This window comes from Pirellulales bacterium, assembly GCA_019636345.1.
Taxonomy (GTDB): domain Bacteria; phylum Planctomycetota; class Planctomycetia; order Pirellulales; family Lacipirellulaceae.
The window spans coordinates 115,344-346,029 of sequence record JAHBXQ010000005.1 but is presented as its reverse complement, the minus strand read 5'-3'; the positions used below and the strand labels follow the sequence as shown (position 1 = coordinate 346,029).

The 230,686-nt window shown below is 66.2% G+C and carries 178 protein-coding genes, 1 tRNA gene and 1 pseudogene (2 of these 180 only partly in view); 99 read left to right on the top strand and 81 right to left on the bottom strand.

What is annotated here, in order from left to right; all coding sequences use genetic code 11:
- From KF688_14275 to KF688_14260, 4 genes are all read left to right on the top strand, one after another.
- Positions 1 to 441, top strand: the end of a protein-coding gene (locus KF688_14275; GenBank protein ID MBX3426842.1) for a toll/interleukin-1 receptor domain-containing protein. Its footprint begins 1,182 nt before the window's first position; 441 of the gene's 1,623 nt are visible here — the last part of the coding sequence; its start codon lies beyond the left edge, outside the window; it ends in the stop codon at positions 439 to 441.
- A gap of 9 nt (positions 442 to 450) precedes the next feature.
- Positions 451 to 1,785, top strand: a complete 1,335-nt coding sequence (locus tag KF688_14270) for a hypothetical protein (GenBank protein ID MBX3426841.1) — start codon at positions 451 to 453, stop codon at positions 1,783 to 1,785.
- Positions 1,786 to 1,857: 72 nt separating this feature from the next.
- Positions 1,858 to 3,525, top strand: a complete 1,668-nt coding sequence (locus KF688_14265; protein MBX3426840.1) for a glycoside hydrolase family 9 protein — start codon at positions 1,858 to 1,860, stop codon at positions 3,523 to 3,525.
- A 145-nt stretch (positions 3,526 to 3,670) separates the two neighbouring features.
- Entirely contained in the window at positions 3,671 to 4,417 is a 747-nt protein-coding gene (locus KF688_14260; protein MBX3426839.1) for a polysaccharide deacetylase family protein, read from the top strand.
- Positions 4,418 to 4,426: 9 nt separating this feature from the next.
- Here the strand turns inward: KF688_14260 and KF688_14255 are convergent, their stop codons facing one another.
- The gene (locus KF688_14255) at positions 4,427 to 5,575 is read right to left on the bottom strand and encodes a DUF5009 domain-containing protein (GenBank protein ID MBX3426838.1); all 1,149 of its coding nucleotides are present in this window, start codon (positions 5,573 to 5,575) and stop codon (positions 4,427 to 4,429) included.
- A gap of 378 nt (positions 5,576 to 5,953) precedes the next feature.
- Between KF688_14255 and KF688_14250 the strand changes: the two genes are divergently transcribed.
- Complete coding sequence (locus tag KF688_14250) at positions 5,954 to 6,565, top strand: glutathione peroxidase (protein ID MBX3426837.1); 612 nt, start codon at positions 5,954 to 5,956, stop codon at positions 6,563 to 6,565.
- A gap of 142 nt (positions 6,566 to 6,707) precedes the next feature.
- Entirely contained in the window at positions 6,708 to 8,201 is a 1,494-nt protein-coding gene (locus KF688_14245) for a glycosyltransferase family 39 protein (GenBank protein ID MBX3426836.1), read from the top strand.
- Positions 8,202 to 8,214: 13 nt separating this feature from the next.
- Here KF688_14245 and KF688_14240 read toward each other — a convergent pair whose 3' ends face one another.
- Together KF688_14240 and KF688_14235 are read right to left on the bottom strand one after the other, a co-directional pair.
- Positions 8,215 to 9,726, bottom strand: a complete 1,512-nt coding sequence (locus KF688_14240) for a hypothetical protein (GenBank protein ID MBX3426835.1) — start codon at positions 9,724 to 9,726, stop codon at positions 8,215 to 8,217.
- A gap of 356 nt (positions 9,727 to 10,082) precedes the next feature.
- Complete coding sequence (locus KF688_14235; protein MBX3426834.1) at positions 10,083 to 13,025, bottom strand: TolC family protein; 2,943 nt, start codon at positions 13,023 to 13,025, stop codon at positions 10,083 to 10,085.
- An 800-nt stretch (positions 13,026 to 13,825) separates the two neighbouring features.
- Between KF688_14235 and KF688_14230 the strand changes: the two genes are divergently transcribed.
- The 5 genes from KF688_14230 to KF688_14210 are packed head-to-tail and all read left to right on the top strand — an operon-like array spanning position 13,826 to position 19,781.
- The gene (locus tag KF688_14230) at positions 13,826 to 14,518 is read left to right on the top strand and encodes a sugar transferase (protein MBX3426833.1); all 693 of its coding nucleotides are present in this window, start codon (positions 13,826 to 13,828) and stop codon (positions 14,516 to 14,518) included.
- A gap of 46 nt (positions 14,519 to 14,564) precedes the next feature.
- Positions 14,565 to 15,719 (top strand): glycosyltransferase, encoded by a 1,155-nt coding sequence (locus tag KF688_14225; GenBank protein MBX3426832.1) that lies wholly within the window; start codon positions 14,565 to 14,567, stop codon positions 15,717 to 15,719.
- Positions 15,716 to 16,966 carry a glycosyltransferase gene (locus tag KF688_14220; GenBank protein MBX3426831.1) on the top strand — a complete coding sequence of 417 codons (1,251 nt, stop codon included), beginning with the start codon at positions 15,716 to 15,718 and terminating at the stop codon, positions 16,964 to 16,966. The genes KF688_14225 and KF688_14220 overlap by 4 nt, the downstream gene beginning before the upstream one ends.
- A gap of 2 nt (positions 16,967 to 16,968) precedes the next feature.
- Entirely contained in the window at positions 16,969 to 18,144 is a 1,176-nt protein-coding gene (locus KF688_14215; protein MBX3426830.1) for a glycosyltransferase family 2 protein, read from the top strand.
- Complete coding sequence (locus KF688_14210) at positions 18,141 to 19,781, top strand: lipopolysaccharide biosynthesis protein (protein MBX3426829.1); 1,641 nt, start codon at positions 18,141 to 18,143, stop codon at positions 19,779 to 19,781. Before KF688_14215 ends, KF688_14210 begins: the two co-directional genes overlap by 4 nt.
- Here the strand turns inward: KF688_14210 and KF688_14205 are convergent.
- Positions 19,733 to 21,076 (bottom strand): O-antigen ligase family protein, encoded by a 1,344-nt coding sequence (locus KF688_14205; protein ID MBX3426828.1) that lies wholly within the window; start codon positions 21,074 to 21,076, stop codon positions 19,733 to 19,735. The two genes, KF688_14210 and KF688_14205, sit on opposite strands and share 49 nt — an antisense overlap.
- A 252-nt stretch (positions 21,077 to 21,328) precedes the next feature.
- Here KF688_14205 and KF688_14200 point away from each other — a divergent pair, with 252 nt between their 5' ends.
- The 3 genes from KF688_14200 to KF688_14190 all read left to right on the top strand — a co-directional run bounded on the left by KF688_14200 (position 21,329) and on the right by KF688_14190 (position 24,873).
- Positions 21,329 to 22,471 (top strand): glycosyltransferase family 4 protein, encoded by a 1,143-nt coding sequence (locus tag KF688_14200; protein ID MBX3426827.1) that lies wholly within the window; start codon positions 21,329 to 21,331, stop codon positions 22,469 to 22,471.
- Between the two features lie 202 nt (positions 22,472 to 22,673).
- Positions 22,674 to 23,492, top strand: coding sequence for a class I SAM-dependent methyltransferase (locus KF688_14195; GenBank protein ID MBX3426826.1), 819 nt, complete (start codon positions 22,674 to 22,676; stop codon positions 23,490 to 23,492).
- A 235-nt stretch (positions 23,493 to 23,727) separates the two neighbouring features.
- The gene (locus KF688_14190; GenBank protein ID MBX3426825.1) at positions 23,728 to 24,873 is read left to right on the top strand and encodes a glycosyltransferase family 4 protein; all 1,146 of its coding nucleotides are present in this window, start codon (positions 23,728 to 23,730) and stop codon (positions 24,871 to 24,873) included.
- 56 nt (positions 24,874 to 24,929) lie between these two features.
- Here the strand turns inward: KF688_14190 and KF688_14185 are convergent, their stop codons facing one another.
- The 3 genes from KF688_14185 to KF688_14175 all read right to left on the bottom strand — a co-directional run bounded on the left by KF688_14185 (position 24,930) and on the right by KF688_14175 (position 29,391).
- Positions 24,930 to 26,795 carry a DUF4091 domain-containing protein gene (locus tag KF688_14185; protein ID MBX3426824.1) on the bottom strand — a complete coding sequence of 622 codons (1,866 nt, stop codon included), beginning with the start codon at positions 26,793 to 26,795 and terminating at the stop codon, positions 24,930 to 24,932.
- A 225-nt stretch (positions 26,796 to 27,020) separates the two neighbouring features.
- Positions 27,021 to 27,740, bottom strand: a complete 720-nt coding sequence (locus KF688_14180; protein MBX3426823.1) for a hypothetical protein — start codon at positions 27,738 to 27,740, stop codon at positions 27,021 to 27,023.
- Positions 27,741 to 27,999: 259 nt separating this feature from the next.
- Positions 28,000 to 29,391: a voltage-gated chloride channel family protein gene (locus KF688_14175; GenBank protein ID MBX3426822.1), complete on the bottom strand. Its 1,392-nt coding sequence runs from the start codon at positions 29,389 to 29,391 to the stop codon at positions 28,000 to 28,002.
- 671 nt (positions 29,392 to 30,062) lie between these two features.
- On the opposite strand from KF688_14175, the gene KF688_14170 reads away from it, so the two are divergent.
- The 9 genes from KF688_14170 to KF688_14130 all read left to right on the top strand — a co-directional run bounded on the left by KF688_14170 (position 30,063) and on the right by KF688_14130 (position 39,849).
- Entirely contained in the window at positions 30,063 to 30,551 is a 489-nt protein-coding gene (locus KF688_14170; protein MBX3426821.1) for a sigma-70 family RNA polymerase sigma factor, read from the top strand.
- Positions 30,548 to 32,422 (top strand): LamG domain-containing protein, encoded by a 1,875-nt coding sequence (locus tag KF688_14165; protein ID MBX3426820.1) that lies wholly within the window; start codon positions 30,548 to 30,550, stop codon positions 32,420 to 32,422. The genes KF688_14170 and KF688_14165 overlap by 4 nt, the downstream gene beginning before the upstream one ends.
- Positions 32,419 to 33,522, top strand: coding sequence for a DUF1559 domain-containing protein (locus tag KF688_14160; GenBank protein MBX3426819.1), 1,104 nt, complete (start codon positions 32,419 to 32,421; stop codon positions 33,520 to 33,522). Before KF688_14165 ends, KF688_14160 begins: the two co-directional genes overlap by 4 nt.
- 150 nt (positions 33,523 to 33,672) lie before the next feature.
- Complete coding sequence (locus KF688_14155) at positions 33,673 to 34,374, top strand: hypothetical protein (GenBank protein ID MBX3426818.1); 702 nt, start codon at positions 33,673 to 33,675, stop codon at positions 34,372 to 34,374.
- A 155-nt stretch (positions 34,375 to 34,529) separates the two neighbouring features.
- Positions 34,530 to 35,495: a PEP-CTERM sorting domain-containing protein gene (locus tag KF688_14150; GenBank protein MBX3426817.1), complete on the top strand. Its 966-nt coding sequence runs from the start codon at positions 34,530 to 34,532 to the stop codon at positions 35,493 to 35,495.
- Positions 35,496 to 35,642: 147 nt separating this feature from the next.
- The gene (locus KF688_14145) at positions 35,643 to 36,752 is read left to right on the top strand and encodes a spherulation-specific family 4 protein (protein ID MBX3426816.1); all 1,110 of its coding nucleotides are present in this window, start codon (positions 35,643 to 35,645) and stop codon (positions 36,750 to 36,752) included.
- Between the two features lie 3 nt (positions 36,753 to 36,755).
- Positions 36,756 to 37,661: a sugar phosphate isomerase/epimerase gene (locus KF688_14140; GenBank protein MBX3426815.1), complete on the top strand. Its 906-nt coding sequence runs from the start codon at positions 36,756 to 36,758 to the stop codon at positions 37,659 to 37,661.
- A gap of 101 nt (positions 37,662 to 37,762) precedes the next feature.
- Positions 37,763 to 39,052 carry a Gfo/Idh/MocA family oxidoreductase gene (locus KF688_14135; protein ID MBX3426814.1) on the top strand — a complete coding sequence of 430 codons (1,290 nt, stop codon included), beginning with the start codon at positions 37,763 to 37,765 and terminating at the stop codon, positions 39,050 to 39,052.
- A 299-nt stretch (positions 39,053 to 39,351) separates the two neighbouring features.
- On the top strand, positions 39,352 to 39,849 hold the full coding sequence (locus KF688_14130) for a hypothetical protein (GenBank protein ID MBX3426813.1): 498 nt from the start codon (positions 39,352 to 39,354) through the stop codon (positions 39,847 to 39,849).
- 40 nt (positions 39,850 to 39,889) lie between these two features.
- Here the strand turns inward: KF688_14130 and KF688_14125 are convergent, their stop codons facing one another.
- The gene (locus KF688_14125; protein MBX3426812.1) at positions 39,890 to 40,921 is read right to left on the bottom strand and encodes an alcohol dehydrogenase catalytic domain-containing protein; all 1,032 of its coding nucleotides are present in this window, start codon (positions 40,919 to 40,921) and stop codon (positions 39,890 to 39,892) included.
- Between the two features lie 206 nt (positions 40,922 to 41,127).
- On the opposite strand from KF688_14125, the gene KF688_14120 reads away from it, so the two are divergent.
- Positions 41,128 to 42,591, top strand: a complete 1,464-nt coding sequence (locus tag KF688_14120) for a gluconate permease (protein ID MBX3426811.1) — start codon at positions 41,128 to 41,130, stop codon at positions 42,589 to 42,591.
- 107 nt (positions 42,592 to 42,698) lie between these two features.
- Here the strand turns inward: KF688_14120 and KF688_14115 are convergent, their stop codons facing one another.
- The 3 genes from KF688_14115 to KF688_14105 all read right to left on the bottom strand — a co-directional run bounded on the left by KF688_14115 (position 42,699) and on the right by KF688_14105 (position 48,572).
- On the bottom strand, positions 42,699 to 43,430 hold the full coding sequence (locus tag KF688_14115) for an SDR family NAD(P)-dependent oxidoreductase (GenBank protein ID MBX3426810.1): 732 nt from the start codon (positions 43,428 to 43,430) through the stop codon (positions 42,699 to 42,701).
- 387 nt (positions 43,431 to 43,817) lie between these two features.
- The gene (locus KF688_14110; protein MBX3426809.1) at positions 43,818 to 45,962 is read right to left on the bottom strand and encodes a hypothetical protein; all 2,145 of its coding nucleotides are present in this window, start codon (positions 45,960 to 45,962) and stop codon (positions 43,818 to 43,820) included.
- A 393-nt stretch (positions 45,963 to 46,355) separates the two neighbouring features.
- Positions 46,356 to 48,572 carry a BNR-4 repeat-containing protein gene (locus tag KF688_14105; GenBank protein ID MBX3426808.1) on the bottom strand — a complete coding sequence of 739 codons (2,217 nt, stop codon included), beginning with the start codon at positions 48,570 to 48,572 and terminating at the stop codon, positions 46,356 to 46,358.
- 432 nt (positions 48,573 to 49,004) lie between these two features.
- On the opposite strand from KF688_14105, the gene KF688_14100 reads away from it, so the two are divergent.
- Positions 49,005 to 50,063 (top strand): linear amide C-N hydrolase, encoded by a 1,059-nt coding sequence (locus tag KF688_14100; GenBank protein MBX3426807.1) that lies wholly within the window; start codon positions 49,005 to 49,007, stop codon positions 50,061 to 50,063.
- Positions 50,064 to 50,102: 39 nt separating this feature from the next.
- Here the strand turns inward: KF688_14100 and KF688_14095 are convergent, their stop codons facing one another.
- The 4 genes from KF688_14095 to KF688_14080 form a co-directional block, all read right to left on the bottom strand.
- A complete protein-coding gene (locus tag KF688_14095; protein ID MBX3426806.1) occupies positions 50,103 to 50,555 on the bottom strand; it encodes a transposase in 453 nt (150 codons plus the stop codon).
- A 457-nt stretch (positions 50,556 to 51,012) separates the two neighbouring features.
- Complete coding sequence (locus KF688_14090; GenBank protein ID MBX3426805.1) at positions 51,013 to 54,492, bottom strand: efflux RND transporter permease subunit; 3,480 nt, start codon at positions 54,490 to 54,492, stop codon at positions 51,013 to 51,015.
- Positions 54,493 to 54,494: 2 nt separating this feature from the next.
- Positions 54,495 to 56,564, bottom strand: coding sequence for an efflux RND transporter periplasmic adaptor subunit (locus tag KF688_14085; GenBank protein ID MBX3426804.1), 2,070 nt, complete (start codon positions 56,562 to 56,564; stop codon positions 54,495 to 54,497).
- A gap of 6 nt (positions 56,565 to 56,570) precedes the next feature.
- Positions 56,571 to 58,025: a TolC family protein gene (locus tag KF688_14080; GenBank protein MBX3426803.1), complete on the bottom strand. Its 1,455-nt coding sequence runs from the start codon at positions 58,023 to 58,025 to the stop codon at positions 56,571 to 56,573.
- Positions 58,026 to 58,942: 917 nt separating this feature from the next.
- On the opposite strand from KF688_14080, the gene KF688_14075 reads away from it, so the two are divergent.
- The 3 genes from KF688_14075 to KF688_14065 all read left to right on the top strand — a co-directional run bounded on the left by KF688_14075 (position 58,943) and on the right by KF688_14065 (position 62,416).
- Complete coding sequence (locus KF688_14075) at positions 58,943 to 59,773, top strand: hypothetical protein (GenBank protein ID MBX3426802.1); 831 nt, start codon at positions 58,943 to 58,945, stop codon at positions 59,771 to 59,773.
- Between the two features lie 49 nt (positions 59,774 to 59,822).
- Positions 59,823 to 60,212, top strand: coding sequence for a hypothetical protein (locus KF688_14070; GenBank protein ID MBX3426801.1), 390 nt, complete (start codon positions 59,823 to 59,825; stop codon positions 60,210 to 60,212).
- Between the two features lie 782 nt (positions 60,213 to 60,994).
- On the top strand, positions 60,995 to 62,416 hold the full coding sequence (locus tag KF688_14065) for a recombinase family protein (protein ID MBX3426800.1): 1,422 nt from the start codon (positions 60,995 to 60,997) through the stop codon (positions 62,414 to 62,416).
- Here KF688_14065 and KF688_14060 read toward each other — a convergent pair.
- Positions 62,398 to 62,472 (bottom strand) — tRNA-Pro (locus KF688_14060). The genes KF688_14065 and KF688_14060 overlap by 19 nt on opposite strands.
- A gap of 910 nt (positions 62,473 to 63,382) precedes the next feature.
- Between KF688_14060 and KF688_14055 the strand changes: the two genes are divergently transcribed.
- The 4 genes from KF688_14055 to KF688_14040 all read left to right on the top strand — a co-directional run bounded on the left by KF688_14055 (position 63,383) and on the right by KF688_14040 (position 68,135).
- Positions 63,383 to 64,186 carry a hypothetical protein gene (locus KF688_14055; GenBank protein ID MBX3426799.1) on the top strand — a complete coding sequence of 268 codons (804 nt, stop codon included), beginning with the start codon at positions 63,383 to 63,385 and terminating at the stop codon, positions 64,184 to 64,186.
- A 233-nt stretch (positions 64,187 to 64,419) separates the two neighbouring features.
- Positions 64,420 to 66,267: a sigma 54-interacting transcriptional regulator gene (locus KF688_14050; GenBank protein ID MBX3426798.1), complete on the top strand. Its 1,848-nt coding sequence runs from the start codon at positions 64,420 to 64,422 to the stop codon at positions 66,265 to 66,267.
- A 139-nt stretch (positions 66,268 to 66,406) separates the two neighbouring features.
- The gene (locus KF688_14045; protein MBX3426797.1) at positions 66,407 to 67,702 is read left to right on the top strand and encodes a phenylacetate--CoA ligase family protein; all 1,296 of its coding nucleotides are present in this window, start codon (positions 66,407 to 66,409) and stop codon (positions 67,700 to 67,702) included.
- 112 nt (positions 67,703 to 67,814) lie between these two features.
- Entirely contained in the window at positions 67,815 to 68,135 is a 321-nt protein-coding gene (locus KF688_14040) for a DUF971 domain-containing protein (GenBank protein ID MBX3426796.1), read from the top strand.
- A 30-nt stretch (positions 68,136 to 68,165) separates the two neighbouring features.
- Here KF688_14040 and KF688_14035 read toward each other — a convergent pair whose 3' ends face one another.
- The 4 genes from KF688_14035 to nadB form a co-directional block, all read right to left on the bottom strand.
- On the bottom strand, positions 68,166 to 69,905 hold the full coding sequence (locus tag KF688_14035; protein MBX3426795.1) for a DUF4340 domain-containing protein: 1,740 nt from the start codon (positions 69,903 to 69,905) through the stop codon (positions 68,166 to 68,168).
- Positions 69,906 to 70,072: 167 nt separating this feature from the next.
- Entirely contained in the window at positions 70,073 to 72,829 is a 2,757-nt protein-coding gene (locus KF688_14030) for a Gldg family protein (protein ID MBX3426794.1), read from the bottom strand.
- A 121-nt stretch (positions 72,830 to 72,950) separates the two neighbouring features.
- Positions 72,951 to 73,670 (bottom strand): ATP-binding cassette domain-containing protein, encoded by a 720-nt coding sequence (locus tag KF688_14025; GenBank protein MBX3426793.1) that lies wholly within the window; start codon positions 73,668 to 73,670, stop codon positions 72,951 to 72,953.
- Positions 73,671 to 74,455: 785 nt separating this feature from the next.
- Positions 74,456 to 76,063, bottom strand: a complete 1,608-nt coding sequence (gene nadB, locus KF688_14020) for an L-aspartate oxidase (protein ID MBX3426792.1) — start codon at positions 76,061 to 76,063, stop codon at positions 74,456 to 74,458.
- A gap of 201 nt (positions 76,064 to 76,264) precedes the next feature.
- On the opposite strand from nadB, the gene KF688_14015 reads away from it, so the two are divergent.
- Positions 76,265 to 76,522, top strand: coding sequence for a GlsB/YeaQ/YmgE family stress response membrane protein (locus tag KF688_14015; GenBank protein ID MBX3426791.1), 258 nt, complete (start codon positions 76,265 to 76,267; stop codon positions 76,520 to 76,522).
- Between the two features lie 240 nt (positions 76,523 to 76,762).
- Here KF688_14015 and KF688_14010 read toward each other — a convergent pair whose 3' ends face one another.
- Entirely contained in the window at positions 76,763 to 77,593 is an 831-nt protein-coding gene (locus tag KF688_14010; protein ID MBX3426790.1) for a PEP-CTERM sorting domain-containing protein, read from the bottom strand.
- A gap of 464 nt (positions 77,594 to 78,057) precedes the next feature.
- Between KF688_14010 and KF688_14005 the strand changes: the two genes are divergently transcribed.
- Positions 78,058 to 79,038, top strand: coding sequence for a PEP-CTERM sorting domain-containing protein (locus KF688_14005; GenBank protein ID MBX3426789.1), 981 nt, complete (start codon positions 78,058 to 78,060; stop codon positions 79,036 to 79,038).
- 146 nt (positions 79,039 to 79,184) lie between these two features.
- Here KF688_14005 and KF688_14000 read toward each other — a convergent pair whose 3' ends face one another.
- Positions 79,185 to 82,217 (bottom strand): sulfatase-like hydrolase/transferase, encoded by a 3,033-nt coding sequence (locus KF688_14000; protein ID MBX3426788.1) that lies wholly within the window; start codon positions 82,215 to 82,217, stop codon positions 79,185 to 79,187.
- A gap of 399 nt (positions 82,218 to 82,616) precedes the next feature.
- A complete protein-coding gene (locus tag KF688_13995) occupies positions 82,617 to 86,294 on the bottom strand; it encodes a hypothetical protein (GenBank protein MBX3426787.1) in 3,678 nt (1,225 codons plus the stop codon).
- 207 nt (positions 86,295 to 86,501) lie between these two features.
- Between KF688_13995 and lpxK the strand changes: the two genes are divergently transcribed.
- The gene (lpxK, locus tag KF688_13990; GenBank protein MBX3426786.1) at positions 86,502 to 87,584 is read left to right on the top strand and encodes a tetraacyldisaccharide 4'-kinase; all 1,083 of its coding nucleotides are present in this window, start codon (positions 86,502 to 86,504) and stop codon (positions 87,582 to 87,584) included.
- A 69-nt stretch (positions 87,585 to 87,653) separates the two neighbouring features.
- Here the strand turns inward: lpxK and KF688_13985 are convergent, their stop codons facing one another.
- From KF688_13985 to glgP, 6 genes are all read right to left on the bottom strand, one after another.
- The gene (locus KF688_13985) at positions 87,654 to 88,079 is read right to left on the bottom strand and encodes a hypothetical protein (GenBank protein MBX3426785.1); all 426 of its coding nucleotides are present in this window, start codon (positions 88,077 to 88,079) and stop codon (positions 87,654 to 87,656) included.
- Between the two features lie 455 nt (positions 88,080 to 88,534).
- On the bottom strand, positions 88,535 to 89,203 hold the full coding sequence (gene cysC, locus KF688_13980; protein MBX3426784.1) for an adenylyl-sulfate kinase: 669 nt from the start codon (positions 89,201 to 89,203) through the stop codon (positions 88,535 to 88,537).
- 102 nt (positions 89,204 to 89,305) lie between these two features.
- The gene (locus KF688_13975; protein MBX3426783.1) at positions 89,306 to 90,400 is read right to left on the bottom strand and encodes an acyl-CoA/acyl-ACP dehydrogenase; all 1,095 of its coding nucleotides are present in this window, start codon (positions 90,398 to 90,400) and stop codon (positions 89,306 to 89,308) included.
- 109 nt (positions 90,401 to 90,509) lie between these two features.
- Complete coding sequence (locus tag KF688_13970; protein MBX3426782.1) at positions 90,510 to 90,995, bottom strand: hypothetical protein; 486 nt, start codon at positions 90,993 to 90,995, stop codon at positions 90,510 to 90,512.
- Positions 90,996 to 91,415: 420 nt separating this feature from the next.
- Positions 91,416 to 91,997 carry a hypothetical protein gene (locus KF688_13965; GenBank protein ID MBX3426781.1) on the bottom strand — a complete coding sequence of 194 codons (582 nt, stop codon included), beginning with the start codon at positions 91,995 to 91,997 and terminating at the stop codon, positions 91,416 to 91,418.
- Between the two features lie 255 nt (positions 91,998 to 92,252).
- Positions 92,253 to 94,463, bottom strand: a complete 2,211-nt coding sequence (gene glgP / locus KF688_13960; protein ID MBX3426780.1) for an alpha-glucan family phosphorylase — start codon at positions 94,461 to 94,463, stop codon at positions 92,253 to 92,255.
- 837 nt (positions 94,464 to 95,300) lie between these two features.
- On the opposite strand from glgP, the gene metF reads away from it, so the two are divergent.
- From metF to KF688_13940, 4 genes are all read left to right on the top strand, one after another.
- Positions 95,301 to 96,200: a methylenetetrahydrofolate reductase [NAD(P)H] gene (gene metF, locus KF688_13955; GenBank protein MBX3426779.1), complete on the top strand. Its 900-nt coding sequence runs from the start codon at positions 95,301 to 95,303 to the stop codon at positions 96,198 to 96,200.
- A 91-nt stretch (positions 96,201 to 96,291) separates the two neighbouring features.
- Positions 96,292 to 97,797 carry a serine/threonine protein kinase gene (locus KF688_13950; protein MBX3426778.1) on the top strand — a complete coding sequence of 502 codons (1,506 nt, stop codon included), beginning with the start codon at positions 96,292 to 96,294 and terminating at the stop codon, positions 97,795 to 97,797.
- 278 nt (positions 97,798 to 98,075) lie between these two features.
- A complete protein-coding gene (locus KF688_13945; protein MBX3426777.1) occupies positions 98,076 to 98,318 on the top strand; it encodes a hypothetical protein in 243 nt (80 codons plus the stop codon).
- A 77-nt stretch (positions 98,319 to 98,395) separates the two neighbouring features.
- On the top strand, positions 98,396 to 98,716 hold the full coding sequence (locus KF688_13940) for a hypothetical protein (protein MBX3426776.1): 321 nt from the start codon (positions 98,396 to 98,398) through the stop codon (positions 98,714 to 98,716).
- 96 nt (positions 98,717 to 98,812) lie between these two features.
- On the opposite strand, the gene KF688_13935 is transcribed toward KF688_13940, so the two are convergent.
- From KF688_13935 to KF688_13910, 6 genes are all read right to left on the bottom strand, one after another.
- A complete protein-coding gene (locus KF688_13935; protein MBX3426775.1) occupies positions 98,813 to 99,613 on the bottom strand; it encodes a formylmethanofuran dehydrogenase subunit C in 801 nt (266 codons plus the stop codon).
- 138 nt (positions 99,614 to 99,751) lie between these two features.
- A complete protein-coding gene (locus KF688_13930; protein ID MBX3426774.1) occupies positions 99,752 to 101,698 on the bottom strand; it encodes a lamin tail domain-containing protein in 1,947 nt (648 codons plus the stop codon).
- 59 nt (positions 101,699 to 101,757) lie between these two features.
- Positions 101,758 to 102,198: a hypothetical protein gene (locus KF688_13925; GenBank protein ID MBX3426773.1), complete on the bottom strand. Its 441-nt coding sequence runs from the start codon at positions 102,196 to 102,198 to the stop codon at positions 101,758 to 101,760.
- Between the two features lie 85 nt (positions 102,199 to 102,283).
- Entirely contained in the window at positions 102,284 to 103,300 is a 1,017-nt protein-coding gene (locus KF688_13920) for a DUF1559 domain-containing protein (protein MBX3426772.1), read from the bottom strand.
- Positions 103,301 to 103,454: 154 nt separating this feature from the next.
- Positions 103,455 to 105,833 (bottom strand): hypothetical protein, encoded by a 2,379-nt coding sequence (locus KF688_13915; protein ID MBX3426771.1) that lies wholly within the window; start codon positions 105,831 to 105,833, stop codon positions 103,455 to 103,457.
- Between the two features lie 460 nt (positions 105,834 to 106,293).
- The gene (locus KF688_13910; protein MBX3426770.1) at positions 106,294 to 107,157 is read right to left on the bottom strand and encodes a PEP-CTERM sorting domain-containing protein; all 864 of its coding nucleotides are present in this window, start codon (positions 107,155 to 107,157) and stop codon (positions 106,294 to 106,296) included.
- 292 nt (positions 107,158 to 107,449) lie between these two features.
- On the opposite strand from KF688_13910, the gene KF688_13905 reads away from it, so the two are divergent.
- Together KF688_13905 and KF688_13900 are read left to right on the top strand one after the other, a co-directional pair.
- Positions 107,450 to 108,280: a hypothetical protein gene (locus KF688_13905; GenBank protein MBX3426769.1), complete on the top strand. Its 831-nt coding sequence runs from the start codon at positions 107,450 to 107,452 to the stop codon at positions 108,278 to 108,280.
- Positions 108,281 to 108,348: 68 nt separating this feature from the next.
- The gene (locus KF688_13900; protein MBX3426768.1) at positions 108,349 to 109,026 is read left to right on the top strand and encodes a molybdenum cofactor guanylyltransferase; all 678 of its coding nucleotides are present in this window, start codon (positions 108,349 to 108,351) and stop codon (positions 109,024 to 109,026) included.
- A 16-nt stretch (positions 109,027 to 109,042) separates the two neighbouring features.
- Here KF688_13900 and KF688_13895 read toward each other — a convergent pair whose 3' ends face one another.
- On the bottom strand, positions 109,043 to 110,017 hold the full coding sequence (locus tag KF688_13895; protein ID MBX3426767.1) for a fasciclin domain-containing protein: 975 nt from the start codon (positions 110,015 to 110,017) through the stop codon (positions 109,043 to 109,045).
- Between the two features lie 494 nt (positions 110,018 to 110,511).
- Between KF688_13895 and rpsL the strand changes: the two genes are divergently transcribed.
- The 4 genes from rpsL to KF688_13875 all read left to right on the top strand — a co-directional run bounded on the left by rpsL (position 110,512) and on the right by KF688_13875 (position 116,203).
- A complete protein-coding gene (gene rpsL / locus KF688_13890; protein ID MBX3426766.1) occupies positions 110,512 to 110,877 on the top strand; it encodes a 30S ribosomal protein S12 in 366 nt (121 codons plus the stop codon).
- A 139-nt stretch (positions 110,878 to 111,016) separates the two neighbouring features.
- Entirely contained in the window at positions 111,017 to 111,487 is a 471-nt protein-coding gene (rpsG, locus tag KF688_13885; GenBank protein MBX3426765.1) for a 30S ribosomal protein S7, read from the top strand.
- 327 nt (positions 111,488 to 111,814) lie between these two features.
- Entirely contained in the window at positions 111,815 to 113,956 is a 2,142-nt protein-coding gene (gene fusA / locus KF688_13880; GenBank protein MBX3426764.1) for an elongation factor G, read from the top strand.
- 255 nt (positions 113,957 to 114,211) lie between these two features.
- Positions 114,212 to 116,203, top strand: coding sequence for a hypothetical protein (locus KF688_13875; GenBank protein ID MBX3426763.1), 1,992 nt, complete (start codon positions 114,212 to 114,214; stop codon positions 116,201 to 116,203).
- A 71-nt stretch (positions 116,204 to 116,274) separates the two neighbouring features.
- On the opposite strand, the gene KF688_13870 is transcribed toward KF688_13875, so the two are convergent.
- A complete protein-coding gene (locus tag KF688_13870; protein ID MBX3426762.1) occupies positions 116,275 to 117,906 on the bottom strand; it encodes a formylmethanofuran dehydrogenase subunit A in 1,632 nt (543 codons plus the stop codon).
- Between the two features lie 311 nt (positions 117,907 to 118,217).
- Between KF688_13870 and KF688_13865 the strand changes: the two genes are divergently transcribed.
- The gene (locus tag KF688_13865) at positions 118,218 to 118,793 is read left to right on the top strand and encodes a DinB family protein (GenBank protein MBX3426761.1); all 576 of its coding nucleotides are present in this window, start codon (positions 118,218 to 118,220) and stop codon (positions 118,791 to 118,793) included.
- A gap of 85 nt (positions 118,794 to 118,878) precedes the next feature.
- Positions 118,879 to 120,654, top strand: coding sequence for a DUF885 domain-containing protein (locus tag KF688_13860; GenBank protein MBX3426760.1), 1,776 nt, complete (start codon positions 118,879 to 118,881; stop codon positions 120,652 to 120,654).
- Between the two features lie 26 nt (positions 120,655 to 120,680).
- Here KF688_13860 and KF688_13855 read toward each other — a convergent pair whose 3' ends face one another.
- Together KF688_13855 and KF688_13850 are read right to left on the bottom strand one after the other, a co-directional pair.
- Positions 120,681 to 121,946, bottom strand: coding sequence for a hypothetical protein (locus tag KF688_13855; GenBank protein MBX3426759.1), 1,266 nt, complete (start codon positions 121,944 to 121,946; stop codon positions 120,681 to 120,683).
- Positions 121,943 to 122,764, bottom strand: a complete 822-nt coding sequence (locus KF688_13850) for a hypothetical protein (GenBank protein ID MBX3426758.1) — start codon at positions 122,762 to 122,764, stop codon at positions 121,943 to 121,945. The genes KF688_13855 and KF688_13850 overlap by 4 nt, the downstream gene beginning before the upstream one ends.
- Positions 122,765 to 123,073: 309 nt before the next feature.
- On the opposite strand from KF688_13850, the gene KF688_13845 reads away from it, so the two are divergent.
- Positions 123,074 to 124,348 carry a glycosyltransferase gene (locus KF688_13845; GenBank protein MBX3426757.1) on the top strand — a complete coding sequence of 425 codons (1,275 nt, stop codon included), beginning with the start codon at positions 123,074 to 123,076 and terminating at the stop codon, positions 124,346 to 124,348.
- 14 nt (positions 124,349 to 124,362) lie between these two features.
- On the opposite strand, the gene KF688_13840 is transcribed toward KF688_13845, so the two are convergent.
- On the bottom strand, positions 124,363 to 125,022 hold the full coding sequence (locus tag KF688_13840; GenBank protein ID MBX3426756.1) for a tetratricopeptide repeat protein: 660 nt from the start codon (positions 125,020 to 125,022) through the stop codon (positions 124,363 to 124,365).
- Between the two features lie 624 nt (positions 125,023 to 125,646).
- Between KF688_13840 and KF688_13835 the strand changes: the two are divergent.
- Positions 125,647 to 125,988: pseudogene (locus KF688_13835) on the top strand (hypothetical protein).
- Positions 125,989 to 126,194: 206 nt separating this feature from the next.
- On the opposite strand, the gene KF688_13830 reads toward KF688_13835, so the two are convergent.
- The 10 genes from KF688_13830 to KF688_13785 form a co-directional block, all read right to left on the bottom strand.
- Positions 126,195 to 126,458 (bottom strand): hypothetical protein, encoded by a 264-nt coding sequence (locus KF688_13830; protein ID MBX3426755.1) that lies wholly within the window; start codon positions 126,456 to 126,458, stop codon positions 126,195 to 126,197.
- A gap of 79 nt (positions 126,459 to 126,537) precedes the next feature.
- The gene (locus KF688_13825) at positions 126,538 to 127,224 is read right to left on the bottom strand and encodes an FHA domain-containing protein (GenBank protein MBX3426754.1); all 687 of its coding nucleotides are present in this window, start codon (positions 127,222 to 127,224) and stop codon (positions 126,538 to 126,540) included.
- Between the two features lie 475 nt (positions 127,225 to 127,699).
- On the bottom strand, positions 127,700 to 128,500 hold the full coding sequence (locus tag KF688_13820; GenBank protein ID MBX3426753.1) for a hypothetical protein: 801 nt from the start codon (positions 128,498 to 128,500) through the stop codon (positions 127,700 to 127,702).
- A 127-nt stretch (positions 128,501 to 128,627) separates the two neighbouring features.
- A complete protein-coding gene (gene gcvPB / locus KF688_13815) occupies positions 128,628 to 130,142 on the bottom strand; it encodes an aminomethyl-transferring glycine dehydrogenase subunit GcvPB (protein ID MBX3426752.1) in 1,515 nt (504 codons plus the stop codon).
- A gap of 65 nt (positions 130,143 to 130,207) precedes the next feature.
- Positions 130,208 to 130,657 carry a hypothetical protein gene (locus KF688_13810; GenBank protein ID MBX3426751.1) on the bottom strand — a complete coding sequence of 150 codons (450 nt, stop codon included), beginning with the start codon at positions 130,655 to 130,657 and terminating at the stop codon, positions 130,208 to 130,210.
- A 38-nt stretch (positions 130,658 to 130,695) separates the two neighbouring features.
- Positions 130,696 to 132,066, bottom strand: coding sequence for an aminomethyl-transferring glycine dehydrogenase subunit GcvPA (gene gcvPA, locus KF688_13805; GenBank protein ID MBX3426750.1), 1,371 nt, complete (start codon positions 132,064 to 132,066; stop codon positions 130,696 to 130,698).
- 98 nt (positions 132,067 to 132,164) lie between these two features.
- Entirely contained in the window at positions 132,165 to 132,551 is a 387-nt protein-coding gene (gene gcvH / locus KF688_13800; protein MBX3426749.1) for a glycine cleavage system protein GcvH, read from the bottom strand.
- 200 nt (positions 132,552 to 132,751) lie between these two features.
- Positions 132,752 to 133,870 (bottom strand): glycine cleavage system aminomethyltransferase GcvT, encoded by a 1,119-nt coding sequence (gcvT, locus tag KF688_13795; protein ID MBX3426748.1) that lies wholly within the window; start codon positions 133,868 to 133,870, stop codon positions 132,752 to 132,754.
- 191 nt (positions 133,871 to 134,061) lie between these two features.
- The gene (locus tag KF688_13790; GenBank protein ID MBX3426747.1) at positions 134,062 to 136,722 is read right to left on the bottom strand and encodes an RNB domain-containing ribonuclease; all 2,661 of its coding nucleotides are present in this window, start codon (positions 136,720 to 136,722) and stop codon (positions 134,062 to 134,064) included.
- Positions 136,723 to 136,858: 136 nt separating this feature from the next.
- Positions 136,859 to 137,833 carry an HD domain-containing protein gene (locus KF688_13785; GenBank protein MBX3426746.1) on the bottom strand — a complete coding sequence of 325 codons (975 nt, stop codon included), beginning with the start codon at positions 137,831 to 137,833 and terminating at the stop codon, positions 136,859 to 136,861.
- A 255-nt stretch (positions 137,834 to 138,088) separates the two neighbouring features.
- Between KF688_13785 and proS the strand changes: the two genes are divergently transcribed.
- The 4 genes from proS to KF688_13765 all read left to right on the top strand — a co-directional run bounded on the left by proS (position 138,089) and on the right by KF688_13765 (position 143,274).
- Complete coding sequence (proS, locus tag KF688_13780) at positions 138,089 to 139,603, top strand: proline--tRNA ligase (protein MBX3426745.1); 1,515 nt, start codon at positions 138,089 to 138,091, stop codon at positions 139,601 to 139,603.
- A gap of 108 nt (positions 139,604 to 139,711) precedes the next feature.
- Positions 139,712 to 140,242 carry a DUF4416 family protein gene (locus KF688_13775; protein MBX3426744.1) on the top strand — a complete coding sequence of 177 codons (531 nt, stop codon included), beginning with the start codon at positions 139,712 to 139,714 and terminating at the stop codon, positions 140,240 to 140,242.
- A 79-nt stretch (positions 140,243 to 140,321) separates the two neighbouring features.
- Positions 140,322 to 141,518, top strand: coding sequence for a DUF1573 domain-containing protein (locus tag KF688_13770; GenBank protein ID MBX3426743.1), 1,197 nt, complete (start codon positions 140,322 to 140,324; stop codon positions 141,516 to 141,518).
- A 202-nt stretch (positions 141,519 to 141,720) separates the two neighbouring features.
- Entirely contained in the window at positions 141,721 to 143,274 is a 1,554-nt protein-coding gene (locus KF688_13765) for a hypothetical protein (GenBank protein ID MBX3426742.1), read from the top strand.
- A gap of 341 nt (positions 143,275 to 143,615) precedes the next feature.
- Here KF688_13765 and KF688_13760 read toward each other — a convergent pair whose 3' ends face one another.
- A complete protein-coding gene (locus tag KF688_13760) occupies positions 143,616 to 143,822 on the bottom strand; it encodes a hypothetical protein (protein ID MBX3426741.1) in 207 nt (68 codons plus the stop codon).
- 205 nt (positions 143,823 to 144,027) lie between these two features.
- Between KF688_13760 and KF688_13755 the strand changes: the two genes are divergently transcribed.
- Positions 144,028 to 144,177: a hypothetical protein gene (locus KF688_13755; protein ID MBX3426740.1), complete on the top strand. Its 150-nt coding sequence runs from the start codon at positions 144,028 to 144,030 to the stop codon at positions 144,175 to 144,177.
- A gap of 1,050 nt (positions 144,178 to 145,227) precedes the next feature.
- On the opposite strand, the gene KF688_13750 is transcribed toward KF688_13755, so the two are convergent.
- The 5 genes from KF688_13750 to KF688_13730 all read right to left on the bottom strand — a co-directional run bounded on the left by KF688_13750 (position 145,228) and on the right by KF688_13730 (position 150,448).
- Positions 145,228 to 146,025 carry a site-2 protease family protein gene (locus KF688_13750; protein ID MBX3426739.1) on the bottom strand — a complete coding sequence of 266 codons (798 nt, stop codon included), beginning with the start codon at positions 146,023 to 146,025 and terminating at the stop codon, positions 145,228 to 145,230.
- Between the two features lie 178 nt (positions 146,026 to 146,203).
- The gene (gene lpxB, locus KF688_13745) at positions 146,204 to 147,418 is read right to left on the bottom strand and encodes a lipid-A-disaccharide synthase (GenBank protein ID MBX3426738.1); all 1,215 of its coding nucleotides are present in this window, start codon (positions 147,416 to 147,418) and stop codon (positions 146,204 to 146,206) included.
- A gap of 251 nt (positions 147,419 to 147,669) precedes the next feature.
- Complete coding sequence (locus tag KF688_13740) at positions 147,670 to 148,017, bottom strand: hypothetical protein (GenBank protein ID MBX3426737.1); 348 nt, start codon at positions 148,015 to 148,017, stop codon at positions 147,670 to 147,672.
- Between the two features lie 322 nt (positions 148,018 to 148,339).
- Positions 148,340 to 148,927, bottom strand: a complete 588-nt coding sequence (gene cyaB, locus KF688_13735; protein ID MBX3426736.1) for a class IV adenylate cyclase — start codon at positions 148,925 to 148,927, stop codon at positions 148,340 to 148,342.
- A gap of 81 nt (positions 148,928 to 149,008) precedes the next feature.
- A complete protein-coding gene (locus KF688_13730; protein MBX3426735.1) occupies positions 149,009 to 150,448 on the bottom strand; it encodes a UTP--glucose-1-phosphate uridylyltransferase in 1,440 nt (479 codons plus the stop codon).
- Between the two features lie 200 nt (positions 150,449 to 150,648).
- Between KF688_13730 and metK the strand changes: the two genes are divergently transcribed.
- From metK to KF688_13700, 6 genes are all read left to right on the top strand, one after another.
- Entirely contained in the window at positions 150,649 to 152,031 is a 1,383-nt protein-coding gene (gene metK, locus KF688_13725) for a methionine adenosyltransferase (protein ID MBX3426734.1), read from the top strand.
- Positions 152,032 to 152,175: 144 nt separating this feature from the next.
- Entirely contained in the window at positions 152,176 to 153,030 is an 855-nt protein-coding gene (locus KF688_13720; protein ID MBX3426733.1) for a hypothetical protein, read from the top strand.
- A gap of 104 nt (positions 153,031 to 153,134) precedes the next feature.
- Positions 153,135 to 153,620 carry a 2-C-methyl-D-erythritol 2,4-cyclodiphosphate synthase gene (gene ispF, locus KF688_13715; protein MBX3426732.1) on the top strand — a complete coding sequence of 162 codons (486 nt, stop codon included), beginning with the start codon at positions 153,135 to 153,137 and terminating at the stop codon, positions 153,618 to 153,620.
- Between the two features lie 114 nt (positions 153,621 to 153,734).
- The gene (gene cysS, locus KF688_13710; protein ID MBX3426731.1) at positions 153,735 to 155,531 is read left to right on the top strand and encodes a cysteine--tRNA ligase; all 1,797 of its coding nucleotides are present in this window, start codon (positions 153,735 to 153,737) and stop codon (positions 155,529 to 155,531) included.
- Positions 155,532 to 155,635: 104 nt separating this feature from the next.
- A complete protein-coding gene (locus KF688_13705; GenBank protein ID MBX3426730.1) occupies positions 155,636 to 155,854 on the top strand; it encodes a hypothetical protein in 219 nt (72 codons plus the stop codon).
- Positions 155,851 to 156,120: a hypothetical protein gene (locus KF688_13700; protein MBX3426729.1), complete on the top strand. Its 270-nt coding sequence runs from the start codon at positions 155,851 to 155,853 to the stop codon at positions 156,118 to 156,120. The genes KF688_13705 and KF688_13700 overlap by 4 nt, the downstream gene beginning before the upstream one ends.
- A gap of 574 nt (positions 156,121 to 156,694) precedes the next feature.
- On the opposite strand, the gene KF688_13695 is transcribed toward KF688_13700, so the two are convergent.
- Complete coding sequence (locus KF688_13695) at positions 156,695 to 156,970, bottom strand: hypothetical protein (GenBank protein MBX3426728.1); 276 nt, start codon at positions 156,968 to 156,970, stop codon at positions 156,695 to 156,697.
- Positions 156,971 to 157,108: 138 nt separating this feature from the next.
- Between KF688_13695 and ruvC the strand changes: the two genes are divergently transcribed.
- From ruvC to ruvB, 5 genes are all read left to right on the top strand, one after another.
- Positions 157,109 to 157,585, top strand: coding sequence for a crossover junction endodeoxyribonuclease RuvC (gene ruvC, locus KF688_13690; protein ID MBX3426727.1), 477 nt, complete (start codon positions 157,109 to 157,111; stop codon positions 157,583 to 157,585).
- A 125-nt stretch (positions 157,586 to 157,710) separates the two neighbouring features.
- Positions 157,711 to 158,337, top strand: coding sequence for a Holliday junction DNA helicase RuvA (locus KF688_13685; GenBank protein MBX3426726.1), 627 nt, complete (start codon positions 157,711 to 157,713; stop codon positions 158,335 to 158,337).
- A gap of 157 nt (positions 158,338 to 158,494) precedes the next feature.
- A complete protein-coding gene (locus KF688_13680) occupies positions 158,495 to 159,280 on the top strand; it encodes an alpha/beta fold hydrolase (protein ID MBX3426725.1) in 786 nt (261 codons plus the stop codon).
- Between the two features lie 98 nt (positions 159,281 to 159,378).
- Positions 159,379 to 160,179: an alpha/beta hydrolase gene (locus KF688_13675; GenBank protein MBX3426724.1), complete on the top strand. Its 801-nt coding sequence runs from the start codon at positions 159,379 to 159,381 to the stop codon at positions 160,177 to 160,179.
- A 112-nt stretch (positions 160,180 to 160,291) separates the two neighbouring features.
- Entirely contained in the window at positions 160,292 to 161,353 is a 1,062-nt protein-coding gene (gene ruvB / locus KF688_13670) for a Holliday junction branch migration DNA helicase RuvB (GenBank protein ID MBX3426723.1), read from the top strand.
- Here ruvB and KF688_13665 read toward each other — a convergent pair.
- The 4 genes from KF688_13665 to KF688_13650 form a co-directional block, all read right to left on the bottom strand.
- Positions 161,280 to 162,050, bottom strand: a complete 771-nt coding sequence (locus tag KF688_13665; protein MBX3426722.1) for a prolipoprotein diacylglyceryl transferase — start codon at positions 162,048 to 162,050, stop codon at positions 161,280 to 161,282. The two genes, ruvB and KF688_13665, sit on opposite strands and share 74 nt — an antisense overlap.
- Before the next feature lie 98 nt (positions 162,051 to 162,148).
- Positions 162,149 to 163,783 carry a radical SAM protein gene (locus KF688_13660; GenBank protein ID MBX3426721.1) on the bottom strand — a complete coding sequence of 545 codons (1,635 nt, stop codon included), beginning with the start codon at positions 163,781 to 163,783 and terminating at the stop codon, positions 162,149 to 162,151.
- Between the two features lie 31 nt (positions 163,784 to 163,814).
- Entirely contained in the window at positions 163,815 to 164,426 is a 612-nt protein-coding gene (locus KF688_13655; GenBank protein MBX3426720.1) for a hypothetical protein, read from the bottom strand.
- On the bottom strand, positions 164,423 to 165,085 hold the full coding sequence (locus KF688_13650; GenBank protein MBX3426719.1) for a hypothetical protein: 663 nt from the start codon (positions 165,083 to 165,085) through the stop codon (positions 164,423 to 164,425). Before KF688_13650 ends, KF688_13655 begins: the two co-directional genes overlap by 4 nt.
- Before the next feature lie 417 nt (positions 165,086 to 165,502).
- On the opposite strand from KF688_13650, the gene rpmF reads away from it, so the two are divergent.
- From rpmF to KF688_13620, 6 genes are all read left to right on the top strand, one after another.
- The gene (gene rpmF / locus KF688_13645) at positions 165,503 to 165,682 is read left to right on the top strand and encodes a 50S ribosomal protein L32 (GenBank protein ID MBX3426718.1); all 180 of its coding nucleotides are present in this window, start codon (positions 165,503 to 165,505) and stop codon (positions 165,680 to 165,682) included.
- A gap of 165 nt (positions 165,683 to 165,847) precedes the next feature.
- Positions 165,848 to 166,756, top strand: a complete 909-nt coding sequence (gene fabD, locus KF688_13640) for an ACP S-malonyltransferase (GenBank protein ID MBX3426717.1) — start codon at positions 165,848 to 165,850, stop codon at positions 166,754 to 166,756.
- 231 nt (positions 166,757 to 166,987) lie between these two features.
- The gene (gene fabG, locus KF688_13635) at positions 166,988 to 167,764 is read left to right on the top strand and encodes a 3-oxoacyl-[acyl-carrier-protein] reductase (protein MBX3426716.1); all 777 of its coding nucleotides are present in this window, start codon (positions 166,988 to 166,990) and stop codon (positions 167,762 to 167,764) included.
- Between the two features lie 288 nt (positions 167,765 to 168,052).
- Positions 168,053 to 168,292, top strand: a complete 240-nt coding sequence (locus KF688_13630; protein MBX3426715.1) for an acyl carrier protein — start codon at positions 168,053 to 168,055, stop codon at positions 168,290 to 168,292.
- A 242-nt stretch (positions 168,293 to 168,534) separates the two neighbouring features.
- Complete coding sequence (fabF, locus tag KF688_13625; GenBank protein MBX3426714.1) at positions 168,535 to 169,773, top strand: beta-ketoacyl-ACP synthase II; 1,239 nt, start codon at positions 168,535 to 168,537, stop codon at positions 169,771 to 169,773.
- A gap of 116 nt (positions 169,774 to 169,889) precedes the next feature.
- A complete protein-coding gene (locus tag KF688_13620; GenBank protein ID MBX3426713.1) occupies positions 169,890 to 171,188 on the top strand; it encodes a hypothetical protein in 1,299 nt (432 codons plus the stop codon).
- A 143-nt stretch (positions 171,189 to 171,331) separates the two neighbouring features.
- On the opposite strand, the gene KF688_13615 is transcribed toward KF688_13620, so the two are convergent.
- Positions 171,332 to 171,727 carry a hypothetical protein gene (locus tag KF688_13615; protein ID MBX3426712.1) on the bottom strand — a complete coding sequence of 132 codons (396 nt, stop codon included), beginning with the start codon at positions 171,725 to 171,727 and terminating at the stop codon, positions 171,332 to 171,334.
- 189 nt (positions 171,728 to 171,916) lie between these two features.
- Between KF688_13615 and KF688_13610 the strand changes: the two genes are divergently transcribed.
- The 6 genes from KF688_13610 (at position 171,917) to KF688_13585 (ending at position 180,552) form a co-directional block, all read left to right on the top strand.
- The gene (locus KF688_13610) at positions 171,917 to 173,218 is read left to right on the top strand and encodes a beta-ketoacyl-[acyl-carrier-protein] synthase family protein (GenBank protein ID MBX3426711.1); all 1,302 of its coding nucleotides are present in this window, start codon (positions 171,917 to 171,919) and stop codon (positions 173,216 to 173,218) included.
- Positions 173,219 to 173,618: 400 nt separating this feature from the next.
- Positions 173,619 to 174,974 carry a transcription termination factor NusA gene (gene nusA, locus KF688_13605; GenBank protein MBX3426710.1) on the top strand — a complete coding sequence of 452 codons (1,356 nt, stop codon included), beginning with the start codon at positions 173,619 to 173,621 and terminating at the stop codon, positions 174,972 to 174,974.
- Between the two features lie 142 nt (positions 174,975 to 175,116).
- Positions 175,117 to 177,831: a translation initiation factor IF-2 gene (gene infB / locus KF688_13600; protein ID MBX3426709.1), complete on the top strand. Its 2,715-nt coding sequence runs from the start codon at positions 175,117 to 175,119 to the stop codon at positions 177,829 to 177,831.
- 204 nt (positions 177,832 to 178,035) lie between these two features.
- A complete protein-coding gene (gene rbfA, locus KF688_13595; GenBank protein ID MBX3426708.1) occupies positions 178,036 to 178,533 on the top strand; it encodes a 30S ribosome-binding factor RbfA in 498 nt (165 codons plus the stop codon).
- Positions 178,534 to 178,648: 115 nt separating this feature from the next.
- On the top strand, positions 178,649 to 179,650 hold the full coding sequence (locus KF688_13590; GenBank protein ID MBX3426707.1) for a hypothetical protein: 1,002 nt from the start codon (positions 178,649 to 178,651) through the stop codon (positions 179,648 to 179,650).
- A gap of 152 nt (positions 179,651 to 179,802) precedes the next feature.
- The gene (locus tag KF688_13585; protein ID MBX3426706.1) at positions 179,803 to 180,552 is read left to right on the top strand and encodes a YebC/PmpR family DNA-binding transcriptional regulator; all 750 of its coding nucleotides are present in this window, start codon (positions 179,803 to 179,805) and stop codon (positions 180,550 to 180,552) included.
- A gap of 128 nt (positions 180,553 to 180,680) precedes the next feature.
- Here KF688_13585 and KF688_13580 read toward each other — a convergent pair whose 3' ends face one another.
- On the bottom strand, positions 180,681 to 181,754 hold the full coding sequence (locus KF688_13580) for an Mrp/NBP35 family ATP-binding protein (protein ID MBX3426705.1): 1,074 nt from the start codon (positions 181,752 to 181,754) through the stop codon (positions 180,681 to 180,683).
- Positions 181,755 to 182,402: 648 nt separating this feature from the next.
- Between KF688_13580 and KF688_13575 the strand changes: the two genes are divergently transcribed.
- On the top strand, positions 182,403 to 183,665 hold the full coding sequence (locus tag KF688_13575; GenBank protein MBX3426704.1) for a M20/M25/M40 family metallo-hydrolase: 1,263 nt from the start codon (positions 182,403 to 182,405) through the stop codon (positions 183,663 to 183,665).
- A gap of 107 nt (positions 183,666 to 183,772) precedes the next feature.
- Here the strand turns inward: KF688_13575 and KF688_13570 are convergent, their stop codons facing one another.
- From KF688_13570 to KF688_13545, 6 genes are all read right to left on the bottom strand, one after another.
- On the bottom strand, positions 183,773 to 184,099 hold the full coding sequence (locus KF688_13570; GenBank protein MBX3426703.1) for a calmodulin-binding protein: 327 nt from the start codon (positions 184,097 to 184,099) through the stop codon (positions 183,773 to 183,775).
- A gap of 343 nt (positions 184,100 to 184,442) precedes the next feature.
- Entirely contained in the window at positions 184,443 to 184,652 is a 210-nt protein-coding gene (locus KF688_13565) for a hypothetical protein (GenBank protein MBX3426702.1), read from the bottom strand.
- A gap of 9 nt (positions 184,653 to 184,661) precedes the next feature.
- Positions 184,662 to 185,231 carry an NAD(P)H-dependent oxidoreductase gene (locus tag KF688_13560; protein ID MBX3426701.1) on the bottom strand — a complete coding sequence of 190 codons (570 nt, stop codon included), beginning with the start codon at positions 185,229 to 185,231 and terminating at the stop codon, positions 184,662 to 184,664.
- A gap of 136 nt (positions 185,232 to 185,367) precedes the next feature.
- Positions 185,368 to 186,084: a PEP-CTERM sorting domain-containing protein gene (locus KF688_13555; protein ID MBX3426700.1), complete on the bottom strand. Its 717-nt coding sequence runs from the start codon at positions 186,082 to 186,084 to the stop codon at positions 185,368 to 185,370.
- A gap of 300 nt (positions 186,085 to 186,384) precedes the next feature.
- Positions 186,385 to 188,946, bottom strand: a complete 2,562-nt coding sequence (locus KF688_13550; GenBank protein ID MBX3426699.1) for an ATP-dependent Clp protease ATP-binding subunit — start codon at positions 188,944 to 188,946, stop codon at positions 186,385 to 186,387.
- 80 nt (positions 188,947 to 189,026) lie between these two features.
- Complete coding sequence (locus KF688_13545; GenBank protein MBX3426698.1) at positions 189,027 to 189,740, bottom strand: tetratricopeptide repeat protein; 714 nt, start codon at positions 189,738 to 189,740, stop codon at positions 189,027 to 189,029.
- Between the two features lie 363 nt (positions 189,741 to 190,103).
- On the opposite strand from KF688_13545, the gene KF688_13540 reads away from it, so the two are divergent.
- From KF688_13540 to KF688_13515, 6 genes are all read left to right on the top strand, one after another.
- Positions 190,104 to 190,337 carry a hypothetical protein gene (locus tag KF688_13540; protein ID MBX3426697.1) on the top strand — a complete coding sequence of 78 codons (234 nt, stop codon included), beginning with the start codon at positions 190,104 to 190,106 and terminating at the stop codon, positions 190,335 to 190,337.
- Positions 190,338 to 190,379: 42 nt separating this feature from the next.
- Positions 190,380 to 191,426 (top strand): thiamine phosphate synthase, encoded by a 1,047-nt coding sequence (locus tag KF688_13535; protein MBX3426696.1) that lies wholly within the window; start codon positions 190,380 to 190,382, stop codon positions 191,424 to 191,426.
- A 147-nt stretch (positions 191,427 to 191,573) separates the two neighbouring features.
- Positions 191,574 to 192,656 carry a mannose-1-phosphate guanylyltransferase gene (locus KF688_13530; GenBank protein ID MBX3426695.1) on the top strand — a complete coding sequence of 361 codons (1,083 nt, stop codon included), beginning with the start codon at positions 191,574 to 191,576 and terminating at the stop codon, positions 192,654 to 192,656.
- A gap of 116 nt (positions 192,657 to 192,772) precedes the next feature.
- Positions 192,773 to 193,216, top strand: a complete 444-nt coding sequence (ruvX, locus tag KF688_13525; protein ID MBX3426694.1) for a Holliday junction resolvase RuvX — start codon at positions 192,773 to 192,775, stop codon at positions 193,214 to 193,216.
- A gap of 49 nt (positions 193,217 to 193,265) precedes the next feature.
- Positions 193,266 to 194,165, top strand: coding sequence for an NAD-dependent epimerase/dehydratase family protein (locus KF688_13520; protein MBX3426693.1), 900 nt, complete (start codon positions 193,266 to 193,268; stop codon positions 194,163 to 194,165).
- A gap of 144 nt (positions 194,166 to 194,309) precedes the next feature.
- Positions 194,310 to 195,092: an MBL fold metallo-hydrolase gene (locus KF688_13515; protein MBX3426692.1), complete on the top strand. Its 783-nt coding sequence runs from the start codon at positions 194,310 to 194,312 to the stop codon at positions 195,090 to 195,092.
- A 25-nt stretch (positions 195,093 to 195,117) separates the two neighbouring features.
- Here the strand turns inward: KF688_13515 and KF688_13510 are convergent, their stop codons facing one another.
- The gene (locus tag KF688_13510) at positions 195,118 to 195,618 is read right to left on the bottom strand and encodes a DUF1569 domain-containing protein (GenBank protein MBX3426691.1); all 501 of its coding nucleotides are present in this window, start codon (positions 195,616 to 195,618) and stop codon (positions 195,118 to 195,120) included.
- A gap of 141 nt (positions 195,619 to 195,759) precedes the next feature.
- Here KF688_13510 and KF688_13505 point away from each other — a divergent pair, with 141 nt between their 5' ends.
- The 6 genes from KF688_13505 to KF688_13480 all read left to right on the top strand — a co-directional run bounded on the left by KF688_13505 (position 195,760) and on the right by KF688_13480 (position 204,137).
- Entirely contained in the window at positions 195,760 to 196,761 is a 1,002-nt protein-coding gene (locus KF688_13505) for a matrixin family metalloprotease (GenBank protein MBX3426690.1), read from the top strand.
- Positions 196,762 to 196,867: 106 nt separating this feature from the next.
- Positions 196,868 to 197,734: an ABC transporter permease gene (locus KF688_13500; GenBank protein ID MBX3426689.1), complete on the top strand. Its 867-nt coding sequence runs from the start codon at positions 196,868 to 196,870 to the stop codon at positions 197,732 to 197,734.
- A gap of 165 nt (positions 197,735 to 197,899) precedes the next feature.
- Positions 197,900 to 198,706, top strand: a complete 807-nt coding sequence (locus tag KF688_13495; GenBank protein MBX3426688.1) for an ATP-binding cassette domain-containing protein — start codon at positions 197,900 to 197,902, stop codon at positions 198,704 to 198,706.
- Between the two features lie 105 nt (positions 198,707 to 198,811).
- Positions 198,812 to 199,930: an MCE family protein gene (locus KF688_13490; GenBank protein ID MBX3426687.1), complete on the top strand. Its 1,119-nt coding sequence runs from the start codon at positions 198,812 to 198,814 to the stop codon at positions 199,928 to 199,930.
- A gap of 194 nt (positions 199,931 to 200,124) precedes the next feature.
- A complete protein-coding gene (locus KF688_13485; protein MBX3426686.1) occupies positions 200,125 to 201,825 on the top strand; it encodes a VWA domain-containing protein in 1,701 nt (566 codons plus the stop codon).
- Between the two features lie 341 nt (positions 201,826 to 202,166).
- Positions 202,167 to 204,137, top strand: coding sequence for a hypothetical protein (locus tag KF688_13480; protein MBX3426685.1), 1,971 nt, complete (start codon positions 202,167 to 202,169; stop codon positions 204,135 to 204,137).
- Here the strand turns inward: KF688_13480 and KF688_13475 are convergent.
- Together KF688_13475 and KF688_13470 are read right to left on the bottom strand one after the other, a co-directional pair.
- Positions 204,130 to 204,333, bottom strand: coding sequence for a hypothetical protein (locus KF688_13475; GenBank protein MBX3426684.1), 204 nt, complete (start codon positions 204,331 to 204,333; stop codon positions 204,130 to 204,132). The genes KF688_13480 and KF688_13475 overlap by 8 nt on opposite strands.
- A 49-nt stretch (positions 204,334 to 204,382) precedes the next feature.
- The gene (locus KF688_13470) at positions 204,383 to 206,776 is read right to left on the bottom strand and encodes a peptidase (protein ID MBX3426683.1); all 2,394 of its coding nucleotides are present in this window, start codon (positions 206,774 to 206,776) and stop codon (positions 204,383 to 204,385) included.
- Between the two features lie 374 nt (positions 206,777 to 207,150).
- Between KF688_13470 and KF688_13465 the strand changes: the two genes are divergently transcribed.
- From KF688_13465 to KF688_13455, 3 genes are all read left to right on the top strand, one after another.
- On the top strand, positions 207,151 to 207,426 hold the full coding sequence (locus KF688_13465) for a hypothetical protein (protein ID MBX3426682.1): 276 nt from the start codon (positions 207,151 to 207,153) through the stop codon (positions 207,424 to 207,426).
- 145 nt (positions 207,427 to 207,571) lie between these two features.
- Positions 207,572 to 208,993 (top strand): HD domain-containing protein, encoded by a 1,422-nt coding sequence (locus KF688_13460; protein ID MBX3426681.1) that lies wholly within the window; start codon positions 207,572 to 207,574, stop codon positions 208,991 to 208,993.
- Between the two features lie 199 nt (positions 208,994 to 209,192).
- Complete coding sequence (locus tag KF688_13455) at positions 209,193 to 210,617, top strand: adenylosuccinate lyase (protein ID MBX3426680.1); 1,425 nt, start codon at positions 209,193 to 209,195, stop codon at positions 210,615 to 210,617.
- An 8-nt stretch (positions 210,618 to 210,625) separates the two neighbouring features.
- Here the strand turns inward: KF688_13455 and KF688_13450 are convergent, their stop codons facing one another.
- The 4 genes from KF688_13450 to KF688_13435 form a co-directional block, all read right to left on the bottom strand.
- The gene (locus KF688_13450; protein ID MBX3426679.1) at positions 210,626 to 211,129 is read right to left on the bottom strand and encodes a transcriptional repressor; all 504 of its coding nucleotides are present in this window, start codon (positions 211,127 to 211,129) and stop codon (positions 210,626 to 210,628) included.
- 473 nt (positions 211,130 to 211,602) lie between these two features.
- Entirely contained in the window at positions 211,603 to 211,881 is a 279-nt protein-coding gene (locus KF688_13445) for a flagellar biosynthesis anti-sigma factor FlgM (protein ID MBX3426678.1), read from the bottom strand.
- Positions 211,882 to 212,485: 604 nt separating this feature from the next.
- Positions 212,486 to 213,670 (bottom strand): LptF/LptG family permease, encoded by a 1,185-nt coding sequence (locus KF688_13440; GenBank protein MBX3426677.1) that lies wholly within the window; start codon positions 213,668 to 213,670, stop codon positions 212,486 to 212,488.
- A gap of 184 nt (positions 213,671 to 213,854) precedes the next feature.
- On the bottom strand, positions 213,855 to 215,180 hold the full coding sequence (locus KF688_13435) for a serine/threonine-protein phosphatase (protein MBX3426676.1): 1,326 nt from the start codon (positions 215,178 to 215,180) through the stop codon (positions 213,855 to 213,857).
- Between the two features lie 356 nt (positions 215,181 to 215,536).
- Between KF688_13435 and KF688_13430 the strand changes: the two genes are divergently transcribed.
- Both KF688_13430 and KF688_13425 read left to right on the top strand, forming a co-directional pair.
- The gene (locus KF688_13430; GenBank protein ID MBX3426675.1) at positions 215,537 to 216,136 is read left to right on the top strand and encodes a PEGA domain-containing protein; all 600 of its coding nucleotides are present in this window, start codon (positions 215,537 to 215,539) and stop codon (positions 216,134 to 216,136) included.
- Positions 216,137 to 216,255: 119 nt separating this feature from the next.
- On the top strand, positions 216,256 to 217,452 hold the full coding sequence (locus tag KF688_13425; protein MBX3426674.1) for a hypothetical protein: 1,197 nt from the start codon (positions 216,256 to 216,258) through the stop codon (positions 217,450 to 217,452).
- Here KF688_13425 and cls read toward each other — a convergent pair.
- On the bottom strand, positions 217,356 to 218,843 hold the full coding sequence (gene cls / locus KF688_13420) for a cardiolipin synthase (protein ID MBX3426673.1): 1,488 nt from the start codon (positions 218,841 to 218,843) through the stop codon (positions 217,356 to 217,358). The genes KF688_13425 and cls overlap by 97 nt on opposite strands.
- Before the next feature lie 176 nt (positions 218,844 to 219,019).
- Positions 219,020 to 219,751, bottom strand: a complete 732-nt coding sequence (locus KF688_13415) for an endonuclease/exonuclease/phosphatase family protein (protein ID MBX3426672.1) — start codon at positions 219,749 to 219,751, stop codon at positions 219,020 to 219,022.
- A gap of 338 nt (positions 219,752 to 220,089) precedes the next feature.
- Here KF688_13415 and KF688_13410 point away from each other — a divergent pair, with 338 nt between their 5' ends.
- Both KF688_13410 and galK read left to right on the top strand, forming a co-directional pair.
- Complete coding sequence (locus KF688_13410; protein ID MBX3426671.1) at positions 220,090 to 222,570, top strand: hypothetical protein; 2,481 nt, start codon at positions 220,090 to 220,092, stop codon at positions 222,568 to 222,570.
- A gap of 206 nt (positions 222,571 to 222,776) precedes the next feature.
- The gene (galK, locus tag KF688_13405) at positions 222,777 to 223,982 is read left to right on the top strand and encodes a galactokinase (protein ID MBX3426670.1); all 1,206 of its coding nucleotides are present in this window, start codon (positions 222,777 to 222,779) and stop codon (positions 223,980 to 223,982) included.
- A gap of 49 nt (positions 223,983 to 224,031) precedes the next feature.
- Here the strand turns inward: galK and KF688_13400 are convergent, their stop codons facing one another.
- From KF688_13400 to KF688_13390, 3 genes are all read right to left on the bottom strand, one after another.
- Entirely contained in the window at positions 224,032 to 225,489 is a 1,458-nt protein-coding gene (locus tag KF688_13400) for a sialate O-acetylesterase (GenBank protein ID MBX3426669.1), read from the bottom strand.
- A gap of 198 nt (positions 225,490 to 225,687) precedes the next feature.
- Positions 225,688 to 226,530 carry an SDR family oxidoreductase gene (locus KF688_13395; protein ID MBX3426668.1) on the bottom strand — a complete coding sequence of 281 codons (843 nt, stop codon included), beginning with the start codon at positions 226,528 to 226,530 and terminating at the stop codon, positions 225,688 to 225,690.
- 117 nt (positions 226,531 to 226,647) lie between these two features.
- Positions 226,648 to 227,757, bottom strand: a complete 1,110-nt coding sequence (locus tag KF688_13390; GenBank protein MBX3426667.1) for a phytanoyl-CoA dioxygenase family protein — start codon at positions 227,755 to 227,757, stop codon at positions 226,648 to 226,650.
- 498 nt (positions 227,758 to 228,255) lie between these two features.
- Here KF688_13390 and KF688_13385 point away from each other — a divergent pair, with 498 nt between their 5' ends.
- Positions 228,256 to 229,722, top strand: a complete 1,467-nt coding sequence (locus KF688_13385) for a VWA domain-containing protein (GenBank protein ID MBX3426666.1) — start codon at positions 228,256 to 228,258, stop codon at positions 229,720 to 229,722.
- Positions 229,723 to 230,324: 602 nt separating this feature from the next.
- Positions 230,325 to 230,686, top strand: the 5' portion of a protein-coding gene (kdsA, locus tag KF688_13380; protein MBX3426665.1) for a 3-deoxy-8-phosphooctulonate synthase. 493 nt of this gene lie beyond the right edge of the window; only the first 362 of its 855 coding nucleotides appear in the window; the start codon lies at positions 230,325 to 230,327; its stop codon lies off the right edge, out of view.

The following is a 230,686-nucleotide window of genomic DNA, read 5'->3' as shown; positions in this document are numbered from 1 at the left end:
ACGAATCTGAAGCGGGCTGAGGCGTTCCGCAAGCAAGAGAAGCGGGACGAGGCGCTCGCCGCGCTCACCGCGGCGATCGACGAGATTGAGGCGGCGATTCCTCCCCTGGGGGGCCCCGATTCCGACTGCGAGAATGTCGTGTGGCAGACGGCGCGGACCTGGCGCGGCGAGATCTTGGAGGCGCAAGGAGAGACCGCGCGGGCCCGCGAGGATTTCCGGCGGCGCGACTGGGGGTTGTTCAATCGAACCGGGGCCGACGACATGCTGCAGGAGGGCGGCGAGTTCGAGGATGCGCCGCCGGCTCCAGCCGCGCCCGAGGCGGAGCCGGCGCCCGAGGCGCCTCCCGCGCCGATCGCCGATCCCACGGCTCGTCGGCGCGAGTCGCCGCGCGCGAGCGGGCTTGTCGCGAGATTGACCTCTGCCTGTTCCTCGCTCTCCTGAGAGTCCGCGATGCCCCGCATTTGGCTCCTAGCGCGCGACGGTTCGGACGTGGCGGCCGAAGCGGCACGGCGGGTCGACGAGCATTTCGGCGCGGGGATCGTCCAGCGGTGGGGCCCGGAGGCCGAGTCGCAGTGGCGTCCGGGGGACGTCGCGGTGCTGGTGCTCGAACGATCGCCGACCGAGGCGAGCGGCGAGCCGCTCTGGCCTCGCGAAGCGGAACCGTTCGTCAGCCGCCGGCTCGCGGAGCGCGAGATCGTGATTCCCGCGCTGGCCGGCGGAGTGGTCATGCCGGGGCCGCAGGAGTTTCCCGAGCCGCTGCGCGAGCTGTCGTTCATGCACGCGCTGCCGTTGCGAACCGGCGTCACCATGCCGCGCGACGTCGGCCGATTGATCGAGAGCCTGGAAACGCAGCTCCGCTGGATCGTGGGGAACGCTTACCCCCACGACGGTTGGCTGTTGACGGTCGGGGCGCTGGCGACGCTGCTTGGGTTCACGTACTCGCTGGTCGCTTGGTTCGAGTTCATGCATTGGTCGTTCGGGCATGACAACCTGTTTGATTTTCTCCGCGATCGGCGGTGGCTGTTCCTCGCGGGACCGTTTTCGCTGGGGGCGGGGCTGGCCATGCTGGGGGCGGGGCGGTGGTGGCGTCAGGTGCGCGAGTACGGACGCCTCCGCGCCGCTCGGCTGCGGCAGGGAGCGGGCGAGGTCCCCGAGCGACCGGACGGCCCGGCCGCGGCGGTGCTGTGCACGGGGCTGGCGGCGGTCGGTTGGGGGCTGCCGGCGGCGAGCGCGACGGTCGTCGCGGCGGTCGTCGCTTGGGGCAAACGGACCGAGGGCGCGTGGAAGCCGCAGGCTCGGCGGCGTCTCGCCTTGGGGCTGGCTGCCGCGGCGCTCGGCGTGGCGTGGACCACCCCGTTGTGGCGCCGGCAACACGATCTGCGACACGCGGTCGAGTTGGTCGAGGAGTCGCGCGTGCGCGTCGACGCGGGCGCCTCGCTGGAGTCGATCCTCGAACCGCTCGAGGAGGCGAGCCGCGTCGCCCCGTGGTACGGAATCGCTCCGCTGGAGGAGGCGCTCGCCTACCTGGAGTTTGAAGAGAACGACAAAGCCCTCGCGGCGCTCGATCGGGCGGTTCCGCTGTTTCCGATCCGAAGCCAGGGGGTGTTCGAACCGTCGCACGCGCGCATCAACGAGGCGTACATGTTGCGAGCCGAACTGCACGACTCGCGGGGCGACGCGGAGCTCGCCGAACGCGACCGCGACTTGGCACAGCAAGTGCAGCCGTTCATGGCGCTGTTCGGCGGGCTGCTTCGATTCTGGAACTGGTGGCCCGCGCCGCAGTGAGCTCGGAACGATTCAACGACTCCCGTCTCCTGTAGCGCCGGCAAGGGACCGAGAGGGACATTGATGGTCGCCATGAACGGGATCTCGAGAGCGCTCTGCCGCGCAAGCGCGGGGGTTGTCTGCTGCGCGGCGACGTTGGTCGCCGGGGCGGCGGCGGGCGAGGCTTGGATTCGCGTCAACAACGTCGGCTATTTGTCGGGCGATCCGAAGATTGCCGTCTTGTCGAGCGACGATCCGTGCGCGGGGGAGTTTCTCGTCGGTGAGTTCGCGGCGCCGATCGGCCCCGACCAGGGAGCGTGGGGGCCGTTCGCGCACAACTATCGACTTGATTTCTCGGCGTGGCGGACCCCCGGGCGGTGGCGCGTGAGGGCGGCGGGGGTCGAGTCGCCGGAGTTCGCCGTGGGGGACGACGCCTATGCTCACGCGGCCGGCAAGCTGATGGAGTTCATGCGGCTGCAACGGTGCGGCGACAATCCCTTGCAGCCGAAGTGCCACCAACACGACGCCTTCGACGCCGACACCGGCGAAACGTTCGATCTGGTCGGAGGCTGGCACGATGCGGGGGATCGGCTCAAGCATATGCTGACCACGACCTACTGCGTCGCGGCGCTCTTTCTGGCGGACGAGGAGGACGAAGCGCGGCATGGCGCGGCGCTGGTCAAAAAGCTCCATCCTCGCGAGAACGTGCTGTTCGTGCAGATCGGCGACGATCGGGACCACATGCCTCCCAACACGCTGTGGCACGACGACCAGTCGGACTACGGCCGCGGCCCCGGCGGACCGCGCGCGGCATGGCGCGCCACCGGGCGTCCCGAGGGGCCGCAGCACAAGAACAAGTCTTCGGGGCTGGCGAATCTGGCCGGGCGCTGCGCCGCGGCGCTGGCGCTGGCCGGCGACGTGGACGCGGCTCGCACGTTGTACGAACTGGCCAAATCGCGACCCGGAACGGCGATGTCGGTGCCGGTGCGGGCTCCGTATTACTACAGCGAGGTCACGTACCACGACGATCTGGAGTGGGGGGCGACGGAGCTGTATCTGGCGACGGGCGAAACGAAGTACCGGGACGAAGCGCTCGCCCACGCGCGCCAAGCAGGGGTCAACCCCGCGATGGGGTGCGATGCGCACGGGCACTACGAGTTCTTTCCCTACGCGAATCTGGCCCATTGGCGATTGGGGCTCGTCGCCGGGCCCGAAGTGCGGCGCGAGTTGGCCGAGTTTTATCGGCAGGGACTCGAGCGGGTGCGCGTGAAGGCCGAAGCGAACCCGTACCGCCTCGGCACGCCGCTGGCCTGGTGTTCGACCAACGACGTCGTGGCGGCGGCGACCGAAGCGGTGCTGTACGAGCGGCTCACGGGGGATCGCACGTACCGGGCGCTCGCCGCCGAGGCCCGCGATTGGATCTTCGGCCGCAATCCGTGGGGGGTGTCGTTCGTGATCGGCGTGCCCGAGAACGGTCGCCACGCGAGCCGGCCTCATCACCTGTTCTACAAACTGGCCGATCACCTGCCGGTCGGAGGGCTGGTCGACGGGCCGGTTACGAAGGCCATCAACGACGCGCTGAAGTTCGAGCCGTTCGAGGACGACGAACTTGCGCGCTTCCAGTCGGAGACGGCGGTCTATCACGACGTGTTCGCCGACTTCTCGACGAACGAGCCGATCATCGACGGCACGGTGTCGTTGGCGCTGCTGTTGCACGTCTGGCCGGAGGAGGACCGCGATGGCGGCGGCGCGGGGAAGTAATCTGCGGCCGGCTTCGCACTCCCGAGGGATCTCGCTCCGGCAGAACGCGGGAAGCGCTGCGAGCTTCCGAGGTCGCTGCTGCTGGGCGGCGTTGCTTTTCGACTTGTTGGTCCTGACGGGCGTCGGACGCGCCGCCGATGTCGTCGTGATACGCGATGCGTACGGGGCGGTCGTCCGCGGCGATCCGGCGCACCCGCGGTTGGCGCTCGTCTTCACCGGGGACGAGTTTGGCGAGAGCGCCGGGCCGATCCTCGATGCGCTCGACAAGCGGAAGATCGCCGGTTCGTTCTTCCTGACCGGGCGTTTTTTGCGCGACCCGAAGTTTGCGCCGGCGGTGAAGCGGATGGCGGCCGGCGGGCACTACGTCGGCCCCCATTCCGACGGCCATCTGCTGTATTGCGACTGGGACGAGCGTGAGCGGTCGCTCGTGACTCGCGACGAGTTCGTCGCCGACTTGCAGCGCAACCTAGCGGAGTTGCGGCGCGCGGGGGCCTGCCCGCCCGGACGCCCCGTGCACTTCATTCCCCCGTTCGAGTGGTACAACCGGGAGCAGGTCGAGTGGTGCCGCGCGGGTTCGGTCGCAGGGGCCTGGGGCGAGGCGACGCCGTTGGTGCTGGCGAACTTCACGCCGGGGACTGGGTCGCAGCGCGACTACGCCCGTGAGGACGACCCGCGATTCGTCCCCGCGCGGACGATTTACGACGACATCCTCGCGTACGAGAGCCGCGCGCAGCAGGGGCTGAACGGCCACCTGCTGCTGTTGCACCTGGGATCGGGGCGGCGCGATCCGTTCCATCCGCTGGCGGGGCGGTTGTGCGACGAGCTCGTGAACCGCGGTTACGAGTTCGCGCGGATCGACGTGCTGTTGGGGGACGCCAGCCAAGGCGAGTGACGGGCTTCGTCAGACCCGAATCGACCACCCGCGCCGCGCCATCAGGGCGAGCACGATCCACCAGAACGCGACCGTCAACAGCGCGAATCCCAGCGAGGCCAGTCGCGGATCGGCGATGCGACTGGCGAACAGGGTCTGATAGATCGCCTGTTGCAGGCTCCCTTCGCCGACGCGGATCGTCCCCAGCAGCCGCGCCAGGAGTCCCGAGCCGACGAAGGCGAAGATCGCGTTGACGCCGACGATCTCCAGCGGCCGCGCCCCACGGCGGAAGCCCGCGACGTCGAAGGCAGCGAGGCACGCTCCCAGGCAGGCGGTCGCCAGTCCCCCGGTGAGGAGGACGAAGCTGCTGGTCCACAGCTTCTTGTTGATCGGCAGCCACAGGCCCCAGACTTCGCCGAGCGCGGCGACGAGCAAGCCGCAGACGACCATCAGCGCGACAGTGCGCCAGTTGGCGCCTCCGCGCTGGATCGCCAGCCCGCACCAGTAGCCGGCCAAGGCGGTGACGACCGCCGGCAGGGTGCTCAGCAGCCCCTCGGGGTCGGTCGGTTCGGTGGTGGCCTGGGTCCACATGTGATTCTTGCCGAGGACCGCGACGTCGACGGCGCGGACCAGATTGTCGGTCTTGCCGAGTCGCTCCCCGGGGTTCGCGTCGGCGGGAAGATTGGCGAGCAGCCCCCAGTACCCCAGCAAGATCGCCGCGGCGATCACGAGTTGCTTTTTCAGGTCCGCATGCAGGACCGCCAGCGACGCGGCGCAGTAGACCAAGCCGATCCGCTGCAGCACCCCGGGCCAGCGCAGCGTGTCGAGTTGCAGTCCGGAGGGATCGCGGGAGATGAAGATCACGTCGCACAGCTTGCCGAACAGCCCCATCCCCAGCCCGAGCCCCACCAGCAACAGCGTCCGGCGGGCGATGCGGCGATAGACGGCCGGGTCGATCGCGGCGCCCTCGCGGTACTTGCGCAGCGAGTAGGCGAGCGCCGTCCCCATAATGAACAAGAAAAACGGAAAGATCAGGTCGGTCGGCGTCCAGCCGTGCCACTCGGCGTGGCCGAGAGGGGCGTACAGGGCGCCCCATGTGCCGGGGTTGTTGACCAGGATCATGGCGACGATCGTGGCGCCGCGAAAGGCGTCGAGCGACAGGAGGCGTGGCGAGGTCATGCTGACGCGCGGGAGCGGAGAAGGGGACGACGAACCGGAGCCGACGGGCGAGGCGACCATCATACCCGAGACGAGTCGCTGCGGGCGAGGCGTCCGAAGCGGATGACAGACGCCAGGGGATGAACTCGGGTCACGCTGCGTCATCCGCTCGACGAGTTCGGGTCGGCGACGAGCAATCTGTAGCCAGAGAGAGTTGTTGCGTTGTCGCCAACCCGAAATCTAGGCATTGTCATTGCAATGGGCGATTTCAATCGGAACCGATTGCCGGCCCCGCTCGCGACGCGGCGTGATGGGTTACAATCGGCTGCGGTTTGGGGTTTCGTAGCGGGCGAGAACGCCTCGCCGCAGCCGTTTGCCGTCAACTTCAGGAAACCGCGTATGCGCACCTTTTCAGCAGTCCTGTTTGTCGCCCTTGCCGCCGTGGTCGTCGCTGCGCTGGGCGGGTGCGGCGAGCCGACGCCGGGGGTCGAGCAGACCGAGACCGTGCTTCGGTTCAAAATGGAGTCGCTCGACGGCGAGGAGGTCGATCTGGCCAAGTATCAGGGGCAGGTCGTCCTGATCGTCAACGTCGCCAGCAAGTGCGGCTATACGGGGCAGTACGAGCAACTGCAGCAGTTGCACGACAAGTACGCCGAGCGGGGGCTCGCGATCCTCGCTTTTCCGTGCAACCAGTTCCTGGGGCAGGAGCCGGGGACGGCCGAGGAGATTCGCGAGTTCTGCCGGGCGACGTACGGCGTGGCGTTCGACATGTTCGCCAAAGTGGACGTGAAGGGAGAGAGCGCCTGTGAGCTGTACAAGACGCTCACGTCGCTGCAGACCAAGCCGAAGGGGCCCGGCGACATCGGTTGGAACTTCGAGAAGTTTCTGGTCGATCGCCGGGGCAACGTGGTCGCGCGGTTCGGTTCCAGCACCAAGCCCGACGCCCGCGAGGTCGTCGAATTGATCGAACGGGAATTGGCGGCCGACTCGGCGCGAGCGAGCGGAGCGTGACCCGGAGCGGTGCGAAGGCTCCGGCAAGCGACCATTTTTCCGGGTGCATTATGCTCCGACCGAGGCATAATGGGCGGCATGACCCCAAGGGGCGCCTCGGGACGTTCGCGGGGCGTCGCGTGTTGCCGCGGACGCGGATCTCATGCCTCTCTTTTCGAATTCGACCTCGATCGAGCGATACGCCCTCGCGGCGATCGTGCTGCTGGCTGCGGGGTTGCGGCTGGCGCTGTTGGATCGGGAGAGCTTCTGGCGCGACGAAAGCTTGCCCGCCTACCTCGCCTGTCAACCGCTGGAGAAGCTGGTTTCGGGCGAGGTCGTCGAGGTCGGGTATCCGTCGGCGCAGCTCATGGCGGCGCACATCTGGTCGCGGTCGGTCGGGTCAAGCGATTTCGCCCTGCGGCTGCTGCCTGCACTGACGGGAGTGCTGGGGGTGATCGCGCTGTACGGGTGCGCGTTGCAGTTCGTGTCTTCCCGCTGTGCGGTGCTGGCTGCGGGGCTTGCGGCGATCAACCCGCTGCATGTCTACCTGTCGCAGGAATTTCGCACGTACTCGACGATGTTTCTAAGCACGGCCCTGGCGCTGGGGGCGGCCGCGGCGTATCGCACGTCGGGATCAATCGGTGCGCTGGCGCTGTGGGTCGCGAGCGTCGTGGTCGGGATGAACGTCCACTACTACGCGGCGCTGCCGGCGGTCGGGCTGTTTCTGTTCGTGGCCGCGACCGTCGAGCCCGGTTTGCGGCGCCGGTGGTGGGCGGCCAACATGGTTGTGGCCGTCGTCGGGCTGGTCCTGGTCCGGCGCGTGCTCGAGGACGTGGCGCCCCATGCGACCCACGAGGCGGTCGGATCCGGGTTTCGTCACGTGGCGTGTTCGCCGTTATCGCTGCTGTTCGGTCGGACGCTGGCGTGGGAGCGGGACGGGGTCGGTCTGGCCGTCGGGGCGCTGGTCGTCGCGACGGCGATCTGGGGCGCCGCCTTCGCCGCCGGGCTGCGCACCTTGCCGCAGCGCGGGCTGTTGATCGTCGCCGCGGGGTTCCCCGTCGCGGTCGCGCTGGTCTTGCTGCTCGGCGCGGAGGTCGTCGCTTGGGACGATCGCAAGGCGCTGGTCGTCTTGGCGCCGCTGCTGGTCATGCTCGCCCACGGCGTCGCGGCGGCGCCGGGGCGGTTGCGGGCGACGCTCGTCGGGACGATCACGATTCTGTCGGCCGTTTCGTTGTTCCGCTATTACACCGAGGCCAATCGCGACGACTGGCGGTCGATCGCCGCGCTGTTGGCAGAGCAGATGGAGGACGAGGACGCGGTGCTCGTGGCTCCGGACGAAGAGGCGTGCTCGCTGCGGCGGTATCTGCCGGGCTGCGACCCGTGCCGTGCGTACGGGGACTCGATCGTCGGGTTCGACGTCGACGCCGAGCGGTTCGTCGAGTACGACGCCGAGGAGAACCGCCTGCACGACGCTCCGCCGGCGCTGTTGCAGGAGGCCAGTCGCGTGTGGGTCGTGTACGATGCCCGCCGAATCAGCGGCGACGCGCTGCAGGAGAAGCTAGCGCGACGCGGGGCGCTGCTCGAGCGGCTCGAGCCGGACGAGCGTTTCGACCGCGCCAACGTCCTGGCGCCGTACGTGCTGTCGGCGAGCCCGTGACGTGCGGCGCCGTTTAGTGCGCGGGCCGGCCGGCTTTGGTCCACTCGGAGGCGAAGGGGGGGCCGAGCGTCAGGGCCAGCATGGCTGCGAGCGCCGCGGCAAAGACCTTGTTGCGATTCGACGTGACGGCGTCGAACGTCGGGGAGGCGGCTTGGACGATCGTCACCTCGCCGATCGCCGAGTCGGCCGCTTGTCGGAAGCCGGACTCGAGCGTTTGCAGGCGTTCCGACTCGGCGGCGGTACGGCGCACCTCGTCGGCCAGCGGCGCGAATTCCTTCTGCAGGACCCCGAGTTCGGCCAGCGCGGCCCGCTTCGCTTCGAGGTCCTGTTCGAGTTGCCGTTTCTGCTCCCTGACGCCGTAGATCTCCAGGTCCAGCAGGGCGAGCATCTGGCTCGGCTCGATCGCGGAACCAAGGGCGGCGCCTGCCGTGCCGAGCGCTTCGGGCCCCCTGGCCAGCACGAGCCCCGCGATCTCGCCGACGTCGAGGGCGATGCGGTTTTCAATCGCATCGACCGCCTTGACGAGCCCGTCGACGTTCGCATTCTGCTCGGCCTCGAGCACCGCGATTTCGCCCGCGATCCGATCGACCTCGGCCTGCGAGATCAGCCGCCGCTCGCGGAGGGTCTTCGCACGGGCGAGTTCCTCGTTCTTGATGCGGATGCGGGTCGCGTACGAGGCCTCCTGCTGTTGACGGCGGATCTGGTCCTGCAGGATGGCGCGGCGTTCGAGATCGGTCTGGCGCGAGGCGGGGAATTGGGTCGCTGCGAGATCGGCCGGGGGGGCCTCGGCGTTGTCGGCCACCGCCTTGCGGGCGACGACGCGACGGCTGCGATCTTCGGCGTCGCCGAGAACCTCGCCCAGATGGGTTCGCTTCGCCTCGGCGGCGGACAACTGACTGCGCGTCGTCTGCAACGCTCGATCGAGGTCGCCGATCGTCTGCTGCAACTGCAGGCTCCGCTCGGCGAGGGTGAGCGGGGTGTCGAGCCGGTGCGTCTCCAGGAATGCTTGTTGCCGGGCGAGCGCCGCCTGGTGCTGGTCGCGGGCCTTGGCGGAATCGCGCTGGAATCCCGCGAGATGCCGGGCCAGAGCGTCGGTGCGGATCTCGCGCGTCGCGGCGACGAACTCGTCCATGACGGAGTTGACGATCTTCTCCGCCTGTTGCGGATCGGGGCGCGCGATCGACAGCGTCAGGGTGTCCCCTTCAGCCACGTCGAGCTTGAGTTTGTTGCGAAGCGTGAACAGGTCTTCGTCGACGTCGCAGCTTTGCCGGACCGTCTCGAGCATCCGCGGGGTCAGCACTACGTGCACCAGGCTGCTCAGCCGCGGCGACTGGTAGTAGGGCGAGGTGACCTGATTGGGCACGAACAACAACTTGCCCTCGTAGACATGCTGCTCGCGATCCAACGCAATCGCGGCGGCGCCGGCCGCGGCGACGCTGACGAGGAGCGCCGTCGCCAGCAGCGCGGGGCGATGGAGAATGCCGCGCAGCGCGCGATCGAACCTCGATTCGTGAGCGTCGACCATAGTCAGTGAGGCAGGATTGATGAGGAGGTCGGATTCGAACTTCGCCGCCGTCGGCCTTCGCCCGCCGAGGACGAAGTTGCAGACTCCATCATAATGGAGGCGAACCCCGGGACAACTGCCGCGACTCGCTTGACGTGATCGCGGCAAAGTGCCGGAACCGCGGGGCCCGCGGGATCGCGCCACGGCGGGCTCGGGGAGCACAGGAGGCGACCCAGTTCGATGCTGAAACCGCCCAGCAAAGGCGAGCAGGGGGAAAAACAGCAAGAGAATCGCCCGGAGGCGCCGTTTTCGCTCACCCGCCGGGCAGCGGCTCAGGTGCGGAACGCCCCGGCGAAGGCCCGGAACCCCTTGGCTTCCTAATCCGCAAACTCGAGATTGTAGTATCCCGCGTCCTCGAATTTCTCGAAACGCCAGCGGGCTTCGGCCGTGCGGGCGACAGTCCAGGCGGCGTTGGCCTCGAGTTCGGCCGCCGCGAGGCTCCGCTCGATGTCGAGCAGCCGGAACAATTCGACCTTGCCTTGCTGATACAACTCGACGTAGGCCTCGTGTTGCTGCTTGAACGTGGCGACCCGTTGCTGCTGTTCGAGCCAAACTCGGTTCGCGTTGCGGACCGTTTCGTAGGATTGGCGCAACTGATGGAGGATGTCGTGTTCGAGCTTGCGGAGTTGGGCGAGCTCCTGCCCGTACTGCAGTTGGGCCCGCTTGACGAACGCGGACGCCGAGCGCATCCCCAGGGGACGTTCGTAGAACAGCCCCACGCCCCACAAGTTGTAGTTGTGGCTGGCGGCGGTGCCGATCGACTTGTCGAGCCGATCCTCGAGGCCGGTCGCCGCGTAGTCGGCCTGCAACGAGACGTTGGGGAGCAAACCGTTGCGGGCCTGATAGACGACCAAATCAGCCGTGCGGACCGCGGCCCGTTGGGCGCTGATCTCGGGGCGGGCCAGGGCCGTGCGGACGGCGGCGCCCCATTCGAGATCGACCTCGACGTCTTGCGGCAGGACCAGCGGGGCAAGCCGTTTGTTGGCGAGTTCGGGGGGGAGCCCGTCGGTTGTGAACGACGCAGCCCCGGCGGTTCGCAAACCCATGACCTGTCGCAGTTGATCTGCGGCGACGGCCGCTCGTTGCTCGGCCTGGATGACCTGAATGTTGAACGCCTCGGCTTGGCCGCGGGCGATAAGCACGTCGGGGAGCGAGCTGCTGCCGAGCTTTTCGCGTTCCGCTTCGTCCTCGGCGGTTCGCACGGCGACATCGCGATACTGCCGGGCGATTTGCAGCTCGCGCTGGGCTCCGCCGAGGGTCCAGAACGCGGTCTCGATGTCGAGGATCACCCGGCGCACCTGGACGGAAAACTCCATCCGCGACTGGGCCGTCGCCGAGCGGGCGATCCGCAGCGGGTTGGTCGTGATCGTGTAGCCGCGGCCGGCGCCAAGCGGTTGCCGGTAGCGGACGTTGAAGTTCGAGTTCCACCCCGGGTTGAGCAGCAAGAAATCGCCCGGCGGCGAGTAGTTCGAGTAATCGGTCCCGAAGCCGTATTTCAGTTCGCCGCCCGTGTAGAGCTGATGCCGCATGTAAACCTGGTCGGGCTGGTAGAGCGGCGTCACGATATCGGTCCGCTGAACGTCGATGTTGGCGCCTTGCGACTCGACGAGGCTGCGCACTTGCCGGTCGTCCTGGCCGCCGTAGGCGTTCAGGCCGAAGACCGGGTCGAACAGCGAACACTCCTGCGCGATCGCCGTGCTGACGATCTGAGGCGCGTAGCGGAGGACGACCACGTCCTTGCTGTTGACGACGCCGACGCGGATCGCCTCGAGCATGCCGAGTTGCCACTCGTTCGGATCGCCGACTGGTTCCTGTCGATCCGGCGGGGCTGTCGGGCTCGGGGGGGCGGGAAGCGGGTCGGGCTGCCGCGGAGGCTGAGCGGCAGCGACGAGCACCGGCTTCGTTTCGACGACGGGTCGGGACGCTGCAACGGCCGGGAGAGCGGGCAGGGATGCGGGTGCTGTCGCAGCGGGAACTTGGGGAACGGCTGGCTGCGCGGGCGCGCCGGCGTCGGCGAGTCGTAGTTCAGGCGCCTGCGGGGCGGAGGGTTCCGACTTGGCAGCGGCGGCCGAGGTCTGTTTGGCGGAAGCGGATTCGCTGACGGCGAGGCGGGCTTGCTTTGCCGGGGCAACGAGAGGCGCCACGGGCGACGCCGCGGCGAGCGTCGGCTCGGCTGCAGTCGGCAAGACGAGCGTGGGGGCTGCGGGGGTGGTGCGGGGCAGCGGGCGTACGTCAGTCCGTGACATTGCGGCCAGCGACGCCGGGGACTGCAGAGAGACCGGTTCGACGTGGCGATCCGGCGCCGCGCGGCGCTCCGGCTCGAGCCGGGGAGCGGCCGGGCTCGGGGCGGGTGAACTGGCCAATTGCGGAGCCATGGGCGCAGGGGACGGCGTCAGTTCAGCCGGCTGAACTTCGACGGCCGGCGGCTGCGACTTGGCCGGGGTCGGGCGGATGGCCACGGTCGACGGCTCGGCAGTCGTCGCCACCGAGATGATCTGCGGTGCTGCCGGCGCCGCCGATGGGGGCACGAACGGCGTCGGTGCAGGGGAGTGAGAGACGGCGAGGGACTCGACCACTGGCTGCGGCTGCGAAGCGGGGATCTGCCGAGCGGCGACTTGCGGCGCCCGGGGGATCGACGGGCTCGGCGGTGCTCGCTGCACGAGCGGCGCCTGGGCCGCAGGCTCGGGGGCGGCCATTGAGGGCTCTGCCGCGGGGCGAGCGACTAGGTTCACAGGGGCCTGCCGACTTTGCGAGGTCGGCAGGAGGACCAAGCTCGTGGGTGCTGGAGAGCCGTCAGAGGCGATGACTGAGTCGAGGACGAATGCGGGGGCGGGCGTGGTGATCGACTCTCCCACGACTTCCAGCTTCGCGCCCTGGGCTAGGCGTCGGTTCGGCAACGGCGAGCGATCATGGGGCGTGGCGCCGGTCGAGGGATGAAGGGCCTCGACCCCCGGGAAAGCCCACTGGACGACTGCCAGCGGAGTCGCTGCCCGCCATGGCCCCTGCTGGGCGGACGAGCCTGCTTCGGGCCCCTGAGCTTCAGTCGGGGGGCGCGACTTGATGAGCCGCAAGGTCGTGGCGGCCTCGTCCTCGGGGCACTTCTGCGGGGGTTGAGAGGGTGCTTGGCCGACTTCGCCTGCGTTTGCGGCGAATCGCCCCTCGCTGGCCGTAAATTGCACTGGGCAAAGCGCGATCGCCGCGCCCGCCGCTGCTGCGGCGACGAATCGACGAGGACTGGTGATCCGGGGAATGGTCGACACGCGTGTAACGATGACCGCTAGTCGCGATGGTTGGGGGGATCGAACTGACAGTGAGATCGGCAGCGAGGAATTCACCGCCGAACGCTAACGGGTTCGGCGGCGGCAAAAACAATCCGGCAATTGCCGGATTGTCGGTACAACCGGGGAGTTCCCAGCCATTCGGCGCCTTGGTTGCAATCCGTGCAATCGGTACAGGTCGACCTGTCGGCAGGGGGACTTTCCCCATTAGGTCAGCGCGCCCCGGCGTCGCCCTCGTCCCTCGGCACGCGAGCGAGAGCGCGTTCTCGCCATCCGGGAGCCCGACGATTCGCCGGGCGCTAGGAGTTTCCCCCCCTGGAGTGTCAGACAGTCGTCCTAACTGCGAAGATTCTCGGGGGAAAACTGTGGTTGTCTCCTGTCAGAAGGAGTATGATTGCGGCCGTTGTAAGGATTGTAGGGGCGGCGATTCGCGACCCCCGGCAGCGTTTGCTCGTCATGGTCCGCGTCACGGTTGATTCAATCGTGACGCCGAGATTGCGCGCTCGCGCTTCCGTCAGATGTTCGCGCCACGACGGCGCGCGTCTCAGGTTCGCGATTGCGACATGCGCCGGGCGCATTGAACGGACGTCCGGCGTCGCGAGTTTCGCACCTCCCCCCGATCCCCAACGTTGCGGCAGCGCTGATCTTGAGGGATTCGCCTGCGAGCGGTTGCTGCCGAGAGCGCGCACCCATGCATCGAAATGGACACCATTGATTTTGACCGCCTCGATCCGTTCGTACCCCGCTGTCATCGAAGTGCCGTAAAAAACGCTTGCGAGCGCGTGTTCGCCGCCGTGATGTTGGCGGCATGCACGCCCCTGCTCGCGGCGCTGGTGCTTGCCATTCGATTGACGTCGCGCGGGCCGGCCGTTCTTAAGCAGGAACGCGTCGGACTCGGCGGCCGCCGGTTCCCGATGTACAAGCTGCGCTCGATGCGGTTCGACGCGGAAACGGAATCCGGGGCCGTCTGGGCGTCGGAGGACGACCCGCGGGCGACGCGCGTCGGGCGCGTGCTGCGCAAACTTCATCTCGACGAACTGCCGCAACTGGCCAACATCGTGGCAGGGCAGATGTCGTTCGTCGGCCCGCGGCCCGAGCGCCCCTGTTTCGTCGAGCAACTCTCGCGAGAGATCCCCGGCTATGTGCATCGCTTGGCGGTGCGGCCCGGGGTGACCGGGCTCGCCCAGATCAACCTCGCTCCGGACCAGGATGTCAATTGCGTGCGGCGCAAGCTCGAGCTTGATCTGCAGTACTTGTTCCTCGGCGGGCTCGACGTGGAGCTGCGTATTCTCGCGGCGACGTTGCTGAAGATGATCGGCGTCCCGCGCAAAGCGGCGTGCAAGGCGACGCTGCTGGACGTGGCGTCCCAGGTCTACGCGCCAAGTCCCGTCGTCGCCGGGGGACGGCAAGAGGGACGTCGCCGACGGGAACGCCGGCGTCGCGAGCAACCGGCCGAGGCGGCCGTTTCGAGTTGATCCGTTGTTGCATTTTCGGACACACTGAACAATTGGACTTCTCCCGATGGACGCTCGAGGCGGGCGGTTGCGCGTCGTGCATGTAACGTTCGGTCTGGACGTGGGCGGGCTCGAACAGTTGTTGTTGGAGTTCGCCGACGCCGGCGCGGCTCGAAATTTCGATCAGTTGTTCGTCTCGCTGGGCTACAGCGGCGCGGTGGGCGAGGAGTTGCGACGCCGCGGATGGCCAGTGGTGTGTTTGCATCGTCCGAGCGGATTCTGTCCGACGCTGGCGACGCAGCTCATGCGGATGGTGCGCGGCATTCGTCCCGACGTAGTGCACACCCATGACGTGCGAGCGCTGATCTACGGCGCCCCGGCGGGCCGCTTTGCCGGAGCGAAACGAGTGATTCACACCCAGCACGGTCAGGCCTTGGGGCTGTCGAATCGCCAGCGGCGGATCGCGAAGCTGGCGGCCAAGGCCGTGCATCGGTATGTTTGCGTGTCGCGCGACGCGGCGACCGTGGCGCGGGACGTGCTGCAAATCGACGAAGCCAAGCTGCGGACGATCGTCAACGGCATCGACCTCGAACGATTCGTCGGTGCAGAGCACGCCCCCGCGGACGGCGACGCGGGGCCGATCGTCGCCGTGGCGAGGCTGAGTCGCGAGAAGGGGATCGACGTGCTCCTCGAGGCGGTCGCGCTGGCTCGCACAAGCGCGCCGGACCTGCGGGTGGAAATCGCCGGCGACGGCCCCTGCCGCGACGAGCTGGAGCGACAGTGCGCAGAGCTCGACGTCGCGGATTGCGTGACGTTTCTCGGCCAGATCGCCGGCGTTCCCGACCTGTTGCGGCGAGCCCGGGCGTTCGTCCTGCCCTCGCGATCCGAGGGAATTGCGCTGACGCTTTTGGAGGCGATGGCCTCGAGCGTGCCGCTGATCGCGACTCGCGTCGGCGGCACTCCGGAGACGGTGGTCGACGATCAGACGGGCGTGCTCGTGCCGCCTGAAGATCCCGCGGCGCTAGCCGCGGCGCTGGTCCGGCTGTGGAGCGACTCGACGGAGCGCGAACGGTTGGCGACCGCCGCCAAGTGGCGGGCGGCAGAACTGTATTCCGTCGACCGGATGGTCGAATCCTACGAGCGACTCTACCGCGGGCTCGAACTTGACGAGCGACAGGAATCGCCAGCGGCCGCCGAGGCCGCCGTTGCGGTGGCGCCATGAACGTCGTCGTCGTCGATTGGGACGTTTGCTGCCCGGCCAACTCGGGCAAGCGCCAGCGGACGCTCAACCTGATGCTCGAACTGGCGGACCGGCACTCGGTCGTCTATTTCTCTCGGGGCGACGGGGAGTCGTCCGATGGACGCGAGACGCGCGTGTTCCTCGCAGCCCGCGGCATTGACTCGCACTTCGCGAATCTGCCGGTCCCCGTGAAGCGAGGCTGGTCGTTCTATCGCAAGGTGGCGCGCAATCTCGCGTCGCCGGCGCCGTACGCGGTGGATGCGCACATGTGCGCACGGTTCCGCCGTAAGTTGCACGAGTTCGCACGCGGTCGGAAGATCGATCTGTGGCAAGTCGAGTGGTCCCCCTATGTCGAGTTGCTGCGCGGGGCGCCAAGCGACGCGCCGGTGATCCTGATGGCTCACAACGTCGACTCGCTTATCTGGCGGCGGTACGCCGAAACCGAAACGCGGCCGTGGGCGCGTTCGTACCTGCGTCTGCAGCACGCTCGGTTCGAGCGGTACGAGCGGAGGGTGTTTCGCGCAGCGCACTGCGTCGTCGCGGTGAGCGACGACGATGCCCAGTTGATGCGCGACGAGTTCGCCGCCGAGCGGGTCGCCGTGGTCGAGAACGGCGTTCGCTTTTCCGACTACGCCGAGCCGAACCGGCCGCGCGACCCGCGCGAGATGCTGTTTCTGGGGGGGCTCGATTGGCGCCCGAATATCGACGGCTTGAAGCACTTTCTCGCCCGCGTCTTGCCGCTCATTCTGGTCGAGGAGCCGGCGGCGCGGTTGACGGTGGTCGGGAGGAATCCGTCGGAGCGACTTGCGGCGCTGGTGCGACAGAGTCCGCGGTGCGAGCTCGCGGCGAACGCGCCTGACGTGCGGCCGTACTTGGCCCGGGCGGGGATGATGGTCGTCCCGCTGCGAATCGGCGGCGGTTCGCGGTTGAAGATTCTCGAGGCGGCCGCCAGTTGGTTGCCGATCGTTTCGACGACGGTGGGGGCCGAAGGGTTGCGGCTCGCGCCCGATCGCGACTTGGCGATCGCCGACACGGTTGAGGAGTTCGTCGCGGCGACGGTGCGGTGGATGCGCGCCCCGCACGAAGCGAAGGAGTTCGCTGCGCGAGCTCGCCAGACGGCCGCTGAACGGTACTGTTGGAGCATGCTGGGCCGGCGGCTTGACGAGATCTGGCACGATGCGGTTGACCCTCGCGGGCTGACGGCGCAGGTCGGCGCGGGGGACCCGTGACGATGTCGGAGCCGTGGCTCGCGTCGATCTTCTGGGCGAGCGTCGCCGTGCTGGCGTACGCCTACGTCGCGTACCCGCTGGCGATCGGCGCGGCGGCGCGACGGCGGCCGCTGTGGCGTCAATCGGCCGCCGAGGCGCCGCGCTCGGCGTCGATTCTGATTGCGGCCCGGGACGAGGAAGCGAATATCGGCCCGCGGCTCGAGGAATTGACGCAAGTGCTTGTGCAGACGGGCGGCACGGGCGAGATCCTCGTCGGATCGGACGGTTCAACGGACCGGACCGCCGAGGTCGCCGAGCAGTTTGCTCCCCGCGGAGTGCGGGTGGTAACATGGAGTTCTGGTCGCGGCAAAGCGGCCATGTTGTCGGCACTGGCCCGTGAGGCTCGAGGCGAGATTCTCGTCATGGCCGACGCTCGTCAGCGCTGGGCGCCCGACGCGCTTGTGCGGCTGTTGGAAAACTTCGCCGACCCCGCGGTCGGCGCCGTCAGCGGCGAGCTGCGGCTTGAGAGCCAGGGCGGCGTGTTGGCCGGCGTGGGGCTGTACTGGCGGTTTGAGACGTGGCTGCGCAAGCAGGAGAGCCGACTCCACTCGCAGGTCGGCGTCACCGGGGCGATTGCCGCGGTGCGACGCGAGTTGTTCCGACCCGTTCCCGAGGGGGTGATCTTGGACGACGTGTACTGGCCGCTGCAGGTGGTGCTGCAAGGTCGCCGCGTCGTCCATGACGAGCGGGCGACGGCGTTCGATCGGCTGCCGGACAGCGCCGCGGGCGAGATGCGGCGCAAGATCCGCACGTTGGCGGGGAACTTTCAACTGATCGCCGTGGCGCCGGAGCTGCTCCTGCCGTGGCGAAACCCGGCGTGGTCGGTCCTGGTTTCGCACAAGCTGCTGCGGCTTGCGGCGCCGTGGGCGATGCTCGGTGCGCTGGCGACCAGCGCGCTTTTGGGGGGGCCGTGGTACGGCGCGGCGTTCGGGCTGCAAGTTGCGCTGTTGGTCGTCGCCGTGGTCGGGCTGACTCCCTGGGGGGCGCGGAACCGCGTTTGCGCCGCGGCGGGTTCGTTCCTGATGTTGCACGCCGCGGCCTGGACGGCGTTTTGGGTCTGGGCGACAGGTCGCTCCGATCGCCTGTGGCGTCCCGTCTCGGCGACCGCGGCGTCTCGCGACGGAGATTCTGCCGCGTGAGCCGATCGCTGTCGTCCGACGTCGATGCGCTGACCGCGGCAGCCGGGGTCGTCGCCGAGCAACCGCGGGGAGACGATCCGCGCTCCGAGTCGCCGCCGGCCGACGGGGCGAATCGTCGCGACGCCGTGTCGATCAAAGCCATGCTGGGCGACGCGGCCGTCTACGGTCTGGCGAGCGTCATGGATCGCGCGATCGGATTTGCGCTGCTGCCGATCGTAACGCTGCTGCTTTCGCCGCGCGACTACGGCATTGTGAGCCTGTTCACGACGACCGCGAGTTTGACGTTCATCGTCACGTCGCTCTGCCTGCACCAGTCGTTCTTTCGGTTCTACACGGAAACGACCGACGACGTCCGTCGACGGGAGTTGATCGACACGAGCGTGACGCTTGCGATCGGGTTCTGGGCGATCGCCGCGACGGCGGTCTGGATCTTCGCCGAGCCGCTCAATCGCTGGATCTTCGACCTGCCGGGGCGGGCGCTGGTCGGGGCGCTCGCGGTCGTGGCGCTGGCCGAGGCGATCGATGCGCTCGCTGGCAACCGGCTGCAGGCCGACGGGCGACCGTGGGCGCTGTTCTGGATTCGCATCGGCAGCGCCCTGGCGGTTCGCAGCGCGAGCGTCGCGGCGATCCTAGCCGGGGCCGGCGCATGGGGGATCATCTCGTGCGACGCCGCGGGGCGGTTGGCGACGGTCGCCGTGATCACGGCGGTCGCGTTTCCGCGGGTTCGCCTGCGCGTGAGCCGGCCGCTAGTCGCCCCGCTGACGAGCTACGGGGCGCTGTTGGTTCCCGCCTTGCTGTCGTTCGCGGCGATGGCCGTGACCGACAAGTACACGATCCGTGCCTTAGTCGAAGATTCGCTCGAGCAGATTGGCCTCTACTCGGTCGGCGAGCGGATCGCGGGGATCATGCAGATGGCGAACTTGGCGTTTATCCTCGGCTGGCAGCGGTTCGCGTTTCGCAACATGCACCTGCCGGACGGGTCGCGGATCATTGCGCGCGGGTTCCTGGCGTACGCCGCGGGGGGCGCCGTCGTGGCGACGGCGCTTGCGCTGTTGGGGGACGACGTCACCTACTGGCTGATTGCCGAGAAGTTTCACGGCGGCATGTGCGTCATCACGCCGTTGACCGGGGCCGTTTACTTCAGCGGGCTGGCGAGCGCCGCCGAGGTCGGGTTGCACAAGGCCCGCCGCCCCGGGGCGATCAGTCGACTCAACGTGGGGGCGGCGCTGTTGAACGTGGCGCTCAACTGCTATGCGATCCCGCGGTGGGGGATTCAGGGAGCGGCCGTTGCGACGCTCGTCAGCCAGGCCGCGCGACTTGCCGGGGTGTGGCGAGCTTCGCAGCGAGCGTTTCCGATGCCGGTCAATTACGGCCGACTCGCAATCGTGTGGGGGACATGTCTGGCGATTTTCATCGCGGGACAATTGTTCCGCGGCTTCGGCTGGGCGGGCGCCACGGTCGGGCAAGCGGCGCTCGTTGCGGCGACGCCGCTGGTGCTGTGGCGGTTGCCGATGTGGAGCGAGGCCGAACGAGCGACGGTGCGTCGGGCCTGGAGGAGCGTCGCAACCCGCGGGGCGTCGTTCGGGCGTCACTCCGCAGCCGGGGCAGGCGAGTCTCGGAGCAAGTCGCCGACGTAGGCCTGATTCGCCGAAACCGGCGCTTCGGCGAGTGCTTGCGCGATAGGCTGCGTCTCGCGACTCGGAGCGACGCGGCTGCTGAAGGCCGTCGCTTGTCGCAGCACGGCCGAGGCGGTTCCCGCGATGATGACGATCAGAAAATCGTAACCGCGGGACAGAAACGCGGCGCCGACGAGGAAGCCGACGATCGACGCGGTCGCGGCGTCGACCCAGGCGGCAAGGGAGGGGGCAGCCGCTTCGTCCGTCGAGGCGGCCAGCAAGCGGCCGGCCCGGCGCAGAGTCGCGAGGATCGCGGCAATGAAGGCGAGCCAGGCTGCGAGACCGAAGATCCCCAGTTCCGCGGCGATTTGGATGTAGGAACTGTGGGCGGCGCGCCACACGTTGCCGGCGCCTTTGCGGTCGAGATATTCCTGGCCGTAGGCGACCTCGAATCCCCCCGCGCCGACGCCCGTGAGGAGATGGTCGGCGAACATGCTGGCGCCCGCCTTCCAGATCGCCAGCCGGGTCGTCGCGCTTTCGTCGGACTGGTAGTGGACGATCGACGAGTAGCGATCGAACACGTCGCTGGGGAACAACAGGGCGGCTGCGAGGGACGCGGCCGCAACGACTCCCGCCAGCGACGCGATTCCGCTTCTTGCCTTGACGCCGAGGACGACGACGGCGGCGCCCCAGGCGAGCAGCCCGCCGCGGGATTGCGACGCCAGGATCCCGGCCAGCATAACGGCGAGCGAGCCGACGGCGACGAGGCGGGCGCCGAGGCTCTTGGATTCCACGAATCGCCACCAGGCGAAGGGGAAGATCATGACGAGCGACAGGGCCAAGTCGTTCGGGTCGGCGAAGACCCCGTGCCCTGTGCCGAAGACGCGGCCGTCGGGGGTAAGTTCCTGCCGCAAGTACGTAACCGTGGCGATGCTGCCGTGGATCGTCCCGCACGCGGCCATGAGGGTCGCGAGGCGCTCTACCATGGCCGGGGTCGTGACCAGATGGGCCAGCATCGCCAGCAGGGCTGCTTGTTGCAGAATATTGAAGGCGACTTCGGCGCTGCGGGAGGGCCAGACCGACAGCGGCGCCATCGCGGCGGCGACAAGGCACAGGAGTATGAGCGGCTTGGTCGGGGGGTCGGCCAACAGTCGCAGCTTCGGCGCGTCGGCGAGCCAGACGACGGCGATCGCCGTGAGCAACAGCGACACCGGCCGCACAGTCGCGAGCGCCTCCCAGTGGTCCCAGGGCCGCAGCAACAGGGCGACCACCAGCGTCATGAGCAGCAAGGCGGCGGTTCGCGCGGAAGAGTGCATTGCTGATCAGGACCAAGACTGCGCGCCACAGATCGCCGGACATGCCGCCGTACGGGAACGTGCATGCGGAGAGTGGATTCTTGATAGCCGCCAGGGACGAGTCAACCGACGGGACGGTTCAGGACGGGACTTTGGGGGGCTCCGGACCGCAGTCGCGCTGCCGTTGGCGGGGGGCTAGGCGGGGATTATTGTGGAGGATTCGTCGGCGGCGCGCCGACTCGCCCGATCGAAGTCCGTTCAACCGGTTTCACGATGCGAGTCCTGTACGTGGAATCTCCGATCGGATTCGGCGGCTCGCTGACGGGTCTGCTCCATCTGATTCGGGAACTGCCGCCGGAGGTCGAGCCGATCCTGGTCACCTCGTTCGATCCTGCGCCGTACATCGAACTCCCCGCAGGGTTGAGGCATCGCCGGGTCGCCGTGGGGGGGCGGCACGGCTCAGTGGGCGGGCCCCTAGCCGGGGCGTGGCGGTACTTTCGCGACGACGTGCGCCCCTGGCGCCGGGCAGTCGACGAGCTCATTCGCGAGTTCGCTCCCGACGTGGTGCACGCCAACAACGCCCTCTCGGCGAATTGGGGCGCGGGGCAAGCGGCCCGGCGGCGCGGGGTTCCCTCGATTTCTCACCAGAAGGGGTTCGAGTATCCCGGTCGGTTGACGCGGTGGCTGGTTCGGCAGAGCAGCTTCACTCGCCATATCGCTACGTCGGGAGCGATCGCCGAGCATCTGGTCGAGTTGGGCCTGCCGCGGGAGCGAATCTCGACGATTTACGAACCGGTGATCGGTCCGGTCGAGGCGCCGCCGACGCGGTCCGGCAACGGTCGGCTGGTCGTCGGCATGCATAGCATCCTGGGGCCGTGGAAGGGGCAGCACATCGTGATCGAGGCTGCGGCCGACGCGTTGCGCCGCGGGCGCACAGATTTTGAACTGGTCGTTGCGGGGACCTCGCCGGCGGGGGAGACGGACTATCTCGATGAGTTGCAACGACTTGCTGCGCGGCTGGGGGTTGCCGACCGCGTCCGGTTCGCCGGGCATCAACGAGACGTGTATCAGTTTCTGGCCACGATCGACGTCGCGGTGCACGCCTCGGTCGGACCGGAACCGTTCGGGCGCGTCGCGGCCGAGGCGATGCTGTGCGGCGTGCCGACGATCGTGACGACCGGCGGCGGTCCGGAGGAATACGTCCGCCACGGCGAGACGGGACTCCATGTGCCGTGCAACGACGTTGCGGCGATGAGCGCCGCGCTGGAGCGACTCGCCGCGTCCCCCGAGCTGCGCCGCCGGATGGGCGCCGCGGCGCGGGAGTACGCGGTCGCTGCGTTTGATCCAAGCCGTTTGACGACGCAAGTCGTCGACCTCTATCATGCATTGGTCGAGACCCCGTCCGAGAGGAAGTGATCGGAGGAGCCGCGACGATAAGGCGGACATGACGACGGACGCACCGGAACTGCCGCCGTCGCGATCCCTGTGGGGGCGCCGTCGATCCCCGGGCCGATTCCTTGGATCAAGCGAGAAGAGTCGAGGCTGCACCGGTCGCTTGATGCGCGCTCATCGAGCGACGTCCTGCCCGCGCGGCAGGGGCGCCGGCTTGCGATCCGATATGACCAGCCGCAGCGAATCGCTTGACGTCGATCGGTCGGACCCGACCCCCGTGCAAGTGCGCGAGCGAGAGTTCTACAACTCGTACTCTCAACTGCGGAGATTCGACGCGGTCGATTTCGGCCCGATCCTGGGGCGGGAACGTCGTCCGTGGAACTCGTATTGGGAGACGTTTCGGCTGGTGCAGCAACGCTTCCGACCCGGGATGCGGTTGCTCGACTTCGGCTGCGGTTGGGGGGTGAACACGGTCGTTTACGCGCGGATTGGCTATCAGGTCGACGGGTTCGACATCGCCGAGGGAAACGTCGAGGCGGCGCGCGAGATTGCCGAACGGTACGATTTGTCCGAGCGCGTGACAATCGCTCGCCAAGCCGCCGAGCGGCTGAACTACCCCGACAAGTCGTTCGACGTCGTGGCGGGGATCGACATTTTGCATCACGTCGACGTCCCCGCGGCGATCGCCGAGTGTCGGCGCGTGCTCAAGCCCGGAGGGCTGGCCGTGTTTCGCGAGCCGTTGCGGAACCGGTTCTTCGACGGCGTGCGCAACACCCGGCTCGTCCGGCGCGTGTTGTCGAACGAGCCGTCGCTCGATCGGCATATCACCGACGACGAGCACAAGCTCGGTCCCGACGAGCTGGCGGCGATTCGCCGTGCGTTTCCGACGACGACCGTGCATCGCTTCCAGGTTCTTTCGCGAGCCGCCGCGTTATGGAAATCGTCGGAGATGGCGTGGGAGAAATTCGACTACGCCCTGCGGCGCGTTCCCGGCTATCTGCAGTTGGCCGGAGGGGCGGTGATCGAAGTGCACAAAGAGGGGTGAGCCGGCGATTGTCGGGTGTCGGGCGGCGACGTCAGCCCCCGGCGAAGATCGATCCGGGCATGGACGCCGACTCGCCGGCGGCTTGCGCCGTCCGCTTATGGTCTTGGGACAAGGCCTGGCGAGCGATGCTTGCCCAGGACGAAGGGAATCGTGCGGTCGTCGGCTGCTTGAACTACAATCGCAGCCTCACCTCGCATCGTTGCTTCCGTCGTTCCCTGACGCTCGTCTGGCGGCCATGGTCATCGCGCAGCTCCTCGCGTCGCCCTTTCTCGGTGGTCCGGAAAAGCAGGTGTTGGGGCTTGCTGCGCACCTCCCCGCCGATTGCCGGACGGTGATGCTTTCGTTCTCCGAGCGGGGCGGGGCGGGAGCGTTTCTTGCCGCGGCTCGGGCTCAGGGGTGCGAAGCGATCGAGCTGAGGTCCAACTGGCCCCGGGTTCGCCGAGTTGCGGCGGAGATCGTCGACCTGCTTGCCGAGCGCCGCGTCGATCTGCTTGTCGCCAACGGTTACAAGCCCGACGTCCTCGGCTGGTCGGCGGCTCGGCGGGCGGGGATTCCCATCGTGGCGATCGCCCATGGCTGGACCGGCGCTACGTGGAAGGTTCGGCTCAACGAGCGACTCGATCGAGCGGTCATGCGTCGCTGCGACGCGGTGGTCGGGGTGTCGCAGGCGCAGTCGCGGCTTTTGGCACAGGCGAGAGTTCGGCCCGACCGGATCACGACCATCCCCAACGCCGTCCCGATCGGGGGGAACGCGTCCTGCAGCGACCAGCAGCGTGCAGCGCTGGCGGCTCTCTTCCCCTCGGCGCCGCTGCGGATCGTCGGAGCGGCCGGGCGACTCAGTCCGGAGAAGGGGTTTGAGCGACTCGTCGAGGCAGCGGCGCTCGTGACGCAGCGGCGCCCCGACGTCGGGTTCGTTGTGTTCGGCGAAGGGCAGTTGCGGTCGCAACTCGAAGCGCACATCGCGGCTCGGCGGTTGCAGGACCGCTTTGTGCTGCCGGGGTTTCACAGCGACTTGGCGCCGTTGCTCGCGGAGCTCGACGTGGTTGCGCTGCCGTCGCTCGCGGAAGGACTGCCGGTGATTCTGCTTGAAGCGATGGCCGCGGGACTGCCGATCGTCGCCACACGCGTCGGCGGCATTCCCGAAGCGGTTCTCGCCGACGAGACCGGCCTGCTCGTCCCCCCGAACGACGCCGAGGCCCTGGCCGCCGGCCTCGAGCGCCTGCTCGACGACGAGGAATTGCGAGACCGGCTCGGCGCCGCCGCACGGGCGCGCGTCGCCGCTGAGTACTCGTGCGAGCGACAAGCCGCTCGATACTACGACCTCTTTCAGCGAGTCCTGGGGAACCAGCGGAAGACGGGGACAGGCGCGCTCGCGGGATGACGTTCAAGGGACTTGTCGGCATTGGTCCGCGAGCCAGTTCCCCTTTCAACAGATCGTTAGGGGGACTGCACGATTCTCGCCAGTTCGCGGCGGGCGATTTCCCAGGCCTCGGGGTCGGTCGGCCAGGAGACGTCGGCGTGGACGTAGGTCGGGTCGGAGGGGTTGTCGACGCCGATCTCCCAGAGGATGCGCGGAACCATTCGTCGGACGATCGCTTGCGTGCGCGCCGGGTCTTTCGCGGCCGCAAGCGTCAAGTACTCGAAGTCCTGAAGCCCCCGGCGCCAGTGCTTCAGCCGCAGCGACGCCAGCGGGCCCAGCACGCCGAGGCTTTCCGCGGGGAAGACCGTATCGGTTCCCGGGTAGAACAGCACGCCGTCGCCGTTGTTGGCGTTGTAGCCGGTGTCGCCGAGCGAGGGGTCGCGCTGGCCGCCGCCGCCGAACGTACGGGCGGTCGTGAACACGTTCGTTTCGCCCGCGCCCCCCTGATAGTTGTTGTAGTAGGTCCCGCTCCAGTAGAACCAGCGAGGGACGCTCGCTTTGAACTGTCCCCAAGCGAGTTCGCGGAGCGCGACGCCGTCGTCCTCGAGCGTGAACGTCCCCGACGCGGGGCGGAAGCCGTTGTAGAGCCAGAACGTGCGGCCCGAGTCGCGAATCTTGCCGATGGCGCGGGTCCACTCGTCGGTCTGACAGACGGTGGCGGTGCTGCACACGATCGCCAACTCACGCGCCTCGTCGGCGCCGTGCGGAGCCGACAGGGTTGCCAAACCGCGCAGGTCGGCGGGGAGGGCGGCGTTGAGCTTGTTGAGCGCGGCGAAATCGACCGACTCGTCGGCGAGGTAGACGAAATAATCGGTCGGGGTCTCGTCGCGCCGGCCTTCGACCCAGCGGCCCCAGTCGGGCAGCGAGGCTGCGGGGGTCGAGCCGTAGGCGCCGATGCAGAACACGTTGTTCCCGACGCCGACCCCCGGGCCGCCGTAGCCGCGCTCGGGGGTGAACAGCGCCCCGCTGAGCCGGTCGAGCCAGCCCGACGACTCGAGCCGTTCGATCGGCACGTAGTCGTCGATCAGCGAAATGCGATGCCGATGGGCAAGCTGAAAATGGCGATCCATCACCAGTCGGGCGTCGGCGTTGAGCTTGGCGTTTTGGGGATAGTCGTGCGGCCAGGCCTCGCCGAGATACCGACGGCAGACGTCGCCCGTGCTGACGTGCAGCATTGTGCGCGCCGTAGGGAGATCGGGCAGGGCGAAGTCGAGGACTTCCAAGACGACGGGGATGCGCTGCGCGACGCGGCCGGCGACGCGCAATTCGATCTCGCCGCGGCGCTCGCCCGGCGCGGCGGCGGCGGGGACGTGAACGTCGCACCAGATCGCCTGCGAGCGGCGGGAATCGACCGTAAAGCTCGAGCGAAGCGCGAGCGGGACGGCGATGTCGGGATACTCTTTGTCGTGGTCGGGGCGATCGGCCCACCCCCCTCGGGCATGGCCCGTCGCCGAGTCGTGCGGCCGGCGGAATCGCGCGGGGACGTGGCGTTCGTCATAATGGTGGTACGCCAGCTTCGAGACGCCAAGAACGGGGAGATAGCGAACGAAGAACAGTTCGATGTTCCGCTCGCTGTAGTCGAAGAGATCGTCGGGAGTCGCGGGGCGGCTGGCGATCGCGGTTCCGCCCGGTCCGGTCAGCGCGTCGAAGCGGATCTCGACCTCGGGGATCGACTCATCGGCCGCTTCGAGGTAGAGGCAGAACGAGGCAACTTCGTTGCGGGCGGCGAAGAGCGACACTTGCCGGCCGTCCCAGGCCGAGTTGCGCGTCGATGGATCGCCGCGAGTCTCGCGAAGGTCGTCGCGCGCGACCTTGTCCTCGCCGGTGTTCGCCCAGATGCGCAGGCCGACGGGCGCCTCCGATTGTGCCCGGCAGGGTCGCACTACAAGCGGCGCACCGAGGCCGACAAGGACGACTGCCCAGCCGCAGCAGCACAGTGCCCGCCAACGGGGCGAGGGAGCGAGCCGGCGCGCAGACATGGGCATCCACCGTCGTGCATTGCAGGCGTCCCCGACAGGCGCAGCCGGGGACGCCGATTCATCGTTCCGCGTCGGCGACGCTCAGCGACACTGCGTCAGCGACGCTCAGCGACACTGCGTCAGCGACGCTCAGCGACGGAGCCGACGGCGGCCGATTGCCAGCCCGCAGCCGACGAGCGCCAGGCCGACGGCTGCCGGCTCGGGGACGCCGCGAATCGCAAGATGCGTCTTGTCGAGATACCCGGCGTACCCGCCGAGGCTGGCGTTGTCGAACTGGATGAACGCCTCGACGTAACGGGTGCCGACCGGTACGGGATCGGCGTCGATCTGCAGATGTTGCCACGTGTCGGGATCGTCGTCGAGCCCGCCGATGTCGTTCGTGCTGGCGATTTGGGACAGCGCGATCAGGGAACCTAGGTTGTCGAGATACCGGATGTAAATCTGGGCCTCCGCACCGCCGGCGCCTTGCGGGACGTTGAAGCAGGCGAAGTACAACGCGACTGCCTGACCGGCGTCGATGAACGGCACTTCGAGTGCGACGTCGATTCGCTGCTTGATCTCGTTCCATGCGCCGGAGGCGCCCGTGTCCAGGAACTTGACCATGTTCGGCGGGGTGACCGGCGAGACGCCGTCGTTGATTCCCGAAACGAGCGTCACGTCCTCGCCGGCCCACTTGTCGAGCAAGGTCGTGTCAATCGGCAGAAAGCCGGGCAGCGGCGAGTTGACCACGAACGGCGGATCGAAGTTCTCGTCGCTCAGGTCGGCCTGCGCGGAGCGCTGGACGAGGACAAGGACGGCGACCGCCATCGCGGCGATCGTGCTCAACCGAGTCGTGTGCGTGCGTCTCATAGCTGGCCTTTCACGTTGTACGTCCAAGGGCGAACATCCGAAGCCCCCCGGATTGATGCTTGCGGAGCGGGGCCACGGGGCGCGTACCACTGTCGCCGTCAACATCGCGCGCCGCCGGGGCCGTGTCCAGCTATCAGGCGGAGATTTCGAGCGATTTCGCCGGACTGGGGGTTCTGCGCTAAGCGGGGCCGGGGGGCGAAAGACTCCTTCGCGGGCTGACGTCCTGCAACTCGGCAGACGCAGGCGAGCGGGGGCTGAATCAGGAGGCTGCGGGAGGCGGGGCGTCGCCGTCGGCGACCTCAACCGTTCGAGGTGAGTCCGGCAAGATCGGCCGAAGTCGAGATGCGCGGCGCTCGCGGAGCGAGGTGCCGGGCTCGATTGCGGGAGTTTCGATCTTGGGGACGGCGATTCGTTGCGAGAGGTAGATGCCCGAGTGGCCGCTGAACAGGTAAGCGATCGCACAGGCCGTCCCTAGCGAGACGGCGTGCCCGGCGCCGAACAACTCCATCCCCATCACGGTGCAGGCGATCGGCGTGTTCGTGGCGCCGGCGAACACGGCCACGAACCCTAGTGCAGCGAACAGATCGACGGGGGCGTCCAGCAGCACGGCCAGCGCGTTGCCGAGCGTTGCGCCGATGAAGAACAGCGGGGTGACTTCGCCCCCCTTGAATCCGCTGCTGAGGGTGACGACGGTGAACACGATTTTCCACCACCAGGACCAGGGGTCGGCGCCGCCGGGCTGGAAGCTGGCGACGATGCTCGCCCCGTCGGGTTCGTCAGGGGGAGCCGTGACGCCCAGCCCAAGATAGACTCGCGTGTCGAGGAGCCAGACCAGCGCGATGACGAGAACCGCTCCCGCCGCGGGGCGCAGCACGGCCCAGGGGATCGTTCGCTGGAACACGCGTTTGAGCCCGTGGGCGAGTTCGGCGAACAGCAGGCTGGCCAGTCCAAAGACGATTCCCGCGATGGCGACCTTGCCCAGGAGGAGCCAGTCGATCGCTGGGGGCGTGGCGACGACCTGACGGTAATCGACGTGGTGCACGCCCCATGCGGCGCACGACCAATCGCCCACGATGCTGGCCAGCAGGCAGGGGACGATTGACTCGTGCGAGATGCGTCCGATGGCAATCACCTCGAGGGCGAAAATAGCGCCGGCGATCGGCGTGCCGAATACGCCGCCGAACCCGGCCGCGACGCCGGCCACCAGCATCGTGCGGCGGTCGACGTCGTTGAGTTTCAACCACCGGGCGAACGACGAGGCGATGCTTCCCCCCATTTGGACGGCGGTCCCCTCGCGCCCGGCCGAGCCGCCGAACAGGTGGGTGGCGACGGTGCTCAGCAGGATCAGCGGAGCCATTTGCGCCGGGACGCCGGCTCCAGGCTCGTGGATTTCGTCCATGATCAGGTCGTTGCCGCGCTCGGCGACTTTGCCGATCCACCCGTACGCCAGCGCAATTCCCATTCCCGCCAGGGGCAAGAAGTACAAGAGCCGCGGCTCGCGCCACTGAGTCTCGGCGGCCAATTGCAGCAGCCAAAGAAACAAGGCGCACGCCGAGCCGACGACGGCGGCCAGGGGCCCGGCGGCCAGGGCCCACTTGGCGAGGTATCGGGCCAGGGCAAGTTGTTCGCGAAAGTCGAACCGAAAGGGCATGTGTCTGATTTCCCTCGAGAGATGGATCCCAAGAGGTCGCGGGAATCAGACGCAAGGCGGAGCCGCCTCGCAGAACGCTCCCACGACCGCGCCGGATGCACGGTGTCGTAGGAGTCATCAGCACGGCTGCAGGCAGCCGGCGGTTAGGGCGAACTCCATCGCCGCGACGTTTCACGGGGTGCAGTTTACTGAACGGAGTGGGGAAGAGCAAATCGGGGCTTGGCGGAAGCCAGGGGTCCTGCAGCGTCGCAGCGATCCCAGGCAAGCTGACAAATGCGGGCCTGACGGCATTTGCGCCTCTGGGCAGGATCGATGGGAAGCCGCCGGCGGAATTTTTTCTCGATGCGGCAGATTGGCGGTAAGGTCTGAGGGCCGGGCGACGTTACTCTTTCGCTTTCGGAGGAGATGCGCTGGATTTCCCCGGAACTGCCCCCTGCCGAGCTTTGGCGGCATCGGCTCGGCAAGGTGAGGCTGGGCTTGCCCGCGTGTTCGGCCGAGCGAAATTGCCGGCGACCGCGGGCGAGATCGACAAGCCCAGGTAATCCGCGCCTTGCGTAGCGTAGCTGTTAAGGAATGAACCACGGCTGAGACTTGCCAACGGAGCCTTCGTGAGCGAGCAGGCGCTGTCAGCTGACCAATTTATCGTGCTCGTCGCTCGTCACGAACGACGGGTGAGAGGGTTTGTCGCGTCGTTGGTCGTCGGTCGGCCTGACTGGATCGAGGAGATCATGCAGTCCACGTACTTGGTCGCGTGGCAGAAATTGGGGGGCTTCGAGTACCAGGAGTCCGCCCCCGACGAGGAGTTGATTCGCTGGATGTGCACGATCGCCCGGTTTGAATCGCTGAATTACCTGCGAAAGCAGCGGACCGTCGAGGCGACGATTGCGCTGGACATGGCGGACTTCGTCGCCGAGTACCAGGTCGAGCATGCCGACGCGCTGGAGGATCGGTTTCAAGCTCTCAAGGGCTGTTTGCAGCGGCTGACTGCACGGCAACGCGAGGTGTTGCATTTGCGGTATTGGAACGGGTTGTCGATCGACGAGATCGCGACCCGGCAGGGACGACAGACCGGGGCGGTGCACACGGCCCTGTCCCGAATCCGTAAGATGCTCGAGCGATGCATCGAAGGCGCCTTGCGCAGCGAAGGAAGAACGGCATGAAGGAAGACCACGCGCAGGAATCGCCGCAAGACGCCGACGCAGCCTCGCGCGAAGTGGAGTCGCTGCTCGAACAGTTGTCGCTCAGCGGCCTTTCGGTCGCCGAGTGGGAGGCGCTGGCCAAAAGCGTCGTCGCCGACGGGACCGCGCGACGGCGGTACGTCGAGACGATGCATTTGCTGCAGTCGCTGCCGTACCTGCTGAGCAGCGGGCCGCACAGCCAGAGCGGAGCCGACGGGATGCCGCTGGCTCCCGGGGCGACCTCGGAACCGGCGTCGGCGAGCGACGAGGCGGCCGGGACCTCGGCTCGGGGGACGTCGTCTCGCGAAGCATCGTCGCGGGAGACATCGTCGCGCGGCGAGTCATCGCCAGGGACGGGGCGGATGCGGGGCATCTTGCCGCTGTGGGCCCAGGCTGCGTGTTTGGCGTTCGTCGTCGGCTCGGTCGGCTCCTGGCAGATTGCCACGAAGCTCGGCCAGCCTGCGGCGACTCCGGCGGCGTTTCAACCGGCGGCCTCCTCCTCGGTCGGACTGGTCGTCAACGAGCACGTCGGACAGATCACGGCGATCTCGCCGGCGGCGTCGGAACGCGGGCTGCTGCAGTCGCTGCAAGTAGGGCAGGAGCTGCGACGGGGCGAAGTCGTCCAGTTGACCGCCGGATTGATTCACGTCGCCCAACACTCGGGCCACACGCTGCTGGTCGAAGGGCCGGCCGAATTCTCGCTGATGGGGGACGACTGCGTCTTTGTCCGCAACGGCAAAGCGGCGGTCGCCGGAGCGGGGGAGTTTACGGTCCAGACGCCCCTATTGACCGCGATCTGTCGATCGGCCGAGGCGGCGTTCGAGGTGCTCGACGACGAATCGGCGCGGGCGGCGGTCGACTCCGGGGTCGTCGCCCTGGCGCAGACGCCGCAGGAAGGGATCCCGGGAAAGCAAATCCGCGAACTGCGAACGGGCGAAGGGATCGTCTGCTCGGCGGATCCCGTCACCGGCGAGCGGCACGTGGCGCCGACCTCGCCGCTCAGCGGCGTCGTCCGCTCGTGGCGCGAGGTGGAATTGGGGTACGACGTTTACGAGCGGCTGGTGTTGGCGTCCGAGCCGACGGCGTACTGGCCGTTGCGGCAGGTGCGACGCAATCGGCGGGTGCTCGACCTGACGCAGCACGGCTACGACGGCATGCCGGTGGGCAACTGGCCGCTGGAAGCCGCGGTCGTGAGCGACGAGGGGGTCGTCTTCAACGGCGAGTCGTACCTCGAACCCGATCGCAAGCCGGCGATCGATCCCGCCCGGGGTTTCACCGTCGAGAGTTGGGCCAAGGTCGTCGGCGGGCCGGAGTTTCAATCGATCTTCACCTCGCGGTGGGTGCTCAATTCGATGAAGCCCGATTGCCAATGTTTCGGCTTCACGCTGTACGCCGGGGAGACCGACTGCTGGGAGTTCTGGACCGGCAGCGGCGTCAAAGGCGAAGTGTGGCAGCGGCTGGTTTCCGGCGTGCCGATCGATCGTACGCGGTGGAACCATGTCGTCGCGACGTTCACGCCGCTCGAGGTTCGCGCGGACGACCGGGTCGTGCTGGGGCGGGCGCGATTGTTGCTCAACGGTCAGGTGATCGCCGAGGCGGATCACTTGCTGTCGCTTGAGGACTTCGAGTGGCCGGCCCGCATCGGCGCGGCCGAGTTCGTGCCGCGGTATCTCACGTCGTGGATGTTTCAGGGGCAGTTGAGCGACGTGGCGTTGTACAACCGGCCGCTCGAACCGGAATTGGTCAAGCGACATTACGAGGCGGGAGAAGCCCGTCGACTGAACAAGGTGTCATGCCATCGTGAACTGCGGCGCCTGCCGGCGGCGCGTCCTTCAGGGCGAGGATCGTCATGAGCACGAAGACGAATTGGGGACGATTGGACCAAGGGCGCCGTCGCGGCCGCGGCGGGTTCACCCTCGTCGAGTTGTTGGTCGTGATCGCGATTATCGGCGTGTTGGTTGCGCTGCTGTTGCCGGCGATTCAGGCCGCGCGCGAGGCGGCGCGCCGCACCCAGTGCAGCAACCAACTGCGGCAGTTGGCGCTGGCGTTTCAGAACCATCACGACTCGCACAAGCATCTGCCGACCGGCGGATGGTGGTACGCGTGGCTCGGGTATCCCGAGTACGGCTTCGGCAAGAACCAACCGGGCGGGTGGCTGTACAACATCCTCCCCTACATTGAGCAGGGGCCGCTGCACGACTTGGGCCGCGGGTTGACGGGCGCCGCGCGGGCCGAGGCGACGAAGAATCGGGTCGAGGCGCCGTTCGAGGGGATGAACTGTCCCAGCCGGCGCGGGACGAACGTCTATCCCTACATGAGCGCGGGGCTGAATTTCAACTATTCCGATCCGTTCACGGTTTGCAGCAAGACCGACTACGCTGCGTGCGCCGGCGACATGCTCTCCTCCGAGGCGTCGGGCTACAACGTGAGCCTGACCGACTACAACCAGGCGCTGACGCAGATGGACTGGGACGGGACCGACGGCACGGGGCTGGGGGCCGATTGGCGGAGCGCGTACTTCTTCAAGTACGGCGGCGACCCGCAGAAGGGGGTCGGCACGGGGGTGATCTTCGCCCGGTCGGAGATCAATTTTCGACAAGTCGAAGACGGCACGGCGAACACCTACATGGTCGGCGAAAAGTACATGTCGAGCGACCACTACGACGACGGGCTCGATTGGGCCGACAACGAACCGGCGTTCGCCGGCAACAACGACGACACGCTGCGGACCACCACGCCGATCGGCAAGCTCAACGTACAGTTGACGTTGGGGCCCGACGGCCCGGGCGATTCCCGCGGCAAGGGGGAGTGGATGTTCGGCAGCGCCCATCGGGTCGGGTTCAATATGGCGATGTGCGACGCGTCGGTTCACTTCGTGAACTTTGACGTGGATCCTGAGATCCATCGGGCCCGGGGTCATCGGTTCGACGGCGTGCTGACTCCGGCACAGTAAGCGGCCGCGCCGAAGTCGTGCAAGACAGGCGAATCGCGGCAACAAGCGGAACGGGAAGAGGTCGGTGACCGGCGAGCACGCTCTGGCGACGGCAGCGGGCTGCTCTTGATGCGTTCGTTTCGACAACACCTGGAAAGGAGCGATGACCCAATGACTCGTACACGACTTGCCGCACTGACTGCGGCGGCCCTGTGGACCGCGTGCAGCTTCGCGGCCGCAAGCACGTTCAAGACGATCACGATCGACGGCGACTACTCGGATTGGGTCGGGGTGCCGGTGCTCGACTCCGACGGGGGGGACAACTTCAGCGGGCCCGACATCGGCGAGACGCAAATCGCCAACGACAATCAGTATCTTTACATCCGAAACGCCTTTCCGAACAATCTGTCGCTGGGGACGTTCATTTCGATCGATATCGACAAGAACCCCGCGACGGGGTTCGACATCTTCGGCCTGGGGCTGATCGGCGCCGAGGCGGGTTGGCAGAACGACTTCGGGTTCGCTCAGGACACGGGCGTATTCAACAGCGGCGGGTTGACGGGGAACTTCTTCGGCGGCGGGCACGCTCTGCTCGACGCTTTCGCCAACTCGGGGAGCCGCGAACTGGCGATCTCGTTGTCGGCGATGCGGGCGGCCGGCGGGGCGATTTTTCCTGACAACGTCGTGCGACTCTTGCTTTGGACCGACTTGGGGACTGGCGCCGACGGATTGCCGTTGGGATTCCCCGGGGACGACGGCCGCAATTACGACGTGTCGGGCGTGATCGAGTACACGCTGGCGGTTCCGGAGGGATCGTCGGCGCTTATGATGCTGGCGGCGATGGCCGGACTGGTCGCCGCGCGGAGACGGTAAACAGGGGACGCGACGCCCGACCGATCCTGAGGTTTGGCCAACTTCAGGGTCGGCGTCGGGCGAACTACGAGCGGCGTCCAGAACGCCGCAAGCCGGCCCGACGCCGCCCGGCGATCGGCAAGCGTACAATCCACCGAGGGTGAGGACTTCCATCCATGACTCGACACACGACTTCTTGCGCCAAGCTGTCGCAGGCCGTGCTCGCCGTCGCCATGGCCGCGAGCGCGCCGTTCGCCGCTGCCCAGGTGACGGCGCCGAGCATCTACACGACGGCGATCGCCGTCCAAGGCGAGGAGCCGGGGACGGAGTTCGACGATTGGGACGCTTCCGGCATTCCGTTCACGGTGCTCGATCCCGTCGACAATCCCGGCGACGTCGACATCGCCGGGGTGCGGATCGCCAATGACGCGGACTTCATCTACATCCAGGCGACGACCCACCTGACCAGCCCGACGTCGCTGGTGAATCTGTTCCTGGCGTTCGACACGGATCAGGACAAGACGACCGGATTCGACGTCTTGCAGATCGGGGTCATCGGGTCGGAGTTCGGGTACCAGAACGATTTTCCGTTCGCCCAGTACGCGGGGGTGTTCAATCTCAATCTAAGCATCACCGGCGGGCCAATCGGCAACGGGGGCGCCGTCATTTACCCGTTCTGGACCGAGTCGGGCGCCCCCTTCGGCCTCGGGATGGAGTGGAAAATTCCTCTGGACGTGGTGGTCGAATACCCGCCCGTGCTGGGCGGGCCCGCCCCGGCGTTCCCCAACGCCTCATTCGATTTTGTGGTTTACACCCCCGACGGCTTGGGCGACATCATCGAAGTGATCAGCTACACGCTCGCCTCGCCGCCGGCGACCGACGCCGATTTTGACGACAGCGGTCTGGTGGACGGAGCCGATTTCCTGACGTGGCAACGCGGATTCGGCATCATGTCCGGCGCCGCGCACGCCCAAGGGGACGCCGACGGCGACGGCGCGGTCGACGGGGCCGATTTGACCCACTGGACCGCGGCGTACGGCGGAGCCTCGGCGACGGTCGCGATCGCGACGGTCCCTGAACCGGCGACGCTGCTATTGGCCGGCTGTGGGCTGCTGTCGGCGGCGAGACGACGACGATTCTGAACGACCTCGCCCGCTGCAGGGCGCTTGGCATGCGGGGGCAGGCCAAGCGCCCTCGGCGCGGCGCTAGCTGAACGAGGCGCCTGCCCGGCAAGCCCGATTCCTATTTCCTCTCGTCCCGTGCAAGCCCAGGAACCAACGTACGACGGCATGTTGCATCCTGTTTCTATTCTCGGCGATTCGACCCGCCTGACGGCGCATCGACGTGCGCTGCAGTGCGTTTGCGGCGTATTGGTCGCAGCGAGTCTCGTTCGCTCGGCCGCGGCGCTGGAGATCGTCGTGCCTGCGTACTTTTACCCCGGCCCCTTGTGGACGCAACTCAACGCGGCCGCGGGGCAGGTCCCGCTGACGGCGATCATGAACCCGTTCAACGGGCCGGGGAACTCGCGGGACATGAACTACGTGAACGCGGTGAACGCGCTGCGGGCGGCGGGGGGGCGAGTCATCGGGTACGTTTACAGCGGCTACGGCATGCGACCGTTGGCCGAGGTGACCGCCGACGTCGACCGGTTCGCTTCCTGGTACGAGATCGACGGCATCTTCGTCGACGAAATGGCGAACATCGGCCCTGCCGAGCGGCTCAACTATTACCGTTCGCTGTACGAACATGTGAAGGGGGTCAATCCGCAATGGGAGGTGATGGGCAACCCCGGGACGACGACGATCGAGCAGTACCTGACTTGGCCTGCGGCCGATCGGTTGATGGTGTTCGAGAATGTCGGCAGCGCGTACGCGGGGCATTCTCCCTCGGCGTGGAACGCCAGCTACGATCGGGACCGGTTCGTCAATCTGATCCACACGGAGCCTTCGTCGGCCAACATGCTTGCGGCGCTCGACCTCGCGATGAACCGCACCGTGGGGGCGATGTACGTCACGAACGACGTGATGGCCAACCCGTGGGACACGCTTCCCTCGTACTGGACGGCCCACGTGAATCGGGTCGCCGAGATCAACGCCTCGTACGATCCGGCGGATTTCAACCAGAACGGCGCGGCGGACGCCGCCGATTTGGCGAAATGGTCGAGCAACTACGGTGCAACCGGGGTGTTCCCCAGTTCGGGGGACGCGACGGGCGATCGCGCGGTCGCGGGGGACGATTTCCTGCATTGGCAGCGGAGCGTCTCAGCGGCAGTCGTCTCGGCGTCGGCCTCCGCGATCCCCGAACCCGCGGCGGCGAAGTTGGCGCTGTTGGCATTTGCGGCGACGATGGCGGCTCGGTGCGGGACGGAGCGCCACCCACTCCCATCACAGGATCGCTGAATCGTGGTTCAGGCAAGTCGAAGACAGTTTCTGCAAGTCGGCGCCGCGGCGGGGCTCGCCGTCGCGGGAGTCAAGTCGTTTTCGGCCGCCGCCGTCGCGTCCCCCGGCCCGACGGCTCGGCGGATTTACACGTCGGTCAAGTGGGGCATGATCGCCGGGGATGCGCCGGCGCTCGAGAAGTTTCGGCTTTGCCGCGAGATCGGTCTCGACGGGATGGAACTGGTGAGCCCGGTCGACGGCTTCACCGTCGAGGAGGCGGTCGCCGCGTCGCGGGCCACGGGGATGCCGGTCCATGGCGTGGTGGACATGAAGCATTGGGAGGTGCGGCTCTCCGATCCCGCCGCGGAGGTGCGCGACCAAGGCGCGGCGATTCTCGACCAGGCCGTTCGCGACGCTCGCGCCCTGGGAGGGGACTCAGTGTTGTTGGTCCCCGGCAAAGTTGGCGATACTGCCGAAACGCATGACGACGTGTGGTCGCGCTCGATCGCCGGCATCCGGCGCGTGCTGCCGACGGCCAGCAAGTTGGGGGTGCGAATTCTCATCGAACCGGTCTGGAACGGCTTCTGCGAAACGCCGGAGCTGTTGCGGGATTACCTGGATGAAATCAACCACCCGTGGGTCGGCTGTTACTTCGACCTGGGGAACATGATCAAGTTCAGCCCGGCCGAAACGTGGATCAAGCGACTGGGGAGCCGGATCGTGAAGCTCGACGTGAAGGACTGGAGCCCCGCGCGGGGGTTTTGCAAGATCGGCGACGGGGCCGTCGACTGGCCCGCTGTGCGCGAGGCGCTCGAGGCGATCGACTTCACCGGGTGGTGCACGGCCGAGGTGGAAGGAGGGGGGCGTGCGGAGTTGGCCGACGTGACCGCGCGGATGCATCGGGTGCTGGGGCTCCCCGCGCCGGGGTGAGCGGGGGTGCGGAACGAGCCACGAACTGACAAGTCAAACGCTTGTCGCAGGGGCGGGTCTTGCGGCGCGTCTTGGCGGCAACAACGAGAGGAACCGAGGTCGTGAGCAACGAAATTCTGAAGCAGCCCGGCACGAGGCGCGCGTTCCTGCAGCAGTCGACTACCGCGTCGCTGGCATTGGGGGCGCTCGCGCTTGCGCGGGGCGTCCATGCGGCGGGGACCGACGAGACGATCCGCGTGGGAGTCGTGGGGTGCGGCGGGCGCGGGGCCGGCGCCGCGCGCGACGCCCTGCACGCCGACCCGGGGGCGAAGCTGGTCGCCATCGGCGACGTGTTCGCGGACCAGGCGGGCAACTTTCTCGAAAACGTCCGGCTCGACGAGGCGATCGCCGACCGAATCGACGTCCCGACCGAGCGAGTCTTCGCCGGCTTCGACGCCTATCGCAAGGTGATCGACAGCGGCGTCGACGTCGTGCTGCTGACGGCGCCCCCCCACTTTCGGCCCGAGCACTTCGCCTACGCGGTCGCACAAGGCAAGCACACGTTCGTCGAGAAGCCGATTGCGGTCGACGCCCCCGGCGTCCGGGCCGTGCAGCAGGTCTGCGAGGAAGCGCGGCAGAAGCGGTTATCGGTCGTGTCGGGCCTGTGCTGGCGGTACGAACTGGGGATGCGCGCGACCGTCGAGAAGATCAAGGAAGGCGCCATCGGCGACATCGTGGCGATCGAGTCGCTGTACAACGCCGGCACGCTGTGGCACCGCGGCGACAAGCCCGATTGGAGTCGCATGGAGTACCAGTTGCGGAACTGGTTGTACTACACCTGGATCTCGGGGGACCACATCGTCGAGCAGGCCGTCCACAGTCTCGACAAGACCGCTTGGCTGCTGGGGGACGTCCATCCGCTGAAGGCCTGGGGAGTCGGCGGTCGGCAGCAGCGGACCGATCCCAAGTTCGGCAACATCTACGACCACCACACAGTGTTTTACGAGTACCCGGGAGGCGTGCGCGTGTACTTCAGTTGCCGGCAGCAAGCGGGCACCTCGCAAGTCGTCGAGGAGACCGTCCACGGCTCGAAGGGACGAGCCCGGCTGGTCGCCCACGAGATTACCGCTGCGGAACAGTGGCGCTATCGCGGTCCGAAACCGAGCATGTACCGCGTCGAGCACGAGGCGCTGTTTCGCAGCATCCGCGACTCGGCGCCGGTGGACGACGGTCATTACATGTGCAACAGCACCATGATCGGCATCATGGGCCGGATGTGCACCTACACGGGTCAGGAACTCACCTGGGAGCAAGCGTACGAGAGCCAGCAGCGACTGGGGCCGACTGCGTACGACTGGTCGGACGTCCCCGAGCAAGCCGTCGCCATGCCGGGCGTGACGAAGCTGGCGTAGGCGGATCGGCGAATTTGCGAAGGCGAAGCGACCGCCCGCGAGAAGTTCGTCGCCGCGCCATTTGCCATGTCATTTGCGAGCCGTCACTTCGCGAATCGTTCATGGTCGCAGGACGCCAGCGCCGCCAAGGCGCGGGGGCCGTTGTGATTCTCGCTGAGAAGCGAGATACTTGAGATGGCCGCTTCCTCGCTTGAGTCGCCTTCGGCCGCCTCAAACCGCTCGTCTCCGCGCCTCGTCCCGGAGGGCTTGTCTCGATGTCGCCAGAGTTGATCGCCCGTGCGCAGACCCGCAGTTTGGAGATGCTCGACCAGGCGCACATTCCGCTCACGCTTCCCGAGCGTGCGCAGATCGAAGTCTGTGACTTTCGCCTGGGGGACCTCGAGACGTTCGGCGTGCAGATCGTCGTCTACGTGAACACCCCGCGGTGCTGTGCGAAAGAGCTGATCATGTTTCCGGGGCAGATTTGTCCGGAGCATCTCCATCCGCCGATCGACGACTACCCGGGAAAGGAGGAGACGTTTCGCTGTCGGTGGGGCGAGGTCTATCTTTACGTGCCGGGCGAACCGACGCCGCGGCCGAAGGGGCGCGTCCCCGCGGAGCGGCGCGAGTATTTTAAGGTTTGGCACGAGGTGGTGCTGCATCCCGGCGACCAATACACGATCAAGGAAGGGACCCCCCATTGGTTCCAGGGGGGACCGCAAGGGGCGATCGTCAGCGAGTTCTCGACGACCAGCTACGACGAGCACGACGTGTTCACGGATCCCGACGTCTTGCGGATGGCGGATGCGGCGGGGTGAGGTTCGGCGAGCGTACCCATCTCCTTGTTCAACCGCGCCTTCACGGTTCAAGGACGACCTTCATGAGACCCGGCTCGCGGGCGTAAAGGCGGTCGAACCAGTCGGCCCCCGCGGCCAAGGGGGCGCATGCGGAGATGAGCGGCACGACGTCGATCCGCCCCGCGGCCATCAGTTCGATCGCGCGGGGGTACTCTCCCCGCGACGCGCAGGAACCGTACAGCGTCAGCTCGCGGGTGACGACTCCCTGCAGCGGCAGTTCGGCGGTCGAGGCAAGATTGCCCACGAGCGTCACTGCGCCCCCCTTGCGGACGCACTCGATCGCCGTTTGCAGCGGCGCGCTGGCGCCGACGACTTCAAACGCCGCGTCCGCCCCCTGGCCGGCGGTCAACTCGCGCATCGCGGCCGCCGCGTCGACGGTCTGCGGGTTGAGCGTGACGTCGGCGCCGAGCGTCCGGGCGAACGCCAGCTTCCGCTCGTCCAGATCGACGGCCGCGACGGTCGCCGCCCCGACCGCACGCAGCGCTTGGATCACGAGCGAGCCGATCATCCCCGCGCCCACGACCACCGCGACTCCCCCGGGAGGAAACGGCTGCCGACCGACGGCATGCACCGCCACGGCGACCGCCTCGATGAGCGCCGCAGCGGCGAACGAGAACCCCTCGGGGAGGCGATGCACGATCCGCTCGGGGACGACGACGTACTGGGCCATCGCCCCGTGACGGCGGTAGTCGCCGCACGACACGCCCAGCACCTGGCGCCGATCGCACAGGTTGATCGCCCCGCCGCGGCACGGCTCGCACGAGCCGCAGAAGACGGTCGAGTCGAACGTGACTCGATCGCCGGGAGCGAAGCGGCTTACCGCCGGGCCGACCGCTGCGACGACTCCCGCGGCCTCATGCCCCATCACGAGCGGCGGTTGGCGTCGTCCGGTGCTGCCATCGTACCCATGGACGTCGCTGCCGCAGATGCCGCAGGCCGCGACGCGGACGAGCACGTCGTCGGGCCCGACTGCCGGGTCGGGGAAGTCGACGTATTCAAGTCGTTTGGGCGCCGTCAGTAACAATGCTTTCATGACGGTTGGCAGGGGGTGAGAGTGCGCGCGGAAACCGAAGATTGGTCCACCATAGGCGACGCCACGCGCTTGGATCAAGCTGAGCGAGTTGAAGTGGGGCGGGGGCTCGCAACTCCCGTCGTGTTCGTCGTGACGCCGCGGTTCGAGCGGGAGCGGCTGGGGGCTCGCTGCGCTCGACCCCGGCCGCCTGCCGATCGCGGATGGCGATGGTCGCCGCTATCCGGTATCGTGCGTCGATCCTGGTGCGTCGACCGCCGGGGCTTTTCGCTGGCATCGCGCCGTCGCTGGGGATTCGCACAATGCTCTCGCCGCCGTGGATTCTGGCGATCGGGGTGGCCGTGGTCATGGGCTCGATCCTGTGGCTGCGGCTCAACGCGTTTCTAGGGCTCATCACAGCGGCGCTGGCGGTCAGTTTGCTCGCGCCCGGCGAGCCGCAGGAGAAAGCGGCCCGCGTCGCCGCGGCGTTCGGCGAGACGGCCGGGGGGATCGGCGTGGCCATTGTCTTGGCGTCGGTCGTCGGTTGCTGCTTGGTGGAGAGCGGGGCGGCCGATCGGATCGTCGCCGCAAGCCTGGCGGCCTTCGGCAAACAGAATGCCGCGACGGCGCTCGCGGCAAGCGCCTTCGTCTTGGCCGTGCCCGTGTTCTTCGACACGGTGTTTTACTTGCTCTTGCCGCTGGCCGTGTCGATGTATCGCCAGACGGGCAAGCAATATCTGCGATACCTGCTGGCGATTGGCGCCGGGGGGACCGTGACCCATACGATGGTCCCGCCGACGCCAGGACCTCTGCTGATGGCCGAGCAGATGGGGGTCGGCGTCGGCACGATGTCGCTCGCCGGGATCGCGGTCGGCGTGCCGATGTTGCTCGCCGGGCTGGCGTTCGCGGCGTGGCGGGATCGCACGCTCGCCTTGGCCAAATTGCCGCTGCGCGAAACCGTCGAGCGGCCCGTCGACGTCGCGACGCTGCCGCCGCTGGCGGCTTCACTGACGCCGATCGCGCTGCCGATCGCGCTGATCTCGCTGGGGCCGCTCGTCGCGGCGCAGGCTGCGGAGGGCTCGTGGCTGGCCGCGGTCGGTGCGATCGCGGCGGAGAAGAACGTGGCGCTCTTCCTCGCGGCGATCGCGGGCCTCGTGCTGTGCCTCCGTTACCGCCGCCGCGGCGAATCTCCGCTGAACGCGGCCGTGGAGGAGTCGGTCCTCAGCGCCGGCGGGATCGTGCTCATCACCGCCGCAGGGGGAGCGTTCGGCGCCATGCTGCGCGCGGCCCAAGTCGGCGAGGCGATCGGCGATTTGTTTCCCGTGGAGTCGCGCGGCGCCGGGTTCGCCATGTTGTGGATTTCGTTCGGAGTGGCCAGCCTGCTGAAGACCAGTCAAGGTTCGACGACCGTGGCGATCATCACCGCCAGTTCGCTGGTCGCCGCGATGCGCGAGGGAATGACGCTGCCGTTTCATCCCGTGTATCTCTGCACGGCGATTGGCTCGGGCGCGATCGTCACCAGCTGGATGAACGACAGCGGTTTTTGGGTCTACTGCCGGATGGGAGGGGTCTCAGAACGCGAGGGGCTACGGACCTGGAGCCCGCTGATGATCGTGCTCGGAGTCACCGGCATGGCGTCGACGCTGCTCTTGGCCGCGCTGTGGCCGGGGGCAGGGGGGACTGGAGGACCATAGGACGCGCGGGCGCTGGTCCTTGGCGAAGCTCGATCGAGGTCGTTCATGGTCATTTGCCGGCCGCTAGCGCCCGCTCATCATGATCGCCCGATCTCGGTTCCGCCCCCTCAATCATGCGCCTGCCGCGTCGGCTTGATGACGAGCTCCGGGACGTGGGCCCGCGGGGGGAGTTGTGCGATCATCAGCACCGCGGCGGCGACATCCTCGGGTTGCAGGATCCGTGCGCGGCGTTCGTCGCTCACCGGTTCGGGCCGCTGGTCCAACAGCGGGGTGTTCACCTCGCCGGGGTAGACGCTAGAGACGCGGATTCCTTGCTCGCGCAGCTCCAAGGCCGCGGTCGTCCCCAAGGCGGCCAGGGCGAACTTCGACGCGCTGTACGCCGCCCCGGCTAGCGGGGCGGCGCGGCGGCCGGCGGTCGAGACGATGTTGACGATCAGCCCGTCGCCGCGCTCGCGCATCGGGACGAGCGCTTCCTGCATGCAGTAGAAGGCGCCCGTGACGTTCACTTGCAGGATCCGCTCCCAGTCTTCGGGGGCGAGGACGTCGAGCCGGCGGTCGCGGACGTTCACCCCCGCCGAGTTGACGAGGACGTCGATCTGGCCCAACTCGCCGCGGGCCCAGGCGAAGAACGCGGCGACGCTCTCCCGATCGGCGACGTCGAGCGGACGGCCGACGAGTTTGGTCGGATCGCCGACGGTCGCCACGGCCCGTTCGATCGCCTCGGCGCGGCGAGCGCCGATGGCCGTTTTGCACCCCGCGGCGACGAGCGCCTGCGCGATCGCGAGCCCGATGCCCGTCGAGCCGCCGGTGACGACGGCGCCCTGTCCCTGGAGGTTCATCGTTGTTGTGTTCCTGCCGTTGCGGCGCGGTCGAGGGGGCGAGCCGCTCGCTGAAATGCCATGGCCGATCACGACCGCGGCGCATGAACGCCGCAACCGCGATCGCCTTCCCGCAAGGTTACCTCTTGCGAGGCCCCGAGCCAATCCAAGACGATGGGGGCGCCAGCGATCATGTTCCGTGAGCCGCCACGGAGGACGCGAATCGCTCAGGTTCAAGGGTTGATTGCAGCGGGGGGCGATCGATGAGGGGGGGCGACCTGGATCGCAGCGCGCCCTACTTCGGCGCTGCTTCGATTACGGCCCCGAGGAGCGGCGTCTGCTGTAACTGTTGGGGGAGCAGGTCGCCGCATGGTTCGGCATCCACGTACTCGCCGGCATCTGACGGAGCTACCCCTTGGCGAGCTTCAGCGAAATCCAGACGACGACAGCCGAGGAGACTCCCAGCAGCCACGCCGTCGGTTCAGGAACCGCGGCGACGGCGGCCGCCGCTGTCGCCGTGCCGACGTGCCGTTGCCAAACGAGAAAGTCGCTTCCGTCGAGGTCCCCTGCGCCGTACTCGCCGGCCCAGTGGGCGAGGTCAGAGCCGTCGACGAGATCGTCGAAATTGAAGTCCCCAGGCAAGGTCGGCGTCGAGACGTAATCGACGAAGCCCGCCGTCAGCGTCGATTGGTTGGGAAGGGCGTAGCGGAACACGACGTCCTCGGCCCCGCCGATCGCGAACGCCTTGCCGAGCGGCGCGGCCGAACCGGGTGCGAAAGCCTTCGACCCCTGCAGGTTGTACTCGGACAGAATCGTCGCGGAGCTTCCCCCCGCTTCGAACCAGCCGACGCCGGGCGGATCGTTCCCCTCCTGATCGTCGAGACTGTTCCATGCCACGGGATCGAAGGCCCCGGAGACGCTGCTGATTTCGTAGTACTTCAGATCGATCGCCGCTCCGGTCTCGTTGCGCAGCGACATGGCCCCGGTGAGCGTGTTCACTCGCAGCGACATCGTCTGCAACGTCGTTTCCCTGTAGCTGAGACCGTCGTACCACGTGCGGTTGTTCACGCCGATCGTCGACGGCAGGTCGTCGATGTAGACCCGAATCTGGCCGCTGGCGTTGGCGCGGGCCGTGCCGACCAGTCCGGCGAACATGGTGCGGTCGGCCTCGACGAACACCGTGGGCGCCACGGCGTAAGAGAGCGTGCTGGCCAGCGTCGCGGGAGTCGCGTTGAGATCGGGGGCGTCCGCCGGGTTGGCGAACAGCGTGTTCCCGCCGGGGTTCGAGGCGAAACCCGCGCGGATGTTCCAGTCGGGCGCCGAACCGCTGCCGTCCCAGAAGTGGACGTACACTTGGTAGAGCCCCCCCGGCGTGAGCGAGCTGATTGTCGTGTGGATCTCGGGCGAATCCTCCCCGTCGCCGTCGCCGGATTGGAAGAACGTGCTGTGGCTCGAAAACCCGGTCCGCAGGCTCCACAGGTTGTCGTCGGCTTGGTTGTTCATGCCGGGGAGAAAGGCGCTGGCCGGGCCGGTGTTGGGCGACCCGCCAGTCGTGCTGGCGTCGACGTAGATTAGCTGCGCCCGGGCGTCGTCGCCGGCGCCCACCAACGTCCCCAGAATTGCCACGACCATGGTCGCCGCACCGCCGCGCAGACCGACGAAGCGCGGCCGACGTCGGCGCAGGACGATCAACGCCCCTCCAATCGTCGCGAGCGCTCCGCAGGCCGGTTCGGGGATGACGCCAATCGCGAGTTCAAGTCGCCCCTGGCCGTGGACCGCGTTGTAAGCGGTCGTGAATCCGACGAGGTCGTTGTAGTCGATCACTCCGTCGACGTTGAAGTCGCCTCGCAGCCACGCCTGCGAAGGGGACAGGCCGGCTACGCTCGTGTGGAGGTTTGACTGCAGGATAACGTAGTCCTCCAGCCCGATCGCGCCGTTGTTGCTGAAGTCGCCGAGCACGTCGTAGAGATTGCCGCGCGAGAGCCCCATGTCCTGGCGGATCGCCCCCAGGATGTGGACCCCTTCGCGATTCATCTCGATGTTCTGCAGCGTCCCCCCGCCGACCCAGTGGATATGGAGATCGGCCTTGAGCGTATTGGCGGGGAAGTATTTCTGGCTCATCGCGTTGCCGTGCGTCCCCAGCCACAGCTTGGCGTTGTTGTCGACGTTGCTCGCCCAGGCGCCGTAGGTGCCGGCGCCCAGGACGTGGTTGATCTCGTGAAACGCCACGTTGGGAGTCCGATACGCCGCGCTCGGTCCGAACCGAATGCTGCCGTTGAAATTGCCGTCGGCAGTGGCGACTCCCGAGTTGTAGGTCACGTAGAGATTCTTCGTGTGATTCGACCACTCGTTGAACATGCCCATGGCGGCGTTGATCGCGCTGATGATCTCGTTCTGGACGTTGGTCGGCACGGGAGTCGTGCCGTTCGCCTTGTCGAACGCCAGATCGAAGGTCACGGTCAGCGCGGCGCGAGCGACGACGCCGGGCCCCGCGCCGATCGCCGAAACGGCCGCGGCCAGGGTCAGCGCGAATCGAAGAGCAGTGCTAGGCATGGCGTTTCCAGTCGAGACGAAACCGTCGTGAAGCGTGTGTTGCAACAGGGGCGGGAGGGCGGCGCCGGGTTTGACTCCGGCGGAGACGAGTCGACGTCCGCTCGCCGCGATCTTGTGGGAAGTAGGGCCGAAACTAGCCGAGATTTGCGGCCTCGAAGGGCTTTCCCCGCAGAAAACGGGGGTTCCGTCGCCTCGACGCCGAAGACGCTTGCGCACTCCCAGGATTTATCACCGCCAAACGGGGGGAATTTGCGGAGAATCCCGCGGAATATCGGGCTTCGGGGAGCCATCCCCGAAGCGGTCCCGGAGGTCGCGAATCAGCTAGGACGTTCGCCCCGCTACCCGCACATCGGAACCAGCGCGAATTTCGGAGAAATTCGCCCCCAGAGCGCTTCAGCGGCCGGCGGCGTGGACGACGAGCCTTCGCAGGGTCAACGCGACCAGCGACATGAGGCCGATTGCTCCGGGTTCCGGCGCCGCTAGAGCCGCGGCGAACGCCCCAGACCCGTTCCACAGGTCGTACGCGTCGCGGAAGATCGCCAAATCGGCGAAGTCGTTCTTGCCGTCGCCGTTGAGATCGCCCATGGCGTACGCCTCGTTCGAGGGGAGGCCGGCGAGATTCTTGTGCATGCCCCCCATGTAGAGCAAGTAGTCGGCGAAGTCGAGGACCCCGTCGCCGTTGAGGTCGACCGACGGGGGGGAGAGATACTCGCCCGCGGCGTACAGCTCGAACCCGTTGAGCACGACGTTTGCGCCGCTGAGCGAGGCGAGCGACAACGTCACGTCGTCGCCGTCGGCCTGGAACTGGACCCGAGCCGAGGCGACGCCGATGGAGGGATTCGCCCCGGAGGTCGGGGCCATTCGGCCCAGCCTTCTCGACCCGAGCGAAACGTCGTAGGCGCCCTGGGAGAAGTCGCGGTCGTGGCCGTAGAGGACCAGTTGGTACGTTCCCGCGGCCAGATTGCCGAAGGTCAGTTCCAACGAACCGGGGGCGAACGCAAACTCGTCGACGACGCGTCCCAGCGGCCCGGCGACGTCGTTCCCGCGATCGCGAAACTCAATGGCGCCGCCCCCCAGGGTGACTGCAATCGCCCCGCCGTCGGCCGCAAAGGGGGACGAGTACGATTCCGTCTGGGCGATCCCCGAGGGGCTCGCGTCGCGAGTGAACGCCGCGAAGCCGTTCTGCACGAGTTGCCCCGTCAGGCCGAAGTCGACTTTCAACGCCGCGATCGGCTCGGACAGATCGGGGTTCACCAGCGCGACCATCTTGGTGTTGTAATTGACGTAGGTCGAGTACTGGCCTCGCATCCAGACGAGGGCCGTGTTGTTTTCGTCCCACTTGGGCACATGGGGCCGGACGTTGTCGACCGTCGAGTTGAACGTGATCGGGGTCCACTGCCACGAGGCGCCGCCGTCGGACGTTTGCCCGCGGAAGAGCTCGTAGTGCCGGGCCCCGTCGGCGCCGATGAGCTGCGCTTTGGTCTCGGGGTGGACTTCCGACGAGAGGTAGACGACGTCGACGCGACTCGGGTCGATCGCCGCGAGTCCCGTGTAGTCGTTCTCCGCCGCGTACAAGTACGACCCGGCGAACGCCATCTGATTCACCTGCCACTGCGAGCCGGTCCAACGGCCGTAAAAGAAGCGGTGGTCGAGATCGCTGCCACCGGCGCGGGCTTGGAAGACGGCCGTGGGCGTTCCTGTCGGGTCGATCGCCATGTCGACCGTCCACGCTCGCTGCATTGAGGAGCCGGCGACGACCGTGTTCGCCGCGAAGACGGTCGTCAGCGCACTGGGGGGAGAGCCGGACGAATCGAACAGGTTGCCGTCGATCAGCGTTCCGGCCGAATTGTAGAGTTTGCCGTCCTGCACGTACCCGTGGTAAATGCTGTTGTTGAAGTTGCGCGGGTGGCGTTCGGTGGCGATGAAGTGGATCTTGTCGCCGTCCGACGCGTACCGCAGATAGGGCCGATCTCCCCCGCCCCCCTCGGTCAGCAGCTTGCCCCCGAAGGTCCAGGTCGACCCCTGATCGTTGGATGTCGTCACGACCGGATCGTAGTTCAGACTGCGGGCGAAATTGTAGAGCCGCCCGGCGCCGCCGTTGTCTCCCGCGAGGTAGTGCATGTTCGAGTACGTGACCCCGGCGCCATGGTTGAGCGTCTGCTCGGCCGACCATGCAGAGGCGTCGCCGGGGTTCGTGGAAATCCGCCACCGGGAGAAATTGTCCGACCCGTGGGCGGCGTACATCGCCACGTACCGGCCGTCGGGGCGGATGTACAGCGAGGGAGTGTTGTGGTCGTCAGCGGGGAAGGAATCGCGCAGCGTGAAGCGGCTCGTCGCCAAGGTCGTCAGATCGACCGTGGCGACTTCGACGTCGCCGCTGCGGCTCGCTCCGCCGACCCCGGCGCCGTTGGCGATCGTGCTGACCAGCAGCTTCCCCGCGACCGGGTCGACGATCGCTCGCTCGTCCTCGAACCACGACCACCCGCCGTTGTCGTTGGCTACGATCAGCGGGGCGGGGACGTTGTCGACCCCCTTGGCTCCACGGGCGACCAGGGCGCCGGCGATCAACGCGGCGCCGGTCCACAGACGGGCGAAACGATTCGGAAACAAAACGACCTCGGTGGCTGAGTGTGCGACGAAGGGTCGCTGCGACGGACCCGGCTAGCTCGCAGTGCGACGAGCCCTCGGAGGGGGCGAGAAAGTCATTCGACCGAGAATGTTCCGCCTGAGCCGGCCGGGGTGCGACCGCGCTGAACTCCGACCGATTTTCAATAAAAACCGGCGAGAGCTTCTCCATAGGATGAGTCCCGCGAAACGAGCCCTTTTTTGCGCGCAAACCCCCGGATTTCGCCATTTTGGCGAGAATCGCACCCCCGTGGTACAACGGTCGGCGGCGCGTCGGCCCGCCGGGCTGGCAGGGGACGGGAGTTGTTTTTATGGTTCTCGCGTCGCTGCTGGAATCGGGAGCCAGCCGTCAAAACGGCGCCCATCTCCTCTCACGCTGCAATCACCTTGAATTCATCGAACCAAGGAGCCCTGACAATGCCCTTCGCGATTTCGACGTCGTGCTGCACCCTGTTCCTGCTGGCGGCGTCGGCGTGGCTTGCGCCTGGCGCCCGCAGTTGCACCCGGGCCGTGTACTTTGGCTTGGAGGGCCAGACCGTCACCGGCCGGTCGATGGACTGGAAGGAACAGATGCAGACGAACCTGTGGGTCTTTCCTCGGGGCATGAATCGCGACGGGGGATGCGGAGCGGGATCGCTCACATGGACCAGCCGGTACGGCAGCGTCGTGGCGTCGGTCTACGAAGGGGGGACTGCCGACGGCATGAACGAACAAGGGCTGGTGGCGAACCTGCTCTACCTGGTCGAGTCCGAGTATCCGGCGGCCGACGACGGCCGCCCCGTGATCTCGATTTCCGCGTGGGCCCAGTTCTTGCTCGACAACTTTGCAACGGTCGACGAGGCAGTCGCTGCATTGAGCAAGGACTCGTTCCGCATGGTCACGGTTGCGGCCCCCAACGGGGCGCCGGGGACCGTTCACCTGTCGATCTCCGATCCGTCGGGCGATTCGGCGATTTTCGAGTACCTCGGCGGCAAGCTCGTCGTCCATCACGGGCGGCAGCACCAAGTGATGACCAACTCGCCGGCCTTCGACGAACAGATCGCGCTCAACAAGTACTGGCAGCAAATCGGCGGGACCGTGATGCTGCCCGGAACCAACCGCGCGGCCGATCGGTTCGCCCGAGCGTCGTTCTACGTCAACGCCTGCCGGCAATCGGCCGACCCCCGCGAAGCGGTCGCCAGCGTCTTGAGCGTGATCCGCAACGTGAGCGTCCCGCGCGGCATCTCGACTCCCGGCGAGCCGAACATCTCCTCGACGATCTGGCGGACGGTGAGCGACCAGAAGAACCGCGTCTACTACTTCGAGAACACGGCCAGTCCCAGCGTGCTGTGGGTCAAGCTAGACAAACTCGACTTCAGCGCGAGTTCGGGCGCCAGGAAACTGAGAATGACCGACCGCCCCGATCTGGGGGGCGATCAGACGACCGCGTTTGAGCCGGCCAAGCCGTTCGTGTTCCTGGCGCCTCGGGAAGAGTAGCCGCGCGAGTGCCGCAGGCGGCAACCCCTGGGCCTCATGTCAGGCAACGACTCTCGTCCCTGGAAACCGGCTTCCCCTCTTTCGCCAGACTGCTCGGTCGTCGGCGTTCGGCGTCGAGCGCAATGGCTGTTTCGAATCGTTCAGCACTCCTGTCGCACCCAGGCAAGAAGGCGTCGTATGGTTCAGCAGATGTTGTGGGCGTTCGCGGATCACAAAGGGAAAGGCCCCCAGCAGACGGTCGCGCCACTTGGTCAGTTTGTCGTCGAGCGCGGCGGCGCAGCGACTCACTTGCGTACTGGAGACCTCGCTGCCGCAGAGTTCCTCGACGATCCCCTTCGCCTTGCGGGCCGACGCGCCTGAGGCGTCCATCTCGGCCAAGGCACATTTGCGGGCCCGATCGCTCTGCTCGCCCCGGTCGAGCGCCGACGGGTAGGCTTTATCCCACAACTCAAAATGAGCGGCGGGCGCTAACCCCCGATGAAGCTCAATCACGTGCACTATCAACTTGAGTATTTCGGGCCTAGGGCGACGCAACCTGTCGACGAAGCGAGATCTTGCGCCGTTCCCAACCCAATGGGTATCTAGTGTCAAAGAACTAGTGTCTTAGATCTACTCAGACCTCAAGTGCTTTGCCGCACGTTGTCTTGGGGGCGCCAGGACCGCGTCGGACCGCGCCAAGAAAACGGCTGGGATTTGTCCCAAAAAATGAGTCAACTGCCGCACACGCATCGTCCTCTTGTTCCCCAACGAGCAGAGCGCCTAGCGGTTCGTCACCGCCGCCCTCATGGAAATCAGCGAAGACTGGGAAACCGACCGGACCTGTCTCTCCATGAAAATCAACTGATCCGCTCTGGCTCAAGACAAATTACAGTAGAGATGCTGCCTTATCTTATCTACGCCGTGGATGGCTGAGCAGCAATTCCGCGGGCTTCAGGAATCCCTTAGTAGCTCATGCGTCGTCAGCCACCCAGTATTCGTCTCCCAGGCCGAGTCGCATCTTTGTTTCCATCATCAGGCTGAACAATACGGGCACAACGAATAGGGTGATAAGCACGAAAAGCATCCCGCCGAATACCGGCAGCGCCATCGCTTTAGCGACGTCGGCGCCGCGGCCGGTGGCGAGCAACACGGGCGTCAGGGCGGCAAACGTCGTGAACGAGGTCATCAAAGCGGGGCGAATTCGCTTGAGGCCGGCGTCGACCACGGCGTCGCGAATCTGCTCGATCGACTCCAAGCGGCGACGGCGAAAGATCTGGTCGAGATAAGTGGCCATCAACACGCCGTCGTCGACCACTAGGCCGAACACGGCGATGAACCCGACCCAGATCGCCGTATTGATTTTCACGCCCGCCAGGGCCAGCAAGATCATGCCGCCGCTGAAACCGACCGGGATGGCCGCAAAGATGATCAGCGCGATCCACAGATTGCGAAACTGAAGATAGATCAGGAATAGGTTGATGATGATCACCACCGGAATGATGAACAGTAACCGGCGGTTACTCTGAATCTGCTCGCGGAATGCGCCGATCGCCTCGACGAAATAGCCTTCCGGCAAGTCCAATCGGCCCGCAGAGCCGAGAGGCAACGCCATCGAAGCGCGCAGCGACTCTTCAATTGAGGCAGCCGTTTCCAGCGAGCCCATCGCACCGGAAGGCGCGAACATCACGTACGCCACGAGCCGGGCGTTTTCGCTGTTGATCTCTGGCGGGCCCCAGGTGGTCGTCACACGCGCCAGGTTGCCAAGCGGAATGGTTTCGCCCGCGGGCGTCACGACTGGCAGCCGGTCGAGTTGATCGATTTCGTCGCGAAGTTGCCGCTGGTAGCGGACCTGCACGGAGTAGCGCTCGCGGCCTTGCACGGTGCGTGTGACATCCATTCCGCCCAGCGCCGCTTCGATGATCTCGTTGACGCTGGCGACCGACATTCCGTAGCGAGCGGCCGCTTCGCGGTCGACTTCGAACTCCAGGTACGGCTGACCGAGCACGATGTCGGGATTCACCGTCGCCGCGTCCACCTGCGGCAATCGCCGCAAGTGGTCGCGCACTGCGAGCGACGCCTTGGCCAGATCCCGGAGATTGTCGCCGTAGATGCGGATCGCCATCGCTGCGCGGATGCCGGCCTGCAGCATCACGACGCGGCCCTCGATCGGTTGCAGGGGCGATGCGCGCGTGACGCCCGGCAGCGTGGCCACCTCGTTGATCTCGTCCCAGATTCGCCGCTCCGTCATGCCGGGCCGCCACTGGTCCTTCGGCTTGAGGATGACGTACGTCTCGACCATTGCGGCCGGGGCCGGGTCGAGCGCCGATTCCGCGCGGCCGATCTTGCCGAGCACGTTCTCGACCTCCGGGATCTGCCGGATCAGCGTGTCCTGAGTTTGCAGCACCTCCAGCGCCTGCGAAAGACTGGCGCCGGGGTAGAGGATCGGCATGTAGAACCAGCTCCCCTCGTCGAGCGCGATCCAGTCGTCGGTCACCAGGCCCGTAAACGAATGCTTGGCATCGACGTACCCGGGCACCTCGTTGAGGTCGACGCCCAAGTAACTGACGGCCCGCTCCAGGGGCGTCATCACCGTGGGCAGGCCGATCCAGGCGCCCAGGCCGACGATCACCATCGCCGCCGGCATCAGCATGAAGCTCAGTTTGTGCCGCAGAAACAACCGCAGCGTCGGTTCGTAGAACCAGTGGATCAGCCGGCTGGTCGGATTCTCTTCGATCGGCCGGAGCCGTTCGCGGCCGGTGAGGTAGCCGGTTGCCAGGCCGACGAGTGCCGCGATGACAATCACGGCCGGCCGATCGAGACGCAGCCAGGCGAAGATTGCATCGAACCATACGAAGCCGGCAAGCAGCACGAAGAACACCGCAAAGCCGAGTCCCATCGCGAGCGACGTCAGCCGAGAACGTTGACGCGAATGGAGCAGCAGCCGTGCTAAGAGGGGCACGAGCAGGATCGCCACGATCAGGGCCGCAATCATGCAAAACGTCTTGGTGTATGCCAGCGGGGCGAACAGCTTGTAGTCGCGCCCGGTGAGAAAAAACACCGGCAGGAAGCTGACGATCGTGGTGCTCACGGCCGTAATCACCGCCGGGGCCACCTCCTCGGCGGCGTCGACGATGATGTGAGTTCGCCGCTTTGAGCCGCCCTGGGACCCGGCCGCTTCCCAATCCGCCAAATGGCGGTAGATGTTTTCGGACACGATAATCGAGAGGTCGATGATCTCGCCAATGGAAATCGCGATGCCGGCCAGCGACATGATGTTCGCATCGACGCCGAAGCCCCGCATTGCGATGAAGGCCATCAGCACGGCGATTGGCAGCGTCACGGCCACGACGATGCTCGCCCGCACGTGAAGCAGAAACAGCAGCACCACCGCGATCGTGATGATCACCTCTTCCTTGAGCGCGTCGGTCAGCGTAGCGATGGTTTCGTTGATTAACTCCGTGCGGTCGTAGACGATCTGGAACGTGACTCCGCCCAGGCTCGGCTCGAGCGACTCCATTCGCTCTTTCACGGCGTCGATCACGCGCCGCGGATTCTCGCCGAACCGCATCACGACGATCCCGCCCACCGCTTCGCTGCCGTTGAGATCGATCGCCCCGCGGCGGAACTCGGGACCGATCTGCACGGTCGCCAAATCGCGCACCCGCACGGGCACGCCGTCGCGGGACATTACGACCGTCTGCTCTAAATCGGTGACGGCCTCGTCGGCATCGCCGCCGCCCAAGAAACCCCGGCCGCGGATGATGAACTCCATGCCGCCGCTCTCGACCGTCTTCGCGCCGACGTCGATGTTCGAGTTCCGCACCGCCGCGATGAGTTCCTCCAGCGGCGCCTCGTGAAAGCGGAGCCGGTCGGGATCGACCTCGATTTGATATTGCCGCACGTAGCCGCCGACGCTGGCCACCTCGCTCACGCCGTCGACCGATTGCAGCTCGTATTTGACGACGAAGTCCTGCAGCGAGCGAAGCTGCGCGAGGTCCATGCCCTCGGCCGACGGGCGCAGCGTGTAGTACAGGATTTGCCCGAGGGCCGTGGCGTCGGGGGCGAGCGTCGGCGTCACTCCCTCCGGCAGCAGCGGCGCCACCGTGCCGAGCCGCTCCAGCACGCGAGTCCGCGACCAATAGAACTCAGCGCTGTCGTCGAAGGTGACTTGTACGAAGCTGAAACCGAACATGCTCTTGCCGCGGACGCTCTCCGCCCCCGGCACCGAGAGCAACGCGACGGAGAGCGGGTAGGTGACTTGATCCTCCACGTCGCGCGGCGAACGGCCGGGCCAGTCGGCGAACACAATCACCTGGTTCTCGCCGACGTTCGGAATCGCGTCGATCGGCACGACTTGCGTGGCGTACCAGCCCGCGGCAATGAGCGCAGCCGCCGCCAGGAGCACGACCAGCTGCTCGCGGGCGACAAACTGCAAGGCGGCGCGGAGCATGGTTAATCTCCGTCGCGAGAGGAAGCCTGCGCGGCCTGCGCCTGGGGCGGCTGCAGTTGCTGTTCGTGCTGCACGCAGCGGAGCATCTGGCTGCCCCAGTAGGGATTGGTCGGCGGCGACGATTCTTGCAGCCAGTCGCCGTGGCCGCCGGGGACCATCGAGCACCAGTAGTGAACCAGCGATTCCGTGGCCTCGGCGCCGCGCGCCGCCGCGGCCATTTGCAGGATCGCGCGGCTGATCGGCTCGAACTTCTTCCGTGCGTCTTCGAGCGATCTATGGTGCAGGTGCGCAACTTCCTTTCCAACGGCCGCTGCATGGGCGCGAATTGCCTCCGGCAAGTCGCGAGCGTCGGCAAGCGATGCCGCAGCCTGTTCGACCGCGACGACTTGCTCCTCGCTCGGCACTGCGTCGGCGGACAACGCGGCGACGAGCGCGAAATAGGACTCGTACAGCGCTTCGAGCGTGCGTCCTGTCTCGCCGGCGATCAGCTGCGCGGCGTCCGCGGGAATCGGAAGCGGCCCTTCAATTGTCTGCTGCTTTGCCGCTTGCGCACGCTTCGGATCGATCAGCGACGGCTTCCCGGCGAGCTGCATCTGCGAGTCGATGAGGAAGTTGCCGCTCACCGCGACTTCTTCCCCGGCCGACACGCCATCGACGATTACCGCCTCGTCGCGCAACAGCGGACCGAGCGTCACGGGCCGGATTTCGAATCGCCCCGGCTCCGTCTCGACATACACTAGGCTCGTCGCTCCGGTCATCAACACCGCGCGGCGCGGCACCACCAACACTTCCGGCTGGGGTACCGGCGCGTTGGCATAGCCATATTGGCTGGTCGGCACGAGGTCCATGCCGCAAATCGGGCACGGGCCCGGCTCGTCGCGGATGATCTGCGGGTGCATCGGGCTGATCCACTTGCCGGCCAGGTCGTCGTCGTACACTTGTCCCTGTTCGCCAATCGGCACGTGGAGGCGCGCCGTTGCGTAGTCGCCCGGTCGCAACAGGCGGCGATCGTTGAGCAGCTCCACGCGCACGCTGACCGTGCGCGTTTTTTCGTTCACGACGGGGTCGACGAACGCCACGCGGCCGGAAAAACGCTCGCCCGGCAGCGATTGCACGTTCACATCGGCATGCTGCCCGAAGCGCACGAGCGCCGCGTCTTCCGGGTAGAGTTGCAGCAGCAACCACACGGTCGATAGGTCGGCGATTTGGTAAATCGGTTCGCCTGCTTCCACATACTGTCCTTCGACGACAAGCTTTTGCGTCACAGTGCCGCCCATCGGAGCGTAGATTGTGATTCGCGACTGGGCCGCCGCCGAACGGTCGATCTCTTCGAGTTGCTCGGCGGTCATGCCAAGTTCGCTCAGTCGGCGTCGCGCCCCAGCGACAAGCTGCTCCTGAGCCCGTCGGACCGTCGCCAGAGCCGTGCCTTCCATGGCAGCCACCGCCCGGCGGCTTTCGAGGTATTCCGCCTGGGCGGCATAGAGTTGCGGACTGTAGATCACGGCCAGATGATCGCCGCGGGCGACGACCACGCCCGTGAAGTCGGCGAACAGCCGCTCGATCCGCCCGGCGACGTAAGCCGAGATCGTTGCTTGGCGGCTTTCGTCGATCGCGATGCGGCCGATCGACGTCAGGGTCTTCGCCACTGGCCGCGATTCGACCGCCGCCGTTTGGATGTTCGCCAGCCGCCGCGCCGCCGGCCTTATGGTCACGGCATATTGGTCCTGCAATCCGCCGGCGTCCTCGGCCCGCAGTTCCAACGGCATGCCGCAAATCGGGCAGCGGCCCGGATTCGGCTGGCGAATTTGCGGATGCATCGGGCACGAGTACTCCATGCCGGGGCTGGCCGGCGCTTCGACGTCGGCACTCCGTTTTGCGCCGATCCAACCGACGCGCTGCAACAACCCGAGCAACACGAGCAAGACTAGGCCGACGGCTAATAACGCCGTCGCATTCAGCGCTAGGCGAACAAAGAACTGGCGATCGAACTCGGGGCGAGGCGAATCGCTACGAGCCGCCGAGGGTGTGGGCGACGTGGCGGAGGTCGAAGAGTCGCGGGGCGTATTGCTCATGGCAAGCTACTCGGACGAGCCGGATATAGGCCGCGGAGTCACAAGTTCCTCCGACGAGGCGGGCAGCGTTCCGCCCACGGTCTGTTTGAGACGCGCCAAGGCGATCGCTTCGTCAGTTGTCGCACGATGCAGCGCCGACTCGGCGGTGAGAAGATTTTGGGCGTCGCTTACCACGCGCTCGAACGTAACCGCTCCCTGGGAATACGCCCGTTGATCCGATTCCAGCGCCTGCCGCGACTGGGGCAAGATCGTTTCGCGGTACAGTCGTGCTGTGCGCTGTGCCGCCCGCGCCTGTTCCAGCCAATCGACCAGCATCGCATCGTATTCGCGTATCGTTTCGTCGACGCCTTGCCGCGCCGCAACTCGCCGGTGCCGTGCTTCGCGCTCCATTGCCTCGTACTTGCCGCGCCACAACGGCACGTTCATGCCCGCTCCGACGCGCCAGGGGTCGGAGCCGTGCTCGCCTGGATTCATCTTCATGAACATATGCTCGTACAGCAAGGTAATCTCGGGGACTCGCTCCAAACGGGCGACCTGGACGCCCCAGGAGGCGGCTTCGCTCCGCAGCCTGGCCGCGACGATCTCCGGCTGACTGCGGAACGCAGCTGAACGCAATTCGTCAAGCGAGGCGGCAGTCGGCGCGAACGGCAACGCTTCCGGCGTCGGCAGCTCGCAATCGGCCGGCCAGCCCAGAAGCTGGTTCAACATGGCCTTGCGCGAGGCCAGTCGTTGCAGGAGCATGATCCGCTCTTCCTCCGCCCGGCTGAGCTCCAGCGTGCCCAGCACCACGTCGCCGGCCGTCGTTTCGCCGACTTGGACTCGGTTGGCGGCCACTTCCACCAGCGATGCGATCAATTGCCGATTGGCTTCGTTGATTCGCGTCAATTGGCCCAGCAAATAAAGTTGTGCCCACGTTTCTTCCACGTCGGCCGAGATCTGCAATCGCGCGGCCTGGCTTTCTTGCTGCATTACAAGCGACTCGAAGATCGCTTCTTGCTCGCGGGCGCCAAGTTGCTTGAAGTAGGGAATCGCCTGGCTGACCATAAGCGTGCCGCGCATTTCGCCGTCGGCCATGAGTTGCGGCACGCCGAAGTAGCTGCTCTCGACCATGGGGTCGGGCAGCGCCCTCGCTTGCGGGACTCGGTCCCGCGTAGCCCGCGCTTCCGCATCCAAGCGGCGGATTCGCGGGTTGGCGGCGATGGCTTCGGCCACCAATTCCGCGAGCGTACCGTCGTCCGTCGCGGTATGGATCGGCGCCTGCGCGGCGACCAGTGTCACCCCCTCGGTTGACGCGAGATTGAACGCGGCCGGCAATTCCAACCGCTCTGCCGTCGGCGAGCTATTCGTTACGGGCGGCAGATGGGCCAGCGGCTGGGCGACAGCTTGGGCTGCACCTGCGCCGCCGGCCGTGCCTCCGCCGCTGCGGCAGCCGACGAGCGTTGCGGCGAGCAGTGACGCCACGAGTGCCGGAACTTGAACAGATGACGCCATTGCTAGCTTACGCCTTCGCGCGGGCCGCGCACCGAACCGCCGATTCACTCGCACGATGGGCCGCGTGCGACCATCAAGAATGTAAATGCAATCGACACGCTAGCCGAATACCGGCCAGCGGAATTGAAAACTATCGCTGAGCCAACGACCGCACATCGCACCGGCGCGCGAAGTGATAGCATGTGCCTCAGCGTGGCGCCAAGTGTTGGCGTACCACGGGCCGAATCAGATTCGTCAGATGCATAAGAATGCTTGCGGCGACTCGCCGGCTGCAAGCGGAAGCCTGTTTCGTCGACAAAAAACGATGCAGGCGCCCTGCCGCCGGGCTTTTTTGTGATACGCGGCCAGTCGACGTTCCGCCATCGCTCGACTGCCGCGGGGCCTGTCCCCGCGCCATTTGACGCGGATTCTTGGGAGTGAACTCCAGGTCGTGCGGGGATTCGCGAGCAGTGCCCCGGGGCCGAGCGACGCGGTCGGCCACCGTAGGTTCCGGTTCTTCTCTCGGCGACGATGCCGAGCGGCGCTCGCCGGGGCTCTGGAGAAACTCGCCCTTACATTTCTTCGCCACGCCTTCATAGCGTTGCTGATTTCGCGGGCATGCCTGCCCTTAGATTCGGCAAATCACCGGACCTTGGACGACGACCGAGGGCCCCTCTGAGTTTAGCAAGTTATTGCTGTAGTTCGCCTTGCGTTCAGACGCCGCGAAGATGACTCCCTGGGGAACGCGCGTTGCAAGACGGGCGTCTACGACGTCCTCGGCTGCGCACCGCTCCTCCCACACCGCCATCGTCCCCAGGAATCGGATGCCAAGAATTGCGATGGCTCTGGCTGCGGCGGTCTGCTTGGCCGGCGCCGCCTTCGCGTGCGACTCTCGCACCTGCGCGTGCATGTCCGCCGAAGCCTTAGCCCATGGGCGTCAGGGCCCCTGGTGGATCGCGACGACGGGCAATTTCCAAGTCTGCTCGCTCGCCGGAGCGGCTGAAGCGGAACGCACAGCACGACGTTGCGAGGAAATCCGCGCGGAATTGATTCGTGAGTGGGGATTCGTTGAAGCGGAGCAGAGACCGTGGCGTCCGAAGTGCCGCATCATTTTGCACGTGACGACGCAAAGTTACGCTGCAGCCGTCGGAACAGCCTACGCGGCGACCTATGGGTCGTCGCTGACCAAACCGACAACCGGGCCCGTCCAGTCGCGTCGCATAGACCTCAGAACCGATGTTCCGAACTTTCTGGCCGCGGCGCTGCCTCACGAGCTATGCCATGTACTCCTGGCCGATCGACACCGCGAAACCGCCGCACCCCTTTGGTATGATGAGGGCATCGCCCTGCTTGCCGATCCCGAGGCGAAACAGATTCTCCATGAACGTGACCGCAATGATGGCGTGCGCCGAGGTTTTGGATTCACCGTTTCCGAACTGGTGACGGCCCGTGGTTACCCGACCCGGCAGCGGATGGGCGTTTTCTACGGGCAGTGTGCGGCTTTGACGCGCTATTTGCGCAGTAGGGGCTCCGCGGATCAGCTCCACCGGTTTGCCGTCCGCTGCCAAGAGATTGGAGTTAATCAAGCGGCAACAGAATGTTATGGCTTCGAAAGCGGCCGGGATTTGGAACAACACTGGCTTGAGAGCCTCGGAGCGGTCCCTGCGGCGAACGTGGTACGGGTTTTGCCCGTAGCCAGCGCCGGAGCACAACGGCATTTAGCACGCAAGCTCCCGTAAGTCGGCGGGACTCGTTCGAGTCCATTTTCCGACGTATAGTTATAGAGCCATGATCGCCGCATCGAGTTTAATTCGATTCGCCCTCATCGGGGCCCTCGTGGTTGCCCTTGGGGGAGGGGATTCCTGCCCCTCGCTGGCCGTTGCGCCGTGCGCCAAGAGCCCTGTCGGCTTGCACAACGCGGGGAACTGCTGCGGCGGCGAGGGCTGCGAGTGCGACTCAGCCTGCTGCAGCCAAGAATCTCCCGCCCGCGACAAGGATCAGACGACGACCCCGTCGAGCCGCGATCTTCGCGAATTGGCCAAAGTGGGTTCTGCAACCGCTTACGTGGAAATCGATGACGGGGCGGGGCAGGACCTTCGCGAAGCGCTGTCGCTGCTCTCGATCAGCGGCCCCTATTCTCCGACGCTTTTTGCTCAGCGCACCTGTCTCAGGGTGTGACTCTTGCGCTCCCCGTGTGCGCCTAGCGTGACGCTAGGACATTCTGACACGGGCATGTCGGTGATCCCTCAGCCCGGCTTGTCGCTGCGCTGAATTCTCGAAGATTCCGTTTCCCGCGCCTGCGTTGCATTTTCTCTTGCTCTTGTGAGCAAGAGGCGCCGCGGCGCCTTTGTTTGGCGGAGGTGTAAAATGAACGCTCGAAATCTCTTGACATCGATGTTGGCAGTGGCCCTGCTTGGAGCCGGCATTGCCCAAGCGGCTCCAGCAGTCGGGACGGCTAAGGCCCGTGGGGATTATCGTCCCGGCGCTTATAGCTCTCAGCGCAACTCTGGCATTGGCTCGACGTATGCCCGTCGCGCCCCTGTTGACCGCAGTGACAGCGATCCGGTCGCAGCAACGCCGAGTCCGATGGTTGTCCAGGCGCCGACTGAAGGTCGCCGGTACTCGTACGCGCCGTCTGCGGCGGGAACAGAGGCAACGACTCCGTGCCCCGAGGCTACGGTGGTCCCGCAGGCCAGTCGCCGGTACTCGTACGTGCCGGAAGGGACGGTAGCGCCGACTCCGACAGTCGCGGCGCCACGTGCGTACTCGAGCGGATCGAGCTACTACCGAGCCCCGACTCGGTCGAACTCGACGCCCCTCTGGGCTCTGCCGAAGACGGACGCGCGTAAGTTCAACGCTCGTTAACGTCTTTAATCCGTTTGAGGCCGCCTTGGTCCGGTTAGGCCGGACCAAGGCGACTCCTTAGTCGCGAGCAGGAACGCGAAGGGTTCTCGCTCGAAGTGCAGGAGGAAGCCCTGCACCGCTACGCCGGCCAGAACGGCGGCGAAATCGTCAAGCTCTACCGGATCGCCGAGACCGCGACCAAGCCCGACGAGCGGCGGACGTTTCGGGAACTGCTGGCGTATGCCAGACAGCATGCCTCGGAACTCGCCGGCGTGCTGTTCTTCAAGGTCGACCGCGCGGCTCGCAACCTGTTCGACTACGTCGAATTGGAGCGGTTGGAAGTCGACCACGGTCTCAAGGTCGTGTACGTCACCCAAGCGACCGAGAACACGCCCGCCGGGCGGATGATGCGGCGGACGCTGGCCAACATGGCCTCGTTCTACACCGAACAGCAATCGCTCGACGTGAAGGACGGACTGTTTCGCCGGATTCAGGCCGGGCTCTTCGTCGGCAAGGCGCCGTACGGCTATCGCAACGTCCGCCGAGACGGGCGGAGTCTCGTCGAAACCGATCCGGACAACGCCCGCAAGGTGCGGCGAATCTTCGATCTCTACGCCTTTGAAGGGCATACGCTCGATTCGCTGGTCGACGAACTCGACAAAGCGGGCATGGTCTATTCATCGAAAGCGCGCCGGTTCACGCGGAGCAAGCTCCATATGCTGCTGCGCGACCGGGCCTATCTGGGCGAGGTTGCGTACAAGGGACAGTGGTATCCGGGGACGCATGAGCCCTTGATCGACCGGGTCACGTTCGATCGGGTGCAACAATTGCTCGGCGGCCAGGTCTACCGGTCGCACGAGTTGACCTACGCCGGCGGTCTGATCGTGTGCGGTCATTGCGGCCGGCCGATCACGGGCGAGACGATCCAGAAGAAGGGCGCGCGGGGAGTCAAGCACTACCGCTACTACCGCTGTTCCGGATACACGGCGGCGGGTCATCCGCGGGTTCGGCTTCCGGAAAAGGCCCTCGACGAGCAGATGCTCGCCTTCTTCGAAACGCTGCGGATCGACGACGAGAAGACGCGCGATTGGTTCGCTCGGGTCTTGCGGGAGCGGACTCGCGGCCAGCAGACCGCGCGGCAGGAGCAACTGGCAGAGTTGAATCGCCAGTTGACGCTGTTGCGCAAGCAGCAGGACCAACTGCTCAACTTGCGGCTGCTCGGCGAGATCGACCAGGACGCGTTCGCCGCCAAAGGGACGGAGCTTCGCGACCGCATCGCGCGGCTCTCGATCGAGGTCGACGCGCACGACCGCAGTCGCGAGGAACAGGGCGAAATCGCGCTGGCGGCGTTTGAACTTTCGCAAACGCTGCAGGAGAAATGGGTTACGGCCGACTATCGCGCCAAACGCCGAATGCTCGAAATCGTCTGTTTGAACTTCACGCTCGTCGACGTAACTCTCGTCCCTGCAATACGAAAGCCCTTCGACGTCCTCGCCGAAGGGCTCGTTTCTGAAAATAGTCGGGCTGAAAGGATTTGAACCTTCGACCTCTGCGTCCCGAACGCAGCGCTCTAGCCAAGCTGAGCTACAGCCCGTGGGCGGGGGGCCGCCAAGCCCACTATCTTATCCCCGGAGGAAACAGGCTGCAAGGCAGTTGTGAAGCCCGTTTTCGGCGCAATACGCGCCGTTTCCAGGCCCGGAACCCAGGCCGACAGTTTGGTCGGCAGTCGCGATTGAGTTGGCGGGACCCGCTGACCGTATCGATTTTAACCACTGCAGCGGTTGCAGCGCGAAGGTTTTGGCCGTGGTTTGGCCAGGGAGGTCGTGTTGTGAAAGCGGATCCGGGGCGACCGACGTCTGACGCCTGCTCGTGCTGTTTCGCGTTCGTTCCGCGCCGCACACTCGTTCAGCCATCGCGACGCGGTTGCTGAGAGCGCCAAGTCAATTGACGCTTGCGCGCTGTTCAAGACTTTGCATCGAAGGTGAAATCCCGGGCGTCGCGAGAGGTTTCGTGCCGCGAACTTCGCATGTTCGCCGGTGGCCTGCCAAGCGGGCTCTTGCAGTGCGGCCGGGCTCTGGCTTACGTCGCGGTGTGCGGCTTCGTCACACTCGCTCAGTGCCGACTTTAACGATCTTGGGGAGAATCCAGCAAAACGCTCCTGTTGTGTGAGCTCGGCGACGTTTATGTCGAAGCAAGCGATAGGACAAATTCACGCGGCGAAGAAGGCTGGTGTCAGCCGTCATCCTTGCCCGGCCTTCGCGGCTGGCGAGTCGTTGCGTTCTCTTGGCATGGAGGCGCTTGCCATGAAGGCGAGAAACAGTCAATGGATGCGGTGGGTCTTGGCGATTGGCATCGTCGGGGCGGGGCTGCCTGCGGCTCGCGGGGCGAACCCCTTGAGCGATCTGACGTGGGACCCCGAGATCGTCGGCGTTGCGTGCACGGACGACTGCGCGGGGTGCGGCGACGGATGCTGTTGCGACTGCGGCGATCGATGCTGCGAGGGGCTGCTGGGCGGGTTGATCAAACCGTCGGATCACTGCTTCGACGACTTCATCAGCCCGATGACCAACCCGACGTACTTTGAAGACCCGCGGGCGCTGACCGAAGCCCGGGCGATCTATCTTCACCACGTCGTGCCGGGCGCAGCGGGCGGGGGCGAGATCGACCTGTTCGCCTTGCAGTTGCGGGCGAGGATCACCGACCGGTTGTCGATCATCGCCACCAAGGACGGGTACGCGACCTCCAGCAATCCGCTCATCCGCGACGGTTGGGCCGACGTCGCCGCGGGGTTGAAGTACACGCTCTATCGCGACGTGCAGGCACAGCGGTTGCTGTCGGCCGGGCTCACGTACGAGATGCCGGTCGGCTCGCCCCGGACGTTGCAGGGGAACGGCGACGGCGACTTCCATTTGTTCCTCACCGGCGGGATGCAACTGCTGGATTACGGCCACTGGATTTCCGGCGGCGGATTGCGGTTGCCGGCCGATTCGAACACAGGCTCGCAGATGTCGTATTGGTCGAACCACTTCGACTATCAGGTGTTCGACGGTTGGTACGCTCTGACTGAGTTCAACTGGTATCACTGGATGAAGTCGGGCGCCGGCGGGTTGCCGGGAGTCGAGGGGGGCGATCTGTTCAATCTCGGTTCGACCGGAGTCGCGGGGAACGACATCGCCACATGGGCCTTCGGCGGCAAGTACAAGCCGAGTCGCAACGTCGAACTGGGCGTGGCCTACGAAATCCCCATGACCGATCGTCGCGACGTGCTGGAGAATCGTCTGACGGTCGACGCGATCCTGCGGTACTAACGACAAGCGTGTGATCGCCGGCAATAGTCTGCCGAGTTTCGTGCGGTCCGATCGACAAATCAGCCAATCTGCGATACGGCTCGCAGCGGCAGGAGTCATTCTTGCCGCTGCGAGCCTTCTTTGTTGCGTCCGGAAGACCACCGGAACCGCGTCCGCGCGGCGCTTCCCAACGGGTTGCCATCGGGTAGGATGAAGGCCGCCGACCAGTTGCGCCGACGCCGCCCAGGCCGCCTGTGTACGCCTATCTCACCATCCTGACCGGCAAACGCGCGGGGACGAATTTCCCGCTCGACCCCGCGCGCGAAACTCTCATCGGTCGCGGCACCGATTGCCACATCTCGCTCCCCGATCCGCTTTGTTCTCGGGTCCACGCGATTGTTTCCAGCGACGACGGCGTCTGGACGGTGGTCGATCAGCGCAGCCGCAACGGCACGAGCGTCAACGACCAGAAGATCGACGAGGCGACGCTCGGCGACGGGCACCGATTGCGGCTCGGGTCGCACGAGTTCGAGTTCCACCTGTCCGAGGAGCCGGCGACGGCCGAGGCGGAGGAATCGAGCCTGACGCAAACGATCGTACAGGATCTCCCCCTGGCCGTTCGACAAAGCAACGAGGAGGTCCTCGCCGCGCTGCCGACCCCCGAGCAGGTGCAAGAACTGATGCTTCTGTACCAGCTCAGCATTCGCCTGTTGGGGTGCGAGGATCCCGACGAGGTGATTCGCGTGGCCCTGGGTCTGCTCAAGGAGCGGACCAAGGCGGCGATCGTCGGCTTTCTGTGGGTCGACGACGAGGGTCAGCTCAAGCCCAAGCTGGTGATGCCGCAGGACGCGGCGTCGCGAGTCAAGCTCAGCGAGAGTCTCACCGAGCTGGTTCTTTCGCAGGGGCACGCGGTGTGGGTCGCCAACCAGTCGGCGAGCGACGGCGCCGCGAGCGTGCAGCATTTTGCCGACGCGGTTTGCGCGCCGCTGGTTCGCAAGGAGAAGGGCTCGGGCGAGCGGACGATTCTAGGCGCGATCCACGTTTATCTCGAGGACGGACGGTTTCGGCAGAGCGACTTCGATTTCGTCATCGCGGTGGCGACCCAGGTGGTCATCGCTCTGGTGCGGGCGCGGCTCCATCAGACGCTGCAGACCGACTACCGCCAGCTGGTGAACGCCTCGCCTGGCTATTCGGACCTCATCGGCGAGAGCAAGCCGATGTTGTTGCTCAAGAGCAAAATCGAACGGGTCAGCCGCGCCCCCGGGTGCGTACTGGTGCGCGGCGAAAGCGGGTCGGGCAAGGAACTCGTCGCCCGCGCCATTCACCGCGGCAGTCCGCGAGCCGATCGTCCCCTGGTGGCGGTCAACTGCGCAGCAATCCCTGCGGACCTGATCGAGAGCCAGCTCTTCGGCCACAAGGCGGGCTCCTTCACCGGGGCCGATCGCGACCACGCGGGGTATTTCCAGCAGGCCGACCTGGGGACGCTGTTTCTCGACGAGGTGGGCGAGTTGACCCTCGAAGGTCAGGCCAAGCTGCTGCGAATCCTTGAGGGGCACCCGTTTCTGCCGGTCGGAGCCGTCCAGGAAGCGAGCGTCGACGTCCGTGTCATCGCCGCCACGAATCAGGACCTGCAGACTTACGTCCGCGAGAAGAAGTTCCGCGAGGACTTGTACTATCGGCTGAGCGTGTTCGAGCTGTACATCCCCCCGCTGCGCGAGCGCGAAGGGGACGTGGGGCTGCTGATCGACTTCTTCCTCGCCCACTACCGGCAGGAGCGGGGGCGGCCTCATCTGGGGATCAGCGACGCGGCGCGGACCAAGCTGCTCGCCTACCATTGGCCCGGCAACGTGCGACAATTAAGAAACGTGCTCGACAGCGCCGTCGTGCTGGCCGACGGCGACAAGATCGAGCCGCACGATCTGGGGCTTCGCGACAGCGGCGCCGGCGAGCTCGATTCGCTGCAGATCGAGGTGTGGGAAAAGAAACTGATCAGCGAAGCGCTTCGCCGCGCGGGGGGCAACGTCCCCGACGCCGCCAAATTGCTCGGCATCGGCCGGGCGACGCTGTATCGCAAGATCGAATTGTACGACGTGGCGCGCTAAGATACGCGCAGGAGTGAGCCGACCGGCGCCAACGGCAGGCGAATTGCCCGCGCGGACCGCACGTCGTTGCTCCCAATGATCGGAAGACTCGTCGGTTCGACGTTCCCCGTTGCTCCGACTCGCGACAAGGACGCCCGGCATGATCCGCAGTTCGGCTGAAGAACGACGACGTCGCGAGGGACTCGGCCGGGCCGCCCTGGCCGACTTGCAGTTGGCGAAACTCAACGACATGCTTGCGGCGATCTTGCCGACGAACGAGTTCTACGCTCGCAAGCTGGCCGGCGCGTCGTTCCCGCTGGCGTCGCTCGACGAGTTGTCGTCGCTGCCGCTGACCGCCAAGGGAGAACTGGCGCTCGACGAGTCCGATCGCCTCGGGCCGGCGAACCTCACCTGGACGCTCGATCGATACACCCGGTTTCACCAAACCTCAGGCACGCACGGCCGACCTCTGCCTGTGTTCGACACGGACGACGACTGGCAGTGGTGGATCAAGTGCTGGCAGTACGTGCTTGACGCGGCCGAGGTCGGCTCGAAGGATCGCGCGTTGTTGGCGTTTTCGTTCGGACCGTTCATCGGGTTCTGGAGCGCCCACGATGCGCTCTCCGCCCGCGGAACGATGACGATTCCCGGCGGCGGGATGAACTCGCTAGCCCGGCTCGATCTGATCGAGAGGACCGAAGCGACCGTGCTGCTTTGCACGCCCACCTATGCGATGCATTTGGTCGAAGTGGCCGAGGAGCATAAGATCAACCTCGCGCACACGACGATCGAAAAGATCATCGTCGCCGGCGAGCCGGGAGGATCGATTCCCGCGATACGCCGCCGGATCGAGCAGGCCTGGTCGGCCCGCGTCACCGACCACAGCGGCGCCAGCGAGATCGGACCGTGGGGCTACGCCGATCACGACCAGCGCGGGTTGCATGTGCTCGAGTCGCAGTTCATCGCCGAGTTCCTCGACGTCGAAACGGGCGCACCGGCCGTGGAAGGGAGGTTGTCGCAACTCGTGCTTACTTCGCTGGGGCGCTGGGGGCTGCCGGTGGTGCGCTACCGCACGGGCGATCTGGTGCGACCAGTCTGGCCGCAGCAGGGGCCCAATCGGTTCGTGATTCTCGACGGGGGCGTCCTCGGCCGGGCCGACGACATGCTGATCATTCGCGGCGTGAACATTTACCCGGCCGCGATCGAACAAATCCTGCGCAGCTTTCCCGAGGTGGTTGAGTACCGCCTGACTGCCCGCAAGCGGGGCGAGATGGACGAACTGGTCGTCGAAGTCGAAGATCGGTTGGAGCAGCCCGCACGGATTGCCGAAGAGCTTCACTTGCGGCTGGGGCTCAAGGTCGAGGTGCGCCTGGCTGCGGCGATGTCGCTGCCTCGGTTCGAGGGGAAGGGGAAGCGATTCGTCGACCACCGCCGCAAGCCGGCGGTCCAGCGTTGAGGGCAAGCGAGCGCTCGACGCCGTGCGAACGGAACGCCGCCTCGCGTCTCATTTCCCCGGAGTCGGCGTTCCAGCCGCGTTGCAATCCTGTCGTTCGCCGGCGAGACCCAGCATGAGCGCGTCGCAACCAATCGACCTGAAACTCATCGACCCCGATCGGCTGTCCATCGCTTGGAGCGACGGTCAGCGGCGCGAGTATCGGGTGCGGGAACTTCGCGACGCCTGCCCTTGTGCGAGCTGCCGCGAGAAACGCTCGAGTCCCGAGCCGCCGCCGCTGTTGCCGGTGCTGAAGCCACAGGAGACGCAGCCCCTGCGGATCGCCGCCATGGAGCCGGTGGGGCGGTACGCCTACGCGATCCGCTTCAGCGACGGTCACGACACGGGTCTGTTCACGCTGGAGCAACTCCGCGAACTCGGCCAGCCGACAGCGTGACGCCTCGCGCCGCCCCGATTGCTTCGCGGGTTATTGCTTGCCCCCCAGCGGCAGATTCGGCAGGCCGGACAGCGGGTCGTCGTCCGCAGGGGCGCTCCCCGCAGCGGCGTCCGCTTTGTCGCCGGCTTTCTTCTTGATCATCTGATCGAGACTCAGATGAATCTGCTTGTAGACGTCTTCGCTGATCACGTAGTACCAGTCGCCGAACCGCTCGTTGAGTTCGTCGACCGTCTTGCGACCTTCCTTGAGCGTCTCCTGGTAGCGGTCAAGCAGTCGGTCGTTCTCGGCCTGGATCGACTTGCGCTCGGCGATCAGCGCCTCGAGCTCGGCCTCCGGATCGGCGGGCTTTTCCTCGGCCGCGGCGTCCTCGCCGACGGCGTCGCCGTCGTCTTCGGTCGCTTCCTCGTCGGCCTCCTCCGCCGAGTCGGAATCGTCGGTCTCTTCCTCTTCTTCCTCATCTTCCGTCGGTTCGTCGCTGGTCTCGTCCCCCTCGGCGTCGGCCGCCGCGTCGGAGTCGGCCGGCTCGTCGGCCCCCTCTGGCAGCGGAGGGACGTCCTTTAGCTCGGGGCGTTCGACGACCTTCTCGTTGAACCGGGCTGAGACGAACAGGTATCGGTTGAGCTTCCCCCCCGAGGCGTCGGCGGCCGCTTCCGCGTCGGCGTCCGAGTCCATCGCCAGTTTGCCGAACCGTAGGACGTACTCGACTCCGTTGCGCATCGTGCAGATCGCTTCGCCCTCGCTGGAAAGGATCTCCATGGGGCCTCCCTCCTCGATCCGTACGGGGGCGAAGCCGCGCTCTGCGAGACTTTCGGCGTTGGCGCGGTCCTTGAGAAAATCGTCCCCGGCTTTCAGGTCGGCGCTTAGCCCGGTCGGTTTGCGTTCGACGTCGACGATCAACAGGTCGTCGAGCCCGTTGCGCAGCTCGCGCAGCACGTCCTCGTTCAGTTCCTCGTCGTCGGCCAGGGGGCGCGGCTCCGGCTCGCCCGTTTGGCGGCTGAAGGCGACTAACTCCAGGGGCCGCCACTTTGCGTCCTTGTTGTCGTAGGCCAGCCGCATCTGCCCGCGACGATCCCAGCTCACTTGCGGAACCAGCCGACCGTTGGCGGAAACCGCCAGCGACATCTCGGCGGAGTAGTCGTTGATGTAGATCTGGCTGATGTTGAACGGATCGAGCTTCAAGAGATCGTCCTCGATCCACTGCCCGAAGTCGGTCGCCAGCTTCTCGGGCTCCAGGGCGACCACGTACACCACGTCCTGATTGGCGTTCCGTACGTAGTACTGCCCGGGCGAATCCTTGACCTCGTTGCCGACGACCAAGTCGACGAGCGTCTTGTCTTCGGCGTCGGTCATCACGACGCGCGTGCCGACTCCTTCGTTGTTCCCCTTCAACTCGGCCGTCGAGGGGTTCAACACCCCGAGGGCCGCGTGCTCGTCGGCGGTTTTGGCTTGCACGCGGAGGATTTCGCGGTTGATGAGGCCGGTCGCGGCGGAGGCCATTTGCTCGGTCGCGTCGGCGGGATAGCCCTGCTTCGAGGGGATGGTCCACACCCCGGCTTGCTCGGCGACCTCGAATTCGTCGAGCTTCGTCCCGCTCGCGGCGACTTTGACGATCTTCAGACTCTTCGGCTCGTCGACCTCGAACTCGTTGAGCCGCTGGCCGACTTTGTCGGCCGGGTCGAACTCGCTCGGCCCCGCCGAGACGAAATAAGCCGCAGCCAGCGAGACGACGCCGGCGGCAAGAAAACTGAGAGACTTGCTGGATTCGGACATGTCGAAGTGCGTCAACAGTGATTTGTCGAACCGCCAGGGGCGCCCATTGCGCCAAGGGCGGAAGGAAGTGAACTAATTGTCGTATGGTCGTGTGATCAACGTCGGTCAAAGCGTTAATCGGCAATCGAACGTCTTGATGCACTTGGGGGGTGCGCTCTTTCGGACGCCTATCGCAGTCGCTCGCGCGCCACGCCTTGCCGCTCCGCTTCGCGCCGGCGGAAAAACACCCACACCGCCAGCAGCAACGGCGGAATTGGCGGCAACACGATGGCGATCATCTTGTACAGGTCCTGCACCGAGCGGACGTTTTGCTCCAAGCCGTACTCGATCTTCTTTACCTCGCGCCGGCGGGTTTGCTCCAGATTGGTCACCTCGCGCTGCAGCTTGCGTTGTTCGTCAATCTCGATCTGCCGGCGGAGGATCTCGCGCTGCAGCGCAGTCAAATCGGTTCGCTTGTCGACGGCGTCCATCTTCTCGTTGTAGGCGGTCTGGGCGGCGTCGATCTTCTCTTGAATGCTGCCGACGAACTCCTCTTCCTGCTTGGCCGCGTTGCGGCGGTACTCCAGAGTCGCCTCGTCGATCTTCGTCAGCGTCCGGTGAGCCCGGGCCCGTTTACGGATGTTGATGAAGCGCGTGTCGCCGGTCAGTTGATCGACCACGTTCAGCAGGAACGTGACGTTCTGGGCCGCTTCGAGGAACTGGCTGTCGCCCCGCTCGCGGATCATGAAAAACCCGTCGATCAGGCAGTCGATGTCGGCCACCAGCACCACGTTCATCTTGGCGCGATTCTTCTCGGCTTCCTTGCGTTTGGCGGCGAGCTCGGGATCGTCGGCCGGGTCGGCCTCGTCGTCCGTGGACTTCTTCGGCAGCAGCGCATCGAGCGGCGCCAAGCCCGAAACCTGGGCGGCGACAATGTAGCCGTCGGATGTGCGAACCTTGCTGAAGTTTTCGCGATTCACGCGGCCCAGCTCCCCGCGTGTGAGCGACTGCGTCATGACCGTCCCGGAGTTCTTCGACCCGGTCACCATCAGCGATTCGAAATCAAGCTTCGAATCTTCAGACTTGGTGAACGAGCCGGGGTACAACAGCAGCACCTGATTCAGGCCCGAGGAGATCGCGTTCTTGCCGTTGAACGGCTCCTCGGCGCCGTTGCCCGAGTCGATGAACACCCACTGGTCGTCCTCGATCGTGCGAACCGATTGCTCGGGGCTGTACTGCTGCCACACGACTTGGCTGCCGTTCATGCGGACGCCGAGCAGCCGCCACAGTTGCTGCAGGTCCCCCTTCGGCTCGTTTCCGGCGCCGCCGAACATCCCCATTTGCATCGCCATCGGGTTCATCTTCGGCTCATCGGTCCCCGCGGCCATCTGCGGAGGGATGATGAACGGGTACGGATCCTCGAACAGCGCCGCAGGCATCCCCGTCTTGATCGCATCGACCAGGTGATCCATCTGCTGGGGACCGAGCATCGACGGCTGCACGACCAGCAGCGCCGCAAAGTTGTCCTTGATCGGCTGCGCCGGATCGACCAGCGTCACGTCGTACTGCTTGCGCAGCTCATTGACGAGCGCCCAACTGTTGCGCGCCGAACTCGAGCGATCCATGATCGGCACGCCCGTGTCGACGACTCCGATCTTCTTCCGCTCCGATTGAGCGACCGTCAGGATCGAGCGGACCAGTTCGTACTCGACCGGGATTCCCTTGTTGATAAACGGCACGACGACCTTGTCCGGTCCCGCGCGGAACGCGACCCCGAGGAAGAACTCCTCGGTCGCCGTCTGGGCGCCTTCGCCCACCATTTGCTCCTGAGGCGTGATGCCGTAGTTCTTCTCGGCCAGCTCGGCTTCTTCGCCGTAGTTTTCGATTTCGTGCTTCACGACTTGAATCTTGCCCCCGCCCAGGGCCTTCAACTCTTCCAGCGTCGACAACAGGTTCAGCTTCGTCGGGGCGTACTCGGTGGGAACGCGCGGGCTGACGTAAGCGTCGATTTTGATCGGCGGCACGTCCTTGTCGTCGCGCAGTTTGCCGATGAGCTTGATCGTGTCGGCCGACAGCGAACTGAGTTGGGCGCTGCTGACGTCGGCCCGCAACCAGTTCTTCTCCTGCAGCACCGCGGTCACGCCGAACGCGACCGCCAGCAACGCGATTGCGCGCACGAGATAGTGCCAGATCAGCGAGCGATCGTCCTCGCGGGCCTGCCAATGGCGCCGGCCGATGAGCACCATGCACAGGTACAGCATGACCGCCGCCAGCAGCACGAAGTAGGCGATCCCGCCGATGCTGATCACTCCCCGCTCGAAGCCGCGGAACTGCTCAAGCGCGCTCCACTTTTGCACCCGCTGGGCCCAGGCCGGGTCCTTGATGAACCAGTGGGCGACGCCGAACAGCGCCAAGGGCATGTTGAACAGCGCCCCCAGGATGAATCCCACCGTCAAATTCGGCGTCAGGAACGAGGCGACCATCCCCACGGCGATCATCGCGATGCCGATGAACCAGTAGCCGACGTACGTGCTGAAAAACAGCCCCGGATCAGGCGACCCCAGCCCGTAGTTGAACACCAAGAAGATCGCCAGCGCCGAAAACAACAGCGATACGGTGAAGATCGCCACCCCGGCCAAGTACTTGCCCAGCACGACGTCTGAGTCGCTCGCCGGGATTGTGAGCAGCAACTCGTCGGTTCCTTGCCGCCGCTCCTCGGCCCACATGCTCATCGTGATCGCCGGGATGAACACCAGCATGATGAACGGCAGCCACCGGCTGAGTTGGTCGAGATTCGCCAGATTGTTCGCAAAGAACTCCGGCGGCCAGAACGTCGCCAGCGCGGACAGCACCACGAATACGCAGATGAACACGTATCCCGTGGGGTTGGAAAAGTAACTGACGAAATCGCGGCGAAAGATCGCCTTGAGCGTATTAAGGTTCATAATCGCAAAGCGGATGCTTGCCGGAATTCAGATTCGAATTGTCAAGACGAGCACGTCGACGCGTAGCTCACAAAGATCAAAAGTTGCGTCCGTCTCGACTTGGCGGTTACGCAAGAAAGCGTCAATTCAACTCGGCCCGGCCGGTGAGTTGATGGAAACGCTTATCGAGGTCGTGGTCCTGAGCGGCCAGTTCGGCGGGCGTGCCGTCGAACACCAGTCGTCCCTCGTTGATGAACACGACCCGATTGCACATCGCCTCGACCTCCTGCAGGATGTGAGTGGACAACAGGATCGTCTTGGTCTGCCCTAGCTCGCGGATCATGCGGCGCACTTCGCGAATCTGGTTGGGGTCGAGACCCGCGGTCGGTTCGTCGAGGATCAGCACGTCGGGGTTGTGCAGCAACGCCTGAGCCATGCCGACCCGCTGGCGGTAGCCCTTCGAGAGCTTGCCGATCGGCTTGCCGATGACCGCTTCGAGATGGCACGTGTTGACGACCGCTTCGATCCGCTGATCGAGTTCTCGCCCTGTGAGTCCCCGAGCATTGCCGAAGAACGTCAGCAGGCTGCGGGGCGACATGTCGGGATACAACGGGCCGTTCTCCGGCAAGTACCCCAGCCGCTCGGCGCCCAAGAGCCGTTCCTGATTCATATTGAATCCGGCGATCTTGGCCGTGCCGGTCGACGGGGCCAAGTACCCGGTGAGCAGCTTCATCGTCGTGCTCTTGCCGGCGCCGTTGGGGCCTAGAAACGCCGCGACTTCGCCCTTGTTGATGGCGAAACTCACGTCGCGGCAGGCGGCGAAATCGCCGTAGAATTTCGACAGCCCGATGGCTTCGATCATCGGCGTCGCCGCGTCCGCGACAGGGGCGGATGCTGGGGCGGTCTCAGTCGACATACGCAATACTCCCGGCGATGGAACGGTTCGCTGCGAGCGGGCCGGGCCGTAACGGGCTCGGAAACGACCGCCGCGGACGCAAGATGTGCGACCCGCACAGGGCAGCCCCGCTGGAGCGTCTCAATAGCCTGTTGAAAATGGGTCGGGCTCGCGGAACAATTCCGGCGACCCTCTGAAAGCCGCATTCCGCGAGCGTGCCTGTCCCCTTTTTCAGCAAGCTGCTAAGTGTCTTGGCGAACTAGGTGTCTTGGCGAACTAGTGCTTTGTCACAGGCTAAATTTTGGGTTGGGGACGGCGCAACATCTCTCTCTGTCAACAGGTTGCGTCGTCCCCAACCCAAAATACTCGATTTGCCAAAGCACTAGGTTTAAGACACTTCCTTCCAGTGGCGCCGCACAGGCTATCCAGGACCAAGCAGCCTAACCTTGCGGCTTGGGAGTGTCTATACCCGCCGCTACGCCAGTCGGGCCGCAGCGGTTCGCCGGATCACGGAAAATCGGGGCAAAAAATCGTCGCTGAGAAGATCGATGCCGTGCCATAAACCGCCGCATCGTCTTGGGCAGCGGTTGACGAGCATGCCCCCCAAACCTTGTCGTTCCCCGCAATTCGTGGGCGGGAGCGGGAGTCGTCCCGGAGGGAATCCGAAAGGGGGGCAGAATCAGGCCGGCGACTCTGGCAGCAGGATGTCGGCCCTGCGGGCTTCTCCGGGGGACGGCTCTCCGCCCGTCCCGTCACGATTTGCGCCGGTCCCCGATCCGTCTGCCCCACTTCGCGTCGTCCTGCCCAGGAAAATCGCTCCGGAGGTGGACGCCGCGCGATTCTTCGCGCCGCAGCGCGGCGCCGAGCATCACCTCGCTCACCGTGAGCATGTTCTGCAGTTCCCATCCGCGGGGGTCGGTGAGCTGTTGCGTCAGGGCGTATTGCGACCACTTCTCGACCGTCGCCAACGCCGCGGCCAGTTGCGGGCCGTCGCGGCGGACCCCCGCGGCGCGCCACATGAGACTCTTCAGCGAGTTTCGCACGTCCTGCAGGTCGAGCCACTCACTGCGCCGCTCGACGACTGGATTCTCCAGCGGCAGGGCGGCGTACGTGTCGGGGCACTTTAAGGCCGCGGCCGAGGCCCCTTCGCCGGACCGGGCGCCGTACACGAGCCCTTCGAGCAAGCTGTTCGACGCCAGCCGATTGGCGCCGTGGAGTCCGCTGCTGGTCGCTTCTCCCGCTCCCCACAGCCCGGGGAGCGTCGTGCGCCCGTGCTCGTCGACCCGTACGCCGCCGATCATGTAGTGCGCCCCAGGCCGGACGGGGATCTTGTCGTTGGGGAGTTCGATGCCGAACTCGGCGCACCGTTTGGTGATCCCCGGGAACCGGCTGCGAAGCCACTCGCCGTCGAAGTGGCTCAGGTCGAGATAGACGCACGGATGGTGCGTTTTGGTCATCTGCTGGTCGATCGCCTGGCTGACGACGTCGCGCGGCGCCAGTTCGGCGCGCTCGTCGTAATCGGGCATGAATCGTCGGCCGTTGCAGTCGACCAGCAGGGCGCCTTCGCCTCGCATCGCCTCGGTGATCAGGCTGCGGCTGCTGCCGGCGATGTACAGCACCGTGGGATGGAACTGCATGAACTCCATATCGGCCAGTTCGGCGCCGGCGCGGTACGCCGCGGCGTGACCGTCGCCGGTGGCGACCAGCGGGTTGGTGGTTTCGCGGTACACCTGCCCCGTGCCGCCGGTGCACAAGATCGTCTGTTTGGCCCACACGAACGTCTTGCCGTGTCGGGGATTCCACACGAGCGCCCCGCGGCAGGCGCCTTCGTCCGTCAGCAGGTCGATCGTGAAAGTGTCCTGCCAGATCTGCGCTTGCAGCGTCTCACGAGCCCGCTCGATCATGGCCCGCATGATTTCCTTGCCGGTCGCGTCCCCCAAGGCGTGAGCGATGCGGTTGCGGCTGTGCCCCCCCTCGCGGCCGAGCAACAGCTCGCCGTCGTCGGCGTCGAACGCGGCGCCCCAGGCGATGAGCTGCCGGATATGGGCCGGCGCCTCGCGGACGACCATCTCGACGACCGACTTGTCGCACAACCCGGCCCCGGCGACCAGCGTGTCGTCGACATGCTCCTCAAAACAATCGTCGGGCGCCATGACCCCGGCGATCCCCCCCTGGGCGTAGGTGCTGTTGGACTCTTGCAGGCGATCCTTGGTGACGACCAGCGTGGAGAGCCGCGGGTCGATCGCCATCGTGGCCCGCAGCCCCGCAATCCCCCCGCCGACGACCAACACGTCGACGAAATGGTGCGGAATCCGCTTGGGATGAAACGGAACGAGGTAACGCGGTACGACGAATGCCATCGAGGGAACCCAACAAGAACGGCGACAACCACCGGCCGCCATTGACCCATCATGCGCCAACGGTTTCCAGGTTGCCAGTCGCGAGACGCGGGGCCGATGGCTTGGAACGAGTTGAGCCGGCAGATTCAGCTATAATCGAGAGCAGGCCGTCGGCAGCGCCGTCGTCGTCGCTGCTCAACTGTCGCCTTCCAGGAGCAAGCCATGGGTCTCTTTGCTTGGGTCGGTTTCGGATTGATTGCCGGGTATCTCGCTAGGTTCTTCATGCCGGGGCAGGCGCCAGGCGGGATTGTGGCCACGATCGTTTTGGGGATCATCGGGGCGCTGGTCGGCGGGTACATCGGGACCCGACTCGGCTTCGGCGACCTCTCGGGCTTCGACGTCCGCAGCATGGTCATGGCCGTCATCGGCGGGGTGGCTGTGTTGTTCATCTTCAGCTTGGTCTCGCGCGGCCGGAGCTAGGCGATGCTCCATGACGCGAGCTTGAGCCGCAGGCGAGAGCCCCGGGTCCATTCAACAATCATCGACGGCTTCGCGTCGCCCGCGGCCAGCGTCGATCGGCTCATGGTGCGGCACGTCGCCAAGCCTGCGTCAGCACGCCGGCCGCGCAAGCGCGCTCACCGTTCGAGTGCGTCGACAAAAAAACGCGGGGGCTCGTCACGAGCCCCCGCGTCTCATCAGAAGTCAATGGCAGGCGAGCGACTAGCTCCAGCGGCGCCGACTGGCCAGAACCGCCAGCCCGGTCGCGACGAGCAGCATCGTCGACGGCTCGGGAATGACGACGTCCGGTCCCAACTGAATGCTGCGGGCGATGTCACCCGCGCTGAGCGCCATATTGTGAATCCGGAATTCGTCGATCGAACCGACGAAGGTGGGATCGTACTGATAGACCGAGCGCCCAAGGTAGGCCAAGTTGTTGCTCAAGCTGGAGAGCGTGTTGGCGCCGAGAGGGGCCGAGCCGATCAGCGACCCGTCGATGTAGTAGGCAATGTCGGTCGCGTTGACCGTGACGGCCAGATGATGGGGCACGCCGTCGTTAATCTGCCCCGGGCCGTTCACGCCCGACTCTTCCTCAAACCGTACGGCCGTGATCGCCGCGCGCGTCGCAGCCGGACCGCCGCCGCGCGTCGGCTGGACCATGACGTACTGGTATCCGGCCCAGTCGGGTTCCCCGAGGCCCGGATCGTACGTCCGCCCGAGGACGGCTGCCATCGTGTAATTCGTGTTGGCCGGATCTGACGTCAACCAAAGTTCGAGCGTCGCCTCGCTGTACGTATTGATGGCGATCGTCGGGCCCGGCAGGTCGACGTGCTGCCCGCCCCCTGCCAAGACTGCTTGGCCGCCGGCGATCGATGCGCCGCCCTGCAGCGTACCGTGCGCGCCGCCGACCGAGTCGTTGACAGTCCCGTCGTTAAAGGACCACCGATGCATCAGGCCGGCGTCGGCCGACGTTCCTGCAACGGCGATCGCGCCCGCCAACAAGCCGGCGCACGAGCGCCATGCCGCGACGGACCAGAATCTGGTGCACCTCATGAGATCATTCCTCCCAGAACAAGATGAGAACGCGACAAGGTCCCGATTGCCGTGGAGAGCGCACGGTGCGCGGCCTTCGGGCGGCTCCCGCCCAGCGAAGAGATCCCTGCTGATTGGGGCGTATTCTCAGGCTAGTTGCCGCGTCCGAGGGCCACAATAACCAGGGCGAGGCGGATTGCGCACGAGATTTTTAGCGTTTGCGCGAATCTGCTCCGCCCTGTCCGCCGCCGCGATCGGTAGTTGTTGCGCAAAACCTAGAGTATTGGCCCCAAAAAGAGAGAGGGTTTCATCACCGGCCCTTGCTAGAATCGACCCCAGACCAGTGGCGGAGTTGGCGATGCGACCGGCGGCGACGGTGCGGCGGCGTGCGTGCGGGCGCTTGGACCTTGAACGGCACAGAGAAGCAGGCCCTCGACTTCGTGACGTTCACCCCTGAGAGTTCTCAAGAAAAGGAGAATCGACTCGTGAAACGAACTGCATTCTTGACCCTGGGCGTCGCCGCCGCCCTTGCCGTGAAGATGGCCGCAGCGGCGCCGTTGTACACCGACGACTTCAACACAGCCGCATCGGCCGCAAACTACAACCTCGTACAGTTCGGGACGAACGCGGTGTCGTTCGCCTACGACTACAGCGTCATGGGAATTCCCCCGGCTCCCAACACGACCGACGCCAGCACGCTGGGCGTCAAGTTCGAGTCGAACCATATCCAGCCCGCCGCCGCGGCCGCGGTGACGTTGCACACCAACCAGTCGTTCAGCGGCTCGTACAAGGTGAAGTTTGACGCCTGGATCAACGCCAACGGGCCCTTCCCCGGCGGCGGCACGGGATCGACTGAGTTTCTGACTGCGGGCGTCGGCGGCGACGGGACCACCGTCAACCGAAGCGGCGCCACCGGCAGCGGCGGGTGGACCGCGGTCGATGGTGAAGGGGGCTCCGGCGTCGATTATCGCCTGCTCAGGGGCGCCGCCCTGCAGGGACTCGCCTCAGCAGGCACTACCTACGCAGCCGGTTCGCAAGCCGCCTCGAACGCTTACTACCTGCCGCTCAATCCCTCGGGCGTCGACGTCTCACTTCTGCCCGTTCAGGGCGCCGGCAACGGCGGGCCTGCTCAGCAGACTGGGACGACGATCGCCGGGACCTTCGGCTTCGCTTGGCATCAGGTCGAACTGGCCGTCGACGAAACGGGCGGAACCGGCGGAGCGGCGTTGCTCACGTGGAAGATCGACGGCCTGTTGATCGGCACGATGGACGCCGGCGCGGGGACGGCCTTTTCCACGAACGGACGGGTCACGATCGGTTATACGGATCCGTTCGCATCGTTCTCCGACAACCCGCTCCTAAGCTTCGGGCTGATTGACAACCTAGTCGTCGTTCCCGAGCCGACGTCGTTGGGATTGGCCGGCCTCGCGGCGCTGGCCGCGCTGAGAATTCGTCGACGCTGGTAACGCGTCGACGCACGAGCCCATTTCGATGCGTCAGCAGCAAATCTGACCAAGCGGCTTGGTTCGCCCCCGGGAGGACCAAGCCGCTTCTTTGCGCCCTCGCAGACTCCGTCTCGGCAAATTCCAGCGTAGGGCGACGACCAAGACTCTCAGGTTCGAGATCGGTGCAGCATTGCGAAAGACATCTTCAACGTGCAGCACGCTAAGAAGGCGAGCGCGATCGCCGTAGGTTCCGGGATCGAGTGCGCCGGAGGAGAACCGTCGCCGAGACTTTCACCGAAGCTTCGCTGCCACCGGAGAAAGTCAGTTCCATCAACTCGTCCGTCCGAGTTAAAGTCGGCAATCAGCCCCGAGCCTTCGGCTCCATAGGACAATCGCCATTCGTGGAGGTTGGAGGCTTGCTGACCTGCTCCGACGGCGATATTCACATAGACGTCCTGAGGAGTGTAGATGAGTTCCCAGCCAAGCCCCTCCGCCAGCGTCGGGCCTGCGATCGTGGCAAAAGCGCCTACGATCCCGTCGGCGGCGTGAAGAATGTGGAACAGGCCGCCGCTTCCCGGCATGAGCGAAGCAGGATCGGCATGCACGAACGACAAGCGACCGCCCAACCTCGCAACATCCGAAACGTCAACCCAGGGTTGGGGAGGTGCAGAGCCGGAACCAAGGTCGATCATGAGCTCGCCGCTCGCAAATTGCGTAAAGTCTCCGTCGATTGTCAGGTGTCCCGGCAGCGAGGGGGACAAATCGTTACGAACCTCGATACGGCCGGCATTCTTAAGGTGAGGCGTGAAAATCCCCAAGCCGGCGAGCTCAGGAACATGGGCGACGCTCGCTTGCTGTCCGGAAATCGTGCCATGTGCCGAGAAGACTCCTCCCAGACGGATGACGACGTCGCGCACCGTATTGATTTCGCCGCCTTGCAGTCGGAGGACGCCTCCGCTGGAGGCGAAGACGCCGTTGCGAGCATTCAGCGTGACGCCCGGTTCCACGACAAGTTCGGCGCTGCCGCCGGCTTCTCCCCGCACCTCCAACGCGAGGACTGTCGTGTTGCTTGCTATCGCGGCCGATATCGACTGCTCAGGACCGATGGCTGCGATCGACGCAAGCCAGTTGTCCGCGGGGCCCGTGTTCCAACCCTCGGCTGGCGGATCGCCGACCAACCCGAAGGGAGTCCCGCCCAACCAATTCCCGGCGTCGCTAAAAGCGGTCGATCCCTCCGCGGGATTCCAAGACTTGTACTGCGTGAAATAGGTGTTCTTCGTCTCTGTGACGACCGGCGTTTCGACGCTTAGCCCCAGCGGTTCGCGATTGGCTCCTTCGGCATAAGCGATCGCCTCCAAGGCTGCGACCAATTGGGGTTTCTGGAACGAGAGGTTCGTCGTCTCCGCGGGATCTGTCCGGACGTTGTAGAGCAGCGGAATTGGATTGGTGATGAGCGTGGAATTCAGGCGATGGACTAACTTCCAATCGCCGATTCGCAGCGTCCAACCGCCCGGATTGCCTCCGCCGTATTCGCGATTGACGATCGTCAGCTGGACCTCGTTCTTGTCGCCTTCCAACCCGTCGACCAACTTGTCGGCAAAGGATCGCCCGTCGATTCCGAACGGGCTCTCCGCTCCGGCCAATTGCGCCAGGGTGGGCATTATGTCCGCAAATGACATCAGCGACTCTTGGTCAACCTGTCCCGGCGCAATCTGGCCCGTCCAACGCACAAAGAACGGAACGCGAGTTCCGCCTTCCCAGAAGTGATTCTTGTAGCCTGTGAACGGACTGTTGCTGTCGAAAAATTCCGGATGGAAGCCGAAACTGGTGCCTGGAAGCAATGGCCCGTTGTCGCTTGTAAACACGACCAGCGTGTTGTTCGCGACGCTGTCGCTCGTGTCGCCGTCGCCATCGGGGTCGTCGATCGCGGCGAGAATCTGACCGACATGCTGGTCCAGCCGCCAGATCATCCCGGCATAGTTCTTGTGGACCTGCGACCAAGGAGCGTCCGCGTAAGGGTGGTCTGGCGGCGCTTGGTCGAATGGCGAATGAGGGGCGGTGAACGGGACGTAGGCTGCAAACGGCGCTGGCCCGTTCGCCTTGTCGCGAATGAAGCCAACGGTTTGCTGTGCGACAAGATCGTCGAGATAGACGACTTTGCTGCCAGGGCCTGTGTAAGTTGGATCGCTCGGACTCGGAACTCGAACGACTCCTCCGGCGCCGTCGCTTTCCCAGTGAACGGCGAGCCGATAGTTGCCGAACATCGGACCGTAGTAAGTCTCGAATCCTTTCTGAGTCGGCAGCGCATCGAACGATCGTATCGATGAACCTGTATTGTTGACGCCGCCCACGTGCCACTTTCCGAAGGCGCCCGTCGCGTAGCCGACTTCCTGGAGTCGCTGCGCCCAAGTTTCGTCTTCTTTGCCGCCTCGGATGTCCTGCTCGAGATTGGCTCGATCTATGATCGTATGTCCTTGATGAAAGCCAGTGAGCATCATGGCTCGCGAGGGGGAGCAGTTCGGAGCGCTGTAGAACGTATTGAAGCGGATTCCCTGAAGAGCGATCGAGTCGATGTTCGGCGTTGCAAACGAGGGCAAGCCAGCCGCTGCACGGGCGTTCTGATTCAGGATTCCGACATCGCCGAACCCAAGATCGTCAGCCAGAATAAAGACGATGTTCGGTCGGGGAGGCGTTTGTGCGGCCACGCTCGAAGCCCATAGCAGGCACAAGGTCGCTACGGAAATGCCCGAACGAACAGCGCGATGAATACGCAAACGCATTCGAGACATGGAGTGTCCTGAGATCAACTGTCCGCTGCTCGTTGACAAGCGGTCGTTACGTTCGAGACAAGCGGCGAAAAACGTAACGGGCGGCAACTCCTTAACTCTAATCGTTCCTCCTGTGGAGTAAATGAGATTGCACCGAATTGCACGAGCGGGGAGATCGCGACTGTTGGGATTTTGGTCAGGCAGGTCTGCAAGGGAATCTGTGAGTTGTCGACAGATGGGGTGTATGCCCTGTTGTCGAGTGACCGAAGGCGAGCCTCCGTCCGCATCAATAGGGTCCGATTCTGCCGAATAAACGGCCCTCTGGCGCCTCCGCGCTATGGTTAAACAAGGCTCTGTCCAAAAAATGAGCAGACGGAGATGGCGCGGGAGCGCGAAGCTATTCCGAGTCAGTAACGCGCCGAGCCAGGACACGGTTGGGCTCGGCAGAGCATTGCGCTCCAGATCGACTGTAGTGCACGGAAGTTTCGCTTCTTCCAACCGTCGACAAGTCGAGAGTCTATCGGCTTTGCCGCTCCGGGTTAGCAGGCTGTCGAGAAGCGGGGACTGCTTCGCGGACCAACGCCAATACAATCCCCAATCGCTAACCTGTGCAAGCGTGCCTGTCCGCTTTTCAGCTGGAGGGAGAGTCGGGGTGAGCAAGCCGCCCGGCTTCACTCGCGATGCGCTCCGCCGAGTTCGTTCGCACGGCTGAGATTCAATCTCGTCGAAGTCCGGCGACTGCGACCGCGAGTCAGGCCGAGTTGCAGAAGAATGCTTGTCGCGGTCGATGCCGAGCCGTGCCCCGGTGACTCGCTGCCGGCGTTCCCGGCACTACTTCTCGCCGTCCCCGCCGGCCGCCGCGCCGCGGATGTACGCTCGGACGCGGTCTTGGTATTCCCGCGGGGCGCGGGCGCGGTAGGCGTCGTCGGCGCGGCGCTCGTCCTCAGCGGCCGCGGCGTCGAACCGTTGCGGGCCGGTGCGGCGGAGGCCGAGCGAGCGGAGCGCTTCGTCGAGTTCGGCCTGGGCCGCTTGGCCGTTGGGGCCGGCGCCGGCGGCGCGATCCCTGAGCGACTTCCACCGATCGACGAACCGCCGCAGGTCGGCCTGCGACCAGCCAAGCTTCTTGAGCAGTTCCTGATCGACCTGCTGCTTGGCGAGTTGGTCTTCAAGCCGGTTGAGGATGAGTTCGGTCTGCTGGCGGGCATAGTCGAGGTTCGCCTCGTCGGGAACCGTTTCCTCGGACTCCGGGGGCGCCATGTCGCCGCCGCTCCCCGTGCCGCCGCGAGGGGGTGCGCCGCCGGGGGCCTTCGGGGCCTCGCCGGGGGGAGGTTGCCGGCCCGCGGACGGGTCGGAGGGCTTGCCGGCGCTCGGCTGTGAACCGCCCGGCTGGGCGCCCTGCGGCGGGGCTTCGCCAGACTCGGCCGAGGGATCGTCCGCTGCGGGCGTCGATTCGCCCGGCTGATCGGTCTGACCCGCCTTGCTGCCCGGACCGGGCTGGTCGTCGCTGGAATTGCCTGTCTTGCCGGCGGCTGGTTGCTGGTCGCCGGCGTCCGCTCCCGTCTCGCCGGGGCCGCCCTCTTCGGCGGCGCCGGCGCCTTCGTCCGCGGCCATGTTTTCGCCGGGGGCGCCTTGGCCATCGCTGTCGGCCCGTTGGCCGGCGCCCTCGGACCCTCCCCCCGACTGGTCGCCCGATTGGCCGCCGGTCGAGTCGGACTCCTTCTTGCTCTGTCCGCCGCTGGGGGCCTCGTCGGATTGGGCCTCGGCGCCCGCTGGGTCGCGGTCGGTCTTGTCACGTTCTTGCGGCTGCTGGCCCGCGTCGGGGGGAGCCTGCTGGCCGTCGGACTTGGAGCCGCCGCCGCCGGGGCCTTGATTGGGGTTGTTCACGCCATTGGGATCTTCGCCTTGCTCGCCTTGTTCAGAGGGCGTGTCGCCTTCCTGTCCTTCAGGGGCGCCGGCGTTCTCCTCGGCGAACTGCTCGCCCTGGTTTCCGCCACGCGGGGAGTGATCCTGCTGACCTTGGGCGCCATCGGGACGTTCGTCGGGCGCCGCTTGCCCTTCCTCGCGGTCGGAGGGGGAGCCGGCGGCCGAGCGTTCGTCCGCGTCGCCTTGCTCGCCGTTTCGATTTTGATCGCTCGGCTGGCTTTGATCGTTCGCGCCGGACTGTTGCGAGCCGGAGCCGCCGGGCTGGTCCTGGTGTTGCTCGTTCTTTGTGCCGAAGTGCTCGGCCAGACGGTCGAACGCCGAGCCGTCGTCGTCACCGGTGGGCGAGACCGGTTCGGCCGAGGATTCGCCTTCGCCGGGCTGAGAGCGGGCGTCGCCCGGTTGGCGCGGGGCGTCGCCATGGCTGCCGTCTTGCCGTTCACCGGTCGACTGGCCGGCGCCGGGGGCGTTATCGCCCTGCCGGCCGTCTTGGCCAGGTTGATTGCCGCCGGCGGAGCCGTCGGCCGAGGGCTGGTCGCCGCTTGGTTCTTGCGATTGCCCGCCCGCAGCGCCGGCGTCGGATTGGTCGCTCGACTCCTGGCCTTCGCCGGTGCCGCCGGGCATGCCGGCGCCCGATTCCCCTTCACCCGACTCGCCCTCTTGCTGTTGCGATTGGTCGTCTCCGGCGCCGGCTTGGGGGGCGCCGCTTTGGTCCTCGCCGTTGTCCCCTTCGCCTGATTCTGAGGACTGGTTCTCGCCCGGTTGCTGCGGGGAGCTTTGGCCGGCGCCGCCCTCGGGGCTTGTTCCTTGCTTGTCGCCTTGTCCGCCGGGGCCCCCTTCGGCCGAGCCCTCGCCCTCTTCATCGCCGGGGGCGCCGCCGCGGTTCTCGCCGCCCGCGTTCTCGCCGCCGTCTTGCTGCTGGTTCTGTCCCTGGCCGCCCGGCTGATCAGGAGCGACGATCCGCAGGCGTTGCCGCTCGCTGGTTGCGACATTGGCCTGCGGGCGGCGATTGTCCTCGGCCACGGCCCAGTACTCGAGCACTTGCCCCGGCTGCAGTCGCGCCGACGAGGGGACGAACGGGAGCGTTCCCTGGAACCGTCCCTCGCGACTCCCTTCCAGTAAAGTCCCCAGATCGATCCGCCGACCGTCGACCTCGCCTGCCACCCGCACCGCCGCCAGGGCGAAGTCGGGATCGCGGGCGTCGACGCCGATCGCGACCCGCTGGTCGACGCCGACGGCGACCTCCGGTTCAGCCGGCGCCGTGAGCCGGACTTCCGGCGGGTAGTCGGCCGTCGCGGCGATGCGGTACTTGGCCGGGTCTTCGTTCGTGCGACCCTGGTTGTCGGCGAATCGCAGGACGTAGCTCTCGTGCCGCGCCGTGCGGCGGTCGTCCCCCAGGGCGAGGGTGAACGTTCCCACGGCCCGATCGCCGTCGAGCTGCATCGCCAAGTCGCGCGTGCCGTCGGCGCCAAAGTCGATGTGGGCCGCTTTGATCGGCCGATTCGCCTGAGCGGAGATCGTGACCCGGGTGCCCTCGAGCCCCTCGACGTCCCCTGTGCTTTGCGTCTCGCTGGTGGGGAGCCCCGTGTAACTCGGGGGCTCGTACCGCACGTGCTGCACGACGATCGTCGGGCGCAGAAATAGGTCGAGTCGGTAACGGCGGCTGCGGGCGTCGCCGGCTTCGATCCAGTATTCGATTGGTTCCTGCAAACCGAGGGTCGAGCCGCGTCCGCCGGGAGCGGGGACCTGGCATTCGACGCGCTGGCCTCCGTCGGCCGCCGCGGCGCCGACGGCGCGCAGGGGGAGCGACTGGGGCGTGCCGGTCGCCCCGTCGTCCCCGAGGGGGCGATAGTACAGCACGGCCGATTCGTCGGGCTTGGCGCCGACGATGGTCGCGGCGATCACGGCGGTCGTGCCGAGGGCCGATTCGCCGTCGCCGGGAGCCACGTCGGTGATCTGCACGCGGCTGGGCGCCGCGATATTGGCCCAGGGCAAGAGCACGCGCGAGGCCGAGGTCGCCATGTTCTTGGGCGAGAGGACCGCGTACAGGGCGCAGATCGCGGCGATCCCCACCAGCACGTACCCCTTGCGGAGCGCCGCCGACTTGTCGACCGCGTCGTCGACGTCGGACAGCGCGAGTCGCTCGGCGGTCTGTTGCTCGATCGCGTCGTAGACCTTCGCCGACAGACGCTGCCGCCCGTTGCGAAAGAGCAGCAGGTTCAAGAGGCTGTTCTTCAGCGACGGGCTGTGGCGTTCGATCGCCTGGGCGGCGTAAGCCGGGTTGATCGGGCGGACGAGGGGAGCGAGAGTGCGCCAGCCGTACCAGAGAAAGCCCCCGACAAGCGTCGCGAATAATCCGAACCGCAACGGGCCGCTCAGCCCGCCGCGGAAGACCCAGTGATCGAGCACCGCCGCGGCGAGCAGGAACGCCAGCAGCGTCGAGGCCCAACCGATCGCCCCCACGGCGACGTCGGTCCATTGCAGCGAGCGCCGCGTGCGCTCGATCTGCTCGTCGATGAACTGACGATGCTCGGGCGTCTGTCGCGACGGAGCAGGGGGGGCGGGCGGATGCGGGGCGACGGTCGACATACGGCGGCGAGAGGCTCTCTTAGCAAGCGAACCACGAAGATTCCAAGACCGCGAAGATCGCAGCGTGCCCTCTATTATACGGCTCTCCGTCCGAGGATTGTGACGTCCGGCGCGGAGTTTTGGTTCCCGGCCCTGGAGCAGGCGACGGTTTCCGCCCAGAATTGCGGGTCGCACCGCCCCCGCCTGCCAAGCCCCCGGATTTGCCTCGTGCCGATCAACCCTGCCCAGTTTCGCGAGCTTGTCAGCGGTCGCCGGCGCGGAGTCGGCGCGAGTTTGCTCCGCGCGGGGCTGCGGATCGCCAGTTGGCCCTACGGGTGGGTTGTGCGGAGGCGGAATCGGCGGTTCGACGCGGCTGCGGTTGAGATCATTCGTCCCCCCGTGCCGGTGGCGAGCATCGGCAACCTGACCGTCGGCGGGACCGGCAAGACGCCGTTGGTCGAGTGGGTCGCGAGGCAACTGCGAAGCCGAGGGGTGCGGGTCACGATCCTCAGCCGCGGATATCGCGCCGGCGCCGACGGGCGAAACGACGAGGCGCTCGAGCTGGAACTCGCCCTTCCCGACGTCCCCCACCTGCAGAACGCCGATCGCGCCGCCTCGGCCGCCGTGGCGGTCGAAGAACTGGCCGCGCAGTTGTTGGTGCTCGACGACGGGTTTCAGCATCGCCGCTTGGCGCGCGATCTGGACGTCGTGCTTTTGGACGCCAGCGAACCGTTCGGATTCGACCGGCTGTTGCCGGCCGGGACGCTGCGCGAGCCGATCGAGGGCTTGCGCCGCGCCGACGCCGTGATCCTGAGTCGGGCCGACATGCTCGACGAACCGGCTCGAGCCGCGGTCCGACGACGGGTCGCGGCGCTCGCCCCCGACGCGTTGTGGGGCGAGGTCCGGCATCGACCGGCGGCCCTCGTCGATTCACTGGGCGAGCGCGATCCGCTGGCCAAGCTCGAGCGACAGCGGTTCGTCGCCTTCTGCGGCATCGGCAACCCGGCGGGCTTTCGCCATACGCTCCAGACGTTGGGGGGCGAACTGGCCGAGCTGCGCGAGTTTCCCGATCACCACGAATTCACCCGTGCCGACGTCGAGTCGCTCGCCGCGTGGGCGCAAACATCCAGCGCGACGACGGTGCTCTGCACCCGCAAAGACCTTGTGAAACTCCGCACGCCGCAACTCGGCGGCGTCCCGCTGCGAGCCCTGGAGATCGAGATCGATTGGCTCGCCGGGAAAGCGGAAATGAAAGCCGCGCTCGAGCGACTGGCCGGCGTGGCGCAGGAGAAGGACTGGTTGGAAGAATAGAAAGGAGAAGGATGGGAAAGGAAGGCGGAAGGGGGTGAAGTCAAAACTCCAATCGCCTTCGACCTTCGCCTAACGCGGCACCCGCACTTCGATCCGATTGATCACCCGCTGCAACCGCGCGACGTCCATGGCAATGTGCTGGGCCACCTGCTTGACGTAGTACGAGGTCGCTACGCCGGAGATTTCGAGCACCGATCCGAGCGCCCGTTCGACCCGCAGGTCGCGGATCCGTCCCGGCAGTCGCTCGGCGAGCCGGCAGTAGATGTCGTGGACCACCGTTTCGGCGTCAGTGCGAATCTGCGCGGCCGGGGCCGCCGAGGTGGTCGCCCCGTCGTGATCGCACAGGGCTGGCGGCAGGGTCGCGGCGAGATTGACCGAGGCCTCGGTCTCGCGATCGAATCGCGAGTCCGTACTGTGGAGCAGGCTCGACCGTTCGCCTCGTCCTGGGGAGAACCATTCTCGCCGACGCCCGCTGCGCGAGGCCGTTTCGATCATCACAAACCCTCCGTGATCGTGCGCCAGCCGCCCCGTGGGCGATCTTGATGCCTGTTCCGCAAGCTTTCGGCGACGCGCGGCTCGCCCGCAGTCGGGGCCTGCCGTTGGTCGCGAAGCTCGTTCCGTGCGACGCAAGAGAGAAGACCAGCGCACAGACAAGTCTCGCGCCGCACGTGTGAATGTATGTCGAACCGCTCGCGCGAGTCAACAAAAGATCGCAAACTTCGGGCCTGCTAGCACGTAGAATCCGCAGCCCCTGGGGGGCTGCTCCCCGTCCGCTCCCAGATCCTGGCGAGAGAGCTCGCGCAAGAACGAGTCGGCGCAAAGCCGTTCGCAACACGTTCGGCAGATTCCGCTTGCGATCGAATTGTCCTGCGGGTTTTCTCGCGAGGAGGACAGTTCGTTCGTCGCGTCGTGTGTGCCCGATCGCTCAGTGCGCCAATTGGCGGCGCGCTTCAGCGGAGGACGCCGGAGCGCCGGAGGTGCTCGATCACTTGCCGCGCCAATTCGTCGGGGGTGGCCGTACCGGCCTGGAGGCGGAGGTCGGGATGGATCGGCGGCTCGTACGGGGCGCTAATCCCCGTGAAGTCTTTGATCTCCCCGGCGCGGGCCTTCTTGTAGAGCCCCTTGGGATCGCGCGATTCGCAGACCTCAAGCGGGGCGTCGACGAACACCTCGATGAAGTCCCCTGCGGCGAGGGTCGCCCGCACCGCGTCGCGATCGCTGCGATAGGGGCTCACGAACGCGGTGAGAGTCACTAGCCCTGCGTCGCACATGAGCCCCGCGACCGCCCCGACCCGACGGATGTTCTCCTGTCGGTCCTCCTGGCCGAATCCCAGCCCGAACCGCCGGCCGAACGCATCGCCGTAGCGCTCGGCGAGCATCTGCGGCGTGGCGTTCAGCCCGTGTCGGACGTTGTCGCCGTCCAAGAGATAGGTTCGCACGCCGCGTTCGTAGAGCAAGCGATCGACCGCGTTGGCGACGGTGCTTTTGCCGCTCCCCGAGAGCCCCGTGAACCAGACGACGCACCCGCGATGCCCGGCCGCGCGCTCCCGATCGCCTCGCGCAACGGCGTGCTCGTGCCAGACGACGATTGGGTCGGAGTTTGGAGAGTTGTCTGGCATGGAAATGGGGTGCAAGAGGGAGCGAGAAACGATGAACGACAAGCGCTGATTTGGAAATGGCGAGCTGCGTAGGAATCGTCGCTCAGCGTTCATCGTTGAGCGCTAGTCAAGAATCCCCGCCAGTTCGCATAGGTTCGCCTCGAGCACCGGTTGCGGGCAGCTCCAGACCAGAAAAAACAGCGCCTCGCGGCACCAGCGGCCCGCGGGATGGCCGGCGACGTATCCGGCGCCCTTCGCCGCCACGAGCGCAGCCTGGGCGGCCCGCAGCACTAGGCTGTTCGCCCGGGTGCGGAGTTCTTCGGTGCTGCAGCCGCTGGCGCCGTCGACCGCCGCGAACAGGTCCTGCTCCAGCGGCTCATAGGCGTCGGCCAGCGCGACCTGGGCCGGTTTCAGTTCGGGGCGCTTCTCCGCCTCCTGGGCGATGTACGCGATCGCCGCCTTGGCGAGTCCCACGGCGAGCGTCGACGTCTGGTAACCGCCGGTGTTTCCCCCGCTGCCAAGGTTCATCACGTTTTCCAGGGGGCCGAGCAGGACCCATTCGTCGGCGAGGAAGACGTTGTCGAGTTCCAGCCGACCCGTGCGACTGGCGGTGAGGGCCACCAGTTCCAAGGGGGGCGGAGCGCTTGCGCCGTGCAAGGTGGTCGGGACGCACAGCAGGAGTTGCTCGGCGGTCGGCTGGTCGCCGTCCAGCAAGGTCGCCCCGACGACGACATGCTCGGCCCGGTCGGCGCCGGTGACCCATGGGCTGAACCCGTCGAGCAGGTATCCGCCGTCGACCCGTCGGGCCCGCAGCACCGGCTTGGCCAAGTGTCGGCGGCTGGTCGTCAGGTGCGAGATGCCGACCGTGGCGAACGACTCGCCGCTGACCAGCCCGGGGAGGAGCTTGCGTTTGAGCGGTTCGTTCGGCGAGGTCTCGATTCGCCGGCTCGCCCCGGTCCGCTGCGTGATGACGAACGTGGTCGTCAGGCAGGCCCCGCTGAGGGCGAGATACCCGCGGGCGATCGCCGACTGGGACCAGCCCTGGCCGCCGTACGCGGGATCGACGAACCACTCGAATACGCCGTACTCGCCGCACAGCCGCAACTGCTCGCCGGGCCACGCCGAGCGGGCATCGACGTCCCCCGCCGCCGCGGCCAACCGGGCGCACAACTCGGCCAACAGCGGCGAATCAGGCGCGGTGATCGAACGACGGGCCATGCGGCCATTGTAGCGTCGCCGTGACGGGGGGTGAATCGCCGGCTCTCTCTATCAGCTTCGCTGGCACGCGTTGCGGTTGCGGCGACGCGTCGACAAGCGGTCATCGCCATCACCGCGAGTCGAGCCTAAACGGCCCCAGGTCCGTCTCGCGATCGTACTTGAGGGAGCCGGTCAGGGTGAAGAACCGGCTGAGCCGCTCAAAGCCGACTTCATTTGCGACGAACCAGACCTCGCCGTCGGCGAAACCGACGTGAAACCCCTCGGGAAATCGGCTGGAGATCCCTTTGCCGTCGGGGGCGTTGAGCGTGCGGGGCATCCTACGAATGTCGAAGTCGCTCGGCTCCATCCAGTGAACGCCCGAATTACGGACCTCGACGATCAAGATCGCATCGTTCGGCACGTCGGCGAGCGCGTGCGGCGGTTCGACTTCGTCGTCGCCGAACGCGGTGTCGGGGCCGGTGATGGCGAAGATCTCCGTATGCAGGTGACGTGAGTTTCGACGGTCGCCTTCGTAATCTTCGTTGCAGTAGAAGGCGGACGGCCGTCGAGCGCAAAACGCGTTGGTCGGGGAGTTCCACGATTGCGAGTAATCCATAGTGAAAAACTCATCGAACTCTCTCACGAGATCGTATCGCCAACTCGCCAGCGGCGGACCGTCGAGTAACTGCTCGCGGCGAACGTTCGGAGAGGCCCCAGCAATTCGCCATGAAGGTGCAGGCAACGGATGCCAATCCCGGCTGCGTCCTCGAAGGTGAATCAATATGAATGCCATGTCGTAGTAAGATGACATTCGAGACGAATATGCTCGATAACTCCGTAGGCCCTCCGTCGCCAGCGCAATCGCCGTTGCAACGACGGTAATGGAGACAAGAAAATGCCGCAAACTGAATCGCATCGTCGTGCATGCAGTGCGTGATTCGTATACGTTCCGTCGTCAGCGACAATTCGAACCATTTGGGCAACATTCGAGAGAGTTGCCTACGTAGCCAACTCTCTCCGAGAGTTGGCGGCTCTGCTACAACGGCTGGGAATAGTGCAAATAGGTCCCTGCCGGCAGCCGAGCCTTGATCGGATTCTCGGCGATGTAGTCGCGTATTTGAACAAACTCCGCTTCGCACCGCACAAGGTGGTCGAACTGCTCGACTTGCCAGAATCGGCCTGTTCGCCCGAGCGTCTCGTTGATCTTGCGGGCTGTGAAGCGTTTCCACGCCGCGGGCTGCGTGACGAGGCAGTTTTCGTCGGCGAAAGCGGCCAGTACATGGACGTGGTTCGGCATGACGACAAAATCGGTCACGACGTAGCGGTCGCCGTCGAAGGCCAGCAGCGCGTCGCCGACGATTCGGGCCAGTTCCGGCCGACGCAGCACGCACGCGCCGAGGTCCCGATCCGAGGCGCTGTCTGCCGCGGCGAAGAGCAGCCAGTGCAGCTTGGCGCGCTCTTTGGCGGGCAGGTTCGCAATCTGTTTGCGGCAACTCTCGGAGAGAGTTGCCCACGTAGCCAACTCTCTCCGAGAGTTGGCCGCCTCGGGATCGACCCCGAATCGTCGCAAGGCTTCGTTCCGTTCGTGCAGAATTCCTTGCCACGCTGCGGCAGGCAAGGAGTCATTCGTCCGCCACGTCAGAAAACAGAGCGTCCCCGCCTGCGCCCAGTGCGGCAACGACCGGCGGCTGACTCTGAATGGGTCGCCACGGTCGAAAAACTGGAGGTCCCGCATGGGCGCAAGCGTAGGGCGCGCCGTCGGCGGGGGCAAGCACTTTCTGGCTGGGAGAACTGAACATATGCAACTCTCGGAGAGAGTTGCATATGTTCGACATTTTACGTAGTCAACTCTCTCTCCAAGAGTTGACGTGCGCTACCGCTGCGTCATTTCGCTCGTGACGCCGCCGGCGGCGATGAGGTACGCCTTTTCCGTGTAGTCGATCACCATCCGATGGGCGCTGAACTGGGCGCCGAGCGTCGCGATCGAGTTGAACACCCGGTCGATCCACTTCAGCGGCAGGCCGAACGCGTCGCGGTCGTAGAACAGCGGCACGACTTCCTCGCTTAGCACGCGGCTGAGATCCTCGGCGTCGCGCTGATCGTTCTTCTCGACGTCGATGTGAGCCTTGCCGTCGCCGATGGCGAAGCCGTTCTTGCCGTTGTAGGCCTCGGCCCACCAGCCGTCGAGAATCGAGAAATTGAGTCCCCCGTTGAGCACGACCTTCTGCCCCGAAGTGCCGGAGGCTTCCAACGGTCGGCGCGGATTGTTCATCCAGACGTCGACTCCCTGGATCAGGTGCCGAGCGACGTTGATGTCGTAGTCCTCGATGAACACGATCCGGTCCTTGAGCCGACTGTCGTGCCGCAGGTTGGCGATCTCCTGAATGAACTTCTTGCCCGGCTCGTCGGCGGGGTGGGCCTTGCCGGCGAAGATGAACTGCACGGGGCGATTGCCGTCGTCCAGAAGTTCGCAAATCGTCTCGATGTCGCGGATGAACAGGTTCGCCCGCTTGTAGGTGGCGAAGCGCCGCGCGAAGCCGATCGTCAGCGCGTTGGGATCGAGCACGTTGCGGGCCGCTTCGATCAGCGACTCGTCCTCGTTGCGACGCCGGCACTGCCGGCTGATCCGGCGACGGACGAACTCCAGCAGGCGGCTCTTCAGGGCGTTGTGCGTTTCCCAGAACTCGCCCGGGTCGATGTTGTAGACCCCTTCGAACACCCCCGGTTCGCCCATGCGAATGTGCCACTCGGTCCCCAGGTACTTGTCGTACAACTGGGCCATGGGATAGGCGAGCCACGACGGGATGTGCACCCCGTTGGTGATGTGGCCGATGGGGATCTCCTCCTCGACCCGCCAGGGCCAGAGATTGGCCCACATGCGGCGCGAGACGTGGCCGTGCAGGTTGCTGACCGCATTGGCGCGGCGCGAGAGCTTGAGCCCCAGCACGGTCATGCAGAAGGTCTCGCCTTCGTTTTGCGGCTCGACGCGGCCCAGGCCCATGAGCTGCTCGTACGAGATGCCGAGCTTCTCGCGAAGCGGGCCGAGATGCTCCTCCATCAGCTTGCCGTCGAACCGATCGTGCCCGGCGGGGACGGGAGTGTGCGTCGTGAAAACGGTGCGGCGGGCCACCTCGCGCAGGGCTTCGTCGAACGGCAAGCCGTCGTCGTGCATCCGCTCGCGCATCACCTCGAGCGTAGCGAACGCGCTGTGCCCTTCGTTGAGATGGTAGACCCCCGGGGTGATTCCCATCGCCCGCAGCGCCTTGACGCCGCCGACCCCCAGGACCAGTTCCTGGCGAATGCGGGTGCGGGTGTCGCCGCCGTACAGTCGGGAGGTGAGCTCGCGATCTTCGGGGCGATTTCCCTCGACGTCGCAGTCGAGCAGGTACAGCTTGATTCGCCCGACGCGCATCAGCCACACTTTGGCCAGCAGCCGACCATCGCGGGTGTCGATCTCGATCGTGATCGGCCGGCCCTTGGGGTCGCGAGCGGGCTCCATGGGCATCTCTTCCACGTTCGTGTTGAGATACTCCTCCTGCTGCCACCCCTCGGTGTTGAGTTGCTGCTTGAAGTAGCCTTGGTCGTAAAACAGGCCGATCGCCACCAGCGGCACGTTCAATCCGCTGGCGCTTTTGATGTGGTCGCCCGAGAGGACCCCCAGGCCGCCGCTGTAGATCGGCACCGATTCGTGAATGCCGAACTCGGCGGAGAAGTAGGCAACGGGCATCGAGCCCAGCACGCCGGCGTGCCGGGCGCCCCACGTCGTGTTCGTGTTGTTAAGGTACTCGTTGAGCCGGCGATGCGCCTGGTTGATGCGCGTGTAGAGGACCATCTCCGAAGCCCGCTGGGCGAGTTGCTCGGGGGTCATCTCCGACAAGAGCGCGATCGGGTTATGATCGAGCTGCCGCCACCGCACCGGATCGAGATCGCGGAAGAGGTTGATCACCTCGGGGTGCCAACTCCACCACAAGTTGCGAGCCACGGTCATGCACTTGTCGTACAAGGCCTGAGGCGTGACGTCGGTCCAGTACGAGCGGGTGGAATCGGCGGGGGCGGCGGAGGGGGGGAGCTCGGTTTGGCTCATCGGGCGACTTTCCTTCGTGAGGGGCGAGCCGGGGGCTGCCGGGGCGGGACCGATCGAGGCGCTCCAGCGGGAGAGCGCCTCGCGGTTGCGGGGACGACGATCCGAGAACCGGCGATTCGCCGGCCCTGGATCTCGGTCGACCTACTGTCAAATCGTGCCGCCTCGGCGTGTGCGGATCGGTCGGCCTTCCGCGCCGGCGATGCCGCGAACAGCGCGATTATAGCGGATCGTTCCGGCGGTGCGACGGGATTTTCCAAGCCCCCGCGGCGGGGCGGCGGGGCGATTCAGGCGACTCGACCGCCATCGCGGGCGCCGTCGATTCGCCACGAAGGCACGCTTGGGACAGAGAGTGTCCGCTTCAGGGTTTCCCGCGATGGAGTCGCCTCGGCTATCGATTCTTGGCAGTCGACCGCTTGCTATCTTGGCCGGCAGCGACGGCAGGAGGCGAAAGGCCCGGCCGCAAGACGGCTCGTTGCGGTGCATGGCCGCATCGAATCGACCGTTCGCGTCGTCCGCTCCCTGTTGCGTTGCCGTTGACTCCCTGAATGGCGATCTCAACTTGGCAGCTTGTGGCAGGTTTGTCACTTTCCCTTCGCTCTCCGGCGCCTCTGTGGTCGATCGCCGGCTCCGTGGTGAAAAGCCCTGCTCGCGCGGCTCGTTCGGGTCCACGGGTCGCAATTGCGGAGCTGCGCTCGCCGCCGTAGAGTAAATCGAGAGCCCGCCGCGGCCGAGCGGTCGCGGAATTTGGGCGATTTGGAGTCAGTTTGCCGGCTGCGGGCGTTCGGCGAACAATCACAACCGTCGACGCCGCACGTTCGTTTCCTTCGCACCTGTGCTATGACCAACCTTGCCGCCGCCTACGGCCCGGGCCGCTTCGGGCTTTCCTTTGAACTCTTTCCCCCCAAGACGGCCGAGGGGGTCGCCGCACTGTCGCATCATGTGGCCGAGCTGATGCGGTTTTCCCCCAGCTACGTCACGTGCACCTACGGCGCCGGCGGCTCGACGCAGGATCGCACGCTCGAGGTCATCGGCGGCGTGCGGCGCGAGCACCGTCTTCCTGTGGCGACCCACCTGACGTGCGTCGGCTGCACTGCCGACGAGTTGCGGTCGTACCTTCGCCGGGCGCTGGATCTGGGGGTGGAGAACGTCGTCGCGTTGCGCGGCGATCCGCCCAAGGGAGAGTCGACGTTCCGTCCGGTCGCCGGCGGGTTTTCCTACGCGAACGAGCTGGTCGAGTTCATTCGCAGCGAGTTTCCGCAAATGGGAATCGCGGTGGGAGGCTACCCGGAGAAGCACCAGGAGGCCCCCAGCATGGAGGCCGACTTGGCGAACTTGGCCCGCAAGTGCGCCGCCGGGGCCGACGTGGTGATCACGCAGTTGTTCTACGACAACGACGACTTTTATCGCTTCCGCGACGCCTGCGCCAAGCTGGGGATCGCGACGCCGATCGTCCCGGGGCTGTTGCCGGTGACCAACGGAGCGCAGATCCAGCGAATCGCCTCGCTGTGCGGGGCCAAGCTTCCCCCGAAGTTCGTGGCCGAACTCGACCGGTGCGGCGACGACGCGGCGGCGCAGTTCGACGCGGGGGTCGAATTCGCGACCCGACAAACCGCCGATCTGCTGGCTGCCGGCGTGCCGGGGATCCATTTTTACGTGCTCAACAAATCCGAGGCCGCCGGCCGGGTCCTCCGCTCGCTCGACTGGCCTCAGCCGGCCAGTTCGTCGGCCAGTTTGTGAAATGCAACCGCCAAGGCACGAAACGCACGCAGGTTGTGCGTTGGAAGCCCCTTGGCGTGCTTCGTGCCTTGGTGGTGAACGCAAACTCGGCATGCCCGATCCGCATTCGAAACCTGCCGAACTCGTCGGTCGCCAACTTGGCGACTATCGGGTGTTGCGCAAGATCGGCGCCGGGGGGATGGCCGAGGTCTACTTGGCCGAGCAGCTTTCGCTCGGCCGGCAAGTGGCGCTGAAGGTCCTGCCCGCGGCGCTGGCCGGCGACGCCGTGTTCGTCGAGCGGTTTCTCAACGAGGCCCGAGCCGCCGCGGCGCTCGTGCACGCCAACATCGTGCAGATCTACGAAGTCGGTCAGGCCGAGGGGGTGCGGTTCATCGCCCAGGAGTACGTGCGTGGGAAGAACCTCGCCGAACTCGTGCGCCGCGAGGGCGCCCTGCAGCCGCGGCTGGTGCTCGACGTGCTGCGGCAAGTGGCCGCCGCCTTGAGTCGATCGGCCGAGCTGGGGATCGTCCACCGCGACGTCAAGCCCGAGAACATCATGCTCAGCCACTCGGGCGAGGTGAAGGTCGCCGACTTCGGCCTGGCGCGGGTGGCAAGCGATGATGCGAAAACGCTCACCCAGGTCGGCGTCGCGATGGGGACGCCGCTGTACATGAGCCCCGAGCAGATCGAGGGCCGGGCGGTCGACGTCCGGAGCGATTTCTACTCGCTGGGGGTCACTTGCTACTGCCTGCTCGCCGGGGCGCCGCCGTTCGCGGGCGAGACTGCGCTGGCAATCGCGATGCAGCATCTCAATACGCCTCCCCGGCCGTTGGAGAACGTCCGCGACGACGTCCCGAGCGGGATGGCGCGGGTCGTCCACCGCCTGATGGCCAAGAAGCCCGAGGCCCGCTACGGCAGCCCCGCGGAACTGCTCGCCGATCTGCGGGCGTTGGCCCAGGAAGCGGTGACCGCGGGATGGGGAGACGGTCCGGGCGATTGGTCGCTCGCCGAGTGGATGCAGTCGAGCGCCACCCATAGCCTTGCCGCCACGAAGCTGGCCGAGTTGATGAAGACCAGCGTCAGTCTCTCCGAGCAAGGGACGGAAGGCCGCGGCCGGTGGCGGTGGTATCTCGCCGCCGCGGCGGTCGGGGTGCTGTTGGCCGTCATGGTGCGCCCTCGCTCCTATCTGGCCGGGCCCGTCGCGGTCGAGGTGAAGAAGCGGGATACGGCCTGGGCGCAAATCTTTCAGGCGAAGCTCGCCCCGAGCGAGGCGGCGTGGCGCGCCGTCGCCGAAAACTTTCCCGACGAGGACGCCTATGTCCTCGACCGTGCGCGCGAGGGGCTCGTGCGGTTCTATCTGCTGCAAGCGGACGACCCTGCCAAGGCCCTCGCGGAACTGCAGACGCTCGAGGCGAACGTATCGGCTTCCGGCGCCGAACCGGGGCAACGGGCGTTCGTCGACGCGGCGCTCTGCGTCGCGTATCAGCGATTGGGGCGGAAGGAGGAAGCCCGCGCCGCCAACGCCCGGCTCGACAGCGGCGCCCGCGATACGCTGCGAAGCGACGACCCGCGGTTGTATGAAGCCTTTCGGGCGAGCCAAACGGCGCTGGGGATCTGAGAGCCGCGCGTCCGCTTCGCTGGGGGCTCGCTTCGCTCGACCCCAGCCACGTTCGAGCCTTTCTTCTCGGGCGCTTTCGTCCCTTGGGCCGGCGAAACTCGCGGTTTTCCAGGGCAGGAAATAATCGTCAGAAAATAGTGTACAAATGGATAGTATGTGGTCGCGCTGTGTGCTAATTTAAACCTGTCCGGCGAGGAGGCCAGGGGCCGCAAGCCGCGCTTCGAACCTGCCGCCGATGTGACGACTGGGACGCCACTTACCTTGCGAGGAGGTCGGCCATGCCGCCCCGTTCTGTCCGGTCCCGCGCCCTCGCGGCGACCTGCTATTGCCCCGGCTCGGTCATCGAATCCGACTGGCCCGACGAGGAGCCGCGTTTCGACGACGACTTCGAGGACGACTGCGAAGGCGACATGTCCGCCGCCGACGCGCTAGCGGATCCCTGGCCCGCGGATGACGAACTCGAGGAAGCGTTCCCCGAGCCGGGCGATTTCTGGGAGGGGGACTGGCACGAGGACGACTGAGTTCCCCTTGCTCCTCCTCGGCGATGCGTGCGCTTGCCGATTGACCTGAAATTGCGAGTACGGAAAGGGCCTTGCTGATGCTGTCGATCGACGTGATTTGCGAGATCTCGCGCTTGCTGGCGGCGGAGGAACTTTCGCAACGGGCGATTGCGCGCAAGTTGCGCGTCAGTCGCGGAATCGTCCAGGCGATCGCCAGCGGCCATCGCGGCATATACGGACGCGAGCACGCCGTTGCGACGGCTCGGGGCGGTCGGGACGTTCGCTCCCCCGAGCGGTGTCCTGGTTGCGGAGGGTTGGTGTTCGCGCCCTGTCGGCTCTGTCGGGCGCGAGCCTATCGCCGCCGACTGTCGATCAAGCAAAGCCGCTTCGAGACGGGCCCCCCGCGTCGCGTCGCGTGAGCGCGGCCCTCGGTGTCGGGCGACGCCGAGACTTGCCGCACGGGACCCAGGGAGCACAGAGGGCTGCTCTCTGCTCAAGGCAGTTGACAAAGCCGGCTACGCGGCGAGGAGCACCTCGCCCCGGCCGCCGCGGAGGAAGTCGCCATGGACGATTTGCAGCGGATCAAGCGGAAGCGTTTTCGCGAAGCCCAAGGACTCCAGTTCGCGGCGGAGCAACGGCAACATCGGCCAGACTGCCGTCGAGCCGGCGCGGAACGTCGCTCCCAACGAAGGCGTCGGCCCGAGCGCGGCGACGGTGCCGCGGATCATCTCCGCGGCGAGATGCGCCCCGCAGGCGCCCCAAACGATCACGGTGCCGGCATGCATTCCGCAGGCGAGCCAATCGCCGGTGTCGCCGCCGACGGCCACGAGCCCGCGTCGCATCCGCTCGCCGGCGAAGTCGCCGACGTTCCCGGCGACGAGGATCGCTCCCCCGGCCATGCCGCGGCGGCTCCCCGCGAGCGCGCCGCCGACATGGTCGCCGGCGTTGCCCGCGACGCGGACGATTCCTCCGCGCATCTCGGCGCCGAGCCAGTCCCCTGCGTCGCCGTCGATCGCGAGCATCCCTCCGGTCATCCCCTCGCCGGCGTGCCGACCGACTGCGCCGGCCACGACGATCTCGCCGGCCGCCATCCCGGCGCCGACGCCCGTGACGCGCGACCAATCTCCCTCCAGGCGCCAGCGCATGCTCCGGGGGTCGCCGGAGACGTCGCACAAATCGCCCAGCGACGCGTCGCGGTTGCCTTGCCGCACGGGCAAGCGGCGAATCTCGGCGAGCGACAGTTCGCAAACCGTCTTGGGGGCCGTTCCGACCAGATCGAATGCCGCGCCGAGGGAGCGAATGACGAGCGGGGACATGGTTGCCCTTCAATTCCTGCGAGACGATTGGCGTCGGAGAAGCATTCTTGCGCAAAGGCGCCATGGCGCAAAGGAGGTCGCAGGACGTCAGTCCCGATCTGTGGCGGCGAACAGGTCTCTGGGCCACGCAGCGACGCGTCAGCGTAGGTCGCGATGACGATCGTCATCGTGCGGCGCTGCCGCAACGGCGGTACGGATTCGCCTGCATCGCAACAACGTCATTCCGATCGCGGCCAATTGCAGCGCGGCGGGGGTAGGTACAGGGAGGGATGCCGCGGAGGCGGCGGCCGGGGCGGCGAGGCGCTGCCAAGCGAGAAAGTCGCTGCCGTCGACGGATCCGTCGCCCGTCGCGTCTCCCTGTTGGCTCCCAGGGACGCCGGTCGCGGCGAAGCGTTCTTGCCAAATCGTCAGGTCGGCGCCGTCGACTGCACCGTCCTGGTTGAAGTCGGCTGCCGAGTACTCAGGCGCCGGCAGGGGCGACAGGCGGAACGTGAACGAGTTAGCCGGGTCGGTGCGGGCCAAGTCGAGAAACGGCGAATAGGTGCGCACGCGCACCGTCGTGCCGTCGTCGAGAAACTCGAGGATCCGCAGCCAGCCGTTGCCCCCGTTGGTTTCGAACTGGGTGTTGAGCAGCATCTGGTGGACGGCGGCGCCCTGGTCCCCCAGGCTGCGGACGTAGGAGACCCCGTCGCCGCCGACGTGGCCGCTGAAGGTCATCTCGAAGTTTCCGTTGACTTTGACCAGCTTGTTCCACAAGGCGACTCCGCCGTTGCCGTCGCCCCCCAGGCCGTAGCTGTTCACGTTGGGATTGGTGAGCGTGTCGTTTGCGTTGAGATAGCTGTGGGTCAGCAACACGGCCGTGTGGTTTGCGAAACGCGGCTCGGCGGCGACGGAGTTGGCCCAGGCGACGACCGCCTCGCGAGGCAGGAACTCCAGCGAGAACACCAGCAGATTGCGGCCGTCGGGGGCGTTCAGCTCGAAGTAAGCGTTGTCGAGCCGGCCCGGTTGGTAGACCCCGCGAAGGATCCCCCCGGCCGGGGAGCCGGCGGTCGGGGGCGTGTAGTTGAGCGGGTTCTGGGCCGTCTGGAAGTACGAGTTGAATTGCGTGTCGCGCGACTGGGCGTTGGTCGTCCCCATGTCGTGGTTGCCCAGCGCCATGACGTAGGGGACGTGCCCGTCGAGAATGCTCATCGCGGCGCGGGCGTTGGCCCATTGCTGGTTGGCCGATTGATCGCCGCTAGTGGGCGCGACTTGGCTGTTCTGGTTGACGATGTCGCCTTCGTGGAGCACGAGCTGGATGTTGAACTCGTCGCGGCGGTCGCGGATCCAGGTCGTCATTTGCGAGAAGATCGGTCGATCGCGCGAGTCCTTGGCGTAGTTTTGCGTGTCGGGCAGCACGACCATCGACCAAGCCGCGTCGGGGGACGCGGCGAAAGGCGCCTGCGACGAGGTCGGCACGTAACCCGGCGAGCCGTTGTTCTCGCCGTGGCCGCCGCCGTTGACCCAGCGGGCGCCGTAGAGCCCGCCGGACGAGGGATGCCAGTTGGCGCCGGCGTTGTTGGCCGTCGCGTCGAGGGCGTGGGGCGACAGCGCGATGCTGTTGCCCTGCGAGCCGCGCGTCGTGGGCCAGGCGCCGGAGCTTTGGTAGCTGACCGTGTCCTGTACGACTCCCGCGGCGTTGCGGACGGCGACCGTGCCGCTGGTGTTGCCGAGGGTCGGGAAGGCGCCGACTTCGATCCGCGGCAGGCCGGCGCCCCAGTTGGCGTCGAACGTCGCCGCGCTGCCGGCGAGCACCAGCGGGCGTCCGGGAGCGAGGGTCGTGCCGAGGGGAAACGGGTTCGACCACCCGTTGGCGGCGCCGTTGCCGAGTTGCCAGCCGGCCAAGTCGATCGTCGCGTCGCCCGTGTTGTAGATCTCGACCCACTCGCGATCGTAGGGCGGGGTCGCCGCGAGGTCTTTGTCGGTTCCCGCGGGGTTGGACATGATCTCGCTGATGATGATCGACGCGCCGGCCGGTGCAACGAGCAGGGCGAGGACGAGCGGGGCGAGCAGCGTGTGCAATGCGGCGGTCGGGGCGTTCGTCACGGGCGTTGTTCAACGGGGCTGATTTTCGGACTCGAAATCACGCGGACGGCGGAGCTCCGTCAGCGGAGGTCAAAGGGCGCAAGCTCCGTGGGGGCGGCGTCGATGGTTGCCGTCAGGCCCGAGCCGGCCGGAGCGGCGTAGCGGGAATTGAGTCGATCGCGGGCCGGGGGAGTCTCGGGGTTGTTCGGGTCGGCGGTCTTGGGGTCTTCTGGCCAGACGATCGTCACTTGGTATTCGCCGGCGGGGGCGCCGTCGGCGGGCCTGTAGGAGCCAAGCTCGAATCGGCCGTCGGGCCCCGCGACGCCGGTCGGGAGCGGGCGCCCTGAGCCGCGGAGCGATTCGTCGGTCGGAAACAGCACGACCTGGGCTCCCTCGGCCGGCCGACCGTTGACGGTCACCATGCCGGCGGCGGGATAGACCGGCGCCCGCGCGTCCTTGCCGCCGCACCCGCAGGCGCCAAGAGCGGCGAGCGCCGCGACGAATCGAAACGTGTCGGTCATGCCGAGTTTGTGCCTCTGTTCGGGTTCGGCTGCCGTCAGTTGCCCGCGAATCGCGGGCTCCGACTGAAGTACGCGGGAGTCGAGTTCAGATCTCGCTGAGATCGGCAAGATCTTCGGCCTCGCGGGTGAACAGCGAGGTGAAGACGTCGGGGTCGATGTCGTCTTGGACCAGTCGCACGGCGGCATCGCCCATGGTGAACATCGCCCCGTTGCCGTGGAAGCCGTAGATCTCGTCCGCGTTGTGGCAGTTGAACAGCTTGTAATTGCACTGGGCGAGATTGTGGCCGACGTCGAAGAACGTCTCGTGGTCGGCCCAACTGTCGCTCTGGGCCTGCTTGGTCGAGTCCTGCATGCGGAACTGATCGTAGTAGTCGGGGACGCCGGCCTGCTCGAACAGCATGAAGGTGTTCGACATGCCGTCGACGACGCGGCTGATGCGGACCGGAGTGTAGGTCCAGCGGGGGGGCGTGCCGGCGGTGCGGCCGACGATGCCCAGGACGCTCATCCAGGTGCCGTCCTCGCCGAGCGAGCCGCGATCGCGGATCCGCCGCGCGGCGACCAGCGGTTGCTTGGCCCCGTTGGCGCCGTCGACGAACCGGACGCAGACGGCGTAGTCGCACGCATTGGGGCGGCGTTTTTGGCCCGCGTCGGGAACCGAGGGGCACTTGAGGGTCGGCATCTCGGATTGAGCCTGCAGGACGAAATTCGCCGGCTCGCCGGCGGTCGAGTTCCAGTTCTGCTGCATGTTCCACTGTCCGGCCAGAGCGGTTTGCTCCAGGTAGGGGAGGAGGAACGCGATCAGGCTCTGATTGCCGACCTTGCCGTTGTTGGCGTGGTAAGCGGGAGGAAGGACCTTGTAGGTCGATTCGTAGTTGAGCACCGCCAACCCGAGTTGCCGCATGTGGCTTTTGCACTGGGCAGTGCGCGCGGCTTCGCGCGCCGCTTGGATCGCCGGCAACAGCAAGGCCACCAGCACCCCGATGATCGCGATGACGACTAACAGTTCGACGAGCGTGAAACCGTGTCGAGGTCGATCCGGGCGAGATAGCGACGGACAACGTTGCAGAACGGGAGAGGCGAGGGGGGAGAGGCGGGTCATCATTTCGTCAGCTTTCAAACGTGAGGGCGAATCTGCCAAGCAGCGTCCCAACTGCGTGGAGCGATGGGAGCGGCTCGCCCCGCAGGGGGCCGCCAGGGCGCGCTGCCCGGCGCCCCGGCGACCGTCAACCTGCACGGCAGGCGCGAGCGAGCGACGACTAGCGCCGCCGACGCCGGCCGACCAGGGCGGCCCCGGCGACTGCCGCCAGCCCCCAGGCGGCAGGCTCGGGAACCGCAGCGGTCGATGCGGTCGCCGAGGCGCCGTTGTACTGTCGCTGCCACGTGAGGAAGTCGGAGCCGTCTCGGGCGCCGTCGCCGTAGGCGCCCTGCCACGCGGCCAGATCGGCAGCGTCGACGCTGCCGTCCTGATTGAAGTCGGCTTCGAGATACGACCCGCCGAGGATCGGCGCCGCGTTGTGGTCGATGAACGCGAACGTGAAGTTCGTGTCCTCGAGCGTCGGGAAGATCAGGTCCGATTTTTCCTCGTAGCTGACCATGTCGACGCCGAAGATGCGGAACGCGCCTCCCGGCGCCGTGTCGTACACGAGTACGTTGTCGTTGAGCCCGCCGGTCTCCTCGGGGGTCAGCAGCAACGTGCCGTCGGCCGGGGTCTTGCCGGGGATGGTCAGCAGGTAAGTCCCCGGTGCTTCCTTGACGAGCGTGAAGCCTGCGGGGTTGGTCGAGGCGAGCACGTCGCCGTCGGTCGTGACGCGCCCCGCGACAAGGTTCTCGGCCGTGTAGGGGAGGTAGAGCCAGTTGACCGTCATGTTGCTCTGGCCGGTGTTGTTGTCGTACGTAGTGACGGCCCATCCCGACCCGTCAGAGGCCGGGGTGGCCACCGCGTAGTCGTCGTTGTTGCCCCACACCTGGGCGACCAGCACGCCGTCGGAGAGCGCGTTCACGCCGGGGAGGGAGACGTTGAGCTGACCGCCCGATTGCGCCGCGTTGGCGGCCTTGTGAAACGGGGTGTCGCCGCCGATCAGCACGGCGGAGAAATTCACGTTGAACTCGACCGAACTGGCGACCCCGAGCCCGGGATCGGCGATGTGGGTGGCGAACTCCCAGCCGCCGCCGGCGTCGCCCGCGGCGATCATGCCGTAGGCCCGTTCGCCGCCGGTGAGCGAGTTGTCGCGGAGCCCCTGGTTGACGCTGGCGAACAGGATGCCGTCGGACAGCGCCGGGAAGGCGCCGTCGATGGCGACGCTGAAGTCGCCGCGATTTTGCCGCAGGAAGTCGAACCGATAGCCGGCGGTTCCGCTCGTGACGCTCCCCCCCAGGCCGGGGACGTCGTTCAGCGAACCGTCGTACTCGACGACGTCGACGTTGAAGCCGAGGACCTTGTCCTTGAACGATTCGACGACGGGGTTGGCGCCGGGGCCGGTCGGCGGGGCGCTGAACGGCATGAAGGCGAACTGAAACGCCATGCCGCGGTCGGCCGCCGGGGTCTGGGCGAACGAGGGGGTCGTCGAGTTGCCCATGTCGGTGGTTTGGATGATCCAGTCGTTCCCGTCAGCTTGATGCGTAATCAGGTGGCGTGAGGTCTGAGAGTACCCGCCGGTCAGGGCGTACGTGCCGCCGGAGTTCATCAGCAGCGTGCCGGAGGTCGGCGACTGACCGGGGATCGACAGGCGATACGTCCCCGCCCCCTCGCGAACGATCGTGAAAGCCGAACCGCTGCTGTTCATCACGGTCGGTTGTTCGTTGAGCCCGGAAGCGCCGTGAACGCTGGCCATCGTGACGTTGGGCGTGCCGAAGGGGACGTAGACGAACGCGAACGGGTCGGCTTCCAGGTTGCCGGCGTTGCTGTGATGGATGCTGACGACGAAATGATTGCCGTCGGCCGAGGGCGCCACGGCGGCGTAGTTGTCTTCGTTCTTGGCGTGATTGGCGAACACGAGGCCCTGCCGACGAGAGTCCTCGACGCCGGGAACGTCCAAGTAGTACAGGGCGCTGAACGGGGTCGTGATGTCCGCCAGCGCGATCCCGTTGAGCGACGAAAACGCGTTGGGATTGCCGCCGTTGGCGCTCGAGCGGGTGGTCCCGCCGATCCAGCCTTCGCTGAAGGGGAAGTAAACCGCCGCCACGTCGGCGTTGGCGACGCCGCTGGTGCCGTAGCCGTTGCCGCTGCCGACGGCGTCGACGATCACGCGGAACGTTCCATTGCTCGGGGCGGACGTGGGGCTGTGAGCGTCGGCCAACGCGACGCTGTTGGCGACGAACCATTGCTGTCCCAGGCTGTTGGCGCGCGCGTGGTTCTCGCGGATTGTGGTCAGCAGTACGCCGTTGAAGAAATCGTCGGTCGAGTCTTCGCCGATGCGCACCGGGTAGACGCCGACCCCGAGGGCAGGATCGACGAAGAAATTCGGCGTCGCCTGACCCGGGTCGATGGAAACGGCAGGGAGATTGACCTCCGGAATGGCGCCGTCGACCACCGTGATGTTCGCCATCTCCACCGCCAGGAGCGGCCCGGCGCCGAGCGCCAACGATCCGCCGGCCAGGGTCGCGGCCCAACGTCGCCGCCACGATTTCATCTTCATCCTAGAGTCCTCTGGAGTGTGCGTACTCGGGGTAATGCGTCGAGAGAGAAGGCGCTGAACGTCGTCGCCGGTTTGGCAGGCGACGTCGACGCGCCGGGGGGAGGGAAAACGTCAATGCTCGATGGTCAGCTGGAAAACTGGTCGTCCTTGAACAACGCTGCGAAGAATAACGCTGCCAAGCGCCCGATCGACGCGGGGATGGTCAACAATCCGCGAGAGCGTGTGTGATGCGCGAATCGTGTCGCATCGTGATAGCGAGGCGACGTGAAGATCGGTTGAAGAACAAAAGAGGATTTCGCGACGAGCAAATTGTTCGTAACGAACCTCACAGAATCACACGACTTCGCTGAACTTCGCGAATGCTTCTGCAAACGTGTTGCGCAGCCCGAGTCGTCGATCGACGCGGGCAGCGCAACGAATGCTCGACGTCGCGCAGCGGCTTGTGCAACTTGTCGCGCGACTACGAGCGCCGACGGCGGCCGACGATCGTCAGCGCGCCGAGGGCGAGCCCGGCCAGCGCGATCGATCCCGGCTCGGGGACGGCGCTGGCCGAGAACCGCAGATCGTCGATCGCCAGTCCGTCGTCCTGGCCGCTGATGTCCTGACCGCTAAAGCGGAGCAGCAGCACGCTGCCCGGGGTCCAGTTGAGGCCCGTCACCGTCTTGGAGACGGCGACTTGGTTCGCCGGGAGATTGCCGTCGAGGGCGACCTCGGTCGGCGCCGGTTGGTTGTTGGGCGAGGCGATCGAGCCGATGTTCGCAAACGCGGCGTCGGTGTTGATGTTGTCCTGGCCGACGCCCGAGCCGTAGTTGCCGGTCACGGCCCAGTCGTAGCTGATGGCGTTGCCCGGGGCGGCGACGTTGCCTCGGCGCCACTGTTCGCCGACGAAATCGAGCGTGAACTGGTCATAGGTCGTGCTCGAGTCGTTGATCAGCGCCAGCCCGAAGCGGCTGATTTGGTTGCTGGTGGCAAGGACGCCGAGGGCCCGCTCGGCGGAGTTGATCGTGCCGAAGCTGACGACCCCGCGTCCCGCGCTGCCGGCTTGCGAGCCGTTTTGGGCCCGGTATTCGGTGTCGACCGAGGAGCCGTCGTAGTTGGACATCGTCCAGCCTTCCATCCCGGCGCTGGCCATGACGCCGGTCGTCGGGAAGTCGTGGGGCCCTTTGCCCGGGATGACCGCCGAGACGCTGCTGGCCGTCGGCGTGGTCGGCAATCCGTTGAAGTCCTGCAGGTACGCCCCGCCGGTGTACGAGACGGGGGCCGCGGATGCGGCGGATGCGGTCGCCGCGGCGACGACGGCCGAAAGAACGAGCGTGCGAGTCATGAGGTCCTGGCTCCAACATCGAGGAAAGAAACGGGGCGAGACAACATCGAGCGACGTCGCCGCGGGAGCGAAGTCGCCCCCGACTTCGCCCCCACTGCGGCAACGTGGACCAGAGGCTACCGACGCTCGATGAGGAAATGGTTCAGATGCGATGAAACCTCGACGAAGTCCCTGCGAGGCCGTCGCGAAGATGCGCGCGCAAAAATTCATCTCTTCGTCATCGAGTCTTCATGCTCGGCGAAGAGGATCGGTGCGATTCCGCAGATGTCCCTTCGTACCTCAGGCAAGGCTCATGAAAACGACGTTTCGATTCGATCGGCTGACAAAGCTGCCGCGGGTTTGCGCATCGGCGACTCTCGTGCTTGTCGGAGCGGCGACGTTCGCGTCCGCGGGCTATGGCGCCGTGTTTTCGTTCGGCAACGACGTCAACGGGCTCAATGGGTTTCCCGGTCCCGCGTCGATCGCCTTGAGCAGCGGCGAGTTCACGATGGAGTTGACCGCCGGTCCCGCGGGCGCCGTGTTGCGCGAAACGAACGGCGCGGCCGGGCTGGGGGTCGACTCCGCGGCGATTCCTGACGTGACCGACGTGCTGGCCTTCTCGATGTCGCTTTTGGGGGGCGCGAGTCCGCTGGCCGGTTCGGCGGAATACGTCGAGTTCTCGTTCGATCGTCCGGGGAGGATCACGGGGCTCGACTTCGACGGGCTCTCCGACGAACGGCTCGAGTACTTCCGGCTCGAGACCTTCGGCGGCGTGCGCTACAACTTCTTCGACTCGGCCGCCGACACGACCGTCCCCGGAGCGGTGCAGGGGGCGATCGACGCGGGCGTCTTGCCGGGGGAGACGATCTTCCTGCTGGAGATCCTGGGAGGGCCGATCGACGAGGCTCAAGGGCTGTCGATCCCGTTCGCCGCCGGGCAGACGTTCCGACTGACGTACGGCGAACTGGGCGCCGCGTTCGGCGCCCTGCGGGCCGGCAACGGCGGCACGCTGCAAGGGATCACGGTCGAGCCCGTCCCGGAACCTGCCGCGGCGTTGCTCGCCCTGGCGGCCGCGATCGGCCCCTGGCGCCAGCGTCCCGCCGGCGACCGCGACGAAGTCCGCAATCAAGCGCTGTTTGGCTAAGTCGCCTCGGTCTTGCGTCGCGCGGTCCAAGTCTAGACGCGGCGCGGCGGCGCTGCTTCACTGACGGCATGGCATGCAGCGGAGCAGTCATCCTGTGCGGGGGACGCAGCCGGCGAATGGGGCGCGACAAGGCGTCGTTGCCCTGGGGCGAACGCACCGTGCTGCAGCACGTCGTCGAGGTCGTCGGGGCCATCGTGCCGACGTGCCGGATCGTCGTCGTCGCCGCGGCGGAGCAACCGTTGCCTGAGTTGCCGGGGGAGGTGCGAATCGTGCGGGACCTTGTTCCCGGTCAAGGCCCGCTGGCCGCGTTGGTCGCCGGGTTGTCGGCGTTGCAAGACGACGCCGAGACGGCCCTGGTCGCGGCGTGCGACGCCCCGCTCGTTCGCCCGGCCCCGCTGGCTTGGCTGTTGGAGCGGCTGGCGACCGCCGGCCCGGAGGTCGCCGGGGTCGTCCCCGAGAGCGACGGTCGGCTCCATCCGTTGACCGCGGCGTACTGGACGAACATCGTCGAAGCCCTGACGGCGGCCCTTGCCGCCGGGAAGCGTTCGTTGCACGAGGCCCTGCGCGGGACGACGGTCGAATTGTTGGCCGCCGAGGAGTTGCGAAAGATCGATCCCGAGCTGGCGATGCTGGTGAATTGCAATACGCCGGAAGAGTTTGCCGCGGCGGAGGCGACAAGTCGCCTCGCGGGAGTCGTTATGACAACAAAAGAGCCGGGCCCCCGCGGGGCCCGGCTCGAACAGTGACGTCACGCGGCAAAAACTACGGCAGCAGCACGGCGTCGATGACGTGGATCACCCCGTTGGCGCACTCAATGTCGGTCTTGATCACTTTGGCGTCGTTGACCTTGACCCCCTCTTCGCCGACGGCGATCGCGAGCTCGCCCCCGGCAGCGGTCTTGGCTGACTTAAGCTTCACGACGTCGGCGGCCATGACTTTGCCCGACACGACGTGGTAAGTGAGGATCTTGGTCAGATCGGCCTTGGCCTCGGGTTTCAGCAGACCGGCGAGCGTTTCCTTCGGAAGCTTGGCGAACGCCGCGTCGGTGGGAGCGAACACGGTGAACGGTCCCTCGCCTTTGAGCGTGTCGACCAACCCCGCCGCCTTGACCGCGGCCACCAGCGTACTGAAGCCCTCGGCTCCGATGGCCGTGTCGACGATGTCCTTGGCCGCGGGTTCGGCGGCGGCTTCGTCAGTCGGGGGGAGCAGCACCGAGTCGATCACATGAATGACGCCGTTGCTGCAGGCCAAGTCGGCCTTCACGACCTTGGCCCCGCCGACGGTGAGACCCCCGTCGACGACCTTCAGCGGCAGGGACTTGCCCAGCACGGTCTTCGCAGCGGAGAGCTTGACCGCCTCGCTGGCCGGGACGTTGCCGGCGACGACGTGGTATTTGAGGATGTCGGTCAACTTGCCGCGGTTTTCAGGCTTGAGCAACTCGGCGACCGTTCCTTTAGGCAGCTTGCCGAAAGCGGCGTCGGTGGGAGCGAACACGGTGAACGGACCGTCGCCCGACAAAGTTTCGACCAACCCCGCAGCCTTCACGGCGGCGACGAGGGTCGAGAAATCCTTGGAAGCGGCGGCGGCTCCGACGATGGTCGGGGCCGTCGCGGGGGCGGCCGTTGCCACGTGATGGGCGGTGGTCGTTTGGCCCGAGGACGAACAAGGAGCGGCCAGGGCGAACTGCCAGCCGGGAGCAACAGCAGCGAACAGAAGCAAACTTAGAGAGCGTTTCATCGCAAGACCTGTGGTTCTAGGGAAGGTGAAGTTGATCAATTGCGAACATCGCCGGAGAGGCCAAACCGTGGCCTCGACAGTACGGCGATTCAGGAATGGGCGTTCCGAGACAATCGCATCGGACGCGCAGAAGCTGCCGGAGGAAGTTCCTAACATGTTCCTCGGTCAGTAGATGCGTCGACAGCCGGCCGGCTGAGTCATGAAAACCGTGAGGGGCAGTGCCCATTAACGGCGTTCCTGCTCGGCGCCGGCAGATTCGCGGCTTGGCGAGACAAGACCCCCGACAGCGGTGAAACCTCCCTCCGGCGCCGATTGGGGGGCATTGCCGTTCCTAGTGCTCTGCCCCAGCCCAACGGACTCGGGCTGATAAAGCCCTGGGGAATCGCTTCGGGCCTCCCTTGACCCTCCGCGGGGGTCCGGTAAATTGGTGGATTCTCGGCGGTTCGCCGGGAAGGATAGGACTCACTTGCTCCCGGTTTCGCCAGGCTCGGCCCATGCCTACCGTCAATCAGCTCATTCGCAAGAACCGCCGCGCGAAGCGGAAGTTCAGCAAGTCGCCGGTGCTCGACCGCTGCCCGTTCAAGCGCGGCGTGTGCTTGCAGGTCCGCACGATGACCCCCAAGAAGCCGAACTCGGCTCTGCGGAAGATCACCCGCGTGCGGTTGTCCAACGGCAAGGAAGTTACCGTGTACATCCCGGGCGAAGGGCACACCCTGCAGGAACACAGCATCGTGCTGGTCCGCGGCGGCCGCGTGCGGGACCTTCCCGGCGTGCGGTACCACGTCGTCCGCGGCGCCCTGGACACCCTGGGCGTCAACGGCCGGAAGCAGAGCCGCAGCAAGTACGGAGCGAAGAAGTAACGTCGGGACTGGCGGCTGCAAGCTGCGAGCTTGGAAGCCAACACGGTTCCAAGCGTTCGCTCAATCGACATATTCCGTTCAACCAATTTCCCTCGCTCTTGCTTAGAGCCTTCAGCTAACAGCTTACAGCTCTCCCCACATGGCCCGAATCACTGCAAGTCGCAAGACCCTGAAGCCCGATCCGATTTACGGATCGCTGCTCGCCAGCAAGTTCATCAACTGCCTGATGCACGACGGCAAGAAGAGCACCGCCCAGGAGGTGTTCTACGGGGCGTTGAACATCATCAAGGATCGGCTGCCCAACGAGGAGCCGATCAACGTGTTCACCCAGGCGGTCGAGAACGTGAAGCCGGCGATCGAAGTCCGCTCGAAGCGGGTCGGCGGCGCCGCGTATCAGGTCCCGATGCAGGTCAATCGCAACCGGCAGCAGAGTCTGTCGTTCCGCTGGATCCTGATGGCGGTCCGCGAGAAAAAGGGCCGTCCGACTGCCCAGAAGCTGGCTGACGAATTGGTCTCGGCGTTCAACCGCGAAGGGGTCGCGATGGCCCGCCGCGAAAACGTCCACCGCATGGCCGACGCGAACAAGGCCTTCGCCCACTTCGGCTGGTAACGCCCGCTCAACAAAGCCAGGGGCTGAGGACCGCGGCGCCGCGAGCGCCGCAGTCCCCGGCCCCTGGCTTTTTTTCGTGCGCACTCGGTGCGGCAGGTTCCAATACCGCCAAGGACGCCAAGTATGGGAAATCAGGAACTGCAGATAGACGCAGATCGACACGAGGGATTCGGGTACGATCTGATCAAGAGGAAGTATTGCGGGCGACTGGCATGCGCCTGCCTGATGCGGAAACGTCCTCCCGCTCTGCAGAACGATTGACAGCAAGGAGCAGGCCCTTCCTGTGGCGCTGTTGGCGTCCTTGGCGGTTTATTCTCGGAACAAGCGATGTCGGCAAATCTCTCACATCTCCGCAACCTCGGCATCATCGCTCACATCGACGCCGGGAAGACGACCGTGACTGAGCGGATGTTGTTCGCCTCGGGCGCCAAGCATCGCGCCGGCGAGGTTGATCGCGGGACGACTACGACCGACGACGACGTCGAGGAGGCGGAGCGCGGGATCACGATCTACAGCGCATGCGTCCGATTTCCCTGGAAGGACGTGCAGGTGAACCTGATCGACACTCCGGGGCACGTCGACTTCACCGCCGAAGTGGAGCGGAGCTTGCGGGTGCTCGACGGGGCGGTGATCGTGTTTTCGGCCCGCGAGGGGGTCGAGGCCCAGAGCGAGACCGTTTGGCGGCAGGCCGACAAGTATCGCGTGCCGCGGCTGGCGTTCATCAACAAGCTCGACCGCGAGGGCGCCGACTTCGAGTCGGTGTTGGCCGAGATCAAGAGTCGGCTCCACGCCAATCCCGTGCCCTTGCAGATCCCGGTGGGGCAGGGGCCTGCACACGTGAAGGAGCCCTTCCGCGGCATCATCGACCTAGTGCGGATGAAGCTGCTCACCTTCCCCGAGGGAAAGGAAGGGAACAAGATCGTCGTCGCCGAGATCCCCGAGGACTTGGCGGTCGAGGCGTCGCTGTATCGCGAGAAGTTGCTCGAGTCGCTGTACGACTACAGCAACCAGTTGATGGAACTGGCCCTGGCCGAGGAGCCGATTCCCGAGGCGCTCATCCACAAGACGGTCCGCGACGCGACGATCCATTTGCGGATTCAGCCGGTGCTGGTCGGCTCGGCGCTGCATGGGATGGGGGTGCAGCCGGTGCTCGACGCGGTGGCGGCGTACCTGCCCAGCCCGCTTGACGTGCCGCCGGTCGTCGGGGTCGATCCGGCCGGCAAGGCCGAGGGGCGCCACAAATCGAAGAAACACGCGGCCGAGCCGACCGAGTTGCCCAGGATCATTCGCAAACCCGACCCTGACGAGCCGTTCTGCGGACTCGTATTCAAGGTGCAGCCGTACAAGACGGGCGACCTGTGTTGGGTGCGGATTTACTCGGGCAAGCTGCACGGCAACAGCCGGGTGCTGAACCCGGGCAAGGACCAGAAGGAAAACGTCGCCCAGTTGTGGCGCATCCACGCCAGTAAACGGGACGAGCAACTCGAAGAGGCGCTCGCGGGGGACATCGTCGGCGCCATCGGCTTGCGCGAGTCGATCACGGGCGATACGTTGTGCGACACTCGGTCGCCGATTCTGTTGGAGTCGATCGAGTTTCCCGAGACGGTCGTCTCGATGGCGATCGAGCCCGAGAGCACGGCCGACAAGAAGAAACTGGCAGACGCCTTGGACATGCTCCGCAAGCAGGACCCCACGTTCGCGGCCAGCGAGAACGAGGAGACCGGCCAGACGCTCATCAGCGGCATGGGCGAGCTGCATCTGGAGGTGATTCAGCACCGGCTTGAGCGCGATTTCAAGCTCAACGTCAAGGTCCACAATCCACGGGTCAGCTACCGCGAAACGATCGCCGGCCCTGCCGAAGCGACCGGCGAGTGCCATCGCCAGATTAACGGCGTGCAGCACACGGGCAAGGTCCGCGTGCAGGTCGAACCGTGGCAGCCGAGCGGCCCGCTCGCTGCGGCGTTGGGCTCGACCACCGTGAGCGTCGCACCCGACCACGGCCTGCCCGAGCACTACTTGGCCGTGGTTCTGGAGGAGTTGGAGAATGCGGTGAGCGGCGGGGGCACGCTGGGTTTCCCGCTGCTGCGGCTCAAGGCGACCGTGTCGGGGGGCGAGGTCCACGAGAATGAGAGCACCGAGATCGCGTTCCGCACGGCCGCGTCGCTGGCGTTCGACGCGGCGTTGCGCAAGGCGGGGCCAGTGCTGTTGGAGCCGATCATGAAGCTCGAACTGTCGACTCCCGACGAGTTCGTGGGGGACCTGATCGGCGACCTGCAAAAGCGCCGCGCGATCATTCACGAGCAGGAATCGCGCGGCACGGCCACGGTGCTCCATGCCGAGGCCCCGCTGGCGGAGCTGTTCGGCTACTCGGGCGCCATGCGCAGCCTGAGCCAAGGGCGGGCGAGTTGCTCGATGGAGCCCAGCGCCTACGCCGCGGCGCCCGACGAGGTGCTGAAGCGTTTCTTGTAGGGCAGACGTTCCAGGCTTGCCTGCCACGGGATTGGCCCGGAAGTCTCGGAAATCGCCTGGCGCGGTCTTTCGGAAGCCGGCAAATCGGTTGCACGCCCCCGGTTTTCCCCCCAAACGGGGCGGTTTTGTTGCAATTGGCCGGCGGTTGCTGCTACAACCACGATTGGGGAGGGGGAGTGTTGCGCGCCGACGGGCGGTTCGCGCTCGTGCGGCGGCGACTGTTCAATACGGCCTTTTTGGAACAGAGGTGTTGTGATGAACCGTCTCCTTGTCTGGCGGCCGGCGGCGCTTGTGCGCGTCGCGGCGTGGTGTTCGCTCGTCTCCTTGGCGGCGCTGACGACGACCGCGGCCCGCGGGGCTGACTCCTCGGGGAGTCGGCTCGACGTCCCCGGCATGTCGTCGCAGGACCTAGTTCAAGCCGCGCTCGCGGCGGAGTTGGCCGGCGACAACGCCAAGCGCGAATCGCTGTTGGGCGCGGCTTGCGAGGCGCCCGACGCCGCGGCCGAGGCCAAGTGGCAGAGCGGTCTGGTCGAGTTCGACGGCCAATGGCAGATGCCCGAAGACGTGGCCGCCGCGGTCGCCGGCGACGAGGCGCGGCAGCAGTACCGGCAACTGCGCAGCCAGCGGGGCGATTCGGTCGAGGACCATCGCGAACTGGCCGACTGGTGCCAAAAAAATGGCCTCAAGGCTCAGGAACGTTACCACCTGAAGCAAGTGCTCGCCGAGGTCCCCGACGACAAGGCGATTCAAGTGCGGTTGGGCCTCCGCCCGTTCCGCGGGCGACTGGGAACGGACGAGCAGGTGAAGGCGGCGCTCGATCGCGAGCAGCAGCAAGCGGCTGCGACGAAGCGCTACCAACGCAAGTTCAAGACTTGGCTCAACGAAGCGGCGACCGCCGACAATGAAGGACGCGCCGCCGTGGTCGAGCGGTTTCGTGAGATCCGCGACGAGGGGGCTCTGGACGCCCTGCTGGAAGCCAGTCGCGACACGGCCCAGTTCCAGAAGCGGTTGGAACGCCGGATGGGACGCGAGGCAGGCGCCGCGTACTGGAACGAGTTGTGCTTGGCGATGCTCGATTCCGTGAGCAGCATGCCCCAGTTTCAGGCGACCTACCTGCTTGCCGAGGCGGCCGTGTTCTCGGGCAACGAGGCTGTGAGAAGCGCCGCCGCGGCCGCGCTCAAGGAACGGCGGCCGACCGACTACATGCCGCTCCTATTGGGATCGTTGACGTCGCTGATCGAGGCGGACATCGACCTGACGGTCAGCCCGCTAGGCGACGTGTCCTACATGGCTTCGTACCGCGAAAGCGGCGTCGACAACGATCGCAAGCATGTCGACTCGTTCGAGGCGGTCACGGTGCTGCAAGGCGAGGCGAACGGCCAAGCGATGCGTCAGTACTCCAACACGGTCAACATGCAGATTCGGAGGGCCAGGACGCTAGCGGCGGTCGCTGAGAGACAGGTCGCCGCGACCAACGCCCAACGGGAAGAGGCCAACGCGCGAATCATTGCCGCGCTCGTGGAAATCACCGGCGAAGATCTGGGGGACGACCCGGTCGCGTGGCGCGAACGGTGGGCTGGCTTCAATGACATCTACTATCCCGAGGAGAAGCCTGTCGAGGAGACGGCCAATCGCAGCGTCGACTATCAGTACGTCTATACTCTGGAGCCGGCGACGGTGGAGCCGACGGAACGGCCTGCGACTCGCAGAAGCGCTCCGAATTCGAGTCCGCGTACGCGCGCTCGTCCGCGGCCTCGCGTATACGAGTGTTTTGCCGTCGGGACGCCCGTCTGGACGGAGCAAGGACCCCAGCGGATCGAATTGCTCGGCCCCGGGGACATGGTGCTGTCGCAAAACCCGCTGACCGGCGAACTGGGATATCGGCCGATACTAGACACGACCGTCCGCCCGCCGACGAAGTTCATGGAACTGAATCTGTCGGGCGGCGAGCAAATTTACGCCACCCGCGGCCACCGGTTCTGGGTGAACGGCGAAGGTTGGTGCATGGCTCGCTTTCTCAAGTCGGGGCTCGCATTGCATTCGACCGGCGGCGCCGTCGGCCTGACAAAAGCGACGTTGCTCGACGGCGAAGAGGCGTACAACCTGATCGTGGACGAGTTCCACACGTATTTCGTCGGCGAATCGAAAGTGCTGGTGCACGACAGCACCTGCCCGGAGCCGACCCTCGCCCCGATTCCGGGGATGAACGCCGTCCGCGCGACAAAGTCGCTGGCGGAGGGGTTGTAGGTCGTCGGTGAACAGAACTCGACGACGACAATGATTGCGGCCGCCGAACGGCCAGTTCGGCGGCCGTTTTCTCATTGCGGCGAATCGAGAAGATTGCCGACGCCGTAGTTCTGCACCTGCAGCGAGTAGTTCTTCTCGAACCACTTGGCGATCGCGGGTTCGACGGCTTCGTCGTAGGGGGGGCGAATCAACAGTGCATCGCCGGTGGGGGCGCTTCGCACTTCACCCTGTTCGACGACGATCTCGCCCGCTTTGATCACCAGCCGCGGCAGTTCGAACATTGCCTGGCGGTCGGCGCCCGGGGTGTAGATCGTCACGTCGGCGTCGGCGCCGACGCCCAGATGGCCCTTCTGCGCGAGTCCGAGCGCCCGGGCCGGGGCGGCGCGGGTGATCGTGGCGATCTCGCCCAGCGTGTACTCGCGGTCGAGATCGGCGAGCGTCGAGCGATTCCGCACGGCAGGAGGGAGGCTCGCCAGCGCGTCGCGCCGCAATTGCCGGTCCATCAGCAGCGCAACGATCTGCGGGTACGCCAGAAAGGATCCGCCGTTGGGATGGTCGGTGCTCATCATCACCTGCCAGGGATCGTCGACCAGCAAGTACCACTCCAGGCCGATGGCCCATTGCAGGGCGTGCACGACGCTCTTGCGGCGGTACTTGATGGGGGTGACGCCGCAGCCCGCTTCGCACTCGACGTCGACGTTGGTCCAGCGATCGCCGTACAGGCGGTGGAGGAAATACCCCGCCCCGCCGTCGGCCGTAAGGGCCATGGCGTCGCCGAACAGGACTTGGCCGACGTCGACAGTCAGTTCTGAATGGCTGTTGACGTGCGCGGCCAACTCGGCGACGCGACTGGACATCGCTTCCTCGTCCCCGCCGCCGTAGCTGTGAAACTGGATGTGGGTCAGGTGGGCTCGGCGCCCTTCGAGGGCCCGCATCGTCTCGAGCGTCGTCGTCCAGTTGCCCGGCATGCCGAGTTGATTGCAGTGGATGTGCGCCGGGTGGGGGAGGTTGAGGTCGTTGGCGGCGGCGACGATCTCGCGGATGACGTCGCGTGGGGTGAGCGAGAACCCGGGTGCCGGGTCGTCGAGCCCGGTCTTGGCGGCGTCGGGGGAGCGCTTCCACGCCTCGACCCCGCCAGGGTTGACCAGTTTGGGGGCGTAGGCGCCGGCGCGGTTGATCAACCACGCGAGGAAGTGGCGCAGTCGCTCGCGCTCGCCGCGCTCGATGCATTCCAGGGCGTAGCGATTGTTGCCCGCCAGCACGTACAGCCCCTTGTCGAGACAAGGGACGTCGGCGAATTCGCAGTGGGCGTGCCGGGCGGCAAGCGGGGCGATCGCCGCGTCGAAGGCGGTCGTGTAGCCGAGCCCCGCGTACAAGTAGCCGGTTGCCTGGGCGCTGGGGACGAGCCCCCGCGTGCCGCTGCGCAAGCCCGGGCGGCGCGGCTCGGCATGCGGCGGGCGGCGGGCCTCGGGAGACATGAGCCGCGCTGCGTTCACCGCAGGACCGACAATGTGGCAGTGCATGTCGATCCCCCCCGGCATGACCGCCAATCCCGCCGCATCGATCGTGCGGCTGGGGCGAACTGCGGGGTCGTCGGGGGGAGCGACGATCTTGCCGTCGGCGATCCACAGGTCGCGCACCTCGCCGTCGACGCCGTGAGCCGGGTCGTAAACGGTTCCGCCGGCGATCAAGGCGTACGTCATGCGAACAAGCGCGGGGCGAATAGCTGGATTGGTTGAACGGAATTCACCGCTGACTATGCGGAGGACGCAGAGAGCTGGGAAAGCGGTTGTCTCAGGGGGGAGGGCCGAGTCGCAACGGTTGACAGTCCGTGATCCGGATTCCTCCATGCTCCGCGCTGGCCGCGACTTCGTCGCGAAGGAGCGACTCGGAGTGCGTGCGGAGCAATCGCCCGTCTGCGGCTTGCGGGCGACTGACAACCCACGGGGCCGCCGCTATGCTATCGCGAAGGCTGGATTCTCGCCACGAGGGAATTGGAGGAGGGGGAACGAACATGTCACTGGAAGAGCGTGGTTCGCAACAGGGGGGCGACGCCCCTTGTCCGCCGGCGGACGGCGGTTCGATTGTTGCGGTGCGTTTGAGCATTGCGTTGGAGCGGCTCGTGCTGGCACGGCGAGTGACCGAGCAGTTTCTGGCCGATCTGACGCCCGCGGAGTGGTTTTGGTCGCCCCCGCAGTACCCGACCCACGTCGCGTGGCAGGTGATGCACATTGCGGCGTCGCAGTATTCACTGTGCTTTCGCCGCATCCGCGGCGTCTTGCCCGAGGACGAGGCGTGGTTTCCGGCGGCTTACGTCGCCCAGTTCGGGCTGGGAAGCCAGCCGCAACTCGACCCGACGGCGAATCCGTCGCTGGACGAGATTCGCCGAACGTTCGACGGCGTCTACCAACGCGTGCTGGCCGAGGCGCCGACGTATGCCGAATCGAGTCTGGCCGAGACGGTCGACCCGCCGCACCCCGTGTTCCAGACGAAGCTCGGCTCGCTCGAATACGCTTCGCACCACGAGGGGGTGCACGCGGGACAGATCGCGATGCTGCGTCGGCTGATGCACAAGAAACCCCTGCGATGAGAACCCTTGCCCGAGGAACCGGGGCTGACCGCGGCTGGAGAGCCGCGGGCGTCAATGCCCCGAGGTCACGATGAAAGGTCTTGCGATGATTCGTCGATTCGGCAGTGTTGTGCTCGCGCTGGTCGTCGTTTGCGGCGGCGAGGCGGCTTGCGGCGACGCGGTTTCGGAGTTTCGCAAGTTGCTCGACGACATGTGGGAGTTCGGCCTCGTCGAGGATCCGCTCTTTGCCACGTCGGTCGGCGATCGCCGCGCCGACGACAAACTGCCGGAGGTCTCGCTGGCGGCGGCGGCGCGGCGGCGCGCGGCCGACGTGAAGTTCCAGCAGCGATTGACTGCGATCGTGCGAACCGACTTGCCGCCGGCCGAGCAAACGAACTACGACGTCCTCGCTCGACAGCTTCGCGAAGGGCTCGCCGAGTACGAGTTCCAGAGCCACCTGACCCCGATCACCAATCGCTCGGGATTTCACATCGAGTTCCCCGACGTCCGCACGCAGATCCCCCTGACGACGACACGGGACTTCGAGAACTACGTCGCTCGGCTCCGGGCGTTTCCGGAGTTTGCCGCCGGGCATGTCGAGCTGATGCGGGCCGGCGTCGCGGCCGAGCGGACGTTGCCGGCGGTGATTCTCAAGGGGTGGGAGGAAGCGGTCGAAACGCACGTCGTCGACGACCCCGCCAAGAGCGTCTTCTACGAACCCCTGGTCGCGATTCCTCCGACCGTCCCGGCGAGCGAGCACGAGCGACTGCGCACCGCGGCCCGCGCGGCGATCGCCGAGGGGATCGTGCCGGGATATCGCTTGTTTCGCGACTTCATGCGCGACGAGTACGTGCCGGCGGCGCGGGGTACGATTGGCGCCTCGGCTTTGCCCCGGGGACGGGAGTTCTATCGCCACCGCGTGCGGATGTTCACCACGCTGGACGTGACCCCCGAGGAGGTCCACCGCCTGGGCCTGGCTGAGGTTGAGCGTTTGCGAGGCGAGATGACCGCGATTGTCGCCAAGGTCGAGTTCGACGGCGACTTAGCGGCGTTCATCGACCACCTGCGGAACGAACCCCGCTACTACGCCGAGACCCCCGAGGAGCTGCTCAAGGAGGCGGCGACGATCCTCAAGCGAATCGACGGCGAGCTGCCCGCCTTGTTCGGCAAGCTGCCGCGGATGCCGTACGGGCTGAAGCCGATTCCCGCGTACATCGCGCCGCGGACCACCAGCGCGTACTACATGCGGCCCACCGGGGACGGGACCAAGTCGGGGACGTTCTACCTGAACACCTACAACCTCAAGTCGCGTCCGTTGTACGCGCTCGAGTCGCTCGCCCTGCATGAGGCGGTGCCGGGGCACCACCTGCAGATCGCCCTGCAGCAGGAGATGGAGGACCTGCCCGAATTTCGGCGCTACGCCAACTTCACGGCGTTCATCGAGGGCTGGGCGCTGTACGCCGAGCGATTGGGATTGGAGGTCGGCATGTACGAGGACCCGCGGAGCGACTTCGGCCGGCTGTCGATGGAGATGTGGCGGGCGTGCCGGCTGGTCGTCGACACGGGGATGCATGACTTGGGTTGGACCCGCGCTCAGGCGATCGAGTTCATGAAGCAGAACTCCGCCGAGTCGCTTCACAACATCGAGGCGGAGATCGACCGATATATCGGCTGGCCGGGGCAGGCGCTCGCGTACAAGGTGGGACAGATGAAAATCAGCTCGCTCCGCGCCCAGGCCGAGGCGGAGTTGGGCGAGCGGTTTGACGTCCGAGGTTTCCACGACGCGGTCCTCGCCGGCGGATCGGTCCCGCTGGACGTGCTCGAACGCAGCGTCGCGGCGTGGATCGAGCATGTGCAGAACTCTCAGACCGGCGGCGGATGAGCGACCGTGCGTCGCGAACTTGGCTCTCACCGCGGCAGGCGTTCGGCGATGTCGCGCAGCACGTGGGCTGCGGAGGGGAGGGACGAGGGGATCGCGGCCTCGAGCGGCAGCGGGATGCCGTCGGTGCGGAACACGGTCCCCGCGGCGCTCGTCTCGAACTGCGGAACGGCGAAGGCGACGCGGGCCGCCTGCATCGTTTCGCTGGCCGCGTCGTCGAGCGCGACCAGCGGCGTTCGCCTCAGCGCATCGGTGGCGGCGGTCGGCAGTTCGTTTTGCGGTCCCAGCAGATCGGCGCCGACGACGAGCGCCGCGTCGACCTCGCCGGAGGTCAACAAAGCCGCTGTCGTTCCCTCGCCAGGACGATATTCGGGATACCCGGCGGCGAAGCTCACGGCCCCGGGAAAGCCAGTTTGCCACAACAGCGTCTGCACCGCTCCGACCGCGTTGGCAGGTCGGCCCAGCGGCAACGCGACGCATCGCGTGCGGCCGTGGAGCGCGACGACCAGTTCGGCCAGGGCCGTCGCTGCCGGGGGCGAGAGCGTACGGTCGTCGTACGCCAGCGCCGCGTAGCGCGCCGCAGACAACTGGTCGGCCAGCGCTTGCCACGCCGCCGCGTCGACTCCAGTGACGGCGGCAGCCCGCTCGGCGTCGAGCGGGGCGCCGACCACGAGGGCCCGCAACACGACCGCCGCGTCGAACGCGCTCTCCGCAGGGATCTGCTCCAGCGGGGTCGAACCGGGCAGATTCCCCGCGGCGCCGACGGCGAGCCAGTGTCGCTCTCCCGGACGCGACAGCCGTTCGCGGAGTCGAGGGTGGGTCGCGTCGGGGTCGGCGAACCACCAGACGATCGCGTCAGAACGTTGGGCGACTTCGCCGATCGTGGCCGTGACGACGCCGACGGTTTGGGCTGCGGTTGCGTCGTAACTGGAGCCGGTCGGATCGACGGGGTCGATCGAGCCGCGCACCCGATCGGCGATCTCGATCGCGGCGCGGATCGCCTCGATGGTGGCTCGGTGGAGCCCCGTCACCAGCGGCAACCGGGCCGACTGCAGCGTCTCGGCCGCTGCGGCGACGGCGTCGTCGTAGGACGCCGGGGCGCCGTCGATAGTGCAGGCGGCCAGGGGAGGCGCCCCGCGGGGTCGCAAGGCGTCCTCGGCCACCGGGCAGGGAGGCAAGATCGCGGCAATGGCGCCGCTTTGCAACTCCAGCACCACGTCGTCGCACAGCAGTCCGCACCCCGTGCAGACGTGCGGCATGCGGACGACGCTCGGCGCCGGCGATTTGGTTTTCACGCCCATGGTTCGCTCGCAGCGGGGAGTCGATCGGGAGCGGACGAAGTGGATTCGTGCGGCGGACAATCGCCCGGCCCGCACACGACGGCCAGCGGCGGGGGCGCCTGCTCGCGACAGGCCGTGCCGTCGCCGCGGATCGCGAGCCACAGTCCCAGGATCAGATAACAGACCAACAGCAGCCACCATCCCAGGACGAAGATCGCCGGCGGTTCGAACCCGACGGCGCTCGCCACCAGTCCCAAGATCGCGATCATTCCGAGGATCATCGCGACCGTTCCCTTGCTGGCCGCCAGCGACAATACCCCCATCATCACCGCGGCCACAGTCAGGGCGATGAGCATCTGCTTGGCGGAGAAGGCGAAGCGGAACTCGAAGGCCGGACTTTCCGGCGGCGCGTCCGGCGGGGGCGGGGCCGGGGTCGTCAACCGGCGACCTGCCTCGAACTCGGCCCGCAGTCGCTCTTTCTCGGCCTTGAGCGCCCGTTCGCGGCGGAAGACGTAGGCCCAGCCCCCGGCGAGCGTCGCGGTGAATAGGATCGCTACGGCCGAACAGAAATGCTCCGTCACCTGAAACAGCGTCAGCACGATCGCCAGCACCGCGGTCGCCAGGAGCAGATGCTTGATCGTAAAGCGGAACTGCTTGAGCTGTTCGACGTCGACGAGCGGCTCGCTCTCCTTTTCGTGAAAGACGTCCTCGAAATCGACGCGGGCCAGGGCGTCGTCCGATTTCTGCTGCGCACGCCGCCGCTCGTGCTCGAGGATCTCCGGATCGATCGGCTCGAGTTCGAGATCGTCGTCATCGTCGTGCGAAGCGGACATATGCGGCCAGAAGGAGCGACTGCGGACGGGAACGCACGACCCGTCGGGGGCCTCGTGCATTGACGCCATTGTGGTCCCCCGGCCCGCGCCGATCAACGGCGTGCTGTTTCGCCAAGGCTGGTTGCAGGCGTTTCATCGCGGCGGAGCGGCGATCGCCGACGGAGGGCGGAGCAGCAGTGCGGTCCGGTTCTGAGTGCTTCGCACCTTGCCGTATCTAGCGGGCAATGCGAGGATTTTCCAGCGACTCCATCCGTTTCGGGAGTCGTCGCCGGCTCCGAGATCCAGCCGCTGACCCTGAATCTGACGCCCATGCACTTCATCTTGACCGGATTGGGAAGCTACGGGGACGTCCTGCCGATGGCGGGGCTTGCCGCGACCCTCGTCGAGCGCGGTCACCGCGTGCAACTGGCCGCGAGCCCTTACTTTCGCGAGGTTGTCGCGGCAACGGGGGCCGAGCTCATCGAGCTGGGGACCGTCGACGACTATCTCGGCTTGGTGAACGATCCCCGGCTGTGGCATCCCACGCGCGGATTTCACGTGGTCTACGGCTACACGGCCAAGACCCTCTCCGCCTTGTACCGCACGCTGGCCGCGCACAGCATCCCCGGCGAGACGATCCACGCGGCGCACGGCATCGATTTCGCCAGTCGACTGCTGCAGGAGCGGTTCGGCAATCCGCTGGCCACCGTCCATTTTGCCCCGATCGCGCTGTGCAGCGTCGAGGACTTGCCGGCGTTCATCGGATCGCCGCCGGCTTGGGCCCTGCCGCGGTGGGCGCGGCGGGGGTTGTACTGGGCGGTCGACCGATTGGTGATCGATCGCTTCATCGGCCCGCCGCTGAACGCCTTGCGGAGCGAGCTCGGCTTGTCGCCGGTGAAGCGGGTCTTCACCTCGTGGGCGAGTTCCCCGACGCGGATCGTGGCGCTCTTCCCCGAATGGTTCTCGTCCGATCCGGGCGACTGGTCGCCGCAGGTGCGGCAGGTCGGCTTCCCGCTGTACGACGCGGCGACCGACGCCAGCATGTCGGAGGAGGTGGAGACCTTTCTCTCTGCGGGCGAACCGCCGATCGTATTCGCCCCCGGTTCGGCCAACGCGCAGGCGAAGGAGTTCTTCGCCGCCGCGGCCCAGGCGTGTCGGTTGCTTGATCGACGCGGCATGCTCGTGACGAAGTACGCCGAGCAATTGCCGCCGTCCCTTCCCGCGGGGGTCGAGCGGTTCGGCTTCGTGCCGTTCAGCCGGCTGTTGCCGCGGGCGGCGGCGATTGTTCACCACGGCGGCATCGGCACGTGCGGCCAAAGTCTGGCCGCGGGGATCCCGCAGGTGGTCACGCCCTTGGGATTCGACCAACTCGACAACGGCCGGCGCTTGGAGCGACTCGGCGTGGCCGCGATTGTGCCGAGCAAAAGGATCTCGGCCCGTCGACTGGCCGCGGCGCTCGGGCCGTTGATTTCGTCTGAAGCTGTGCGATCCCGCTGCCGCGACTTGGCCGGCTGCTGCAACGGCGTCGCATCGCGCATCGCCGCCTGCGATTTGCTCGAACAACTCGCTCGGCCTGAGGCCCCCGTTCCCCAACCCGACATTTAGCCAGCGTCAAATCGCTAATACCGGACCGCGTCGTTCCAGCGGTCGACGGTTCGCGTCGGTTGTTGCGGGGCGGCGAACATGGGGGCGTTGCCGGCGCCGGCGGCTTGCAGAGCGGCCACCCGGGCCGCGACCTCGGGTTGGAACCGGTTCGCCGCGAGCGACCGCTGATAGTTCGCCAAGGCCTGCGTCTTGTCGCCGGCCATCTCGCGCAGGCGACCCAGGGCCGTCAGCGCCCGAGCGTTGTTGGGATCGATCGACAACGCCTCGACCAGGCGCGTCGTGGCCAGCGGGTAGTTCTGCGACTCTTCGAGCAGTCGGGCCAACTCAATCCGCGACTCGGGGTTCTGCGGGCTACGCGCCGCCCAGCCGTCGAGCAACCGGAACGCCGCGTCCTGCCGGCCGGTCTCGGTCAGCAGCACGGCCAGTCCGCGGTAGCAGTCGGCGTGATTGCCGTCGTAATCAAGGCACTGGTTGTAGAGCCGCTCGGCCTGCTGCAGGTCCTGGGGCCGGTTGTAAGTCTTGCCGCTCTTGTGCATGGCCGCGGCGAGATTGTAGTAGCTGGTCCCCTCGCGAGGGTTGGCGGCGATCGCCTTCTGGAATTTGTCGACGCTCTGCACGTAGTCCCCCCGCTGATACAACCGGACCCCCTCGGCGTTCAGCGCGGTCGAGGTCATCTGCGTGCAGCCCGTCGCTACGATCGTTAAGCAAACGACCAGCGCTGTCGCGCAGCGGCGAACAGCGGCGAGAGGCGGAGATCCAAGAGAGTTCGGCATAGGAAGCGGCGCCACGGAACAGCGGGGCGTACGTGCGGCCGGGATCGCCGTATCGCGCGTGGGGACCGTACCGGTTCTCACGCCCCGTCGCAAGGCGAGTCTGCCGCCGCAATCGAGTCGGAGACGCACGCCCCCTGCACCCGCAGAACAGCCCGCAGCGGCCGGAGGTCGTCGGCTTGGAAGGGGACTGCGGCCCGCACGATCGCCCCTTAGGTCACGATTGGCGCCCAGGCAACCGCATGGCCGGCAGGTTTCTGCGATCCGGATAATCCGTACTGACGGGAAATATCCCGCAAATCGGGTTTCTTTCCTGGTCAGTGCATTTTCGCAGCGCAGACTTCCGATGACTGCTAGCGTCGCCGGAAGCTTTCCAGCTTCGCCCCGCCGCGACCGCCTCCCCCCCGCAATTGCCCGACCGCCGGGCCCCCCACGGAGACCTTGCCAGTGGCCGCCAAGAAGACCTCTGCCGTGAAGAGCGCCAACGTCCCCGCCAAGACCGCCTCGGCCGGCCGCAAGGGCTCGGCCGTGAAACAGGTTGCGTCCCCGAAGAAGCGCGCCGCGGCGCCCCGCTCGGCGCGGACAGCCAAGTCGGCGGGCGACGAGGAAGTGACGCTTGACCGTCGTCGCAAGCCTCGCCGAGGGGACGAGGGGGCCGACGCGCCCAAGAGCGCCCCGCAACTCGAACGCCGCAAGAAGGTCCAGCGTCGCCGGCAGATCGACCCGACCACCTGCGAGCGCGATTACTCGGAGGCGGAGGTCGAGTTCATGAACGCCATGGACCAGTACAAGCGGACCAGCGGTCGGATGTTCCCCACGTGCAGCGAAGTGCTCGAAGTGATTCGCGCACTTGGCTACCTGCAACTCACGCAAGCCGAGCTGACGCTGTTGGGTCGCGACGCCGACCCCGCCGACTTTGCCCAGGACGAGATCGAGGACGAATTCGCCGCCGCCGGGCTCGACGACTGAGCGTCGCTTGCGACCATCGCCGCCGACGATGAAGACAACGACAGCCCGGAACGTCGCTCGACGTTCCGGGCTGTTTGTCTTGCAGTCGACGTCGGGGGGAGCCTCGTTCAGCGAGGCCGTACGTCTTCGATCATGTCGCGCAGCTCGGCGGGAGAGACGTCGGCCAGCCGGCGTCCCGTTTGGTCGAGCCGCTCGTTGAGTTTGACGGCCGTTTCCTGCATCCGGCCGTGGGTTTCGGACGAGCCGCCCGCGAGGAGAAAGTTCTTGCCGCGGGTGATCCGTTTCTGGCCGTCGTCGGCGTCGAACGCCAAGCCCAACAACGCCGCGTCTTTGACTGTTCGAGGTTTGGGCTGTTTGCTCTCGAAGTCCATGGCGACCGCCGGAGAGTCGGTGAGCGAAACGCGGCGGAGGCGATCCGCCGGGCGGAGGGGCCGATCGAGGCGCGGCGGCTTACCGGCGCCGATTCCAGTTCCGCAGGGCTTCCATCGCGGCTTCGCGGCTGTCTTTGGTCTGCGGCTGCGACGAGAACTTGGGAAGCTTGCCGGCCTCCTTTTTCTTCTTCTTGCCGTCCTCCGCGCCCTCATCCGGTTCCGCCTCGGCCTCTTCCGCGACGTCGGACTCGTCGGAGTCGTTGGCGAGGGCCTCGGCCACGGCGGACTGAAGCTTTCCCGCGTTCGTGTCGTCCATCAGCATGGTCTGCGTTTCGGCGCCGGCCGGGCTCGCGGGGCCGAGCAACCAGCCCGAGATGTCGTCGACGTCGAGGTTGCCCGAGTTGCTGGTCGCCACGCGCTCGACCGCCTCGGCGACGGACTTGACCTGCGGCTTCTTCTCGTTGGCGATTCCCGAGGTAATCATCACGAGGAACTTCAGCGGGCCGACGATCAGTTCGTCGCCGCTCTTGAGTTCAACCTCGCCCTCGGCCTTCACGCCGTTGACAAGCGTGCCGTTGCGGCTGCCGAGATCCTTGACCGCCACGCGGTTCTCGCTGCGGAGGATGACGCAGTGTTGGCGACTGACGGCGCTCGAGCCGGCGCAGAGCGTACATTCCTGGCTGCGGCCGATCGTGAATTCGGCCTTCTTGACCGCGACCTTGGCGCCGTTCTTGGCGCCTTCGAGGACTTTCAGAATGACGTCCATCGTCTTGTCCGTTCGTCTGGATCCCATTCACCGGGCAAGCGCGATCGCAACGCGCCAATGCGCACGGCATCGCCGCAACGGACTGCAAACGCCGTTCCGGCTAAGCGCAGCCGCGAACGCAAGCTGATGCGTTCTGATCCTGGCGAAAAGCTGCCCCGGAGTCCCCCACAGACTCCAGTGCGAGCATAACAACCAGCGCGGCAGGTGGATAGCGAAAAGTCGTTCTCAGTTCCGCAGGAATTCTAACGACCGACCCCCACTGGCATACCCCTCTGTAGAGGGGTTGCTGGCGAGGGGAGAATCGGCCCTCTACTCGCGTCATCGGTCGATTTCGCCCTGAGGCTCCAGGCTCATTCGCTGCAGAGCCAAGGCAACGCAAAAACGAGATTTGTCAACGGAAGATCAGCACGATCGAGCTGCGTTTGGCCATCCCCGACGCAGGGAAGTGCGAGGCGTGCGCCGTTTCCGCGCGCATCTAGCGGCGCAGAGTCCAACTTGCCGAGCCGTATCTCACGCTGGCGCTCCCGCTGACAGCGGTGCGGACTGCCGTAGAGAGCTCGCCGCTGCGGCCGTCGAGTTGCAAGGCCGCAGTCCATTGTTTCAAACATGCGGCGATCAGTCGCTCCTCGTCGACGTCGACGCCGCACGCTTCGCGAATGCCGGGCAGTTCCGGCGCCGCGGTCGAGCGAGCAAGCAAGAGCGAACCGTGCTGCAAGAGCGCGCCGCGACGCCGCCGTTGAGCGCTGCCGACCAGTTTTGGCGCGGGGTCGTCGAGCGAGTTTGCAGCCACCAGATCGATCGGGTGGCGCCGCGCAAAGCACAAGAACTGATCATCGTCGCCATGCTGTTGGCCGTCCGCTGAACAGCTGCCGTCGTTGGCGCATCCCAGTTCGCCGCAGGCGAACGTTTGCACGGCGGCGCATTGCTCGGCCAGCGCCTCGATGAGCGCAGCGTGGGCGATTCGATAGAGATCGGGAGGCCGCCGCGCCTGGGGGTGCGTCGCAGGCAAGGCGATCGCGTACGTCAACTCCCGGTCGTGAACGAGCGCCCCCCCGCCGCTGTGCCGACGAACGATCGGGCAATCGCGACTCGGGGCGTGGGCGGCGCGATCCGCGGCTCGCTGGAAATAGCCCAGCGACAACGTCGGCTCGCTCCACCGGTAGATCCGAATCGCCGCCTCTCCCCGCTCGTCGGCCGCGGCCAACAGCGCCTCGTCGACCGCCATGTTCCAAACGCCCGACTGAGGCGGATCGACGAGCAGCAGGCAGGAAGACATCAACGGCACTTCGGTTCGGAACAGGTCTCACGCAGAGGAGCGGAGGGCGCAAAGGCAATGCTGGCGTGCGTCGAGCGCGTCTCGTCCCGCTGCGAGGCTCTGCGATCTCCGCGCCTCGGCGTGAGATTCAATCGGCGGCAGTTTCGGTCCACGGCGCGCACAAACACGGCGAGCGGGCGGCTTGGACTTCGTCGGGACGGCTGACGGCCGTGCTGTGGGGGGCTTCGTGGAGCAGTTCGGGACTCTCCTCGGTGATTCGGAACAAAGCTTGCGCGAACGCGTCGAGCGTCTCCTTGCTTTCGGTCTCGGTCGGCTCGACCATGATCGCCTCGGGCACCGTCAGCGGAAAGTAGACCGTTGGGGCATGATATCCGTAATCGAGCAGCCGCTTGGCGACGTCCATCGCGGCGACCCCCTTTTCCTTCTTCAGCTTCGATCCGCTCGCGACGAACTCGTGCATGCAGCGGTCTCCTTGCGGCACGGGGAGGATGTGTTTTACGCGCGCCAAGAGGTAGTTCGCGTTGAGGACTGCGTTCTCGCTGACTCGTTTCAATCCGTCGGGGCCGTGCGTGCGGATGTAGCAGTACGCCCGCAAGAGGACTCCGACGTTGCCGAAGAAGGAGCGCACGCGCCCGATGGATTTTGGGGCGTCGTGGTCGAGGCAGTACTCGTGCGAATTGCCGCGCGCTCCGCTCGCCGCGTCGCGGCTTACGCCGCGACGACGCACGATCGGCGTCGGCAGGTAGGGGGCCAGCGCCTCGGTGACGCAGATGGGACCGGCGCCGGGGCCGCCGCCGCCGTGAGGGCCGCTGAAGGTCTTGTGGGGATTGTAGTGCTGCATGTCGGCGCCGAAGTCGCCCGGGCGGGCGATCCCCAGGATCGCGTTCATGTTGGCCCCGTCGAGGTAGACCAGCCCGCCGACCGCGTGGACCTCGTCGGCGATCGTGCGCATGTTCGGTTCGAAGATGCCGACCGTGTTGGGGTTGGTGATCATCAGGACCGCGCAGCGGTCGTCGAGCTTCGCGCGGAAGTCGTCCATATCGACCCCGCCGTTGGGGAGGGTCTTCACGGCCACCGTGTCGAAGCCCGCCATGACGGCGCTCGCGGGGTTCGTGCCGTGGGCGTTGTCGGGCACAAGCACCCGGCGGCGCTGCTCAAGTTCCCCGCGATCGCGGAAGTAGGCGGCCGCCACCAACAGGGCCGCGTATTCCCCGTGCGCCCCGGCCGCCGGTTGGAGCGAGCACGCCGGCAGGCCCGAGATCTCCGACAGATACTGCTGCATCTGGTACAGCACGTGGAGCATCCCCTGGACCGCCTCGTCGGGGGAGAGCGGATGGAGGTCGGCGAACCCCGGCATCGCCGCGGCCCGTTCGTTGCGCTTGGGGTTGTACTTCATCGTACAACTCCCCAGCGGGTAGAAGTGGGTGTCGACGGACATGTTCAAGGTCGAGAGATTGACGAAGTGCCGCACGATCTGCGGCTCGGTCACCTCGGGGAGCGCGGGCGGCGCGGTCGCGAGGGCGCCGGCCGGCAACAACTCCGCGGGCGGCTTAACCGGCACGTCGCAAGCCGGCAGCCGGCCCGCGCGGCGGCCGGGCTTGGAGAGATCGAACAACAGTTGGGCGTCGCGGGTGTTACGCATGGGGAGGGATTACTTCACCACGGAGGCATGGAGAGTGGATTCTGTTGTTCCAGTCGCTTATGTATTCAGGGGTTAAGCGTGACTCTGTAGAGATAGCGATCGCGAAAATAAAACGTCTGATCCAGTATCTCGGAAAGGGGAAGTTTCTCTGACTTCTCGGCGGGTTGAGCAAAGTCGCCATCCCAGCAACCGAACAGTTCCAAGTCGGCATTGGTTGGTAAACGGCTCAAGAGTGCGTGAAGTTTGTCGTGGTTCAGTTGTTTTGCGATGTCTTCGTCGGGAACTTTGCCGTAGAACTCATAGGCGGTCAGATTGCCATTCGCAAATTCGGCGTTGCGAAAACCACAGCCGCATTGCAGATCAGAGCCAACGTAAGTGACAAAAGGCAATGAAAACTGGTTCGTAACCGCCTTGTCGTGATCGGTCAGGTGTGCTGTGTGGACGCTTCGCATTTCCTCATTCCAGGGGATATGCGGCAATGCGATGCTTGATCCCGCATACAACAAGAAGCACATCGCGTCCTCGCGCTAAGTAGCGAATTGGATCACATCCTTCACATTGAGGCCGCAGCTGCGCCCACTGTTGTGGAGGAGATTGCAGATGCCAATTGGTCCATCTCTGCCTTCGTCCGCTTCTCAGTCACGGCCACGAGCAAGCAATCGTCCAACTCCGGGTACCACCGGCCCAGCGGCAAGCCGGCGAGGATTCCTTGCTCGCGGGCGTGCTGAAGAAGGCCCGCTACGTTGTTCTCGGCGTCGCGAATGACGAACTCCTTGAACGTCGGCGCCTCGAATGCCAGCGAGAACCGGTCGTTCTCGCAAAGCCGCTCGGCGAGGTAACGCGATTTGTGGAGGCACAGCTCGGCCGTCTCGCGCAGGCCCTGCGGGCCCATGTACGAGAGGTACACCGCCGCGCGGACGGCGAACAGGGCTTGGTTCGAACAGACGTTGCTCGTGGCCTTGTCGCGTCGGATGTGTTGTTCGCGGGTTTGCAGGGTGAGGACGAAGCATTTCTTGCCGCGGCGGTCGGTCGTCTCGCCGACGATCCGACCCGGCATGCGGCGCACCAGCGCCTGGTCGCACGCCATGATCCCCAGATAGGGTCCGCCGTACGACATCGGGGTGCCGAGCGTGTGCCCCTCGGCGACCGCGATGTTGGCGCCGTAGTCGCCAGGGCGCTTGAGGAGCCCCAGCGAGATCGGATCGAACACGCTAACGAGCAGGGCGCCCGCGGCCTTGGCGCCCGCGGCCACGCGGTCCGCGTCCTCGACGCAGCCGAAAAAGTTCGGTTGCTGCAGAATCACCGCAGCCGTCTCGCCGTCGACCGCCGCGGCCAAGGCGTCGGCGTCGATCACCCCCGCGGGGCAGGGGAGCGTCACGAGCTCCGCGTCGATGAACTCCAGATAGGTCGCGATCGTCTGCCGATACTCAGGATGAAGCGTCGTCGGGGCGACGATCTTGCGTCGCTTTCCCCCGGCGTGCAGCGCCATGAGCACCGCCTCGGCCGCGGCGCTGGCGCCGTCGTAGAGCGAGCTGTTGGACACCTCCATGCCGGTCAGTCGCGTGATGAGCGACTGGTACTCGAACATCGCCTGCAGGTTGCCTTGGCTCGCCTCGGCCTGGTAGGGGGTGTACGAGGTGTAGAACTCGCTCCGCGAGCCGATGACGTCGCACACCGCGGGGACGAAGTGGTCGTAGCTCCCGCCGCCGAGGAAGCAGACCGCGGCGCCGGCGTGCTGATTGCGGGAGGCCAGCTCGCGCAAGTGCTGGTCGAGCTCCAACTCGCACATCGCGGGGGGGAGCTGAAGGTCGCGCCCCAGTTGCAGCTCGTCGGGGATCGGCGCGAACAGGTCGTCGATCGAGTCGGCTCCGATCGCAGCGAGCATCTCGCGATGATCCTCGGGGGTGTTGTAAAGGTAAGGCATGGAGATTTGCGATCGTTGATTGTTGTCGTGAGATTGAGCGGCGGGGCTTGATGGAGCTGCTTACGTCGACAATCTCACATCAAACATCCCCCCGTGCCTCAGCCTTCTTCCTCGCACTGCTTCTGATACGCGGCGTAGTCGAGCAGGCGGTCCGCAGCGGCGGGGTCGGTCATTTTGATCTTGGCGATCCAGCCGGCGCCGTACGGGTCGCTGCCGAGGATTTCCAGAGTGTCGGGCAGAGAGGCGTTCACCTCGACCACCTCGCCGGCGACGGGGGCGTAGACGTCGCTCACCGCCTTGACCGATTCAACCTCGCAGAAGGCCTCTTCGGGGGCTACCTGTCGACCGACGACGGGAAGCTCCATAAACACCAAATCGGTGAGGGCCTCGACGGCAAAGGCCGAAATCCCCACCGTGGCCACCCCGTCGGCCCCCACGGCGACCCACTCGTGCGTCTTGGCGAATTTCAGTTCTTCGGGTTTCAAAGTCGGATCTCCGGCTGGTTCAGGAGAGCTCGCGCAAAGGCGCTAAAGCTCAAACAGGCGCGCGATTCTGATGGGACAATTGAACGAGCGGCAGCGATATCGTTGATTGGGGGCGTCGAGGAAAGGCGGTCTTATTTCAAAACAAGATTGGCTTGGCGGATTGCATTGCGCCTTCGCGAAGTCGCTGACGTAGGGCCCGACTACTTGCCGCGCTGGTAGAAGGGCAGGGGGGCGACTTGAGCTTTGTGGCGAGTACCGCGGACGTCGACTTCGAGCATCGTTCCCGGGGCGGCGGCGGCGGGTTTGACGTAGCCCATCGCGATCGGTCGCTCGAACGTGGGGGAGAACGTGCCGCTGGTCACCTGGCCGACCGGCTCGTCGCCGCGGAGTATCGTCGCACCCTCGCGCGCGGCGCGCTTGCCGTCGAGTTGCAGCCCGACGCGCACCGGCAGCGATTCGTCGCGCTGCAGGCGGGCGATCGCATCGCGGCCGACGAACTCCCGGTTGCGCAGATTGACGGCGAAGTCGAGTCCCGCCTGCACGGGGTTGATCGTCTCGGACAGTTCGTGCCCGTACAGCGGCATGCCGGCTTCGAGCCGCAGCGTGTCGCGAGCCGCGAGCCCCACGGGGCCCCCGCCGAGCTTCGCGGCGCGAGCGATCAGTTCTTCCCAGATCAGCGTGGCGGACCCCGCGTCGCAGATGATCTCGCCGCCGTCCTCGCCGGTGTAGCCGGTGCGGCTGAAGAAGACCCGGCAGCCGCACAGGGTGGTCATGTTGCCGTAATAATACCGCATGGCGGTCAGCTCACATTCGGCCAGCTCGTCGAGCATCTCGATCGCCCGCGGGCCTTGCACGGCGATCATCGCGTACTCATGCGTCGCGTCGGTGACCGTGAGGTCGGCGTCGCCGCGCTGTTGGGCGATCCAGCCGACGATCTTGTCGCGATTGCCGGCGTTGACGACCAGTCCGTAGCCGGAGAGCCCCCCGTCGGGGAGGGTCACTTGGTAGACGAGTACGTCGTCGAGCACCCCGCCGTCGGCGTTGCAGACCAGGGCGTAACGGACCTGCCCCGGGGTCATGTCGAGAATCCGTCGCGTGACGAGCCGATCGAGAAAGGCGCCCGCGTCGGGGCCGTCCACCAGCAGTCGGCCCATATGCGAGATGTCGAACAACCCGACGGCCGAGCGGGTCGCACGGTGCTCGTCGACGATCGACGCGTACTGGACGGGCATCTCCCAACCGGCGAAGTCGACCATCCGCCCGCCGTGGGCGACGTGCCAGTCGTAGAGCGGCGTGCGATGAAGGGAAGCAGCGGACATCCTGACGCTCGGCGGTGTGAGTTTCTGGCCCCGGACCGATTATTCTACGGGTCCGCCCGGCGGTCGCCAGTGCCCCGATTTCGGGCCCGGAAAGGCAACGAGGCAGAAGTGCGGTCGCGAAGAATCGACGCTTGTTCTGACAGGGCTTCGTGTCCTGCTCGCCTTTGCGGTTGCCTGAAGCCGGCGCTGCGTCACTTCCGGCGTTTCTTGCCGCGTGACTTGTCTTTACTCGGCTTCTTCTTTCCTTTGCTCGGCTTGCCGGTCTTAGGGCCCCCGTCGCTGCGAGGAGCGGAGCGGCGTTTGGGGCCCGGCGGACCGAGGCGGCCCAGCAGGCGGAAGTCGAGCTCGCGACGGTCCACGTCGACCGCCGCCACGGCGACCCGCACGGGGTCTCCCAGCCGGTACGAGTTCCCGCTGCGGAAGCCGTGGATGACGTGCCCCGCACGGTCGAACTTGTAGTAGTCGTCCGTGAGCCCGCTGATATGGATGAACCCCTCGGCGGGAAGCTCGGTCCCCGTGACGAACATGCCGAAGCTCTCGACGCCGGTGACGACCCCGTCGAGTTCCGTCCCGATCTTGTCGACCAGGAAGTTCAAGAGCTTCACCTTGTTCAGCTCGCGCTCGGCCTCGGTGGCGCGCTGCTCGCGCTCGCTGCAATGGTCCCCCAAGAGGTACAGGGCGTTGAGGTCCTGCGTCGGCTTCTTCCCTGCGGCGAGCGTCTCGACGAGTCGGTGGATTGTAAGGTCGGGGTAGCGGCGGATCGGCGAGGTGAAGTGGCAGTAGCACTCGCTGGAAAGCGCATAGTGCCCCTCTTCCTCGGGGCTGTAGATCGCGCGCTGCATCGACCGCAGCAGGGCGAAGTTGACCGCGTGTTGCCGCGGGTCCCCCTTCGCCTCGTCCAGCAGCCGCTGCAGGGCGAAGCGGCTTTCGAGGCCGTCGACGTCTAATCCCAACTCCTTGACGAAGTTCGTCAGCGAGCGAAGCTTGCGCGGGTCGGGCGCCCCGTGGACCCGACGGAGGAACAACAGCCCCGCGTCTTCGAGCTTCTGGGCCACCGCTTCGTTGGCGGCCAGCATGAACTCCTCGATGACTTGGTGGCTCTCGGTGCTCTCCTCGACGTGAGCCCCCGCGACGCGGCCCTCCTTGTCGAGATCGATCTCCAACTCCGGCATCGACAGTTCCAGCGCCCCGCGGCGGAAGCGGCGTTCGCGGAGCGTCATTGCGAGCGTGAACATCCGCTCGAGCAGGGCGTCGACCTTGGGGGCGAGGTTCAATTGCGGGGGGGCCGGCTCCGTTCCGGTCGCCTCTCCGCCCAGGGGAAGGGGACCGTCATGGCCCAAGTCCTGAGATTCGCCGACGGGGCCCAAGTGCTTCTTTTTCTTGCCGAGTTTCTTGTCGGCTGCGGCGTGCTTTTTCGGCGGCTCGGCGAGGCCCTTCGCCCACAGGTATTCGTCGACCTCTTCGTAAGTGAACCGCCGGCAACTCTTGATCGCGCTTTTGAACACGTCGGCGCCGACGCGGACGCCGTCCTCGGTGAACTCGATCCGCGCGCTGATCGCGAATCGCACCCGATCCGGCTGCAGGCTCGCTAAGTTGTTCGAGATGATCTCCGGCAGCATCGGGATCACGCGGTCGGGGAGGTAGACGCTCGTGGCGCGGTCGCGGGCCTCGCGGTCGAGGGCCGATTTCGGTTGGACGAAATGCGACACGTCGGCGATGTGGACCCCCAGCAGCCAATGGCCGTTCTCCAGTCGCACGAGCGAGATCGCGTCGTCGAAGTCGCGGGCCGTCGCGGGGTCGATCGTGATGATCGTCTCGGCAGTGAGATCGGTGCGCGCAGGCGCGCGATCGCCGTGAGGCGCCAACCCCGCAGTTGGAGCTTCCGTCGGAGTGTGCCCGCGACTAGCGCCGCTCGGCTCAGCGGCCGTATCGTCGTTGCGCTCCGACCCCAGCCACCCGTTCGCTTCGAGTTCCGCCTCGAACCGCTTCGCTTCCTCGCGGGCGTTCTCCAGGGCGTCCTCGGCGAACGGGCCCGGGAGGTTGTACTCGTGAATGATCGACAGCGTGTCGACCCCCGGTTGGCCGCGCTGGCCGAGGACTTCGAGAATCACCCCTTCGCCGTCGCGGACATGCGACGGGAAGCGGACCATCTCGATGACGACCTTGTCGTCGGACTGCACCCCTTTGGCGCCGGGATCGCCGACGTACACCGGGTTGGCGAACACTTTGCCGTCGACCTCGACGAGCCCCATGCCGTCGCGTTCGAAGTACCCGCCGACGAACTTGTTGGTGGCGCGTTCGACGACGTCGACGACCTTCCCCTCGGGTTTGCCTTGCCGCCCGAGCTTTCCTAGGCGAATGCGGACCGTGTCGCCGTTGGCGGCGTCGCCGGCGGCGTTTTCGGGGATGAAGACGTCGGCGTCGCGACCGACGCTCGCGGGGGTTCCCTCGGGACGGACGAAACCAAACCCGCTGTTGGTGCGGCGATAGACGCCGACGACGTGTTCGCCTTGGCGTCGCTTTTGGGGTTTGCCGAGGCTGTCCCCCTCCGCCTGACTGGCAGAGGCGTCCGACCCTGCGTCGGCGTCGGGGCCCTCATCGAGATTCACCGTAACGATCTTCTTCGATTCTTCCTTAGCCTCTCTCGGCACGGTCAGAGGAGTCGTCGACATCACTTGATGGCTCGGCCCCCACTTGAGCAGATTCTCGCGAATGAGTCGCTTGACCTCCTTGCGCACCGCCGGCGCTTCGTCGGGTTCCAACCCCAACCGCTTCGCGATCACTGCAGGCTTGACCGGCTTATACGCTGCGTCGGAAACGTGCCGGAGAATTGCGTCGCGAAGGTCGGACATGGCGGAGCGAGGGGTGAGAGTTCGGAGGCGGGAGATCGGAATTGAGCGGTTCGTCTCCGACAGTGTGCGAGCCGCGGCGTCCTCGACCGCGGCGAACCGGTACGGCTCCGTGTCGCTCTCCGCTGCCGCGTCGCGGCTAATTTGCGGGGGCGCCCTTGTACAGTTTGCGGCCGATTTGCTGGAAATACTGCGTCCACGGGCTGTCCGTGTTGGGGCAGTCCTTCATCAGTTGCGAGAAGCTTGCAAGCTTGGCGTCGAGATTGTCCAAGAGGTGCAGCGCGATCGCCTCGAGCGTCATCGGCAACTTGGGACTGCCGTACTCGTATTCGCCATGGTGGGCGACGATCAGGTGCTTGATTTCGGCGACGAGCCGCGCCGGCATCGGCAGGCCGTCTTTGCGGATCGCCTCGCGGACCTTCTCGTCGATCAGCGTGACCCCCATGACCATGTGTCCCAGGAGCTGTCCCTCGTCGCTGTAGGCGATGTCGCGATCGTACGTGAGTTCGTCGACTTTCGCGGCGTCGTGCAGGAACGCTCCCACGAGCAGCTTGTCGCCGTCGAGTTGCGGGTATTTCGGGGCCACGACCAGCACCAACTCGCACAGGCTGACGACGTGTTCGAGCAACCCCCCCCTATAGGCATGGTGGTTCTTCATGCCGGCGGGGGCCCGGCAGAACTTTTCCATGAACGTTTCGTCGTCGAGAAAGGCGCTCGTCAATCGGGCGAGCGGCGGAGTCTTGATCGACTTGAGGATCTCGACCAGTCGGGCGCGGAACCGCTCGACGTCCCCCGCCTGCAGCGTCACGAAGTCGTCTTCGTCGACTTCGTCGGGTCGAGCGCGGCGGATGCGATTGGCGATCAGTTGCATGTTCCCCTGGAACAATTGCGTGGCGCCCTCGACGACGACGTAGTCGCCGTTCTCGAACGCCCGGTAGTCGTCTTCGGTGGCGTTCCACATCCGCGTGTTGAGGCTGCCCGATTTGTCGGACAGATCGACCTGCAGATAGAGGTTGCCGTTGCGATTGGGACGCAATTGCTTTTCCGAGGCGAGGAACACCTGATGAACAGGGTCGTTGTTGCCAAGCTGGCTGACGAAGCGACGATCGGGCATGGGACGGGGGGCGAGGCGCAAGGCCGCTGGAGTTGAGGGAAAGGTCGACGCGCCGCGACTACGCATGCTGCAGCGAAAAAGCCGCGACCTCCCAGGTCGCCGGCCGCGGGCGCGAAGTCGTATCGTACCAGAATCGCCGCTCCCCGACGTGGGGGCGGGGGGCTAGAATGGGCCCCTTCGCGGCGGCCGGGGGCGGGGACGCCCTGGCTCGCACGAGCTCCCTGCCACTTCCAAGCCTCAAGACGCGCGACTCGCATGCCTCGCACCGCCATCACGCCGACCCGCGACGAGAACTACCCCGAGTGGTACCAGCAGGTGGTCAAGGCCGCCGACTTGGCCGAGAACTCCGACGTTCGCGGCTGTATGGTCATCAAGCCGTGGGGCTATGCGATTTGGGAAAACATCCAGCGCCGGCTCGACGCGATGTTCAAGGCCACGGGACACGAAAATGCGTACTTCCCGCTGTTCATCCCGATGAGCTTCCTGGAGAAGGAGGCCGAGCATGTCGAGGGGTTCGCCAAGGAATGCGCGGTGGTGACGCATCACCGCCTGGAACCTGACGGCAAAGGGGGGCTTCAGCCCGCCCCGAGCGCCAAACTCGACGAGCCGCTGATCGTCCGCCCTACGAGCGAGACGATCATCGGCGCCACGTTCGCTCGCTGGGTGCAGTCGTACCGCGATCTGCCGATCCTGATCAACCAATGGGCGAACGTCGTTCGCTGGGAATTGCGCACGCGGATGTTCCTGCGGACTACCGAGTTCCTGTGGCAGGAAGGACACACCGTCCACGCGACTCCCGAGGAGGCGCAGCGCGAGACCCGACAGATGCTCGACGTGTACGCCGAGTTCGCCGAAGGCTCGATGGCCATGCCCGTGATCAAGGGGGAGAAGACCGCCGGCGAGCGGTTTCCCGGAGCCGTGGCCACCTACAGCATTGAAGCGATGATGCAGGACCGCAAAGCCCTGCAAGCCGGAACCAGCCACTTCCTCGGGCAAAACTTCTCGAAAGCGCAGGAGATCAAGTTCCAAAGCGAGTCGGGCGACCTCGAGTATGCCTGGACGACCAGTTGGGGCGTCTCGACCCGGCTCGTGGGAGGGCTCATCATGACGCACGCCGACGACGACGGCTTGGTGCTGCCGCCGAAGCTGGCCCCTGCGCACGTGGTCATCCTGCCGATTTACCGCAACGACGAGGAGCGGGCCGCGGTGCTGCCGTTCTGCGAGCGACTCAAGAGCGATCTGGCCGCACAGCAGTACGACGGCGAGCCGGTTCGAGTACGAGTCGACGACCGCGATCTGCGCGGCGGCGACAAGAAGTGGCAATGGGTCAAGCGAGGCGTCCCGGTGCGACTGGAGATCGGCCCCCGCGACATCGCCGGCGGCGAACTGATGCCCGCCCGCCGCGACTCCGCCGACAAGCCGGCCAAGATCGGCCGCGACGCTTTCGTGGTCGGCATCGGCCGGTTGCTGGGCGAGATTCAGCAATCGCTGTTCGACCGCGCCGCCGTTGCTCGCACGGCTGCAACGGTGAAGATCGACTCGCTGGCTGAGTTCGAGAAATTTTTCACGCCCAAGAACGCCGACCAACCGGAGATCCACGGCGGGCTGGCGTACTGCCACTTCGTCGACTCGGCGGAGATGGACGCGAAACTCAAGGATCTTAAGGCGACCGTCCGCTGCGTCCCGCTGGACGGAGAGGACGAACCGGGCAAGTGCCTCTTCACCGGGCAGCCGAGCACGCGTCGCGGGGTGTTTGCGAAGGCGTATTGAGCGCAGCGCCCCCTAGGGCGTGGCCCTCCGGCTAGGGGGATCGTACAGTGGAGGCTGAGCCGGATCGCCACGCGGTCTGGCGTCCTTCCGTCCTGTAATCTGTCCGCGATGGGCGCCATCCACCCCCCCAAACCGGCGTTGCTGCTCGTTGCCGCGAGCAGTCGCTACGAAGCGGCGCTTGCGTGGGGGCTTGAGCGCGCGAGTGCGGAATTTGGTCCGACGGCGGCGGTCAGCCCGGCGTTCGATTTCACCGAGACCGAATACTACGCCGTGGAGATGGGCGCCGAACTCAAGAAGCAGTTCTGGGCGTTCGAATCTCCGCTCGATCCGGGGCGGCTGCCCGCGGTCAAGCGGCTGACCAACGAATGGGAGGCCGAGTACGCGGCCCGCGGCACGCATCCCGAACTGCGTCCGCTCAATCTCGATCCGGGGTACGTCACGCTTGCCAAGTTGGTGCTGGCGAGCACCAAAGACCACGCTCACCGCATCTATTTGTCCGACGGCATCTACGCCGAAGTGACGCTCAGCTACCGCGACGGCCGGTGGCGGCCGATGCCGTGGACTTATCCCGACTATCGGCGGGACGACTTTCAGGATTTCCTCTCCCAATGCCGCGACCTGCTTCGTCGGCGGCGGTAGGGCGATTTGACGGGGTTCAGCAGCGAGTCGTACACTGAGACGCTGCCGTTTTCTTGTCGACCGACGCGAGCTTCTTGCCATGAGACGATTGCTGACGCTGACGATTGCTGCGCTGGTCGCCGGGGTTGGATTGGGGGCCGCCCTGGGGTACTACGACGCCCGGCCGTGGACCTTTCGCCAGCCCGAAAGCGACGTTCCGTCTCGGTCGACGCCATCCAAACGAGACCAACCTCCGGGCCCTGGCCCGGTCGCCGAGATCGAGGAGCCGACGTTCCACTTCGACAAGATGGAGCAAGGCGCCCTCATGCGGCACGACTTCGTGATCCGCAACGTCGGGTCGGCGCCGCTGAGCGTGTCGTTCCTCTCCCACACTTGCAAATGCACGAAGGTCGAACTCGCCGGCAAGGCGGTCGACGTCGGGGACTCGATCACGGTCCCCCCCGGCGAGGCGGGGATTGCGACCCTTGAGTGGGAAGCCAAGACCGCCGCCGGCCCGTTTCGTCACGGCGGGACCTTCGAGACGAACGACCTGCGCAGGTCGCGGATCGAGTTGACCGTCGAGGGGGAGGTGGTCGAGTCGTCGACCCTCGCGCCGTCGCAACTCAATTTCGGTCCGATTCGCGTCGGAGACGTCGGCGAGAGCGAGCTTTTGGTCGTGGCGTTCGTTGAGCCCGAGGTCAAAATCGAGTCTCACGAGATCGTCGAGCCAGATCTCGCCAAGTTCATGGAAGTCGAGATTGAGCCCGTGCCGAGCGACCAACTGCCGACTCCCACTGCCAGCGCCGCCGCGAGGGTGCGGGTGCGCTATCGCCCCGAGGGGGTGTTGGGGCGGTTCGCCGGCACGTTGCGCTTGGAAACCAATCTCAAGAAGGCCGGGCGACTGGTCGTGCCGATCTACGGTTCGGTCCGCGGCGATCTGTCGGCGTACGGCCCGGGCTGGAACGAAGCGGAGGGGCTGCTGCGCCTGCCTCCGGTTGCCAGCGCCGAGGGGGGGCGAGCAACGATCTGGATCAACGTCCGCGGCGAGCACGTGGCCGAGACCGAGCTTGCAGTGGACAGCGTCGAGCCGCGCGAACTCCAGGCCGAACTCGGCGAGGCGAACCGCCTGAGCGACGCGCTGCAACGATTCCCGCTGACTTTGTCGATCCCCAAGGGAACGCGTCCGATGGTCCGCTTCGGCGAAGAGCAGGGGGGCGAAGGGCGGGTCGTGATCAAGACGACCCACCCCGACATGCCCGAGATGCGGCTGCGGGTGTTTTTCGTCGTCAAGCCGTAGCGGACAACTCGCCGAACAAGGCGTTTGTCAAGCATGATGCCGCCGCTGCCGCGTTTTCGCTCTCGCCCAGCCCCGTAGCCGGGGCATGCGGCAGGCGGTAGGATTGGCGACAGCGGATCGTGGAGGGCAGGAGCCGCTTGCCCGGACGGCCCGATTCGCCCTCGTTGATGCGCCACCCCCTCGTTCATGGGATGCACCTGCGATGCGCTTTGGGTTTGCGTGCGGATTGTTCTTGTTGCTGGCGGCCTGGGGCTGGGTGCGGGACGAGAATGCGAGGCAGCGTCCCGCATTGCCCGTGACGCTCGTCGCCGGCGGCGGCAAGCCTGCGATCGACCCTGTGAAAGTGAACGGCCCGATCTTCGAGGACTGGCCGAAACCCGACTTGGCGCTGGTGTTTTCCGGCGAGCTCGACGGATATCTCGAACCGTGCGGTTGCGCGGGACTTGAGAATCAGAAGGGGGGCTTCAAGCGACGGATGTTCCTGATGGAGCAACTCCGCAAGCAGGGCTGGCCGCTGGCGTCGTTCGACGTCGGCGGACTCTCGAAGCGAGTCGGCGTGCAAGCGGAGATCAAGTTCCGCTATGCGGCCGAGTCGCTGGCCGCGATGCAGTACGACGCGGTCGCCATCGGCGCCCATGATCTGGAGCTCAGCGGCGACGGGCTGGGCGTGGCCCTGTTGAATCTCGACCCGGCGGCGAATCCGTTCACCTCGGCCAACGTGTCGCTCCCCGACTACGGCAACGAGTTGATGAACGAGTACCGCGTCATTGCCGCGGCGGGCAAGCGCATCGGCGTGACGGCCGTGCTGGGGCCCGAGCACTGTGCAAAGATCCCCCCAGGGGGCGAAATCGTCGTCAAGGACCCGGCCCAGGCCCTCGCGGCCGTGGCGCCGAAGTTGAACGCCGAGAAGTGCGACCTGCAAGTGTTGCTGGTCCACGGCACGCCGCAGGAGGCGGCCGACTTGGCTCGGCAGTTCCCGCAGTTTCAGTACGTGGCGACGGCGGGCGGAGCCGAGGAGCCGCCGGCCCGGGCCGGAGCGATCGAGGGGAGCAAGTCGCAGCTCATCGACGCCGGACACAAGGGGATGTACGTCATCGTACTGGGGCTGTACTTTCGGGACCCCGAGAACCCGGTGCGGTATCAGCGCGTGCCGCTCGACGCCCGGTTCGGCGACGCCGCCGAGATGCAGAAGAAGCTCGCCGACTACCAGAGCGAATTGGAGACGATGGGATTGGCCGGGCTGGGGCTGACGGGAACCTCGCACCCGGACGGCAAGTTCGTCGGTTCGGCCACGTGCGCCGATTGTCACACGACGGCTACGGAGATCTTCGAAGCGACTCCGCACGCGCATGCCACCGACACGCTGGTCAAGATCGACCCCCCTCGACACTACGACCCCGAGTGTCTGAGCTGCCATGTCACGGGTTGGAACCCGCAGCAGTATTACCCGTATGCGTCCGGGTACTTCGGCCTGACCGAAACGCCGGAACTGGTCGGCCAGGGATGCGAGAATTGTCACGGTCCCGGCGCCGCGCACGTGGCCGCCGAGAGCGGCGAGGTCGATGCGACCGACGAGCAGATCGCCGCGCTCCGCGCCGGTATGCGGCTCAAGCTGGTCGAGAATGAGGGGAACAAGGAAGGTCAGGCGCTCGGCCCGACGGTCAAGATGTGCATGGAGTGTCACGACCTCGACAACAGCCCGGACTTCGATTTCCAGGAGTATTGGCCAAGCGTGGCGCACGAGGGGAAGGATTAGACTTCGTCTCAAGTGCCTGAGCCGAATATCGCCAGCCGCGGGTGACGCATTTTCTCGCCTCGGCGCAGGCTTTCGTCGCCGCTGATCCCCAGAAGTTGACCTGCCAAATCGCTAGCGCCGTGTCAGCGGCGCCTCGGCCGTCTGCGACGACCCCCCCGGGACCGAGGCGGCTCCTTGCGCCGACGGTCGCTGCGGATCGGGGCGAGCCTTCGATTGCCGTGTCGTGCAGAAAAAAAAGAGACCATCGCCCCGAAGGGCGACGGTCCCTTTTGAGATCAACGAGCGTGCCGCACGGTTCGTCGGGCTCCGCCCGAGCGATCGCATGGCGCTAATCGTCGCAGTTACGCCTTCTTGGCGGTCTTCTTCTTAGCCGTCTTCTTCTTGGCGGCCTTCTTCTTGGCGCCCTTTTTCTTGGCGGCCTTCTTCTTGGTCCCCTTCTTGGCGGCCTTCTTCTTGGCGCCCTTCTTGGCGACCTTCTTCTTGGCTGTCTTCTTCTTGGCGGCCTTTTTCTTGGCCGTCTTCTTGGCTGCCTTCTTCTTCTTGGCCACAGTCAATCCTCCTTAAAGTACCTTGGCGCTCGCGCCGCCTCGCAACTCACGAGGTTGAATCGGACGCGACCGCCGCAAAAGAAATCCCGCCGCCCTTCCAGGGCGACCTGCCGTTTCTCTTTCGCAAGCGGCTTAGGGCGTCGTCGTTTGACAAGTCGCAAGAGCGCGCTTCGCACGTTCTTGTTGCAATCGATCGATCGCCTCCATGCCTCTATCGCCGTATTTGTACGCATCGGCGTTTTTTCTGCAACACATTTTCCACAAGGAAACGCCGTGCGCAGCGAGTTGTCAAGACGAGTTTGACCGCGCCGACCTTGGCGCCGATGCGTTCAGCGGCGCCGCCGAGTGTCGTTGAAGTCGTCGTCGTACGCACCGTGCAGCGCGATGATCTGAGACTCGACGACGATCGGTGAGCGTCGCGAATCGAACACGCCGATCTCGCCTGGCGCTCGCGACGACAGTGAAGTTGAACCGTCCCAAGCAACGCTGCGCTCGTGCTCGAGAGTCGTCGCCGGGCGCTCCGCAACGGGATCGGCGGGGCCCTGACCTGCGGGCTTGGGGACTGGTCAATTCGCCGGGAGAATCGCACAAACCTCGCTGTTTCTCGGCGATTTCTCAAGACGACGGGGAGCCGGGCTCGGCTTTGACTCGACTCTCTGCTCGATTTGCACGACCCGTAGCCGGCGCTCCTACGCGACTGCGGACACGAGCTCATCGCACCGCTGCGACGACGAGATCGATGTGCGCCGACCGTCGGTTCTTTCTCAGCGTGGAACGGGCGACAACCAGTCGGAGTCGTCGGCGCTCCTCCTTGGAAACGGCTCGTGAGCGACTCGCAACGAGTGACATCCGGAGCGACGACAAGGTGTTCGCCCCTGCTTGTTCGGCAGTCGTCGGAGCGACCACGGACACGAAAAAAAATTTCGGAAATTTTTTTCGCGATGCCCTGTTCTTGATGATCAAGCGACCATTTCAACGACCGCCGACGCATTGATTCCATGCTCGACATGACCAGATCGAGTCGGCTACGAATCGCTCCTTGTGCGCCATGCGAATTGAGATCGCAAGGTGCGACGACGTTGCGGCGAGGGGCGTGCGCTATCGCAACAAACGGGCGAAGGTCGCCTCGATTGTCTCAAACTGAGACGTTTGGCGTCGTTCCGTTGCGATGATTCTGGCGTCGCAGTGCGGTGCGGGGGGAACTTCTGAAGGGAAGGCGCGGATCGCCATCGGTTGAGCCGTTGGGGAGAGCGTACCTTGCCTGAGTCCTGTATGCCTTGTCGCTCTCTCGGCTCTTCAGCAGCGCAATCTTGGGCAAGAAGGCGATTGCCAGCCGTTGGCCGTTCACCGACGGCCATCAAGCCGTCGACCATTCACTCCGTCCGGCCGATTGTCCGACCGCGGGTCACCAGCCGTGACGGGAGTAGGCCTGCAGCGTCTGGTAATTGCTGTAGGCGAGACTGCCGAACAGTACGGCCGTGAACAAGCTGCCCCAGGCGACGATACCGACGGCGGCCATGGCTGCGGCGGCGAAGATGGAAATTCGCAGGCTGAGAATGATTCCGTTACGAGGATTGCCGGCGAGCGTGCAAAGCTCCCGCGACACGCGACCGCCGTCGAGCGGATAAATCGGAAGCAGATTGACGACACCCCACAGGATATTCAACCAGAAGACGTTCCCCACAAGCTCGCTCATGCGGGGATTCGCGAGTTTGTTCCAGTACAGCGTGCCGCCGAGCATGCGGAGGCCTTCCAGTGCCCCGACATCCGCGGCGGAGGGGATTTTGTCCTCGCGAAACTGATACCCCACGACGTGTCCTGTTCCGCGGAGCAGCACGACCGCGGCCAGCGCCACGGCAAAGCCCGCAAAAGGACCAGCCAACGAAATGAAGATCTGGCTCCGCGGCGAGCGATCGCAGTCGTCGCACGAGGCGAGCCCTCCCATCGCGTGGAGCGTGATCCAGGGCCGCCCGCCGAAATGCCGCTGGGCGAACGCATGGCCCAACTCGTGGACCAGGATCGAGGCGAACATCACCGCGACCCAAATCATGAAGTCGGCCGGCTCGACCTCTTTTTCCTTCCTGCCGAACCCGATTCCCAGCAACCCGGCGACGAGCCAAAAGTACGGATGGACCCGCACCGGAAACCCAAAGGCTCGGAAACGCAGGTCGTACGGCGACGGGGGAGGCTCGGCAAAAATCATGGTCGCGATTGTACCGGGGCCCCGCCGTTGTCGTGACCGCATTTTGCTGCGATGGGGGCAGTCGTCCCGCAGGGGCTCCTGCAATCGATCGCAGTTCCAGCGAGGAGACGCCGCAACGGGAAGTCGTGTTTTTCCGGCGAGCCCGTGCCGCGTGCGGTTTGGGCCGAGCGCTGTCGCACTATGCCGCGGCTCGCCGGGCCAGTTGCTGGTCGGCCAGCGCCATGACGATGTAATCGGCGGCGCGGTGGGACGCCCCCCCCTGGCCTACGCGGCTTGCCAACTCGGTCAGTCCCCGTTCGACGCGGCTCCGCTCGGCATGGTCGGTCAGCCACTGCAGAACATGGTCGGCCAGGTCGCGCGAGCGGTCTTCGCAGGTCAGGTACTCGGGGAGCAGCACGTGGGCGTCGCGGGGATCGCCCGGGTCATAGTGCCCGGCGGGACGTGCGGTGAACGGGTCCTCGGCAGTCAGCAGATTGACCAGGGTGATGTAACGCACCCGGCGAAACCATCGCTGAACCTGATAGCCGAACCACGAAATGCGGTACAGGATCACGCTCGGCTTGGCGTGGTAAAGCAGCTCGAGCGACACCGACCCCGAACAGGCGAGGCAGCAATCGGCCGCGGCGATCAACTCGGGCGTCCGCCCGACGAACACCTCGACGGGCACTTCCAACTCGTCGGCCAGACGCGCCACGGTCGCGGCTTGACGGGCGTTGAAGGCGGCAGCCGCGAAGCGAACACGAGGAGCCCGAGCGGCGATCCGCTGCGCCGCGCGCATCAGATCGCGGGCGTTGCCGGCGATTTCCTGATCGCGCGAGCCCGGGAGAATCGTCACCAGTCGTCCCGCGTCGTCGGCCATCTCGGCGACGAACTTGGCGTCGAGCGTCCGCGCGACGAGCTCGTCAAAGTAGGGGTGGCCGACGTAGGTCGCCCGACAGCCGCGGTCGTTGAACCACTTCTCCTCGAACGGCAGCTTGCAGAGGACGTGATCGACGTACCGCCGCATCTTCTTGACCCGGTGGCTCGCCCAGGCCCAGACCTGCGGAGTGCCGTAGTACACCACGGGGATCCCGCGCGCCTTGGCGCGGCGGGCGATCCACCAATTGAACCCGGGGTAGTCGATCAGCACGACCGCGTCGGGCCGGTGATCGCGAAAGTAACGATCGGCCGACCGCAAAAGTCCGATGAATCGATGCAAGTTCGCCAGCACGCGCGCGACCCACATGACGGCCAGTTGCGTGAGGTCGGCGTGCAATTCGCACCCCGCGGCGGCCATTCGGGGGCCGCCGTATCCGACGAATCGACACTCGGGAAGCCGTCGCCGCAACGCTGCGATCAGGTTCGCTCCGTGCAGGTCGCCGCTCGGTTCGCCGACTGAGAAAAACAGTTCCATCGCCCGGGATCCTTGTTGCACATGCTGGCAAGGGGGCGGAGTATGGCAAAGCGGGACCGGGGGGGGAAGTTCAGTTGGGACGGCGTTCGGCGAGCCGACGGCGATCAGCTATCAGCCGCAGACGCCAGTTGACCGCCGTAGTGCACGTGGCCTCTGCAGCGCAAGAAAAAACGGGGCGCCGCCGAGGTGATGCTCCCCGACTGCGCCCCGCAAGACGGGATCAAATTGTGAGCGAAAGCGACGCTGGCCGATTAGGCTAGCAAGACGCTCTGCTCGTCGGAGTCGTGCTTCTCGCCCTTCTTGCAGTCGACGAGGAGCTCGCCTTCGTTCTTCTTGTCGCAGTCGCCGTCGTAGCGAACCTGCTCGTCGGAGTCGTGCTTTTCGCCCTTCTTGCAGTCGGCGAGGAGCTCGCCTTCGTTCTTTTTGTCGCAGTCGCCGTCGAACCGGGCTTCGTCGTCGTCTTCTTCCTTCTTGTCGCCGCATTTGCCGCAGTCGGCGACCGCCGAATCGGTCGTCAGGGCCACGACGACCGCGGGAAGCACGAGGCCGATGCCGGCGCCGGCGAGCACGAGGCCGAGGAGAGCGGAACGCTTCTTCATAACTTGCTCCGAAAAAAAGGGAGTGAGGGCGGCGTAAACGTTCGCCGCCGACTGATGCAACGCCAAGTTCGTCGACGAGGACCGGAGACTCTTACAACAAATCTGTCGACTATGGGCAAGAGCGTCGACGAGTCGTGATTCGGACCGTCCCCGACAAGAACTCCTGGATTGTCGAGGGGTTCGCCGAGCCGGTCAAGAAAACTTGGGCCGCAGGAAAGCCAAAACCGTGAAGCGTGGTACTGAGCTCACGCTATTGTCGGCACGATCCGCAGCCCCGCCGGCGTGAATCGCGTTCAGGCCCGCTGCAGGTAAGCGAGCCGCCTCACGATGGCGAGCCGGACGCCAGCAGCAGTTCGAGATAGCTGCGCCGTTCCGAGCGGCCGGGATCGAGCCCCAGCGCCGCCGCTGCCGCGGCGAGGTTCGTACGGGCCGCGTCCAGCTCCGGCTCAGCCGAGCGGGCGTCAGGTTCAGCGACGGCGAGTTCGAGTTCGACGAACGTGCCGACCCCGACGACCTCGTCGAGGGCGACCTCGATCGGTCCGCCGACGCCTGGGAACGACCACGTCTCGCGCCGCTTGGCGACGACCGCCGTGGGGGCGAACCCCAGCGCCTGCAGCATGGCGTCGGCCGTGGCGAGGTTTGCCGTCCCGTCCGCGAGTCGCGTCTCGTGCTCGACCCGCGTCTTGGTCGTCGCATCGAGCTTCGGGCCTTTGTACGTCAGCACTCCGGAAGACCCGCTGCGGCGGAGCCGAAAGGCCTCGTCGGTCGCCGCGAAGTCGCGGACCGGATGCCGAAAGTAGGAGTCGGACTGGTCGCACGTCTCGCCCTGCGTCGCGCCGAACTGTTCAAGCCGCACACGGATCGCGGCGAGGTCGTCGACGCGGAACTTTTGTTCGACTTCGTAGGACATGACTGGCAGCGGAGCGTGCGCGGGAGAATTTGCCAAGAACGAAATCCGATCTTCAAGTCTCTGTCGTTCCCTCGCCGGCGTCTACTCGTCGCGCAGGTACTGCGACTCGACGAACTGCATCCCGGGTTCGACGCGCTCGGCGACCGCGGCGGCGTCGACTCCCCACAGGGGGCTGACCTCGACGTCGATCTCCGAGGCGACATCGGCGCCCGCCGCCGTCAGCCAGCGGCGATGTTGGTCGAGCAGGAACCGTTGGACGTACTCGGGCGTGTCCTTGGGCGCCCCCGGGGCGTTCTTCAAGGGGGCGAAGCTCTCGGCTTCGGCGTACTCGACGACGATCGGCCGCCGGGCGTGCGGCAGCAGGTCGAAGATGAATCGCTCGAACTTTAGCGCGTTCGGCTCGGACGGCTCGACGAACTCGCCGCGCTCATTGACGAACGGCACCTTCTTGCGAGCGACGTGAAACGGCAGCGAGTCCTTGAGCGTCAGCGACCGCTCGATAAACGCGACGTCGAACATGTGGATCGCCACGCTGCCGGCCCAGAAGACGAGTTCTCCCGCTGCGTCGCGGCGTTCGGCGACGTCGGCGGGGAAATCGCTGTACTCGATCACGTGGAGTCGGTCGCCGATCTGAGCAAAGTTCCCCAGCTTGTCGTGCGGATCCTGCTTTGCCACGGCGAGCGATGTCAACTCGCTGTTTGCCAGCAGGTGGTAGCCGACGAACTCGGCGTCGCCGATCGGGGCCAGCGGGTTGTCCACCTGAAAATAGAACAGGTGCTCGATCCCGCGGCGCCGCATGTGGTCGATCGCGCCGCTCGACTCGAGCGCCTTGATCGTGCCGCCGTGGCCGTCGGGGCTCAGAAACAACGACCCCTTTTCGGCCAACAGCAACCGGCCCGTCGCCGCGTCGACCGCGGGCATCGTCCCCTGGCAGAACACGACCAGATCGTCCGCGGGCATTCCCAGGTTGTCGTGCTCGGACAGGAACGCGACCGTATCGTCGTGCGTCGCGGGACTGGTCATCAGGTACAACGGCAGCGGCTTGCCGTAGCGCATGGCCAGGGCACGGACCTTCTCAACATGGATTTGCAGCAGCGTCGCGTGCGACAACGGGCCAATGGGGTAGAGGCTCTTGGGCTTCTCGAACCCGAGCCGACTTCCTTGTCCGCCGGCGGTAAGCAGCACGCCGATCGTCCCCGCGCTGAGAGCCTCCTCGCCTCGCGCGACGGCCGCGACCGGGGTCACGCCGAAGCTGGAGGCTTGGCCCGCTTCGCGTTCGGCCAGCCGCATCGCCACGGGAGGCTCGGCTCGGCGGGAGAGGGCGGCCCAGTCGGGAGCCGCGACCTCGCCGCGGAACAGCGATGCGACGAACGGAAAGTCGATCGCCGCGATTTGCCCGGCCAACGTGGCCTGCCCGGCGGGGTCGAGTTCGTCCCAGAAGGCGATCAAGTGCTGCTGACCGCACGCCTGCAAGCGAGCTGCCAGTTCCTGGCGGGCCGTGGGACTCGGGGTCGTACTCATCAAGACAGCCATCCTCGCACCCAGGCGTACGCCAACAGGCACAGCAACGGGAACCCCAGGAAGATGATCCCGTAGGTGTAAATCGTGGTCCAGACTTGTCGCGGCCAACGAGCCATTCTTCCCTCCGCCAAGCCCGTCGCGGGCATCGATCCAGCCGTAGATTATGCGACGCTCGGTACGGCCGGGCTAGGGTCGAGAATATGCCCGCGACCCGTTGTCGAGGGCGAATTCCTGACCGTATACTAAAAGATTACATAATCCTGCGGTGGCGCGTCAGCCATGCCTGTGCGCCCACGGCGAGCATCCCCCTCGCTCGCCCCCCCAGCCATTCCAGACCAAGTCTCATACAACGGCCCTGCGAGCTCGTCGGCGAGCCGCTCGGCACATCCCAGGGAGAAGCGCCCGTGGCCTCGGAAAAGTATCTGTTCACCAGCGAAGCGGTCAGCATGGGGCATCCCGACAAGCTGGCCGACCAAATCTCCGACGGCGTACTCGACGCCATGTTCGCCCAGGACCCGCTCAGTCGCGTGGCGTGCGAGACGATGGTGACGACCGGGCTGGTGGTGATCGCCGGCGAAGTGACGACCAAGGCGACGGTCGACTTGCAGGAGGTCGTCCGCGAGGTCGTTCGCGAGGTGGGCTACACCGAGGCCGACATGGGGATCAGCGCCGACCATTGCTCGGTGCTCGTGGCGCTCCACGAACAGTCGCCCGACATCGCGATGGGGGTGAACGACGATGCGGCCAAGGGGAAGGACATCGGCGCCGGCGACCAAGGGCTGATGTTCGGCTACGCGTGCAACGACACCGACGAGCTGATGCCGCTGCCGATTGCGTTGTCGCACCGCATTCTCAACCGTCTGACCGAGGCTCGTCGGAACGGGGAGGTCACGTGGCTCCGCCCCGACAGCAAGAGCCAAGTGACCGTCGAGTACGACGGCGTGACCCCCGTGCGGGTCGACACGGTGGTCGTCTCGACGCAACATAGCGACGACGTCGCCAACGACGAGATTCGCAAGTTCATCATCGAGAAGGTCGTCAAGCCTTCTTTGGGCGAGTGGGCCTCGGACGACATCACCTATCACATCAACCCCACCGGCCGGTTTGTCGTCGGCGGTCCGCATGGCGACTGCGGGCTCACCGGTCGTAAGATCATCGTCGACACCTACGGCGGCTGGGGCCGCCACGGCGGCGGCGCCTTCAGCGGCAAGGACCCCACCAAGGTCGACCGCAGCGCCGCCTACATGGCCCGCTACGTGGCCAAGAACATCGTCGCCTCGGGACTGGCAGACCGGTGCGAGGTGCAGTTGGCCTACGCAATCGGCGTCTCGGAACCGGTGAGCGTTTACGTCGACACCGAGGGGACCGGCAAGATCGACGACGCGTCGATCTGCGACCTCGTGCGTCAAGTCTTCCCCCTGACTCCGTCGGGGATCATCAAGCACCTCGACCTGCGCCGCCCGATCTTCCGCAAGACGGCCGCCGGGGGGCACTTCGGCCGCAGCGAGCCGGAGTTCACGTGGGAGAAGACCGACAAGGCCGCCGAATTGGCGGAACTCGCCGGCGTGGCCGTCGGGGCGTAGCGCACCCGCGGCGTCGCGATCGGCGGCCAAGCTTCAAGGCGAGCGGCGGGCATTCGTCCCCCGCTCGCCTTTGCGCTTTGATCGTGTGCAAAAGTCACGGCGCCGTGTTCGCATCGGCCTCCGCCGCATGGTATCTTGCCCGCCATGCTCACGCTGCGAGAATTGGCGAAGCTTGATCTTCTTCCCCGGCACGCAGTGCGCGATCGCCGGGCGTTGCTTGCGTTGCTCGCGGGGCTGGCGGCGATCTTCGCGGTCGGCGCGGTGCTCTCGATTCGCCGCCTCTTCGGCCCGGCCGAGGAGCCGCTCCCGCTGGCGCTGCTTCTGACCACGGCGATCACGGCCGTGGTGATCGTCGACGGCGGTCGCCGCGTGTGGCGGCACCTGTGGCCCCGCGCTGCGACGCCGCGGCTCGCTTGGCAAGACCAGGCGCTCGGCTGGACCGGCTCGGCGGCGCTCCTGCTGCTGGCGGTCGGCTGTTGTTACCCGGGCGACCGTACTTCCGAGTGGATCGTCTGGCTGCCGCTGTTGATCGCCGATCAGTTTCGTCGGCAAATCTTCTTTGATCGCGGCGCCAGCGGCGCCGCCGAGCCCGCAGCGCAAGGGGGAGTCGCGTCACATGGCGAGGCCGACCCCTCCGGCTCGACGCCGGACCTTGGAGAAGCGGCGCTTGCCGACGAGCCGCGCGACGACTTGCTTCAGCAACTGTTTCGCGTCCGCGACGAGCAGGGAGTCGAAAGCGTCTACGGGACGGTGAGCGCCGAATTCGTCCCCGGCCAGCGACACGCGGTGCTTCACGTGGGGTTCTGCCCCCCGCTGGAGCGCGTCCCCGAGGTCGAGGCGGAAGCGTCCGAGGGGCCCGACGCCCGCATTAAGGTCTTGCAGGCGTACGCCCACGGCGTGCGGCTTGAAGTCCGGCTGCAGGAACCCGCGCGGCAACCCAGTCGGGTGACGGTCGACTTGGCGGCGACGCCGACCCCCGCGCCCGTTGCGGCGGGCTGAGCCGGAAGCCGGCGCTGCGGCGACTCGCGTTGTCGCCCTGCGCGGCAACCGATATACTTCGCCCAGTTTGGCGGCCTTTCCCTCACAACGACCTCGGGGCGCACGTGGCGACCAGTTTCCGCATCGGCTTGGGCGAGGATTCCCATCGCACGGCCGAGGGAGGCCCGCTGCGGATCGGCGGACTCGACGTGCCGCACGACAAGCACTTGGCGGGCCATAGCGACGCCGACGTGCTGCTTCATGCCGTCACCGACGCGCTGCTGGGAGCCGCCGGGCTGCCCGATCTTGGACACATGTTTCCCAACACGGAGGAAGGAAACCGCAATCGCGACTCCGCCGAAATGCTGCGGCTGGCCTACGACCGCGTGGTCAACGGCGGCTATCGCTTGGTGAACCTCGACTGCGTCGTCTCGGCCGAGCGCCCCAAACTCTCGCCCTTTCGCGAGGCGATCGCCAAACGAATCGCCGCGATCCTGGAGGTCGACGCCTCCCAGGTCAACGTCAAAGCGAAGACCGGCGAAGGCGCTGGCGAGATCGGCCGCGGGGAACTGATCGCGGCGCGGTGCGTGACGTTGATCGAGATGATTTGATCGGCGCGGCCGCGCCGTCACGCAGCCTTTTCCCGGCGAGTTGGGAACTCGCGGCTTGTTTGCGATTGCTGCTTTCCAACTGACCCCTTCCTGCCGATCACCCACACGCCCGCCATGCCCGCGACCGCCGAAAAGATCGATTCCATGCAACTCTCCGATCCGCACTCGTCGCTGACGATCTACAACACGCTTTCGAAGAAGAAAGAGCCGTTCCGCACGGTTCGGCCGGGTCGGGTCGGGATCTACCTGTGCGGGCCCACGGTGTACGACAAAGCCCACATCGGTCACATGGTCGGGCCGGTGATCTTCGACTGCATCAAGCGGTACCTGACCTACTCGGGCTACGAGGTGACCTGGGTCGTCAACATCACCGACGTCGACGACAAGCTGATCAACAAGGCCGCCGAGCGCGGCATCACGATGTTCGACGTCGCCGAGGAGAACATCAAGGACTATCACGACAATCTTGCGGCGCTAGGGGTCGACCAAATCGACCACTTCCCCCGCGCGACCGAGTGCATGGACGAGATCATTGCCCTGACCCAGTCGCTCGTCGACCGGGGGTTCGCCTATGCGGCCGACGGCGACGTGTTTTTCAACGTGATGAAGGACCGCGCGTACGGCAAGCTCTCAAACCGTACGGTCGAGGGAATGCAGGGAGACGGCGGCGGGGCGGCGGGGCGCAAGCAAAACGCGGCCGACTTCGCCCTGTGGAAGGGCGCCAAGCCGGGCGAGCCGTCGTGGGACAGTCCCTGGGGGCCGGGTCGTCCCGGATGGCACATCGAATGCTCGGCGATGAGCAAGAAGCTGCTCGGCGAAACGTTCGACATTCACGGCGGCGGGCTCGACCTGGTGTTTCCGCACCATGAAAACGAAATCGCCCAAAGCGAGTGCTGCCACGAGCGAGCGTTCGCCCTGTACTGGGCCCATAACGGCCTGTTGCGCCGCGACGCAACCGCCGGCAAGATCGGCGGCAAGGCCGAACGCGCCGGCGAGGGCGCTTCAGCGCTCGCAACGAGCCGGGAAGCGTCAGCTCCCGGAGAAGACGCCGTCAGCGGCAAAATGAGCCGCAGCAAAGGCGCCGGCGGCCTCGCCCAACTCATCGCCAAACAAGGGGGCGAGCGAATCCGCTTCTTCCTCCTGCGCACCCACTACCGCAGCACGGTGCTGTTCAGCGAACCGGCGATCGAGGAGGCCGGCGTCGGGCTCGAGTCGTTCTATCGGTTGTTCAAGCGTTACAACCGCGTCACGGGGCGCGACTTCTACGAGCTGACCGCGCCCAACGGTCGAGACGCCGCTAAGCCGCAACCGTCCGGCGATCCGGCGCTCGACGCCGCGGCCGCCTGCCGGGAGAAGTTCATCGCGGCGATGGACGACGACTTCAACACGGGCGGCGCGATCGCCGAGCTTTTTGAACTGGCAAAGATCGTCAACAAATATTGCGATGATCACAAACTGGAAACCGACGCCGCGAGCAATCCGCAGGGCGTCGCCACGTTTGAATCGCTGCTGGTCACGCTGAAGGAACTCGCGAACACGCTCGGCCTCTTCCTCGAGCCCCCGGCGTCAGCCGGGGGAGGCGCCGACGCCGACCTGCTCGCCGCCGCGATGGGGGTGGTGATCGGCCTCCGGGCCGAAGCCCGGGCCGCGAAGAATTTCGCGACCGCCGACGCGATCCGCGACGGGCTGAAGCCGCTGGCAATCGTCATCGAGGACCGCCCGACAGGCGCCGAATGGACCGGCGGCGGAGAGGGAGCCTTGGACGGCGTCATGCAACTGCTCATTCAGCTCCGCGCGACGGCCCGCGCAAGCAAGGATTTCGCCACCAGCGACGCGGTCCGCGATCGCCTCAAAGCGATCGGGGTCGCCCTCGAAGATCGCGCCGGGGGAACTGAGTGGGTGCGAGGGTAGCAAGGGGAGATCGAGGCTTCGGGCGAGCCAACTTCCAAGGGAGATGGTACAATGGGAAGAAATCAGCAGTCAGTTCTCTGACAAACCACCCGCGGGTGCGAGCGATGACGACCAAACTTCGAGAAGCATTTGAGAAGGCGCAGCAATTGTCGCCCGACGAACAGGATCGATTCGGCGCATGGATGCTGGAAGAATTGAGTTCGGAAGAACGCTGGCAAGAGTTGTTCGCACGTTCACCTGAACTGTTGGAGCGGATGGCCGACCAAGCGCTCGCCGAGCACCGCGCCGGCAAGACCCTGCCGCTCGATCCCGACTCGCTATGACCTCGCACACGACGGAAGGATTCCGCCAGGCGCTCGCAAAGCTCCCCCAATCGATTCAGTACCGAGCCCATGCTGCCTACCGCCGCTTTCGCAATAACCCACAACACAACAGCCTGCAATTCAAGCGAGTCCATCCGACGCGCCCCGTTTACTCGGCCCGCGTCAACGATGACTATCGGGCCGTTGCACTCGTCGACGGCGACGAAGTCGTCTGGTTTTGGATCGGCAAGCATGCGGAATATGAACGGTTGCTGAGGTCGTTGTAGTCTGTTTGCCAGGAGGGCGTCCATGAAGCCGCGTTTCTCGCTCAGATCGCTAACGCCGGAGAGCGAACGCTCGACAATTGGAACGCCGAGCGGCGTAAGTTTGCGGCGCATTCGTTCCTGTCAAGCAAACTGTTTGGGATTGGCTCTGCGGCCGGCAGCGCGGCACTATCACCGTACGCATGACTTCTGGATAGACAGGGTTCGTGGAAGCGGTCGCACCGGCCATCGCGACGTCCGGCACGATGGAAGTAGGCGATTTCGCGATCCAAAGGGATTGGGGTTCGCGAACCATCGAAGTGTCCCAGCAACAGGTATTGCGAAAGTGAGTTGCGGCAGAGTTTCGTAAGGCACAACAGGTTGACCGTCAATAGCCAGCGGCGCCAGCCCCTGGTGAGCGCCATACGAAGGATTCGTCGCCCCAGCTGGCGAAGTCAATCTGCTGACCTCGCCCCCGTGGGGCGAAACGAGAACACGTTCTCGCCGATTTCCAGGGGCTTCGCCCCTGGCTACACGACATGGCCCCTCCGGGGCCGCGAGAGAGGGCGCCGGAGCACGTCGCATGAAACTCCGATTCTCACTCAAGACGCTTCTTGTCCTGCTCACTTTCGCTGCGCTGATTTGCTATTGGCAAACGCGGCCCAGCAGTGTTGCGGCCAAGTTCCGGGAGACGCTCGAAGGCGGCGACTATCGCTTCGGGCGCGCGATGCTCGACGACTCCTTTGCAACGATCCACGCTGAAATCGACGATGCCGGCTCCTGGGACGTCGCGTCCGCGAAATTCCAGAAGCAATCCATCGCCGATTGGCTTGCCGGGCGTTGTCGCGGCGAACTGAAGGTTTGCGTCGGACATGTCCGGATCGAGGAGAACGGCGGAATGGTCAATTGGTCCGACAACTACAGCTATCCGATCGAGGCGACGGGCCATCGCGTCGCGGTTGTCGGCAAAGGGGTCATGCTGAGTTTGCCTTAGCGAACTCGGACGAAACTTATGCGAATCCTCGGCGTCGATCCTGGCCTCAACACGACTGGTTACGGGGTCGTCGACCGGACGGGTCGAACGCTGAAACTCGTCGAGGCGGGAATCGTGCGCGGACGGTCGAAGGGGAATCTTCCCGCGCGGGTGCTGGAGATCTACGACGGAATTCGGGAGGTGATCGAGTCGCTCGCGCCGGATGCGGTCGCGCTCGAGAAACTCTACGCCCACTACGACCGACCGACGACGGCGCTGCTTATGGGGCACGCCCGAGGGGTGATCGTGCTCGCGGCGACGCAGGCCGGGGCGCCGGTGTTCGACTACGGGGCGACGCAGGTCAAAAAGACCCTCACCGGCAACGGCCGGGCGCCGAAGTCGCAGATGCAGCAGGCCGTGCAGCGGGAACTGCGGCTGTCGGCCCTTCCCGAGCCGGCCGACGTCGCCGACGCGCTGGCGATCGCGATGTGCCACGCATGGACGGGCAAGCCGTGAGGCCTGACGGCTGAGTCGCGTGCCAGCAAGCTTGCCGACGGCGGGCATTCGCCTTGACGCCCCGTGCTCCCCTTGGTCCGATTCTCGCTCACGTCTCAAGACTCACGCCTCAAGATCTTCCCCTTATGATCACCAAAATCACCGGCAAGCCCGTGACCGTCGTTGGCGAGGAGCTCACCCTCGCCGTGGGGGCGTTCGAGTACGAGGTGCTCATCCCCGAGTTTGCCCGGCGCTACTTGCAGGGGCAGATCGGCCGCGAGGTGAGTCTCCACACAATCGAGTACATCGAGGGGAGCGCGCAGGGGGGCCGCCTGACGCCGCGATTGGTCGGGTTTCTCAACTCGGCCGAGCGGGAGTTCTTCGAACTCATCTGTCAGGTCGATGGCGTCGGAGTGAAGAAGGCCCTGCGTGCGATGGTTCGGCCGGTGCAGGAGGTGGCGGCGCTGATCGAGGACCAGGACTCAAAGGGTTTGGCGGCGCTCCCGGGCATCGGCCCCGCAACGGCGGATCGCGTCATCGCCAAATTGCGCCGCAAGATGCCGAAGTTCGCCCTGCTCGTCGGCCGCGAACTCCCCGAGGTCGATGGCGTCGCTCGCGACGTCGCCGCCGAGACCTTCGAAGCGCTCCGCACCCTGGGTCACAGCGAGGCCGACGCCCGGCGGCTTGTCGAAGCGGCCCTCGAGCGGAAGAAGAAATATAAGGACGTCGACGAATTGCTGCGCGCCGTGTACGAGCAGCGGACGATTCGCTAGACCGCGAACGGCCGGGGAAATCGGTCGGCAGCGTCCGAAAGTGCGTCGTTTCGCAGGCTCATCTTCCCCGGTCGGCCTGCGTAGAATGATGCGACGCCGAGGCGTCCTTCGTTCATCCTGAATGCTCGCCGGCCCGATGATTCACCTCTTGGAACGCATGCTCGTCTTCCCCGCCCCGAGCCGTCGCTCGGGGGACTGGGAGCCTGCGGACTTGCCCTACGAAGACCTCGTCTTCACGGGCGAGGACGGCACGCGGCTTCACGGGTGGTACATGCTGCATCCGGCGCCGCGGGCCTTCCTGTTGTACAGCCACGGCAACGGCGAGCACGTCGCCCGACTCGCCCCGCGGCTGCTGGAATTGCGCGAGCGGGTCGGGGTCGCAGCCTTTGCCTGGGACTACCGCGGTTACGGCAAAAGCCAAGGACGACCGACTGCCGAATTGACGATCGCCGACGCCCGGCGGGCGCAACTTGTCCTGGCTGCGCGTGCGGGGATCGACCCTGCCGAGGTCGTCGCGGTTGGTCATTCGCTGGGGGGCGGGGTCTCGGTCGGGCTCGCGGCTCGGCACGAAGTGCGGGGGCTGGTGCTCGAGCGGACCTTCGCCCGACTGCAGGACGCCGCGGCGTATCACTTCCCGTGGCTCCCGGTGCGGTGGCTGATGCGCAACGAGTTTCCGTCGATTGAGGACATTCGCCGTTACTGCGGTCCGCTCCTCGCGAGCCATGGCACGCAGGACGAAGTCGTCCCCTACGCGATGGGCCGCGAGTTGTTTGACGCCTGTCCCAGTCCCTGGAAGGAGTTTTTCACGATTCCGGAGGGTCGTCACAACGACCCGCAGCCGCCGGAGTATGACGCGACACTGGCCGACTGGCTCGACCGTTTGCCCCCCCGCGGGACGCGAGCGGAAAGGAACGGGCAAAGCCTTCAAGCGAGCGAGGGATGATCGGCATGGAGAGCGAAGCCGCGCGTTCGTCGACGGAGAGCCCGAACGACCCTCCTCGGCGAACGCTGCCCGGGAAGGCGAAACGAGCAGCCCGGTCGTTGCTTGTCATGTACGTCGGCGTGTGCCTTGCCATGATGCTGCTGGAAAGGCGATTGGTCTATCAGCCGCCCCCCCGTCGATTCGCACCCCTGACAAGCAGTTCGTGCGAGGATGTTTGGTTTTCAGCGGCCGACGGAACCAAGCTCCACGGGGTGTTCTTTCCGGCGCCGGAATCGCAGACGGTCGTGCTGTATTGTCACGGCAACGGCGAGGACGTGGCGCAAGGACTTTCGCTTGGGAATCGTTTGCGGTCCCAACTCGGCGCCAACGTCTTTCTCTTCGACTATCGCGGTTACGGTCGGAGCGAAGGAACCCCCGACGAGGACGGAGTGCTGCAGGACGGTCTCGCCGCGCAGCGTTGGCTCGCCGAGCGAAGCCAATGTCGCCCCGACCAGATTGTCCTCATCGGCCGCTCGCTGGGAGGGGGCGTCGCGACCAATCTCGCCGCGCGACAAGGAGCGCGGGGACTCGTTCTGCAGAATACGTTCGCCGACATGAGCGCGACGGCCGCGACGCACTATCCCTGGCTGCCTGTGCGCTGGCTCATGCGGAATCGCTATCCCTCGGAGCAGCGGATCAGCACGTACCAAGGCCCGCTTTTGCAGAGTCACGGCACGGCCGATCGGCTGGTCCCGTACTCGCACGGGCGGCGATTGTTCGACGCTTGCCCCAGCGAGGACAAGCAGTTTTTCACGATCGAAGGGGGAGGCCACAACGATCCCGAGCCCCCCGAGTACGAGGCGGCCCTGCAAGACTGGTTCGACGGCTTGCCGACGTCAACGGATGTCGCAGAGCCGTAGGACGCGATCGCTCGCTCGGATGCCGAGACTCGCCGAGGGCGGCGCGGTATACTGCCCGGCCCGCGACGACGACTTTCAGCAACGGCATTCTCACGGACGGCACGGCATCCGCATGGCTCGCGAAGCTCTTTACAATGGCGACGACATGGAACCGGCCGGCGAGCCGCCGGCCCGCTACGCCTCGCTCACCCGCGAGGAGGATGCCGCGCTGCGGCCGCAGCGGATGGAGGACATGATCGGCCAGCGGGCGGTGTACGAGCGGCTGAAGATCGCGGTCGACGCGGCCCGCATTCGCCAGGAACCGCTGGGGCATGTGTTGCTTGACGGCCCGCCGGGGCTGGGGAAGACGACCTTCGCCACCTGCATCCCGCGCGCCCTCGACGTGCCGCTGCAGATCGCCAGCGGCGCGGCCCTGTCGGCGCCGAAGGACCTGCTCCCTTACCTCACCAACGCTGAGGAGGGGTCGGTGCTGTTCATCGATGAAATCCACCGGCTTCCCAAAGCGGTCGAAGAGTTCATGTACCCGGCGATGGAGGACTTTCGGGTCGACATCACGCTGGGCGAGGGGGTGAGCGCCCGAACCGTCAATTTGGCGCTCCGGCCGTTCACCGTGATCGGCGCCACGACTCGCACCGGGTTGTTGTCGGCGCCGCTCCGCGATCGGTTCCAGGTGCGCGAACATCTCGAGTTCTACTCTCACGACGAACTGCGGCAGATCGTCGAACGGAACGCGAACAAGCTCAAAGTCGAGATCGAGCGCGACGCGTCGCTGAAGATCGCAGCGTGCAGTCGCGGGACGCCGCGGATCGCCAACAACCGCCTCCGCTGGGTCCGCGACTATGCGACGACCAAGGCGGACGGGCGGATCACGCTGGCCGTGGCCGAGGCGGCGCTGGCCATGCTGGGGGTCGACCTGCAGGGGCTCGACGGCCAAGACCGCAAGTACCTGGAGACCGTTCTGCGAGTCTTCCACGGCGGCCCGGTCGGGGTCGAGGCGATCGCCCACACGCTCAACACGGCGGTCGATACGCTGACCGACGAGGTCGAGCCGTTTCTCTTGCGGGCTGAGTTGGTGATCCGCAGCCCGCGAGGGCGGAAGCTCACGGCGAAGGGTTACGAACATCTCGGCGCGACGCCGCCGGACGAGTCCGGGCAGCGCTCGTTGTTCGAGTAGCGGTTACGGTCGGCGGGTCTATTCTCTGAGAGAATAGGCTGCGGGCGTCACGGCGCCACAGCCACGCGAACAGCGCCGCCAGGGCCAAGCAGGCCCACTGGTAACCGGTCAGGCCGCCCCACTGACGTGCCTCGGGGCGAATGAATTCGCTTCCAAACCGATACGCGAAGTACGCCAAGAAGTAGAGCTTCACCAACTGCCCGCGGAAACGGCCCTCCTGCTGAAGCTGCCATAGCACGACCGCCGCGGCAAGGTGGAACGCCGCCTCGTAGAGTTGGGTCGGGTGCCGCGGCAACTCGTCGCCGGCGGTCGGGAACCGCACGCCCCAGGGCAGCCCGGTCGGCGTGCCGTAGCAGCAGCCGCCGATGAAGCACCCGAGACGTCCGACGCCGATGGCCGCAGCCACGGGGACGGCGAACGAATCGCCGGTCTTCACGCGCACCTCGAGGGCCCACTTGGCGATCTCGACGCCGAGGTATCCCCCCGCGAGCCCGCAGAGAATCGTCTTGCCGTCGGCGAACCACGCGGCGCCAGAGAGGAAGGCGTTCCAGTCAGACAGCACGAACGGCAACTTCGCCCCGAGCATCGCCCCGCAAAAGGCGCCGACCGCGACCCCCAGACGCTGGCTCGCCGACACATCCAATCGCGCCTGCGACCGCCGAGACAGGACGAATCCCGTCCCGACCGCGGCAAGCATCACCAGGGTATATGCGAGATTCACGGCAATCGCAGAATCGACAATCGTCCCGATGGCTTGGTTGATCTCGAACAACTTGCCCACTCGCTCGCAATTGTTCATGCCTGCATGACTGGGGCCGCCCCCGCCAGCGCTGCGACCTCCGCAGCCTCTGCGGTGCGCAATTCCGGCAACGGTGCGCGGCCCGTGCGGTATAGGAGGTTGTAGGCCGAGAAGGGGACGACGTGGCCCGTAGGCAACACGAAGTGGACGCATTCCTTCATCGCCTGGCGGACGTCGAAGTTATAGGCGTCCATGAAGCTGGTCGTCGTGATGCGGAACACGTCTTCGGGGGCGAGTTCCTCGGCGACGGCGCGGGCGAAGAACTCCGCCGCGAGATCGTCTTCGTCGAAGCGTTGTCCCGCAACTTGAGCCGAAGGCGCTGGCCTCGGGCGACCCTCGAGGGAATCCAAGACCTGCAGCGCGCCCGGGGCTAGCGCCCGCGGCTCATTCGCAGGGACGGGGCTAGGCGGCCCGGCGCTCGAACTGAGCGCCGCAAAATCCGCCGGGGGAGCGCAGCCGCAGTCGCCGCCGCCGCAGGCGAGCCGCGACAGGTACTCGCCAATGAGGGCTTTGGCCCGCGGGCGGTCGAACGTGATTCGTCCCGACAGCAAATCGAGGTGCTCGTCGAGGTTCACGAACCGCGCCAGCGGCAAGAGTCGCCCCTTGCGCCGATAGGCGTACGCCAGCGTGTGGGCGTTGGGGTGAGCGCACGGCAGCGGCGTAAAGTCGCTCTCTCGCCAAGCGTTCTCGCCGTCGCCGGCGGTTTGCTCGCACACTTGGCGAATCGCTTCGGGAAAGGTCGACCGCCGGGTCATCTCCGCGGGCAGCACGCGCCGCCCCACGTAGCACGCCGGCTGAAGGCTCACACCCGTAATCCAGGGTCGCTCGACGGCATACCGGACGATCGCCCCCAATTCGCCGTCGTTGACGCCGCTCTGGACCGTGCAGACGAGGATCGTCCGCAACCCCGCCTCGCCGAGCCGCTCGACGGCCCGCAACTTCGTCTCGACCAACGACTCCCCCCGCAGTGTGCGGCAGCCGTCGTCGGCGAACCCGTCGAACTGCAGGTAGATCTCGGTCCGCGTCCGGCGTTCGGCCAGGGCGTCGACCAGCGCTCGGTCGTTCGCCAGCCGCACGCCGTTGGTGTTGATCATAACGATGTCGATCGGCCGTTCGACGGCGTACCGCCACACGTCGAGAAACCGAGGGTGGATCGTCGGCTCGCCTCCCGAGAGCTGCAGGATTTCGGGTCGGCCCTCGACCTCGACGAGTCGGTCGATCGCCCGCCGGCAATCGTCGAACGACAAATGCGACCCGCCGGGGCCGCTTGATGCGAAGCACATCGGGCACTCGAGATTGCAGGCCGAGTTGATCTCGACGATGCCGATGCAGGTATGCTGTTCGTGCTCGGTGCACAGCCCGCAGTCGTAGGGACAGCCGCGCAGCGGGCCGCGGGAGTCGTCGACCCCGAACGCCACGGGAACTTTGCCCGGCAGGCTGTACTCGAGCTTGTCCCACCACCGGGCGTCGCTGCAGACGAAGTCCTCGCGGGGCCCGTGCTCGCGGCACCGTTTTTGAAAGTAGATCCGCCCGCCGCGTTCGACGATCTTCGCGGGGACAAGCGCGAAGCACTCGGGGCACAACGACTGCGTGACGCCCAAGAACGCATGGTCACGGTAAACTGCGGTCATCGAATCTCCTGCGGCGCAGCATGGCCCGGGGTCAGAGCGGCAGCTCGCCCGCTTTGCGTTTCTGCTTCATCCAGCGGTACATCTTCACGGTCAGGAAGCAACAAGCGACGCCGAGCGCAGCCACGGCCACGCCGACCATCGAGAAGCCGCGATCGCGCGGAGGACCTCCCGCCGAGACGACGATGAGACACACGCCGCAGAAGCTGCAAAACAGCGCACAGCAAACGACGATCAGGAACGTGACGGCGGTGACGAACGAGGCGCCGATCAGCGACGCCTTTTCGAGGGTCGAGACCCGCTCGCCGGCGCGCTCCCGCCGCCGCACGAGACCGATCGTCCGGAAGCAAATCGGCGCGAGCACGATGGCGATGAACACGGCCAGCCCCGGCGCCTCCGCCGCGACTCCCAGCACCAACGCACCGATCGTCATGATCAACAGCAGCGTCGCGGTGGAGAACGAGAGATTCGTCCCTGCTGCATCATTGGCGATGGCGGCGACGCCGTCCGGAATCGTGGCGGCGGCATCCCCTGCAGTGGCGCCTCGCAATTCCGACTCGCACACCCAGCACTTGCTGCGCGAGCGATCGCACTCCGCCCCGCACTGGGGGCAGCGGATGAATTGGCTCGACAGGTCGTCGCTCACGAGGCGCCCTCCGCGTTGCCGAGCCGCACGTCGACGCGCCTCACGAGCGACCGCACGCGGCGCACCACCTGGCCGGTCACGGCCCCGGCGACCGCCAAGGCCGCGAGCATGATCAGTTGCTCGTACCGCGGCACATGCATGTCGAGATCGGCCGGCCGGCCGAACGCCAGGGGCCACTTGGCGACCCCCAGCAGGCAGACGTACCCCGCGATCGCTCCGCCGGCCGCGGTCCAGACCAGCGGAAGGCTGAATCGCAGGGCCGCCAGCGCGATCACCAGAAAGTAGCCGACGACCAGCGGGCTTTGCGGTCCGCGAGAGATCGCCAGCAGGCTGGTGAGCATCAGCAGGTCGACGATGGTCGTCGCCTGCGAAATCCAGCGGGGAAAGACGCGCTGCGTGAGCAGCAAGTGGACCGCCGCTGCCGCCGCCGCCCAGGAGCCGGCCAGCAGCGTCACCAGCAAGTGGAACCGGCGATCAATCTCGCCCGATTCCGCCAGTTGCAGGAGGTCCCAGCGCGGCAGCTTCCCCTCGCTGGCCAGATAGCTCCCGAGGTGGATCAGATAGAATACTCCGATCGCGACCAGTCGCAGCACGTTGGCCCGGGCCTCGCCTTCAAACTGCAGGCGGCGCTGGGCGATGAACCAGAGGCGGTCAGTCATGGGAAGGGGAGAGGTGGGAGAGGGGGAGGTCGGAGTTCAGAACGCGGGAGGGGAGTCTCCCAATGCCGTGGGCAAATTGCCCGGCAGGACGCGATTCGGCGCCGGGGAGTATAACGTAAGCCCCGTCGCGGCGGACCCGCGCCGATGCGGCTCCTCCCGTCGGGCCGAGGTCCCGCCTGCCTAGCCGCCGGCCCGCCAGCCGCGGGAAGACCGTCGGTCTCCGGAAACCTCGCCGTTTCCGGCTCCCGGCGAGCCGCCGATCGACCACTTGGAATGACGCAGCTTGAACCTGCAGCGGCCGTGCGCCGAATTCCCCCCGGTTGACGATGGCGGGCTGCTCGGGGTACCTTGTTCGATTCGTTTGACTCTGATCCGTCTTGGCTGGGCGATCCCCGGCCGCATCCGAGGGCCCCGGCCATGGCCGTTCCCAAGCGCAAGCATTCCAATTCCCGCACTGGCATGCGTCGTTCGCACGACGCTCTGAAGCGCAAACAGCTCCAATCGTGCCCCAAGTGCGGCACGGCCACGCCGTCCCACGTCGCTTGCAGCAACTGCGGCCACTACATGGGTCGGACGATGGTCGAGACAGAGGAGTAGGCTGGGCGAGAGGGGGGCTTTGGCGTTAGGAGTCGAGGGGCCAAGGCGATCGCGTCATCTCGTGAACGCGGCCGACCCTTCCCATTTCAAGACGCTTCCGGCCTCGTGGTTTGCTCCGTCGATCCCTGTCTCATTTCCCGCGGCCTCGTCCCCTGCGGCCTTCGCATGCCCACCGCCTTTCTTTTTCCCGGCCAGGGCGCCCAGTCGGTTGGGATGGGCGCTGAGCTTGCCGCCTCGTTGCCGGCGGCCAAGTCGCTGTTCGATCGCGCCGGCGAGATCCTGGGCTACGATCTCCTGGAACTCTGCACCAACGGCCCAGCCGAGTCGCTCGACGCGACCGATCACAGCCAGCCGGCGCTCTATGTCTGCAGCCTTGCGGCGCTGGAAAAGCTGCGGGGCGAGAACCCGGCCCTCGTGGACGGCGCCGCGATCGCCGCGGGGCTCTCGCTGGGCGAATACACCGCGCTGGCGTTCGCCGGGGCGCTCGATTTCGAGTCGGGCCTGCGACTGGTCCAGCAGCGCGGCAGCGCGATGCAGGCCGCGTCCGATCTGGCGCCCAGCGGCATGGTGAGCGTGCTGGGGTTCGAGCTGCCGCAGGTCCAGGAACTTTGCGACCAATGTCGCGAGGGCCAAGTGCTGCAGGTCGCCAACATGCTCTGCCCGGGCAACATCGTCGTCTCGGGGGACGATGACGCGTGCGCCCGGATCGCCGCCGCGGCCGAAGCGGCCGGGGCGATGAAGGTGATCCCGCTGGCGGTCGCGGGGGCATTTCACACGTCGCTGATGTCCCCGGCCCGGGAACGACTCGCCAAGGCGCTGGCGGACGTCGCGATTTCCAAGCCGCGAATTCCCGTCGTCTCGAACGTCGACGCCCGCCCCCACGACGACCCGACGGAGATCCGCCGCCTGCTCGAGGAGCAGCTCACCAACCCCGTGCGGTGGGAGGACTCGATGCGGTGGCTCATCGACGACTTCAAGGCGACCGAGTGCTACGAAATCGGCCCGGGCCGCGTGCTCAAGGGGCTGCTCAAACGCATCGACCGCAAGTTCCCGTGCGAAAACGTCTCGGCGTGAACCGACGGTTTACCATCCCAGGCAACCACGAAGGCACGAAGGAGAAGGATACGAAGCACGATACGGCAGTGGGGGAACGCAGATCTTCGCTCATCCAGAGTGAGCGAAGACGAGCGTCCATGAGCGTTCCTCGTGAGCTGCCGCCTCGTCGTGACGACGAAACCAGCTTCGCGTCTTTCGTCCCTTCGCGGTTGCCTCGTTCAAACCAATGATCCAAGAAAGACCCACGGCATGAGCGAAGCAGGCGAACGGCGGATCAAGGCGGACCTCTCCGGACAGGTGGCGCTGGTCACGGGCGCGTCGCGGGGCATTGGGCGGGAGATCGCGCTTGCCCTTGGCGCCAGCGGCGCCAAAGTGGCTTGCGTCGCCCGCAATGCGGCGAAGCTTGCCGAGGTCGTCGCCCAGATCAAGGCTGCCGGCGGCGAAGCGGGCGCCTTCGAGTGCGATGTCGCCGACAGCGCGGCCGTCGAACAGGTCTTTGAAGCGGTCGTCGCCGCTCACGAGCGGGTCGACATCGTCGTCAACAACGCGGGGATCACCCGCGACGGGCTCATCCCGCGGATGACGGACGAGGACTGGGACCAAGTGATCGCCACGAATCTGCGGTCGGTGTTCCTGCTGACCCGGGCCGCCACGCAGGTGATGATGCGGCAGAAAACCGGGCGGATCATCAACATTTCGAGCGTCTCGGGAATCATGGGCAATCCTGGGCAGGCGAACTACTCCGCCTCGAAAGCCGGAATCATCGGATTCACGCAAACCGTGGCCCGGGAGATGGCCAGCCGAAAGCGCAAGATCACCGTCAACGCGATCTGCCCCGGGTTCATCGCCACGGAAATGACCGACGCTCTCGGCCCGGCCCTCGACGAGCAGGTGAAGCTGCGGATCCCCGCCCAGCGGCTCGGCCAAGCGAGCGAGATTGCCGACGCGGTTCTCTACCTGGCGAGCGACTCGGCCAGCTACATGACCGGTCAAGTCCTCGTCGTCGACGGGGGCTTGACCGCCTGAAACGGCCTGACCGCTGCTGCAGCCCGGTCTCTCCGAGACCGGAATCGCGTCTCCGAGAGCCGCGACCACAGCGCCCAAACACGGCTCCTGGCGCCGACGGGGCGACCTGGACAGCCCCCCGGCGAGACGCTACAACTTGACCTCCTTCGCACAACCGCTCTATTTTAATGAGCTTCCGCATCCGTCGCGGTCCCTTGGGGCTCTTCGACGCCGCTGCGGGCGAAGTCCGCTGATTCCTGCCGGCCTGCGGCCGCTGACACATCCTGGGGTTCCAAGGAGGACCATATCGTGGCCTCAGTCCTTGAGCGCGTGACCGACATCGTTTCTGAGCAGCTTGGCGTCGACAAAGACAAGATCACGCCTGACACCTCGTTCGTGAACGACCTGGGCGCCGACTCGCTCGACACTGTCGAGTTGGTCATGGAGCTCGAAGAGGAGTTCGACATCAACATTCCCGACGACGCGGCGGAGAAGATTCAGACCGTCGGTCAGGCCGTGGAATTCATTGAGAAGAACTCCGGCAAGTAGCGATCCCCGCGTTCACTGCGAACGCCGCGCCACACGACTCGATCTCCCCACGGCGGCGCGAAAGTTTTCGCGCCGCCGTGTTTTTTTGGAACATTTTGCCGAACCGAGCGAACGCTGCGGAGATTGCGGGAACACCGAGGTCCGGCGAGATTTCGCGCTCCCCCGTCCTAGGCGACGACACCGTGCTCTTTGCGTCTCCGTAGTCGATTCACCGGCCGCCAATCCAGCCTCCCCATTGCATCATGAAGCGTCGCGTCGTCATTACTGGAACGGGCGTCGTCACCCCGCTGGGCAACAACGTCGCCGACCTGTGGAAGCGTTGTCTGGCGGGCGAGAGCGGCATCGGGCCGCTCGAATGCTTTGACACGTCCGACTACAAGGTGCACTTCGGCGGCGAGGTGCGCAATTGGTCGACCGACGGTTACGTCGAGGCCAAGGATGCGAAGCGCATCGACCGCTTCACGCAGTTCGCGCTGGTCGCCGCCATCGATGCGGTCGCTCAATCGGGGCTTGATTTCTCCAAGGAAGACCCCTTTCGCTGCGGGGCGATCGTCGGCTCGGGGATCGGCGGGCTCAACGAAATCGAAGAGCAGGAGCGGCGGCTGATCCTCAAGGGCCCCGACCGGGTCAGCGCCTTCACGATTCCCAAGCTCATGCTCAACGCGGCGAGCGGGCATATCTCGATCCGCTTCGGTTTGCGCGGTCCCAACTACGCCGTCGCCACCGCCTGCGCCAGCGCCACCAACGCCATGGGGGACGCCTTCAAAGCGATCCAGTACGACGACGCCGACGTGATGGTCACCGGCGGCGCCGAGGCCGCCGTGACGCCGATCGGTTTGTCGGGATTCATGAACATGAAGGCCCTCTCCGAACGCAACGACGATCCCCAACGGGCGAGCCGGCCGTTCGATTCCGACCGCGACGGATTTGTGCTGAGCGAGGGCGCCGGGATCCTGGTCTTCGAGGAGCTGGAGCACGCCCGCGCCCGCGGGGCGAACATCCTGGCCGAGGTGCTGGGCTACGGCGCCAGCGCCGACGCGGGGCACATCACCCAGCCTGACGCCGAGGGGACTGGCGCCGCCCGGGCCATGTCCGGGGCGCTCCGCGACGCCCGGCTCGACCCCACGGCGATTGACTACATCAACGCCCACGGCACGAGCACCCCGCTGGGGGACAAGGCCGAAACCGGGGCCGTGAAGCGAGTCTTCAACGGCCACGCCTACGAACTGAACGTGTCGAGCACGAAAAGCCAACTTGGCCACCTGCTGGGCGCCAGCGGCGGGGTCGAGCTTGTCCTGAGCGTGCTGGCGATCCGCGATCAGGTTTGCCCGCCGACGATCAATCTGCAAACCCCCGATCCCGACTGCGATCTCAATTACACCCCCAACGAGCCGCAACAGCGGAAGATCTCGCGGGTGATGAGCAACAGTTTCGGCTTCGGCGGGCACAACGCGTCGATCATCGCCGGAGCGATCGAGTAGCGCGGCGCCCCGTCGCCGCTAGCACCCGCCGCCGCCCTTGTCGGCGCTGCCTGGGCTTCCTATACTCCCGCCCCAATTTCGGGCCCCCGAGTTCTTGTGGGTAGGGAGTGCTGTTGATGCTCGTGCGCTGCGCTGTTTTCGTCGCGTCGCTAACGCTCGTCGCCGAGACCGTCTGGGGACAATCGTCGAGTTGGCGACCGCCGGCCGAGGGGCAGTTGGTCGCCGACGCGGCCAGCCGCTACGGCGAGGCGCCGACGAACACGCCCTATCAGGCGGCTCCTCAACAGCAGCCCGCGGCGCAACCGGCGGTTGCTCCAGGGACCGATCCGGCTCAGCCTCTGGCGCCGACGGCGACCCCGTCGGGTCCGCAGCCGACGCGGGCTCAGGTCACGGGCGGTCCCGCGAAGCTTCCCGACGAGCACGGCCAAGTGTGGCGCGAGTACGACATCACTCCGTATACGGTGCGGATGACTGGATCAGCTCAGCCCGAGCAGGCGATCGTCGACTGGATCTTGCGCGAAACCGGCTACGAGACTTGGCACACCACTCCCGTGGGGCTGTTGTCGGCCGATCGTAAGTCGCTGCGGGTTTACCACACGCCGCAGATGCACGGCGTGGTCGCCGACGTGGTCGACCGGTTCGTGAACAATCAGGCCGAGAGTCACGGCTTCGGGCTGCGAATCGTGACGCTGAAGTATCCCAATTGGCGGGCCCGGGCGCTGCCGCTGATGACGCCGATCTCGGTCCAGTCGCCGGGGGTGCAGGGTTGGATCATGGCTCGCGAAGATGCCGCCGTCCTCTTGGGCGAAATGCGCCGCCGGACCGATTTTCGCGAGCACAACATCCCGCACCAAGTGGTGCTGAACGGCCAGTCGCTTGTGATCTCGACGATGCAGCCCCGCTCGTACACCAAGGGGGTGCTCCGAACGCAGAACGCTTGGCCCGGCTATCAGCCCGAACTGGGGCAGCTCGACGAGGGATTCTCGTTGGAGTTCAGTCCGCTGTTGTCGCTCGACACCCGCACGACCGACGCGGTCGTCAAGCTGCGGCTTTGCCAGGTCGAGAAGATGATCCCCGTGCAACTCGAGGTCCCTTCGCCCGTGGCGCCGAATCAACGGGCCCAGATCGAAGTGCCGCAGATGACCATGGTCGAATTGCACGAGCGATTCCGCTGGCCGACCGACAGCGTGCTGCTGTTGTCGATGGGAGTGGTCGCCGCGCCCGGGCCCGACAAGCCGAACGTGGTGACCGACATGCTGCCGCTTCCCAAGACGGCCCCTCGCGCCGACGCGTTGTTGATGGTCGAAAGCACCGGCCCGGCCACAAGCGTCCAAGCGGCCCCCGGCGCCGCGTCCGCCCCGACGACGCCTGCCACGGCGTCGCGGCTGGAGCGGACGTTCCACGGGCGGTATTGAGCGTCGCGGCGGACCGGTCCGGTTTCCTCCGAGAAGTTTTCCGTGAGCGGCGGGCGCTAGCTCCCGAGGAACCATGAAAGGCGGTTCTTCGAGACTCGCCGTGTGCGGCGCCAGCGGCTCCTCTGACGCGAAGTCACGTTTCTTTACAGCCGCAGTTTCTTCGACCGCTTCGCGTGCCGTTTGAGTTTCCTCCACGCGCACCGAGCATAGGGCTCGTCCAGGCGCGCGATGCGGACTTGCCGCAGGTCGAGCGTCTGCACTTCGCCGACCGGGTCCTTCACGAGCACAAACGGCAGGCAGGCCGCCAGAACCTTCAGCGGCGTCTGCTGTTCGCTCGGAGGCAGGCAGTCCGTCCGGACGACTTCGGAGCGGGCGCCGTCCCACGCGGAGCCGCAGTTCCAAAGCCACGACGGCCATTGCACCGTGCAACTCAGCACGGCCACGAAGTCCCCGAGGCGCACGTCCTCTGGCGCCAGCGGCTTGGCAAGAGCCGGGCCGCGGCGAGTACGTTTCGGGCGGGTTTCGACGTGCGGTTCCATAGCCGGGGAGGAGGCGCCGGCCGCGACGGAGGTTCGCGGCGGCGGACAATCAAGGTGCGATTCACCCGAGAAGCTTGCTCGCACGCCGCAGAGGCCGCCCCCGTCGCGACCTAGTCCTGCCTTCCCGGGCGGGGTATCTTGGGCGGTTCGTGCTGTTGGATCGCCTGCCCTCTCCCTACGAACACTGCCATGTCCGCTGGTCGCCGCGTCGTCATCACCGGGCTGGGGGTCGTCTCGCCGCTGGGCAATTCCGCCGAAGCGCTGGCGACCGCGCTGGCAGCGGGGACGAGCGGCGTCGCCCCGCTGACGACAATCCCCCCGCTCGAAGGGCTTGTGACCTACGGAGGCGAGGCCCGCGAGTTCACCGGCGACATCGACAACTTCGGCGAACTCGACAAGGACATGAAGAAGTCGATCCGCAAGGCGCTCAAAATGATGTGCCGCGAATCGATGATGGCCGTCGCCGCGGCGCAGCAGGCGCTGGCGCGCTCGGCTCTGGTCGAGCGCGTCCCGGAGCGAGTCGGCGTCGTGTTCGGCAGCGACTACATGCTCAGCCCCCCCGACGACTTGCTCGCGGGGATGATCAAGTGCGGCGTCGCTGCCGGAGGGCTGGTCTACGAGCAGTGGGGGACCGAGGGCCTCAGGGAGATGAATCCCCTGTGGATGCTCAATTACCTGCCCAACATGCCCGCCAGCCACATTGCGATCTTCAACGACCTGCGCGGACCGAACAACTCGCTCACAATGCGGGAAGCGTCGGGGGTGTTGGCGATTCGCGAAGCGGCCCAGACGATCGAGCGCGGCCACGCCGATGCGATGCTGGCCGGCGCCACGGGGACGCGCATTCATTCGTTCAAGACGATCCATGCGACCCAGACCGAAGAACTGGCTGATCCCGCGTTGGACGCCGCCACGGCTTGCCGGCCGTTCGATCGCCGCCGCACCGGCATGGTCTGCGGCGAAGGCGCCGGCGCCGTGATGCTGGAAGAGCGCGAGGCCGCGCTCGCCCGCGGGGCGACGATCTACGGCGAGATCCTTGGCACCGGCAGCGCCGCGGTGGCCGACGCGAACTTGGTTGCGCGCAAGGCGGACGCCTTCGCCGCGGCAGGGCGGCAGGCGCTGGCCGACGCGGGGATCGACGGCGCTGCGCTGGGGCACGTGAACGCCCACGCCCTGGGCGATCGCGCAGGAGACGAGGCCGAGGCGACCGCGATCGGCCGGCTCCTGGGGACGGCTGCCGCGACCGCTCCGGTCGCCGCGGCCAAGAGCTATTTCGGCAACCTGGGCGCCGGCAGCGGAGTGGTCGAGCTCATCGCCAGCCTGCTGTCGTGGCCGGCCGGGTCGCTGTTCGGCACGCTCAATTTCACCGAGGCCGACCCGGCCTGCCCGGTGCGGGCGAGCCGCCATGGCGATCCGTGCGGCGAGACGTTTCTCAAACTCAGTGCAACGCCGCAGGGACAAGCCGCGGCGTTAGTCGTCGGCCGCGGCTGAGCAAGCCACAGCGAAACGCGACGCACTGCCCTCGCCGGCGTCAAGTGAGCCGTCGGTTGGTAGAAGCGTCGCGTGGGGCGTAAACAGCGTGCGCAGCCCGGTTTCGGCCGCTTGACACTCGCAATTTGCCCCGATAACCTAACCAGATTACCAATTGCACTAAGTGCCGTTGGTAAAAGAAGTTTCGCGACAAACGGGGCCTTCCGGCCTCGGTTTGCAGCAGTAGTGCATGACGCGAAGCGCGAGCCGGTCGCTCCGGCTTGGCGCTTGCGGTCTGCGCACCAGCCGCTCTCGCCGCAGGATGCGAAGAGTTTGCGAAACTAGAAGCCTGGATCGGACAATTCGGACAACTTGATTGGCCCGCGCGGCGGGCGAAATACGCCGCGAGAAAGCCCCGCCCATGAATGCCGCCGAAGTGTTGCGGATCGTCGACGCGATCCACCGCGACAAGAACATTGACAAAGAGATTGTCTTCGAGGGGATCGAGGCTGCGCTCGTCTCGGCGGCGAAGAAGCATTACGGCGAAGAGTCCGACATCCAGGTGATTATCGACCGCGCCAGCGGTCAGATCACCGCCTCCTGCGACGGCGAGCCGCTCGACTCGGAAGAGACCGTCGGGCGCATTGGCGCCCAGACCGCCAAGCAGGTGATGATCCAAAAGATTCGCGAAGCGGAACGCGACGCCCTGTTCGACGAATACACCGAGTTGATCGGCGAGATGATCAGCGGGGTCGTTCATCGGTACGACGGCGGCGCCGCGACCGTCACGCTGAGCAACGTCGAGGCGATCCTCCCGCGCAGCGAGCAAATTCCCGGCGAGACGCACCACGTCAACGAACGGGTGCGGTGCACCGTGTACGAGGTCCGCAAGAGCGGCAGCCGGGTGAAGGTGATTCTCAGCCGGGCCCATCCCGCGCTCGTGCAACGGCTGTTCGAGCAAGAGATTCCCGAAATCGCCGACGGGGTGATCGAGGTCCGGGCCCTGGCTCGCGAGCCAGGGTATCGTTCCAAGGTCGCCGTCAGCAGCAGCGACTCGCGCGTCGATTGCGTAGGGGCGTGCGTCGGCGTGCGGGGCAATCGCATCAAGAATATCGTCGACGAACTCGGGGGGGAGCGGATTGACATCGTCCGCTGGGACGACAACGTCGAAAACCTCATTCCCAACGCCCTGCAGCCGGCCGAGGTCGAGCAGGTCATCCTCTGCCGCATGATGGGCCGAGCGATCGTCCTAGTGCGCGAGGATCAATTGTCGTTGGCGATCGGTCGTCGCGGGCAGAACGTTCGGCTGGCGACCAAGCTTTCGGGCTGGGACATTGAGATTATGACCCAGGACGAACTGGCCGAGTCGATCGATCGCGCGGTCACGGGCTTCAGTTCGCTCGAGGGGATGACTGTTGAACTTGCCGAACGACTGGTGGAAGAAGGCTTCCTCAGCTACGACGACTTGGCGGTGATCGAACCTGACGCTCTGATGGCGATGGGGGGGCTGACCGAGGAGCAGGTCGATCTGATCGTCGAGCAGGCGGACTCCCGGGCCGAAGAGGCCGAGGCTGCGGCCGCGGAGGCTCGCCGGGCGAAGCGGGAGCAGGATCGGCTGGATGCGATCGAGGCGGAAATCGCCGCCCAGGAGGCGGCCGCTCGGGCCGCCCGCGGCGAACCCGAGCCGGACGAACAATCGGAAGAAGCCGCTCAATCGGACGGGGAATCCTCCCCGAGCGAGGGTGGGGACGAAGCGGCCGACAGGGAAGGGTCGTAAGCTACAGGAGCGTCGCCGTGCTGGCGCCGCAGCTTTTGGAGGACGCCTTTCATGGTGAGTTGATAATTACTGGTGTTGATCGCCGGCCGAGACGTCCCGCGGGGCGCAGCTCGCCGTAGGCCGGCGACATGGAGAGAACAACTTGGCGGTTCGAATTTATTCCCTCGCGAAGGATCTGAACGTCGACAGCAAAGAGCTGGTCGATATCTGCACGCAGATTGGCATCCGCGGCAAGGGCTCGGCATTGGCCAGCCTGAGCGACGACGAGGTGGCCAAGCTCAAGGATCACTTCAGCAAGCCGAGCGGCGGTTCCGCTCCGCGAAACGAACCTGGGGCCCCGCTGGCTCCCGAACGGCCGCGCGAGCGAGCCCGGGTCGGGAAGATGCCGGTGCTGAGCGCTCCTAAGCCGGCGACTCCGCCGCGCGCCGAGCCGTCGGAAGAGCCGGAGGAACCGGCGCCCGCCGCCGAGGCGGAATCCCCGGAGGTCGCGGAGACCCCTGCCGAGGCCGACGACGGTCCGCGATCGCCTGGTCCGCTGGCCGGCGTCATGCGCCGCGACGACTACATCGGCCCAGGCGGCGCCATGGGCAGGCCCCCCGTGTTGTCGGAACCGAAGCCGACGAGCCGACCGGCCAAGCCCTCGGGGAGCGGGCCGCGGGCTCGTCCCGCGATCAAGCTCGCGCCGCTTCCGAGCGTCGAGCCGCCGACCCCTGCCGCCCGCAGCAACGAGCCGCCGGCGCAGAAACCGGACATGAAGCTCCCGGCCGACGCCCTGCGGGCGAGCAAGGCGGGTTCAAAGCCGTTGGCCGCCCACCTGCGGCGTCACGAGGATGCCCTCGACAAGGCGAAGCAGGAACGCGAGGCCGAGGCTAAGGACGCGTCCCGCGGCAAGAAGGGCAAGGGAACGGTCAAAGCCAAAGAAGACGGAACCCCCATGCTCGGCGGGCGCGAACAGCGCCAGCTTAATCGGCGTCGCACGGGAGGCCGCAGCGGCGAGGATGAATCCGGTTCGTCCCGGCCGTCGCGTCGGCTGAGCCGCACCCGCCGCAGCGGCGTCAGCACCGCAGCCCCGCGCAAGGACCGCGTCACGCTGGAGCTTCCCTGTACGGTGCGCGACCTCTCCGAGGCCGCCGGCGTCCCCGCGGCCCAAATTCTGCGTCTCCTGATGCAGGAAGGGGTCATGACGACGATCACCGCTCAGATCGACCCCGAGTTGACCGAGTTCATCGTCGCCGAGTTGGGCGCCAACGTGGACTTCGTCGAGGCGAAGTCGCTTGAAGACGAGATGCTCGATGCGATCCGCGAGCAGGTCGACGCGGATTCCGATTTGCTGCCGCGGCCGCCGGTCATCACGTTCCTCGGCCATGTCGACCACGGCAAGACTTCGCTGTTGGACCGGATCATCGGCATCAATGTGGTCAGCGGCGAGAGCGGCGGCATCACGCAGCACATCCGCGCCTATCAGATCGACAAGGGCGGTCGGAAGATCTCCTTCGTCGACACCCCGGGCCACGAAGCGTTCACCGAAATGCGGGCGCGCGGCGCCAACGTCACCGACATCGCGGTGCTGGTCGTCGCCGCCGACGACGGCATCATGCCCCAGACCGAGGAAGCGATCAGCCACGCCCGCGCGGCCGAGGTGCCGATCGTCGTTGCGCTCAACAAATGCGACCTGCCGGGAGCCGATTTCGACCGCATCTACCAGCAGCTCGCCGCCGCCGATTTGCTCCCCAGCGAGTGGGGGGGCGAGACGGAAGTCGTGAAGACCAGCGCCCTGAAGGGGGACGGGATCGACGACCTGCTCGAGACGCTGCTCACCGTCGCGGAACTGCACGAGTACGAAGCGAACCCGAATCGGGCGGCCATCGGCACCTGCTTGGAAGCCCAGTTGGACGCCGATCGCGGCGTCATGGCCAAGTGCATCGTCGGCAACGGCACGCTGCGGGTGGGCGACGTGGTCGTCTGCGGCGACTCCTACGGTCGCGTCAAGGCGCTCTACGACACGCTCGACGGACGGACGCGTCACGAGTCGGCCGGGCCGAGCATGCCGGTGACGATTTCCGGGTTCGACGTGGCGCCAATCGCCGGCGAGCACTTCTACGTGATCGACGACATCGCCCAGGCCCGCCAGATTGCCGAAGATCGGGCTCACGCGCTCCGCAGCCGCGCCCTTGGCTCCGGCCCTGAGCACGTCACGCTCGAAAACCTGTTCGAGCGACTCGAAGGCGCCGCCGAGGTGCAGACGCTCAATGTCATCCTGCGGGCCGACGTCCGCGGTTCGATCGAGGCGATTCAGAAGGAACTCAGCAAGCTCGAACACCCCGAGGTCAAGATCCGCATCCTGCAGGCCACGGTCGGCGGGATCAGCGAGGCGGACGTCACGCTCGCCGATGCGTCGGACGCGATCATCATCGGTTTCAACGTCGTGCCGGACGAGAAGGCCCGCTCGCTGGCCGACAAACGGGGCGTGCAGATTCGCCGGTACGAGATCATTTACAAGATCACCGAAGACTTGAAGGCGGCCCTCGAAGGAATGCTCAGGCCCGAGCAGCGCGAGGTCGACCTCGGCCGGGCCCTGGTGCAGCAGTTGTTCAAGATCAGTCGGGTCGGCACTGTGGCCGGGTGCCGCGTGCTGGCCGGCACGGTCGAGCGGAACGCTCGGGCTCGGGTCATCCGCGACAACACGGTCGTGGGAGACTATCCGATCGACACCCTGCGGCGCGAGAAGGACGACACCAAGGAAGTCCGCGAAGGCCTGGAGTGCGGCATCAAGCTCTCCGGTTTCAACGACCTGAAGGAGGCCGACATTCTCGAGGTCTACCGCATGGAAGAGGTTGGCCGCAAGTTCGACGATTGAACGCCGGGTCGGCATGTCGGGACGATGGGGCCGTGGGACGTCAGGACGATGTGCAGGGCGGCGATGAGCCGCTGAGATCGTGACGCAAGTCTTCCGTGACGCACATTCCCTTTTTCCGACCGACAACGCCGACCGCATCGCTCCGCAAACCGCTTCCGCCCACGCTCCCTTTCCGCCTCGCCTGTCTCCCTTCGGCCTTCATTCATGTCCTCCCGCCGCACTCTCAAAGCCGCCGAGGCGATTCGCGAGGTGGTCAGCATGGCCATCTTGACCGATTTACGCGATCCGCGGATCGCGGGGGTCACGGTGACGTCGGTCGAGGTTTCAGGGGACATGCGCCAAGCCAAGGTCAACGTGTCGGTCATGGGGAGCGAGCAAGCTCAGCAGTTGTGCCTGCACGGCCTCAACAGCGCCGCGGGTTACCTGCAGCAGAAAGTGGCGGCGCGGATCGACACTCGCTACACCCCCAAGCTGCTGTTTGTGCTCGATATGGGGGTCAAACGGTCGATCGAAATCGCTCGCCTGCTGGGGGACGTGCTGCCAAGCGACGACCCGCTCGTCGCGGCCGAGGACGACGATGTTGATACCGACGCCGAGGACGACGACGCCGACGAGGAGACGCCTCCCGACGACAGTTGGACCGACGCCGACTATTTCGACGACGATGACGAGGAAGGCGAGGACTCGATCCTCCGAGACTAGGCTCCGAGACTAGGAACGACTCGACAAGACAGGGCGGTCCCTCTGACGCCTGGGCCGCAGGAGCCAAGGCTCCGAGTTTGGCTGACGACCACGCTTACCACCGCATGCAGACGATATGGCAACCAAGAACCGCGCTTCGCTGATCAATCACGCGCTGAAGATCCTCAAGAAGCACTTCAAGCCGACTCCGCCTGCCAAGGACCGCAGCGTGCTGGACACGTTGTTGGTCGCCTGCTGTGCCGAGAACTCCTCGCAGGAAGCCGCCGATCGCGCTTTCGAGACGCTCAAGTCGGACTATTTCGACTGGAACGAAGTCCGCGTCAGCACCGTTCGCGAGCTCGCCGAGGCGGTCAAGCCGCTCAACGATCCCGAGGAGACGGCCACGCGGCTCAAGCGAGTCCTGCAAAGCGTCTTCGAGACCCACTACTCGTTTGACCTCGAGGCGATGCGGAAGCAGAACATCGGCGCCGCGGTGAAGCAAATCGAAAAGTACAACGGCAGCACGCCGTTCACCGTGGCGTACGTCGTGCAGCACGGACTGGGGGGCCACTCGATCCCTGTGAGCCCGGGACTGCTCGAGTCGCTGCGGATCGTGGGGATCGTCTCGGACTCCGAGGCGGCCAAGGGGCAGGCCCCTGGTTTGGAACGAGCCGTCGCGAAGAGCAAGGGAGTCGAGGCCGCCAGCCTGTTGCATCAGCTTGGGGTCGAGATGCACCGCAGCCCGCTCGGGCCGACGATCCGCAAGTTGCTGTTGGAGATCGACCCGGACTGCAAGGATCGGCTGCCGAAGCGGGCCGTGAAGGAACAACCCCCCGAGCCGGCTCGTCCGACTCCGCCGCAGCCGCCTGCCAAGCCGGCGACCAAGGGAAAGACGACCCCCGGCGCCGCCAAACCGCAGACGACCGCCAAACCGGCCCCTGTGGCCGGCAGCGGGGCCAAGAAGGCGCCTTCCAAAAAGGCCCCCGCCGCAAAGTCGGCAAGCGCCAAGAAACCCGTTCCCCCGGCCAAGAAGCCGGCGAAGAAACCCCCCGTCAAGAAGGTCGTGAAAAAGGCCGCGGAGGCTCCGAAAAAGAAGAAGCCCGCGGGCAAGTCGATCACGAAGCGCAAACCGCGCTGAGCGCGACACGGGGAAGCGCGACGGAACACTCGCGACTCTCGACGGCAGGCAGCACCCGCCGGTCCGCGGCGCGACCGGGGCGATACCGCGACAACTTCGGTCGATCTCGCGAGCGTTCGCGGCGACCGTTTTCGGACATGCGAGCGTGAGATATGGCTGGTCATTCCCACTGGGCGAACATCGCCCACAAAAAATCGCTCATCGACGCCAAACGCGGCAAGCTGTGGAGCAAGCTGTCGCGGGCGATCATCGTCGCCGCCAAGACCGGCGGAGGGGACCCCGACACGAATCTCCGGCTGCGTTACGCGATCAACGACGCCAAAGCGGTCAGTCTTCCCAAGGACAACATCGAACGGGCGATCAAGAAGGGGACTGGGGAACTCGAAGGGGGCAACCTCGAGTCGGTCCTCTACGAAGGCCACGGACCAAGCGGCGTCGCGGTGATGTGCGAGATCCTCACCGACAACCGCAATCGCACGGCCCCTGAAATTCGCAAGCTGTTCGAGATTAACGGCGGCAAACTCGGCTCCACCGGTTGCGCCGCGTGGATGTTCGACCGCAAGGGGATCGTGCGCGTCCCCGCCGACAAGACCGACGAGGAGTCGCTCTTGGAACTGGGCATGGAAGCGGGCGCCGACGACGTCGTCCGCGAGGGGGATCTCTTCGAGATCATCTCGTCCGTCGACGTCTTCAACGCCGTGGGCGACGCCGTCGAGGCGGCCGGCCTGCCGATCGAGTCGCGCGAAATCGCCTGGTTGCCGAAGGACACCGTCACGGTCGCGGGGGACGATGTGCGCAAGATCCTCAAGCTGATGGAAGCGCTCGACGACCACGACGACGTCCAATCCGCCTCGGCGAACTTCGACATCCCCGACGAAGAGATGGCGGCGCTGGGGGGGTAGCGGGCTTGAAGACCGTGGATCACGCGAATCGACGTGGTGATTCTCGGGGCGCGTGGATTTAATCGCATCCAGGCGGCGCTCTCCGGACGCCGCGGCGCCCCGCATGTCTGCTTGTTGCCCCTGGTCCCCTACAACACCGACAACGTCGGCATCGGCGGAGCGGCGACTCGCGCTTGGGCGAGACCGCGGACGAGGTTCGCCGCGATCCGCTGGAAGTAGGGGCCCGACTGGGCATCGGTGACGTTCCCCGCGGTCGATCCCGCGTCTCCCCGTTCGCGGATCGGAATCTGAATCGGCAGTTCGCCGAGGAACGGCACGTCAAGCTCTTCGGCTTTGGCCCGGGCGCCGCCGGTGCCGAAAATGTCGTACCGCTTGCCGTTGTCTGGGCACTCGAAGTAGCTCATGTTCTCGACGAGCCCCAGGACGGGGATGTTCACCTTGCGGAACATGGCGATCGCTTTCACTGCGTCCAGCAGGGCGACGTCCTGCGGCGTGCAGACGACCACCGCCCCGGTGAGCGGCAAGAGTTGAGACAACGTCAGCGCGATGTCGCCCGTGCCGGGGGGCATGTCGATGATCAGAAAATCGAGATCGCCCCAGGCCGTATCTCGCAAGAATTGCGTGATCGCCCCGTGCAGCATCGGCCCCCGCCACACGACCGCCTCGCCCTTGGGGACGAGAAAGCCCATGCTCATCACGGGCATGCCCTGGTCGACGACCGGCTGCAGCCGCTGATCGACGATGTGCGGCTGCCCTTCCAGCCCCAAGAGGTGCGGCACGCTGGGGCCGTAAACGTCGGCGTCCATGAGCCCTACCTTGCAGCCGGCGTGCTTGAGCGTCAAGGCTAGCGTCGCAGCAACGGTGCTCTTGCCGACGCCCCCCTTGCCGGAGCCGACTGCGATGACCGCCTTGGCCGTCAGCCCGACCGAACCGATCGGCTGGGCCGGCCGAGGATGTTCGACCAAGTCGACCTCGACCTTCGGCGCACCGGGGAGCTTCGCCCGCAAACGGTCTGCCAGCGCCTGCCGCGTCTCCTCCCGCAGCGGCGCCGCGAAGGTCGTCAGTCCAAGCGTCACCTGCACGCGGTCGTCGGCGACGCGGACCTCCTTGACCTGCTCCATGGTCACGACGCTGCGGCCGGACTCGGGATCTTGGAAGTCGCCAAGGACGCGCATCACCGCTTCTCGATCCAACACGCTCATCAGGGGCCAACTCGCATTCGTGGTGTAATGTATCGCTTGGTATCGCCCGGCGACGAATCGTCGTCGCTGTAGGGGCCGCAGCGCGTGCGATGTCGACCCGTTATCGTGACGCACGCGACGGAGCTTTCCAAGGCGTCGCATCGAAAGGATTCGCGGTGGATCCGCGGAGATCGCCTCGACGCGGCCGGCGATTTCCTGGCGTCGGGCTCGTCGGCGCGAGCTGAAGCGCCCGCTGTCGACGAGATCGCGAGATCTGCCCTTGATTCTCGCGAAAGCGACCCTCGCGCGGGGCCTGCCGCTTTGGTAAATTACTGCGACCATGAAGGCGACGATCGCCAAGCCGGAGCCGAACGTCGCGGCTTGAAACGGGGCCGTGAATCGGCTCCCTGTCGGCTTATGCAGGCTGGGGCGCCAGCGAGAAGTGCTGCGCAGAACCGCCGAAATGTTGCGCGAATTCGTCGGCGCAAAAAAATCCCCTCGCGGGTGGGGCAGCGACCCGCGAGGGGGAGGTCGACGTGGATTTTCTCCACGCCGACGTGCATCTTAACCAGTGTGTTCCATGATTGCAAATAGTCGGCGAAAAATCGCGACGAAATGGGGTCGGGCCCCCCGCTGCGGCGGGGTCGGGACGGCTCGCGGAGGGGGATTGTGGCTCATTTAGTCCGAGAAATCCTGGGGCAACTCATTGCCCGCCCCAGCGTGAACCCGCGCTTGGTCCCCGCAGGGGACCCGTCAACGGACGATATTTCGGGCGAAAAGCAAGTGACTGAGTGGCTTATCGATTTCCTCGGCAGACAGGGCTGGCCTTGGCTGACCCAGGAGGTCCACCCAGGCCGGTCCAACGTTGTCGCCGTGGTCCCCGGGGGCCGCAGCGATTGTCTCCTTTGGGAGGCCCACCAGGATACGGTCGCCGTGGCCGGGATGAACGCCCCGTTCATCGCTCGCGAGTCCCAGGGTCTCATCTATGGCCGCGGGGCGTGCGATGTGAAGGGGGGCCTGGCGGCCATGCTCGCGGCGCTGGTTGCAGCCGGCGACGCCCCGCTCGCCCGCCGGCCGACGATCGTATTCGCTTCGACCGTGAACGAGGAGTGCGGTTTCACGGGGGTTCGCGCACTGGCACGATTCTGGGATGAGCGATCCGGCGAACTCGCGGCGACGACGATCCAGGGGCCGCTCTCCCTGGCAGAACTTCGTCGGTTCAAGCCGCGGGCCGCGATCGTCGCCGAGCCGACCGACTTGAACGTCGTGGCGGCTCACCGCGGAGTGGTTCGTTGGCAGGCTCGGACGGCGGGGCGAGCGGCTCATTCCTCGCGACCCGCGGGCGGCGCCAATGCAATTTACGCGATGGCGCGGGTCGTCCAGGCGCTCGAGGCGATGCACGACAAACTGGGGCGGGGGTTCAACGCGACGGCGACCGGACTCGCGGGCGAGTGCGGCCCTCCGACCATTTGCGTCACGACGATCCAAGGAGGAGCGGGACCCAACACGGTGCCCGACGCGGCGGTGATCGACCTCGATCGACGACTTGCTCCGGGCGAGAGTCCCGAGACCGCCTACGCCGGCGTCGTCGCCGAGTTGGAGCGAGCGGTCGACCTCGGTCCCTGCCGACTGACTCACGACCCGCCCTGGATGCAGAGCTACGGGCTAGCCGGGGGCGAATCGCAACGTTGGGCCGAGCGGTTGGCAGCCATTGTCGACGCGTGCGGAGTCGCGAGCCGCATCGTCGGGGTGCCGTACGGCACGAACGCCGCGACCCTGGCCGCGGCGGGGATCCCCGCCGCGGTCTTCGGCCCCGGTTCGATCGAGCAAGCCCACACGATTGACGAGTTTATCGCCGTCGATCAGCTCGATCGCGCGGTCGAGGTGCTCGTCGCAATCGCGACTGGGGCCGCGGCGACGCCCGATCATTGATGTTGGATTGCAGATGGTGAAGCGGCCAGCGGCGAAACGTCGGAGATCAAAGAGATTGATTCTCGACGTTTCCCGGCTTTCCTATCAGCAATCTCGCATCCCCCGTCTCAGAACACGTCCAGCACGAAGTGATGCCCGGAGTGGAACTTGCGGCGATTGGGGTAGTAGTTGTGCCAGCGGGCGTTGTACACGGGGATCCGCATCTCGGGCGGGTACCGGTGGTACAGACTGTCCGCGCTGCGGTAGTACTCGCTGCCCCAGAAGTTTTGGGGGTAGTACACGTACGGATAGTGATAGAACCGGTTCCAGTCCTGGGTCGTGTACGAGCCGGCCCACTGGCGGCCGTAGGCCTGCTGGGCTTCGGCGCGCGTGCCTTGGCTCAATGCGCAAAACGCCATGCCGAGGCAAATGGCAAACAGAATCCGACGCGCCATGAGATTCCCCCCTCAAGAGCGATAAACCGGCGCAATGCTGGCGCCGGCGAGCAGTGTTCGTCTGGGAGTAAGAATCGGCCGCCAAGGGACGGCGGTTGAGGGAATATTCGTTACGATCGGAATAAACGGAACCGGGGGACGGTCGCGGACCGCTCCAGGCTATTGATTGCCGCCGCGTTGCGGCTGACTGACCATCCTTCACTCTCCAGCGGCGCAGCCGCGCGGCTTCAGGCCTAACGGGCCGACAGTCTATGGCCTGCGGCGTCAGCCGCAGGTCGAGACGGACATAAGTCCGTTAGCCCCAAGCGGGGCGAACGTCCCGTCCTCACCCGATGCGATCGGCTCATTGAATTTGGCGTAGACGGGGAGGTCCGCCGCCGTGTGCTTCAGGAAACGGATGATCCAGCAGCCATCGCGCGCCAGTGTCCGGACACACGTACTCGCACCTCCAGTTCGCCAAGTCGGCTTGCACTTCGCGAAGATGGGCGTCGGCGTCGTCTGTCGCCTCATTGCCCCGAAATACGTGATGTTGTCCGCACCTGCATTCAGACATGCTGTGCCCCTACGCCAATTTGCGAACTGTCGCGACGAACGTCGCCATCGCTGCCGCAACGCGCTTCGCCGCCGACTCGTCGATGAGCGCGCCGTCTTCCGCAAACGCCTTGTCCGCCTTCGCCACGGCCACCTGCGTCGGCAGTACGGTGACGCCGATGTTGCCCAAGATCGAGCGGACCGTCACCAGCCCCCGCAGGCCGCCGAGTTCGCCGGGCGATGCGGCCAGCAGGGTCGCCACTTTGCCTTGATACGCGGCCAGTCGCCCGTCGCCCGAGCGCGGGCGCGAGACCCAGTCGATCGTGTTCTTGAGGAGCGGCGTAATCGAACTGTTGTACTCGGGACAGGCCAGGAGCAGCCCTGCGTGCTCCTTCATGAGAGCGTAGAGGCGGTCGGCCGCCTCGGGATACCCTTCCGCCTCCTCCAGGTCGCCGTCGTACAGCGGCATCGGAAAGTCGCGCAGATCGACGTGCGTCACCTCGGCTCCCAACTCGCGGGCTTGCGCGACGGCCGTAGCGACGAGTTTCTTGTTGAAGGAATCGCGGCGAGCGCTGCCGGCGAAGGCAAGGATCTTGGCCATGGGTCTGTAATCTCCGGTCGAGACACGGCGGGAGGGAGGCGGCGACCGGGCATTTTACTCAGTTGCGCAAAAAATAGCCCCCGGTCGGCGACCGGGGGCTAACTGCCGTTTCTCGGAAGTTTTCACACGTTGCGGATTAACCAAGCATGCGACGCCGGAATCGACCCGCTGCACCGACCAGCGCGAGTCCCGCCAGCATAATTGTGCTCGGCTCGGGGACCGGCTCGTAGCCGATGCCGTCGAACCATGTCCGCTGATTGCCGTCGGCCATCATGGCGTCGTCGTCGACAAAGACCGAGATGCTCGACCCGCTGACCTGCCCGAGCGGGATCTGGAACAACCGGCGATTTCCTTCGGCGATCATCACGTCGGTGGTGAAAGGATTAGGAGCCAAGACGTTGCTGAGTTGCGTGCCGTCCGAACCGGTCCAGTACTGGACGACGCCTGCAGTCGTGGGATTGTACTGATAGAGAGGGAGTTCGCCTTGGTCGTCCGTCAGCGATGCGCCCATCCGCCAGGCGCTGGTGTCGCTCCAGAAGTAGGCGTAGACGTTATACGTGTTCGTCGGAACGCTGACGGTCGTGACCAGTCGATGAGCGTTGTCGACGTTGCCGAACCCGGCGTTCTGATAGATTGTCGCGGCGTTGCCGAAGGCGCGGACGTCCCACAGACCGTCGTTGGCCGGGCCTTGGCTGTTGAGTGCGCCGGAGGTGTTGAACACCCCGCCGCCGGCCGAGGGCGCCACGGCCGTGTTGCCGCCGACGTCGTGCGTCGCATCGACGTAGACGATCGCTGCGCGGGAACTGGCCGTCAGGCCGACGGCCAGACCGACCGCCCAAAGAAATCGTTTCATGAGTCGTACTCCTCAGAGGACTAGAGAGAAAAGAGCAGTCGCCAGGGGGGCGCTAGAACGGCGAGCGCTGCCGGCGGCCCCGCATGGGATTGGCGCCGACAGCGGGCGGTTCCACGTCGGCGCATGTAGTGTGCTCGGCACTCTCGGTGGAGTCCACGCGCGGGAGCGTCTTCGATTCTTTATTGCGCAATTGAAACACGAGGACGTCGAGAGGCGGATGCGCGGGCGCAAACAAAGAGCCCCCGGTCGATATCGACCGGAGGCTCTTTCGAAGATTTCCGAATTCCGTCGAACGATCGCTTACGCTTCGTCGCCGGCGTCTTCGCCGGCGGCGGCCGCGACCGGTTCCGGCTTGTCGTCGCGGGTCTTGAGCCCCTCGAAGTTGAGTTGCTTCTTGTCGCCCACCGTCTTAACCGTGACGCGGATCGTATCCTTGCCGTTGAACTCGCCCTTGAGCAGTTCCTCGGCCAGCGGATCCTCGACGAACGACTCGATGGCACGCCGCAGCGGCCGAGCGCCGTAGTCGGTGTTCGAGCCCTTCTTGATCAGAAACTCCTTGGATTCGTCCGACAGATCGAGCGTGAGCCCCTTCTCGATGAGCCGCTTGCGGACCTTCGAGAGTTCCAGGTCGACCACTTCCTTGAGATCGTCCGTGTTGAGGTGCCGGAACACGATGATGTCGTTGACGCGGTTGATGAACTCGGGGCGAAACACCTTTTCGATTTCATCGACCACGCGGGTCTTCATCGCGTCGTAGCTGGCGTCGGCGTCGGGCTTGGCGAAGCCGAACGCGCTTTCGTTCTTGATTGCCTCGGCCCCTGCGTTGGTGGTCATGATCAGGATCACGTTGCGGAAGTCGACGTTGCGACCGAAGCTGTCGGTCAGGCGGCCTTCCTCCATGACCTGCAGCAGCATGTTGAACACTTCGGGGTGGGCCTTTTCGATCTCGTCGAGCAGCACCACCGCGTAGGGTCGACGGCGAATCTGCTCGGTGAGCTGCCCTCCTTCTTCGTAGCCGACGTACCCGGGGGGCGCCCCGATGAGCCGGCTCACGTTGTGCTTCTCCATGTATTCGCTCATGTCGATCTGGATGAGCGCATCCTCGTCGCCGAACATGAACTCGGCCAGGGCCTTGGCGAGCAGCGTTTTGCCGACGCCCGTGGGGCCGGCGAAGATGAACGTGCCGGTCGGCCGTTTGGGGTCCTGCAATCCGCTGCGACTGCGGCGCACCGCTTTGGCGATCGCGTGGATCGCCTCGTGCTGGCTGATGACCTTCTTGTGGAGCTCGTCCTCCATCTGCATCAGCCGCATCGTGTCTTCGGTGCTCATGCGAGTCAGCGGGATGCCGGTCATCTTCGAGATCACCTCGGCGATGACCTCTTCGTCGACCACGCCGCCGTTCTCACGCGACTTTTCGCGCCACTGGCGGGTGACGTCCTGCTTCTTTTTCTTGAGCTTGTCGGCTTGGTCGCGCAGCTTGGCGGCCTTCTCGAAGTCCTGGTTGGCGACCGCCTCTTCCTTCTCGCGGTTGAGCTGCTCGACTTCGTCGTCGATCTCCTTGAGATTCGGCGGCTTGGACATCGTCTTGAGCCGCACGCGGGCGCCCGCCTCGTCGATCACGTCGATCGCCTTGTCGGGCAGGCACCGACCGGTGATGTACCGGTCCGAGAGCTCGACGGCCGAGGTGATCGCGTCGTCGGTGATTTGCACCCGGTGGTGCTCCTCGTACCGATCGCGGAGGCCTTCGAGGATCAGGGTCGTGTCGGCGACGGTGGTCGGCTCGACGAGCACTTCCTGGAACCGGCGAGCGAGGGCCGAGTCCTTCTCGATGTACTTGCGGTACTCGTCGAGCGTCGTGGCCCCGATGCACTGGATCTCGCCGCGAGCCAGGGCCGGCTTCAGCACGTTCGAGGCGTCGATGGCGCCCTCGGCCCCGCCGGCGCCGACCAGCGTGTGTAGTTCGTCGATGAACAGAATCGTGTTCTTGGCGCGGCGGACCTCGTTCATGACCGCCTTGATCCGCTCCTCGAATTGGCCGCGGTACTTCGTCCCGGCGACCATCATCGCCAAGTCCAGGACGACGATCCGCCGATCAAGCAGCAGCTCGGGAACGTTGCCGTCGATCACCCGTTGGGCGAACCCTTCGACGATCGCGGTCTTGCCGACGCCGGCCTCGCCAAGCAGGACGGGGTTGTTCTTCGTACGCCGACAAAGGATCTGGATCGCCCGCTCGATTTCCTTTTCGCGGCCGATCACCGGGTCGAGCTTGTTCTGCCGGGCCAACTCGGTCAGATCGCGGCCGAAGCTGTCCAGCGCGGGGGTCTTGCTCTTCGAAGATTTCGAGCGTTCCGGGTCGTCGCCGCCGTTGCCGCCGCGCGACTCGCCGCCCCGGCCGCCCCGGCCGCTGGTCTCGTCCCCTTCCAGGCCATGGCCCAGCAGGTTGAGGACCTCCTCGCGGACTTCTTCCAGCTTGAGCCCGAGGTTCATCAGCACCTGGGCGGCCACCCCTTCCTGCTCGCGGAGCAGGCCCAACAGGATGTGCTCCGTGCCGACGTAGTTGTGGTTCAGGTGGCGAGCCTCTTCCATCGAGTACTCGATCACCTTCTTGGCCCGCGGGGTCTGGGGCAGCTTGCCCATGGTGACCATGTCGGGCCCGCTCTGAACGAGCTTCTCGACCTCGAGCCGAATCTTGCGAAGATCGACGTCGAGGTTCTTGAGCACGTTGGCCGCCACGCCGGAGCCCTCTTTGATGAGCCCCAACAGCACGTGCTCGGTGCCGATGTATTCGTGGTTGAAGCGCTGGGCTTCTTGGTTGGCGAGCTGCATCACTTTGCGCGCCCGGTCGGTGAAGCGTTCGTACATGGCCCTCTCTCCTGTCGTGATGCTGCTGGCTCGCCGGGGTCGCAAACGGGCCGGGGGTCGTGCTCGCCGCGGGGGCGAAGCTAAGCGGCTCTGTTCCGTGCGGCGGGGTCGGCCTTAGTGTCAGGTCGCTCGTCCCGAGCGTGAATCGTCAGTGTCGTCGCGTCGTTGCGGTCGTGTGCGGTCGCGTCGTCGGACTCCGCTTGCGACTCGTCTTTCCCGCGGCGGGGCAGATCGGTTGCAAGCTGAGACACCGTAATGGTAAGCAACCGTCGCTCCGCGGCAATCTCGGCGTGCCAGGGGGCGGCGGTTTCAAGCCGTTCCAACTCCGCGAGTTGTTGGAAAGCTTCGTCGGTTCGTCCGGTGCGGCGCAGGAGCGTCGCCGTCAGCAGGCGGGCCTCTGGGTCGCGACGATCGATCTTCAATATCTTCTGAACGGTCTGCTCGGCAGCGACGTGGTCGCCGGCGAGGTAGTGCCCGAGGGCTTCGCGGTAGAGCCGGTCGGCCCGCTGCCGCGGATCGCCCCCCTCGCCGCTGGCCCACTCGGCCAGGTAGCGTCGCCAATCGGCCCGGGCGTCAAGCCACGCCGCGAGCCACACGACTCCCAGCAGCAGCCAACCCCCGGCGCGAACTCGCTCGGGGAGCCACTCGGTCCAGACCAAGGTGGCGACCGCCAGCAGGTTCCCCAGCGCCGTAAATCCTACCGCCAGCCCCAAACCCGCCCAAGACCCCCGGGTCCACACATGCGGCAGCCCGGGCCACAAGTAAGCCGACCAGTGGAGTTTGGGAGGAGTCACGCGCGGCAATCCTTGCCGAGGGCCGGCGAGCGAGCAGCGCGCCAAGCGGAGCGCAAGCGGTCGATCCGCTCGAGCCTCACGCGGCGCTCGCCTGCCGGCGATCCTGACGGTTGGCAAAGTCTAGCCCGCGACCTTGTCAATTCAAGGCAACTGCGGGCGGGATAGGCAGTTACGAGCCGACCGAGCGTGCGATTCCGGCCCTGGAGCGGAGGACGTACGAGCGGCGCCGGCCTGGACGACAAAAAGCGGGAAACCAGGGCGTGTGGTCGGAGGAAAGATAACGATAATAACGGCTTGCGACGAGGCCGGTTCGCCAGCTTCGCGCCGCCGAGCCCCCGCGTCCTTCCCTGGCATCCTCCGACGTTGTCCCCGTTCCAATTCAGCCTGAAACGCATGCTAGCGTGGACCACCGTCGCCGCGGCGACCATGGGGATCTCACGCTGGCAACATTGGCCGATGGCCGCCACGGGGGCGTTGATGCTGCTCATCGCGGGGGCCGAGATCGATCGCTTGCGGGGGCGTACCGGGCCGGCCATGCTGGCCGCCACCGCGGTCGTCCTCACGTACTGGCGGTTGTTCGGACCGCAGATCAGGTGAATTCGCCAGCCTGGCCCGTCACTGTCGCCGGAACCGCCGCTGATGTCCGCCCCCATGCACCGCATCCTCGACGCATCCTTCAATCGGGCCGCCGAAGGGCTGCGCGTCGTCGAGGACTTCGCCCGATTCGTGCTCGAGGATCGGCACTTGTCTCGTGAGGTGAAAGAATTGCGGCACGCCTTGGCTGCGGCGGTCGCAGTCAGCCCGCTCGCCCGGCGGTACGCAGCCCGCGACACGGCAGGGGACGTCGGCACGACGATCTCGACCCCCGCCGAACTTGCTCGCACAGACGCCTGGCACGTCTGCAAAGCGAGTTGCGAGCGGGTCAAGCAGTCGCTCCGCAGTTTGGAAGAGTACGGCAAGTGCTTCGATTCGCTGGCGAGCGAGACGATCGAGTCGCTGCGGTATCGGTTCTACGTGGTTGAGGCCGCGTTGCGCCGTTCGGTGGACGCCGCCGAGCGACTCGCCGACGTGCGGCTGATGGTGCTGATCGAGGGGGGCGCCACGCGGCAGGAGTTCTTCGCGATGCTGAATCCGCTCCTCGCCGCGGGGGTTGACGCGATCCAATTGCGCGAGAAGCGACTTGCCGACCGAGAGCTGCTCGACCGGGCCCAATTGCTGGTCGCCGCAACGAGGGGAGCGCAGGCGCCCCGTCGCACGCTGGCGATCGTCAACGACAGACCCGACGTTGCCGCGGCTGTCGACGCCGACGGAGTCCACCTGGGGCAGGACGATTTGCCGGTCGCCTCGGCCCGGGCAATCCTTGGCCCGCACAAACTGATCGGCGTCTCGACGCACGAGCTCGACCAGGCGCGGCGAGCGGTCCTCGACGGAGCCGACTATCTGGGCGCCGGCCCGACCTTTCCCACGTCGACCAAGTCGTTCGACGTCTTCGCAGGGTTGGAGTACCTGCGGGTCGTGGCAGCGGAGATCTCGCTCCCCGCGTTCGCGATCGGCGGGATTGCCCCGGAGAACGCGAGCCAAGTCCGCGAGACCGGGGTCGCTCGAATCGCCGTCAGCGGGGCCGTGACGAAGGCCTCCGACCCCCGGGCGGCCGTCGAACGCCTCCGCACCGCCTGGGGCGATTGATCCTGATCGCCGGTTTCAGCAGAGTTCGCGCCGCGCGTTGCGCCCTGCGCGGGGCGGGGCGGGCGTGGTATGCTGGCAGGTTCCCGTCCGGCGCCACTTGGCGCCGGCAGCCCCCGACCTCCGAACTCTCGCCTTTCCCCGCCCGCTATGCTTCACGCCGTCATTATGGCCGGCGGTTCCGGCACCCGGTTTTGGCCGGCCAGCCGAGCCGACAAACCCAAACAACTGCTCACGCTGATCGGCAAGCAATCGATGCTCCGGCAGACGGTCGATCGGCTCGGCGATCTCGTGACGCCCCAGCAGACGCTGATCGTCACCAATCGTCGGCTCGTGGCCACGATCGGCGAACAGTTTCCCGAACTCCCCCCCGAATCGATCGTCGGCGAGCCGTGCAAACGCGACACGGCTCCGTGCATCGGGTTGGCCGCCCTGCTGGTGAGCCGCGACGACCCCGACGCGACGATGGCCGTGCTGCCGGCCGACCACGTCATTCGCTGGGCGGATCGGTTTCAGGACGCGCTGCAGCAGGCGGCCGAGTTGGTCGAGAAGCAGCCGGACCGGATCGTCACGTTCGGCATTCGTCCCAATTACCCGGCAGAGATCTTCGGTTACATCCAGCGGGGCGCCCGGATCGACGTCCGCGAGGGAGACGCTCCGGCGTTCGTCGTCAAACGGTTCCGCGAGAAGCCCGACGCCGCCACCGCGACCGATTACTTGGCTTCCGGCGATTTCTACTGGAATTCGGGAATATTCGTCTGGAAGGCCAAGACGATCCTCGATGCCATCAAAGCTCGTCAGCCCGAGATGCTGGTCCATTTGCAGGCGATTGGCGCCGCGTGGGGGACGCCCGAGCAGCAGGAGGTCTTCGATCGCGAGTTCACGGCGATCAAGGGGATCTCGATCGACTACGCCGTCATGGAGCACGCCCGCAACGTGGCGGTCATCGAGGCGCCGTACGACTGGGACGACCTGGGCAGTTGGCAAGCCTTGGGGCGGCTCGTGGGGACTGATCACAACGACAACACGATCGTCGGCCGGCATTTGGGGGTCAACACCAGGGGGACGATCGTCTGCACCGAGGACGAGCATCTGGTCGTCACCGTGGGGCTGAAGGATTGTCTCGTGGTGCATACCCCCAATGCGACCCTCGTGGCGAACAAGCATGACGAAGAAGCTGTCCGCGAGGTCGTCAAACAGCTCGAAGCGCGGGGTTGGAAAGAGTATCTGTAGCCCGCCGCCGATACGTCGCGCGTGCCGGATCACGGCAGCCGCGCCGCTCCCTTTCCGTTTCGCTTTGCCAGTACGTCTTTGCCGACGTCGCCAAGTCACGCGCTGGTTGCCGAACTATGTCCCGCATCGCCGGCGTTGATTACGGGACCGTGCGGATCGGCATTGCCGTGGCCGATTTGTCGGTGCGGATCGCCGGGCCGCTGGAAACATACGTTCGGCGGAGCGAGCGATTCGACGCCGCCTACTTCAAGCAACTCGCCCAAGAGGAACGGCTCGAAAAGTGGGTCGTCGGCTTGCCGGTCCACACCAGCGGCGACGAGAGTCAGAAGTCGCGCGAGGCTCGCGCGTTCGGCGCTTGGCTCGAGCAAATCACCGGCGTGCCCGTCGAGTACTTCGACGAACGATACACCTCGGCCGAGGCGGAGGAGCAGTTGCTCGCCGCGGGGCTGACGAAGAAACGGCGCAAGGCGCGAATCGACCAACTTGCCGCCCAGATCATGCTGACCGCGTACCTTGAGGCGGGCGCCCGCAGCCAAGATCCTCCGCAAGGGTTGGAGTAGCCGGCGCATACTCCAGGCGGGCCGCCGCGCAAAATGCCAGAGGACTCCCATGACATCGCCCGCGCGCAAACTTGTCATCGGCTGCGGGTATCTTGGCATCCGCGTCGCGCGGCGATGGCTTGCGGCCGGGGACGAGGTCTCCGCGCTCACCCGGACGGCAGCCCGAGCCGCGGAGTTGGAACGCCAGGGCCTCCGGCCGCTCGTAGGGGACGTCGTCGATGCGCGCAGGCTGCCGCAGTTTGCCGCGTTCGATACGGTGTTGTTCGCCGTCGGGTTCGATCGGAGCGATTCAGCGACCATCGACGAGGTCTACGCGGGCGGCGTCCGGAACGTCCTGGCGACGCTGCCTGCCGAGATCGGGCGGTTGATCTACGTCAGCACGACCGGCGTGTACGGCGACGCGCGCGGGGGCGAGGTCGACGAGCTGACCCCGCCCGATCCGCAGCGGCCGGGAGGAATCGCGTCGCTGGCCGCCGAGCGAGCGATTGCCGACCACCCGTTGGGGGGGCGCGCAGCGGTGCTGCGGTTGGCTGGGATCTACGGCCCGGGGCGAATCCCCTATCTGGCCTCGCTCCAGGCAGGCGAGCCGATTCCCGCTCCCAGCGCGGGGTGGCTCAATCTGATCCATGTCGACGACGGTGCGACCGCGGTCCTTGCGGCCGAGCGGTGGCTCGAGGTCGCCGGGCGCGGGCCCCACACGTTCTGCGTCAGCGACGGGTCGCCGGTCGTTCGCGGCGACTATTACGCCGAAGCGGCGCGGCTCTTGGGCGCCGTGAAGCCGCGGTTCGCCGATCCGGCCCCCGACTCGCCGGCGCTTGCCCGCGCGGGGGCGGACCGCCGGATCTCCAATCGCAAAATGCTTGCGTCGCTGGGAGTCAAATTGGCTTATCCGGACTATCGCGCAGGGTTGGCGGCGATCATGGGTTCTGTTGAGAACCAATCTCGTTAGCGGGCTCTTTCCCCGCGTCCTCGCTCGCCACAGTTGCAGGCGAGCGACGTGCCGCTTTAGAATCGCGGACGCTGCGGCGGCCTGCGGTGTGGGTCGCGTGTATGCGTCGAACTCTTGCCACTACGCCTCAGCCGTCGCGAACCGATGCTTTCCCGGACGCCCCTGTTTCCCCACGTCATTGAGTTGAACCACCAGGCACGCCGCCGGTTTACCTGCAGCGTCTACCTAATCTACGACGACAACCAGTGGGCGCTCATTGACATCGGCTACGAAGACGCGGCCGACGAGTGCATCGAGTTGATTCGCCAACTCGATTTCCCGTTCAGCAAGTGCGCCGGGCTGATCGCTTCGCACGCCGACGTCGACCACATCCAGGGGCTTGCCAAGGCGAAGCAGGTCCTCAAGGCCCCGGTGATCGCCCACCCGTTGGCCGCCAAGCTGTTGGAACAAGGGGACCGGGTGGCGACTTTTGCCCACATCGAGGCGCAGGGGATCGACCTGGCCATGCCCCCGATCGAAGTCGACCGAACCGTCGACGACGGCGATACGCTGGCCGTCGGCGATCTTAAGCTCGAGGTCTGGCACACTCCGGGGCACACCGACGGGCAGCTCAGCTTCCGGCTCGGCAAGCTCTTGTTCTCGGGCGACAATCTGTTCCGCGACGGGTGCGTGGGGGCGATCGACGCTCATCACGGCAGCAGCATCCCCGATTTCATCAAGTCGCTCGAACGGATCAAGTCCAGCGACGTCGAATGGCTGCTCCCCAGCCACGGCCCCGCCTTTCGCAAGGACGACGCCCTGATCGACCGCACGCTTGCCCGGCTCGAGAGTTATCTCCACATGGCCGACTTCGGCACCTGCGCCGTCGACTGGCCGCTGATGGACGATTGGGAGCGGGAGCTGGTCGAAGGGAAGCTGCCGCAATAGGGGCTCGGAGTAGGGGCGGACGCGGTCAACCCCCTTCGCCCTCGGGATGAAAGAATCCCAGGTGCAGCTCTGCGTGGCGGAGGTTGAGCTTGATCCACTCCTGGTGCGTCAAGAGTCCGAAAGCGGGATTCGGCTCCGTCGGCGCCTGAGCCTCGAGCCGGGCCAACGCGACGAGCAGTTGGCCGATCGCCTCGTCGGTCGCCATCGACTCCGTGCCGAATGTGCCGCCGGGGACGCGGGGAATCTTCATTCCTGCGGGCATCGAGCCGTCGAGGATCTCGTTCTTCCACAGTTTGAGCAAGAACCGCATGAACCACGGCACGCGCGGCATCGGCGGATAGCCGTCGAACGGGGCGTTGGCCCAGAACGCCAAGTGCCCGATGGCTTGTCCCAGTTGCCAGTTCCCTGTGGCGCGGAGCGCCCCGCGCCGCTCCGCCGCGGCGAGCGACTCGGCGTCGGCGAGGACCTCGGCGAAGGACTCGAAGCCAAGCTCGCGACGGTCGATCGCCTTGCGGGTGTCGATCATAGCTCGCGATTCTACCCGACCCGATCGCGGCCGTGATCGAAATTTCTGGACGGCTGAAGGGGGGCAGGGGAGAATGCGGCCGGTTTGAAGATGCGTCCCCGAGACGCCTGCTCGCCAATTTGCCGTTCTGGATTTCGTCCCATGTCCAAGGCTTCTTGCTCCCTTGCGGCGGTCGCGATCGTGCTGACGGCGGTCGGCGGCGGTCGAGTCGCAGCGTACAACCTGTTCGGTCCCTATCCGTGGGGAGACGAGGCGACCTACTACAACAAGTGGGGCGACATCTTCACCCCCGGATCGACGGGGGGGACGATCACTTGGAGCATCATGCCCGACGGGACGACGATCGATCCCTCCTGGAGCGATCCCAACATCACGGGGACCAGCAGCCTGGAAGCGATTATGACCGGCCTGGGACACGCCCAGGCGCTGGCCACGATCGAGCGGGTGCTCGACAAGTGGTCGGCGGTCGCCAACATCTACTTCGTGCAGGTCCCCGACTCAGGCGCCCCGTTCAGCAGCACGGCGGCCCAGTCGCCGGACACGGGGCAGATTCGGTTCGGTGCGTTCTCGATCGCCGGCTTCGTCGGCGGCGTCGGCTTTGCGCCGCCCCCCAACGGCGGTTCGCTGGAGGGAGACGTGCTTCTCAACGCGGACAACACGTTCTTCTTCGACCCAGGCGGCGAAGGGGACCCGATCCAAATCTTCAACGACTTCGAGAGTCTCCTCTTGCACGAAGCGGGACACGCCTTGGGGATGGCCCATTCGGACTTCTGTTCGGTGATGTCGATCGAGTTCGAGTGCTTTCAGTACGTGAATCGCGAACTCGACCCCGACGACATTGCGGGGATCCAGTTTCTGTATGGGGCGGCGCTGGCTGCCGACTTCGACCGCGACAACGCGACGACGGGCGACGATCTGGGAATCTGGTCCGCCAACTTCGGCGCGGCCGGCGGAGCGGCCAAGTCCACGGGCGATGCGACCGGCGACGGCGCGGTCGACGGGCGCGACTTTCTCGTCTGGCAGCGCGAGTTCGTCGTGACGCCGATCGCGACAGTCGTCCCCGAGCCCGCGGCGGCGACGCTAGCGGCGCTGGCCCTGACGGCGATCGCCGTCGGGGCGGCAAGGTTCTCTCAAGCGGCATAATCGGCAACGTCGATGATGAGCGGGGAAGGAGTGCGTCTGTTGCGTGCGCGCCCTTCGTCTGCCGCTCGCCGATCGAGCGGTCCCGCAAGGCCGCCGGCTCGTCGCCATGTCCACTGCCAGCTCCAGTGCCGCGAATCGCGGCTCCATCGACGCCGTCAGCGAGTCGATTGCCGGCTTGGGCGCCGGCATCCTCCGAGCGGTTGACGGAGCGGGAGGGCTGACGCTGTTTTTCTGGCGGACCCTCGCTTGGCTATTCACCCGCGCGCCGCGCCCCGGCACGTTGGTCCGCAGCATGTATCAGATCGGGGTCGAGAGCCTGCCGGTCGTCGCGGTGATCGGCACGTTCATCGGCATGGTGCTCGCGGTGCAGTCGTTCACCCAGTTCCGCGCGTTCGGGCTCGAGACGCAACTGGGGGGCGTGATCAACAAGTCGATGTTCCGCGAGCTGGGACCCGTGCTGGCGGCCACGATGCTCGCCGGCCGCGTCGGCAGCGCCATCGCCGCCGAAGTCGGCACGATGCGCGTCACCGAACAGATCGACGCGCTGGCCAGCATGGGCGCCAACCCGATTCACTACCTTGTCGTGCCGCGGTTCTTGGGATGCTTGTTGCTGATCCCTTCGCTCACGGTCATGGCGATGTTCATGGGGGTGCTGGGAGGCAACCTCTACTGCACGCAAATGCTGGGGATCGACGACCACCACTACTGGGCCAACGCGAACCGGTTCGTCGAGACCTGGGACATGTTCTACGGCGTGACGAAGAGCGTCTTCTTCGGCGCCACGATCGGCATCGTCAGTTGTTACCGCGGGTTCCACTGCCGACCGGGGGCCGAAGGCGTCGGCCAGGCCGCCACGACCGCGTTCGTTTATTCGTTTGTCGCGATCATCGTAATCGATCTGGGCCTGAGCATCGTGCTCGACCAGATCTACCTGGCGATCTGGCCCGCTGCGCCGGTGCTGTTCGGAACGTAGCAAGACCGCGAGGGACGAGGCTGCAAGGGGTTGAATGTCGCCATGCAATGCATCCGCTAGCGGCGCAGCTGATCCCATGCGACGGCCCTGTCCACGTTCACCAGTCGTCGCTCCAATCACCCGGCCTGACCTCCCCAAACGCCACACCCCCTCGCCCCCCAATCCATGGTCTCCGCCGCGCCGCTGATCGAAGTTCGCGCCCTCGGCGTTACGTTCGGGCGGCAGCAGGTGTTGCGCGACGTCGACCTCGTCGTGCCGCGGGGAGAGACGCTGGCGATCATCGGCGAGAGCGGTTGCGGCAAGACCGTGCTGTTGAAGACCATCATCGGGCTGATCGAGCCGACCGTCGGTTCGGTTGCGTTCGACGGCCAGTCGCTCGACGGGCTCAGCGAGCAGGAGCTGTCGCAACTTCGTACGCGATTCGGGTTCGTCTTCCAGAACGCGGCCTTGTTCGACAGTCTCAACGTCGCCGAGAACATTCTCTTCCCGTTGCGGCAACACCGGCCGCGAAGCGAGGCTCCGCAGCATGAGCGGCGGATGATGGAACTGTTGGGCGAGGTGGGGCTCCCCAAAACCGCGCTGCGAAAATACCCCGCGGAACTGTCCGGCGGCATGCGCAAACGCGTCGGACTGGCACGGGCGCTGATGCTGCAGCCCGAGGCGGTTTTGTACGACGAGCCCACCACCGGGCTCGACCCGATCATGAGCGACGTCATCAACGAACTGATGATCCGCGTCCGCGACGCCTTTGGCGTCACCAGCATCATCGTGACTCACGACATGCTCTCGGCTCGCAAGGTGGCGGACCGCATCGTGATGCTCTACCCGCTGGCGCGGCTGGAGACGGACGAGTCGCAGACGCTGTACGACGGCCTGCCGGAGCAGATCGACAAATCCCCCGATCGCCGCGTCACGCAGTTCATTCGCGGCGAAGCGGGCGACCGAATCAGCGAACTGGCGGAGGGGAGATAGCGGACTCCGGCAACTCCGCCTCCAGCCGGGCCGCCGTGCGGTCCGGACCGCAAGCCCCCGCGCACGACACTTTGCGCCGGCATCGACCGGCCCTGAGGTTTTGCCATGAACGAACGCAATAAACAATTCCGCGTCGGGGTGGTGGCAGTCGCCACGGTCGTCATCACGGCCATCCTCATCGCTTGGCACAGCGACTTTTCGTCGCTCCCCTTTTCGGGCAACTATCAACTCAAGGTCGTCGCCGACCAAGCCCCTGGGGTCTCGCCGAATACGCCGGTGCGACGAAGGGGGATTCTGATCGGGCGCGTCGAGGACGTCGAGCCGACCGACGAGGGGGCCGTGATTACGCTCAACATCAACCAGGGCCGCGAGGTGAAGTCGAACGAGCGGGCGCGCATCGTCACCTCGCTCATCGGCGACGCGACAATCGAGTTCGTCCCGATGCGTCCGTCGGCGGGGAGCGTCGCGTTCAAGCCGGGAGAGGAAATCGAGGGGATGTACGTTCCCAGCCCCGTCGACATGTTGGGGGACATCCAGGGGGATCTCAAGCAAACAATTCAGGCGCTCGGCCAAGCCGGGTCCGAGGTCGCCCAACTCGCCGAGCGGCTCAATACGGTGTTGGGCGAAAATGATCTTGAACGAGTGACGCGCATGGTCGAATCGCTGGATTCAGCCCTCGTCGAGTTTCGCGAGACGATGACCAACGTCAACAAGATCGTCGGCGACGAAAAGCTGCAAGAAAACTTGCGCGAGGGGCTCGCCCAATTGCCGTCCCTGGTCGAGGACGCTCGTGCGATCATGCAGGGGTTGGAGCGGGTAGCGGGATCGGCCGATGAGAATCTCAAGAACCTCACAGGACTGACCAAGCCGCTCGGCGAGCGGGGAGATCGCATCGTGGCCTCGATGGAGCAGAGCGTCACCAACCTGCAGGAACTGCTAGGGAACGTCGCCGAGTTGAGCGCGAACATCAACAACAGTCAGGGGACGATCGGCCTGTTGATCCGCGACCGCGAGCTGTACGACAAAATCAACGCGGCGGCGTCCGACGCCCAGGGGATGATCGCCGACGTGCGGGCGCTCGTCTCGGACGAATTCGTCCAGCGGCGCATCCGGATGATCCTGGACAACATCTGGGTGCTGACCGACAAGCTGCAACGCGACCCGGCTCGAGCGCTGAGGGGCGTGGTCAACCGAGAAACGCCGTTGAATGCGATCCAGCGATGAGGGGGGACTAGGGGATGATTGGATCAGGGGACAAGGGGTCAACTTGACCCGGGGACGTTTTGGCTCCGGGTCGACGGGTCCTGTGGTCCTCGTGTCCCAACATCACAGCGTCCCGCACTTCGTATCCAGCCCGTGACCTCCCCGCGCCGTTCTGCGGTACAATACGCAGTCGGCACCCCGGGGAGAGCCCTTTCATGGCCAATCGCGAGACGCTCGGCGGCGTCATTCACGCCTATCAGAAGTACGACCCGAGGCGGTTCCCGAGTCCGACGCAGCCGCCGCCGGATTTGGTGAGTTCGGCCTTTGAGCACATGCTGATGTTCGGCCAGCGTCGCGAGCTGACCCCTGAGGAGTTGGCCCGGGCGGTGCGGCTCGACCCCAGCCAAATTGCCGGGCTGGGCCCCAGTCTCGACGCGCTGCTGGCGATGCTCCGCGAGCGGAAACGCAAGATTTTCGACAAGTACGAGACTCGCAAGGTCCGCGGGCGAGCCGACGCGGCCTACCGCCGGCAAGCTCAGCAGGTCAAGCCGCCCCGCGCGCACCGCGACTGCTTCCGTCAGGCGGTCGAGCAGGAGCAAATTCGCGAGCTGGAACGTCTGTGGTACGCCGTGGGAGACGACCAGTCCCCCTTCGCCCGCGGACTGGTCGGCGTCATCGAGGCGCTGGGCGACAAATACCAAGTGGACGAACTGTCCGCCAAGTATGAATTCACCGGTCGCGAGGCCCTGACAGTGCCTCAAGCGCTGGCCGTGAAAGACGAACTGGAGAGGATCGACGAGTTGATCAAGCAACTCGAGGAGGCCCGCGAGACGGCGGAGATCGCGGTGATCGACATGGAGGCGCTCGCCGAGTTCGCCGAGCCGGGGGACATTGAGCAACTGAGCGCGTTGCAGCAGCAGGTGCAGGACTACCTCCGCGAGCTAGCCGAGCGGCAGGGTCTGCAGGAGCGGGACGGCGCTTTTCAACTGACCCCCAAGGCGTATCGCATCTTCCAGGGGAAGCTGCTCGAGCGGCTGTTCAGCAGCTTGCAAGCCTCGCGGACTGGTCGGCACGTCGGGCCTGTCGTCGGCGAAGGGGCGGTCGAGTTACAGGCGACTCGGCCGTTCGAGTTCGGCGACTCGGTCGCTCACATGGACATTCCCGGCACGTTCGTCAACGCGCTGGTGCGGCAGGGGCCGCACGCCCCGGTGCGGATTCATCAAGACGACATCGTGATCCATCGCACCCGCAACGCCCCCAAGTGCGCCACCTGCGTCGTGATGGACATGAGCGGTTCGATGCGCTACGACGGGCAGTACGTCAACGTGAAGCGGATGGCGTTGGCGCTCGAGGGGCTCATCCGCAGCGAATACCCAGGCGACTATCTCCAGTTCATCGAGATGTCCAGCTTCGCCAAGGTGGTCGAGCGGGGGCGGATCGTCGAGCTCATGCCAAAGCCGGTCACCGTGTACGACCCCGTCGTGCGGCTGCGGGCTGACATGAGTCGGGCCGAGGTGAGCGAGTATCAAGTCCCGCCCCACTTCACAAACATCCAGCACGGCCTGTCGACCGCCCGGCGGTTGCTGGCGACGCAGGACACCCCGAATCGCCAAATCGTGCTGATCACCGACGGGCTGCCGACGGCCCACTTCGAGCAGCAGATGCTGTACCTGCTCTACCCCCCCGATCCGCGGACCGAGGGGGCCACGATGCGCGAAGGCGCCCTGTGCGGGCGCGACGGGATCACGATCAACCTGTTTCTGCTCCCCAGTTGGTCGCAAACCGAGGAGGACGTTCGATTCGCCCACAGGCTGGCCGAATCGACCAAGGGTCGGGTGTTCTTCACGGCTGGGAAGGACCTCGATCGGTACGTCGTGTGGGACTACGTGAGCCGCCGACGGGAGATCGTCGGGTGACAGCTCTTGCGGTCCGCAGTCTCGGCAGTTTTCTTCGCGTGCTGCGTAAGACGTGACGCGACGGAACGCCTGCCGGGGCCCGTCGCGAGATTCGCACGGGTAACAATCCACTGCGGTTTTCCGCTGTTGATTGGCGAAACGACCCGCAAAGCCAGCCCATTTTCCCGGGATCGGCGGGGACGACTGGGGCATGTCGCTAGCATTGGGTAAGCTCTACGCTTGGCGAGTCGCCGGGGAGGATAAACCTTGCCGATTCGCCGATAACCTCGTAAAGTCCCCGCGCTTGGTCCCCCTCTCCCCTCGACAGGCTGCCGCGGCGGCCGTCCCAGGCAGGATTACTCATGCTTTTGCTTGACCGAAGGTTCGGTTCGTGCGCCTTGCTGGCCGCGTGCGCCCTTGCCGCAGCGCTCGCCCGCTCGGCGTCCGCCGCCCCGGCGAGCGACGCCGTCATGTCGCAAGCCACGCGCGGATTCGCCTCGATCGCCGATTTGGCGACCCTGGAAAAGAACTGGGAACAGACCCAACTCGGCCAGTTGATGCACGACCCGGCTATGCGGCCGTTCGTCGAGGACGTCAAACGCCAGATGCAGCGCAAGCTGTCGGGCATGCAGGAGAAGCTGGGGCTGACGTTCGAGGACCTGCGTGACGTCGCCGCCGGCGAAATCGGCATGGGGATTGTCGAGCGCAAAGGGGACCGGGCCGCCCTGGCCGTCACGGTCGACGTGACCGGCCGGCGCGAGGCCGCCGACGCCATGCTCGCCAAAATCGATTCCGATTTGGCCAAGCGCAACGCGACCAAGTCGACTGCCGCTTCCGGCGGCGTGACGCTGACGATCTACCGCATCCCCTCCCGTCGCGACGGGGACGTCGCCCACGACGCGATCTTCTTCATCGAGAACGACCTCCTCTGCGGAGTCGACAATCGGGCCGAAGCCGACGCGATGATCGCGCGCATCAAAGGGCAGGGGAGCGACAGTCTGGCGACGGTCGAGAGCTACAAGCAGACGATGCGGCGTTGCGCGGCCGAGGCTCGTTTGCTCGCCCCCGAAGTCCGGTGGTTCGCCGATCCGTTCGGATACGCTCGGGCCGCCCGCTCGCTGGCTAAGCCGGGCGAGCGCCCCGCGGGCAAGGACTACGTCGAGATTTTGCGGAGCCAGGGCTTCGACGCCGTCCAGGGCGCCGGAGGTTACGTCAATTTGCTGGTGGCCGGGACGTACGAGGTGGTTCATCGCACGGCCGTGTACGCCCCGCCGATCCCTGGCGAGAAGGACAAGTACCGGCTCGCGATGCGGATGCTGCAATTTCCCAACGGCGGCGAGTTGCAGCCCCAACCGTGGATTCCCCGCGGATTGGCCAGTTACCGCACGTTCAACATGGATTTGAAGAACGCTTTCGCCCATGTCGACACGCTCTTCGACGCGATCGCCGGCTATGAGAACGCGTTTGCCGACGTCATCGAGGGGCTCCGCAAGGATCCCTATGGACCGCAGGTCGACGTCGAGCAGGACTTCGTGGCGTATCTCGGCAATCGCGTTTCGCTGGTGACCGACTACAACGTGCCGATCACCACCAAGAGCGAGCGATTTCTGTTCGCCGTCGAAGTGAAGGACGAGGCGAAGGTCGCCGACGCGGTCAACCGGTTCATGAAGGCGGACCCCAATGCGTTCCACCGCGATTTCGAGGGGAAGTCGATCTGGGAAATCGCTGAGCCGAAAAACGACGTTCCTGAACTGGAGATCGAGATCGGCGGGTTCGAACCGCTGGGCCCGGAGTCAGGCGACGCGAACGACGCCAATCAGAAACACGCCCCCGCCTCGGCCGTGTGCGTGACCGACGGACACCTGCTGATCGCTTCGCACATGAACTTCCTGCAGGAGATCCTCAGCGTGCGGAACCAGCAGGAGGCGCTCGTCGGTTCCGGCGACTTCCACCAGGTCGACGCGGCCCTCAACCAGCTCATCGACGACCCCGTGTGCGCCCGCTGCTTCGTGCGAACCGACGAAGCGTATCGCCCGACGTACGAACTCCTGCGGCAGGGCAAAATGCCCGAGTCCGAAACGCTGCTCGGCCGGTTTCTGAACCGATTGCTGACTCCGCCCGAGGACGAGGAGGAGGGCCGCCTGCGGCAGCAGAAGATCGACGGCCGCGAGCTGCCGAGTTTCGAGATGGTCCGCCGGTACTTCAGCCCCGCGGGGACCCTGGTGCGGGCCGACGATGACGGTTGGTTCGTCGTCGGCGCGACCCTGACCAAGCAACCCGCGCAAGCCCGGGCCAACGCCGGAACGTCGGCGGTCGAGACGACTGTCAGGTAACGAGCGCCGACTTCGAAAGGTCGTACTCGGAGTTCTCCTTCGCCGCGATCGCGCAGATTTCGGCGAACGCCGCGCGCCGGCGTTCCAGGACGTCCGTCGGTTGAGAAGTCGTTTCCCCCGTGACGGCGGTGCAACTGCCTGTCGGGCAAGTCGATGGATTCGCCGGCGAAGACGCCGCCGTTCGGAATTCGGTCATGGCAGATCGTGTTTGACGGATTCGTCGGCGGCTTCGCACGCGCTTGGCGTCATTTGGCCGGCCACTCGACCTTCGCCCAGTAGGGCCGCTGCCGGTCGGCCCGAGTGCGGACGTCCTCAAGCAGTGCGTTTGCCGTCGGCGTAATCGATTGCCCCGCGGTCGTCACGCGGCGGCCGTTCACTTCCAGGCGAATCGGCTTCGCGAAGTCGACCACGTCGGGATTGAGCCACAGCGTCGCCGCGGCGGACGGGACCTGGGCGGTGACGGTTCCGTTCGGGAGCTTCTTGCCGCTGATCTTCACCGGGCGCGGCTTGCGGATCTCCCACTCGCTGGGAAACACCATCTTGTCCTCGGGCAGCGCGTGGCATTCGACCCACCAGAAGCAATTGTCCCAGGGGCGCAGCGTCTTGCACGTGAACTCCTGCGGCGCCGGAGAGCGGACTTTGCGCGCCATCCAATCGAACAAATGCAGGATCTCGTCCCCGAACGGTTCGTGGCCCCGGCCCAGGTACTCGACGACCGTCGCGTCGAACCGCCGCCGCAGATAAAGATCAAGCACCGGGGCGTTGGCGCTCATCCGCAGCCCGTCGAGCTCGCCGCAGACGAAGTAGTAGGGAACGTGGATCGCGTTGTCCCAGTAGTGCCGTACGTAGGTGTCGCCGGCGGCGGCGACGATCGGAACCACCCCCGCCCACATGTCGGGGTGAGCTTGTCCCAGATCCCACGCCGCGTCTCCTCCAATGTCGTGCCCGGCGAGAAACACTCGGTCGCTGTCGACGGCGAATCGTCGCATCGCGTCGCGCACGCAGGTAAGCGCCGCCACGTGCTCGCGACCCGAGTATTCGTACGCCAGTTGGTGCGGCTTCTGCCACAACACGGCCATCACGATGTAACCGTGCCGCATCGCTTGGCCGTTGCGAGGCGGGGCCGAGCCGTCGGCGCTCGCGGTGCGCTCGCCGGCCCAAAATTCCAATTCGTCGGTCGGATCGTTGTATTGGCCGTTGAGCGCCACGATGAGCGGATAGCGCCGCGTCGGGTCGTACTCGGGGGGAAGCTGCGCGTGGTAGCGAAAGTCGCCGTCGGCCGTCAGCCCCGGCGCGCCGATGACGAAGTCCCCGGCTTGCTTCGGATCAAGATACTTCTTGTCGTGCCACGGCGGCGTCATCCGGGCGACAATCTTGGCGAGGTTCTCGACCTTGGCCGCGTCGTAGCTGCCGAGCGAGACAAGAATTTGCTCCCGCTCCGCGGGGGCCGACTCGCGGAGATAACGCCGGACCGCGTCGCGCACCTTGACCAACTCGACGGCCAGCGGCAAGCTGGTCTTGGCTTCCTCGGGGCCGAGGATCCAGCCGCTGATCGCCAGGGCCGCCTTCTCGTCGGCGCCCATCCCGGGGTCGTCCAGCAATTGCACGAACGGCGCCAGCCGGTCGGCGTTGTTGTGGGTGAGCAAGGCGATCACTTCTTCGGCCAACGGCGCCGCGATCCCCCGGTCGTCGGGATCGGCGATTTCGGCGACGACGCGGCGCAGTTCAGCGGCAATCCGCTTAATCCGCGCGGCGCCCGTCTCGTACGACGTGGCCAACTCGCGCACCTCCTGCAGAGTTTCGCCGCTCACTTCGTCGGTCGGGTAACGGTCGAGCAACGTCCGAGCAAGTTGATGTTGCCCTGCGGCCTTGCGCAGTTCGATTTCGGCGAGCACTCGTCGGGCGCCCATCTGCCGCAGTTGCTTCAGTTCGCCGGCCAGGGCCTGCTGATCGGGAAAGTCAATCAGAATCTGCTCGAGCTCGCGCCGCGCTTCATGAAATCGCTGCGCCTGGGCGTAGAAGCGCACCGCCTGCAACCGTGCCTGGACGTCGTCCTGCGGAATGGCGTTTTCGAGCATCCCCGCGAGCGTGTCGGCGGGGATCGAACTGGTGGCCAGTCGCATGTCCCACACGATCGGACGCGGCTGGCCGTACAGTCCCTCGACCTTGGCGTACCTCGGGGTCAGTTCGCTGATCCCCTGCACAATCGCCAGCGGGCCGTCGCCGGTGACCATTTCGTAGATTCGCCGACCGTACTTGTCGAACGGGGTGATGTTGAGCGCCGGGCCGACGCTCATCAGCTTTCCCCCGCCGCTGGCGACCTGTTGATCGAGCTTGACGCGGACAAGTTTCTCCGGGGCGGCGTCGAGGATGTCCTGGACGCTGAACTTCGGGACAAAGGTGCGGCGCAGATCGTCGTCGACGATCAGGATCGGCCGGACCGGAACCTGCCCGGCCTGCGGCGCTTGCTTGTCGGGAGTCTCGGCGATGCCGGCCGTTTGGTTCAGTTTGCCCGTCAGAACCCGCCCGTCCGAGAGCAGCAACTTCTGGCCAAACGCCGGACGCGACGGCCCCCAAACCGTCGCAACGGCCGCGACGATGCTCAGGACTCGGCAGAGCGAGGGAGTCCGTCGTCGCATGGATCGCACGTGCCAGAGGGGCCGCCCTGGTGGAACTGGTGATGGAATACGACCCGCAATCGTCGCAGCAAGCTCGACGAGGGCGAGTTCGAGTCGATACGTTTCATTGTGGACCCTGGTCGCGGCAGGTCAATTTCGGAGTCCGCGGGGCGTTTGCCGCTCAAATCCGGCTTCTCCCGCACTTCAGGGGCTTGCCGCAGGTTGACAGGCCCTGCGAGGCGGTCCAAGATTTCCGCACGGCTGCAGGAATGTAGCGGTTGCGCAATTTGGGCGGGCTTGCCCGAGCCCGATTCCAGGCGCCGCCTGCGCTCGCTGCAGAAGGCCAATCCACAGGGATCGTTCCCCTTTTTGCTTGCTTACGAGGCCGCCACGCGATGAACTTGCGAAGCACGGTGAAATCGCTGCTCGGCCTGTCGCTGGGGGCGCCGGTGCTCGTGGCGATCCTGGTCTGGGTCCGAGTCCTGTTGGGGGCGATGGGCGATCCTGCCGGCGCACGCATCGCCGATCGGGTCACGCTGGGGGTGGCCGTCGTGTGGCTCGCCGGACTCGCAGCCTTGGTCGTCGCGCTGGCGGCCGTGTATCTCGACGTCACCTCCGCCGGCGACGAGTGCTGCGAACACGAGCACGAGCACGAAGCCGACGACGCCTGAACAAGCGGCAGTCCTCACGGGTGCTTGACGTTTGATTGTTGAGGCAAGGCTGCAACGCCGGCGGCAGATCGGCAAACCTCCGTCACACGTTGAACATCCCCGCCACGCCCCTTGTCACTCTCGGCGTCCTCCCGACAATGGCCGCATGAAGCAGATTCAGCGCGAGAGCCTCATTCACGACCCGCTTCACGGGTACATTCCGTTCGTCTCGATCGTCGCACCCGGCGAGACGGCCGAGCGGACGTTGCTCGATCACCCATGGCTGCAGCGGCTGCGGCAAATTCACCAACTGCAGACCGCGTGGTGGGTCTATCCGTCGGCCGAGCACACCCGATTTCAGCACGTCGTGGGGGCCATGCATATGGCCAGCCGCGCGGTCGACGCTCTGTACGGCAGCTTGGCTGAAACGTGCTCCGACGTCCCCAGCCGGGGGTTCGTCGAGTGCACGATGCGGTTGGCCGCCCTGTTGCACGACGTGGGGCACGGGCCGTTCGGGCACTTTTTCGACGCCCATTTCTTAAGTCGTTTTCCGAGCCCCGACGGCGGCCCGCTGACTCACGAAACGCTCGGCGCCCATATCATTCGGCACGAGTTGGGCGACTTGCTCCGCGGCGTGCGGCGCTGTCCGAATCGCGAATTGGAGCCGGGCGAGCGGATCGACCCCGAGCAAATCGCCTGGCTCATCCAGCGTCCTAAGGCCGACGACGCCGCAAACCAGCCCCGCTGGCTGGCCATGCTGCGCAGCCTGTTTTGCGGCCTCTACACGGTCGACAACATGGACTTCGTCCTTCGCGATGCGTTTATGAGCGGCTACAGCGAGCGGGCCTACGATCTCGACCGGCTGTTGCGATACAGCTTTTTCAGCGAGCGGGGGCTGACGATTCACCATCGCGGGCTGAACGCGCTGTTGCGGTTCATGCAGACCAAGAGCGAACTGTTCCGGGCCGTCTACTTCCACCGCACGGTGCGGGCGATCGACAAGACGCTCGAAGGCTTGTTCCGCGACAGCCGCGACAAGCTGTTCCCCGGCAATCCGCTCGAGCGATTGGACGATTACCAAGGGTTCACCGAATGGTCGCTGTTGGTCGATGTCGGGCGATGGCATCGCAGCGAGAACGTGGCGACACGGGCCCTGGGCGAACGGTGGCGCCGGTTGATCCTGCGACAAGTCGATTGGGAATCGGTCTACGAACGGAACCTGCTGGTGACGGCCGAGCAGTCCGAAGCGAGCAGCATCTTCAGCAGTCCCGAGTTCGTCGAGCGGGCGCTCCGCGAGAAGCTGCCGCGCGAGCTGGGCGACATCCCGTTGCAGGTCGATTTGCCCCGGCACATTTATCGGCCCGATGCACGCAAAGCGACGGCCGGGCAGAACTTTCTGCAGCGTTCGGGGACCGGCGAGATTCGCCCGTTGACTGACGATTGGCTGTTCAAGCACATGCCCGTGGCCCATCGATTTTGCCGGGTGTATCTGCAGAAGGGCGCCCCGCGGGAGCATGCCGCAGCCGTCGGCGCCGCACTCGACGCGCTCATCGGCGGTCCTGGGGACGACGACCTGACGAACATGTAGCGTGCGGAGCCGCGCCGGCGGTCGCCGCACTGCGATCCAACGCAATAGATTCCCCGGCAGCGCTCTGGCTGCAGAGACTACAATGGCAGGGGCGCGAGCGAACTGACGCTTGGCGTTCTTGAGGTTCTGGTCGCGTTGCCGCGACTGTCGACCGCCGGTCACCACTTGCATCGTCTTCTTGAATTCCCCCCGCCGTTCCATGCACGACCGTTACGAGAATCCGCTGAATACGCGTTACGCCTCGGCCGAAATGAGCGAAATCTGGAGCGCTCAGCGCAAGCACTCGACATGGCGGCGGCTGTGGGTCGCGCTGGCCGAAGCGGAGGCCGAGTTGGGGTTGCCGATCACCCGTGACCAGATCGCCGAACTGGCCGCGCATGTCGACGACGTCGACTTCGCCGCCGCCGAGCGGTACGAACGCGAACTGCGGCACGACGTGATGGCCCACATCCACGCCTACGGAGACCAGTGCCCGACGGCCCGGCCGATCATCCACCTGGGGGCGACGAGCCAGTACGTCAACTGCAACGCCGAACTGATGCTGCTGCGCGAGTCGCTGCAACTCGTGGCCCGGCGACTGGCGGCGGTGATCGACGCGCTGGCGACGTTCGCCGCCGAGCATCGCGCGCTCCCGACGCTCGGGTTCACCCACTTGCAGCCTGCTCAACCGACGACCGTCGGCAAACGGGCGACGCTGTGGTGTTACGATCTCGCACTCGATTTGGAAGAGGTCGAGCGCCGCATCGCGTCGCTGCGCGCCCGAAGCACCAAGGGGACCACCGGCACGCAGGCCAGCTTTCTGGCCTTGTTCGACGGCGACCATGCCAAGGTCCGTCGGCTTGAGGAGATCGTCGCCCGTAAGATGGGGTTCGACGCCACCTACGCCGTCACTGGGCAAACCTATCCCCGCAAGATCGACGCCCAGGTGCTCGACGTGCTGGCCGGGATCGCCGGCTCGGCCCACAAAGCGGGGAGCGACGTCCGCATTCTCGCCCACCGCAAAGAGCTGGAGGAGCCGTTCGAGAAGAACCAGATCGGCTCCTCCGCGATGGCGTACAAACGCAATCCCATGCGGTGCGAGCGAATGTGCGGGCTCGCAAGATTCGTGCTCAGCCTGCAGGCCAATCCCGGCGCCACGCTCGCCACGCAGTGGATGGAGCGCACGCTGGACGACAGCGCGAATCGCCGACTTGTCCTGCCGCAGGCGTTCTTGGCGATCGACGCGGTGCTGTTGCTTTACCGCAACGTGGCCGACGGGTTGGTCGCGTACCCCGAGGTGATCGCCAAGAACCTTCGTGAAGAGCTGCCGTTCATGGCGACTGAGAACATTCTCATGGCCGCGGTCGCCGCGGGGGGCGATCGACAGGACCTTCACGAACGAATTCGCGTGCACAGCCAAGCCGCCGCTGCCGAGGTGAAGCGGCACGGCCGATCGAACGATCTGCTTGACCGCTTGGCTGCCGACCCGGCGTTTGCCGGCGTCGACCTAGCCGCCGCGGTCGACGCTCGCGGACTCGTCGGACGCGCCCCCGAGCAAGTCGACGAGTTCCTGGCCGAAGTCGTGGCGCCGATTCGAGAGCGGTACGAGAATCTCGTTGCTGCCGACGATGCGCTCAAAGTGTGAATCGCCGCCTACACCAAATCCAACGGGCTCTGCCGACGGTGGCGTTTCGAAGCGCACTCTTTGCACACGCCGGTGATGATCAGTCGGTGTCCCGTGACCCGGAAGCCGTGCTCGGCGGCGACGGCCTCGCGCAAGGGGCGGAGTTCGTCGATCTTGAACTCGATCAACTCGTCGCAGATCGTGCAGTGGAGGTGATCGTGCTGGGGGTAGCCGTAGTCGTGCTCGTAAACGGCGCGGCCGCGCAGATTGAACCGCCGCAACAGTCCCGCCTCGACCAGTTCGTTGAGGGTGCGGTAGACGGTCGGGCGGCTGATGCGCTCGTCACGTTCCAGCCGGCTGAGATTAAGAATCAGCTCTTCGGCGTCGAAGTGGTCGTGCCGCTCGAAGATGTGGTCGATCAGCGCCCGGCGCTGGCTGGTAATCCGCTTGCCCCGGCTTTGCAGATACTCGGCGAACCGCTCCTGGGGGCTGCTGGAGACCTGCACCTCGCCGAGGGCGAAACCGCTGGACATGATGACCTCGCTTCGGAGAGGAACGGGCTGAATCTCAACAAGCCGGGCCGTGCCTTGGTGTTGAGACTGGCCGCCGAGCGTTCCGCTCGACGTTAAGTGCCTGAAATCACGAGAGTTGGCTGTGCTGGGAACCGCCCTCTTGATTCTACCCGCCGCAGCCGCCAGTCTCAAGTTGCCTCGTTTGACAGTCGTGATACCATTTGCGCCCTTGCAAGGGTGGCTGAGGTCGCAGCGCAGCGGAGCCCCCAGGGGATCCGCTGGGGGCTCACTTCGTTCGACCCCAGCCACCCTTAAATTTGGCAAACGATATCACTATCCGTTTGGCCCAGGAAACTTGATGCAGCCGAGCCTCGCAAGCGGCGGCCGGAAACGGCTGTCCCCCGTCAGCGCGCAAAAAAACCGGCGACTTACGTCGCCGGCGGAGGGAGCAATGCGAGTCGGGCGGACGCGAGGTTTGCGCCCCAGCGGAGAGGTCAACCGATTTCGTCGAGCAGCCGGCTGAGGGCCGCATCGAGTTTGTCGGGCGTCTCGTACGAACCGTCGGCGATTTGGGCTCGGACGCGAGCCACGAGATCAGCCCGAACGTCGCCCGCCTCGGCTGCGCTAGCGGCCGCTTCGGCCGCGGCCGAGAACTGCACCTCGTCGGAGCCGCGGTTGGCCGAAGCCGACCCGGCGGACGAGACGCCGCGCGAGGAATGGGGACCTTTCACGCCGTGCGGACCGTGAACTTGCGAGGGGCCGTAGATTTGCATGGGTCGTTCTCCCGCCTCTGAAAATACGTTTCACCTCCGGGCCGGTCGTCACAGCGTGGTCGCGACAAGGCGACCGGTTATGACAATCCGGGGGACCGCAAGGTGCTGAGCGAGGCCAATCGGTGCTGGGCAATGACCGCGACGCGGAGGGTCGCGGGATTTCGGGGGTGTCGATTGTAGGGGTCTAACTTTGCGCCGCAGTCCGTGTCTATTGGGGCGAACCGATCGACCTCGCAAGCGCGACAGCGAGAACAATGCTGTCATCGACTTGCAGGCAGCGGAGGCCCGACCAATTTCTTCACGCAACGGGTCGCAAAGCAAGCAACTGCTGTACCGGCTGTGCGCGTGCTGCACAAGCGGCCGGTCGTGCGTCCGCCCCGTGCCCTGGGAGCGGCCTGCGCCGATTATGCTGCAACGGTCGTGACGAGCGGAGGGCGTCATCGGAATGTACGCCGACAATCGCCCGGCGGTTCGTTCCCCGGCCGTCGGCCGATCGTAGGCCGCCGCTTCGAAGGGGGTCAAGACCAATGTCCGAAACTGCGCGTAGGGAGTAGGGGGGAGCAGCCGGCAAGCGGGGGCCGCCGGCGAGCCCGCTTGCCCGCGTCTAGAAGCGAATCACTTTCCGCATCAACAGCCCCCCGAGCCCTGCTAGCACGATGTTGCCGATCCACACGGCCGTCGGCGGCAGGTTGCCGTCCTTGGCCAAGTCGACGCACCCCACGAGCATGGGATAGTACAGCAGCAGGATCGGCAGAAAGCAGGCGAAGAAACTCCCCCAGAACTCGCCGTGCCGCCGTCGGACCGCCATCGGGGCGCCGATGAGCACAAACCCCAGGCAACTGAATCCGTTGGCCCACCGTCGCTGCGGCTCGGTCCGCAAACGGTGGAGCGTCCGTTCGGCGTTGACCACGCGATTGACCCGCGGGCCCCACTTGGCCTGCGACAGTTGCACCGTGCGACCCGTCAGCAGCGCTAGGCCCGCGTCGGCCGCCATTTCCTGGCGATACCTCACGACCTTGGTGCGTTGGGCTTCGACGGCCGGACCGATTTCGCGCAGGGCGAAGTTCGAGGGACTCTTGGCGCCGTTGCTCTGTCCGGTGAAGTCGGCGATCGGGAACGATCGCTCCAGCTTCCCCGGGTACAGGATCGACCAGCCGTCGAGATCCCCCTCGGCGTTCACCAGCGAGACGGTCACTACTCCGTGCTCGACGTCGGTGCGCAGTTCCGCTTCGTCGGCGGTGATCAGCGAAGGTTGGCCGCCGTCGCGAGCGACCACCTGAATGATCGGGCCGATCAGCCGTTGGCCGTCGACGCCGCGGACGTTCACCTGCAGACGATCGGTGCGGAATCGCCGGGTCGTGCTCAGCCGACCGTAGGCGACCTCCTCGAGCGATTCGAGAACGACCCGCTTCACGCCGTCGTAACCCCAGGAGACGGCCAGATCGTTCAGCGCGACCGCCCCCAAACTCACCGCCGCGGCCAAGCCGAAGGTGGGCCACATAAGCGTCATCGGCGAGACCCCCAGCGATTTGATCGCCACGATCTCGTTGGAACTCGCCACGCGTCCGTAAACGCTGGTGGCCGCCAGCAGCATCGCTCCCGGCACGGCGAACTGCATCGCCTGCGGCAGGATGTAGGGAAGCATTTTCAGGATTGGCGACAGCCCCACGCCGTTCTCGACCGCCTCGCGCCCGATGAGCACGAGAAAGACGAAGGTCGTCATGCTCGCCAGGGTGACGAGGAACGTTTGCCCCATCTCCAGCAGGATGTAGCGAGTGAGGATGCGCATCGTCGTCGGCCGCAGACCTGGGGGCGCCCGGCGAGGGGGGCGGCAAAAGGTCGCGAACTGTAGCAACGCGCCGCCGCTGGGGGAATCGCAACCCGCGGACCCCGCGGCTGGGGAAGTAGCGCAGCGAAGCCCCCTGGCGCCAAGTCCAGTCCGCCCGGCGCGCGGGATTGCCGGCGATTCCGGCTCAGTCCACACCGAGATTGATCGACGAGTCGCTCGCTGGTTGCCGCAGGTCGCGGATCCGTTGCATGAGGAGCCGGACCGCGCCGCAGTACGCGGTCGTCGCCGTGCGGAAATCGCCGCTAGCAATCGCCTCGTGGGCTCGTTGGCGCTCGGCGTGGATCGGCTGCCAGTCGAACTTCCACTGCCGCTGGCTTTCCAGGTCCTCGAGTTGCCGGACGATGTCGCTCAGCAGCCCGATGGTTTGCGCGCTGGGGGCGGCCTGATGGCGGCGATAGGGACCCTTGCCGTATTTGCCGCGGACCGCCTTTCCAGCGGCGTCCCCGGAGCGGGCGGCCCAGCGAACGACTGCCAGCAGCCCCAATCCCAGCGCGAGCGCCCCCAGCCCCGCGGCGGCGACCAGCTTGCCGGCGAGGCCTGCCAGCACGGCCCCGACGCTCGCGCCGCCGCACCCGACCAGCGCGGCGACGTCGGCCGCCGGCAACGAAGCGGTCCCCTTGTCCGACCCCGTCGGCAGCTCGCAACTGCCGGTCGCGGCGAGTCGCTCGGGGTTGGTTGTCTCGACGACGATGACGGTGATGTTGTCGGGCCCTCCCAGCAGGTTCGCCAAGTCGACGAGCGTCTGCGCCGCCTCGGCCGGGGGAAGCGTTTCGACGACCAGCCCGATCAACTCCGCGGTCAGCGGACCGGTGAGGCCGTCGCTGCAGAGGACGTAGCGATCGCCTGCGGCGATCGGCCAGGGGCCTTCCAGGTCGACCTTCACTTGGGGATGAGGGCCGAGCGAGCGGGTGATGACGTTCTTGGGGACGTAAGGGGGAACTTGCTCTTCGGTCGCTTGTCCCGCGGCGGCCATTTCCCAGACCAAACTGTGGTCGAAGGTGAGCTGCTCGAACACCCCCCCCCGCAGCCGGTAGATGCGGCTGTCGCCAATGTGGGCGGCCAGGGCGCCCTGTTCGAGCAGCACGAGGCAACTGCAGGTCGTGCCCATTCCCTGGAAGTCGACGCTGTTTTGTCCCTTTGCGTAAATCCGGGCGTTGGCGTCCTCGATCGCTGCGACGATCGCTTCGCACGGGGCCATGTCGCGCTGCTTGCGGAAGGCGTGCGGTATGTTGTCGGCCGCGATCTGGCTGGCGAGCTCTCCCGCGGCGTGGGCGCCCATGCCGTCGGCGACCAGAAACAGGTGCCCCCCGCAACGGAATTGCCGCTCGCCGTCGGCCAGCGACACGGCCAACGCGTCCTGATTGCTGCTGCGGCGCATCCCGACGTCGCTCGCGGCGGCGCAGCGGACCCCTCCGACCGCTTGTTCGAGCTTTCGCGAGGGTTGAGCCACGGCGGATGCGAGGGCGGATAGGGAGAAAGCAGGGGAGGGCGGGGCGTCGCGGGCCAGACGGGTCATCTTAACCCCCCGGCCGTCCCGGCGACAGCACTCTCCGGCGCCGGCGCCCGGGCGGGAGGATTCCAGGGGAGGTGCTCGTCGCCTTCGGCCCGGCGACCCGGCTCGCGGCCCCAATTCGCCATGGCCGCGCGCCGGGACGAGCCCTATACTCCCCGCCCCGAATCTTGGGTCATGAACCGGCTCCTCGTTCATTGGAACCGCCCGTGGCGACTCCCGCGTCGGAGTCTTCGTCGCTCCGCTTCGCAGCTTGGCTGCCGCGCTGGGGGTGCGCTGTCGCGCTGGCGGCCCTGGTGCTTTCGGCGCCGGGGTGCGTGCGGCGCCGATTGCTCATCCGCAGCAATCCGCCCGGCGCCACGGTTTACGTCGACAACCAACCGATTGGCGTCACGCCGTGCGCGACCAGCTTCGTTTACTACGGGACGCGCGAGATTCGGCTGGTGAAGCCGGGCTACGAGACGCTGACGATCAACCAACCGATCCCGGCCCCCTGGTTTGAACTGCCGGGGATCGATTTCATCAGCGAGAACGTGCTGCCCAACGAGATCCAGGACTACCGCACGGTCAGCTACACGATGAGCCCGCAGGCAGTCGTCCCAAGCGATACGCTCGTCTCGCGCGCCAATCAGTTGCGACAAGCCGCGCAGACCGGCGGGCCGATTCCAATCGACGCGGGGCCGCTCGTGTCGCCGACGCTGGGCGCGGGTCCGCTGGGGCCGCCGAGCATCGTCACCCCCGGCGGGCAATCAGTGCTCGCGCCGCAGGGGATTCCGGCGCCGACGCTCGCTCCGCCGGAGCAAGTCTCCCCCGGAGTGCCTGTGCCGACGACCCCCGGCGCCGGCGTCCTTCCCCCCGGCGGCCAGGTCCTGGAACCGTTGCCGCCGGCGCGCTGAGCCGGATCTCGCGCCAAGCCGCAAAGGCACGAAGGGACGATCGCGGAGGCGATTGGGCACGCCTAGCCGCATTGCATACAATGCGGGTCCCGCATGCGACGCCGTTGGAGTCTTGCCCGATGATTCGCTGGTATTTGGTCGCGTTGACTGCTCTGGTTGCGTGCGCCATGCCTGAGGGCGCGGCGGCGGCGTTGTTCAACCGCGTCGTGACGTTGGGCGACAGTCTCATGGACGATCCCGCGGGGACGCGCAGCCCGCTCGCCTCGGAGCAGGTTGCGGATCGACTGGGGGCGCCGCTCGTCCAGCTTGCCAAGAGCGGATCGACCTCCGACTCGCTGCTTGCCGACGGCCAGCATTCGACCGCCGCGGCGAACTTCGGCCCCGGAGATCTTGCGCTGCTGTGGATCGGCGGAAACGACTTCTTCTACGCCTCGATCGGCATCGGCTTCGGCGGACAGGGGATCGTCGACGACTTGGCCGCGAACGTCGACGAGATCCTCGGGACCTTGCGCAGCGCGGGGATGGACGTCGTCGTGTTCAACCTGCCCGACATGGCTCAGGTGCCGTTGATTCAGACGACGGTCGCCGCGGTCACGCCGTTCAACATTCTGCGGCAAGCGATCCTGAACAATTTCACCGCGTCGTCCGCCGCGTGGGGTGCGCGGCTCGATCAACTCGCCGCCCAACACGGGGCGACGGTGGTCGACGTGTTCAGCCTGTTCAACCAGCGGCTGGCCGATCCGCAGGCGTTTGCGATCCTCGACCGGCCGGTGAGCCTTGGCCCGCAGTTCGGCGGGCAGTTCGACGTGTTCGCCGACAACATTCATCCCTCGGCGTACATTCAGGGCGTCATCGCCAACGAGGCGCTGGCCGCAATCTCCGCGGCGTACGACCCGCAAGGCGCGACGCCCCTGGCGCCGCTGAGCGTGCCCGAGTTGGCGCCGCTGGTAAATCTGCTCGCCGGCGATTTCAGCGGCGGCGGAACGGTCGACGGCGCCGACCTGACGATTTGGAAGTCGGGCTTCGGCCGCGGCCCCGGCGTCGCGGCGGGATCGCATGCGACCGGCGACGCGAACGACGACAACCGCGTCGACGGGTCGGATTTTCTCGTCTGGCAGCGCGAATTGGGCCGCTCGATCGCCGCTGCGGCAGCGACGACTGCCGTTCCCGAGCCGGATCTCCTGCTTCTGATCGCCGCAGCGCCGGTCGTCGCTCGAATCTACAACAGAGGTCCAAGCAAACGGGCGAAGCTTTCCGCCGCGCGCCGACCGGCCGGTCGGGCGCGGTGGGTCTCCAAATCCATCAGTTCCGATTGATCGATGTACTGTTGTTGCAACGCGCGCAGCTCGGCGGTAAACGCGGGGTTGTAAACGCCCAGCAGGATTTCGAAGTTGAGTCGGAAGCTGCGCGGGTCGAGGTTCACTGAGCCGAACAGCGCGTGGCTGCCGTCCACGGTGACGCTTTTGGTGTGGAGCAGCCCCCCCGTGAACAGGGCGATTCGCACGCCCGCTTCGAGCAACTCCCCCTTGAAGGCTCCGCTGGCGTAGCGGACCAACACCGAGTCGACCTGACGCGGCGCGACGAGGATGACGTTGACCCCGCGCCGGGCGGCGGCCACCAGGGCCATCGTCAGCGGTTCGCTGGGGACGAAGTACGGAGTCGTCAACACGATCTCGCGCCGGGCCGAGTAGATCGCGGTGATCAGCACGTGCTCGACCGCCTGCGGCGGCAAATCGGGTCCCGAGGGCATGACCTGCACGGCCGCGTCGCCCCGGCCCGGCTGCGATCGGGCGCCTCCTGTCTCCTGCAAATGCTCGAGCGTGTCCTCGGTCTCGACGAACCAGTCGGCCAGAAACGTGATGGCGAGCGCCTCGACTGCGGGGCCCTCGACGCGGACCATTGCGTCGACCCACTCGCCCACCCCGGCGTTGCGTTTGAAGTAGCGCGGATCGACCAGATTCAGGCTGCCTGTGTAGCCGATCGCGCCGTCGATGACGACAATCTTGCGATGCAGACGCAGATCGATTCGCACAAAGGGGAGCCGCCACAATCCCCCAGGCAGCGCGGCATGCACCTGCACGCCTCCGGCTTTGAGCTTCGCGGCGACTTCGCTCCGCAGAAACCGATTGCTCCCCAAGGCGTCGACCAGCACTCGACAGGTGACGCCTCGCGCGACCGCTCGCAACAGGGCCTCGACCACTCGATCGACCTCGCCGCCGTTGTTCCAGATGTAGAACTCGAGGTGGCACGTCTCGCGGGCCGCGTCGATGTCGGCCACCAACCGAGCGAACACGTGCTGCCAGTCGGGCAGCAGTTCCAGCCGGTTGCGCCCTAGCGCCGGCACGCCGATCGTTCGCTCGCACATTTGCGACACCGGCTCGAATTCCTCGTCGATTTTCGACCAGTCGACCTGGCTCCGCTCGGGGATCTGCGCCAGCCAACGTTTGAACGGGGGCTGCAGTTGCACGAATCGCCGTTCGCGCCGCCGGCCCAGCCGTGATTCGCCGACGACGAAGAACAAGAGCGGGCCGACGATCGGGAAGACGAACAGGATCATCAGCCAAGCGAGCGATTCGCCGGTCGATCGTCGCTGCAGAATCAGCTTGACCGCCAGGGTGATCTGGATCCCCAGATGCACCAGCACCGACACGAGAGTCGCCCAGGCGCCGAACGTGTGCTCTTCAAAGAAGTGAGCGATCGTAGCCATGCTGGTGAATCGGTGTCAGGGGGCGGGCAAGCCGGGATCGGCAGTCGTAAGTTGACGGGGGGGCCCGAATCGGACGAACGAGACTGCGCATAAGAACACGATAGGGACTCCGGCTCCCTTTGGTTCTGCCATCGTAGCCGATTCGCGCGTCGCGGCCTTGACCAATGTCGCCCGAATCAGGTCCCCTTGAGTCGGAAATCGACCACCAGCGGGCGATGATCCGACGCCAGTCGGGCGGTCTGAGTATGACCGGCGTACGCGGCGATCGCCTCAAGGTCGCCACGGTAGTAGACGCGGTCGAGCGGTCGTGCCGGCATGATTGCCGGAAAGGTCCGGACCCGTTTGCCCGCCGCGGCGAACCCGTGGTCCCGGAGCGCCTTGCGGCCCAGCGAGTTCCACACGTCGTTGTAGTCGCCGCCGACGATCGCGGGGGTCGCCGCGTGCAGGTGCGTGAAGAACGGCTGGGCGAGCAACCTGCGCAGTTGGATCTGCCGTTCGTACCCGGCGAGACCCAGGTGGACGCACGCCACGGCGACGGTGCGCCGATGCCCCTGAAAGTGGAACTCGCAGCGGGCGAGCAGCGCTTGGCGGCGTTTCTTGAGCGGCACGGTGAGATCGCAGTCGGCGACCTCGTGGAGAGGCGCCCGGCTGAGGATCGCGTTGCCGTAGTGCCCCAATCGCAGCCGAACGTTGTGCTGGTAGGCGACGTGCGTCAGCCCGGTCGCCGCAGCAAGCAAATCGACCTGCCGTTCGCGCCGCGAGCGGGGGACCCCGTCGTCGACCTCCTGCAACAGCGCCACGTCCGGGGCGTAATGGGCGATCGTCTCGATGATCCGCCCCAGGTCGTAGCGCCGATCGACCCCGCCGATTCCTTTGTGGATATTGTACGTGAGGAGGCGAAAGTGCATCGGGCGAGACGCAGGCTGAGACGGTCCAAAAGCAAACACAGACGTAACTCAAAATGTCGCAAGTCGTGGTCGACGACGGATTTAGGGTTCTTCGCACTAGATTGCGACACGTGGCGTTTTGCACTCCGCTCTGGCGCTGTGGGAACGCCCTTGCTGTCGCCATCGGTTCACTCCAGGTGCAAAGTCCCCAAATAAACCGAAAAGAATTTGCACCCTCCTGCGGCGCCCCCTAGACTGACGACCGATCCACGGAAGGCCGCTATTTGGCGTGCGGCGTGGCGAGCCCTTCGACTCGCCGCCGCCTGATCAATTTACCAGACGCTGACGGTGCTTCCGAGATGATCCGCACTTTGAGTTTCTCGCTGCAGGCGCAGCGGTTCGCCGCTGTTGGTCTCCTGTTCGTGACGCTGGCGACTTCGACCGGTCGCGCGGGCAATCAGGTGCTGATCGCCACGGGCGACGCCGCCCCGCAGCTCCCCGGCGGAGTCGTCGCATCGGTGGGCGAGATCGTGCTGAATCCGCACGGGCAAGTCGCCATGGCGGGCCTGTTGGTCGAGGGAAGCGGCGGGGTGACGTCAAGCAGCTCGTCGACGATCTGGCGCTGGCGCGACGGGGCGACTGCCATGCTGGCCCGTGCCGGGGTCGGCGGCGTGCCGGGCGCCGCGGGGACCGACTTCAACGGATTCAGTCGCACGCTGATTGTCGACGACGGAACCGTGTTCGTCGAAGCCGATCTCGTCCCAGGGATCGGGGACGTGACGTCCGAAAGTCGCCTGGGAGTATGGAAGTTCGCTGATGAGGGCGACGTGGTCGCTCGTTCCGCCACGACCTCGGCGCCAGGCGTCCCTGGCGCCGTATTCACCACGGGCGTCTTTCGCCTGCGGGCCACGGCGAACGGCCGGCTGCCGTTGACGCCGCAGCTTGCCTTGGGGGGCGGCGTCACGTCGCTCAATGATCGCGGCGTGTGGAACTTCGGCCTCGGAGGGGAAGCGCTGCTTATCCGCGAGGGGATTACTGCCGTCCCCGGCGCCGGCAGCGCCAAGTTCTTTGCCTTCAACGCCCCGGCCATGAACGTGGGAGGCGATTACGCGTTCCGAGCCTCGCTGCAAACCGGGGGGAGCGTCAATTCGACCAACAGCGCCGGCATCTGGCAGTACGACGCGGCAGGAGTCGGCCAATTGCTGGGGCGCACTGGGTCGGGAAACGTTCCCGGGATCCCCGCGGCGTCGTTCACGGCGTTTCGCGATCCCACGATCAACGCCGCAGGGCAGGTTGCCTTCCACGCGACCGCCGCCGGGGCCGGCGGCATCTGGCGGTACGATGGCGGCGCGGGAGAACTTGTGCAGCGAGTCGGCGGCGTCGATCCGGTCGGCGTCCCGGGGGGAGTCGTCGCCGCTTTGGAGGATCCGCTGTTGGGCAGCGATGGCGCCGTGCTCTACAGCGCCGAGTTGCAGCCGGGCGTCGGCGGCGTCACGGCGGCCGACGCCGAAGGGATCTGGCTCGCCCCCCTCGGAGCCCCCGCGAAGCTCGTCGCCCGCACCGGGTCGGGGGGCGTCGGCGGGATCACCGGAGCCAGTTACTCCGACTTTCTCCGCTACACGATGAACGGCACGGGGCAGTTAGCCTTCGCCGCGAGGCTCGCCCATCAGGCCGGCGTCGTCGACGACACGAACGACCAAGGGATCTGGCTCGCCGACGCGAGCGGGGAGCAGGTCCTCGTGGCCCGCACGGGGACGACCCTTGGCGGAGTTCCGGTCGAGGTCGCGATCTTCAGCAGCGGAACCGGCGTCGAGGACGGCCGCCCGCGGGTGCTGAACGACTACGGCCAACTGGCGTATCTGGTCGGCCCGAACGATCCCGCCGCCGGCAACGCGGCGGTGCTGTTCACGCCCGATCTCAAGTGGCGCGGTCCGACGTTCGGCGATTGGGACGACGTTCCGAACTGGACTCTCGGGCTCAAACCGGCCCTTGTGCACGACGTTTCGATCGGCGGTCCGAATCGCGAATTCGTCACCGGCCCTGCGGCGCCGACGACCGTCAAGAGCCTGTCCATCGGCGGGACGTTCGCCGCGGCCGAGTTGAGATTGCAGCCTGGCGGCGATTTGACCGCGACCAACGGGTTGACCGTTCTGAGCACCGGATTCCTGGAAGGATCGGGGAGAGTCGTCGGCTCGGTCAACAACGCGGGCGGATCGATTTCCCCGGGAAACGGGCTGTCGGGCATTGGACGGATCGACATCGACGGCGACTATGTCCAAGGCGCGGGAGCGATCATGTCGATTCGGCTGGCCGGGACGGATAACTCGAATCCCCTCGCTCCGCAGTACGACCGGGTCGAAGTGAGCGGCGCCGCCGATTTGGGCGGCGCCTTGGCCGTGCATCTCGCCACGTTCTTCACGCCGCAAATCGGCGACTCGTTCGGCGTGCTGGTCGCGGGCGGCGGATTCGACGGATTCGACTCGTACCTGCTCCCGACGCTTCCCGCGGGTCGGCAGTGGCAGGTGAACCCGGGCGGGTCGACGTTGTTCCTCAACGTAGTCGCCAGCGGAGGCGGAGCCGACTTCAACGGCAGCGGCGCGGTCGACGGGACCGACCTGGGGATTTGGAAGTCGAACTTTGGCGCAGCGCCCAGCGCCGCACAGGCCCAAGGGGACGCCACGGGGGACGGGCGCGTCGACGGGGCTGATTTCCTCGCGTGGCAGAGACAGTTCGGGCCCGGCGGGGCGATTGCCACGGTTCCCGAGCCAGCCGCGGCGTCGCTTCTCAGTTTGGCCGCCGCGGTCGCGGTCGTCGGGCAAGCGGCGCGCCGACCGCGGTAGTGATCCCATTTGCCAAATTGACGGGTGGCTGGGGTCGAACGAAGTGAGCCCCCAGCGGATTCCCTGGGGGCTCCGCTGCGCTGCGACCCCAGCCACCCTTCCAAGGGCGCAACCGGTATCACTACCCCGACCGCGGCGTCGTTGTCTCGCTTGACGGTTGCCATTACGATGGCCAGCTTCACGCACCCCCGCTGGAGCTTCTCGATATGGCCGTCACTGCCGACGAGTTCGAATCCCCTTCGCTCCCCGCTCAGGTCGCCGCGGCGAAAGAGGCGTTCGCCGCTCGGTTCGGCTATTCTCCGCAGTGGGCCGTCGCGGCGCCGGGACGAGTCAACCTCATCGGCGAGCACACCGACTACAACGACGGTTTCGTTTTTCCCCTGGCGATCGAGCGGTACACGGTGATTGTCGCCGGGCGGCCCGCCGAGCCGAGTGCCGCCGACGCCGTGCGGGTCTCCAGCACGCTGATGGAAGGCGTCGAGGAGTTCCGTCTCGGCCATCTCGAACCGCAGCGTCGCGATTGGACCAGTTACCTCCGCGGCGCGCTAGCGGGGTGTCTCGATCGGGACATGAACCCCGGCGCACTCGACTTGCAAGTCGACTCGCGCGTGCCGCTGGGGGGCGGGCTTTCCAGCAGCGCGGCCCTCGAAGTGGCGACCGCCACGCTCGTCGAGGCGGTCACGGGGCGCCCCCTCGACCCGGTCGAGAAGGCCCGTCTGTGCCAGTGGGCCGAGCACAACTTCGCCGGCGTGCCGTGCGGCATCATGGATCAGTTCAGCAGCGCGCTGGGGGCCGAGGGGCGGCTCTTGTTGATTGACTGCCGTACGGAAACGCACGAGCTCGTGCCGCTCGACGATCCCGGAGTCGCGGTGCTGGTGATCAACAGCAACGTCAAGCACGAACTGACCGGCGGCGAGTACGCCGAACGCCGCGGCCAGTGCGAGGCGGCGGCCCGGATCCTGGGGGTGAAGGCGCTGCGCGACGTGACGCTCGCTCAGCTCGAAGCGGCCCGCGACAAGCTCGAACCGATCATCTACCGTCGCGCCCGCCACGTCGTCGGCGAGGACGAGCGGACGACCGCCGCGGCGGCCGCGCTCCGCGCCGGCGATTGGGCCCGCGTCGGCGAGCTGATGTACGCCAGCCACGAATCGTTGCGCGACGACTTCGAGGTGAGTTGCCCGGAGCTCGACGTGTTGGTGGAGCTCGCTTCTGAAATCGGCGCCGATGGCGGCGTGATCGGCTCGCGAATGACGGGGGGCGGCTTCGGCGGTTGCACCGTGACGCTGGTCCGTACCGGCCGCGAACGCGAGATTGCCGCCCGCATCGGCCGCGAGTACGAGCGCCGCACCGGCGCCGCCGCAACCCCGTTCGTCACCAAACCCGCCCGCGGCGCCCACGTCGTCGAGGGCTAGTGGTCGTCTTGCCCCCGGGTTCTGAGGGGAGGCCCTCCCGTCGCGGCGTTCACCACCCGTCGGTGCGGAACGGCACGGCGGGAAGGCCGGCTTCGTTTTGCAGGTTGCCGTTCGGGTAGGCGGCCCAGTTGTAGCGGACCGCCACCGGTTCGCGGACCCCTTCGGCCGAGAGCACGACTGCATCCCCTGCGATCTTGGCGGTCGCCGGCTTGAAATTGCCGTCGGCGCCGGCGAGTTGGAAGCCGCGCAGGGCGTCGCCCTCGTGCTTCAATCCGGCGGCGTGGTCGAAGCTGACCGTCACCGCGCCGCCGTCGATCTCCATATCGCGATACAGCGGGCCGCTGAACTCGACGTCGCGATCGTACGTGTTGGCCAGTGCGATCAGCGCCAACCGCCGGCCGACCTCTTGTTTGTTTTTGGGGTGAATGTCCTGCCGATCGCCAATGTCGATCGCGACGGCCATGCCGGTCGCGGGGACTTCGAGCGTCTGCGTTTGCGCCTCGCGGAGGTAAGGCCAACTGGCTCCCCCTGGCTCCCACCCGGCCAACTGCACGAACAAGAACGGGAAATCGCCCTGGTCCCACCGCACCCGCCAGTCGGCGATCATCAGTTCGGAGAGCTCGCGGTATTGGCTGGCCCGACCCGCGTTCGATTCGCCTTGGTACCAGATGACGCCGCGGATGCCGTAGGGGATCATCGGCGCGAGCATGCCGTTGATCAGCACCCCCGGGCGGTTGGGCGTCCCGCGTTGCTCGGGGGTGAGGTCGTCGGCCGGGGCGAGGCTCTTGACGATCGGGGCGAAGGTCCCCGTGGCGGCGAGCGCCTCGCGGCTGGTCCAGGCCTCCATCATCGTTCCTCCCCAGTTGACGCTGAGGATGCCGACCGGCACGTTCAACTCCTGGTGAAGCTCGCGTGCGAAGAAGTATCCGATCGCCGAGAACTCGGGCGCCGACGCCGGCGTGCAGACATTCCACCCCGAGTTGGCGACGGTCTCTTGCAGCGTCTCGGCAGTGACGTGGGGGATCTTCAGCAGGCGGATTGCGGGCCAGTCGGCCGCGGCCGCTTCTTGCTCGGGATCTTTGGCCAACTTGAGCGGCCATTCCATGTTCGATTGTCCCGAGGCGAGCCAAACTTCGCCTACCAGGACGTCGGCGACGCTCAGCATCTCCTCCCCGCAGCGTATCGACAGCGACTGCGGCTTGTCGCTTGCCGACAGCGGGCCGAGATCGACCTGCCAGCGGCCGGACTCGTCGGCGATCGCTTCGAGTTGCTTCTCGCCCAGCGAGACGCCGATCGTGGCGCCCGGCGTCGACCAGCCCCAAACCGGCGCCGGCGAGTCCCGCTGCAGCACCATGTGGTCGGAGAACGGCGAACCGACGGCGAGCTTCACCGCGGTCGCGTCGGCGGTCCGCTGCGCCGCGACGAACGCATCTCCCCAGGGCGCCGCAAGCAGGGCGCTCCCCGCAAGCAGGCAGGACACGACAAACCGGCGGCGCAGACAAGTCATGGCGGGAAATCTCCGAAGGGGGCTCGACAGAGGCGGATGCGACAAGGACTCGCGGCCTCAGTGTAGCACGAGGTCCCGCGGGAGGGGACCGGGCGCGGAACGCCGCCGCGGCGCTCGACGATGCGGTCGGCCTACAGCGCCCCCCGCGGCGCCGGGGAGACGTCGCCCTGCCATGGTCCGCGTCGAGCGGCGCTGCAATTACGCGGCGCGGCGGTCGGGGGCCGCGACGGGGGCGCCGCCAGGCAGCGACCGTTTGCGCCGCAGCCGGTTCAACCCTTCCAACGCCCAAGGTGCGAACCGCTTCAGTCCGACCATCACGTGCGCATACGGTTGCACGACGACGACCCCTCGGTTGCGTCGAATGCCGCGGACGGCGCGGGCGGCGATCGTCTCCGGCGTCGTCATCAGCCACCGCGGCGGGATCTTATGACACTTCCGGTCGGGGCCCAATGGCGCCGTGGCGAACAAGTTCGTATCGACGAACCCCGGACAAACGACGGTCACGCCCAGGCCGCAGTGCGAGTACTCCGACCGCAGCGACTCGCTGAAGCCGACCATCGCGAACTTGCTGGTCGAGTAGGCCGCCACGCGCGCCAAGCCCACCAGCCCGCAGACGCTTCCCACGTTGAGGATATGCGCCTCGCCTTGCGCCAGGAACGAGGGGAGAAGTTCGCGGACCAACTGCACCGGGGCGTGAAGATTGACCGCCAGAAGTCGATCCCAATGCTCGGCCGTCATCTCGACGGTGCGGCCGTAGTAGGTGATTCCGGCGTTGTTCACCAACAGGTCGATCCTGCCCCAGCGGTCGAGGATCGCGGCGACCGCGGCCGAAATCTCGACTCGTTGGGCGAGATCGCACCGCCGGCCGATCGCTTCGACGCCGAGCGGTCGGCACTCGTCGACGACTCGCGTCAGACCGGCCTCGTCGACGTCGAGCAGGTAGAGCCGCATTCCCTCGGCGGCGAGACGCAGCGCCAAGGCCCGTCCGATTCCCGAGGCGGCCCCCGTCACAAGCGCCGACTTGCCGTGAAGAATGCGCATAGGGTCAGTTGATCAGAGAGGAATCGTCACAATGGCGTTGCAGGTTCCGTCAACGCCGGTGCGGCTGCCGAGCGGTCGGCAGCCGCACGTCGGGCGTCGTCGATTGCAGGGGCCCGCTCAGGCCGCCCGGCGCTGCTGCGATTGCCGCTCGGCGAGCTGGCGGTGCAGGGCGTCGATGTCGATCGTCCGGCTCAACTGATGGCGGTCCGTCCCGCGCAAGGAGACGACCCCCCAGTTCTTCAGATCGTACTTGCCGCCGTTGTAGACGCTGCGGTACTTCTCCACGCCCCGATACACGGGGACGTGGGTCGGAATCGCCCGCAGGTTGAACGCCAGCCGATGCCGGTCGGTCGTGTTCGGGCCCGAGCCGTGGATGCATCGCTCGGTGAAGATGATGAACTGCCCGGCCTTGCAGGGGATTCGCACGTACTTCGACGGATCACGCTCGAACTGCAGCGAGAACTGGGCGTTGTAGAAGCCCTCCTCGCCGCCGAACTTGATCGTGCGAACCGACGTGTGCGAGCCGCGGACGAAATCGAGACAGCCGTTCTCGGGAGTGGTGTCGTCGACCGCAATCCAGACGGTCAATTGGAAGATCTCGCTGCGATCCTCCGGGTAAAGCCCCGGGTTGAGGTAGTCCTCGACCATGAACGTGCTCGCTTGGTGCCACTGAATGGCGGGCGACTTCGGGGGTTTGAAAAAGATCTGCGTGCGCCACACGTTGATGTCCGGACCCAGCAGTTGAGCCAGCCGCTCGGTGATTGCCGGGTGCTTCATGTAGTTCCACAGCCGCGGCATCTCGAAGTGCCGATCTCGCGGCGTGACGAAGTTAAAAGTCGTATTGTTCGTGTTCTCGACCGCCAGCATGTCCTGGCGGAAGTCGGCCATCTCCTCGCGGCTGAACGCGTCCAAGGGGCCGATGAAGCCGTCTTCGTAGAACTGCTTAATCTGGGCCGGAGTCATCTGGTACTCCGGAGCGACTTGCGCCTTGGGCTCGAACGACGTCGGCATCTTGAATTCGCATGGCTGATCGATGTAGGCCCGATTGAGGCCCGACTTCAGCAGCACGCCGTACGTGCGGTAGTCCCAGTTGTTGAGCATCGCGCGGATGGCGCGCGGGAAGATGCGCCGCGGCAAATGCGACGCCTTATAGGCCATCATGCCGGCCAACGCCGGCCAAGCGATCGCCTTTTGCCACAGGGGACGCTGTTTGGGATGGAGGTTCATAATCGAAAGGGCCCGAAGGACGAGGGGAGCGAGGAAGGAGGGTGCGAAGTCGCAGGTCGAGAATTCGTCCCGCGCGGTTCCGCGCCGGCGACGGAGTACCTGACCGGATAATTCGTCAAACTCCGCCTGATTCATGCAGTCGAAGTTCCAGAATGTCCGGAGGGCTGCCGCCGATTGCTCTGCTGGCAATGCCTGCGGCTCGCGGATTGCGAGCCGTCCGCGAGCCGCAGGTTCGTCGTAGGCGTTCGGCGAGCCAGCGGTTGCTAGCACAGTAGCCAGGAGTGCGCGTTGACGGCGATGTCGGGCACGTGAGTCCTGGGGCCTCGCGGGGCTTTCGGACCGTCGCCGGCGCCCGAGACGACCCGAAAGGATCGCCCTAACTGGTTTCACACCAAGGAGAAGGGTTTTTTGGATTTCCATGCGCCTCGCTGCTAGAATCAAAACCCGTTCCGGCGCCAGCAATGCAGGCGCCTACGCCAGCGAGGAAGGGCGACTGGCATGCCGATCGATCCGCAAGACGTCGTCGAACGCCGCCTCGACGGTGCGCGCAAGCCGCTGTTGCGAGAACTGCGCACCGAGGCCCAGCGGATCGACGACGGAGTCGAGGCCGTTGCAGAGCCGGCCGACGTTCAGACCGTCGACCCGGCGGTGGAAACGTTCTTCGTCGAGGTCTCCGCAGGCCGGCCCAACGGCGCTGCGCCGATTGTCGGCGATTTGACGCCCGCTCGGTTTCGCTCCCGGCGAACGCGTCGGGCGGCGCCGCGTCGGCTTTCGCCCGCGCCGACGAGCGCCCCTCGAGACCCCGCCCCGCAGGCCGACGTCGAGCCCGCAGACGCTGCGGATGCCGCCGCCGCTCGGCGCGTTCCGCCGACGAATCAGCGCGGCGAAGTTCGTCGCGCCGCTCCGCATACGCCTCCGGTGCGAGTCGCGGCGAAGCGGGCCGCTTCGGTGCGCCGAATGCGTCGCGATTTCTCGGTGGTCGCCAGTTCAGTTCTCCTGCATGTCGCGACGCTGGTCGTCTTGAGTCTGGCGACGATCGCAGGGGTGGCGGACGATTTTGACCTGCTGCTGACGGTCGATGAGCCGCTGCACGAGGAGTTGTTCGCTGAGATCCCCGTCGCCGAGGCGGAACCGCTGGAGGAAGTCGTTCTGACGGAGTTCGTCGAGTTCGCCGGGGAGGAACTGACGACCGACGGCGGCGCCATGCTGGGCGAGGTCGCCGCTTCTGAGGCGCTTTCCGATCTCATTGCCCCCGGCGGTCTGGGGGACGCGGGCTTCGGCGACGTGGGCGCCATGTTCGCCGGAGACGGACTCGCTGCCGCCGGCGAGGCAACAGGGCGCGGAGACATCCCGCAGGCCGAGTTCTTCGGCTTGCAGATCGAAGGGCGCCGCATCGTGTTCATCCTCGACAACTCGGGGAGCATGCAAGGCGGACGACTGGAAACGGTGCTCGCCGAGTTGCGCCGCTGCGTCGATGCGCTGACGCCCCAGCAGGAGTTCTACGTCATCTTCTACAGCGACACGATCTACCCGTTGTTCTACCCGCAGCCAGCGATGCAGTTCGTCAAGCCGACCGACCGCAACAAGCAACTGCTGGACGACTGGCTCGATACGGTTGAGCTTTGTCTCGGCGATTCGGTCGACGAGGCGCTCGCCGCCGCCGCGTCGATCGGCCCGGACACCGTGTTTCTGCTCTCGGACGGACGGATCCAAAGTCAGAAGAAACTGCAGTACTTGCTGGCCGGCGAGACGCGCCGGTTTGCGATTCACTCGATCGCCGTCGGGCTGGGACGGAGCACGGCGAGTCGTGCGAAGCTGGAGCTCATCGCGGAGGCGAACGGCGGCACGTTCCGCGAGAGCGACGTCCCGGAGGCGATGAAACTGCTCGCGCTCAAGACGAGGCGGCCCTATCACAGCGAGACGCCGGGCCCGGTCTGGGGCCGCAAAGTCAAACGCGGCTGGTGAAACGCTTGCGAGCCGACCTTGAATGCAGCAAAAAAAGCGGGCCTCGGACGAGCCAAATACGCATTGGCTTGGTTCAGCAGTCAGGGGCAAGTGAACTGCTCAACCGACGGTCGTCCGAGGCCCCGCGGGCCAGCAAATTGAGGCGTGGCGGCGACGAGGGTCGGCGCCACGCAAAGACGATTGGAACGCACCTCGCGTGCCAATCGTTGCACGTGCGATCGCAGCTAACGGCAGTTCGCTCATAAGCCGTTATGCCATCGCTAGTTGAGGTCTTGTCCGCGGGCGAATCCCAGGCGTCGCCGCGAGCCGGCGCAGCCCCGTGCGTTCGGTTTTCACTCGGGCAAAACTCCGCTTTGGTAGCGATATCAGACACTTGTTTGCCCGCGCCTCGGAAAAGCTGACGCATCGGCGGCGATTAGTCTCGATGTGAGACGGTCCGACAGGGCGACTCCGTCGTAACCCGTTGTCAAATATCGGGTTATCCCCTAGGCTGCCGCTAGGGCGGAACGTACCCGGCGCTGTCTGCGGACGATGTCGCCGCTGCGGGGACAGGCGCCCTGCCGAGGGCTGTTCTCACGTTGAGACCTGCTTGTTCCCTCACCGTGTTGAGCCTGGGAGTCTGCTGCGTGCTACACAACCCCGCCCAGATCGGCCCCTATCGTTGCGGCAAGGGGGAGCCGCTGTTGTGGATCGCCGGGCCCTGCGTTCTGGAGGATCTCGACGGAGCGATGGAGATCGCCGTCGAACTGAAGCGGGTCGCGGACTCGCTCGGCATCCAGCTTGTGTTCAAGGCCTCGTTCGACAAGGCGAATCGAACCAGCATCGCTTCGCCGCGCGGGCCGGGGCTCGCGGCCGGGCTGGCGATGCTCGCGGAAGTGAAGCGAGCGACGGGTCTGCCGGTGACGACCGACGTCCACGAGGCCGGCCAAGCCGCCCCGGCGGCCGAGGCGGTCGACCTCCTGCA

Bases quoted from the DNA above. Each gene is read 5' to 3' on its own strand.
- KF688_14240 (MBX3426835.1), bottom strand. From the start codon at position 9,726: ATGGTCGACGCTCACGAATCGAGGTTCGATCGCGCGCTGCGCGGCATT.
- KF688_14265 (MBX3426840.1), top strand. From the start codon at position 1,858: ATGAACGGGATCTCGAGAGCGCTCTGCCGCGCAAGCGCGGGGGTTGTC.
- cysC (MBX3426784.1), bottom strand. From the start codon at position 89,203: ATGCCAGACAACTCTCCAAACTCCGACCCAATCGTCGTCTGGCACGAG.
- KF688_13840 (MBX3426756.1), bottom strand. From the start codon at position 125,022: ATGACCTCGACCGCGCTGAACGCCGAGGGGGTCCGGTTGTATCAGCGG.
- nadB (MBX3426792.1), bottom strand. From the start codon at position 76,063: ATGGCATTCGTCGTACCGCGTTACCTCGTTCCGTTTCATCCCAAGCGG.
- KF688_14130 (MBX3426813.1), top strand. From the start codon at position 39,352: ATGCTCGACCAGGCGCACATTCCGCTCACGCTTCCCGAGCGTGCGCAG.
- KF688_13945 (MBX3426777.1), top strand. From the start codon at position 98,076: ATGCCGCCCCGTTCTGTCCGGTCCCGCGCCCTCGCGGCGACCTGCTAT.
- ruvB (MBX3426723.1), top strand. From the start codon at position 160,292: ATGGCTCGCGAAGCTCTTTACAATGGCGACGACATGGAACCGGCCGGC.
- KF688_13970 (MBX3426782.1), bottom strand. From the start codon at position 90,995: ATGGATTACTCGCAATCGTGGAACTCCCCGACCAACGCGTTTTGCGCT.
- KF688_14200 (MBX3426827.1), top strand. From the start codon at position 21,329: ATGCGAGTCCTGTACGTGGAATCTCCGATCGGATTCGGCGGCTCGCTG.
- KF688_14075 (MBX3426802.1), top strand. From the start codon at position 58,943: ATGTCCGCCGAAGCCTTAGCCCATGGGCGTCAGGGCCCCTGGTGGATC.
- KF688_13470 (MBX3426683.1), bottom strand. From the start codon at position 206,776: ATGCGACGACGGACTCCCTCGCTCTGCCGAGTCCTGAGCATCGTCGCG.
- KF688_13390 (MBX3426667.1), bottom strand. From the start codon at position 227,757: ATGAACCTCCATCCCAAACAGCGTCCCCTGTGGCAAAAGGCGATCGCT.
- KF688_13870 (MBX3426762.1), bottom strand. From the start codon at position 117,906: ATGACGTACGCCTTGATCGCCGGCGGAACCGTTTACGACCCGGCTCAC.
- fusA (MBX3426764.1), top strand. From the start codon at position 111,815: ATGTCGGCAAATCTCTCACATCTCCGCAACCTCGGCATCATCGCTCAC.
- metK (MBX3426734.1), top strand. From the start codon at position 150,649: ATGCCCGCGACCCGTTGTCGAGGGCGAATTCCTGACCGTATACTAAAA.
- KF688_13480 (MBX3426685.1), top strand. From the start codon at position 202,167: ATGCTTTTGCTTGACCGAAGGTTCGGTTCGTGCGCCTTGCTGGCCGCG.
- KF688_14115 (MBX3426810.1), bottom strand. From the start codon at position 43,430: ATGAACCTCCAGGGACAGGGCGCCGTCGTCACCGGCGGCTCGACGGGC.
- KF688_13415 (MBX3426672.1), bottom strand. From the start codon at position 219,751: ATGCACTTTCGCCTCCTCACGTACAATATCCACAAAGGAATCGGCGGG.
- ruvX (MBX3426694.1), top strand. From the start codon at position 192,773: ATGTCCCGCATCGCCGGCGTTGATTACGGGACCGTGCGGATCGGCATT.
- KF688_14145 (MBX3426816.1), top strand. From the start codon at position 35,643: ATGTTGCATCCTGTTTCTATTCTCGGCGATTCGACCCGCCTGACGGCG.
- KF688_13615 (MBX3426712.1), bottom strand. From the start codon at position 171,727: ATGGAACCGCACGTCGAAACCCGCCCGAAACGTACTCGCCGCGGCCCG.
- KF688_13515 (MBX3426692.1), top strand. From the start codon at position 194,310: ATGCTTTCCCGGACGCCCCTGTTTCCCCACGTCATTGAGTTGAACCAC.
- KF688_13465 (MBX3426682.1), top strand. From the start codon at position 207,151: ATGAACTTGCGAAGCACGGTGAAATCGCTGCTCGGCCTGTCGCTGGGG.
- KF688_14180 (MBX3426823.1), bottom strand. From the start codon at position 27,740: ATGAGACGCACGCACACGACTCGGTTGAGCACGATCGCCGCGATGGCG.
- KF688_13450 (MBX3426679.1), bottom strand. From the start codon at position 211,129: ATGTCCAGCGGTTTCGCCCTCGGCGAGGTGCAGGTCTCCAGCAGCCCC.
- galK (MBX3426670.1), top strand. From the start codon at position 222,777: ATGGCCGTCACTGCCGACGAGTTCGAATCCCCTTCGCTCCCCGCTCAG.
- KF688_13925 (MBX3426773.1), bottom strand. From the start codon at position 102,198: ATGACCGACACGTTTCGATTCGTCGCGGCGCTCGCCGCTCTTGGCGCC.
- KF688_13565 (MBX3426702.1), bottom strand. From the start codon at position 184,652: ATGTCTGAATGCAGGTGCGGACAACATCACGTATTTCGGGGCAATGAG.
- KF688_14165 (MBX3426820.1), top strand. From the start codon at position 30,548: ATGAAGGAAGACCACGCGCAGGAATCGCCGCAAGACGCCGACGCAGCC.
- KF688_13685 (MBX3426726.1), top strand. From the start codon at position 157,711: ATGATCACCAAAATCACCGGCAAGCCCGTGACCGTCGTTGGCGAGGAG.
- nusA (MBX3426710.1), top strand. From the start codon at position 173,619: ATGAATGCCGCCGAAGTGTTGCGGATCGTCGACGCGATCCACCGCGAC.
- KF688_13915 (MBX3426771.1), bottom strand. From the start codon at position 105,833: ATGAAGATGAAATCGTGGCGGCGACGTTGGGCCGCGACCCTGGCCGGC.
- KF688_14155 (MBX3426818.1), top strand. From the start codon at position 33,673: ATGACTCGTACACGACTTGCCGCACTGACTGCGGCGGCCCTGTGGACC.
- KF688_13620 (MBX3426713.1), top strand. From the start codon at position 169,890: ATGCTCGTGCGCTGCGCTGTTTTCGTCGCGTCGCTAACGCTCGTCGCC.
- KF688_13440 (MBX3426677.1), bottom strand. From the start codon at position 213,670: ATGCGCATCCTCACTCGCTACATCCTGCTGGAGATGGGGCAAACGTTC.
- KF688_13610 (MBX3426711.1), top strand. From the start codon at position 171,917: ATGTCCGCTGGTCGCCGCGTCGTCATCACCGGGCTGGGGGTCGTCTCG.
- gcvPA (MBX3426750.1), bottom strand. From the start codon at position 132,066: ATGCCTTACCTTTACAACACCCCCGAGGATCATCGCGAGATGCTCGCT.
- KF688_14040 (MBX3426796.1), top strand. From the start codon at position 67,815: ATGAGCGCGTCGCAACCAATCGACCTGAAACTCATCGACCCCGATCGG.
- rpmF (MBX3426718.1), top strand. From the start codon at position 165,503: ATGGCCGTTCCCAAGCGCAAGCATTCCAATTCCCGCACTGGCATGCGT.
- KF688_13920 (MBX3426772.1), bottom strand. From the start codon at position 103,300: ATGATGACCCGCCTCTCCCCCCTCGCCTCTCCCGTTCTGCAACGTTGT.
- KF688_13730 (MBX3426735.1), bottom strand. From the start codon at position 150,448: ATGAGTACGACCCCGAGTCCCACGGCCCGCCAGGAACTGGCAGCTCGC.
- gcvPB (MBX3426752.1), bottom strand. From the start codon at position 130,142: ATGCGTAACACCCGCGACGCCCAACTGTTGTTCGATCTCTCCAAGCCC.
- KF688_14255 (MBX3426838.1), bottom strand. From the start codon at position 5,575: ATGACCTCGCCACGCCTCCTGTCGCTCGACGCCTTTCGCGGCGCCACG.
- KF688_13425 (MBX3426674.1), top strand. From the start codon at position 216,256: ATGATTCGCTGGTATTTGGTCGCGTTGACTGCTCTGGTTGCGTGCGCC.
- KF688_13650 (MBX3426719.1), bottom strand. From the start codon at position 165,085: ATGACTGACCGCCTCTGGTTCATCGCCCAGCGCCGCCTGCAGTTTGAA.
- rpsG (MBX3426765.1), top strand. From the start codon at position 111,017: ATGGCCCGAATCACTGCAAGTCGCAAGACCCTGAAGCCCGATCCGATT.
- KF688_13560 (MBX3426701.1), bottom strand. From the start codon at position 185,231: ATGGCCAAGATCCTTGCCTTCGCCGGCAGCGCTCGCCGCGATTCCTTC.
- KF688_14270 (MBX3426841.1), top strand. From the start codon at position 451: ATGCCCCGCATTTGGCTCCTAGCGCGCGACGGTTCGGACGTGGCGGCC.
- KF688_13905 (MBX3426769.1), top strand. From the start codon at position 107,450: ATGAAAACGACGTTTCGATTCGATCGGCTGACAAAGCTGCCGCGGGTT.
- KF688_14085 (MBX3426804.1), bottom strand. From the start codon at position 56,564: ATGAGCAATACGCCCCGCGACTCTTCGACCTCCGCCACGTCGCCCACA.
- KF688_13590 (MBX3426707.1), top strand. From the start codon at position 178,649: ATGGCAACCAAGAACCGCGCTTCGCTGATCAATCACGCGCTGAAGATC.
- KF688_14150 (MBX3426817.1), top strand. From the start codon at position 34,530: ATGACTCGACACACGACTTCTTGCGCCAAGCTGTCGCAGGCCGTGCTC.
- KF688_13820 (MBX3426753.1), bottom strand. From the start codon at position 128,500: ATGTCTTCCTGCCTGCTGCTCGTCGATCCGCCTCAGTCGGGCGTTTGG.
- KF688_13510 (MBX3426691.1), bottom strand. From the start codon at position 195,618: ATGATCGACACCCGCAAGGCGATCGACCGTCGCGAGCTTGGCTTCGAG.
- KF688_13785 (MBX3426746.1), bottom strand. From the start codon at position 137,833: ATGCCCGATCGTCGCTTCGTCAGCCAGCTTGGCAACAACGACCCTGTT.
- KF688_13475 (MBX3426684.1), bottom strand. From the start codon at position 204,333: ATGACCGAATTCCGAACGGCGGCGTCTTCGCCGGCGAATCCATCGACT.
- KF688_13950 (MBX3426778.1), top strand. From the start codon at position 96,292: ATGCCCGATCCGCATTCGAAACCTGCCGAACTCGTCGGTCGCCAACTT.
- KF688_14245 (MBX3426836.1), top strand. From the start codon at position 6,708: ATGCCTCTCTTTTCGAATTCGACCTCGATCGAGCGATACGCCCTCGCG.
- KF688_13400 (MBX3426669.1), bottom strand. From the start codon at position 225,489: ATGACTTGTCTGCGCCGCCGGTTTGTCGTGTCCTGCCTGCTTGCGGGG.
- KF688_13520 (MBX3426693.1), top strand. From the start codon at position 193,266: ATGACATCGCCCGCGCGCAAACTTGTCATCGGCTGCGGGTATCTTGGC.
- KF688_14250 (MBX3426837.1), top strand. From the start codon at position 5,954: ATGCGCACCTTTTCAGCAGTCCTGTTTGTCGCCCTTGCCGCCGTGGTC.
- KF688_13460 (MBX3426681.1), top strand. From the start codon at position 207,572: ATGAAGCAGATTCAGCGCGAGAGCCTCATTCACGACCCGCTTCACGGG.
- KF688_13750 (MBX3426739.1), bottom strand. From the start codon at position 146,025: ATGATTTTTGCCGAGCCTCCCCCGTCGCCGTACGACCTGCGTTTCCGA.
- rpsL (MBX3426766.1), top strand. From the start codon at position 110,512: ATGCCTACCGTCAATCAGCTCATTCGCAAGAACCGCCGCGCGAAGCGG.
- KF688_13700 (MBX3426729.1), top strand. From the start codon at position 155,851: ATGACCTCGCACACGACGGAAGGATTCCGCCAGGCGCTCGCAAAGCTC.
- KF688_14225 (MBX3426832.1), top strand. From the start codon at position 14,565: ATGGACGCTCGAGGCGGGCGGTTGCGCGTCGTGCATGTAACGTTCGGT.
- KF688_14205 (MBX3426828.1), bottom strand. From the start codon at position 21,076: ATGCACTCTTCCGCGCGAACCGCCGCCTTGCTGCTCATGACGCTGGTG.
- KF688_13900 (MBX3426768.1), top strand. From the start codon at position 108,349: ATGGCATGCAGCGGAGCAGTCATCCTGTGCGGGGGACGCAGCCGGCGA.
- KF688_13395 (MBX3426668.1), bottom strand. From the start codon at position 226,530: ATGCGCATTCTTCACGGCAAGTCGGCGCTTGTGACGGGGGCCGCCTCG.
- KF688_13865 (MBX3426761.1), top strand. From the start codon at position 118,218: ATGTCACTGGAAGAGCGTGGTTCGCAACAGGGGGGCGACGCCCCTTGT.
- gcvT (MBX3426748.1), bottom strand. From the start codon at position 133,870: ATGTCCGCTGCTTCCCTTCATCGCACGCCGCTCTACGACTGGCACGTC.
- fabG (MBX3426716.1), top strand. From the start codon at position 166,988: ATGAGCGAAGCAGGCGAACGGCGGATCAAGGCGGACCTCTCCGGACAG.
- KF688_14215 (MBX3426830.1), top strand. From the start codon at position 16,969: ATGTCGGAGCCGTGGCTCGCGTCGATCTTCTGGGCGAGCGTCGCCGTG.
- KF688_13495 (MBX3426688.1), top strand. From the start codon at position 197,900: ATGGTCTCCGCCGCGCCGCTGATCGAAGTTCGCGCCCTCGGCGTTACG.
- KF688_13975 (MBX3426783.1), bottom strand. From the start codon at position 90,400: ATGGCCCGTCGTTCGATCACCGCGCCTGATTCGCCGCTGTTGGCCGAG.
- KF688_13490 (MBX3426687.1), top strand. From the start codon at position 198,812: ATGAACGAACGCAATAAACAATTCCGCGTCGGGGTGGTGGCAGTCGCC.
- KF688_13665 (MBX3426722.1), bottom strand. From the start codon at position 162,050: ATGCTTGCCGCGGTCGGGACGGGATTCGTCCTGTCTCGGCGGTCGCAG.
- KF688_14045 (MBX3426797.1), top strand. From the start codon at position 66,407: ATGATCCGCAGTTCGGCTGAAGAACGACGACGTCGCGAGGGACTCGGC.
- KF688_13695 (MBX3426728.1), bottom strand. From the start codon at position 156,970: ATGTCCGACGCAAACCTTCAGTTCGCCGCGACAACGCCCGGCAAGCCA.
- glgP (MBX3426780.1), bottom strand. From the start codon at position 94,463: ATGAGCCAAACCGAGCTCCCCCCCTCCGCCGCCCCCGCCGATTCCACC.
- KF688_13765 (MBX3426742.1), top strand. From the start codon at position 141,721: ATGCGCTTTGGGTTTGCGTGCGGATTGTTCTTGTTGCTGGCGGCCTGG.
- KF688_13995 (MBX3426787.1), bottom strand. From the start codon at position 86,294: ATGTCGACCGTCGCCCCGCATCCGCCCGCCCCCCCTGCTCCGTCGCGA.
- KF688_13585 (MBX3426706.1), top strand. From the start codon at position 179,803: ATGGCTGGTCATTCCCACTGGGCGAACATCGCCCACAAAAAATCGCTC.
- KF688_13940 (MBX3426776.1), top strand. From the start codon at position 98,396: ATGCTGTCGATCGACGTGATTTGCGAGATCTCGCGCTTGCTGGCGGCG.
- KF688_13810 (MBX3426751.1), bottom strand. From the start codon at position 130,657: ATGTGCTTCTTGTTGTATGCGGGATCAAGCATCGCATTGCCGCATATC.
- KF688_13485 (MBX3426686.1), top strand. From the start codon at position 200,125: ATGGCCAATCGCGAGACGCTCGGCGGCGTCATTCACGCCTATCAGAAG.
- KF688_13535 (MBX3426696.1), top strand. From the start codon at position 190,380: ATGTCCGCCCCCATGCACCGCATCCTCGACGCATCCTTCAATCGGGCC.
- fabF (MBX3426714.1), top strand. From the start codon at position 168,535: ATGAAGCGTCGCGTCGTCATTACTGGAACGGGCGTCGTCACCCCGCTG.
- KF688_13455 (MBX3426680.1), top strand. From the start codon at position 209,193: ATGCACGACCGTTACGAGAATCCGCTGAATACGCGTTACGCCTCGGCC.
- KF688_14195 (MBX3426826.1), top strand. From the start codon at position 22,674: ATGACCAGCCGCAGCGAATCGCTTGACGTCGATCGGTCGGACCCGACC.
- proS (MBX3426745.1), top strand. From the start codon at position 138,089: ATGCCTCGCACCGCCATCACGCCGACCCGCGACGAGAACTACCCCGAG.
- KF688_13660 (MBX3426721.1), bottom strand. From the start codon at position 163,783: ATGACCGCAGTTTACCGTGACCATGCGTTCTTGGGCGTCACGCAGTCG.
- KF688_13445 (MBX3426678.1), bottom strand. From the start codon at position 211,881: ATGCAAATCTACGGCCCCTCGCAAGTTCACGGTCCGCACGGCGTGAAA.
- KF688_13570 (MBX3426703.1), bottom strand. From the start codon at position 184,099: ATGGCGCGTCGGATTCTGTTTGCCATTTGCCTCGGCATGGCGTTTTGC.
- KF688_13530 (MBX3426695.1), top strand. From the start codon at position 191,574: ATGCTTCACGCCGTCATTATGGCCGGCGGTTCCGGCACCCGGTTTTGG.
- KF688_13935 (MBX3426775.1), bottom strand. From the start codon at position 99,613: ATGTCCCCGCTCGTCATTCGCTCCCTCGGCGCGGCATTCGATCTGGTC.
- KF688_13550 (MBX3426699.1), bottom strand. From the start codon at position 188,946: ATGTACGAACGCTTCACCGACCGGGCGCGCAAAGTGATGCAGCTCGCC.
- KF688_13860 (MBX3426760.1), top strand. From the start codon at position 118,879: ATGATTCGTCGATTCGGCAGTGTTGTGCTCGCGCTGGTCGTCGTTTGC.
- KF688_14030 (MBX3426794.1), bottom strand. From the start codon at position 72,829: ATGAACCTTAATACGCTCAAGGCGATCTTTCGCCGCGATTTCGTCAGT.
- KF688_13790 (MBX3426747.1), bottom strand. From the start codon at position 136,722: ATGTCCGACCTTCGCGACGCAATTCTCCGGCACGTTTCCGACGCAGCG.
- KF688_13680 (MBX3426725.1), top strand. From the start codon at position 158,495: ATGCTCGTCTTCCCCGCCCCGAGCCGTCGCTCGGGGGACTGGGAGCCT.
- KF688_13500 (MBX3426689.1), top strand. From the start codon at position 196,868: ATGTCCACTGCCAGCTCCAGTGCCGCGAATCGCGGCTCCATCGACGCC.
- KF688_13985 (MBX3426785.1), bottom strand. From the start codon at position 88,079: ATGATCGAAACGGCCTCGCGCAGCGGGCGTCGGCGAGAATGGTTCTCC.
- cyaB (MBX3426736.1), bottom strand. From the start codon at position 148,927: ATGTCCTACGAAGTCGAACAAAAGTTCCGCGTCGACGACCTCGCCGCG.
- KF688_14190 (MBX3426825.1), top strand. From the start codon at position 23,728: ATGGTCATCGCGCAGCTCCTCGCGTCGCCCTTTCTCGGTGGTCCGGAA.
- KF688_13555 (MBX3426700.1), bottom strand. From the start codon at position 186,084: ATGAAACGATTTCTTTGGGCGGTCGGTCTGGCCGTCGGCCTGACGGCC.
- KF688_13770 (MBX3426743.1), top strand. From the start codon at position 140,322: ATGAGACGATTGCTGACGCTGACGATTGCTGCGCTGGTCGCCGGGGTT.
- ruvC (MBX3426727.1), top strand. From the start codon at position 157,109: ATGCGAATCCTCGGCGTCGATCCTGGCCTCAACACGACTGGTTACGGG.
- KF688_13875 (MBX3426763.1), top strand. From the start codon at position 114,212: ATGAACCGTCTCCTTGTCTGGCGGCCGGCGGCGCTTGTGCGCGTCGCG.
- lpxB (MBX3426738.1), bottom strand. From the start codon at position 147,418: ATGGAACTGTTTTTCTCAGTCGGCGAACCGAGCGGCGACCTGCACGGA.
- KF688_13910 (MBX3426770.1), bottom strand. From the start codon at position 107,157: ATGACTCGCACGCTCGTTCTTTCGGCCGTCGTCGCCGCGGCGACCGCA.
- KF688_13505 (MBX3426690.1), top strand. From the start codon at position 195,760: ATGTCCAAGGCTTCTTGCTCCCTTGCGGCGGTCGCGATCGTGCTGACG.
- KF688_13755 (MBX3426740.1), top strand. From the start codon at position 144,028: ATGCCTCTATCGCCGTATTTGTACGCATCGGCGTTTTTTCTGCAACAC.
- KF688_14220 (MBX3426831.1), top strand. From the start codon at position 15,716: ATGAACGTCGTCGTCGTCGATTGGGACGTTTGCTGCCCGGCCAACTCG.
- KF688_13740 (MBX3426737.1), bottom strand. From the start codon at position 148,017: ATGAAGAAGCGTTCCGCTCTCCTCGGCCTCGTGCTCGCCGGCGCCGGC.
- KF688_13825 (MBX3426754.1), bottom strand. From the start codon at position 127,224: ATGGACGTCATTCTGAAAGTCCTCGAAGGCGCCAAGAACGGCGCCAAG.
- fabD (MBX3426717.1), top strand. From the start codon at position 165,848: ATGCCCACCGCCTTTCTTTTTCCCGGCCAGGGCGCCCAGTCGGTTGGG.
- KF688_14010 (MBX3426790.1), bottom strand. From the start codon at position 77,593: ATGAGGTGCACCAGATTCTGGTCCGTCGCGGCATGGCGCTCGTGCGCC.
- KF688_14125 (MBX3426812.1), bottom strand. From the start codon at position 40,921: ATGAAAGCATTGTTACTGACGGCGCCCAAACGACTTGAATACGTCGAC.
- KF688_13850 (MBX3426758.1), bottom strand. From the start codon at position 122,764: ATGTCCGCTTCGCACGACGATGACGACGATCTCGAACTCGAGCCGATC.
- KF688_14120 (MBX3426811.1), top strand. From the start codon at position 41,128: ATGGTCGCCGCTATCCGGTATCGTGCGTCGATCCTGGTGCGTCGACCG.
- KF688_14070 (MBX3426801.1), top strand. From the start codon at position 59,823: ATGATCGCCGCATCGAGTTTAATTCGATTCGCCCTCATCGGGGCCCTC.
- KF688_14100 (MBX3426807.1), top strand. From the start codon at position 49,005: ATGCCCTTCGCGATTTCGACGTCGTGCTGCACCCTGTTCCTGCTGGCG.
- KF688_13705 (MBX3426730.1), top strand. From the start codon at position 155,636: ATGACGACCAAACTTCGAGAAGCATTTGAGAAGGCGCAGCAATTGTCG.
- KF688_13410 (MBX3426671.1), top strand. From the start codon at position 220,090: ATGATCCGCACTTTGAGTTTCTCGCTGCAGGCGCAGCGGTTCGCCGCT.
- KF688_13720 (MBX3426733.1), top strand. From the start codon at position 152,176: ATGCTCACGCTGCGAGAATTGGCGAAGCTTGATCTTCTTCCCCGGCAC.
- cysS (MBX3426731.1), top strand. From the start codon at position 153,735: ATGCCCGCGACCGCCGAAAAGATCGATTCCATGCAACTCTCCGATCCG.
- KF688_14175 (MBX3426822.1), bottom strand. From the start codon at position 29,391: ATGCCCTTTCGGTTCGACTTTCGCGAACAACTTGCCCTGGCCCGATAC.
- rbfA (MBX3426708.1), top strand. From the start codon at position 178,036: ATGTCCTCCCGCCGCACTCTCAAAGCCGCCGAGGCGATTCGCGAGGTG.
- KF688_14015 (MBX3426791.1), top strand. From the start codon at position 76,265: ATGGGTCTCTTTGCTTGGGTCGGTTTCGGATTGATTGCCGGGTATCTC.
- KF688_14035 (MBX3426795.1), bottom strand. From the start codon at position 69,905: ATGTCCGAATCCAGCAAGTCTCTCAGTTTTCTTGCCGCCGGCGTCGTC.
- KF688_13895 (MBX3426767.1), bottom strand. From the start codon at position 110,017: ATGAAACGCTCTCTAAGTTTGCTTCTGTTCGCTGCTGTTGCTCCCGGC.
- metF (MBX3426779.1), top strand. From the start codon at position 95,301: ATGACCAACCTTGCCGCCGCCTACGGCCCGGGCCGCTTCGGGCTTTCC.
- KF688_13845 (MBX3426757.1), top strand. From the start codon at position 123,074: ATGCACTTCATCTTGACCGGATTGGGAAGCTACGGGGACGTCCTGCCG.
- KF688_14025 (MBX3426793.1), bottom strand. From the start codon at position 73,670: ATGATCGAAGCCATCGGGCTGTCGAAATTCTACGGCGATTTCGCCGCC.
- KF688_13775 (MBX3426744.1), top strand. From the start codon at position 139,712: ATGGGCGCCATCCACCCCCCCAAACCGGCGTTGCTGCTCGTTGCCGCG.
- cls (MBX3426673.1), bottom strand. From the start codon at position 218,843: ATGGCTACGATCGCTCACTTCTTTGAAGAGCACACGTTCGGCGCCTGG.
- KF688_14160 (MBX3426819.1), top strand. From the start codon at position 32,419: ATGAGCACGAAGACGAATTGGGGACGATTGGACCAAGGGCGCCGTCGC.
- KF688_13830 (MBX3426755.1), bottom strand. From the start codon at position 126,458: ATGGACTTCGAGAGCAAACAGCCCAAACCTCGAACAGTCAAAGACGCG.
- KF688_14110 (MBX3426809.1), bottom strand. From the start codon at position 45,962: ATGCCTAGCACTGCTCTTCGATTCGCGCTGACCCTGGCCGCGGCCGTT.
- KF688_13580 (MBX3426705.1), bottom strand. From the start codon at position 181,754: ATGAGCGTGTTGGATCGAGAAGCGGTGATGCGCGTCCTTGGCGACTTC.
- KF688_13385 (MBX3426666.1), top strand. From the start codon at position 228,256: ATGCCGATCGATCCGCAAGACGTCGTCGAACGCCGCCTCGACGGTGCG.
- KF688_14090 (MBX3426805.1), bottom strand. From the start codon at position 54,492: ATGCTCCGCGCCGCCTTGCAGTTTGTCGCCCGCGAGCAGCTGGTCGTG.